General features: G+C 60.5%; 183 protein-coding genes, 1 tRNA gene, 3 pseudogenes and 2 riboswitches. Of the genes and pseudogenes, 94 read left to right on the top strand and 93 right to left on the bottom strand.

Annotated features, from left to right (window positions below):
- Positions 1–51: 51 nt before the first annotated feature.
- Positions 52–954 carry an EamA family transporter gene (locus AC13QE_RS17280; RefSeq protein ID WP_488484566.1) on the bottom strand — a complete coding sequence of 301 codons (903 nt, stop codon included), beginning with the start codon at positions 952–954 and terminating at the stop codon, positions 52–54.
- An 82-nt stretch (positions 955–1,036) separates the two neighbouring features.
- Here AC13QE_RS17280 and AC13QE_RS17275 point away from each other — a divergent pair, with 82 nt between their 5' ends.
- Positions 1,037–1,525 (top strand): MarR family winged helix-turn-helix transcriptional regulator, encoded by a 489-nt coding sequence (locus AC13QE_RS17275; protein ID WP_488484565.1) that lies wholly within the window; start codon positions 1,037–1,039, stop codon positions 1,523–1,525.
- Here the strand turns inward: AC13QE_RS17275 and AC13QE_RS17270 are convergent.
- Positions 1,502–2,428, bottom strand: a complete 927-nt coding sequence (locus AC13QE_RS17270) for a LysR family transcriptional regulator (protein WP_488484564.1) — start codon at positions 2,426–2,428, stop codon at positions 1,502–1,504. The two genes, AC13QE_RS17275 and AC13QE_RS17270, sit on opposite strands and share 24 nt — an antisense overlap.
- Positions 2,429–2,565: 137 nt before the next feature.
- Here AC13QE_RS17270 and AC13QE_RS17265 point away from each other — a divergent pair, with 137 nt between their 5' ends.
- A complete protein-coding gene (locus AC13QE_RS17265; protein WP_488484563.1) occupies positions 2,566–4,020 on the top strand; it encodes an MFS transporter in 1,455 nt (484 codons plus the stop codon).
- A gap of 42 nt (positions 4,021–4,062) precedes the next feature.
- Here AC13QE_RS17265 and AC13QE_RS17260 read toward each other — a convergent pair whose 3' ends face one another.
- On the bottom strand, positions 4,063–4,959 hold the full coding sequence (locus tag AC13QE_RS17260) for a LysR family transcriptional regulator (protein ID WP_488484562.1): 897 nt from the start codon (positions 4,957–4,959) through the stop codon (positions 4,063–4,065).
- 66 nt (positions 4,960–5,025) lie between these two features.
- On the opposite strand from AC13QE_RS17260, the gene AC13QE_RS17255 reads away from it, so the two are divergent.
- Complete coding sequence (locus AC13QE_RS17255) at positions 5,026–5,685, top strand: NADPH-dependent F420 reductase (RefSeq protein WP_488484561.1); 660 nt, start codon at positions 5,026–5,028, stop codon at positions 5,683–5,685.
- Positions 5,686–5,768: 83 nt separating this feature from the next.
- Here the strand turns inward: AC13QE_RS17255 and AC13QE_RS17250 are convergent, their stop codons facing one another.
- Both AC13QE_RS17250 and AC13QE_RS17245 read right to left on the bottom strand, forming a co-directional pair.
- Entirely contained in the window at positions 5,769–6,599 is an 831-nt protein-coding gene (locus tag AC13QE_RS17250) for an aldo/keto reductase (protein ID WP_488484560.1), read from the bottom strand.
- 145 nt (positions 6,600–6,744) lie between these two features.
- The gene (locus tag AC13QE_RS17245; protein ID WP_488484559.1) at positions 6,745–7,293 is read right to left on the bottom strand and encodes a L,D-transpeptidase family protein; all 549 of its coding nucleotides are present in this window, start codon (positions 7,291–7,293) and stop codon (positions 6,745–6,747) included.
- Positions 7,294–7,441: 148 nt separating this feature from the next.
- Here AC13QE_RS17245 and AC13QE_RS17240 point away from each other — a divergent pair, with 148 nt between their 5' ends.
- Both AC13QE_RS17240 and AC13QE_RS17235 read left to right on the top strand, forming a co-directional pair.
- Positions 7,442–8,125: a response regulator transcription factor gene (locus AC13QE_RS17240; RefSeq protein WP_488484558.1), complete on the top strand. Its 684-nt coding sequence runs from the start codon at positions 7,442–7,444 to the stop codon at positions 8,123–8,125.
- A gap of 7 nt (positions 8,126–8,132) precedes the next feature.
- Positions 8,133–8,588 carry a cyclic nucleotide-binding domain-containing protein gene (locus tag AC13QE_RS17235; protein WP_015341494.1) on the top strand — a complete coding sequence of 152 codons (456 nt, stop codon included), beginning with the start codon at positions 8,133–8,135 and terminating at the stop codon, positions 8,586–8,588.
- A 117-nt stretch (positions 8,589–8,705) separates the two neighbouring features.
- Here the strand turns inward: AC13QE_RS17235 and xth are convergent, their stop codons facing one another.
- The 6 genes from xth to tesB form a co-directional block, all read right to left on the bottom strand.
- The gene (gene xth / locus AC13QE_RS17230) at positions 8,706–9,509 is read right to left on the bottom strand and encodes an exodeoxyribonuclease III (RefSeq protein ID WP_132720011.1); all 804 of its coding nucleotides are present in this window, start codon (positions 9,507–9,509) and stop codon (positions 8,706–8,708) included.
- A gap of 201 nt (positions 9,510–9,710) precedes the next feature.
- Positions 9,711–10,379 (bottom strand): outer-membrane lipoprotein carrier protein LolA, encoded by a 669-nt coding sequence (locus AC13QE_RS17225; protein ID WP_488484557.1) that lies wholly within the window; start codon positions 10,377–10,379, stop codon positions 9,711–9,713.
- Positions 10,380–10,514: 135 nt separating this feature from the next.
- The gene (locus AC13QE_RS17220) at positions 10,515–13,187 is read right to left on the bottom strand and encodes an FtsK/SpoIIIE family DNA translocase (RefSeq protein WP_488484556.1); all 2,673 of its coding nucleotides are present in this window, start codon (positions 13,185–13,187) and stop codon (positions 10,515–10,517) included.
- Positions 13,188–13,460: 273 nt separating this feature from the next.
- Positions 13,461–14,828, bottom strand: a complete 1,368-nt coding sequence (locus tag AC13QE_RS17215; protein ID WP_132720008.1) for an ammonium transporter — start codon at positions 14,826–14,828, stop codon at positions 13,461–13,463.
- Between the two features lie 27 nt (positions 14,829–14,855).
- Complete coding sequence (locus AC13QE_RS17210; RefSeq protein WP_015341499.1) at positions 14,856–15,206, bottom strand: P-II family nitrogen regulator; 351 nt, start codon at positions 15,204–15,206, stop codon at positions 14,856–14,858.
- A gap of 213 nt (positions 15,207–15,419) precedes the next feature.
- Positions 15,420–16,304, bottom strand: coding sequence for an acyl-CoA thioesterase II (gene tesB / locus AC13QE_RS17205; RefSeq protein WP_488484555.1), 885 nt, complete (start codon positions 16,302–16,304; stop codon positions 15,420–15,422).
- Positions 16,305–16,387: 83 nt separating this feature from the next.
- Between tesB and AC13QE_RS17200 the strand changes: the two genes are divergently transcribed.
- A complete protein-coding gene (locus tag AC13QE_RS17200; protein ID WP_488484554.1) occupies positions 16,388–17,602 on the top strand; it encodes a ubiquinone biosynthesis hydroxylase in 1,215 nt (404 codons plus the stop codon).
- A 41-nt stretch (positions 17,603–17,643) separates the two neighbouring features.
- Here the strand turns inward: AC13QE_RS17200 and AC13QE_RS17195 are convergent, their stop codons facing one another.
- A complete protein-coding gene (locus tag AC13QE_RS17195) occupies positions 17,644–18,522 on the bottom strand; it encodes a LysR substrate-binding domain-containing protein (protein ID WP_488484553.1) in 879 nt (292 codons plus the stop codon).
- Positions 18,523–18,763: 241 nt separating this feature from the next.
- Between AC13QE_RS17195 and AC13QE_RS17190 the strand changes: the two genes are divergently transcribed.
- A complete protein-coding gene (locus tag AC13QE_RS17190) occupies positions 18,764–20,014 on the top strand; it encodes an MFS transporter (protein WP_488484552.1) in 1,251 nt (416 codons plus the stop codon).
- 7 nt (positions 20,015–20,021) lie between these two features.
- Here AC13QE_RS17190 and AC13QE_RS17185 read toward each other — a convergent pair whose 3' ends face one another.
- The 4 genes from AC13QE_RS17185 to AC13QE_RS17170 form a co-directional block, all read right to left on the bottom strand.
- Positions 20,022–20,210: a Trm112 family protein gene (locus AC13QE_RS17185; protein WP_488484551.1), complete on the bottom strand. Its 189-nt coding sequence runs from the start codon at positions 20,208–20,210 to the stop codon at positions 20,022–20,024.
- Positions 20,211–20,220: 10 nt separating this feature from the next.
- The gene (locus AC13QE_RS17180; protein ID WP_112336287.1) at positions 20,221–20,880 is read right to left on the bottom strand and encodes an LON peptidase substrate-binding domain-containing protein; all 660 of its coding nucleotides are present in this window, start codon (positions 20,878–20,880) and stop codon (positions 20,221–20,223) included.
- Between the two features lie 227 nt (positions 20,881–21,107).
- A complete protein-coding gene (gene trxA / locus AC13QE_RS17175) occupies positions 21,108–22,082 on the bottom strand; it encodes a thioredoxin (RefSeq protein WP_488484550.1) in 975 nt (324 codons plus the stop codon).
- 154 nt (positions 22,083–22,236) lie between these two features.
- Complete coding sequence (locus tag AC13QE_RS17170) at positions 22,237–22,746, bottom strand: prolyl-tRNA synthetase associated domain-containing protein (RefSeq protein WP_488484549.1); 510 nt, start codon at positions 22,744–22,746, stop codon at positions 22,237–22,239.
- Positions 22,747–22,990: 244 nt separating this feature from the next.
- Here AC13QE_RS17170 and AC13QE_RS17165 point away from each other — a divergent pair.
- A tRNA-Gly gene (locus AC13QE_RS17165) sits at positions 22,991–23,065 on the top strand.
- A 207-nt stretch (positions 23,066–23,272) separates the two neighbouring features.
- A complete protein-coding gene (locus AC13QE_RS17160) occupies positions 23,273–23,914 on the top strand; it encodes a DUF1007 family protein (protein WP_112412987.1) in 642 nt (213 codons plus the stop codon).
- Between the two features lie 21 nt (positions 23,915–23,935).
- Here AC13QE_RS17160 and AC13QE_RS17155 read toward each other — a convergent pair whose 3' ends face one another.
- The gene (locus AC13QE_RS17155; RefSeq protein WP_488484548.1) at positions 23,936–24,682 is read right to left on the bottom strand and encodes a phosphatase PAP2 family protein; all 747 of its coding nucleotides are present in this window, start codon (positions 24,680–24,682) and stop codon (positions 23,936–23,938) included.
- Between the two features lie 464 nt (positions 24,683–25,146).
- Between AC13QE_RS17155 and AC13QE_RS17150 the strand changes: the two genes are divergently transcribed.
- Positions 25,147–25,917 carry a MipA/OmpV family protein gene (locus AC13QE_RS17150; RefSeq protein ID WP_488484547.1) on the top strand — a complete coding sequence of 257 codons (771 nt, stop codon included), beginning with the start codon at positions 25,147–25,149 and terminating at the stop codon, positions 25,915–25,917.
- On the opposite strand, the gene AC13QE_RS17145 is transcribed toward AC13QE_RS17150, so the two are convergent.
- The 12 genes from AC13QE_RS17145 to AC13QE_RS17090 all read right to left on the bottom strand — a co-directional run bounded on the left by AC13QE_RS17145 (position 25,858) and on the right by AC13QE_RS17090 (position 37,009).
- Positions 25,858–27,198 (bottom strand): class I SAM-dependent methyltransferase, encoded by a 1,341-nt coding sequence (locus AC13QE_RS17145; RefSeq protein ID WP_488484546.1) that lies wholly within the window; start codon positions 27,196–27,198, stop codon positions 25,858–25,860. The two genes, AC13QE_RS17150 and AC13QE_RS17145, sit on opposite strands and share 60 nt — an antisense overlap.
- On the bottom strand, positions 27,198–27,623 hold the full coding sequence (locus tag AC13QE_RS17140) for an EamA family transporter (RefSeq protein ID WP_207899649.1): 426 nt from the start codon (positions 27,621–27,623) through the stop codon (positions 27,198–27,200). The genes AC13QE_RS17145 and AC13QE_RS17140 overlap by 1 nt, the downstream gene beginning before the upstream one ends.
- The gene (locus AC13QE_RS17135) at positions 27,623–28,771 is read right to left on the bottom strand and encodes a GNAT family N-acetyltransferase (RefSeq protein WP_488484545.1); all 1,149 of its coding nucleotides are present in this window, start codon (positions 28,769–28,771) and stop codon (positions 27,623–27,625) included. Before AC13QE_RS17135 ends, AC13QE_RS17140 begins: the two co-directional genes overlap by 1 nt.
- Complete coding sequence (locus AC13QE_RS17130; protein WP_488484544.1) at positions 28,752–29,567, bottom strand: alpha/beta hydrolase; 816 nt, start codon at positions 29,565–29,567, stop codon at positions 28,752–28,754. The genes AC13QE_RS17135 and AC13QE_RS17130 overlap by 20 nt, the downstream gene beginning before the upstream one ends.
- Positions 29,557–30,429, bottom strand: coding sequence for a fatty acid desaturase family protein (locus AC13QE_RS17125; RefSeq protein WP_488484543.1), 873 nt, complete (start codon positions 30,427–30,429; stop codon positions 29,557–29,559). The genes AC13QE_RS17130 and AC13QE_RS17125 overlap by 11 nt, the downstream gene beginning before the upstream one ends.
- Positions 30,426–30,779 carry a DMT family transporter gene (locus tag AC13QE_RS17120; RefSeq protein WP_132719996.1) on the bottom strand — a complete coding sequence of 118 codons (354 nt, stop codon included), beginning with the start codon at positions 30,777–30,779 and terminating at the stop codon, positions 30,426–30,428. Before AC13QE_RS17120 ends, AC13QE_RS17125 begins: the two co-directional genes overlap by 4 nt.
- On the bottom strand, positions 30,776–31,729 hold the full coding sequence (locus AC13QE_RS17115; protein WP_488484542.1) for an arginase family protein: 954 nt from the start codon (positions 31,727–31,729) through the stop codon (positions 30,776–30,778). Before AC13QE_RS17115 ends, AC13QE_RS17120 begins: the two co-directional genes overlap by 4 nt.
- A 4-nt stretch (positions 31,730–31,733) precedes the next feature.
- Complete coding sequence (locus tag AC13QE_RS17110; protein WP_015341518.1) at positions 31,734–33,152, bottom strand: aspartate aminotransferase family protein; 1,419 nt, start codon at positions 33,150–33,152, stop codon at positions 31,734–31,736.
- A 20-nt stretch (positions 33,153–33,172) separates the two neighbouring features.
- On the bottom strand, positions 33,173–33,856 hold the full coding sequence (locus tag AC13QE_RS17105; RefSeq protein WP_488484541.1) for an MtnX-like HAD-IB family phosphatase: 684 nt from the start codon (positions 33,854–33,856) through the stop codon (positions 33,173–33,175).
- Between the two features lie 103 nt (positions 33,857–33,959).
- Positions 33,960–35,336 carry a sensor histidine kinase gene (locus tag AC13QE_RS17100; protein WP_488484540.1) on the bottom strand — a complete coding sequence of 459 codons (1,377 nt, stop codon included), beginning with the start codon at positions 35,334–35,336 and terminating at the stop codon, positions 33,960–33,962.
- Positions 35,333–35,989 (bottom strand): response regulator transcription factor, encoded by a 657-nt coding sequence (locus AC13QE_RS17095; protein ID WP_041678005.1) that lies wholly within the window; start codon positions 35,987–35,989, stop codon positions 35,333–35,335. Before AC13QE_RS17095 ends, AC13QE_RS17100 begins: the two co-directional genes overlap by 4 nt.
- A 162-nt stretch (positions 35,990–36,151) precedes the next feature.
- Positions 36,152–37,009, bottom strand: coding sequence for a LysR family transcriptional regulator (locus AC13QE_RS17090; RefSeq protein WP_112606596.1), 858 nt, complete (start codon positions 37,007–37,009; stop codon positions 36,152–36,154).
- Positions 37,010–37,112: 103 nt separating this feature from the next.
- Between AC13QE_RS17090 and AC13QE_RS17085 the strand changes: the two genes are divergently transcribed.
- Entirely contained in the window at positions 37,113–37,541 is a 429-nt protein-coding gene (locus AC13QE_RS17085) for a VOC family protein (RefSeq protein ID WP_488484539.1), read from the top strand.
- Positions 37,542–37,618: 77 nt separating this feature from the next.
- Here AC13QE_RS17085 and AC13QE_RS17080 read toward each other — a convergent pair whose 3' ends face one another.
- Positions 37,619–39,070 (bottom strand): aminotransferase-like domain-containing protein, encoded by a 1,452-nt coding sequence (locus tag AC13QE_RS17080; RefSeq protein ID WP_488484538.1) that lies wholly within the window; start codon positions 39,068–39,070, stop codon positions 37,619–37,621.
- 109 nt (positions 39,071–39,179) lie between these two features.
- Between AC13QE_RS17080 and AC13QE_RS17075 the strand changes: the two genes are divergently transcribed.
- The 4 genes from AC13QE_RS17075 to AC13QE_RS17060 all read left to right on the top strand — a co-directional run bounded on the left by AC13QE_RS17075 (position 39,180) and on the right by AC13QE_RS17060 (position 42,756).
- The gene (locus AC13QE_RS17075; RefSeq protein WP_488484537.1) at positions 39,180–40,043 is read left to right on the top strand and encodes a DMT family transporter; all 864 of its coding nucleotides are present in this window, start codon (positions 39,180–39,182) and stop codon (positions 40,041–40,043) included.
- Positions 40,044–40,121: 78 nt separating this feature from the next.
- Positions 40,122–40,586 (top strand): nuclear transport factor 2 family protein, encoded by a 465-nt coding sequence (locus AC13QE_RS17070; protein ID WP_488484536.1) that lies wholly within the window; start codon positions 40,122–40,124, stop codon positions 40,584–40,586.
- 1 nt (position 40,587) lies between these two features.
- The gene (locus AC13QE_RS17065) at positions 40,588–41,151 is read left to right on the top strand and encodes a TetR/AcrR family transcriptional regulator (protein WP_488484535.1); all 564 of its coding nucleotides are present in this window, start codon (positions 40,588–40,590) and stop codon (positions 41,149–41,151) included.
- A 279-nt stretch (positions 41,152–41,430) separates the two neighbouring features.
- Positions 41,431–42,756, top strand: a complete 1,326-nt coding sequence (locus AC13QE_RS17060) for a glucoamylase family protein (RefSeq protein ID WP_132719985.1) — start codon at positions 41,431–41,433, stop codon at positions 42,754–42,756.
- 248 nt (positions 42,757–43,004) lie between these two features.
- On the opposite strand, the gene AC13QE_RS17055 is transcribed toward AC13QE_RS17060, so the two are convergent.
- The 3 genes from AC13QE_RS17055 to AC13QE_RS17045 all read right to left on the bottom strand — a co-directional run bounded on the left by AC13QE_RS17055 (position 43,005) and on the right by AC13QE_RS17045 (position 46,933).
- Complete coding sequence (locus tag AC13QE_RS17055; RefSeq protein WP_488484534.1) at positions 43,005–43,994, bottom strand: Ldh family oxidoreductase; 990 nt, start codon at positions 43,992–43,994, stop codon at positions 43,005–43,007.
- A gap of 83 nt (positions 43,995–44,077) precedes the next feature.
- A complete protein-coding gene (amaB, locus tag AC13QE_RS17050) occupies positions 44,078–45,613 on the bottom strand; it encodes an L-piperidine-6-carboxylate dehydrogenase (RefSeq protein ID WP_488484533.1) in 1,536 nt (511 codons plus the stop codon).
- A 36-nt stretch (positions 45,614–45,649) separates the two neighbouring features.
- A complete protein-coding gene (locus tag AC13QE_RS17045) occupies positions 45,650–46,933 on the bottom strand; it encodes an NAD(P)/FAD-dependent oxidoreductase (RefSeq protein ID WP_488484532.1) in 1,284 nt (427 codons plus the stop codon).
- Between the two features lie 208 nt (positions 46,934–47,141).
- Here AC13QE_RS17045 and AC13QE_RS17040 point away from each other — a divergent pair, with 208 nt between their 5' ends.
- Together AC13QE_RS17040 and AC13QE_RS17035 are read left to right on the top strand one after the other, a co-directional pair.
- A complete protein-coding gene (locus AC13QE_RS17040; RefSeq protein WP_132719981.1) occupies positions 47,142–47,378 on the top strand; it encodes an Lrp/AsnC ligand binding domain-containing protein in 237 nt (78 codons plus the stop codon).
- Between the two features lie 434 nt (positions 47,379–47,812).
- On the top strand, positions 47,813–49,015 hold the full coding sequence (locus tag AC13QE_RS17035; protein ID WP_488484531.1) for a glycosyltransferase family 4 protein: 1,203 nt from the start codon (positions 47,813–47,815) through the stop codon (positions 49,013–49,015).
- Here AC13QE_RS17035 and AC13QE_RS17030 read toward each other — a convergent pair.
- Positions 48,982–49,836: a glycosyltransferase family 2 protein gene (locus tag AC13QE_RS17030; RefSeq protein ID WP_488484530.1), complete on the bottom strand. Its 855-nt coding sequence runs from the start codon at positions 49,834–49,836 to the stop codon at positions 48,982–48,984. The genes AC13QE_RS17035 and AC13QE_RS17030 overlap by 34 nt on opposite strands.
- A 183-nt stretch (positions 49,837–50,019) precedes the next feature.
- On the opposite strand from AC13QE_RS17030, the gene AC13QE_RS17025 reads away from it, so the two are divergent.
- The 4 genes from AC13QE_RS17025 (at position 50,020) to AC13QE_RS17010 (ending at position 55,475) form a co-directional block, all read left to right on the top strand.
- On the top strand, positions 50,020–51,534 hold the full coding sequence (locus tag AC13QE_RS17025) for a lipopolysaccharide biosynthesis protein (RefSeq protein WP_488484529.1): 1,515 nt from the start codon (positions 50,020–50,022) through the stop codon (positions 51,532–51,534).
- Between the two features lie 10 nt (positions 51,535–51,544).
- Entirely contained in the window at positions 51,545–53,335 is a 1,791-nt protein-coding gene (locus AC13QE_RS17020) for an alpha/beta fold hydrolase (RefSeq protein ID WP_488484528.1), read from the top strand.
- A gap of 63 nt (positions 53,336–53,398) precedes the next feature.
- Positions 53,399–54,067 carry a response regulator gene (locus AC13QE_RS17015; RefSeq protein ID WP_015341537.1) on the top strand — a complete coding sequence of 223 codons (669 nt, stop codon included), beginning with the start codon at positions 53,399–53,401 and terminating at the stop codon, positions 54,065–54,067.
- Complete coding sequence (locus AC13QE_RS17010) at positions 54,057–55,475, top strand: sensor histidine kinase (protein ID WP_488484527.1); 1,419 nt, start codon at positions 54,057–54,059, stop codon at positions 55,473–55,475. The genes AC13QE_RS17015 and AC13QE_RS17010 overlap by 11 nt, the downstream gene beginning before the upstream one ends.
- 135 nt (positions 55,476–55,610) lie before the next feature.
- On the opposite strand, the gene AC13QE_RS17005 is transcribed toward AC13QE_RS17010, so the two are convergent.
- The 4 genes from AC13QE_RS17005 to AC13QE_RS16990 form a co-directional block, all read right to left on the bottom strand.
- Positions 55,611–56,492 (bottom strand): ABC transporter permease, encoded by an 882-nt coding sequence (locus AC13QE_RS17005; protein ID WP_112336262.1) that lies wholly within the window; start codon positions 56,490–56,492, stop codon positions 55,611–55,613.
- Positions 56,493–56,505: 13 nt separating this feature from the next.
- Positions 56,506–57,324 (bottom strand): ABC transporter ATP-binding protein, encoded by an 819-nt coding sequence (locus AC13QE_RS17000; RefSeq protein WP_015341540.1) that lies wholly within the window; start codon positions 57,322–57,324, stop codon positions 56,506–56,508.
- A gap of 121 nt (positions 57,325–57,445) precedes the next feature.
- Entirely contained in the window at positions 57,446–58,459 is a 1,014-nt protein-coding gene (locus tag AC13QE_RS16995; protein WP_015341541.1) for an ABC transporter substrate-binding protein, read from the bottom strand.
- 196 nt (positions 58,460–58,655) lie between these two features.
- A complete protein-coding gene (locus AC13QE_RS16990; RefSeq protein ID WP_488484526.1) occupies positions 58,656–59,669 on the bottom strand; it encodes an ABC transporter substrate-binding protein in 1,014 nt (337 codons plus the stop codon).
- A 268-nt stretch (positions 59,670–59,937) separates the two neighbouring features.
- Here AC13QE_RS16990 and AC13QE_RS16985 point away from each other — a divergent pair, with 268 nt between their 5' ends.
- The 3 genes from AC13QE_RS16985 to AC13QE_RS16975 all read left to right on the top strand — a co-directional run bounded on the left by AC13QE_RS16985 (position 59,938) and on the right by AC13QE_RS16975 (position 61,449).
- Positions 59,938–60,246, top strand: a complete 309-nt coding sequence (locus tag AC13QE_RS16985; RefSeq protein ID WP_488484525.1) for a hypothetical protein — start codon at positions 59,938–59,940, stop codon at positions 60,244–60,246.
- A gap of 183 nt (positions 60,247–60,429) precedes the next feature.
- Complete coding sequence (locus tag AC13QE_RS16980; RefSeq protein WP_132719971.1) at positions 60,430–60,888, top strand: helix-turn-helix domain-containing protein; 459 nt, start codon at positions 60,430–60,432, stop codon at positions 60,886–60,888.
- A gap of 321 nt (positions 60,889–61,209) precedes the next feature.
- Positions 61,210–61,449 (top strand): hypothetical protein, encoded by a 240-nt coding sequence (locus AC13QE_RS16975; protein ID WP_015341545.1) that lies wholly within the window; start codon positions 61,210–61,212, stop codon positions 61,447–61,449.
- A 239-nt stretch (positions 61,450–61,688) separates the two neighbouring features.
- Here AC13QE_RS16975 and AC13QE_RS16970 read toward each other — a convergent pair whose 3' ends face one another.
- Positions 61,689–62,366, bottom strand: coding sequence for a TetR/AcrR family transcriptional regulator (locus tag AC13QE_RS16970; RefSeq protein WP_132719970.1), 678 nt, complete (start codon positions 62,364–62,366; stop codon positions 61,689–61,691).
- 101 nt (positions 62,367–62,467) lie between these two features.
- On the opposite strand from AC13QE_RS16970, the gene AC13QE_RS16965 reads away from it, so the two are divergent.
- From AC13QE_RS16965 to AC13QE_RS16950, 4 genes are all read left to right on the top strand, one after another.
- Positions 62,468–63,772 (top strand): efflux RND transporter periplasmic adaptor subunit, encoded by a 1,305-nt coding sequence (locus tag AC13QE_RS16965; protein WP_132719969.1) that lies wholly within the window; start codon positions 62,468–62,470, stop codon positions 63,770–63,772.
- Between the two features lie 9 nt (positions 63,773–63,781).
- Complete coding sequence (locus tag AC13QE_RS16960) at positions 63,782–66,925, top strand: efflux RND transporter permease subunit (RefSeq protein ID WP_488484524.1); 3,144 nt, start codon at positions 63,782–63,784, stop codon at positions 66,923–66,925.
- Between the two features lie 129 nt (positions 66,926–67,054).
- A complete protein-coding gene (locus AC13QE_RS16955) occupies positions 67,055–67,300 on the top strand; it encodes a FitA-like ribbon-helix-helix domain-containing protein (RefSeq protein WP_015341549.1) in 246 nt (81 codons plus the stop codon).
- Entirely contained in the window at positions 67,297–67,722 is a 426-nt protein-coding gene (locus AC13QE_RS16950) for a PIN domain-containing protein (protein WP_488484523.1), read from the top strand. The genes AC13QE_RS16955 and AC13QE_RS16950 overlap by 4 nt, the downstream gene beginning before the upstream one ends.
- A 28-nt stretch (positions 67,723–67,750) precedes the next feature.
- Here the strand turns inward: AC13QE_RS16950 and AC13QE_RS16945 are convergent, their stop codons facing one another.
- The 4 genes from AC13QE_RS16945 to AC13QE_RS16930 all read right to left on the bottom strand — a co-directional run bounded on the left by AC13QE_RS16945 (position 67,751) and on the right by AC13QE_RS16930 (position 76,771).
- On the bottom strand, positions 67,751–70,861 hold the full coding sequence (locus AC13QE_RS16945; protein ID WP_132719966.1) for an efflux RND transporter permease subunit: 3,111 nt from the start codon (positions 70,859–70,861) through the stop codon (positions 67,751–67,753).
- Positions 70,858–73,977 (bottom strand): multidrug efflux RND transporter permease subunit, encoded by a 3,120-nt coding sequence (locus tag AC13QE_RS16940; protein ID WP_488484522.1) that lies wholly within the window; start codon positions 73,975–73,977, stop codon positions 70,858–70,860. The genes AC13QE_RS16945 and AC13QE_RS16940 overlap by 4 nt, the downstream gene beginning before the upstream one ends.
- A complete protein-coding gene (locus AC13QE_RS16935) occupies positions 73,974–75,449 on the bottom strand; it encodes an efflux RND transporter periplasmic adaptor subunit (RefSeq protein WP_488484521.1) in 1,476 nt (491 codons plus the stop codon). Before AC13QE_RS16935 ends, AC13QE_RS16940 begins: the two co-directional genes overlap by 4 nt.
- A gap of 212 nt (positions 75,450–75,661) precedes the next feature.
- Complete coding sequence (locus tag AC13QE_RS16930; RefSeq protein ID WP_488484520.1) at positions 75,662–76,771, bottom strand: RHE_PE00001 family protein; 1,110 nt, start codon at positions 76,769–76,771, stop codon at positions 75,662–75,664.
- Between the two features lie 171 nt (positions 76,772–76,942).
- On the opposite strand from AC13QE_RS16930, the gene AC13QE_RS16925 reads away from it, so the two are divergent.
- The gene (locus AC13QE_RS16925; RefSeq protein WP_488484519.1) at positions 76,943–79,441 is read left to right on the top strand and encodes a heavy metal translocating P-type ATPase; all 2,499 of its coding nucleotides are present in this window, start codon (positions 76,943–76,945) and stop codon (positions 79,439–79,441) included.
- Positions 79,442–79,543: 102 nt separating this feature from the next.
- On the opposite strand, the pseudogene AC13QE_RS16920 reads toward AC13QE_RS16925, so the two are convergent.
- A pseudogene (locus tag AC13QE_RS16920) lies at positions 79,544–80,735 on the bottom strand (acetyl-CoA C-acyltransferase).
- A gap of 166 nt (positions 80,736–80,901) precedes the next feature.
- Here AC13QE_RS16920 and AC13QE_RS16915 point away from each other — a divergent pair.
- Positions 80,902–81,129, top strand: coding sequence for a type II toxin-antitoxin system VapB family antitoxin (locus tag AC13QE_RS16915; RefSeq protein WP_132719960.1), 228 nt, complete (start codon positions 80,902–80,904; stop codon positions 81,127–81,129).
- Entirely contained in the window at positions 81,129–81,524 is a 396-nt protein-coding gene (locus AC13QE_RS16910) for a type II toxin-antitoxin system VapC family toxin (protein WP_488484518.1), read from the top strand. The genes AC13QE_RS16915 and AC13QE_RS16910 overlap by 1 nt, the downstream gene beginning before the upstream one ends.
- A 23-nt stretch (positions 81,525–81,547) precedes the next feature.
- Here AC13QE_RS16910 and AC13QE_RS16905 read toward each other — a convergent pair whose 3' ends face one another.
- The 4 genes from AC13QE_RS16905 to AC13QE_RS16890 form a co-directional block, all read right to left on the bottom strand.
- Entirely contained in the window at positions 81,548–81,853 is a 306-nt protein-coding gene (locus tag AC13QE_RS16905) for a hypothetical protein (RefSeq protein WP_488484517.1), read from the bottom strand.
- A 103-nt stretch (positions 81,854–81,956) separates the two neighbouring features.
- Positions 81,957–83,396, bottom strand: a complete 1,440-nt coding sequence (locus AC13QE_RS16900; RefSeq protein ID WP_488484516.1) for an MFS transporter — start codon at positions 83,394–83,396, stop codon at positions 81,957–81,959.
- A 195-nt stretch (positions 83,397–83,591) separates the two neighbouring features.
- The gene (locus tag AC13QE_RS16895) at positions 83,592–84,254 is read right to left on the bottom strand and encodes a sulfite oxidase-like oxidoreductase (protein ID WP_488484515.1); all 663 of its coding nucleotides are present in this window, start codon (positions 84,252–84,254) and stop codon (positions 83,592–83,594) included.
- A gap of 80 nt (positions 84,255–84,334) precedes the next feature.
- Entirely contained in the window at positions 84,335–84,913 is a 579-nt protein-coding gene (locus AC13QE_RS16890; protein WP_488484514.1) for a HutD/Ves family protein, read from the bottom strand.
- Between the two features lie 75 nt (positions 84,914–84,988).
- On the opposite strand from AC13QE_RS16890, the gene AC13QE_RS16885 reads away from it, so the two are divergent.
- Positions 84,989–85,261 carry a type II toxin-antitoxin system Phd/YefM family antitoxin gene (locus AC13QE_RS16885; RefSeq protein WP_488484513.1) on the top strand — a complete coding sequence of 91 codons (273 nt, stop codon included), beginning with the start codon at positions 84,989–84,991 and terminating at the stop codon, positions 85,259–85,261.
- Positions 85,258–85,644, top strand: coding sequence for a type II toxin-antitoxin system VapC family toxin (locus AC13QE_RS16880; protein ID WP_488484512.1), 387 nt, complete (start codon positions 85,258–85,260; stop codon positions 85,642–85,644). Before AC13QE_RS16885 ends, AC13QE_RS16880 begins: the two co-directional genes overlap by 4 nt.
- A 2-nt stretch (positions 85,645–85,646) precedes the next feature.
- Here the strand turns inward: AC13QE_RS16880 and hutU are convergent, their stop codons facing one another.
- Genes hutU through hutI form a run of 3 tightly spaced genes read right to left on the bottom strand, consistent with a single transcriptional unit; the run spans position 85,647 to position 90,122 of the window.
- Positions 85,647–87,332: a urocanate hydratase gene (gene hutU, locus AC13QE_RS16875; protein WP_481412063.1), complete on the bottom strand. Its 1,686-nt coding sequence runs from the start codon at positions 87,330–87,332 to the stop codon at positions 85,647–85,649.
- Position 87,333: 1 nt separating this feature from the next.
- Complete coding sequence (gene hutH / locus AC13QE_RS16870) at positions 87,334–88,869, bottom strand: histidine ammonia-lyase (protein WP_488484511.1); 1,536 nt, start codon at positions 88,867–88,869, stop codon at positions 87,334–87,336.
- On the bottom strand, positions 88,866–90,122 hold the full coding sequence (hutI, locus tag AC13QE_RS16865) for an imidazolonepropionase (protein ID WP_488484510.1): 1,257 nt from the start codon (positions 90,120–90,122) through the stop codon (positions 88,866–88,868). The genes hutH and hutI overlap by 4 nt, the downstream gene beginning before the upstream one ends.
- A 101-nt stretch (positions 90,123–90,223) precedes the next feature.
- On the opposite strand from hutI, the gene AC13QE_RS16860 reads away from it, so the two are divergent.
- Together AC13QE_RS16860 and hutC are read left to right on the top strand one after the other, a co-directional pair.
- A complete protein-coding gene (locus AC13QE_RS16860) occupies positions 90,224–91,567 on the top strand; it encodes a formimidoylglutamate deiminase (RefSeq protein ID WP_488484509.1) in 1,344 nt (447 codons plus the stop codon).
- Between the two features lie 79 nt (positions 91,568–91,646).
- A complete protein-coding gene (gene hutC / locus AC13QE_RS16855; RefSeq protein ID WP_041678008.1) occupies positions 91,647–92,366 on the top strand; it encodes a histidine utilization transcriptional repressor HutC in 720 nt (239 codons plus the stop codon).
- Positions 92,367–92,382: 16 nt separating this feature from the next.
- On the opposite strand, the gene AC13QE_RS16850 is transcribed toward hutC, so the two are convergent.
- Positions 92,383–92,535 (bottom strand): hypothetical protein, encoded by a 153-nt coding sequence (locus AC13QE_RS16850; protein ID WP_165915281.1) that lies wholly within the window; start codon positions 92,533–92,535, stop codon positions 92,383–92,385.
- Positions 92,536–92,847: 312 nt separating this feature from the next.
- Here AC13QE_RS16850 and AC13QE_RS16845 point away from each other — a divergent pair, with 312 nt between their 5' ends.
- The 6 genes from AC13QE_RS16845 (at position 92,848) to AC13QE_RS16820 (ending at position 98,707) form a co-directional block, all read left to right on the top strand.
- Entirely contained in the window at positions 92,848–93,462 is a 615-nt protein-coding gene (locus AC13QE_RS16845; protein ID WP_488484508.1) for a single stranded DNA-binding domain-containing protein, read from the top strand.
- Positions 93,463–93,723: a hypothetical protein gene (locus tag AC13QE_RS16840; protein WP_488484507.1), complete on the top strand. Its 261-nt coding sequence runs from the start codon at positions 93,463–93,465 to the stop codon at positions 93,721–93,723.
- Between the two features lie 167 nt (positions 93,724–93,890).
- On the top strand, positions 93,891–95,249 hold the full coding sequence (locus AC13QE_RS16835) for an Nramp family divalent metal transporter (protein ID WP_488484506.1): 1,359 nt from the start codon (positions 93,891–93,893) through the stop codon (positions 95,247–95,249).
- A gap of 133 nt (positions 95,250–95,382) precedes the next feature.
- Entirely contained in the window at positions 95,383–97,239 is a 1,857-nt protein-coding gene (locus tag AC13QE_RS16830) for a peptidoglycan DD-metalloendopeptidase family protein (protein ID WP_488484505.1), read from the top strand.
- Positions 97,240–97,414: 175 nt separating this feature from the next.
- On the top strand, positions 97,415–98,047 hold the full coding sequence (locus AC13QE_RS16825) for a TetR/AcrR family transcriptional regulator (protein ID WP_488484583.1): 633 nt from the start codon (positions 97,415–97,417) through the stop codon (positions 98,045–98,047).
- A gap of 282 nt (positions 98,048–98,329) precedes the next feature.
- Positions 98,330–98,707, top strand: coding sequence for a DUF427 domain-containing protein (locus tag AC13QE_RS16820; protein WP_488484504.1), 378 nt, complete (start codon positions 98,330–98,332; stop codon positions 98,705–98,707).
- Here AC13QE_RS16820 and AC13QE_RS16815 read toward each other — a convergent pair.
- The 4 genes from AC13QE_RS16815 to AC13QE_RS16800 form a co-directional block, all read right to left on the bottom strand.
- Positions 98,704–99,774, bottom strand: a complete 1,071-nt coding sequence (locus AC13QE_RS16815) for an ABC transporter ATP-binding protein (protein ID WP_488484503.1) — start codon at positions 99,772–99,774, stop codon at positions 98,704–98,706. The two genes, AC13QE_RS16820 and AC13QE_RS16815, sit on opposite strands and share 4 nt — an antisense overlap.
- A gap of 22 nt (positions 99,775–99,796) precedes the next feature.
- Positions 99,797–100,645, bottom strand: coding sequence for a carbohydrate ABC transporter permease (locus AC13QE_RS16810; protein WP_015341575.1), 849 nt, complete (start codon positions 100,643–100,645; stop codon positions 99,797–99,799).
- A complete protein-coding gene (locus tag AC13QE_RS16805) occupies positions 100,638–101,576 on the bottom strand; it encodes a carbohydrate ABC transporter permease (protein ID WP_132719944.1) in 939 nt (312 codons plus the stop codon). Before AC13QE_RS16805 ends, AC13QE_RS16810 begins: the two co-directional genes overlap by 8 nt.
- Before the next feature lie 72 nt (positions 101,577–101,648).
- Positions 101,649–102,950: an ABC transporter substrate-binding protein gene (locus AC13QE_RS16800; protein WP_488484502.1), complete on the bottom strand. Its 1,302-nt coding sequence runs from the start codon at positions 102,948–102,950 to the stop codon at positions 101,649–101,651.
- A 221-nt stretch (positions 102,951–103,171) separates the two neighbouring features.
- Between AC13QE_RS16800 and AC13QE_RS16795 the strand changes: the two genes are divergently transcribed.
- From AC13QE_RS16795 to AC13QE_RS16735, 13 genes are all read left to right on the top strand, one after another.
- A complete protein-coding gene (locus AC13QE_RS16795; protein ID WP_488484501.1) occupies positions 103,172–104,377 on the top strand; it encodes an ROK family protein in 1,206 nt (401 codons plus the stop codon).
- A gap of 40 nt (positions 104,378–104,417) precedes the next feature.
- Positions 104,418–105,518 carry a Gfo/Idh/MocA family protein gene (locus tag AC13QE_RS16790; protein ID WP_488484500.1) on the top strand — a complete coding sequence of 367 codons (1,101 nt, stop codon included), beginning with the start codon at positions 104,418–104,420 and terminating at the stop codon, positions 105,516–105,518.
- Positions 105,519–105,542: 24 nt separating this feature from the next.
- Entirely contained in the window at positions 105,543–106,184 is a 642-nt protein-coding gene (locus AC13QE_RS16785; protein ID WP_488484499.1) for a ThuA domain-containing protein, read from the top strand.
- A gap of 262 nt (positions 106,185–106,446) precedes the next feature.
- Positions 106,447–106,845, top strand: coding sequence for a VOC family protein (locus AC13QE_RS16780; RefSeq protein WP_488484498.1), 399 nt, complete (start codon positions 106,447–106,449; stop codon positions 106,843–106,845).
- Between the two features lie 121 nt (positions 106,846–106,966).
- A complete protein-coding gene (locus tag AC13QE_RS16775; RefSeq protein ID WP_488484497.1) occupies positions 106,967–107,998 on the top strand; it encodes a zinc transporter ZntB in 1,032 nt (343 codons plus the stop codon).
- Between the two features lie 570 nt (positions 107,999–108,568).
- Positions 108,569–108,718 carry a hypothetical protein gene (locus AC13QE_RS16770; RefSeq protein WP_488484496.1) on the top strand — a complete coding sequence of 50 codons (150 nt, stop codon included), beginning with the start codon at positions 108,569–108,571 and terminating at the stop codon, positions 108,716–108,718.
- Entirely contained in the window at positions 108,711–109,793 is a 1,083-nt protein-coding gene (locus AC13QE_RS16765; RefSeq protein WP_488484495.1) for an ABC transporter ATP-binding protein, read from the top strand. Before AC13QE_RS16770 ends, AC13QE_RS16765 begins: the two co-directional genes overlap by 8 nt.
- Positions 109,794–109,802: 9 nt before the next feature.
- Positions 109,803–110,873 carry an ABC transporter ATP-binding protein gene (locus AC13QE_RS16760; RefSeq protein ID WP_132719937.1) on the top strand — a complete coding sequence of 357 codons (1,071 nt, stop codon included), beginning with the start codon at positions 109,803–109,805 and terminating at the stop codon, positions 110,871–110,873.
- Positions 110,874–110,875: 2 nt separating this feature from the next.
- Positions 110,876–111,748, top strand: a complete 873-nt coding sequence (locus AC13QE_RS16755) for a carbohydrate ABC transporter permease (RefSeq protein WP_132719936.1) — start codon at positions 110,876–110,878, stop codon at positions 111,746–111,748.
- 47 nt (positions 111,749–111,795) lie between these two features.
- Complete coding sequence (locus AC13QE_RS16750; protein WP_488484582.1) at positions 111,796–112,668, top strand: carbohydrate ABC transporter permease; 873 nt, start codon at positions 111,796–111,798, stop codon at positions 112,666–112,668.
- A gap of 12 nt (positions 112,669–112,680) precedes the next feature.
- The gene (locus AC13QE_RS16745) at positions 112,681–112,968 is read left to right on the top strand and encodes a DUF2160 domain-containing protein (RefSeq protein ID WP_112336221.1); all 288 of its coding nucleotides are present in this window, start codon (positions 112,681–112,683) and stop codon (positions 112,966–112,968) included.
- Positions 112,969–113,094: 126 nt separating this feature from the next.
- Positions 113,095–114,825 (top strand): ABC transporter substrate-binding protein, encoded by a 1,731-nt coding sequence (locus AC13QE_RS16740; RefSeq protein WP_132719934.1) that lies wholly within the window; start codon positions 113,095–113,097, stop codon positions 114,823–114,825.
- Between the two features lie 204 nt (positions 114,826–115,029).
- Positions 115,030–115,890: a 5'-nucleotidase, lipoprotein e(P4) family gene (locus AC13QE_RS16735; protein WP_488484494.1), complete on the top strand. Its 861-nt coding sequence runs from the start codon at positions 115,030–115,032 to the stop codon at positions 115,888–115,890.
- Positions 115,891–116,149: 259 nt separating this feature from the next.
- Here AC13QE_RS16735 and AC13QE_RS16730 read toward each other — a convergent pair whose 3' ends face one another.
- Positions 116,150–117,445 (bottom strand): ABC transporter substrate-binding protein, encoded by a 1,296-nt coding sequence (locus tag AC13QE_RS16730; RefSeq protein WP_488484493.1) that lies wholly within the window; start codon positions 117,443–117,445, stop codon positions 116,150–116,152.
- A 151-nt stretch (positions 117,446–117,596) separates the two neighbouring features.
- Between AC13QE_RS16730 and AC13QE_RS16725 the strand changes: the two genes are divergently transcribed.
- From AC13QE_RS16725 to AC13QE_RS16710, 4 genes are all read left to right on the top strand, one after another.
- On the top strand, positions 117,597–118,619 hold the full coding sequence (locus AC13QE_RS16725) for a LacI family DNA-binding transcriptional regulator (protein WP_488484492.1): 1,023 nt from the start codon (positions 117,597–117,599) through the stop codon (positions 118,617–118,619).
- Between the two features lie 40 nt (positions 118,620–118,659).
- Entirely contained in the window at positions 118,660–120,516 is a 1,857-nt protein-coding gene (locus AC13QE_RS16720; RefSeq protein ID WP_488484491.1) for a DUF2264 domain-containing protein, read from the top strand.
- Positions 120,513–121,538 (top strand): hydroxyacid dehydrogenase, encoded by a 1,026-nt coding sequence (locus tag AC13QE_RS16715; RefSeq protein ID WP_488484490.1) that lies wholly within the window; start codon positions 120,513–120,515, stop codon positions 121,536–121,538. The genes AC13QE_RS16720 and AC13QE_RS16715 overlap by 4 nt, the downstream gene beginning before the upstream one ends.
- Before the next feature lie 217 nt (positions 121,539–121,755).
- A complete protein-coding gene (locus tag AC13QE_RS16710) occupies positions 121,756–122,343 on the top strand; it encodes a transglycosylase SLT domain-containing protein (RefSeq protein WP_132720073.1) in 588 nt (195 codons plus the stop codon).
- 30 nt (positions 122,344–122,373) lie between these two features.
- Here AC13QE_RS16710 and AC13QE_RS16705 read toward each other — a convergent pair whose 3' ends face one another.
- From AC13QE_RS16705 to AC13QE_RS16695, 3 genes are all read right to left on the bottom strand, one after another.
- A complete protein-coding gene (locus AC13QE_RS16705) occupies positions 122,374–123,639 on the bottom strand; it encodes a Gfo/Idh/MocA family protein (protein WP_488484489.1) in 1,266 nt (421 codons plus the stop codon).
- Between the two features lie 241 nt (positions 123,640–123,880).
- Positions 123,881–125,302 carry a mandelate racemase gene (locus tag AC13QE_RS16700; protein ID WP_488484488.1) on the bottom strand — a complete coding sequence of 474 codons (1,422 nt, stop codon included), beginning with the start codon at positions 125,300–125,302 and terminating at the stop codon, positions 123,881–123,883.
- A gap of 443 nt (positions 125,303–125,745) precedes the next feature.
- A complete protein-coding gene (locus AC13QE_RS16695) occupies positions 125,746–126,441 on the bottom strand; it encodes a TetR family transcriptional regulator (RefSeq protein WP_132719926.1) in 696 nt (231 codons plus the stop codon).
- Positions 126,442–126,621: 180 nt separating this feature from the next.
- Here AC13QE_RS16695 and AC13QE_RS16690 point away from each other — a divergent pair, with 180 nt between their 5' ends.
- From AC13QE_RS16690 to AC13QE_RS16665, 6 genes are all read left to right on the top strand, one after another.
- Positions 126,622–127,905 carry an extracellular solute-binding protein gene (locus tag AC13QE_RS16690; RefSeq protein WP_132719925.1) on the top strand — a complete coding sequence of 428 codons (1,284 nt, stop codon included), beginning with the start codon at positions 126,622–126,624 and terminating at the stop codon, positions 127,903–127,905.
- Positions 127,906–127,966: 61 nt separating this feature from the next.
- Positions 127,967–128,878: a carbohydrate ABC transporter permease gene (locus tag AC13QE_RS16685; RefSeq protein WP_488484581.1), complete on the top strand. Its 912-nt coding sequence runs from the start codon at positions 127,967–127,969 to the stop codon at positions 128,876–128,878.
- Entirely contained in the window at positions 128,871–129,755 is an 885-nt protein-coding gene (locus AC13QE_RS16680; protein ID WP_488484487.1) for a carbohydrate ABC transporter permease, read from the top strand. Before AC13QE_RS16685 ends, AC13QE_RS16680 begins: the two co-directional genes overlap by 8 nt.
- Positions 129,756–129,828: 73 nt before the next feature.
- On the top strand, positions 129,829–130,854 hold the full coding sequence (locus AC13QE_RS16675) for a Gfo/Idh/MocA family protein (RefSeq protein ID WP_488484486.1): 1,026 nt from the start codon (positions 129,829–129,831) through the stop codon (positions 130,852–130,854).
- A 7-nt stretch (positions 130,855–130,861) separates the two neighbouring features.
- Positions 130,862–131,932, top strand: a complete 1,071-nt coding sequence (locus AC13QE_RS16670) for a Gfo/Idh/MocA family protein (protein ID WP_488484485.1) — start codon at positions 130,862–130,864, stop codon at positions 131,930–131,932.
- A 44-nt stretch (positions 131,933–131,976) separates the two neighbouring features.
- Positions 131,977–133,056, top strand: coding sequence for an ABC transporter ATP-binding protein (locus AC13QE_RS16665; protein WP_488484580.1), 1,080 nt, complete (start codon positions 131,977–131,979; stop codon positions 133,054–133,056).
- Between the two features lie 304 nt (positions 133,057–133,360).
- Here AC13QE_RS16665 and AC13QE_RS16660 read toward each other — a convergent pair whose 3' ends face one another.
- The 7 genes from AC13QE_RS16660 to epmA form a co-directional block, all read right to left on the bottom strand.
- Positions 133,361–135,829, bottom strand: coding sequence for a glycoside hydrolase family 2 protein (locus AC13QE_RS16660; protein WP_488484484.1), 2,469 nt, complete (start codon positions 135,827–135,829; stop codon positions 133,361–133,363).
- A 77-nt stretch (positions 135,830–135,906) separates the two neighbouring features.
- Entirely contained in the window at positions 135,907–136,866 is a 960-nt protein-coding gene (locus AC13QE_RS16655; RefSeq protein WP_488484579.1) for a DUF1839 family protein, read from the bottom strand.
- Positions 136,867–136,874: 8 nt separating this feature from the next.
- On the bottom strand, positions 136,875–137,783 hold the full coding sequence (locus AC13QE_RS16650) for an amino acid--[acyl-carrier-protein] ligase (RefSeq protein WP_488484483.1): 909 nt from the start codon (positions 137,781–137,783) through the stop codon (positions 136,875–136,877).
- A 5-nt stretch (positions 137,784–137,788) separates the two neighbouring features.
- The gene (locus tag AC13QE_RS16645; protein ID WP_488484482.1) at positions 137,789–138,982 is read right to left on the bottom strand and encodes an acyl-CoA dehydrogenase family protein; all 1,194 of its coding nucleotides are present in this window, start codon (positions 138,980–138,982) and stop codon (positions 137,789–137,791) included.
- Positions 138,982–139,233: an acyl carrier protein gene (locus AC13QE_RS16640; protein WP_132719908.1), complete on the bottom strand. Its 252-nt coding sequence runs from the start codon at positions 139,231–139,233 to the stop codon at positions 138,982–138,984. Before AC13QE_RS16640 ends, AC13QE_RS16645 begins: the two co-directional genes overlap by 1 nt.
- A gap of 358 nt (positions 139,234–139,591) precedes the next feature.
- The gene (locus AC13QE_RS16635) at positions 139,592–140,644 is read right to left on the bottom strand and encodes a lysine-2,3-aminomutase-like protein (protein ID WP_488484481.1); all 1,053 of its coding nucleotides are present in this window, start codon (positions 140,642–140,644) and stop codon (positions 139,592–139,594) included.
- Entirely contained in the window at positions 140,641–141,705 is a 1,065-nt protein-coding gene (gene epmA, locus AC13QE_RS16630; protein WP_488484480.1) for an EF-P lysine aminoacylase EpmA, read from the bottom strand. Before epmA ends, AC13QE_RS16635 begins: the two co-directional genes overlap by 4 nt.
- A 152-nt stretch (positions 141,706–141,857) precedes the next feature.
- Between epmA and efp the strand changes: the two genes are divergently transcribed.
- Positions 141,858–142,427 (top strand): elongation factor P, encoded by a 570-nt coding sequence (gene efp / locus AC13QE_RS16625; protein WP_015341611.1) that lies wholly within the window; start codon positions 141,858–141,860, stop codon positions 142,425–142,427.
- 107 nt (positions 142,428–142,534) lie between these two features.
- Here efp and AC13QE_RS16620 read toward each other — a convergent pair whose 3' ends face one another.
- Positions 142,535–144,385: an ABC transporter ATP-binding protein/permease gene (locus AC13QE_RS16620; RefSeq protein ID WP_488484479.1), complete on the bottom strand. Its 1,851-nt coding sequence runs from the start codon at positions 144,383–144,385 to the stop codon at positions 142,535–142,537.
- Between the two features lie 163 nt (positions 144,386–144,548).
- On the opposite strand from AC13QE_RS16620, the gene AC13QE_RS16615 reads away from it, so the two are divergent.
- From AC13QE_RS16615 to AC13QE_RS16575, 9 genes and pseudogenes are all read left to right on the top strand, one after another.
- On the top strand, positions 144,549–145,391 hold the full coding sequence (locus AC13QE_RS16615) for an AAA family ATPase (RefSeq protein ID WP_488484478.1): 843 nt from the start codon (positions 144,549–144,551) through the stop codon (positions 145,389–145,391).
- Positions 145,391–145,813, top strand: coding sequence for an NUDIX domain-containing protein (locus tag AC13QE_RS16610; RefSeq protein ID WP_488484477.1), 423 nt, complete (start codon positions 145,391–145,393; stop codon positions 145,811–145,813). The genes AC13QE_RS16615 and AC13QE_RS16610 overlap by 1 nt, the downstream gene beginning before the upstream one ends.
- A gap of 82 nt (positions 145,814–145,895) precedes the next feature.
- Positions 145,896–145,973, top strand: a riboswitch (SAM riboswitch).
- 45 nt (positions 145,974–146,018) lie between these two features.
- Positions 146,019–146,945, top strand: coding sequence for a homoserine O-acetyltransferase MetA (gene metA, locus AC13QE_RS16605; RefSeq protein ID WP_488484476.1), 927 nt, complete (start codon positions 146,019–146,021; stop codon positions 146,943–146,945).
- Positions 146,946–146,948: 3 nt separating this feature from the next.
- Positions 146,949–148,142: pseudogene (locus AC13QE_RS16600) on the top strand (vWA domain-containing protein).
- Between the two features lie 822 nt (positions 148,143–148,964).
- Entirely contained in the window at positions 148,965–149,990 is a 1,026-nt protein-coding gene (locus AC13QE_RS16595; RefSeq protein ID WP_488484475.1) for an aldose epimerase family protein, read from the top strand.
- Positions 149,991–150,112: 122 nt separating this feature from the next.
- On the top strand, positions 150,113–150,886 hold the full coding sequence (locus tag AC13QE_RS16590) for a GntR family transcriptional regulator (protein ID WP_132719890.1): 774 nt from the start codon (positions 150,113–150,115) through the stop codon (positions 150,884–150,886).
- Positions 150,883–151,914: an SIS domain-containing protein gene (locus AC13QE_RS16585; protein ID WP_488484474.1), complete on the top strand. Its 1,032-nt coding sequence runs from the start codon at positions 150,883–150,885 to the stop codon at positions 151,912–151,914. Before AC13QE_RS16590 ends, AC13QE_RS16585 begins: the two co-directional genes overlap by 4 nt.
- Positions 151,914–153,071, top strand: a complete 1,158-nt coding sequence (gene nagA / locus AC13QE_RS16580; RefSeq protein ID WP_488484473.1) for an N-acetylglucosamine-6-phosphate deacetylase — start codon at positions 151,914–151,916, stop codon at positions 153,069–153,071. Before AC13QE_RS16585 ends, nagA begins: the two co-directional genes overlap by 1 nt.
- A 23-nt stretch (positions 153,072–153,094) precedes the next feature.
- The gene (locus AC13QE_RS16575; protein ID WP_488484472.1) at positions 153,095–153,823 is read left to right on the top strand and encodes an SIS domain-containing protein; all 729 of its coding nucleotides are present in this window, start codon (positions 153,095–153,097) and stop codon (positions 153,821–153,823) included.
- Positions 153,824–153,934: 111 nt separating this feature from the next.
- Here the strand turns inward: AC13QE_RS16575 and AC13QE_RS16570 are convergent, their stop codons facing one another.
- From AC13QE_RS16570 to AC13QE_RS16550, 5 genes are all read right to left on the bottom strand, one after another.
- On the bottom strand, positions 153,935–157,111 hold the full coding sequence (locus tag AC13QE_RS16570; protein WP_488484471.1) for an efflux RND transporter permease subunit: 3,177 nt from the start codon (positions 157,109–157,111) through the stop codon (positions 153,935–153,937).
- Positions 157,108–158,283: an efflux RND transporter periplasmic adaptor subunit gene (locus AC13QE_RS16565; RefSeq protein ID WP_488484578.1), complete on the bottom strand. Its 1,176-nt coding sequence runs from the start codon at positions 158,281–158,283 to the stop codon at positions 157,108–157,110. Before AC13QE_RS16565 ends, AC13QE_RS16570 begins: the two co-directional genes overlap by 4 nt.
- Before the next feature lie 318 nt (positions 158,284–158,601).
- The gene (locus AC13QE_RS16560; protein WP_488484470.1) at positions 158,602–160,431 is read right to left on the bottom strand and encodes an ABC-F family ATP-binding cassette domain-containing protein; all 1,830 of its coding nucleotides are present in this window, start codon (positions 160,429–160,431) and stop codon (positions 158,602–158,604) included.
- Between the two features lie 2 nt (positions 160,432–160,433).
- Positions 160,434–161,087 carry a thiamine diphosphokinase gene (locus AC13QE_RS16555; RefSeq protein ID WP_488484469.1) on the bottom strand — a complete coding sequence of 218 codons (654 nt, stop codon included), beginning with the start codon at positions 161,085–161,087 and terminating at the stop codon, positions 160,434–160,436.
- 72 nt (positions 161,088–161,159) lie between these two features.
- Entirely contained in the window at positions 161,160–161,687 is a 528-nt protein-coding gene (locus AC13QE_RS16550; protein WP_112410964.1) for a MarR family winged helix-turn-helix transcriptional regulator, read from the bottom strand.
- 164 nt (positions 161,688–161,851) lie between these two features.
- On the opposite strand from AC13QE_RS16550, the gene AC13QE_RS16545 reads away from it, so the two are divergent.
- The 5 genes from AC13QE_RS16545 to AC13QE_RS16525 all read left to right on the top strand — a co-directional run bounded on the left by AC13QE_RS16545 (position 161,852) and on the right by AC13QE_RS16525 (position 168,935).
- Positions 161,852–163,387 carry an MDR family MFS transporter gene (locus tag AC13QE_RS16545; RefSeq protein ID WP_488484468.1) on the top strand — a complete coding sequence of 512 codons (1,536 nt, stop codon included), beginning with the start codon at positions 161,852–161,854 and terminating at the stop codon, positions 163,385–163,387.
- A gap of 70 nt (positions 163,388–163,457) precedes the next feature.
- Positions 163,458–163,574: riboswitch (TPP riboswitch) on the top strand.
- 160 nt (positions 163,575–163,734) lie between these two features.
- Positions 163,735–164,763 carry a thiamine ABC transporter substrate binding subunit gene (gene thiB, locus AC13QE_RS16540; RefSeq protein WP_488484467.1) on the top strand — a complete coding sequence of 343 codons (1,029 nt, stop codon included), beginning with the start codon at positions 163,735–163,737 and terminating at the stop codon, positions 164,761–164,763.
- A 7-nt stretch (positions 164,764–164,770) separates the two neighbouring features.
- Positions 164,771–166,411, top strand: a complete 1,641-nt coding sequence (gene thiP / locus AC13QE_RS16535; protein WP_488484577.1) for a thiamine/thiamine pyrophosphate ABC transporter permease ThiP — start codon at positions 164,771–164,773, stop codon at positions 166,409–166,411.
- Positions 166,404–167,132 (top strand): thiamine ABC transporter ATP-binding protein, encoded by a 729-nt coding sequence (locus AC13QE_RS16530; protein ID WP_488484466.1) that lies wholly within the window; start codon positions 166,404–166,406, stop codon positions 167,130–167,132. The genes thiP and AC13QE_RS16530 overlap by 8 nt, the downstream gene beginning before the upstream one ends.
- 378 nt (positions 167,133–167,510) lie before the next feature.
- On the top strand, positions 167,511–168,935 hold the full coding sequence (locus AC13QE_RS16525; protein WP_132720070.1) for a M48 family metalloprotease: 1,425 nt from the start codon (positions 167,511–167,513) through the stop codon (positions 168,933–168,935).
- Between the two features lie 38 nt (positions 168,936–168,973).
- Here AC13QE_RS16525 and AC13QE_RS16520 read toward each other — a convergent pair whose 3' ends face one another.
- The 5 genes from AC13QE_RS16520 to AC13QE_RS16500 form a co-directional block, all read right to left on the bottom strand.
- Positions 168,974–169,837 (bottom strand): RNA polymerase factor sigma-32, encoded by an 864-nt coding sequence (locus AC13QE_RS16520; RefSeq protein ID WP_132719866.1) that lies wholly within the window; start codon positions 169,835–169,837, stop codon positions 168,974–168,976.
- A gap of 408 nt (positions 169,838–170,245) precedes the next feature.
- Positions 170,246–170,818: a CarD family transcriptional regulator gene (locus AC13QE_RS16515; protein ID WP_015341634.1), complete on the bottom strand. Its 573-nt coding sequence runs from the start codon at positions 170,816–170,818 to the stop codon at positions 170,246–170,248.
- A 399-nt stretch (positions 170,819–171,217) separates the two neighbouring features.
- Positions 171,218–171,556: a ferredoxin FdxA gene (gene fdxA / locus AC13QE_RS16510; protein WP_015341635.1), complete on the bottom strand. Its 339-nt coding sequence runs from the start codon at positions 171,554–171,556 to the stop codon at positions 171,218–171,220.
- A gap of 207 nt (positions 171,557–171,763) precedes the next feature.
- Positions 171,764–172,168, bottom strand: coding sequence for an RNA-binding S4 domain-containing protein (locus tag AC13QE_RS16505; RefSeq protein WP_488484465.1), 405 nt, complete (start codon positions 172,166–172,168; stop codon positions 171,764–171,766).
- A gap of 3 nt (positions 172,169–172,171) precedes the next feature.
- Complete coding sequence (locus AC13QE_RS16500) at positions 172,172–175,315, bottom strand: helicase-related protein (RefSeq protein WP_488484464.1); 3,144 nt, start codon at positions 175,313–175,315, stop codon at positions 172,172–172,174.
- A 1,261-nt stretch (positions 175,316–176,576) separates the two neighbouring features.
- Here AC13QE_RS16500 and AC13QE_RS16495 point away from each other — a divergent pair.
- Complete coding sequence (locus tag AC13QE_RS16495) at positions 176,577–176,732, top strand: DUF3309 family protein (protein ID WP_015341639.1); 156 nt, start codon at positions 176,577–176,579, stop codon at positions 176,730–176,732.
- A gap of 45 nt (positions 176,733–176,777) precedes the next feature.
- Positions 176,778–177,032 (top strand): YMGG-like glycine zipper-containing protein, encoded by a 255-nt coding sequence (locus AC13QE_RS16490; protein WP_112336180.1) that lies wholly within the window; start codon positions 176,778–176,780, stop codon positions 177,030–177,032.
- A 449-nt stretch (positions 177,033–177,481) separates the two neighbouring features.
- Here the strand turns inward: AC13QE_RS16490 and phbB are convergent, their stop codons facing one another.
- On the bottom strand, positions 177,482–178,207 hold the full coding sequence (phbB, locus tag AC13QE_RS16485; protein ID WP_112336179.1) for an acetoacetyl-CoA reductase: 726 nt from the start codon (positions 178,205–178,207) through the stop codon (positions 177,482–177,484).
- Between the two features lie 164 nt (positions 178,208–178,371).
- Positions 178,372–179,553: an acetyl-CoA C-acetyltransferase gene (locus AC13QE_RS16480; RefSeq protein ID WP_488484463.1), complete on the bottom strand. Its 1,182-nt coding sequence runs from the start codon at positions 179,551–179,553 to the stop codon at positions 178,372–178,374.
- 242 nt (positions 179,554–179,795) lie between these two features.
- Here AC13QE_RS16480 and phaR point away from each other — a divergent pair, with 242 nt between their 5' ends.
- Entirely contained in the window at positions 179,796–180,368 is a 573-nt protein-coding gene (gene phaR / locus AC13QE_RS16475) for a polyhydroxyalkanoate synthesis repressor PhaR (protein WP_015341644.1), read from the top strand.
- Between the two features lie 348 nt (positions 180,369–180,716).
- On the opposite strand, the gene rpmF is transcribed toward phaR, so the two are convergent.
- From rpmF to mtgA, 3 genes are all read right to left on the bottom strand, one after another.
- Positions 180,717–180,902, bottom strand: a complete 186-nt coding sequence (rpmF, locus tag AC13QE_RS16470) for a 50S ribosomal protein L32 (RefSeq protein ID WP_006724402.1) — start codon at positions 180,900–180,902, stop codon at positions 180,717–180,719.
- A 172-nt stretch (positions 180,903–181,074) separates the two neighbouring features.
- A complete protein-coding gene (locus tag AC13QE_RS16465; protein ID WP_488484462.1) occupies positions 181,075–181,722 on the bottom strand; it encodes a glutathione S-transferase family protein in 648 nt (215 codons plus the stop codon).
- 128 nt (positions 181,723–181,850) lie between these two features.
- Positions 181,851–182,681 carry a monofunctional biosynthetic peptidoglycan transglycosylase gene (gene mtgA, locus AC13QE_RS16460; RefSeq protein ID WP_488484461.1) on the bottom strand — a complete coding sequence of 277 codons (831 nt, stop codon included), beginning with the start codon at positions 182,679–182,681 and terminating at the stop codon, positions 181,851–181,853.
- A gap of 99 nt (positions 182,682–182,780) precedes the next feature.
- Between mtgA and AC13QE_RS16455 the strand changes: the two genes are divergently transcribed.
- Entirely contained in the window at positions 182,781–183,695 is a 915-nt protein-coding gene (locus AC13QE_RS16455) for a polyprenyl synthetase family protein (RefSeq protein ID WP_488484460.1), read from the top strand.
- Between the two features lie 244 nt (positions 183,696–183,939).
- The gene (locus AC13QE_RS16450) at positions 183,940–184,581 is read left to right on the top strand and encodes a LysE family translocator (protein WP_488484459.1); all 642 of its coding nucleotides are present in this window, start codon (positions 183,940–183,942) and stop codon (positions 184,579–184,581) included.
- Positions 184,582–184,605: 24 nt separating this feature from the next.
- On the opposite strand, the gene ispG is transcribed toward AC13QE_RS16450, so the two are convergent.
- The gene (gene ispG / locus AC13QE_RS16445; protein WP_488484458.1) at positions 184,606–185,859 is read right to left on the bottom strand and encodes a flavodoxin-dependent (E)-4-hydroxy-3-methylbut-2-enyl-diphosphate synthase; all 1,254 of its coding nucleotides are present in this window, start codon (positions 185,857–185,859) and stop codon (positions 184,606–184,608) included.
- Between the two features lie 127 nt (positions 185,860–185,986).
- On the bottom strand, positions 185,987–187,186 hold the full coding sequence (locus AC13QE_RS16440) for an MFS transporter (RefSeq protein ID WP_488484457.1): 1,200 nt from the start codon (positions 187,184–187,186) through the stop codon (positions 185,987–185,989).
- 256 nt (positions 187,187–187,442) lie between these two features.
- On the opposite strand from AC13QE_RS16440, the gene AC13QE_RS16435 reads away from it, so the two are divergent.
- On the top strand, positions 187,443–188,315 hold the full coding sequence (locus AC13QE_RS16435; protein WP_015341651.1) for a DMT family transporter: 873 nt from the start codon (positions 187,443–187,445) through the stop codon (positions 188,313–188,315).
- 183 nt (positions 188,316–188,498) lie between these two features.
- Positions 188,499–188,996: a GNAT family N-acetyltransferase gene (locus AC13QE_RS16430; RefSeq protein WP_488484456.1), complete on the top strand. Its 498-nt coding sequence runs from the start codon at positions 188,499–188,501 to the stop codon at positions 188,994–188,996.
- A 92-nt stretch (positions 188,997–189,088) separates the two neighbouring features.
- Here the strand turns inward: AC13QE_RS16430 and AC13QE_RS16425 are convergent, their stop codons facing one another.
- Both AC13QE_RS16425 and AC13QE_RS16420 read right to left on the bottom strand, forming a co-directional pair.
- Entirely contained in the window at positions 189,089–190,123 is a 1,035-nt protein-coding gene (locus AC13QE_RS16425) for an acyltransferase family protein (protein WP_488484455.1), read from the bottom strand.
- Positions 190,124–190,154: 31 nt separating this feature from the next.
- Positions 190,155–191,135, bottom strand: a complete 981-nt coding sequence (locus AC13QE_RS16420) for an SGNH/GDSL hydrolase family protein (RefSeq protein WP_488484454.1) — start codon at positions 191,133–191,135, stop codon at positions 190,155–190,157.
- A gap of 502 nt (positions 191,136–191,637) precedes the next feature.
- On the opposite strand from AC13QE_RS16420, the gene AC13QE_RS16415 reads away from it, so the two are divergent.
- The 4 genes from AC13QE_RS16415 to AC13QE_RS16400 all read left to right on the top strand — a co-directional run bounded on the left by AC13QE_RS16415 (position 191,638) and on the right by AC13QE_RS16400 (position 195,454).
- Positions 191,638–192,411 (top strand): amino acid ABC transporter substrate-binding protein, encoded by a 774-nt coding sequence (locus AC13QE_RS16415; RefSeq protein ID WP_488484453.1) that lies wholly within the window; start codon positions 191,638–191,640, stop codon positions 192,409–192,411.
- Positions 192,412–192,496: 85 nt separating this feature from the next.
- Entirely contained in the window at positions 192,497–193,177 is a 681-nt protein-coding gene (locus AC13QE_RS16410) for an amino acid ABC transporter permease (RefSeq protein ID WP_015341657.1), read from the top strand.
- Positions 193,174–193,935 (top strand): amino acid ABC transporter ATP-binding protein, encoded by a 762-nt coding sequence (locus AC13QE_RS16405; RefSeq protein ID WP_488484452.1) that lies wholly within the window; start codon positions 193,174–193,176, stop codon positions 193,933–193,935. The genes AC13QE_RS16410 and AC13QE_RS16405 overlap by 4 nt, the downstream gene beginning before the upstream one ends.
- 262 nt (positions 193,936–194,197) lie before the next feature.
- The gene (locus AC13QE_RS16400; protein WP_488484451.1) at positions 194,198–195,454 is read left to right on the top strand and encodes a multidrug effflux MFS transporter; all 1,257 of its coding nucleotides are present in this window, start codon (positions 194,198–194,200) and stop codon (positions 195,452–195,454) included.
- A 100-nt stretch (positions 195,455–195,554) separates the two neighbouring features.
- Here AC13QE_RS16400 and pyc read toward each other — a convergent pair whose 3' ends face one another.
- Both pyc and AC13QE_RS16390 read right to left on the bottom strand, forming a co-directional pair.
- Positions 195,555–199,016 carry a pyruvate carboxylase gene (gene pyc / locus AC13QE_RS16395; protein WP_488484450.1) on the bottom strand — a complete coding sequence of 1,154 codons (3,462 nt, stop codon included), beginning with the start codon at positions 199,014–199,016 and terminating at the stop codon, positions 195,555–195,557.
- Between the two features lie 116 nt (positions 199,017–199,132).
- Positions 199,133–199,873 carry a LuxR family transcriptional regulator gene (locus tag AC13QE_RS16390; RefSeq protein WP_488484449.1) on the bottom strand — a complete coding sequence of 247 codons (741 nt, stop codon included), beginning with the start codon at positions 199,871–199,873 and terminating at the stop codon, positions 199,133–199,135.
- Positions 199,874–200,252: 379 nt separating this feature from the next.
- Between AC13QE_RS16390 and AC13QE_RS16385 the strand changes: the two genes are divergently transcribed.
- Positions 200,253–202,022: a glucan ABC transporter ATP-binding protein/ permease gene (locus AC13QE_RS16385; protein WP_488484448.1), complete on the top strand. Its 1,770-nt coding sequence runs from the start codon at positions 200,253–200,255 to the stop codon at positions 202,020–202,022.
- A 60-nt stretch (positions 202,023–202,082) separates the two neighbouring features.
- Here the strand turns inward: AC13QE_RS16385 and AC13QE_RS16380 are convergent.
- Positions 202,083–202,475: pseudogene (locus AC13QE_RS16380) on the bottom strand (transposase); the annotation flags it as partial.
- 344 nt (positions 202,476–202,819) lie between these two features.
- Here AC13QE_RS16380 and AC13QE_RS16375 point away from each other — a divergent pair.
- Together AC13QE_RS16375 and AC13QE_RS16370 are read left to right on the top strand one after the other, a co-directional pair.
- Positions 202,820–204,142, top strand: coding sequence for a type II toxin-antitoxin system HipA family toxin (locus tag AC13QE_RS16375; RefSeq protein ID WP_488484447.1), 1,323 nt, complete (start codon positions 202,820–202,822; stop codon positions 204,140–204,142).
- Positions 204,143–204,158: 16 nt separating this feature from the next.
- A complete protein-coding gene (locus AC13QE_RS16370; RefSeq protein ID WP_488484446.1) occupies positions 204,159–204,437 on the top strand; it encodes a helix-turn-helix transcriptional regulator in 279 nt (92 codons plus the stop codon).
- A 366-nt stretch (positions 204,438–204,803) separates the two neighbouring features.
- Here the strand turns inward: AC13QE_RS16370 and AC13QE_RS16365 are convergent, their stop codons facing one another.
- Together AC13QE_RS16365 and AC13QE_RS16360 are read right to left on the bottom strand one after the other, a co-directional pair.
- A complete protein-coding gene (locus AC13QE_RS16365; protein WP_488484445.1) occupies positions 204,804–206,018 on the bottom strand; it encodes an OpgC family protein in 1,215 nt (404 codons plus the stop codon).
- A gap of 89 nt (positions 206,019–206,107) precedes the next feature.
- Positions 206,108–214,618 carry a glycoside hydrolase family 94 protein gene (locus tag AC13QE_RS16360; RefSeq protein WP_488484444.1) on the bottom strand — a complete coding sequence of 2,837 codons (8,511 nt, stop codon included), beginning with the start codon at positions 214,616–214,618 and terminating at the stop codon, positions 206,108–206,110.
- A 718-nt stretch (positions 214,619–215,336) separates the two neighbouring features.
- Between AC13QE_RS16360 and AC13QE_RS16355 the strand changes: the two genes are divergently transcribed.
- Positions 215,337–215,651, top strand: a complete 315-nt coding sequence (locus AC13QE_RS16355; protein WP_488484443.1) for a hypothetical protein — start codon at positions 215,337–215,339, stop codon at positions 215,649–215,651.
- An 81-nt stretch (positions 215,652–215,732) separates the two neighbouring features.
- Here AC13QE_RS16355 and AC13QE_RS16350 read toward each other — a convergent pair whose 3' ends face one another.
- Positions 215,733–215,921 carry a hypothetical protein gene (locus AC13QE_RS16350; protein WP_488484442.1) on the bottom strand — a complete coding sequence of 63 codons (189 nt, stop codon included), beginning with the start codon at positions 215,919–215,921 and terminating at the stop codon, positions 215,733–215,735.
- Between the last annotated feature and the right edge of the window lie 107 nt (positions 215,922–216,028).

Below are 216,028 nucleotides of genomic sequence, written 5' to 3'. Positions count from 1 at the left end.
GCGGCCTGATGGCCGCCCTTTTTGTTTGTCGAGGGAAATTCGGCGGCTGCTCTATTGCTTCGATGTGGCGGCTTGTCTCCCGCCAAGCACTGGATTTCCTGCCGTCGGAGCCTGCTGCACGCGCTGGCTCAGCCAGACGCTGCAGAGCACGACGACAATGCCGAACATCTGCATCGGGCTCAGCTGCTGGCCGAGCACCGCCCATCCCAGGATCACGGCCATGGTTGGGCTGAGGAAGCCGAGCGGCGAGACCATCGAAGGTTCGAGCCGCGACAGGCCCCGGAACCAGAGAATGTAAGTCAGCGCCGCGCCGATCAGACCGAGATAGGCGAAGCCGAGAATGTTGGCGCCGGTCAGATGCGGTAGCGGCGGCTCGAGCAGCAGCGTCACCGGCAGCAAAAGCACGCCGCCCGCCGTCAGCTGCCATGCCGTAAAGGTCAGCGGCGAAACATCCGGCCGCCAACGGCGGCTGAGCACGGTTCCGGCCGCCATGGAGAAGGCGCCGCCAATGCCTGCAATAATGCCGATCGGATCGAGCGTCGCATTCGGCGTCAGGATCAGCAGCGCGACACCACCGATGCCGGCAATCGCCGCAACAATCGAAAGGCTGCGGATCGGCGATCCCAGCAGCAAGCGCGCCAGCACGATGACGATCAGCGGCTGGACGGCACCGACAGTCGCCGCCACGCCACCGGGGAGCCGATAGGCCGAAATAAATAGCAGCCACCAGAAGATGGAGAAATTCAGCGCCCCAAGCACCAGCGACTTCAGCCACCAGTCCCCATGCGGCAGCCGCCGCACGATCAGGAGCAGCAGCATACCGGCCGGCAGGGCGCGCAGCATCGCGACCGTAAGGGGATAGCCAGCCGGCAAAAGCTGCGTCGTTACCAGGTAGGTGCTTCCCCAGATCGCCGGCGCGATGGCGGTGAGCAACAGGTCGAAATTCCGATTCATGGCCTTGGCCTCAAATTTATCTTGACTTCAAGATAATATGAAATACCTTGACGTCAAGATAAATTCATGGCGAGATCTCGTTATGGATCGCATCGACAAAATTCTCTCCCAGTGGCGCCGTGAACGGCCGGACCTCGACACCACGGCGATGGGCCTCTTCGGGCGCCTGCGCAATCTCGCGCTCCATCTCTCGCGCGAGATGGAGAAAACCTTCGGCCGCTTCGGCCTAAATTCCGCGAACTTCGATATGCTGGCGACCCTGCGCCGCTCGGGCGAGCCCTATACGCTCTCCCCCAGCGACCTGATGGAAACGATGATGGTCTCGTCGGGCACGATGACCAATCGTATCGACCAGCTGGAAAGGGCCGGCCTCGTCGCTCGCAGCCAGAACCCGGATGATGGCCGCAGCTTCCTGATATCCCTGACGCCGAAAGGCTTCGAGCTTATCGATGCGGCGGTGACGGCACATGTCGAAACGCAGAAACGGCTGATCTCCACCCTTTCTGAAGGCGAACGAAAAGCTCTTGACCGGCTGCTGCGCAATTATTTAGCCGACTTCGAATCTGGTTGATTGCCCCGAACGCAATCCGGCGCAGACATCGCGAATGCAGCCCCTCAGCCAGCGATGCGCCGGATCCGCATCCATGCGCGGATGCCAGAGCAACGAGATCATGACGCCCGATGTCGGCACCGGCAACGCAAAACTATGCATGCCGACACGCAGATTGCCCGTATAGCGCTCCGGTACGCTGACGATCAGGTCGGAGGCGCGCGCCAAGGCCAGCGCAGCCGAAAAGCTACCGACAATCGTTGCGATCTGCCGCTTCAGGCCCAACTCTTCCAGCGCCTCGTCGATCTGCCCTTTCTGAAGGCCGCGCCGTGATACCAGAAGATGTTGCCCGGCAGCGTAACGTTCCGGGGTCACCTCTCCTTCACTCAGCGGATGTCCGCTTCGGACCACGCCAATGAAGCGATCGCGGAACAGCGCCTGCGTTCGCAATTCCGGACCGGTATCGTCACCGACAACACCGGTTTCGAAGTCGATCGCCCCATCGCGCAAAGGCGTGCTGTCCTTGTCCAGCTTCTGCATGAAGTAGAGCCGAACGCCAGGCGCCTGCTCGGCAATGCGCGCGATCAGTTCAGCGCCGAAATTCTCCACGAAACCTTCGCGGGTGCGCAGCGTGAAAATTCGAGCAAGCTGCTTCAGATCCAAGCTTTCGGCGGGCCGCAAGGCCGCTTCCGCCTCCCGCACAAGCTGACCGACACGGTCGCGCAGCTCCAGCGCCCGCGGCGTCGGCACGAGCCCCCGGCCCGCCCGAACCAGCAACGGATCCCCTGTCGTCTCACGCAGCCGCGCAAGCTGCCGGCTCATGGCGGATGGGCTGAGCCGCAATCGCCGGGCAGCGCGCGCGACACTGCCTTCGGCAAGCAGAACATTGAGAGTGATGAGCAGATTGAGATCGGGCGTGGACATGCCGCGAGCATAGCACGGTTTGTGTAATATATAGCGTCAAACGCACGAATGAAGTGCAAATGCTGCGCGTTCCGCCATATCGCGTCGAGAGCTACCTTTCTGCCGGAAGTTTTATTAGGTCGCTAAAAATGGAGCTCATGTTGCAACCAATGATCGAAGATCCGGGCAAAGCCGGCCACACAAAATCAGCATCCTCGACCCGCTGGGCGCTCGCCAGCCTCTCGCTCTCCATGCTGATGCCCTCGCTCGGTACCAGCATTGCCAATATCGCGCTGCCGACGCTTGCCCAGGCATTCGGTGCCTCCTTCCAGCAGGTGCAATGGATCGTGCTTGCCTATCTGCTTGCTATCACCACGCTGATCGTCAGCGTCGGGCGCCTGGGCGACATTTTTGGCCGGCGGCGCTTGCTGCTGATCGGCATAAGCCTCTTCACCCTCGCCTCGCTCTTCTGCGGTGTCGCACCGACCCTCTGGCTATTGCTCGCCGCCAGAGGTCTGCAGGGCCTCGGTGCCGCCATGATGATGGCGCTGGCCGTGGCGATGGTCGGCGAAACCGTGCCGAAAGACCGGACGGGCAGCGCCATGGGCTTGCTCGGCACCATGTCCGCGATCGGCACCACGCTCGGCCCATCGCTCGGTGGCGTCGTGATCGCCAGCTTCGGCTGGAAGACCATTTTCCTCATCAATGTGCCGCTCGGGATCGCAAATTTTCTGCTCGCCGCCCGCTTCCTGCCGGCGGATCGTCGGGACCGGAAGGCGAGCAAGGGCCGACTGGATACGATCGGCACCCTGCTGTTGTCCCTGACACTCGCTGCCTATGCGCTGGCCATGACCCTTGGGCACGGCAGCTTCGGTGCGCCGAATATCGGCCTGCTGTTAGCGGCAGCTTTCGGCATCGTTCTCTTTGCGGTCACTGAAACGAAAGTGGAGTCGCCGTTGTTGCGCCCTTCGATGTTCCGTGATGCATCGCTAAGCGCAGGTCTTGCCATGAGCACCCTCGTTTCCACCGTCATTATGGCGACGCTGGTGGTCGGCCCCTTCTATCTCTCCCGCAGCCTTGGCTTCGATGCAGCCCATGTCGGCGCCATCATGTCCTGCGGCCCGCTGGTGTCGGCCCTGACGGGCGTACCGGCCGGCCGCATCGCCGACCGCTTCGGCGCCCAGCGCGTGACCATGACGGGTCTTGTTGGCATGATTGTCGGCCTCTTCCTGATAGTGATGTTGCAAGGCAGGTTCGGAGCCGCCGGCTACATCGGTCCGCTGGTTATCGTGACCGCAAACTATGCGCTCTTTCAGGCGTCCAACAACACTACTATCATGAAGGACATAAAGGCGGGGCAACGTGGCGTGATTTCCGGTATGTTGAGCCTGTCGCGAAATCTCGGCCTGATCACAGGCACAGCCGTCATGGGTGCGATCTTCACGCTAGGATCGGGAACGAGCGATATTATCACGGCACGCCCGGAAGCCATTGCAACAGGCATGCAGATCACCTTTGCAGTCGGCGCCCTGCTCATCGTCGCGACGCTGGCCATCGCCATCACCGGCATGGCGCGTTCAAGGCGTGATGCCCTTGCGCAGGAGGTCTCGTGAGAATGAGCCGAGAGGATAGCGGAGGATAATCCCGCCATCCGGTCACGCCGGTCCGTGGCCGCCGAATTCCGCCGAAACGAAGTCGAGAAAGCTACGGAGCTTCGGCGTGATGCGGCGATCCGGCGCGTAGAGAACATGCAGCGGGCGCGTCGGCACGCTATATCCGGGCAAAAGCGATACCAGCGCTCCCGTTTCCAGGCTCGATTGGATGAGTTCAGACGACTGTAGGATAATGCCGAGCCCTGCCAGCGCGGCTTTCAGCAGCGCCTCACCATTGTCGATCATCAGCCGGCCGGAGATCGGAACGCTCACATTCCCCTCCGTTCCTTCAAAATCCCAATGAGTCCTGAGCATTGTATGCGAGAAGATCAGGCACTCATGATTTCGAAGATCATCTGGCGTAGAGGGGGTGCCCCGGGCGCGCAGATAGCTCGGCGCAGCACAGATCACCAGACGATAGGGACCGAGACGACGGGCGATCAACCCGCTGTCAGCAAGCTCACCGACGCGAAAGACTGCGTCATGGCCCTCATCGATCAGATCCACCATGCGGTTCGTTAGCGACAGATCAATCGAAACCTCCGGATGCGCTCCCAGATATTTAGGAAGCGTTGGCGCGAGCGCATGGATACCGAAGGTGACGGGGGCGTTGACCCTCAGCTTCCCGCGCGGCACGGCCCGGGTTTCCGCCGCCAGCGCCTCCGCAGCCTCGACTTCTGCCAGTATATTGCGCGAGCGCTCGTAAAACTGGCTGCCGACTTCCGTCAGGTGCTGACGACGCGTGGTGCGGTTCAGAAGCCGAACACCAAGATGCTGTTCGAGAAATTGCACATGTTTGCCGACGAGCTGTGGCGACATGTTCAATGCCTCTGCCGCAGCACTGAAGGAGCCGAGCTCGACTGCCTTGACGAAAACGTTCATGCCGGAGAAGCGATCCATTAGAAACAATCCGTTTCAAGTATTGAGTTATCTAGACCATTTATCCGGATATGGCGATAATTTTATATGTTTCTCAGTCACAACAAGGAGCTGATAAATATGAAAATCGCTGTCATTGGTGTCGGAAATATGGGTGCGGGACTGGCGCGTCTGCTGACCGGTGCAGGGTCTGACGTCATCATCGGCCATCGCGATCCCGCAAAGGCAGCAGCCTTTGCCGCCGAACTGGGCGCTGGCATCGAAGCGGGCGGGGTTGCCGCCGCCATCAAGCTCGCAGATATCGTCATACTGGCGCTGCCCTATGGCGCTATCGCGGAAACGTTGAAGGAAGCCGGAAATCTCAGGGGAAAGGTGCTGGTCGATGTCAGCAACCCCGCAACCGCGGACTTCCGTGGTCTCGTCATCGGACACTCGAGCTCGGCGGCCGAAGAAATCCAGGCGCTTGTGCCCGAGGCGACGGTGGTAAAGGCTTTCAATACGATTTTCGCACCGTTGCTGCCCTCAGAAGGACGTAACGGCAAGGTGCTACAGGTCTTCATTGCCGGAGACGACGAGAAGGCAAAACATGCCGTATCCGACCTCGTCAAATCTATCGGCTTCGAGCCGGTCAACGCCGGTCCGCTTAGCAATGCCCGTTTCATCGAGCCTATCGGCGAGATGAACATCCACTTCGGCTTCTTTCTCGGCAAAGGACCGACTGTGGCACCGGCCTGGGTTCAGGTCTGACGGCACTCAGGACGCCAGGATGACAAAAGAGGCTCGGAGTCTTCACTCCGGGCCTCTTTGCATAAACTGATGGCAACCTGCGATCAAAAGCTCGCCGTCAGCGGATCCGGACCGATGCGACCTCCGGCGGAATCGAGCTTGGCTATGTCAGCCAGGTCGTCACTGTCGAGCTTGAAATCGAAAACGTTGAAGTTTTCCTCGATGCGGCTCGGCGTCACCGATTTCGGGATGACGATCAGGCCGTTGTCGATGTGCCAGCGGATGATGATCTGTGCCGGCGTGCGGCCATGCTTGGCGGCGACCTTGCCGATGACAGCATTGCTGAGAAGCTTGCCCTGGCCGAGCGGGCTCCAGGATTCGGTCTTAATGCCGAGTTTGTCGTGAACGGCACGCAGTTCCTTCTGCTGGAAGGTGGGATGCAGCTCGATCTGGTTCAGCACAGGCGTCACGCCGGTCTCGCCGATAATACGTTCGAGATGCGCGGCGGCAAAATTGGAGACGCCGATCGAATGGGCGCGGCCTTCTTCCTTGAGACGGACGAAAGCCTTCCAGGTGTCGAGATAGCGGTTGCGATGCGGCGACGGCCAGTGGATGAGGTAGAGGTCGATATAGTCGGTGCCGAGCCGTTTCAGGCTTTCGTCGAAGGCCTTCAGCGTGGAATCGAAACCCTGTGCCTCATTCCAGAGCTTGGTTGTGAGATAGATGTCCTTGCGGGCAACGCCGGACTGGCGCACGCCTTCGCCAACGCCATCTTCGTTGGCATAGATGGCTGCGGTATCGATATGGCGATAGCCGGCTTTCAAAGCCGTGCTGACGGCCATCGGCGCAACGTTTTCCGGCGTCTGCCAGACACCGAGGCCGACCTGCGGAATGGAATTGCCGTCATTGAACGTGATTGTCGGTTGCGTGGTCACGATAAGTCTCCAAAGGATGAGAAGCGGGTGGAGTGAAGGCGTGATTTAAATTCTAAAAGAAAAGGGGTCGGTCTGGTCCGCAAAGGCGCACCGGTCGAAATCCCATATAGTGGAGAATAGCGGGATGTTAACCCCGGGCGACCTTTCAGACAACCCGGACGGTCGTACCCCTTCGCAGTAACGGCAGGATGCGCCTCATGTCGCGCAGGCTCACCGCAACACACCCGGCCGTCGGCTCATATCCCGGCCTGATCAGGTGGAAGAAGATCGCCGAGCCGCGATTGCGCCGGCGCGAGCGCACGTTCCAATCCAGCACCAGGCAGATATCGTAAAGGCCATCCTCCCGCTGCAATTCCTCGTGGCTCGGCTTGAAGGGCGCCTTCACCGGCCTGTTGTAATTGGCATCGTCGGGTTGATCGCACCAGAGCATATCCTTCCGGATATGCCGCATCGGCAGTGCCGTCCGCAGGAAGCGGACCCGATCGCCGCGCGTGAAGCCATAGAGTAGCTTCATGCCCGCAATAGGCGTCGCACCGTCGCCCTCCCGCTTCAAGATGCTGCGCCCGGACCGGCCGATTGCCGCCGGTACCGTGATGGCCCCCACTTGCACCAATGCCCGCGTTTTCTTACCCGGCGCAGGCCGCACGACGATCGTCGATGCGGTCCGTCCCGCCTCCGCCCTTATCTTTTGCATTTCCCTCACATGTTTTTGCTTTGCGTGTGATTTCGTTTGAAATCATAGCAGTTTCAACCAAACGACCAAGCCTGAGCCGCCTCGCGACTTGCCAAAAGTGCAATTTGGCGTAGGACTTAGGAGGAATGAGAACAAGGACCCGAACGGCATGACGGCACGCACCATTCTCCTGGTGGATGATGACAACGACCTGCGTGAGATGTTGGTCGAGCAATTATCGCTTTACGAGGAATTCAACGTCCTGCAGGAAGTGACTGCTGGAAAGGGCGTGCAGATGGCGCGCACCGTGCCCGTCGATCTCCTGATCATGGATGTCGGCCTGCCCGATATGGATGGCCGCGAGGCCGTGAAGCTGCTGCGAAAGAACGGCTTCAAGCCGCCGATCATCATGCTGACGGGCCACGACACGGATTCCGACACCATCCTAGGCCTTGAAGCCGGCGCCAACGATTATGTGACGAAGCCTTTCCGCTTCGCTGTCCTCCTCGCCCGCATCCGCGCGCAATTGCGCCAGCACGAGCAGAGCGAGGATGCGACCTTTACTGTCGGACGCTATCTCTTCAAGCCGAGCCAGAAACTGCTGACCACGGAAGATGGACAGAAGATCCGCCTCACGGAAAAGGAAGCCGCCATCATCCGCTATCTCTATCGCGCCGACCAGAAGGTCGTGACCCGCGATATCCTTCTCGAAGAGGTTTGGGGTTACAATTCCGGCGTGACCACCCATACGCTCGAAACGCATGTCTACCGCCTTCGCCAGAAGATCGAACGCGATCCCTCCAACGCCGAAATCCTGGTCACGGAAAACGGCGGCTACAAGATCATTCCATAGGCGATCGATGGCGCTGAACGACGATATTCGACTGCTGTCGCAACTGCCGCTGTTTCATGGCATGGGCGACGAGCCACTGCGACTGATCGCCTTCGGTGCCGATCGCCGCCACGTGAACGAAGGCCAGACACTGTTCCGGGAAAAATCGCCCGCCGAATGCGCCTATGTCATCACGCGCGGCAGTTTCGAGCTCAGCACCATCGATGCTAACGGCCAGATACAGGTGGAAGCGATAGTCCAGGCAGGCACCATGCTTTCGGAACTGGCGATGGTGACCTTGGTGGAACGGAAATATACGGCTGTCGCCGCCGAAGAGTCCGACGTGATTCGCATCACGCGCGCCCTCTTTCACCGCTTGATCGAGGAATATCCTGACGCCGGTCTGCTGATCCAGAACCGTATCCGCGAAAACTTCGCCGCCCTGGCCAGACAAGCGGCAGCAATGCTCGGGCGCTTTTCCTGAAGCAATTCCAGGAAAAGTGCGAAGCGGTTTTCCGTCCGGAATCGCGTAAATACAGAAGGATAGAGCGTTTTCGCGATTCAAAGAAAAGCGCAAACGCTCTAATAACCTCAATCCCTTTTAGAGATTGAAATGCGCCACGACCGGCACGTGGTCGGATGGACGATCCCAGCCGCGCGCCGCTTTCAGGATTTCGATCCTCTGCAGATGCGGGCCGAGATCGGAGGATGACCAGATATGGTCCAGACGGCGGCCACGGTCGGCGGCCTCCCAATCCTTGGCGCGATAGCTCCACCACGTATAGAGCTTTTCGTTTTCCGGCACCTGCTGGCGCATCAGGTCGAGCCAGGCGCCGCGTTTCATCACCTCAAGAAGCCCTTCGGTCTCCACAGGCGTATGGCTGACGATCTTCAGGAGCTGCTTGTGCGACCAGACGTCGTGCTCGAGCGGAGCGATATTGAGATCGCCGACGAGGATGGCGGAGGTGTTCTGCTCGGCATTGGCATGCAGCTTCTTCATCTCCTCGATGAAATCGAGCTTGTGGCCGAATTTCGGATTGACGGTGCGATCCGGTTCGTCGCCGCCGGCCGGCACATAGAAGTTATGCAGGCGAATGCGGCGGCCACCGCGCTCGAAGATGGCCGAGATATGCCTGCTGTCGCCGACATTGCAATAATCCTGGCGGTGGTCCTCGGTCAGCGGGAAACGCGAGGCAATGGCGACGCCATGATAACCCTTCTGGCCATGGATGATGATGTGCTCATAGCCAAGCGCGCGGAGGGGCGCATGCGGAAAAAGCTCATTCGGAACCTTGGTTTCCTGCAGGCAGAGAATATCGGGCCTGGCCTGCATGACGAACTGCTCGACAATTGGCATGCGCAGCCGCACCGAATTGATATTCCAGGTCGCAATCGAAAATCCCATGCCCCAACCTTTTCCCTAAAGCAATTCGAGGAAAAGTGCGCAGCGGTTTTCCGTCCGGAATTGCGTCAAAACAGACAGCCGGAGCGACTCGGCGATTCGATGAATCGCTGGTCCCTCCGGTCAGCCTAAGGCTTTAGACCGGCTGTGGCGGAAAGAAAAGCGCCATTCGCCGCTTACTATGACTCGGGATGGAGACGACGCTCAGCGCGTGTAATCGATGCGGAAAACGCTGTCGTCGAAGGCGACATTCGTCTTCACATTGTTGATGATCACATCGGTCGTCTTGCCCTGCGGGTCGATGACTGTCCATTGGCGCAGATCATAGGACTTCGAATCGAAGATCATCGTGATGGTGGAATCGCCGAAGACAGTTCGGTTGCCGAGCGTGATCTTGGTCAGATCCGGCTGCGAATCGACGTTGCGCACCATGTCGGCGGAAAGATCGATCTTGTTGGCCAGCAGCAGGCTCAGCGGCGTCTTCGACAGCTGATACATGTTCCTCGTCTGCGTCTGGTCGTTGATGACCTGCACGTTGTTCCCGTCGCAGATCACGCGCATGCGCGACGGCGGATCGTAGTTGAAGCGCATCTTGCCGGGCCGCTGGATGAAGAAGGCGCCGCTCATCTGATCGCCGCGCGGGCCGATCTGCAGGAAACCACCCTTCATCGACTTGATGGACGAGAAGTGGTCGGCAATGGCCTGGGCGATGCCGGGGTTGAGGGTAGCTGCGGCTGCCTGCGTCGGTGCTTGATCCTGCGCGAAAGCCGAAACTGGCAGAGCGCCTGCCGCACCGACCGCAACCACGGCGCCGAGGAAATGCCGGCGGGTCAGGGAAAGTCGGCTGGACGGCTGCGCATCAAACTTTGTCATCAAATTCTCCTTCATGCTTCGTCCATGGCGCGCAAAATCGGCGTCTTCATGGCGCAACGGCCCAGGGCCGGTAAGGGCTGCGATCAAATTTCTCTGAACATAGGCTGGATACGCAATACCGGAAGACGGATCGCCTCAGCGATCCAGAATGTCGGCTTTGGTCGGAACGAGAATTTCACGCTTGCCGGCATGGTTGGCCGGGCCGATCAGTCCCTCCTGCTCCATGCGCTCGATCAGCGACGCGGCACGATTGTAGCCGATGCCGAGACGGCGCTGGATATAGGAGGTCGAGGCCTTCCCGTCACGCAGCACGATCGCAACTGCCTGATCATAGGGATCCTCCGAATCGGAGAGATTGGACGTGCCTGCCGGGCCATGGCCGTCATCGTCCTCGTCGTCATCGGCAGTGATGGCATCGAGATATTGCGGCGCGCCCTGTGTCTTCAGATAAGCGACGATATCCTCCACCTCGCCATCGGAGACGAAGGGTCCGTGGACGCGCTGGATGCGCCCGCCGCCGGCCATATAGAGCATGTCGCCCATGCCGAGCAGCTGTTCGGCACCCTGCTCGCCGAGGATGGTGCGGCTATCGATCTTCGACGTTACCTGGAAGGAGATGCGGGTGGGGAAGTTCGCCTTGATCGTGCCGGTGATGACATCGACCGAGGGGCGTTGCGTTGCCATGATGACATGGATGCCAGCCGCACGCGCCATCTGCGCCAAGCGCTGCACCGCGCCTTCGATATCCTTGCCAGCGACCATCATCAGATCGGCCATTTCGTCGATGATGACGACGATATAGGGCATGGGCTTCAGGTCGAATTCTTCGGTCTCGTAGATCGCCTCGCCGGTCTGCCGATCGAAGCCGGTCTGCACGGTCCGGCTGATCGCCTCACCCTTGGCGACGGCCTGTTCGACGCGGCTGTTGAAGCCGTCGATGTTGCGCACGCCGATCTTCGACATCTTCTTGTAGCGCTCTTCCATCTCGCGGACGGTCCATTTGAGCGCAACCACGGCCTTCTTCGGGTCAGTGACGACAGGCGACAGGAGGTGCGGAATGCCGTCATAGACGGAGAGTTCCAGCATCTTCGGATCGATCATGATCAAACGGCATTGCTCGGGCGTCATGCGGTAGAGCAGCGACAGGATCATGGTATTGATGGCGACGGATTTACCCGAGCCGGTGGTACCGGCGACGAGCAGATGCGGCATCTTGGCGAGATCGGCAATCACGGGCTCGCCGCCGATCGTCTTGCCGAGCGACATGGCAAGCTTCGCCTTGGAGGTCTCGAAATCCCGGCTGGCTATCAGCTCGCGCAGATAGACCGTCTCGCGCGTCGAGTTCGGCAGCTCGATGCCGATCGCATTGCGGCCGGGAACGACGGCGACGCGGGCAGCGATCGCGCTCATCGAACGGGCGATATCATCGGCAAGGCCGATGACGCGGGACGACTTGATGCCTGGCGCCGGCTCCAGCTCATAGAGCGTGACGACCGGACCGGGGCGGACATGGATGATTTCGCCCTTGACGCCGAAATCCTCCAGCACGCCTTCGAGCATGCGCGCATTCTGCTCCAGCGCGTCAGCCGAGAGCGTTGCATCGCGGGCGACGGCCTTCGGCTCGGCAAGTAGATGGACGGCGGGAAGCTGGAAGCCGTAGGGACGAATGAAGGACGTCTGCGCCTCGCGCTCAGCCCGCGCGCCCGGCTTCGGGCGTGGCGCGGCCGGGGTGACGCGATGGCCGGCGGCGGCCCCCTTCGATGCAGCCGGGGCCAGCGGCCAATCTTCATCCTCATCGTCAGGCAGGATATCGGCAGGACGCCGCGGATCGCGATCATAAAGGGAATCGTCGTCCTCATCCTCGTCATCGCCGAGGCTGATCGAGGGCGCGGAAACGACGCGCCGGGCGGCGGGGCCATCCATGGACGGATCGAGACGGTCACCACGCACCATCGGCGCTTTGGCGCGCACGGGCTCGTTCAGCGTGCCGAATTCGTCATCATTGAAATCGTAAGGCGCGTCGAAGGCATGGTCGCGGCGCTTGCGCGGACCCATGCCGAACAGCCGGCGCAGGCGGGCCTGGGTGTTGTACCAGGCATGCATGACGGCGCCGAAGGCCATGAAATTGCCAAGGAAGCTGCCGCGGTCGTCATCCTCGTCCACGTCGCCCACCCGACGGGCGCGGCTACGGGTTTCCTCGTAATCGTCCTCATCCTCCTCGTCTTCCACGAGATTTTCGCCGATGATACCGGAGGCAAAGAGCATGAGCCAAATGGCCGGGACGGCGAGAACCGAACCGATGATGATGGCGACGACACCGCTCGGATAGGTGCCGATGAAAAGGGCCGGGAGGCGTAGCAGAAGATCACCGACGACACCGCCGATGCCGTTGGGGATCGGCCAGGTCGGCGGGGCGGGAAAGCAGGCGATCGAGCCGGCTGCGACGATGCAACCGCCGAACCAGGCGCCGAGGCGCGAGGGTACCCGATGAAGCTTGCGGTTGGTGATCAAAGCAAAGGCCCAGGCGACGACGGGCAGCATCGCCAGAAGCGAGGTGAGGCCGAGCGACTGCATCATGATATCGGCAAAGGCGGCGCCGGGAAAGCCGAGCAGGTTGGTCGGCGCATTGGCAGTTGCGTAGGAATAGCTGGGATCCATGACGTTCCAGGTCGCCAGCGCCGCAACGGCGAGCGCCAGCAGGAACAATATGGCAAAGCCCGACAGCCCCTTGATCTGACGCCAAACCACGCTCGAAAGCGATAAACGGTCGGGGCGACCGCTTAACGCCGCCGAATTGCTTCTGCCCATGATATCAAGCCCCGTTCCAGTCCAAAGCGCAAGCGAATCGGTCTATGCCCACTCGCCGGCAGGTTAGCCATACCTAATCAGAGGAGGGTTAATGGCATGTTAACCATGCGCGCCGGGCCGGGGGATTGTCGGCCTTTCCGGCTGAATGTGATTGCACCAAAGAAAAGGGCCCGAACCGAGGTCCGGGCCAAGAGCGACCTATTTGCGATGAAACAGGACGCGACGGGATGTTCAGCGAGACCGGAAACTTTGCTCCGGTCTCGCAAGCTCCGATCAGGAATTGTGGTAGGCGGCTTCGCCGTGCGAGGCGAGGTCGAGACCTTCGCGCTCGGCTTCCGGAGCGACGCGCAGGCCGATGATGACATCGACGACCTTGTAGAGGATCGCCGAGCCGATGCCGCACCACAGGATGGTCGTGACGACGGCGGTCAGCTGGACGATGACCTGGCTGCTCATGGTGACGCCTTCGGCATAGCCGACGCCGCCGAGCGAGGCGCTGGCGAAGATGCCGGTTGCGATGGCGCCGAAGATGCCGCCGATGCAGTGCACGCCGAAGACGTCAGCCGTATCGTCATAGCCGAACTTGTTCTTCACGACCGAGACGAAGAAGTAGCAGAGCGGCGAGACGATCAGGCCCATGACGATCGCGCCCATCGGACCGGCAATGCCGGCTGCAGGCGTGATGGCGACGAGGCCGGCAACCATGCCCGAAGCGCCGCCGAGCATGGAGGCCTTGCCGCGGGTGAAGGTTTCGACCAGCGACCAGGAGATGATGGCGGCTGCGGTTGCGATGAAGGTGTTGACGGTTGCGAGCATTGCGCCGCCGGATGCTTCAAGGTTCGAGCCGGCATTGAAGCCGAACCAGCCGACCCAGAGCATGGATGCGCCGACCATGGTCAGCGTCATGGAATGCGGAGCCATCATGTCCTTGCCGAAGCCGACGCGCTTGCCGACGAGAATGGCGCCGACGATGCCTGCGATACCGGCGTTGATGTGAACGACGGTGCCACCTGCGAAGTCGAGCGCGCCCATCTTGAAGAGCATGCCGTTGGAATCCCAGACCATGTGGGCGATCGGGAAGTAGACGAAGGTCGCCCACAGCGCGCAGAAGAGCACGGCGGCGCCGAACTTGATGCGCTCGGCGAAGGCACCGATGATCAGGGCCGGCGTGATGGCGGCAAAGGTCATCTGGAACAGCATGAAGATGAACTCAGGAATGACGACGCCCTTGGAGAAGGTTGCAGCCGTCGTCGAGGTCGAAACGCCCGACAGGAACATCTTGGCCGTGCCGCCCCAATAGGGGCTGGTGCCGCCGCCGAAGGCGAAGGAATAGCCGTAGAGAACCCAGATGATCATCACGACCGCGCCGATCATCGTGCACTGCATCAGGACCGAGAGCATGTTTTTGGCGCGGACAAGACCGCCATAGAACAGCGCAAGGCCCGGAACGAGCATGAAGAGCACGAGAATGGTGGAGATGAACATGAAGGCGGTGTCGCCCTTGTCCGGAACCGGCGCGGCGGCGGTCGCAGCGGCTGCAGCCGGGGCGGTCTCCTGCGCAAAGGCGATCGCCGGCGCAAGCAAGGCCGCAGAAAGCGCGCCCACCCGTGTCAGGGCAGAGGAAAGCTTGGAAAATGACATGCAAATAACTCCCTGGTCCGCCGTGTCTTACAGCGCTTCTGAATCGGTTTCGCCCGTACGGATGCGCACGGCATGGTCAATGGAATAGACAAAGATCTTGCCGTCGCCGATCTGGCCGGTCTTGGCGGCCGACGCGATGGCCTCGACGGCCTTATCGACGGTTTCGGATGCGACGGCGACTTCGATCTTCAGCTTCGGCAGGAAGCTGACGGCATATTCGGTGCCGCGATAGATCTCGGTATGCCCCTTCTGGCGCCCGTAGCCCTTCACTTCGGTCACAGTCAGGCCCTGGATGCCGACAGCCGTGAGGGCCTCACGGACCTCATCGAGCTTGAACGGCTTGATAATGGCCATCACAATTTTCATCTGGTTTCCCATCCTTTGTTAGCCTCGGCGCGGAGCCGACTCTCCTTGCCGCCGACGAGTGTTTCTGCAGCGACTGGCCATACACATTCAAAGGGCGTGCCAGATTCGTGACACATTTATAACGTATTGAAATAAAACAGATTTATTGCGTAGATCCAATAAAGCGGCATTTCTCGCCAAAAGAGCAGCACAAATAAAGTGCAATTTTATAAAATTGCACTTTATTTAATCATTTGCCTTTTTACGAATCAGGCCTTCCTGCGCTACCGACGCAATCAGGATACCGGATCGCGTAAACAGGCTGCCACGCGTAAATCCGCGCGCGCCGGAGGCGCTGGGGCTCTCCTGGCTGTAGAGCAGCCAGTCGTCCAGCTTGAACGGTCGATGGAACCACATGGCGTGGTCGAGGCTCGCCACTTGGACAGTCGGGTCCAGAACCGATGTGCCATGCGCATTCAGGGAAACATCGAGCAGCGTCATGTCGGAGAGATAGGCGAGCACCGCATTCTGGTAGAGCCGGTCATCCGGCACCGGTCCCGTTACCCGAACCCAGATATTCTGCCGCTGGCTCGGCTGTGCGCGGGAGAAATAGCTCTCGATCGACGCGGGCCTGATTTCGATCGCCCGCTTGCGCTCCCAGTAGCGGCGGACGTTCTCCGGCGCGTGGGCGAGGTAGCGTTGTTTGACCTGCTCCTCGTCCATCAGTTCCTCCGGCATCGGCACATCAGGCATATCGCCCTGATGATCGAAGCCGGGTTCGTCGACCTGAAAAGATGCGGTCAGCGCAAAGATCGCCTTGCCATGCTGGATAGCCAGCACACGCCGCGTATTGAAGCTGGAGCCGTCACGCAGGCGGTCGACCTGATAGAGGATCGGCACCGAAGGATCGCCCGGCAGCATGAAATAGGCATGCAGCGAATGTGCGAAGCGATCGCCATTCACCGTTCTCTGCGCCGCCATCAGCGCCTGGCCGATGACCTGTCCGCCGAAGACGCGCTGCCAGCCCACCTGCGGACTATTGCCGCGAAACAGGTTCATCTCGATCGTTTCGAGATCGAGCGTCGCCAGTACGGTTTCCATCGGGGTGAGCTTCTCGGTCTCTCGCGACATTTTGCTTGAACTCCCATGGTAGGAACCGTCAACAGGATGCTCTATATAGAGCAGGACGTGACAGTAAGACACAGGGAAGCGCTATGTTGGACATGCTGGTAGTGGGTGGCGGATATGTGGGTCTTGCCGCAGCAGTCGCAGTCAAGCAGGCCGCACCTCACCTCGACGTCATGATCGTGGAAGCCGCTCCCGAAACCGCCTGGAAGAAGGACATGCGGGCATCGGCGATCATCGCCGCCGCCTCGAAGATGCTCGATGTTCTCGGCGTCTGGAACGAGATCGCGCCGGAGGCCGAGCCGATCACCCGCATGATCGTCACCGATTCGCGCACCGGCGACCCCGTCCGCCCGGTCTTCCTCACCTTCGACGGCGAAGTCGCCGAGGGTCAGCCCTTCGCCCACATGGTCTCGAATCTGACCATGGTCGGGGCGCTTCGCGGTGCCTGTGAGCGCTTGGATATCCCGATAAAGCATGGCCTCAGCGCCACGGATTTCGTCACCGACGACAACAAGACCACGCTCACCCTCTCGAATGGCAGCACTCTGGAAACGCGGCTTCTGGTCGCCTGCGACGGCGTGCGCTCCAAGCTGCGCGACATGGCCGCTATCAAGACCGTCAATTGGGATTACGGCCAGTCCGGCATTGTCGTCACCGTCGAGCATGAGCGCCCGCATGGCGGCTGCGCCGAGGAGCATTTCCTGCCCTCCGGCCCCTTCGCCATCCTGCCGTTGAAGAACAACCGCTCCTCGCTCGTCTGGACGGAACGCACCGCCGACGCCGAACGGCTGGTCGCCTCGGACGATCTCGTCTTCGAGGAGGAACTGGAACGCCGCTTCGGCCACAAGCTCGGCGCACTCACCACTGTCGGAGAACGCCGCGCCTTCCCGCTCGGCCTGACGCTTGCCCGTGCTTTCGTCGCACCGCGCTTTGCACTGGCCGGCGATGCCGCCCACGGCATCCACCCGATCTCCGGCCAGGGCCTCAATCTCGGCTTCAAGGATGTGGCGGCCCTTGCCGAAACCATCGTCGAGGCCGACCGCCTCGGCCTCGACATCGGCTCGATCAACACCCTCGAACGCTACCAGACCTGGCGCCGCTTCGACACCTTCCGCATGGGAGTGACGACCGACGTGCTGAACCGGCTCTTCTCCAACGACAACACACCGCTCCGTATCGCCCGCGACTTCGGACTGGGGATCGTCGACCGCCTGCCCAGCCTCAAATCCTTCTTCATCGGCCAGGCGGCCGGCACGACCGCGAAGGACAATCCGCGGCTGCTGGCTGGTGAGGCGATTTGAAGGATCGGGATCGAATCGCCAATCTCTAAAGCGGAAACCCTCTATTCGAGGTTTTGCATCTCGGCATCCATCCAGTTGCAGAATTGCCGGACGGCTCTCGATTCCAAACGGCGCTGATAGCGATACGTGCCGGTTTCGACCGGTTCATAGCCCGGCAGGTTTACCAGCGCACCCGATTTCATTTCCCGGCCCGTGAGGATGGTCGGTGCGAGTAGCACTCCAAGACCGGCGACGCAGGCATGAAGCGCGGCATCGTCCGTGTCGAAGGCATGGCCGAAGGAAAGGTCTGCCGGCGAAAGATGGAACGCCTCGCACCAGAGCCGCCAATCCCAGTTGCCTACACAGCATTGCAAAGCCGGCAGGCGCGGAACGGCAATCTCCTGACGATTGGCGTCTTTTGCCTGCAAGCCCGGAGAAACGACCGGACGGCGCAGATCACGCGCAAGGAATTCCCATCCTTCGGCCGGCTCCCCTATCCTGAAATGACGGATACTGACATCTGAATGCGGCACGATTGAAAAACTCCGCGCAGAACTCGTTTCTACCCGAACGCGCACCTGCGGGCAGAGGGCGCGGAAGCGATCCAGCGACGGGATGAGCCAGCGCAGCGCAAGCGATGTCGTTGCGTGGACGCTGATTTCGTTTTCGTCGCGATAAAGAGCCTCGGCCGAACGCTCGATGAGCCCGATCGCCGGCCCCACCTCCTGATAAAACCGCCGCCCCACTTCGGTGAGGGAGACGGTGTTGTTTCCCCGACGGAAGAAGCACACCCCAAGCTCGTCTTCAAGCTTTTTGAGCTGGTGGCTTATCGCACCGGAAGTTACGCCAAGCTCATTGCCGGCGGCCGTCAGACTTCCCGTGCGTGCCACGATGGCAAACACCCTGATGGCGTTGAGCGAGATGCGGTGCCGATCCTGCATGAATTTTCCTCAAGCTCCCCTCAAATTCCTCGTTTGAGGATAATGCGAAAATCGAGCACAAATGGAGATGAAATCACACCAGAAATTCACGCTTTAAGCCCCACCCAATATCACAACGGACTCGGAACCACAGCAAGTGCAGCCACTCAGCCAGCATTAATTTCTTTTCGCCATCGCGGACGGAAATGCCGATGTTCCTCATTCCATAAGAAGTAAAGCTAGTCGCGTCCAAAGGTCCTTGATGCCCCCTCTTTTCCATCGTTGCCGCGGCTTCATGGCGCTTTCCGCGCCGATTACTGGCATGCGGTTTCGCTCGCCTACAGTTCGTGCCGTTGTCGCCCTGTCGCTGACGCAGCTCATCGGCTGGGGCGCGACCTTCTATCTGCCGGCAGTGACCGGTCCTGCCATGGCTGGTGAACTGGGCATGGCTCTGCCCATGGTCATGGCGGGACCAACGATCATGCTTGTCGTGATGGCCGCGATATCCTGGCCGCTGGGCAGCACGATCGAGCGCCACGGCACGCGTCCTATCATGACCTTGGGGTCCGTTCTGGGCGCAGCCGGATTGCTGACCGTGGGGCTTGCCCACGGTCCGGTCTTCTATATCCTTTCATGGGCGGCCCTCGGCCTTGCCGGCACCTGCATGTTGACCACACCGGCACAGATTGCAGTCAGCGAAATGGCCGGAGAGAGCGCACGTCGTGCGCTCGGTGTTTTGATCCTGGCCGGCGGGCTGACATCGACGATCGTCTGGCCGCTGACCGCCCTTCTGCAGGATCAATGGGGCTGGCGCGCAACAACGCTTCTCTTTGCCGCGCTGATGCTGTTTGTCTGCGCGCCGCTGCACTGGACCACGCTTGCCCGTCAACCCAGGGAGAAATCGGTTGCCAAGACCGCGCCGGAGCCTGCCCGCATCCATGGGCCGAGTTTCACCTTGCTGGCCGCAAGCTTTGCCGCCAACGGCTTCGTTACCTGGGGATTTGCCCTGACGATCATCATCCTCTTCGAAGCTGCCGGTCTCGATCATGCCAGTGCACTGGCGGCGGCTGCCTTCATCGGCATTGCGCGATGGGCAGGCCGCTTGATCGATTTTCTCGGCGGTGGGCGCTGGTCGGGCTTTGCCATCGGCCTCGCGGGCTCGGCTCTGTTTCCCTTGAGCTTCGCGGTTCTTCTGCTGAGCAACAGCTTCACGGGCGCCATGCTTTTCGCCACACTTTATGGCATTGCCAGCGGCATCACCGCCGTTACCCGCGCCACGTTGCCGCTGCAGATTTTTCCCACCGATACTTACGCCCGTGCGTCGGCACGACTGGCGGTGCCCCTCAATCTCTCCTATGCAGCGGCGCCGCCATTATTCACCACCGTGGTAACCTATGCCGGCCCGCAGGCTGCTCTGTGGTTGGCCCTAGTGATCTCGAGCTTTGCATATTGCACGCTTCTCGGCCTTTTGCTTGTGCACCGCCGAGTGAAGGACGCATCTCAACCGAGCTGAGCCGGCCTCAATCCTCGATACGTCTCGCTTCCGAAATCAGCATGATCGGAATGCCGTCGCGGATCGGATAGGCAAGGCGCCCCTTTTCCGAGATCAGCTCGTTCTTTTCCCGATCGTAGCTCAGCGGCCCCTTGGTCAGCGGGCAGACGAGGAGATCGAGCAGTTTCGGATCGACTTTGCTGACCGTAACATCCATCGGCAAGCTCCTACTGCATCAGCGAATCGGTATCGCCGGAGCCGGCCAGCACGATCTTGACGATGGCGATGAAGGTTTCGGCACGGCTCTTGAGATCCGGGGCTTCGAGAAGAGCCTGCTTTTCAGCCGGATCGAAGGGCGCCATCATCGAGAGCGAATTGACCAGCATCATATTGTCGGCGCGCTCGACGCTTTCCCAATCCGCCTCCAGCTTGTTGGCTTCCAGATAGGCTCGGAATGCCGAAAGCAGCGCGGCGCGGTCGACCGTATCCTCTTCATGGTGCGACTTGAGGTCGGAGATAAAAGGCGTGATGCGGAAGGTACGATAGGGCTGGTGCGTGGTGATTTCATCCATCAGCCGGAAACGGCATATGCCGGTCAGTGCGGCGATATAGCGTCCGTCGCCGGTTTCGGCGATGGACGTGATCCGCCCCAGGCAGCCGACATGCGAGAGGTTCGGCGATTCGGCCGGCTCGGAAAGGGCGGGCTGCACGATGCCGATCAGCCTGTTGCCGGCGATCGCCGCATCGAACATGGCAAGATAGCGCGGCTCGAAGACATTGAGCGGCAATTGCGCCCCGGGCAACAGCAACGCACCGGACAAAGGAAAGACAGCAACCGATTCGGGCAGATCGCTTGGCTTCAAATATCTGGCATTGCCGACTTGCATCTCTTCCATCCCGCTAGAACACCGCGCTGCCGGCCACGGTGGGCCGCACAGGAACGACACACATCGCGGTCGCTTCCCATCCCGCGCCACGTCGTCAGACAATGTGAGCCCGTCTGCCGAAAACACAAGAGTATTTTAGCCGAGGTGCCGATACGCCGCATTCAGCTAAACAAACGATCGCGCGAAATGTTTCGCACGATCGCCATCCACATCAGGAAAACAGGATCTTACGAGAACAGAATGGAGGAAAGCTTACGCCGTGCCGCAATCGTGGCCGGGTCCTTGGCGCCCCATACCTCGAAGAACTCCAGGAGCTGGCGGCGTGCGCCGTCGTCGTCGTAGCTGCGATCCTTGCGCATGACGGTCAGAAGATGCTCGGCCGCCTCTTCGCGCTTGCCTTCGACATTGCGGATCTTGGCGAGCTTGACGCGCTGCTCGTGATTGTCGGGATTGGCCGCCAGTTCCTGCTCGATCGCCACTGGATCGCCGAGCTTGCGGGCCTCGTCGATCTGGTCGAGCTTCTTCACCACCGCCTGGATGCCGGCATCGTTGGCGAGCGTTTCCGGCAGGTCGGCAAGCGCCTCGCGGGCGCGCTGGCTCTGGCCGGCGGCGATCATGCATTCCGCCATGCCGGCGAGCGCCTTGGCATTTTCGGGATCCGCCTGCAGCACCGCGCCGAAGAGCTCGGCGGCACCATTGACATCACCGGCGGCAAGCAGGCCGCTCGCCTCTTCCAGAACGGCGGCTATTTCCGCCGCCTGATCGTCCGCACCGCCCGCTGGGCCGCCGAGACGATCGATGAACTGGCGAACCTGGCTCTCGGGAACAGCACCCATGAAACCATCGGCCGGACGGCCGTCGACGAAAGCGATGACGGCCGGGATCGACTGGATGCCGAGCTGACCGGCGATCGAGGGATGATCGTCGATGTTCATCTTGACCAGCTTGACGCGCCCCTGGGCTTCAGTGACGACCTTTTCGAGAACCGGCGTCAGTTGCTTGCAGGGGCCACACCAGGGCGCCCAGAAATCGACCAGCACCGGTTGCCGGCGCGATTCTTCGATAACATCCTTGGCGAAGTTGGCAGTCGTCGTGTCCTTGATCGGCGAAGCGCCGCCTGCGGCCGGCGCGCCGCCGTAAGATGCCGAGGCCGACATCTGCCCGCCGAAGGAAGCGTTGTAGGGATTGTTCGAACCGCTCATGAGTGTCTCCCGCCTGCCGGCATCCTTGATCTTGTGAGGAGCATGATTCCCAAACGAACTGAGTTCGCCGGACAGCACGCCGAATGGAATGGTCAAAGCACGCGGACAGCCCGAAGAGAAGCCGCCTGCCATATCTTAGCGCTAAAATCGTACGTTAGCTCGTCACTTTCAAGACTAGCGGCGCATGACCCGTCGCCTCCATGAAGCGCAGGAGGTCGCCGCTGGCAATCGATGTCGTGGCATCGTTCGACAGAGGATGGCAATTGACGATGTCATGCGCCATCAGATCGGCATCGAGGACGAAGGTGACATTGTTGCCCGCGTCATTGATCGCACCGAAAGCCGTGACGGATCCCGGAATGACGCCGAGATATTCCATCAGCTTTTCCGGCTTGCCGAAGGACACCTTGCTGGCCGCGCCAATCAGCGTGTGGACGGTCTTCAGATCGACGGTCGCGTTTTCCTCGACGGTCAGCAGGAAGAAATTGTCCTTTTTGTCCTTCACGAACAGGTTCTTCGTGTGCCCGCCCGGAATCTCGTCGCGCAACGACACCGATTCGGCGACGGTGAAGACCGGGGCATGATCCTTGGTGGTATGGGCAATGCCGAGCCCATCCAGGAATCGGAAAAGATCGTCGCGGGTTTTCGGGCTGGTCTCGGTCATGACGTCTCGCAATGAAGAATGGTTCGCCCCTGATACGTCGCTCACAATTTCATTGCAATCTTCGAGACGACAAAGCCCGGCGTTTCCGGGCTTTCCGAGAGCTTATGGAAAGAAGATGCATTTTTTCTTCGCGAACTCGTCATTTCCCTGTTGCATTTGAAAAATGGTTAGGCCATATAGCGCCCGTCGCCGCAAGACGACGCCCAGCGGTCCAACACACTACCCCGGATCGCGACGGGAATGAGCGGGTGTAGCTCAGGGGTAGAGCACAACCTTGCCAAGGTTGGGGTCGAGGGTTCGAATCCCTTCGCCCGCTCCAGTTTTCCAGATTTCCTCCGAAAAGAAAAAGTCACGGCTCAGGCCGAGGCTGGTATTTTGCCGAAAAGGCAAGTTTCCTTATTCCCGTTTCCTTTCCTTGCATCTATGCCTTGCCCACGCGCAAAGGGTCTCAAATCAGTCTCATTTGCCGTCCAGGTCTGCGCATCGGATAGACGGACGAAACGCGGTAGCTACTCGCATGAAAAGCATGAAAACAAAGATTTCCCTGCTGATTGCGATGCTGTCGCTTCTACCCATTCCCGCATTTGCCCATCCGCATATCTTCATCGATGCCAAGTTCGAGGTCGTCTCGGCGCCCGATGGCTCGATCAGCGAGCTGCGCAACGTCTGGAGCTTCGACGAGGTGTTTACCTCTTCCGTGCTCATGGATTACGGCAAGAGCGGCGACCAAGTGTTGAGCGCGAGCGAGCTAAAGGCGGTGGGAAAGACGGTCCGGGATTCGCTGGCGCAATATGGTTACTATACGAACGTCACCAGCAACGGCAAAGCGGTGCCGATGGCCAAACCGGACGCGGTTGAGGCCAATTACAAGGATGGTTCGCTGACGCTGACCTTTTCGCTGAAGCCGGAGCAGAAGACCTTTCTCAAGGGAACCACCATCTTCGGCATCTACGACAAGACGCTCTATACGGCGGTCGATTTCGCCACCGACAACGATTTGACCACGTCGGGGCCGGCTTTAGGCCGCTGCAAGCGCAAGGTGATCAGGCCCAACCCGAAGGAAGTCATGGCGGAAAACCAGGCCGCGCTGACCAGCATGTTCTTCAGCGACCCCAAGGGCACGGACTACTCGCTGCTGGTCGCGACGCGGCTCGAAGTCCAGTGCTGATCCTGCAAGGGGTAGCTTCCCTCATTTAAAAGGCGGACCATCGTTTTCGGCAGACCCCTTGTCCCTTGGCCCAGGCGATATGTAGCGGCGGGCGATGAGCCAGCAGGCGAGCGCCCAGGTCGCACCGGCGCACCAGCCGCCGAGAACGTCGGTTGGATAATGCACGCCGAGATAGACCCGGCTCGCGCCGATCATCAATGTCAGCAGGATGCCGGCCGCGACGATGAAAACCCGCGTCGAACGATAGGTCCGCGTCCCTGAGATCAGCGCGGCAAGGGTCAGATAGGTCACGGCCGATACCATCGCATGGCCGCTCGGAAAGCTCAGATCGTGAACCTCGACCAGATGCGGCACGATTTCCGGCCGCGCCCGCGCGACGCCGACCTTCAAGGCCGTGCTCAATGCCCATCCGCCGAGAACCGAGGCAAGAATGAAGATGGCGATGGAGCGCTGCCGGTCGAGCAACAGATAGGTCGTGACGAGCGCCGTCATCAGCGCCAGCACCGTCGTCCCGCCGAGGCTTGTGATATCCTTGACGGCATGGGTGAGCCATCCCGGCCCGATCGGCATGGCAAGGTTCCCGGGCTGACGAAGCGCCAGCAATATCGCCTCGTCGAACCCCTTCGTGCTGCCTTCGAGGACCTCGCCGGTCAAATAGATGAACAGAAGAATGCCGCCCGAAAGCGCAGCGAACATCACGAGCAGCAATGGCTCGTAGCGGTTCAACCATCCCGGAATGCCCGATGTGCCCAATGGCCGATCCTTCATGCGCGAAAACCCGCCTTGCCTGCTCTCATATCGTTTCGCCCAGAATCGAAGCCCGATAGCGGACAAAGCCTATCTAGGAACAAAACGCGCAGCTTCCAACCAATCAAAGCCGCGATGATATATTCGGCGGCGCATGCGCTTCAGGTTCGTGAAATAAAACCTCTCTATCTTGACGGGAATTGTCGCAGGCACCGCGGCAGCCACGACAGGATGTGGCCTGCTTCGCTTTCTGCCGAAGGATGGTTCATGGGGGCGTTAGCAATACAGACGCGTTCAGGCTGGTGGTCAGGCGCCATGTCTGTTGTCAAACTTTCTACTGTTTTCCAAGCCGCGAGCTGTGCTACTAGAGCTGCAGGGGCGATCAGGCATCAGGTGTTTTCAGAGTGTTAAATGTTGGGACATCTTTTTCCGCCCGGCTGTCTGTGCTGGCCGGAACGGGGCTGCTGGCAGCGTGTATAGCCGGTATGTTTCCCACCCCATCCAAAGCAGCGGATGACACCCCTAAATCCTCATCCGATACCTGGGTTGTCACGCTTGGCGCGACCGTGGAATACGGCCCGAGTTATGAGGGATCGAAGCATTATACCTTCGGCGCCCTGCCCTCATTCGACATCCATCGTTTGGGTGAGGCGCAGGAATACAGCGCACCGGACGATAATTTCGATTATCAGCTCTTCGATCTCGGCGGCGTCGAAATCGGCCCGGTTGTGGGACTGCGGGACGACCGCTTCGACATCAACAACCTGCACCTGCAAAGCCAGCGCAGAGTGCGCTGGAACTTCGATGCGGGCGGCTTCGCCCAATATTGGCTGATGGACAATCGGCTCCGCTTCCGCACGGAAATACGCCAGTCGCTTTGGGGCGGCGATGGACTGGTCGGCGATTTCGCTCTCGACTGGTTCCAGCCGCTCGGAGACAAATGGCTCCTGTCCGCCGGTCCTCGCCTGTCGATGGCAAATTCAGTCTATATGCGCACCAACTTCGGCATCTCGGAGAGTGAAGCTGCCAGACATGGGCATATCAATGCCTTCGACGCCGGTGCTGGCGTGAAATCGGTCGGCTTTACCGTGGCAGCGACCTATACGATCTCGCCGGAATGGAGCGTGCAGGTCTACGGAAAATATAACCGTCTGGTGGGCGATGCGGCCGACAGCCCGATCACCTCGCGCTTCGGCTCACCCGACCAGAACATCATCGGCTTTACGCTGAACAGAACCTTCAACGTCAAGTTTTGAAGCACTCTTCGCTTCATTCTCGGCGATATAGTTGCGCGTCAGCGGAATGATATCATTTCGCTTGGCGATCTGGATCTGGAAGACGACGAGATCCTCGTAGCGGAAGGCGGCCTCCGCCGTCGAAAGATAATATTCCCACATCCGACAGAAGCGCTCGTCATAGAGCTTGGCGGCGTCGTCCCAACGCGCCATGAAACGCTCCCGCCACGCCTCCAGCGTCTTGGCATAATGCAGCCGCAGCACCTCGACATCGGTGATGGCAAGTCCCGCCGCCTCGATCTCCGGTACGATCTCGGACAGCGCCGGAATATAACCGCCGGGAAAGATATATTTGTCGAGCCACGGCGTCGTGAAGCCGGGCGTCGCCGAACAGCCGATGGTGTGCAGCACCATGATGCCGTCATCCTCGAGCAGTTCAGCGCATTTGCGGAAGAAGGTGCGGTAGGACGCTAGCCCGACATGCTCGAACATGCCGACGGAAACGATCCTGTCGAAGCGGCCGGTGAGGCTGCGGTAATCCCTCAGCGCGAACTGAACCTCCGCCGGCGTTCCGCCGACCCTGTCGGCGACCCGCTTCGACGCATATTCATGCTGCTCTTCCGATAGGGTCACGCCGAGCACGTAACCGCCCGGTGCATGTTCGGCCATATGCAGCGCGAGGCCGCCCCAGCCGCAGCCGATATCGAGGATACTGTTGTTCGGTTCGATCAAAAGCTTGGCGGCGAGATGCCGCTTCTTGGCAATCTGCGCGTCGTCAAGCGATTGATCTGCATGCTCGAAATAGGCGCAGGAATATTGCCGGTCCGGATCGAGGAAGAGTTCGTAGAGCCTGCCGTCGAGATCGTAGTGGTGCGCGACATTCGCCTTCGATCGTCCCGGAAGGTTGCGGTGGCGGAAAATTCGCAGCTTCGTCCTGATATGATCGATGATGCGGGCAATGAGGGGGTGAGTACTGTTCTGCCCTTCGCGCAGCATCATCGCCACGAAATCGTAGAGCGTACCCTGCTCCACGATGAAGCGGCCATCCATAAAGAGCTCGCCAAGCCGCTTATCGGCATCGATGAGGAGCGCCCATTCTGCGCGGTCGTCGGTGAAACGGACATGGACCGGCTTGCCGGTGCCGTCGCCGAAGGAGAGCACACGGCCACTGGCCGTGGTCACGGTCAATGCGCCGCGCGTCACGATCGAAGACAGCGCGCGCTTCACACACCAGTCTACAACGCCGGAGAAAAGGACATTGCTCTTGCCTGTGGGGCGGCTTTCAGCTGGAGAACCGGTCATCATCTATCCTTACCGGCGCTGCTGCGCAGCCCGTCATGCTTGACATGCCAATCGTCACGCTCTTCCGGCGCTGCATTGGCTCCTGCGATCAACCAGACCCCCAGGAGGATCAAACCGCTGCCGACCACCTGCAGGGCGACGACACGCTCGCCGAAGATGAACCAGCCTGTCGCGATAATCAGCACGTAGCTAATGCCGGAAAGCGGGAAGGCGCGGCTGAGATCGAGCTCGGCAAGCACGTTCATCCAAATGAAGAAGGTCACGATCTCGACGGCGATAGCTGCCAATATCCAGTAGGAAGAGAGCGCTTGCCACAGCCAGCTTTCCGCGCCCCCGCCGTTCATCTGCTCGGCTCCGAGCTTGATGAAGAATTGGAACAGGGTATTCAGCACCGGCACGGCAAGCCAGGAAAGACGCATCGGCATTACACATCCGCCTCATCTGTCGAGAACAGCGGCGATACCAGTCGCAACAGTCCCTGAAGGAAAGGATTGCGGTGGCGGAAATACATCGCATTGGCCGTCAGCTTGCTGCCGAGCCGCACCTTGTTTTCATAATAGGCCTGACCGCTCTGGTACCGGCTCAAGCCATTATCGAGGCAATAGCGCAGATTGGTGAACCAGCTCAGGAAATAGAGATTGTAGGGCCGGCCCTTTTCGCCATCCATGCAGAAGAACTTGTCGATCGCCAAGCGCTCGTCATGGACGATCAGATTGGCGGCCATAAGCTTGTCTTCGACAAAATAGAAGGCGCAGAACGAGCGGCCGCTCATCCGCTCGAGAATGCCCTGGAAATAGGCAGGCGTCAGTTCTTCGAACTGCCATTCGCTGCGATTGCGCGTGTCATGATAGAGCGCCATGACCTCAGGCAGGAATTCACCGAAATCGGTCCGGATCTCGACCCTGACCTGTTCGAAAGATTTCATCTTGCGGCGCATGTCCTTGCGCGTACCGGACGAAAGCCTGGCGAGATATTCGTCGACCGTCTTGAAATCGATGTCGAGCCAGGCCGTCGGAAGGCCGCCGATCGAGGCATAGCCGCGCGCAGCAAATAGAGCGCCGAATTCGGCCGATGTCGGCTCGGGAATATCCTTGAGGCCGATCAGCCCGCAATGCTCGGCCGCGGCGACCTGCTCGAAAAAGGACAGCATCTCGGCCAGCAAGACGCCGCGGCGCTCGCCATCGACGTCGGGATGAAAGCCGATCGCCCCCGTTTCCGTGCAGGGTGAACCCAGGCAGGCAAGGCGCAGCTTCAGGAACTTCGGAAAATAGCGCTGGACCTTGCGCATGGACCGACGCAGGAAGCCTTCCTCCAGCGTGGTATCAAGGGCATAAAGGCAGAGAAAGGCTGGCATGGCTGCGCTGACCCGTCCGCCTTCCGTGACGGTGATGTAGCGCCATTCGAACCCCTCAAGACCAGCCTCTTCGATCGCCAGCAAGCAATCATAGTCCTCGACCTGACCCGGGAAACACGCATTCCAGGCATCGCGGCCAATGGCGCGGATGCTGACATGAACTTCGGCCACCGGATCGCCCATCGGCTGCGGCGGGACTTTAAGCAGCGGCTGCGACATGACGCGCCTCGAAGAAATCGGCCGTAAAATCGGCCACCTGGCGGTGTTGCCGGTCGACATGGATCATGTGGTAGCTGTCCGTGATCCATTTCAGTTCGTGCGGAGCACCGATATGCTCGGAAATGTAACGGGCATGCTTCGGGCTGGCGAGATCGTCATCCTCGGCATGCAGGATCAGCGTCGGCGTCTGCATTTGCGGCAACTGGCTGCGAAGAGCCTTGCCCAGCCGGTGCATCTCGACCAGACCCTTGCCCGGGAATTTTTCCAAAACGCCTTCGCTCGCCATGCCTTCGATCAGCCGGCGCATGCGCTCGTCCTTTATCCCAAGCGAGGTCGTCTCGCTGAAGTTCAGCCGATCGAGGAACGGAACGCGCGACAGCCAGCCGATCTGGGAGGCCAGCAGCGGATAGTAGAAGGGAACGTCCCAGCCGTCATAGCTGAAGCAGGGAGAATAGATCGCCACCGCGCTGATGGTTTTCTTCTGCTGTTCGGCGGCCAGCATCGCCAGCTTGCCACCGACGCAGATGCCGGCCGCAAAGACTTCCTGCGTTCTGGATGCAAGAAATTCCGATGCGCTGACGACAGAGGCTAGCCAGTCTTCCCAGCTCGTTCCGCGCAGGGTCTTCGCATCGACGCCATGGCCTGCGAGCAACGGCGCATAGATGCTGTAGCCCCTGCGGTTGAGGTGACGAGCCACCAGCTTCATTTCGGCAGGCGCTCCCGTCAGACCGTGAATCAGAAGAACGCCTTTGCCGTTTGAGCCCTCCATGAAGAAGCTCAATTCGTCAGCTTTCATGAGAGAGCTCCGACGGCCGGTTTTCCTTGGCCATAAAGCCAAGAGCATGGCAGGTGCTGATCACATGCGTGCCATTCTTTTCCTGCTCGTCCTTGATCTGCTCATGCAGCGCCTGGAGTTTCGTCCAGTGGGTCCGCGGGCGATAATGATGCTCCGCATGATAGCCGTTGCCGAACCAGAGCCAGTTGTAGAAGGATTTGTGGCTCGAAACGCCCCAGGCGATCGGCTCGTCCGGATCGCCGTTCAGATGCTCGTAATAGCCGTTCAGCGACGACAGGCAATTGCCGATATAATAGAACGGCACGAAGAACAGCACCGCTTTCCAGTCGTAGACAAGCGCGAGCGCGGCGAGGCCTAGGAAGAAATAGAGTTCGAACCGTCCCCAGGCCGCATCGAAGGGGCGGTTGCGGGCGATCGCCTTGTGGATGTCGCCGAGGCTATCGCGGAAGAAGCTCAGAAACGTGTAGGACCAGACGTTTTCCGGCTGGCCGTCGCGGCCATGGCGATAGATCGACAGCAGATCGATAGTGTCGCCTTTCTCATCCGGCCGGTCACTGTTGCCGGAATGGTGGCGCATATGCACCCAATGATAATAGGTCTGCGAGAAACCGATCGCGACCGACTCCAGCAGGCTGAAGCCGTAGTTCATCCAGCGCGGCTTGAAATAGGGCGTATGGATGAAGTTATGCGATATGCTGTTGATGTTCCACGAGATCGAAACGGCATAAAGGCAGCCTAGAATGGCCGAGAGCCAAAGCGGCCGGCTTTCGAAGCCGACGATCAGATAGACGTCGAAGGCGAGATGGGCGACAGCGGCCAGAACCGGTGCCAAATCCCATCGGGTGTGCGCAAAGATTTTCATAATCCTGTAACTCCCACGCAAGCCACGCCGGCGGTGACGAGGAACACGCCCGTCGCGTGGCGCAGGTTGATGTTTTCCTTGAAGATGACGGCGCCGGCGAGCACGATGACCACATAGCTCAGCGCCATCAGGGGGAAGGCGATAGTCAGGGGGACGCGCTCCAGAACGGCCGTCCAGGCGAAAAGCTCCACGGCCCAGAACAGAATGCCGAGCCAGGTGATCGGCTTGGCCAGCGCCGAAAGCAGGGTGCCTTCGCCGGCCGTTTGCTTGAAGCAAACTTCGCGGGCCGTCTCCGCGAGTATGCAGAATAGGATCAGTCCCAGCATGGGAAGTGTCAGGCTGCCAGTCATTCCATGTACTCCGCCAGCACCTCCAGCAGCGCATGATTGGCTGCGCTGTTGATGTTTCTCATCGCCTCGGCGCCCTGGCGCATACGCGGCTGATCGATGAAGATCTCCGCGCGCTTCATGAACTGCGTCCGAAGACTGCCAGCATAACTCGGGGTCGAATAATCCCCGATGACATCGGCGCCGATGATGCGGTGACGGCTGCCGATTTCGCTGATGAGGGAGAGGAGATAGGGCAGCCGCATGCGGCCCTGATCCCAATTGGTAACGGCATCGTCGGCGGCCAGCACGTCCTTGTCGATCGTCACATAGACCGCTTCGGTGCGAATGCGGCTGAGCATGTGATCGATGAAATTTTCCTCGCCGATTTCGGCGATCGATTTCCAGTGCAGCGCCCCCCGTTCCTGGCGGTAGCTGGCGCCATTGCCGTAATCGGCCAGAACGCGGCTCGGCGGATGTTCGTAAGGGTAGAGTTCCAGCTTGCCGTCGCCGAGCCAGTGCAGATTGGCTCCCTTTCGCTCCGGGCTGCGAAGATCATGGCTGCAGACGCCGATCGTAATGACCTTCTGGATGCTGGGATTGGCAAGTGCGCTGTTGACCCAGGAGCCGCAGTGCAGGCCGCCGTCGAACTTGACCCAATCCGGATGATTGTCGAAATGGATCAGCGTGGCCGCGCTGGACTGCCGCTCGAGCGCGTCGTCGAGCAGTAGGGCGGTGATATGATGGAAATCACCGGAGCCCATGAAGCACAATTGCGGGGTCTTACCTGTCGCAGGCCTGTTCTTGACGATCTCGCGGCTGAGATCGTCAAGAGGACCCTGTTTGCTCCAAAGCCGAACCTGCTGGCCGGCATTCTTGCCGAAATACTGGTACGCGCCTGCGAATTTGCACGCGCGTACGAAGTCGGGCTGCAACTCCAAAGCATCATCGAGATGAAGAAGCAGCAGTTGCACCGTCTTATCTCCGGGCCGCGCGCGTCAGAAGCTGATCGAGAAGCGCAAGCGCCAGATCGATCTCTTCGCGGGTGATGAGCAGGTTCGGAGCAAACGTGATGACGTTCTTGTGGTAGCCGCCGACGTCAAGCACGAGGCCATAGGTCCTGCCGCCGACTTGAAGGTCGCCCTTCATGCCTTCGTCGCACATCCAGTCCAACGTCGCCTTGTCCGGCGTGTAGCTGTCGTCCTTGCAGATTTCCATGCGCAGGGCGAGACCGAGACCATCGACCTCGCCGACGGTGGCGTGGCGCTTCTGCAGCTGCTTCAGCCCGTCGAGGAAATGTGCGCCCTTTTCCATGATCGCAGCGCCGAAATCCTGCTCTTCCAGCATCTTCATCGTTTCGAGCGCAACGGCAGTCCCCATCGGGTTGCTGGCGAAGGTCGAATGCGTGGAGCCGGGCGGGAAGATCTCCGGATTGATCATCTCTTCGCGAGCCCAGACACCGGAAAGCGGGTTGAGACCGTTGGTGATCGCCTTGCCGAAGATCAGCGCATCCGGCGAAACGCCGAAATGCTCGATCGACCAGAGCTTGCCGGTGCGGTAGACGCCCATCTGGATTTCGTCAACGACAAGCAGGATGCCGTGATCATCGAGCACCTTCTTCAGTTCGACGAAGAAGTTCATCGGCGGAATGACATAGCCGCCCGTGCCCTGGATCGGCTCGATATAGAAGGCCGCATATTCGGACTTGCCGGCCTTCGGGTCCCAGACGCCGTTATATTCGCTCTCGAACAGGCGGGCGAACTTCTGGACGCAATAATGTCCGTATTCTTCCTTCGACATGCCCTTCGGGCCGCGGAAGTAATAGGGGAATTCAACGAATTGGGCGCGATCGCCGAAATGGCCGTAGCGGCGGCGATAACGGTAGCTCGAGGTGATCGCCGAAGCGCCGAGCGTACGGCCGTGATAGCCGCCTTCGAAGGCGAACATCAGGCTCTTGCCGCCGGTGTAATTGCGCACGAGCTTCAGTGAATCCTCGACGGCCTGCGAGCCGCCGACGTTGAAATGGACGCGGCCCTTGTGACCGAACTTGCGTTCCGCATCCTGGGCGATCATCGCCGCAAGCTCCACCTTTTCGCGGTGCAGATATTGCGAGGCGACCTGCGGGAGACGGTCGAGCTGGCGGTGCGCGGCCTCGTTCAGGCGCTCGTTGCGATAGCCGAAATTGACGGCAGAGTACCACATCTGCAGATCGAGGAACGGCGTCCCGGTCCGATCGTAGACATAGGAGCCTTCGCATTCTTCGAAGAATTTCGGCTTGTCCATATAGTGAACCGTGTCGCCATGGGAGCAATAGATCTCCTCAAGCGCGCGCAATTCCTCTTCGGAGCGGACGGACTCGGTCTCACCGCTGAAGGCTTCGGCTACATTCGTTTTCATTCAATGCCTCTCGGTCTGTTTTACGCTGTCTTGAAATGCGGCAGCGTACGGGAGCGTCGCTCGACGCTCGGGAGAACGGCTTCCATCTTTGGAAGCAGGTCGGAAAAATCTGCAAAACCGACATAGGGAATGCCGTTTTCCTCGCAGTAATCGACAAGCTTGGCCTTGGCGAAAACGAGGTCGACCTTGTCGGAAACGCAGAAGTCGCTTCGCCCGTCGCCGATGTAGACCTGAAGGTCGTTGCTATCGACGACGCGGCATTTGCAGACACCGGCGCCGGATACGCAGCCGGTCGCCGTAAACGGCGGAAACAGCGAATAGGATTCGCGGCCCTGCGAAACGCTGCAGGTCAGCACATTGGCGACGATCGGCAGGCCCTCGATGCCATGACGCGCCAGGATGCGCCGGATAAAATAATCCACACCATCGCTGACGATCGTGACAGGCAATTCGCCGCGACGGCAGAAGGACAGGAAAGCGTCGAAGCCGGGATCGATCGCCAGCGTATCGAGAAACCGATCGAGCTCGCCTCTGCTTGCCTCGATGAGAGCGATCTGCCGGCGCATGCATTCGCCGGAGCCGATCTGCCCCTGCTTCCACAATTGCTCGATATCTTCCCACTCGGAACCGGCGAAACGGGTTAGCACCATATCCGTCGCGTCTTCGATGGATATGGTTCCATCAAAATCGCAAAACACCTGCATGAAATACCCCTTCGCCTTATCTTAAGTTGCGTCTAACAACCTCAGATGAGCCGGGCATGAGCGGAAAATGATGCGAAAATGAAAAACGACGAGGCCGTCAGTTTTAGCTGAGCGGCAATCTCAAATCGACTTGGAGACCGCTACCCAGACGGGAAGAAGAGAGATCGACGGTTGCCGAAAGGCGGTCCGCAGTATCCGCGACGATGGCAAGCCCAAGTCCTGCCCCTTCGGTATGCAGCGTATGGAGGCGGTAGAAGCGCTGGAACACCGCTTCCCTTTCATGTGGCGGAATGCCGGGGCCGCTATCGCTGATGGAAATGCAGGCAAAGCCATCCTCCGAGGCGATGGAAACTTTGATTTCCCCTCCCGCAGGCGTGTATTTGATCGCATTGTCGAGCAGATTGGTGACGAGCATGCGCAGCAGCGCCTCATCGGTTCTGACCTGGATTGCCTCATCGCCTTCCAGCACCACGTCGAGCTTTCGGCTGGTGATGATATTGCCGAGCTCGGCAATGAGCGACGCCATCCAGTGATAAAGCTCGATCGACGTGAGATTAAGGGGGTGGTGACTGACCCTGGCGAGCCGCAGCAGCTGTTCGATCAGATGAATGGTGCGGTTGTTGCTGGCCACGAGATCGGAAACGATCGTCTGCCGTTCCTGATCACTGTCGCTGTTTTCGAGCATCCGCAAAAGCAGCTTCACGCTCGCCTGGGGCGTACGCAGCTGATGCGCAGCAAGATCGGAGAAGCGTCGCTCCAGCGTCAGCGACTGGCCGAGCTTTTCCAGCAGCTGGTTGATCGACCGGCCAAGCGGCAGCAGATCGCGCGGCAGCTCTTCAACGGGGATAGCCGAGAGATCATCGGGCGATCTTGTACGGATCTGCCGTACCAGTCCATGAATCGTGCGCAGGCCGCTATTGATGCCGAGCCAGATGAGAAAGCCGATGACCGGCACCAGCATCAGCAGCGGAAAAAACAGATTGAGGAGAATGTTGGAAACGAGCGTTTCGCGAAGCGCAATCTTTTCGCCGAGTTCGATCACGATGGTCGTGTTCGGGATCGGCAGCGAATAGACGCGCCATTCGTCGCCGCCATAGGTCAGCGTGGTAAAACCCACCTTCTGCTGCGGGACGTCAGAGAGGAAGGCGGTGCTGCTGTAGAAGCGGATATTGCCGTCGACCCAGGCGCGGAACATATGCGCATCGGCATAGTCATCAGCGTCTTCGTTGAAAGCCAGCTGATTATCCATGTTGAAGTCAATATCGTCGATCTGCTTGGCGCCATGGTCCGGATTCTTCTCCAGCGGCCGGCGCAGCAGGCTCCAGATCACGTTGGCATCGTCGATGAGCTGGGCATCGTAGATATTGTTGATCTCCCGCGTCGCGCTGTTGAAGGCGAAGGCGGCGATCACGACGATCGTCACCACGACGACGGGCGCGATGCGCAGAAATAGCTTGCGGGTAAGCGTGGAATTGTTCATCGCTCGATCATATAGCCGACGCCGCGGATCGACTTGATGAAATCGGTGCCGAGCTTCTTGCGCAGATTGTAGATCGTCACTTCGATCGTATTGCTCTCGACGGTGTTTTCCGCGTCATAGAGCGCATATTCGATATCGTTCTTTGTCACGTACCGGCCGCTGCGCTCCATGAGCAGCTTCAGGAGATGAAATTCTTTCGCCGTGGTATGGACCTGCACATTGTCCTTGCGAGCCACCATGGCCGAGGGGTCGACCTCCACGTCGCCGCAGCGGATGACGCTTTCGGTCCGCCCGTCACGTCGGCGGATGAGCGCGCGCAGCCGCGCCAGCAGCTCGTCGAGATCGAACGGCTTGACCAGATAGTCGTCGGCGCCCTCATCCAGACCCTCGACCTTCTGGCGCACGGAATCCATCGCCGTCAGCAGCAGCACGGGAACGGAATTTCCCCGCTGCCGGATGCGCCGCAACACCTCCATGCCGCTTAGCTGCGGCAGATTGATATCGAGCACGATCGCCGCAAAATGCGAATGCGCCGCCGCTTCGAGGCCGGATTCGCCGTCGCGCATCCAGTCGACGCCGTAGGCATGCTTTTCCAGCGCCTTCTTCAGCGATGAGCCGAGGATATTGTCGTCTTCAACAAGCAGAACGCGCACGACCGACCTCACGTAGCGGTGTATTCCATAGTGGATGTGAGCCGCAATTGGAGCGGCCATGTGGCAAAGCTATGACGGATATTTTCCACCTGGCAAGAGCGTCAGGAAGAGACGGCATTTCCACCGCCGTCTCCGAGGCACGGTTTTGCGCCGAATATGGCCTCATTGCTGCGTCGCCATCAGGCATTCCGCAAGACAGATTGCAGCTGGCGTGCTCTCCTGCGGCTGCAATATCCCTATCTCGCGATAAAACCCCGGTTCGGATAAGGGCACCATGCGGATCGGCGCCACCGGAGGAGGGCTGCCGTCGACAACAGGCAGAAGCGCCACCCCGAGCCCATGCCCGACCAATGCGGCAATCCCGGCGATGTCGTCGACCTCCACCGATTCACGCGGAACGATCGAATGCGACCGCAGGAAGCGGTCGACCTGCCGCCCTCCGAAAGAGCTGCGATCATAGCGGATGAAGGGCTGCTCGCGCAGCAGCGTCCGCCAATCATCGCCCTGCAGCTTTTCGGGAACCGCAAGCACATAGGGCTCGCGCACCAGGGGCCGCCAGATGAGATTCTTGGGCAAGCCGAAGGGTGGTTCGATGAGCACGGCAAGATCGAGTTCGCCGGCATCGAGCAGGTCGAGCAAATGCAGAGAGACCCCTGGGACAACGCGGAGATGATGATTTGCGAATCGCAGACGGAAAGGGCCGAGAGCGCGGGCAAGTAGCGCCGATTGAACGGAAGCGATTGCGCCGACGCGCAGCTCGCCGCCCGAAGCCTCGTCGACGGGATCGGCAATGTGCTCGAACATCGCGATAATGCTCTTGGCGCGCTCGAGCGTTCTAAGCCCGGCGGCATTCAGTGTCGCGGAGCGGCCGGTCCGCTCGAACAATTTAACGCCAAGCCTTTCCTCGAGCCGCTTCATTTGCCCGCTGACTGCGGCCTGCGTCAGGCCGATCCGGTCTCCCGCCGCAGCAAACGTTCCAAAGCGGGCGATAGCCACGAGGGTTTGTAGTTCCGCAATCATGATTCATAATTTTTCCTGTACCTCAACATCACGATATACCATTTTTCATAGAGAAAAATGTATCTTATTCATCTCTGCATCACTTCGCTTCTTGGAGACGATCATGAGCGCAGCACCGCTTCATCCCTTCCACCTCGCATTTCCGGTCAACGATCTCGCTGCGGCGAGAGCCTTCTATGGCAGCCTTCTCGGTTGCCCCGAAGGCCGCAGTTCGCCTGACTGGATCGATTTCAACTTTTACGGCCATCAGATCGTCGCCCATCTGGCGCCGGGTGAAACGACCGACGTGGCGGCAAATGCCGTCGATGGCCATGGCGTTCCGGTACGCCATTTCGGCGTCGTTCTGTCGATGGAGGAATGGGAGGCCGCCGCCGAGAAGCTGACGAAAGCCAACATCGAATTCGTCATCAAGCCCTATATCCGCTTCCGGGGCGAGCCGGGAGAACAGGCGACCATGTTCTTCAAGGACCCGAGCGGCAATGCCATCGAGATGAAGGCTTTCGCCGACATCAACAGCCTCTTCGCCAAATAGGGATCAAGCCGGCGACATGAGCGGCCGCCACGGTGGAAACCCGCCGGTCGGGAAATGTTCGTGTCGCCGGGGAACCTCTAGGCTGCCGTAACGCCGCTCGCAGCGGCATCCTTGTGTATCGCCCGCAGCTTTCGCATGGACGCTTCCAGCACGTCGAAGATCCGCGTATCGGCCGATTGTGCAACGTTGAACCGCATGAAACGGCCCGCCGTCTCCGACAGGCTGAAAACATTGCCAGGCGCGAGGATGACCCCTTCCGCGAGGCAAGCACGGGCAAGATCGGCGGCATCAAGCCCTTCCGGAAGCCTGCACCAGAGAAGCATGCCCGCATGCGGCTTGAGCCATGGGCTGATACCGATCGCTTCCAGCCGGGCCGAAACCTCATCCATCGCCTTTGCAAGCCGGACGCGCAGCGCCTCGACATGCTTGCGATAACTTCCATCCTTCAGCGCGAGATAGACGAGTTCGGCCGACGCTTGCCCGCAGCTGAAGCTGCTGGCCACCTTGAGATCGACGAGATCGTCGATCCACTCGGGCTTCGCGGCGATGAAGCCGCAGCGGATGGAGGCCGAAAGCGTTTTCGAGAAACTGCCGATATGGATCACCCGGTCCAGCCCGTCATAGGCGGCCAGACGCGGCGCCGGCACCTGCTCGAAATCGGCGAAAATATCATCCTCGATGATGATGAGCCCGGAAGCATCGGCCAGCTTCAGCAGCCGATGCGCCGTGACGGGGGAAAGCGCCGCACCGGTCGGATTGTGAATGGCGGAATTGGTGATGTAGAGCCGCGGCTTGTACCGTTCGAGCACCTGACCAAACAGCTCGACATCCGGCCCCGTCGGCGTGAAAGGCACGGAAACGACTTTGGCGCGATGCGCGCGCAACAGTGCATGGAAATTGAAGTAGCAGGGATCGTCGACCACGACGGTATCGCCGGGTTCCAGCAGGAATCGGCAGAGAAGATCGATCGCCTGCGTGCCCGATTCCGTCAGCATGATCTGATCCGGAGGCACGTTGATTCCATGTTCGCCCAGGCGCCGGGCAAGCAGCTGCCGCAATGGCGGCAGGCCGAGCGGTGTCCCGTAATTCGCAAGCACTCCGATATCGCCGCGCGCCAGTGTGCGCATCGCCTTGCGCAGGGCCGCCTGCGGCAGCCATGAAGGCGGCAGCCAGCCGCAGCCCGGTTTCAGCGCGTCGTCGCCGACTTCGAGCGATTGCCGCGAGATCCACAGCGGATCGACATTGCGGCCCGATCTCGCCCCGGTTTCGGAGAGTGATAGGGGCGGCAGCGGCCCGCAGACATAGAAGCCGGATCCCGGCCGCGAGCGGATCACCCCCTCGGCCGCAAGCCGTTCATAGGCCTCCACAACGGTCGAAACCGACACCTGCATCGTCTTGGCAAAGCTGCGCACGGAGGGAAGCCGCACGCCGGGCACAAGGCTGCGCGCAGCGATGCGCTCTGATATCGCCGCCATCACGCCTTCGATCCGGGTCGTGCCGGCAGCGCCGGTCATCGAGAGATTATCCATCCGTACTGCACCTTCGACCATAACAGTTCGCACAGATTGTACTGTACCGTCTCTGGTTCAGCCAGACAAATGCGCCGATACCCGCGAATATCACGAAGGAGCATGCGCCATGGACAAGACGACGACGGGATGGATTTATGGTTTGACGGGAGTGGTGATCTTCAGCGGCTCGCTGCCGGCAACGCGCCTGGCCGTCATGGATTTCGACCCTCTCTTCCTGACCGTTGCCCGAGCCGTAATCGCCGGCCTTCTGGGTCTTGGCCTGTTGCTCGCCTTTCGCGAAAAGCGCCCGGCTCGCGGCGACATCGTCTCGCTGACGATCGTCGCCCTCGGCTGCGTCGTCGGCTTTCCGCTCTTGACGGCATTGGCGCTGAAGCATGTCACCTCGGCGCATTCGATCGTCTTCATCGGCCTGCTGCCGCTGGCGACCGCAATCTTCGGCGTGCTGCGGGGCGGCGAGCGGCCACGCCCAGCCTTCTGGATATTCTCCCTCCTCGGCAGCGCGCTGGTCTGCAGTTATGCGCTGGCGCAAGGCGTGTCGGCCTCGCTCACCGGCGATCTCCTGATGCTTGCAGCCGTGATCGTCTGCGGCCTTGGCTATGCCGAGGGTGCCGTGCTCTCGCGCCGGCTGGGCGGCTGGCAGGTCATCTGCTGGGCTCTCGTGCTGTCGCTACCCGTCACCATCGCGCTCTGCCTCATGACCATGCCGCACAGCATCGACGGCATCGGCGGTCCTGCCTGGCTCGGCCTCCTCTATGTCTCGCTTTTCAGCATGCTGATCGGCTTCATCTTCTGGTATCGCGGGCTCGCCCAGGGCGGCATCGCAGCCGTCGGCCAGCTGCAATTCCTGCAGCCCTTCTTCGGCTTCGCACTTGCCGCGGCCCTTCTCAAGGAAAGCGTCAGCTGGTCGATGCTCGTCGTAACCCTCGCCGTCGTCGCCTGCGTCGCCGGAGCCAGAAAATTCGCCCATTGAGGCCGCGGCAAATTAAGGTACTTGATCTTCTAAACTGATCGGTCTATTAACAACCAATCAGTTTAGAAGGAGCACACCATGCCGACCCCTCTCGTCCCGCCTTTCACCCGCGAAACCGCAATCGCCAAGGTCCGCATAGCCGAGGATGGCTGGAACAGCCGCGATCCGGAGCGTGTTTCCAAGGTCTATACGGAAGACAGCCAGTGGCGGAACCGTGCCGAATTCCCGCGCGGTCGCAAGGAGATCGTCGAATTCCTGACGCGCAAATGGGCAAAAGAGCTGAACTATCGACTGATCAAGGAACTCTGGGCTTTCGAGGGCAACCGCATCGCCGTTCGCTTTGCCTATGAATGGCATGACGACAGCGGCCATTGGTTCCGCTCCTACGGCAACGAGAACTGGGAATTCGATGCAGATGGCCTGATGCAGCGCCGTTTCGCCTCCATCAACGACATGCCCATTAGGGAAGAGGACCGGAAATTCCACTGGCCACTCGGCCGCCGGCCGGACGATCATCCCGGCCTCTCCGACCTCGGCCTTTGAGATGGTGCGCAGCGTCTTCGAAAAATCCGATGCCGTTGCCCTCGTTGCCGAAGTCTTTCGCGAGCTCGGCTACGAGGGCGCGTCGATGAGCGAAATCACCGCCCGTACCAAACTGTCCAAGGGCAGCCTCTATCACTTCTTTCCAGGTGGCAAGGAAGAGATGGCGGCCGAGATCATGGCCAATATCGACGCATGGTTCGTGACGGAGATGTTCAGGCCGCTCGAAGAGGAAGAGCCGCGCGCCGCCATTGCCCGCATGTGGGAGACAACGGATAGCTATTTCCGCTCCGGCCGTCGCGTCTGCCTGATCGGCGCCTTTGCGCTGGACGAAACGCGCGACCGTTTCTCCGCTGCCATCCGAGGCTACTTTCATCATTGGATCGAGGCGCTTTGTGGCGCGTTGCTTAGGGCCGGCGTGCCGGGTGCCGAGGCGAAAATGCTCGCCGAAGAGGCCGTCATCGGTATTCAGGGCGCGTTGACGCTTGCCAGAGCCCTTGGAGATGAGATGGTGTTTGGCAGAACCTTGGCGCGGCTGAGGCACAGGCTGGAAACTGCCCTCGGCTAAAGCCATTTCATCGACGCGAATCACCGAACTATCGATGCTTCGCCCTTGCCAAATGCGCTCGTGCCATTAGCTATTCCTCCACTTTTGCCAGCGATCTCCGCGAAAATCGCCTGGAAAGGGCATCCACAGCCTCTCGATGTTGGGGATGACGACTTCAACAACCCACTGATATTAAAGAATCCTCCACAAAAGTATGTCATTGTTAATCATCTTTGATTTGCAACTATCCAAGCTCCCATGTTCAGCAGGGAATGGGAGCATCGAGGAGATGGATAGAAGATGCTGCAGCAGGTAAACGAAACCGACGACGCGCTGATCGACCAATTGCAACGCTCGGCGTTCGACTATTTCATGCTCTATACCAATCCGGAAAACGGGCTGGTGGCGGATACCTCGATCAAGACGAGCCATTGCAGCATTGCCGCCGTCGGCTTCGCGCTATCGAGTTATCCGGTCGCCGTCGAGCGCGGCTGGATCAGCCGCGCCGATGCAGCAAAACGGGTACTGGCCGCTCTGGATTTCTTCGCCAACAGCGATCAGGGCACCGAGCGTGGCGCCACCGGCCATCGCGGCTTCTACTATCACTTCCTCTATATGGAGACCGGCAACCGCGCCTGGAACAGCGAACTTTCGACCATCGATACCGGTCTGCTGCTGCTCGGCGTGCTGACAGCGGCAGCCTATTTCACCGGAAACAGCCAGGTCGAGCGCGATCTCCGCAAACAGGCGAAATTCCTCTACGAGCGTTGCGACTGGCATTGGGCGCTGAACAGGGGCCAGACCATCAGCATGGGCTGGAAGCCGGCAAGCGGCTTCCTGCGCTGGCGCTACCAGGGCTATGACGAGGCGATTTTCCTCTATGTGCTGGCGCTGGCCTCGCCCACGCATGCGATTCCGTCCTCCAGCTACGACGCCTTTGCCTCGACCTATACCTGGATGATGTTTAAGGACGCGCCCTTTCTCTATGCCGGGCCGCTGTTCATCCATCTGTTCTCGCATGCCTGGATCGATTTCCGTGACATCCGCGACAAGCACGTCGCCGACAAGGACACCGATTACTTCCGCAATACCCAGGCGGCAATTGCGGTGCAACGCGATTACACCGAGCGCAATCCCGGCCATTTCGTCGGCTATACGAAGGATATCTGGGGCCTTTCCGCCTGTGACGGGCCGAACCCGACTGGCACCAAACATAGCCTGCGCTATGCCCCGAAAGTCTTCGGTTATGCCGCCCGCGGCGCGCCACTGGGTCCCGACGACGGCACCATCGCCCCATGGGGACCGCTATCTTGCCTGCCGTTCGACCGCGAAGCCGCACTTGATGGCACGCGGGCGCTGCTTTCGACCTATCCTAACCTGTTGCTCGACGGCCGCTTTCCCGGCGGCTTCAATCCGAGCGTAAAGGGACCCGGCCCGGAAGGATGGGTGGACGACCGCTCGGTGGCGATCGACCAGGGGCTGCTGGTCATGATGATCGAAAACGCCCGCACCGGCATGATCTGGGACCTGATGCGGCAATCTCCGATCCTCCGCACCGGCCTCGAACGCGCCGGCTTCACCGGCGGCTGGCTGGACGAGAAGAACGCAAAGCCTGCCATCGCTTGATCTGCGGATACGGTGGCCGTCAGGTGCCTCTGTCGACACAGCGGCTATCTGCCAAGCCCCTTACCCTAGCCCTCTCCCCGCAAGCGGGGCGAGGGGACGATCGAGCCAACCAACTATCCTCTGATCAATGCAGCACCCTGTTTTGCGCCATAGCTCCTTCGCCCCGCTTGCGGGGAGAGGGCTGGGGTGAGGGGCCGTGTATGAAAGCGCGGCAAACACACACTCATCCGACTAGCACCTTTGACATCTTAAAGCTTCTCGATCGCCGCAATCACCTCATCCTCGACGGTAACCCCCTCCGTCAACGCAAGACGCCGTGAGCTCTGCCCGCGCCGGCCGGGCAGGCGGACGTTCGGATCGCGGGTGATTTCGCCTGCCAGCAAGGCCAGCCGTTGTGCCGTATCCGCGGTACTCGTCGCAGCCGGATTGATTGCGATGATCGTTTGGCCGAGCGCCGGCGGAGCGCCTTTGTCGTCGAAGAGCGAGGAAGCCTCGAAGGCGTAGTTGGCGCCGGTCAGGCCGGCCGCCAGAATTTCGACCATGAGAGCAAGTGCCGCACCCTTGACATCGCCGGCCGGGACCATCGTCCCGGCCAGAGCCTCTTCGGCATCCGTGGTCGGCCTGCCCTCGCGATCGAAAGCCCAGTCCGCGGGGATCGAAGCGCCCTGCTGCCGCGCCGCCATCACCTTGCCGCGCGCCACCTTGGACAGCGCGAGGTCGATAACAACAGGCTCGTCGCCAGGAAGCGGTGCGGCGAAAGCGATCGGGTTGGTGCCGAAAACAGGCGTCTTGCCGCCCCAGGGCGCCATGGAGGCCGGCGCATTGGCGACCATCAGCGCCACGAGCCCCTGATCGGCAAAACGCTCGACCATCAGGCCCATGACGCCGGCATGATGCGAACGGCTGATGGCGGCAAGCGCGATACCCTGCTCGCGGGCGACAGCCGGAAGCTCGGCAACGGCAAGGTCGAGCGCGGGATAGGCATAGCCATTGCCGGCATCGATGCGCAGCACGGCGGGAGAAGGCCGGCTGAGCTGCGGCTGAGCGAAGCCATCGACCTTACCAACCTTGGCCTGTCCGGCATAGGCAGGCACGCGCCGCAGGCCGTGACCACTCTGCCCGGCGGCCTCCGCCGCTACGAGCGCGACCGCCACCGAGCGGGCATTCGCATCACTCACCTTGTTTCGCCGCAGAGCCGCCACAACAAGCGTTTCGGCTTCGGCGAGCGACAAGTGCATGAGACAAGTTCCTGAACAAGATGAGGGGGGGGTAAGGACCTTCTACGCCCTCATCCGCCTCATCGCAACGCAGCAAAGTGCCATTACGCCACGTCGAACTTGACGCCCTGCGCCAGCGGCAGCGTGCGGCCATAATTGATCGTGTTGGTCGCCCGGCGCATATAGGCCTTCCAGGCGTCGGAGCCGGACTCGCGGCCGCCGCCGGTTTCCTTCTCGCCGCCGAATGCGCCGCCGATCTCGGCGCCAGAAGGGCCGAGATTGACGTCGGCAATGCCGCAATCCGATCCGCGCGCCGACACGAAAGTCTCTGCTTCCCGCATGTCATTGGTAAAGATCGAGGACGACAGGCCTTGCGGCACGGCATTATGCAGCGCCAGCGCCTTGTCGAAATCGCTGTACTTCATGACATAGAGGATCGGCGCGAAGGTTTCCTGCTCGACGGGACCGGTCTGCTCCGGCATTTCGACGAGAGCCGGGCGAACATAGAAGGCATCGGCTGAACCGTTTTCGATGCGTTCGCCGCCGGTCACCCTGCCGCCGGCCGCCTTTGCGGCGGCAAGGGCCGCCTGCATGCGGTCGAAGGCCTGCTTATCGATCAGCGGACCAACGAGAGTACCGGGCTCAAGGGGATTGCCTATCGTCACAGTACCATAGGCCTTCTGCAGACGCGGCACGAGCTGGTCATAGACGCTGTCATGAACGAAGAGGCGTCGCAGCGTCGTGCAGCGCTGGCCGGCCGTACCCATTGCCGAAAAGGCAACGCCACGCAGGGTGAGATCGAGATCGGCCGTCGGGCAGACGATGGCGGCATTGTTGCCGCCAAGCTCGAGGATGGCGCGGGCGAAACGGCCGGCAAGACGCGGGCCAACCGCCCGGCCCATCGCCGTCGAACCGGTCGCTGAGACCAGCGGCACCTGCGGATGATCGACCAAAAGCTCGCCGAGATCACGGCCGCCGATCAACAGCGTCGAAAGATTGGCCGGCGCCTCGCCGCCCTCGGCGACATAGCGCTTCAGTGCCTTTTCAAACAGAGCCTGTACGGCAAGCGCCGTCAGCGGCGTCTTTTCCGACGGTTTCCAGATGGTGGAATTGCCGCAGACAATGGCAAGCGCCGCATTCCATGACCAGACGGCGACGGGGAAATTGAAGGCAGAGATGATGCCGATCGCACCAAGCGGATGCCAGCTTTCCATCATGCGGTGCTCGGAGCGCTCGGTGGCAATGGTGAGGCCATAAAGCTGGCGCGAGAGTCCCACAGCGAAATCGCAGATATCGATCATCTCCTGCACTTCGCCGAGACCTTCGGAGGTGATCTTGCCGACCTCGATCGAGACGAGACGACCGAGGGCCGCCTTGCCGGCGCGCAGCTCTTCGCCGAGTAGACGGATCAGCTCGCCGCGCTTCGGCGCCGGCACATTTCGCCAGGACAGAAACGCCTCGTGCGCCGCAGCGATCGCAGCCCTCGCCTCGTCAGTAGAATGCTCCTTCAGCCGGCCGATCTCGGCGCCGGTCACAGGAGAGGTGACGGCCAGCGTTCCGCCGATGTAGCGGTCGGCCGATACACCAAGCTCCGTCAATATTGCCTTGGTTTCGGCAGCAAGATCTGATGTCGCGGTCATCTTGTTTCCTCTTCCCGTAATGCCGGTTCGATTATTTCACACCCGGGCGCCGACGAAATGCGCGGCCTGGGCGCCCGCCTCGTACCACATTTCCTTTGCCGCCCTGAAGCTCGGCTCGACGATATCGGTCACCGGCAGCGGCAGATCGGCCTCGGAAATCTGCCCGAGAATATGGCTGGCAAGCACCTTGCCGAACACCGTGCCCGGCGCAATGCCGCGGCCATTATAGCCGGAGAAACCGATGACATTCCGATCCAGCTTGTGGAAGCGAGGCAGCGCATTGTCGGTCATGCCGATCTTGCCATACCATTCGCATTCGAAGGGAATGTCGCCGAGCTGCGGAAAGAGCTTTTTGATCGATCGCCGAGCCCAGTTCTTGTGGATGGCAAGGCCGGTGTTGCGCAGCGCACCGACGCTGCCGAAAACGAGCCGGCCGGCCTGATCCATGCGGAAGGACGAGAGCACTTCTTTCGTATCCCAAGCCCCCTCGCGCCCGGGCAGCACGGATTTGCGCAAGTTGTCGCCGAGGGGGACGGTGGCGAAATTGAAATAGGGCAGATGCACCTGTTCGTTCCGCACCATTTCCCAGGGACCGGTGCTATAGGCATCCGTGGCCACCACGATCCAGTCGGCACTGATCTTGCCGCCATCGGTCGAAACCAGCCATTTCGCACCACTTCTTTCCGTCGATGTCACGCGGCTGCCGGTGTGAATGGTAGCGCCGGCTTTGACCACGGCATGGGCAAGGCCGCGCGCATAGGCAAGCGGCTGCAGCGTGCCGGCGCGCATGTCGAGCAGTGCCCCCGCATAGGCCGAACTGCCGACGCGACGCTCCGTCTCCCGCGCATCCAGCACCGTGACCGGCGCACCGCGCTTTCCCCATTGCCGGGCGCGCTCCTCGATTTCCTTCAGCCCCTCCGGCCCGACGGCGCAATGCAGCGTGCCGTTGCGCTCGAGCTCACAGGCGATGCCGTGCTTGTCGATCAATTCCATCACCAGCTTCGGCCCATTGCCGAGCAGATCGAGCAGCCGCTCGCCGTGAACGACACCGAGCTCGCCCGGCAGATCGTCGGGCATCACCCACATGCCGGCATTGATGAGACCGACGTTGCGCCCTGCTCCGCCAAAGCCGATTTCATTGGCTTCCAGCAGCACGACGCTGGTGCCGGCTTCCGCCAGATGCAGCGCCGTCGAAAGACCGGTATAGCCGCCCCCGACCACCACGACATCGGCGGAGACATCGCCGGAAAGTGGCTTCGTTGCTGGCGGCGAGGGGGCGGTCTTTTCCCAGAGACCATGGGAGCGTGGGTCGTTCAGCATGAAATCGGTCCAATCGACAAAGATAATCGCGCCAATCTAGCGCTACGCGCGAAGTTGCGGAAGCGGCAAGAGCGACATCCGATGGACATGGCATGATGCCAAAAAATCATCGGCTCTGGAGAAAAACTTGCATGGCGGCGGCGCTTTCGACCATGATAGAGGAAAAGCCGATCGCCATCGCGGTCGCAGGCAAAAGCAGGACAACCTCATGAAGCCCATTTTCGTTCAGCTCCAATGCTCCCCCGGCAAGACCTATGAGGTTGCCGATGCCATCTATCAAACGGAGTTGGTTTCGGAACTGTATTCCACCAGCGGCGACTACGACCTCCTGATGAAGGTCTACATTGCCGAAGAGCAGGATATCGGCAAATTCATCAACGACCACATCGCCAATATTCCGGGCATCGTCCGCTCGCTGACGACGCTGACCTTCCGCGCGTTTTGAGAGGCACGGACTTCGGTTCAGCGCGTTACAGCTAAAGTCACATTCACAGGATTGCCCCTCACCCCGGCCCTCTCCCCGTTGAGACGGGGAGAGGGAGCTCACCGAGATTTGTGGTTGGAGCCAAAAGCGTGCGGCAAACGCCGGACCGGTCCCCTCTCCCCGCAAGCGGGGAGAGGGTTAGGGTGAGGGGCAGTCGCAAGAGCAGCAGCCAATCACAACATCGCGTCGTCGCCACTTCCACCACGCAAGTTCCCCGTACCCCCGCCCAACGCCCCGCTATTAACCCTCTTGCCCGAAACCGCTCGGCTTTCTGCCCGCGATTAAACCCTTTTTAACCGACCCGATGATCTGCTTTGCCGACTGATCAACGGGCGGCGCTCTGCAGCGCCGGATTGCCCGCCGGGCGGCGCGGCATAGAGGTCGAGGGTGGATCGATGACATCTGCTGTTGCGGATATTCAGGCAAACAAGCACACCGGGCCGCTGATCGTGCATGTCGTGCGCCAATTCCTGCCGAATAAGGGCGGCCTGGAAGACGTCGTTGCCAACCTCTGCCGCCAGCTGGTTTCCCGCGGCTATCGCGTGCGCGTCGTCACCTGCAACAGCCTGTTTTCCGATCCCGACCGCCAACTGCCGGAACGCGAAACGATCGACGGCATCGAGATCGTCCGCATTCCCTGGTCCGGCTCCAGCCGTTATCCGCTGGCACCCAAGGTCTTCCGCCATCTGGCCGATGCCGACCTCATTCATGTCCATGCCGTCGACTTCTTCTTCGATGCACTGGCATGGGGCAAGCTCATGCATGGGCGCCCCATGGTCGCGACCACGCATGGCGGCTTCTTCCACACGCAGAAATATGCAGCCATCAAAAAGGTCTGGTTCAATACAGCAACGCGGCTGTCCGCGCTCGGCTATGCCTCTCTCATCTGTTGCAGCCAGTCCGACGCGCGGCTCTTTTCACAGATCGCCAACAGCCGCGTCCACCTGATCGAAAACGGCGCCGATGTCGGCAAGTTTTCCAATTGCGCTGCCCTGGAAGCGCGCCGCCGCGTCGTCACCATCGGCCGTTTCTCGATCAACAAGCGGCTCGATCATCTTCTCGACGTCATGAAGGTGCTCGCAGCCCGCCATGACGACTGGCACCTCGATATTGTCGGCACCGAGTCTGATCTCGATCGCGCGATGCTGGAAAACGAAATTGCCGCCCGCAATCTGACACGCAATGTCGCTCTGCATGTGTCGATCGACGAGGGCTCGATCCGCAACATCATCGCCCGCGCCTCGCTCTTCGCTTCGGCTTCAGAATATGAAGGCTTCGGGCTGGTGGCGATCGAGGCGATGAGTGCCGGATTGCTGCCGGTGCTGAACGTCAATGAGGCCTATAAGGCGATGGCCGAAACCCATCCAGCCCTCATGCTCGCAGATTTCTCAGATCCGGAAGCGGCCGCCGATACCCTGACCGCAGCTTTCGAGCGCCTAGAGGCCGACGATCTGAGCTTGCGGCAGGAATTGCTGCGGGACGCTCGCGCCTATGCATGGAATGAAGTCGCCCAACGCTACATGGATGTCTATGCCGAGACGCTGACGCCGAGAGGCAAATCGCCTCAGCTTCTGCGCCAGCGCGGCCAGGCGGCGTAACCTTCCAGAATGCCCATCAGCCAGGCGCGCTTGTAGCGTGCCGCATCGACGTTGAAACGCGCCAGCGCCGCCAGCCAGCCGGCGACCGGACGAAACAGCCGGTAGCCGACATAATACAGCGGAAACGCCTGCTTGCGCATCAGAGCGCCGAAGCCGCGTCCATATTTGCGGGCTCGCTCTACCTGCCGCGGCCCATACTCGCTGGTGACTTGATCGTGATGGACGATCAATTCCGGGAAGAACATCGCCTGCCTGCCGGCGCCGAGCGCGCGCAGGAGGAAATCTGCCTCTTCGCCGCTCTGGAACGGTGATTCCGAGCCGACCCCAAGATCCTCGTCGAAACCGCCGATATCGGAAAGCGCCGCGCGGCGCACGAAAATGCCGTTGGAATTGCCGCACTTCAGATAGTTCCAGCGCGTCAGCGCCAGCCGCGTCTCGCCCGTCGGGCTGACGGAAGCGAGACCCTCGGCATCGAGCGTGCGGCCGGTGACGATCGCGAGCTCTGGATGGGCCGAAAACAGTGCCGCTGCTGTCGAAAGCGTATCGGGCTCATACCAGCAATCATCATCGGGAAAGCAGAGGTAATCGCCTGCCGCGACGGCCATGCCATTGTTGCGCGCCCGCGAAAGTCCTTTCGGCGAACGGACGTGACGGATCGTGAAGGAAGGGGAAAAGCTGTCGATCAGCACCCGCAGCCGGTCGTCGGCATTCTGATCGACGACGATCACCTCGAAATCTTCATGACTCTGTTGGGTCAGCGAACGGAACAGCCGATCCAGCTGATCGAACCGATCGATCGTGCAGACGATGAGGCTGAACAATGAAACCCTCCGCTCAAGCCCTGCGGCCAACATCAGAGAGAAAGAATATTAGCCAAAGTAAAAAACGAACTTATGGCAGCATTAAACCCTAAATATTAAGGCATATGAAATAGAACTGGCGCTATCCCCACGAAAAGCCGGATAGGAGCGAAGTCCCGGCAATTTGAGGAACGGTCAGTCTTCATGACGAAGAGCATAATGGCAAATTCGGTTTTGAACGCCGCGGCGGGATTGACCCTGCTTGCGACCGGCTTTGCCTGTTCGATCATCGCGGCGCGTCTGCTTGGCCCGGAGGCCAACGGCATCATCGCCTTCTCTCTCTGGCTGACGACAACAGGCGCGCTCGTCGCCGAGCTCGGGGCCGGCGTTACCCTGCTGCGCGTCCTGCCGCAGTTGAAGGGAAACGGCTATTCAACGGAAGAGCGGCTGGGCTTTGCCGCTTACCTTCTGCAGCCGACGATTCTCGCAACCGTCATCCTGCTCGCCGGCTATGTCGCCTATTATTGGGATACGGAGCGTTTGCACTGGGCGGGCGATGCTTCTGAAGTTATTGCCATAACAGGCGTATTCTTCGTTCTTCAGTCTCTTGGCGCCTATAGCAAGAACTATCTGATCGGCGAGCAGCAAGTCGGCGCATTCCTGCGCATCACCTTGATAAGCTCGGCGCTGCAGCTGGTTACCGTCCTTGCGGGAGCGATCTCCTTTGGCGTCAGCGGCGCACTTGCCGGCTATGCGCTCGGTCAGCTGCCAATGTTCATCGCGACGCTCCGGATTGCGATTGCCCGCAAGAACAGCTGCGGTGTCGGCCTTTCCGCTCTCGCCAGTTCGTCGCTCATTCTCTCGATCGAACTCATCAACAGCTCGATCTTCCTCAACCGCATCGAGCTTTTGTTCCTGCAGCGGTACTGGGGCATCGAAGCGGTCGGCTTTTACGCCGTCGGCCTGTCGCTCGCCAACCTGGCGCTGCAGCTACCGGTGCAGTTGAGCGGTAGCCTCTTGCCCTATTATTCCGAGCAGATGCACGCGAGGGAATCGGACAAGCTGCCGGTCGAGGTCTTCGCCGGAGTGGCGCGCAGCATTGCCTATATCACCCTGCCGATGAGTTTCGGTCTGGCGGCCATCTCGCCGGAACTTGTCGTGACGATCTTCGGCCCGGCCTTTGCGCCGAGCGGCGGCATGGTGGCGCTGCTGTCCCTGACTGCCGTGCCCTACGTCTTCATGCAGATCTGCACGCAATATCTCTATTCGCTGGATCGCGTGCGCGAACGCACCGTCATCGGGGTCGTCGCCAGCTTCGTCATGGTCGTCGGCTGCGCCGTCGCCGTGCCCTTCTACGGAGGCGAGGGTGCCGCGCTGGTCCGTCTGCTCGCCTTTGTCGCCCTGTGCCTGATGACGGTACGCCGCATGGAATTCGAAGGATCGACGCGCGGTATGCTCATCAACCTTGCAAAAGTCACGGTTGCTGCCATTCTATGCGCGGTTGCAGCCTATGGTTTCGTTCAGGCGCTGACCGGTGTCGCAGGCCTCGTAGGCGCCATCATCGCCGGCGCGCTGGCCTATGGCATTGCGCTCAGACTGCTGAAAGCCGTTCCAGCCGAAGATATCGACGTCATGCAGAAGATCGCGATGCGATTGCCTGCACGCATAAATCCGATTGCCACTCAGGCTCTGGCTCTCTTAGCGCCGCGCCGAATGTGAGGAGACGAGCATGGCTGGTTGGGGAGCCGCCGAAAAACAGGACAAGGAAGGGCAGACAAGATCCGCGGCCATCCCGGTAACCTTCGCCGGCACGGTCGGCCTGTTCACATCAGCCGTCAAACCCTCGCGCGGCAGCGCCGTCCTGTTCCTCAGCCCCTGGGGTTTCGAGGAGATGTGCGTCCGCAAGTTCTGGCGAATTCTGGCGGAGGATCTCGCCGATATCGGCATATCGAGCCTGCGCTTCGATTACGCCGGCACGGGCGATGCGCTTGATCTGACCGATGAAGGCAAAGGTCTGGAGCCGTGGCATGAAACCGCTCTCGCGGCAGCAGCAAAGCTGAAGGCGCTTTCCGGTTGCGAGCGCCTGATCCTCGTCAGCCAAGGGCTTGGCGGAACCATCGCTGCCGCTCTCGCCGAACGGCTTGCAGGCATCGACGGCATCGCCTTTCTCGCACCCGTCGTCTCAGGTCGCGCCTATCTGCGCGAACTGACCGCCTGGTCGAAGATGATCGATGAGAGCATGGGGCTTGCCGAAGCACAGCGCCAGACGGAGGGCGTCACCGTCGCAAGCCTCCGGATGGCCGATAGCGCCGCCGATGCAGTGAAGAAGCTGAACCTCATGACACTGGATCGGCTCGCAACGCCGAATTGCCTGGTGCTGGCGCGCCCCGGCCGCCCCGGAGATTCCGACTTTGCGCACCATCTCGAAACGCTCGGCCCCGAGGTCACGCAGACTTTCTACGAAGGTTACGACGATCTCGTCTCGAACCCGACCATCGCCACTATGCCGACCGAAACCGGCCGAAAAATAGTCGAATGGGTGCGGTCGGTCGCCGCCAAAACCGGTGAGGCCGCATCGACCGAACTTACGCCGCCCGTCGCGGAACCTCTCATCGGCGAAGGCTTTCGCGAGACGCCGCTGCGTTTCGGCGCAGACAACCGCCTGTTCGGCATTCTCTGCGAGCCCGAAGGTGCGCGCACCGGCGCGACCGCGCTGCTCCTGACGACAGCCTATGACAGGCACGCCGGCTGGGGCCGGACGTCGGTCACCATGGCGCGCGCGCTTGCCCGCGACGGCATTGCCTCGCTGCGTTTCGATACGGCCAATGTCGGCGACAGCCCGCCGCTTTCCGGCGCCCCCGAGCAGGTGCTCTATTCCCGCGAACAGCATCTCGATGTTGCCGAGGCACTGGACCTGCTGGAGAGACGGGCTCTACTGCCGACCTATGTGGTCGGGCGTTGCAGCGGCGGCTATCTCGCCTTTCAGGCAGCATTGCGCGATGCGCGCTGCCGCGGCCTCATCACGGTCAATCCCTACAGCTTCCATTGGGACGAGAGCCGATCGGTCGATGAAGCTCTGCGCTTTGCTCCCCGTTCGCTGGAAACCTATGGGCGCAAACTCCTGCAGATGGAAACGCTGAAGCGGCTCTTCGGCGGCCAAGTCGATGCAAGGAGCGCCATATGCAACATGGCGACCGGGCTCGGTCGGCGGGCGATACGAACGGCTCGCCAAGTGCTCGGCGCGTTCCCGATCTTCGCTGCGGCTCAAGGACCTGTGCTGGGTGGTTTCCGCACACTTGCCAAGCGTGGCGTTGATATGTCCCTGATCTACAGCGCCCACGATATCGGGCTCGATCATCTCCATGACGAGTTCGGCGAGAACGGTGTCGGATTAAAGCATTTTCCGGACATACGCCTCACCATCATTCCCGAAGCCGACCACAATCTGACCCCGCCCTATGCGCGCAAGGTGTATCTGCGAGAGGTCCGGGAGATGGGTTTGCGGCTCGCCAACCGATGACGCACAGGCTGGAAAACCGCCGGAAATGTTCGCCATATCCGACACTTGCTGTATAGTCGCGCCATGAGGCTCCTGATCGTCGAAGACAACCGCGAACTGGCGTCCTGGCTCGGCAAGGCGCTGCGTCAGGCGCAGTATGTCGTCGACATCGCCTATGATGGCGAAGATGCCGAGCACATGCTGAAAGTCGCAGCTTACGCCATCGTCATCCTCGATCTGTCGCTGCCGAAGATGGATGGGCTGACGCTGCTGAAGCGACTGCGTCAGAGCGGCAACAAGGTGCCGGTCATCATCCTGACCGCCAATGCCAGCCTCGACGGCCGCGTTGCCGGCCTCGACAGCGGCGCCGACGATTATCTGGCAAAACCCTTCGAAATTGCCGAACTCGAAGCCCGCATACGCGCAGCCGTCCGCCGCGGTCACGACCGCGCCGCTCCGGAGATTGCCGTCGGCGACCTGGTGTTCGATGGCGGGACGCGGCAATTCTCTTTGGCCGGAGAATCCCTGGCGCTGACGCCGCGCGAGCACGCGGTGCTCGAACATCTGATCATGAAGGCAGGCACGACCGTCACCAAGGCGACCCTCTCCGAAAGCGTCTTCGGCTTCGACGATCTCGCCGATACCAGCGCCATCGAGATCTATGTGCATCGCGTCCGCAAGAAGCTCGAAGGCAGCTCCGTGCAGATCGCGACGCTGCGCGGCCTGGGTTATCTCCTTCGCCATGCGCAATGATGAGGCTGCACCACCCAAGGGCCTTGTAAGCCGCGCGCTCGGCGGGGTAGCGAGCAGTCTTCGCGCGCAGCTGTTTGCCTGGGTCGTATTGACCCTGATCGGCGCGATCTGCATCAACCTTTATCTAAGCTTCCGTTCCGCCGATGCGACGGCCGATCTTGTCACCGACCGTACGCTGCTCGCCTCCGCCCGCGTCATCGCGGAAGCAACGCATGTCGACGGAAGCGGCACCGTGCAGATCGATATTCCCCCGGCTGCGCTGGAAATGTTCGATACCGGCTATGGTGACCGCGTTTTTTATCAGGTGGTCACGGCATGGGGGAGCCTCATCGCCGGTTTTCCCGATCTGCCACGGCCGAAGCGGGATCTGATCGGCGAGGACATGACGTTTCGGACCGACGGCGTGCGTGTACTCATGCTGAGCCACCCGGTTGTTGGCCTTGATCAGGACAGCACGATTTCCGTCGCCGTTGCCGTTACTCATAACAGCCAATATGCCATGCGCCGCAGGCTGTGGCTGTCCGATTTCACCAAGCAGCTCGCGCTTGTCCTGCTTGCCGGGCTCGTCACCATCATCGGCCTGCAGCGCGGGCTTGCTCCCGTGCTGCGCCTGCGCGACGCCGTGCGCGAGCGTGGCCGCCAGCGTCTCGATCCACTGGACCCTCATATGGTGCAGAACGAGCTTCGGCCGCTCGTCCACGCCCTCAATGATCACATGGAGCGGGTGCAGAACCAGATGGCGGCGCAGCGCCGCTTCGTCTCGAACGCCGCCCATCAGCTGCGCACACCGCTCGCGCTGATTTCGACGCAGGCAAGCGTAGCAGCGCGCGAGCTCGACAACGGCAGGCGCGACGAGGCGCTGACGGCATTGCGTTCGAGCACACGGCAGGTGACGCGCCTTGCCAGCCAGCTCCTGACGCTTTCGCGCGCCGAACCCGGCAGCCGCCGGCCGCGAAACGACACCATCGATCTGGCGGAAACCGCCCGGCGTGTGCTGGAAACCCTCGCCGAGGAAGCCCTGCGCCGGAATATCGATCTTGGGCTCGAAGCAGATGATGAGATGGCGGTTCATATCGAGGGCGACGGCACCATGCTGCGCGAAATGCTGGTCAACCTCGTCGACAATGCACTGCGCTACACGCAAGCGGGCGGCCGCGTGACGGTCGGCGTCGGCCGCGACGGCGATACGGCCCTGCTATGGGTCGAGGACAACGGTCCTGGCATCCCCGAAGCGGAACGCGCCCAGGTCTTCGAGCGCTTCTATCGCATCATGGGCACGGAACCGGAGGGAAGTGGCCTCGGTCTCGCCATCGTCCGCGAAGTCGTCGACGGCGCCGGCGGCTCTGTCACGCTTGGCGAGGCGACGGGTGGCGGCCTGCTGGTCCGCGTGCGGCTGCCGGCTGTTTGAAGGTGGGACGGCGTTGATGGCGGGATAGTCCCCTCTCCCCGCATGCGGGGAGAGGGAGTCTACTGTGCCCGCAAAACGAAAAGGCCGGGCGAAACGCCCGGCCCCTGGCCTTGGGAGGTATCAGAAAACCAACGCTTAATGCGTGTCGAGGCTTTGCTGCGGACGCCAGCGGGTGATGCGGTTTTCGATGAGCGTCATCACATATTCGGCGCCGAGCGTGACGACCATCACCAGGATGATTGCGGCATAGAGGCCGGCTGCGTCATAGGTGCCCTTGGCGATCGAGATCAGGTAGCCAATACCGGCCAGCGATCCCACGAACTCGCCGACGATCGCGCCGATGATGGCGAAGGAGAAGGAGATGTGCAGGCTTGCAAAAATCCAGCTCATCGCCGAGGGCAGGATAACGTTGCGGGTCACCCGCCAGTTGGATGCGCCGAGGATGCGGGCATTGGCGATCATGTTGCGGTCGGCTTCGCGAACGCCCTGGAAAGCATTGGCGAACACGACGAAGAACACCATGATGAAGGCCAGCGCCACCTTCGACGCCAGGCCGAGACCCATGATCATCACGAAGATCGGCGCGAGAACGACGCGCGGGATCGAGTTGATCGCCTTGATGTAGATCGAGAGGATGTCGGAGGCGAGCTTGTTGCGACCAAGGGCGACACCGACAAGGACGCCGGTCACCGAGCCGATGATGAAGCCGATCAGCGCTTCTTCCATGGTGACGCCGAGGTGATACCAGAGCGAGCCGCTCTCGGTGCCCTCGGTGATCCACTCCCAGAGGCGCAGTGCGATCCCGTATGGGCTCGAATAGAAGAACGGATCGATCCAGTGCAAGTCGGAGGCGAGCTGCCAGAGACCGAGAATAGCGAGCAGAATGCCGATCTGCCATGCCTTGACGACATACTTGCGACGAGCGAGTGCCTTCAGCGCTGCGGCTTCGATTTCCGCGTCCGAGGTGCCGGCGCGGAAGATCGGAGCATTGCCTGCTTCGAGAGCTGTATTTGCCATGATCAATCCTCCCTTATGCCGCTTCCGCGGCACGGCGATAGCTGGTTTCGACCTCTTCGCGCAGGTCGTCCCAGATCGTCTTGCAATAATCGATGAAGTTTTGCTCGTAGCGGATCTCCGAGACGACGCGCGGGCGCGGCAGGTCGATCGTGTAGACAGATTTGACCGTCGCCGGGCCGGCCGTCAGCACATAGACCTTGTCGGCGAGTGCAACGGCTTCTTCGAGATCGTGCGTCACGAAGACGACGGAGGCCTGGCGTTCGGCCCAGAGCTTCAGAAGCTCCTCATGCATGACCGTGCGGGTCTGCACGTCGAGCGCCGAGAAGGGCTCGTCCATCAGCAGGATTTCCGGCTCGTTGATGAAGGTCTGCGCCAGCGAGACGCGCTTGCGCATGCCGCCCGAGAGCTGATGCGGATAGTGATGCAGAAACTTGGAAAGGCCGACACGGGCAAGCCAGTCCTTGGCCATCTTCTCGGCCTCGGCCTTCGACTTGCCGCGGAACAGCGGGCCGGCCATGACGTTTTCGATGACATTCTGCCAAGGGAAGAGCGCATCCGTCTGGAAGGCGAAGCCGACGCGCCGGTCGATGCCGTTGACCGGGCCACCCATCAGGCGGACTTCGCCGGCGCTCGGCTTGGCAAGGCCGGTGACGAGATTGAGCGTCGTCGACTTGCCGCAACCCGTCGGCCCGACAACGGCGACGAATTCGCCGCGCTCGACGGTCATGTTGAAATCGCGCAGTGCGGTCAGCGACTTGCCGGTCGGCGATACGAAACGGCGGCTGACATTGATGAGCTCTATCGCCGGGGTACGGCGTTCATCCTGTTGCATGGTGCTGATCCTGACGCGTGCCTTCAGGGCGTGCACGCAAAGCCCAGTGAACTGCAAAGTCTCTTGAACTGCCGCTTCCGGAACCTGTCTGAAAACTGGCCGGAAGCGGCGTTCTGACTGTTTACTTGACGTTCTTCACGAATTCCGTCGTGTAGGTCTTCGACAGGTCGATCGTCTTGCCCTTGACGTTCTTGGAGAACTGCGAGAGCACGGCGAGAACGGTCTTCGGACCATCTTCCGGCATCACGCCGTCGGCGGTGAACATTTCCTTGCCGGCGTCGAGAGCCTTGATGTAGCCGTCCTTGTCACCGACGTAGAAGTCCTTAGGCATCTTCTCGGCAATTTCAGCGGCGGAATGCGTATGGATGAAGCGCAGCGTCTTGACGAAAGCGTTCGCGAGCTTCTGCACTTCTTCCTTATGGGCATCGACCCATGCGGCATCCATATAGAGCGAGGCCGCCGGATAGGTACCGCCGAGCGCCTCTTCGGTGCCCTTCAGCGTGCGCAGATCGACGAGGATCTTCGCTTCGCCGGTCTTGAGCAGGCGCGAAATCGTCGGCTCGGTGGTCATGCCCACCTGGATGGCGTCCTGCTGCATGGCGGCGATGAAAGTCTGACCGGCGCCGACCGGAACAGGCGTGATGTCAGCCGGCGAGAGGCCTGCCTTCGACGCCATGTAAAGCGTCAGGAAGTTCGTCGACGAGCCGAGGCCGGTGACGCCGGCGCGCTTGCCCTTCAGGTCGGCGAAGGACTTGATATCGGGATACTTGGCCGAAACCAGCTCGACTTCGCCTGGCGCCTGGCTGAACTGCACGACGGACTTGATGAACTTACCCTTGGCCTGCAGGTCGACGCAATGGTCGTAGAAGCCGACGACACCCTGAACGGCGCCTGCCAGCAGCTGGTTTTCGGCATCGACGCCGGCGGATTCGTTGAGAAGCTCGACCTCGAGGCCTTCATCCTTGAAGTAACCAAGCCCTTCGGCAAGCTTGGCCGGCAGATAGATCTGCTTTTCGTAGCCGCCCACCATGATGGAAATCTTGTCGGCAGCATTGGCGGCCGTGGCTGCAAGCGAAGCAGCTGTCATGACGAGGGAAAGGGCTACGGTATGAAAAAACGTGCGCGATGGACGCATCAATGTCTCCTCCTGTTTTATTCTTGCGCCACACGACGCTCTGGAAAGGCGCTTCCTCCACGAAGCTCAACGAGACTAGCGCGGGCAACCTTTCAGTCAGCTTTCAGTGCGCAACCCTGCGAGGGAACATTGCGATTTTATTAACGCGGACGCCGGCGGCTCGATATGCCGCCGGCGCCAGAAACGCTACCGCGCACTATTTGGCGTTTTTGACGAATTCCGTCGTGTAGGTCTTCGACAGATCGATCGCCTTGCCCTGCACGTTCTTGGAGAACTCGGAAAGCACGGCAAGAACGGTTTTCGGGCCATCTTCCGGCATCACGCCATCGGGCGTGAACATGGCCTTGCCGTTTTCAAGCGCCTTCACATAGCCTTCCTTGTCGCCGACATAGAAGTCTTTCGGCATCTTGTCGGCGATCTCGGCGGCCGAATGCGTGTTGATGAAATGCAGCGTCTTGACGAAAGCATTCGCAAGCTTCTGCACCTCATCCTTGTGATCCTTGACCCAAGACTCCTGCATATAAAGAGACGCCGCAGGATAGGTCCCACCCAAAGCGGCCCTTGTTCCGTCCATCGTGCGCATGTCGATCAGAACCTTGGCCTCACCGGTCTTCAGGAGACGCGAGACCGTCGGCTCGGTCGTCATGCCGGCCTGGATGGCATCCTGCTGCAGGGCGGCGATAAAGGTCTGGCCGGCACCAACCGGAACGGAGGTGAATTCCCCCAGCTTCAGGCCGGCCTTGATGGCCAGATACTGCGTCAGGAAGTTGGTCGAGGAGCCGAGACCCGTGACGCCGAGGCTCTTGCCCTTGAAATCGGCGGGGGATTTGATTTCCGGATGCTTGGCCGACACCAGCTCGACTTCGCCCGGCGCCTGGCTGAACTGCACGACGGATTCGACGAACTTGCCCTTGCCCTGAAGGTCGATGCAATGGTCGTAGAAGCCGACGACGCCCTGGACGGCGCCTGCGAGCATTTCGTTTTCCGCATCAACGCCTGCAGGCTCGTTGAGAAGCTCGACGTTCAGCCCCTGCTCCTTGAAATAGCCAAGCCCTTCGGCAAGCTTGGCCGGCAGATAGATCTGCTTTTCGTAACCGCCCACCATGATGGAAATCTTGTCAGCGGCGTTGGCGGCAGTGGCAGCAAATCCGGCTGCGGCTATCGCAATGGAAAAAGCCGTCGAATATCTGAGAATGCTGGATGCACGCATGAAGTCCTCCTCTCCAATTGTGTACCGGCGCCGATTGACAACGGCGCGGCACGCGCTTCCTCCTGAAGCAGGAGAGACATGCACGCCCAACCTTTCATTGAACTGAAAGCAAGTTCTTGACTACCGCCTGCTGGCTTCGAATGTCTGCGGTTTTCCGCAGCGGCGACGGAAAGCCCGATTTCCGTACAACGGGAAGCATTCCTCCATCTTGGCATTTCCCGCGTCGCGACTATCTAAGATGGAACACTTTCGTTGGGAGGGATCACCGATGAGGACCATTGCCGCAGCCCTTGTCCTGATGATGATCACGGTAGCCGGGCCGGCATGGGCGATTTCCCGCTACGAGTCGCTCGGCAAGACGTGCGCATCGGTGCAGCAACTTATCGCGGAGGAACGGGCGGTGATACTACGCTATCCGTCCTCCCGTGGTGGCCCCGTTCTTTACGACCGCTATGTGGCCGGCCGCGGGCAATGCAGCATCTCCGACTATGCCAGCCGCGCTTATGTTCCCACCAGGGATAACCCGCTCTGCCCTGTCTACAGTTGCAAGCCATCCTCCATTTTCAATCCGCATTGACGCGAATCAGCTTTTCTGAGGTTTATGCGAGGGTGGATTATAAACTTTGCAGCAAAAGACTTTTAGTTGAGTTACACTCATATTTAACGCACATTTTGCGGGCAGATGAAGGACGCGTCCCTTCCTAAGAAGGGTACGAGCATGGTGTTTCCACCAGCCCCTAAGTGATAAGGAGATTGCGCCGTGAGTGCAAAAGTACCGAATCCGATCGATGCCTATGTAGGCTCTCGCGTGCGCACGCGCCGTCTCATGCTTGGCATGAGCCAGGAGCGGCTTGCCGAACAGATCGGCGTGACGTTTCAGCAGGTGCAGAAATATGAAAAGGGCACCAATCGCATCGGCGCTAGCCGGCTGCAGGCCATTGCAGGCGTGCTGGCGGTACCGGTTGCCTTCTTCTTCCAGCAGGACAATTCGCAGCCGCTGAACACCGATGGCCTCGGCGCGATCAATGGTCTGGAGGATCTGTCGGACTTCCTGACATCGAAAGAAGGTCTCAGCCTCAACAAGGCGTTCATGAAGATCAACGATCCCAGCGTTCGCCAGTCCGTGCTGACGTTGATCAAGTCCTTGGCAAACGCTTCCGACATTCTGCCGAATCATATTCCGCATGCAGCGGACGCGTCGGTCGGCCTGCGCAACTGAGGCTGCCGCTCCCGCGACAATGACGATGCGGTCGACCCGAGGCAGGCCGAAAGTTGCTGCTTTGGGCCGGCGCAGGATTATTGCCCACAACTGCGGTGCGGGCCGGTCCGGCCAGTCAAGCGATCGACGCCGAGATTGCGCCTCGTTGCAATTTTTTCCGTGCCTGACCTTTGGAGGCGATAAGAGCGGAATTTGCCGCAACCAAGCGTCGTGTCACGCTGCATGTCACGCGCCAAGCTGCAAAACTTTCGTTACGGTTTGCTCATGTTCCCGACCAGACACGATTCGTCTGCCGGGAACGGGGGCAATAGAGGGTACGAAATGACAGCAGCACTTCCGATCGACGCAGCATACCAGGATCCTGACTCGCTCAAGGAACTGGCATCAATCGCTCGGCTCATCACCTACGCACGGCAAAGCGCCAAAAACCTGAACGCTGAATTCCCGGTCTGGTGCCTGGACTTGGCACTCGGGGCCGTGTTGCAGGAAATGTATGAAAATGGCTTGCCCAATCCCTTGTTCGAAAAGGGAACGGACACAGCAAAAGTGGTGGCACACTGAATTTAAATAATTCCGGCCTTTGTCGGATACGAAATGATGCCGGTATGGCTCCCCAGGCCATATCGGCATTTTTCCTGTGAGGCGACCGTCAGGACGACGAGGTTGTCGCATACCGGGTGGAAGCTAAAGCACTTCCAGGAAAAGTGCGCAGCGGTTTTCCGTCAGGAATGCGTTGGGAAATAAGAGCATAGAGCGTTTTCGCGATTCAAAGAAAAGTGGAAACGCTCTAACGGCGCGGTTTAGCAGCCGTCCTTGCGCGGCCGGACGCCGGCGGTAAAGATTGCGATGCAATGACGCAGATGGCGCAGCCGCATTTCGCGGTCCGTCCAATCCTTCGGACGGCCCGGCCTCGAGATCATCGCATCGAAGATCATGCTCATCAGCATACGCGCCCCGCTTGCCGCATCGGCAATCTCGATCACGCCGCGCCGCTGCTGCTCGAGAAGCCAATCCGCCAACATCAGCTGCGATTGCTTGCCGCCGTAAGTATGCAGCAACATCGCGATCTCCGGAGATTGTTGCGATTCACTGATGACGAGATGAATAAAAGCGTCCCGTTCACGCTCCTGATCTTCATCGATATCGATCATGAATATCTGCTCGAGCGCCTTGTCAAACGGCAGGTTCTCATCCTCTGGCCGAGGCAGGGCCAGCATGGATGCGCGATGCTCGGCAATGATGGCCACAAACAGATCGGTCTTGCTCGGAAACAGCCTATAAAGGGTCTGCTTCGAAATCCGGCATCGGTTAGCAACCAAATCCATGGTTGTACCGGCATATCCGAGTTCGTAGAAGATCGCTCGCGCCTCTCTGACGATCTCAGCACGGCGCGCGTCGTCGCTCACGGTTTTCGGACGGCCGCGCGGGCGGCGTGTGGCAACCTGATTGGCCTTGGCTGTTCGTTCCTTTGTCAGCACACCGAATTGACCCCAACAACCGAATACGATTGACATTTGACGCTGTATAAATATTTTCGGTACGACTTGGTACTATAAATAAGGCAACAGGAAATAGCAACGTGCGAAAGCTCGCTCCTCCCACTTCTGCACTCGTATATCCGCCGACATCCAATCGCGTTTCAGCCGGCCGCTCGTCGCTGACCGCCGCAGGATTGGTCGCTGCGATGTTACTGGCTGGCTGCAACCAGCAGAATTCCGCGCAGAACAATGCGCCGGTCGTAAAGGCAGAAGTCAGCGCGATGTCGCTGCATCCGCAATCCGTCGCCATCACCGCCGAACTGCCTGGCCGCACCAGCGCCTATCTTGTCGCCGAAGTGCGGCCGCAGGTCGGCGGCATCATCCGCAGCCGCAATTTCAAGGAAGGCAGCGAAGTCAAGGAAGGCGACGTACTTTACGAGATCGATCCGTCCTCTTACCAGGCATCCTATGACAGCGCCGCCGCCGCCTTGCAAAAGGCCCAAGGCGCCTTGCCGAGTGCCCAGTCGAAGGTCGATCGCTACAAGAGCCTCACCCAGCAGGACGCGGTCAGCAAGCAGAACCTCGACGACGCGATTTCAACATTGGCCCAGGCCAATGCCGACGTAGCATCCGCAAAGGCTGCGCTGGAAACGGCGCGCATCAATCTCGACTACACCAAGATGCGCGCGCCGATCGGCGGCCGCGTCGATGCCTCTACGGTCACGGTCGGCGCTCTCGTCACCGCCGATCAGACGACGGCGCTGACAACCATCCGTCAGCTCGATCCGATCAATGTCGATGTCACGCAGTCGAGCACCAACCTGCTCGAATTTCGCCGCGCCGTCGCGGAAGGCCGGCTGAAGACCAGCGGCAACAATGTTTCGGTTCACCTGACGCTCGAAGACGGCAGCCAATACAAGGAAACCGGCACGCTGCAGTTTGCCGAATCCTCCGTTGCGGAAACGGTCGGCACGATCACCGTCCGCGCTGTCTTCCCAAATCCGGATCGCATCCTGCTGCCGGGCATGTATGTTCGCGCCACCATACAGGAAGGCATTGCCGAAAACAGCTTTGTGGTGCCTCAGCGCGCCGTGACCCGCAACACGAAGGGCGAACCGATCGCAATGTTCGTGACTGCGGAGGGCAAGGTACAGCAGCGGGTGTTGAAGGTGGAACGCAGCATCGGCAATAGCTGGCTTGTCAACCAGGGCGTTGCCGACGGCGATCGCGTGATCGTCGAAGGCGTCCAGCGCGTCCGCGACGGTCAGGAAGTCACCGTATCGCCGGTAACGATCGACGATGCGACCGGCGAAGTGAAGCAGGCCGCTGCCGATGGCAAGCCGTCTGCCGAGCAGGCCGGGCTGGAAAAGACCGATATGAAAGCCGCCTCCGGCGTCCAGAAGTGAGGTTAGACGATGTCTCGTTTTTTCATCGACAGGCCGATCTTTGCCTGGGTGATCGCCATCGTCATCATGCTGGCGGGCGCACTTTCGATCTTCCAGCTATCGATTTCGCAATATCCGCAAATCGCGCCGACGACGGTCAGCATCAGCGCCACCTATTCCGGGGCTGACGCGGCGACCGTCGAAAACTCGGTGACCAAGGTCATCGAGCAGGGCATGACGGGTATCGACAACCTCGACTACATGACCTCGACCTCGACCTCGACGGGTCAGGCCTCGATTTCGTTGACCTTCACCAACAAGGCCGATCCCGACGTCGCGCAGATGCAGGTGCAGAACAAGCTGCAGCTCGTCACCGCACAGCTGCCGCAGACCGTGCAATCCACGGGTATCGTGGTTTCCAAGTCGACGTCGAACTTTCTGATGGTCGTGGGCTTCGTATCGACCGACGGCAAGCTTAACTCGAACGACCTTGCCGACTACGTCGACAGTACCCTCAACGACACGCTGAAGCGCATCGAAGGCGTGGGCAACACGCAGATCTTCGGTTCCGGCTACGCCATGCGCATCTGGGTCGATCCGGACAAGCTCGCCAAATACCAGCTGATGACGTCGGATGTCGTCTCTGCCATCCAGGCCCAGAACTCGCAGGTCTCGGCCGGCCAGCTCGGTGCATTGCCGCAGCGCAAAGGCCAGGAGCTCAATGCGACGGTCACGGCCAAGAGCCGTTTGCAGACGCCCGAGCAGTTCAACAACATCATCCTCAAGAGCCAGCCGAACGGTTCGCTGGTTCGCCTGAATGACGTCGCCTCGGTCGAACTCGGCGCCAAGAGCTACACGACGTCGAGTACCTATAACGGTCATCCCTCCGCCGGCCTGGCGGTGATGCTGGCCTCGGGCGCCAACGCCATCAATACGGCGGAAGCGGTCCGCACGACCATCAACAATCTCAGCCAGACGCTGCCGCCGAACGTAGAGATCGTTTATCCCTACGATACGACGCCCTTCGTGAAGCTGTCGATCGAGGATGTGGTCAAGACGCTGTTCGAAGCCATCGTGCTCGTCTTCATCGTCATGTTCGTCTTCCTGCAGAACATCCGCGCCACGCTCATCCCGACGCTCGCCGTCCCGGTCGTGCTTCTCGGCACCTTCGGCGTGCTGGCGCTGTTCGGATATTCGATCAATACATTGACCATGTTCGGCATGGTGCTCGCCATCGGCCTGCTTGTGGACGATGCCATCGTTGTCGTCGAGAATGTCGAGCGCGTGATGGAGGAAGAGGGATTGTCGCCGCGCGAAGCGACGATCAAGTCGATGCAGGAAATCACCGGCGCGCTGATCGGCATCGCCACCGTGCTTTCGGCCGTGTTCATCCCGATGGCCTTCTTCTCGGGTTCGGTCGGTGTTATCTACCGGCAGTTCTCGGTAACGATCGTCTCCGCGATGGTGCTGTCCGTCATCGTTGCTCTCATCCTGACGCCCGCCCTTTGCGCCACCCTTTTGAGAAAGCCCAAGCATGGCGCCAAAGAGCGCGGTCTGTTTGGCTGGTTCAATCGCAACTTCGAGCGGGCAACGCATCGCTACCAGCGCGGCGTTCACGGCATGATCCGCCTCAGCATCGTCTTCCTGCTGGTATTCGTCCTCATCGGCGGTGCCGTTGCTGCTCTGTTCAACCGCCTGCCGAGCTCCTTCCTGCCGGATGAAGACCAGGGCATCCTGCTGACCGCCATTCAGCTGCCGCCGGGCGCCACGGATTCACGCACCAAGGCCGTGCTCGACCAGGTGAGGAACTATTACCTCAACACCGAAAAGGACTATGTCGAAGGCGCATTCGCTGTCGCCGGCTTCGGCTTCAGCGGTCAGGGCCAGAATGTCGGCCTCGTTTTCGTGAGGCTGAAGGACTTCGACCTGCGCAAGACGCCGCAATCCAAGGCGCAAGCGATCGCGCGCCGCGCAATGGGCGCTTTCTCGAAAATCAAGGATGGCAACGTCTTTGCGCTGGCGCCGCCGGCCATCCCCGGCTTCGGCAGCTCGAGCGGCTTCGACTTCTTCATCAAGGACATCAACGGTGCCGGTCACGCGGCACTGATCGCTGCCCGCAATCAGTTGCTCGGGGCTGCCGGCAAGAATCCGAAGCTCGCGGGCACCCGTCCGAACGGCCAGGAAGATACGCCGCAATTCTCCTTGAACATCGACGAGGAAAAGGCGAGCGCTCTGAATATCAGCCTGGCCGATATCGACTCGACCCTGTCGACCGCCTGGGGCGGCACCTATGTCAACGACTTCATCGATCGCGGTCGTGTGAAGCCCGTCTATGTTCAGGCCAACAAGGATTTCCGCATGCAGCCCGAGGATTTCGGTCGCTGGTACGTGCGCAATTCCAGCGGCGACATGGTGCCCTTCTCGGCCTTCTCGAACGGCGAATGGAATTACGGTTCGCCACGCCTGGAGCGCTATAACGGCTCCTCCGCCGTCGAAATCCAGGGCGCGGCCGCGCCGGGCGTCTCCTCGGGCGACGCCATGAACGAGATCGACAAGATCATGGCGACCCTGCCGCAGGGCTTCAGCCACGAATGGACGAGCCTCTCGGCCCAGGAAAAGCTCTCGGGCAACCAGGCGACCCAGCTCTACGCCATCTCCATCCTGGTGGTGTTCCTGGCACTCGCCGCCCTCTATGAGAGCTGGTCGATCCCCCTCGCCGTCATGCTGTCGGTGCCGATCGGCATCTTCGGTGCGCTCTTGGCTGCAACCCTGTTTGGCCAGTCGAACGACGTCTACTTCAAGGTCGGCCTTTTGACGACCATAGGTCTGGCGGCGAAGAACGCCATCCTGATCGTCGAATTCGCCATCGAGCAGCAGAACCAGGGCAAGAACCTGATCGACGCTACGCTGGAAGCATCGCGCCAGCGCCTGCGGCCGATCCTCATGACCTCGCTTGCCTTTATCCTTGGCGTCATGCCTCTGGCGATCGCCAACGGGGCCGGTTCCGGTAGCCAGAACTCGATAGGCATCGGCGTCATGGGCGGCATGATCTCGGCAACCGTGCTCGGCATCTTCTTCATCCCGCTGCTCTTTGTCGCCGTCCGCCGTGTCTTCAAGGGCAATGTTCGGTCGACGGCAGCGCCGGAGGCCGCCAACCCTGACGTGGCGCATTAAGGCCTTTCCACTCGCTCTCTCGAAAGAAAGAGCGAGTGGAAATCTCGATCGGGCATCGGATGCTTCGTCTTGATTTGCCAAGTTTGTCATCAATGATTAATATGCAATCATTGATGACAGGGTATTTTTATGGCCAGTATGACGATCCGCAACATCGACGATCATTTAAAGACCCGGCTGCGCATTCGCGCCGCTGCACACGGGCGATCGATGGAAGATGAGGCGCGAGATATTCTACGGGCCGCGTTGTCGACGGAAGAAAAGCGTCAGCCCAATTTAGCCGAGACAATCCGTCGTCGCATGGCTGCAAGCGGTGGGGTCGTGCTGGATATTGCCCCACGCGAACCAATCCGCCCGGTCGATCTCGATCCATGATCATTCTCGACACGAATGTCATTTCGGAACTATTGGGACCATCACCATCGCCAGTAGTTGAAGCTTGGCTCGCTGCCCAGCCCCCTCTCGCCATCTTTACGACGGCAACGACACAGGCGGAAATCCTTTACGGTCTCCGGCTATTGCCTGCGGGCCGACGCCGAAGCGAATTGGAAGCTGCTATTCTCCCGATATTCGAAGAGGATTTCGCCGGAAGAGTCCTCCCCTTCGATAGCGAAGCCGCGGGAGTTTATTCCTTCATTGCAACATCGCGGCGTCGGGCCGGCAAGCCGATCAGCCAGTTCGATGCCCAGATCGCCGCAATTGCAGCGTCGCGAGGAGCAACCCTTGCAAGCCGCAACGTGTCGGATTTCCTGGACACCGGAATAGCTGTCGTCAATCCGTGGGACTATCGGGGCTGATCCGCTCCGTCCACACACTGCTAAACATTCAAGTTGAGAGCGGAGATACTGGCGGCACCGTAGCTTGCGCCTTCGGCGACCATTTTGCATGCAGCTTGGCAAGCATCAGATAGATGATCGGCGTGGTATAGAGTGTCAGTACCTGCGACACAACGAGGCCGCCGACGATGGTGATCCCGAGCGGGCGGCGCAGCTCCGCGCCGGGGCCTGTTGCGATGATCAGCGGGATGGCGCCCATAAGTGCGGCGAGCGTCGTCATCAGGATGGGGCGGAAACGCTTGAGGCATGCCTGATAAATGGCTTCTTCCGAAGACAAGCCGAGCGTGCGCTCGCCCTGCAGGGCGAAATCCACCATCATGATGCCGTTCTTCTTGACGATGCCGATCAAGAGAATGATGCCGATGAAGGCGATGATCGTCAGCTCCGTGCCGCTGATGGCGAGCGCCAGTAGCGCGCCGAGGCCAGCCGAGGGCAGTGTCGAGATGATCGTCAGCGGATGCGCCAGGCTTTCATAGAGAATGCCGAGAACGATATAGACCGTCAGCAATGCCGCCAGCAGCAAGAGCGGCTGGCTGCCGGACGACTGGGTGACGCTCGCCGCATCGCCGGCGAAATCCGCATGCAGCGTATCGGGCAGATGCATGTCGAGCACCGCCTTCTGAATGGCGTCGTTCGCCACCTGCAGCGGCGTGTTGAGCGCCAGATTGTAGGAAATCGTCACGGCGGGATATTGACCCTGGTGATTGACGACAAGCGGCGCGAGCGTCCGGTCGATCGACGCCACCGCGCTCAACGGTACCTGCGTGCCGCCGGAGGCAGGCACGTAGAGCTTGGAAATATCGTGGGGATCGAGCGCATAGTCGGGATTCGCCTCCAATACGACACGATATTGGTTGCGCTGCGTATAGATCGTCGAGATCTGCCGTTGCGCGAAAGCATTGTTGAGTGCGGAATCGATGGATTGGATGTTGACGCCGAGCTGGGAAGCGAGGGTACGATCGATATTGACGGTCGCCTGCAAGCCGTTGGGCTGCCTGTCGGTGGCAACATCGGTCAATCCTGGAAGAGCCTGCAGACGCTCCAGCACCTTGGGCGCCCATTCCACCAGCTCATCGTAATTCGCACCCCAGATCGTGAATTGATACTGCGATTGCGACTGGCGCGCGCCGGCGCGGATATCGCCCGGCGAAAACAGGAATGTGCTGAGGCCCGGAACCGCCATCAACTGCTTGCGGAGCCGGTCTATGACATCGGCGGTCGGCGCACGCTCCGATTCCGGCTTCAGCGAGATGAAAAGCTGGCCCCGATTGACGGAACTTGAAAAGCCTCCCCCACCGACGGAAGAGCCGACACCCGACACCGCCGGGTCCTTGGCGACGATATCCGCCGCCAGCTCCTGGAGCTTTACCATGGCCGGATAGGAGATATCGGTCGCAGCCTGCGTCCCGCCCTGGATAAAGCCGGTGTCGTCCTGCGGAATGAAGCCCTTTGGAACCTTGACGTAGAGATAGCCCGTCATGACCACACAGGCGATGATGACGACGACCGAAAGGAGGCGGTGATGCAGCACCGCCCGCAGCGTGCGGCCGTAAAAGCCCGTAACGGCGCTAAGCGTGCCCTCGACGATACGGCCAAACGGGCCGGGCCGGGCATCGATATCGTGCTGACGCAGTCGATGGCCGCAAATCATCGGCGTCAGCGTGAGGGATACCAGTGTCGAAACGACGATAGTGAAGCCGAGCGTCAACGAGAAGGTCTGGAAGAACCGGCCGACGATACCGCCCATGAAGAACAGCGGGATGAAGGCGGCAAGCAGCGACAGGCTGATGGAAACGACGGTAAAGCCGATCTGCTTTGCCCCTTCGAGCGCTGCCCGCATCGGCTTCATGCCAGTCTCCAGATTGGCATAAATGTTCTCGATCATGACGATGGCGTCATCGACGACGAAGCCGACGGAAACGGCAAGCGCCATGAGGGAGAGATTGTCGATCGACAGCCCGAAGAGCCACATCGCGGCAAAAGTGCCGGCAAGCGACAGAGGCACCGTCACACCCGCGGCAAAGGTCGGCGTTGCGCGTCGCAGGAAGACGAAGACAACGGCCATGACCAGGCAGATAGTGGCAAGCAGCGTCCATTGCATATCGGTGACGCTGGCATGAATCGTAGTGGTGCGGTCGGAAAGAATAGAAACATTCACGCCGGCAGGAATGAGCCGCTGCAGCTCCGGGATCAGCTGCTTAACGCCATCGACGGTGGCGATCACGTTCGCATCCGCCTGCTTGGTGATGTTAAGCAGCACGGCCGGCTTGCCGTCGTACCAGGCATCCGAGCGGCTGTTGCGCACACCCGGCTCGACAGTGGCGATATCCGAAAGACGAACCGCCGTGCCGTCGCCGCTGCGCACCACGATCCGCCCGAAGGCTTCCGGCGTCTTCAACTGGCTGTTGAGGGCAACGGAGAAAGCGCCGCCCGCACCGTCGATCGAGCCGAAGGGGCCGAGAACATTGGCATTGACGACCGCCGTACGGACCGCATCGAGCGAGAGGCCCATGGCCGAAAGCCGGTCCGGATCCAGCCGGACGCGGATGGCGGGCTGGTCGGCACCGCTCACGGTCACGCCGCCGACGCCGTCCACCTGTGAAATGCGCTGCACCACCACGGTATCGGCTGCATCATAGATGGCGCTCGGAGAGACATTGTCCGAGGTCAGCGCCAGGATGAGAACGGGGGCGGCAGCCGGGTTGATCTTGCGGAAGGACGGGAGGGTGGGCAGATCGCCGGGCAGGTCTGTCGCAGCCGCGTTCAATGCCGCCTGCACATCCTGCGCGGCACCATCGACGCTGCGCGACAGGTCGAACTGGATGATGATCGTGCTCGATCCGAGCGAGCTGACGGACGTCATTTGAGTGACGCCGGCAATGGTCCCGAGATGACGCTCCAACGGAGCGGCCACGCTCGCCGCCATACTGGCCGGATCGGCTCCGGGGCGGCTTGAAGAAACGACAATGGTCGGCAAATCCACCGTCGGCAGGCTTGCAACCGGCAGAAAGCGATAGGCAACGATGCCGAGGATCACCAGCCCGATCGCCAGAAGCGTCGTACCGACAGGGCGTTTGATAAACGGCTCGGAGATGTTCATCTCTCGCCACCCGCCAATTCATTCATCTCGGCGCTCGGCGTGCCGCTGGTGCGGCCGACGACCTTGGCGCGCAGGCGCTCGAAGGCGAGATAGATCACCGGCGTCGTATAGAGCGTCAAAAGCTGCGAAAGCACGAGACCGCCGATAATGGTGATACCGAGCGGAATGCGCAACTCTGCGCCCGTGCCCTGCGCCAGCGCCAGCGGCAAGGCGCCGAAGAGTGCCGCGAGCGTCGTCATCATGATCGGCCGGAAACGCAGGATGGAGGCTTTCAGAATAGCCTCGCGCGGCTCCAGGCCTTCCTTGCGCTCCGCCTCCAGCGCAAAGTCGATCATCATGATCGCATTCTTCTTGACGATGCCCATCAGGAGCACGATGCCGATGAGGGCGATGATCGACAGATCCTGCCCGAACAGCATCAGGGCGAGCAGCGCGCCGACGCCAGCCGAAGGCAGCGTCGAAAGGATCGTCACCGGATGAACGGCGCTTTCATAGAGCAGGCCGAGCACGATGTAGATCGTCACGATAGCCGCGAGGATCAGCCAAGGCTCACCCGCCAGCGACGAAGCAAATTCCTCGGCATCGCCGGAATATTTGCGCTGGATATTATCGGGCATTTCGATATCCCGTTCCGCCGCCTTGATCTCGGCGACGGCATCGCTGAGCGACGCGCCCTTGGCGAGATCGAAGCTGAGCGTCACGGCCGGAAACTGCTCGTCATGGCTGATGACCAGCGGCGCGGTCGTGAAACTCGCCGTCGTGAAGGCATTGAGCGGCACCTGGGTATCGCTGGCACCAGCGACATAAAGCTTATCGAGCGATTTCGGGTCGGACTGATATTGCGGCGCCGCCTCCAGAATGACGCGATACTGGTTGGCCTGCCCATAGATCGTTGCGATCTGCCGCTGGCCGAAAGCATCATTCAAAGTATCGCTGACGGCCTGCATGGACACGCCGAGCCGAGAGGCGGTTTCGCGATTGACATCGACGAAGATGCGCCCGCCGCCCATCTCGACTTCGGAGGCGACATCCGTCAGCTTCGGGCTTTCCTGCAGCCGCTGGGCAAGCTTCTGCGCCCAGTCGACCACCGTATTCGTATCGGTGCCCGTGAGGGTATACTGATAGGGTGCACGGCTGGCCCTGGTGCTGATCGAGATGTCGCGCACGCTCTGGAAGGTGACATGGATGCCGGGCAAGCCCGTCACCTCGCCGCGCATCCTGTCGATGATCTGATCGGCGGACGCATTACGCTCACTCCGCGGCTTCAGCACGAGACTGAGATTGCCGGTATTCAGCGTCAGATTGCTGGCACTCGCACCGATGACGGCAACGACGCTGGTGACATCCGGATCCTTGCGCAGTCGGTCGACCACATCGGCCTGGATCTGCTTCATGGTCTCGAAGGAGGTCGTCGGCTCGGCCTCGATGACGGCGGTGATGAGACCCGTATCCTGCGCCGGCAGGAAGCCCTTGGGAATGACGACATAAAGCGCGATCGTCGCAGCCAGCGTCACCACCGTCACCAGCAGCATGAGGCGGCTGCGATCCACGGCCCAAACAAGGCTCCGCCGATAGCCTTCAACCATCCAGTCGGTGAAACGGTCGGCACCGGCCAGAAAACCGCCTTGATGCTCTTTTGGCTTGCGCAGGATGCGCGCGCACATCATCGGCGTCAGCGTCAGCGAGACGACGGCCGACACGACGACGGCAATGGTGAGCGTCAGTGCGAATTCGCGGAACATGCGGCCGACAATGCCGGTCATGAACAGCAGCGGAATGAAGACGGCAACCAGCGAGACGGTGAGCGAAATGATCGTGAAGCCGATCTCGCCGGCACCCTTCAGGGCCGCCTGCATCGGGTTTTCGCCCTCTTCGATATGACGGGCGATATTCTCGATCATCACGATGGCGTCGTCGACGACGAAGCCCGTGCCGATTGTCAGCGCCATGAGCGAGAGATTGTCGAGACTGAAGCCGGCGAACCACATGACGCCGAAGGTCGCGATCAGCGACAGCGGCAGCGCGACACCGGCAATGAAGGTCGCCGTCATCGTCCTCAGGAACAGCAGGACGACGAGGATGACGAGACCGATGCTGATAACCAGCGTCCATTGCACGTCATGGATCGAGGCGCGGATCGTCTCGGTGCGGTCATTGACGATATCAAGCGAAATACCGGCCGGCATCGCCTGCTTCAGCTTCGGGACCTGCTTCAGGACATTCTCGACCGTCTGGATGACGTTGGCGCCCGGCTGGCGCATGATATCGAGAATGACGGCGGGCTGGCCCTGATACCAGGCGCCGACCCGATTGTTCTCCAGCCCCTCGACGACCGTTGCGACGTCCTTCAACTGCACCGGCGCGCTGTTGCGGTAAGCGACGATGACGGACCTGTAGACATTTGGATCGACGATCTGATCGTTGGCCGCGAGCGTAAAACTCTGCTGCGTGCCGTCGAGCGAGCCCTTCGCGCCGGCAACGCTGGCATTGGTGATGGCGGTGCGGATGTCCTCCAGGGCGAGACCATAGGAAGCGAGACGCGGCAGGTCCACCTGGATGCGGATGGCCGGCTTGACGCCGCCCTGGATGTTGACGTCGCCGACGCCCGAGACTTCGCTCAGGCGCTGCGCCATCATGGTATCGGCAAAATCGCTGAGTTCGCGGATCGAATAGCTGTTGGAGCGCAGCGCCAGCGTCACGATCGGCGTATCGGCCGGGTTCACCTTCGAATAGGTCGGCGGATAAGGAAGCGTGCGCGGCAAAGTCGATCCGGCGGCGTTGATCGCCGCCTGCACATCCTGCGCTGCGCCATCGATATCGCGCCCTAGATCGAATTGTAGCGTGATCTGGCTGATGCCGAAGGCGCTCGATGAGGTCATGGAGGCAAGCGAGGGAATCTGGCCGAGCGGCCGCTCCAGAGGTGCCGTCACCAGCGCCGCCATCGTATCGGGATCGGCACCCGGAAGCTGCGTCGTCACCTGGATCGTCGGAAAATCCACCTGTGGCAGCGGCGCGACCGGCAGGAAGAGAAAGCCGAGAATGCCGCCCAAGAGAACCGCCACCCCGAGAAGCGAGGTGGCGATCGGCCTGCTGATGAAGAGCGACGAGACGTTCATTGTTGCTGCGTCGGCGTGCCGGAGGAATTGTTGGAGGCCGAGCCGCCGCCCGTATCCGCACCCTGCGCGCCGCCTGCGCCAGGCTGACCGTCCTGGCCGCGATGGCCACCGTTTCCACCCTGACCGTTGTGCCGGCGATGCGGGCGCTCGCTCGCATTCGCTGTCCCGGCACCGCCGTTCTGCGAATCGTTCTCTGCGACCGGCTGCCCGCTATTGTCGGGCGACGGAGTATCCGGGGACGCCTGAGCCGGATTGGCCGAAATCTGCACTTTCGATCCATTCTGCAGCCGCGCGAAACCGGTCGTCACCACCTTGTCGCCGGGCGCCACGCCATCGGCGATGACGGCGAGCGTATCGTCCTGCTGGCGCACCTTCACCGGCTTCATCGCGACGGTCTGATCCTGGCCGATGACATAGACGAAGGTGCCGTTCGGCCCGCGCTGCACGGCGCCGCTCGGAATGACGGTGACGCCTTTCAGCGTCTCCACGAGCAGTCGGGCATTGACGAAGGCGCCGGGCCACAGCGCAAGCTTGTCGTTCGGGAAATTCGCCTTCAGCTTAACGGTGCCGGTGGTGGGATCGACCTGATTGTCGACCACACCAAGCGAACCATTGTCGACCACCGTCTCGCCGTCGTTGCCCAAAGCCTGGACGGAAAGCGTTCCGGCTGCGCTGGCCGCGTTGATGCGGGCAAGCTGCTGCTGCGGAATGGAAAACAAGACGGAAATCGGCTTGATCTGCGAGAGCGTCACGATGCCTGTCGTGTCGCCCGAGCTGACGAGATTGCCGATATCGACGTTACGGATGCCGGTGCGCCCATCGAAGGCCGCCCTGATCGTCGTATAGTCGAGCGTCGCCTGCGCGCTTTCGATCGCCGCCACATCCACCTGGACCTGCGCGGTATATTGCGCCACCAACGAGGTCTGCGTATCGACCTGCTGCTGCGTGCCGGACGCGCTCTTCACCATCATCTGATAGCGGGCGAGATCGCGCTGGGCGCCTGCAAGCAGAGCTTCGTCCTGCGCCTTCTTGGCGATCGCCTGGTCGAGCTGCGCCTTATAGACGGAATCGTCGATGCGGGCGATGATATCGCCCTTCTTGATGTCCTGGCCCTCGACGAAATTGATTTCGACGATTCGTCCGCTGACCTGCGCGCGCACCGTCACGGTATTCAGGGCCTTCACCGAGCCCACACCGTTGATGTAGACAGGGACATCGGCCGTCGTTGCATCCGCGGCGAGCACCGGAACCGGTCCATTGAACTGCGACACGCTGCGCCGTCCGCCACCGCTGCCACCCTGCCTTTGGCCACCACGGCGTCCGTCCTGGGCCTGCTCTCCCGGTGCTGCGGCATTCTGGTAGCCAAGCAGCTTCTCCGCCGGCCCAAGCCAACGATCGCGGGTCGCATAGGCGCCATACCCGACTGCACCGATCACTGCCAACCAAACGACGACCCGAAACGTCCGAGCCATTCACCCACCTCTTCAAATCCCGGGGTGATCGACGATCTCCCGCTATTCATGGCGCGACCTTAGCTTGCATCGTGCCGCTTAGGAATTTGGTATGGGCATTAAATTTTGTCCATTTTAGCGCCACTTAGCGTAACAAACTGTAACATTGGACGAAAACCAGGGTTGTGGTTGCAAGGGACGGCGGCGCTACCCACACCACCCGTTGCAGCACATCAAAGCACGCCCCAGCCTCGATAGCGACCGCGCCCGGTCATTTCGCGCAGGCCGAGTTCGGTCACCAGATTGAGCGCGCCCCTTGAGGTAATGCCGACATGGCGCGCAATCATTTTCGCCGAGACGATCGGCCGCGATAGCACGATGTCGATGACCTCAGGCAGGCTGCTGTTGGACCGCCTGTCCTTCAGCCGCACTTCCATCTGCAGCTTGGCAAGCGAAAGCCGATCAAGCTCCTTGAGGCCCGAATCGGCCGAAAGCGCCATGGCCTCCAGAAAGGCAGCCAGCCGCGTGGTGCGGTCCGGCGCTCGCCGGCGGTCGTGACGAACGGCCTTCAGGCCGACATTCAGGCAGAAGAGGTGCGATGTCACCTTGCCCCGGCTGCGCAGATAGGCGCTGGCCAGCAAGCCGCCGAGCCAATGCTGCCGCCGCAGCGGCTCGATCCTTTCCCAGGCATCGAAAAGTACCGCGGCACCCAAGGTAGCCGGCAGCAGATCCGCCTCGCGCATGACGGCGCGCCAGCTGTCCAGCCGCTCATCCTCATCCCAATCCTCGTCTCGGATGAGTGCCAGGGGATCCTGGGCATCGATAATCGGCTGTCTGGGTTCCGGAACGCCGCCATTCAGGATCTTGTCGGATCGGGCGAGGATCGCGTCAATCTCGGCGAAATCGACGCCGAAATCATCCTCCCCGTCCTCCGGCTCGTCAGGCTCGATGGCCCGGGCAGAGGTCGAACGCGGCGTGCTACCCTCGTCGGTCTCGCCGACCTCCCCGCGCAGCACGGCAAGGCCAGCCGGCTCCAGACCCCAGGACGGATCGGCTGCCCATAGGCGACGACGGCTGCGCAGCACCGAATGGGCGATGGTCAATTCATGCGTCGGGGTGCGCGTATCCATGCGCGCATCGTGGAGGACGAGATCCTCCACATGCACGAGTTCGCCTCCCACCCAGAGCGCACCGGCAGCGTCGAAAAAGTGCCCACGTTCGCGAAAGCCATTTGCCACCGCATGCCTCAGCACGCGCTCATCCAGCCGGGCCAGCATATCTTCCGCCTTGACGACGGCAGGCAGAAGCGCGGCAAGCGGCAGCGTAGTCAGATCATATCCCATTGGAATCACTTCATTGCATCGATCTTACGGAACTTATCATCGCCATCCGCAGCGAGATAGGAAGGCGGCCCTGTGAACTGTGGATGGCAATCACTATTTTCCGGCTTGACCTTCCAGCGATGGGAAGGTCCATAGACCTGTCCGAAGCCCCTTCGGGCAAAGGAGTATGACATGGCACCGCATGACGAGCACGATCACAGCCATCATGGACACAATCACCATAACACCCACACGCAGGATAAAGTGATCCGCGATCCCGTCTGCGGCATGACCGTCGACCCCGATGCCGGCAAGCCGTCGCTGCAATATCACGGCCGCACTTTCCACTTCTGCAGCAATGGCTGCCGTACAAAATTCGAGGCCGCACCGGAAAACTACCTCACGGCCAAGGATCCCGTCTGCGGCATGATGGTGGATCGCGCCACTGCCCGCCATTTCACGAAGCACGAGGGCGAGAAATTCTATTTCTGCTCGGCCGGCTGCAAGGCGAAGTTCGAAGCGGAGCCATCGGCCTATCTCGACGGCAACAGACCGGCGCCAAAGCCGATGCCGAAGGGCACGCTCTATACCTGCCCGATGCATCCCGAGGTGATCAGCGACCATCCTGGCGACTGCCCGAAATGCGGCATGGCGCTGGAGCCGATGGGTGTCCCGGCCGCCGATGAAGGCCCGAACCCCGAGCTTGTTGATTTCACGCGCCGGCTCTGGATCAGCGCCGCCCTGTCGCTGCCGCTGCTTGCCATCAGCATGGGGCCGATGATCGGCCTTCCCATTCGCGACTGGATCGGCGAGCCGATCGCCACCTGGGTCGAGCTTGTTCTTGCAACGCCGGTCGTGCTTTGGGCGGCTCTTCCGTTCTTCCGCCGCGCCTGGAATTCGCTCGTCAACCGTAGCCCCAATATGTGGACGCTGATCGGTCTCGGCGTCGGCACCGCCTATCTTTACAGCGTGATTGCGGCGCTTGCCCCAGGCCTGTTTCCGATGAGCTTCCGAGGGCATGGCGAGAGCGTGCCCGTCTATTTCGAAGCGGCGTCCGTGATCGTCGCGCTCGTCTTCGTCGGCCAGGTACTGGAATTGAAAGCCCGCGAGCGCACCGGCTCGGCCATTCGCGCCCTTCTCGATCTCGCGCCGAAAACGGCACGGAGGATCGACGCCAACGGCAGCGAAACCGATGTGCCCGTCGACGAGATCCAGGCCGGCGATCGGCTGCGGGTGCGCCCCGGCGAGCGCGTCCCTGTGGATGGCTCCGTTATCGAGGGACAATCGACCATCGATGAATCGATGATTACGGGCGAACCACTGCCGGTCGAAAAGGCCAAGGGCGATGCCTTGACCGGCGGCACGATCAACAGGAACGGCGCGCTCATCATGCAGGCCGAGAAGGTTGGCGCCGAGACCACGCTCTCGCGCATCGTCGAACTCGTTGCCAAAGCGCAGCGCTCGCGCGCGCCGATCCAGACGATGGTCGACCGCGTCTCTGCCGTCTTTGTGCCCGCCGTCGTCGCGGCTGCTATCATCGCCTTTGCCGTCTGGGCCTTCGTCGGGCCGGAGCCGAGGCTGGCGCATGCACTGCTTGCCGCCGTCGCGGTGCTCATCATCGCCTGCCCCTGCGCGCTGGGCCTGGCAACGCCCATGTCCATCATGATCGCCACCGGCCGCGGCGCACAGGAGGGCGTGCTGGTGCGCGATGCCGAGGCGCTCGAACGCTTCGCCAAGGTGGACACATTGATCGTCGACAAGACCGGCACGCTGACGGAAGGCAAACCGAACCTGACCGATATCGTCACCGCGCCAGGCACGGATGAAGCCCGCCTGCTCTCACTCGCCGCCAGCCTGGAGCGCGGCTCCGAACACCCGCTTGCCGAAGCCATCGTCGCCGGCGCCGAGGAACGCGGTATGCGCTTCGTCGAGATCTCCGGCTTCTCGGCGGTGACCGGCAAGGGCGTGGAGGGCCGCGCCGGCGAAACCGCGATCGCGCTCGGCAATGCCGCGATGATGTCCGATCTCAGCGTTTCGACCGATGCCCTGAAAGCCGAGACGGAGCGCCTGCGCAGCGAGGGCAAGACCGTAATGTTCGTCGCCATCGACCAGAAGCTGGCCGGCCTTGTCGCTGTCGCCGACCGGATCAAGCCGACCACGGCCGCCGCCATCAAGGCGCTGCATGAAAGTGGCCTGACGATCGTCATGGCGACCGGCGACAACGGCAAGACCGCCGCTGCCGTTGCGAAGCAGCTTGGGATCGACGAAGTGCGCGCCGATATGCTGCCGGAAGGCAAGAAGGCGCTGATCGACGAGTTGCGGGCCAAAGGCCGCATCGTTGCCATGGCGGGCGACGGCGTCAATGATGCTCCGGCACTTGCATCCGCCGATGTCGGCATCGCCATGGGCACGGGCGCCGATGTTGCCATGGAAAGCGCCGGGATCACGCTGGTCAAGGGCGATCTCAACGGCATCGTCCGCGCCCGCCATCTCTCGGAAGCGACGATCCGCAACATCAAGCAGAACCTTGCCTTCGCCTTCGGCTACAACGCGCTCGGCGTGCCGCTGGCGGCCGGCGTGCTCTACCCGGTCTTCGGCCTGCTGCTGTCACCGATGATTGCGGCCGCCGCAATGAGCCTGTCGTCAGTCTCGGTGATCGGCAATGCACTGAGGCTACGGCTGGCGAAATAGAGGGATTGCCCTTCTCCCCGCATAAGCGGGGAGAAGGCTAGGATGAGGGGCCATGCCCATACGTGCGGCATCGGCAGACGCACCTGACTTGCCCGAATTCGCTTACCCAACCCGCTCCACAGCAATCGCCGTTGCCTCGCCACCGCCGATGCAGAGCGCGGCAACACCACGCCTTGCTCCCTGGCGCTCCAGCGCATGCAGCAGCGTCACGATCAGCCGCGCGCCAGTAGCGCCGATGGGGTGGCCGAGTGCGCAGGCGCCGCCGTTGACATTGAGACGGTCACGGGCAATGCCGAGTTCCTTTGCGGCAGCCATGGCGACGACGGCGAAGGCCTCGTTGATTTCGAAAAGATCGACATCGCCGATCTTCCAGCCGCTCTTGTCGAGCACCTTGCGGATCGCCGGGATCGGCGCGGTCGTATACCAGGCAGGCTCCTGAGAATGCGTGGCGTGCGCCTTGATTTCGGCAAGAATGGGCAATCCCTCGCGCTCGGCAAGCGAACGGCGCGTCAGGATGAGCGCGGCCGCACCGTCGGCATTGGGCCGAGGCGCTGGCAGCCGTAATCGTGCCATCCTTGCGGAAGGCCGGCTTGAGCGTCGGGATCTTTTCAGGCGAAACCTTTTGCGGATGCTCATCCTTGGCGATTGTGACCGGGCCACCCTTGCCACTCACCGAGATCGGCGTGATTTCCGCTTCGAAAGCGCCGGTATCGAGCGCGTTGCGAGCGCGCGACAACGTTTCGACCGCGTAAGCATCCTGATCGTCGCGGCTGAACTGATAGGCCTCGACCGCCAGCTCGCCGAAATCGCCCATGGAGCGACCCTTCTCATAGGCATCTTCCAGCCCGTCCAGCATCATGTGATCGAAGATGCGATCATGGCCCATGCGATAGCCGCCGCGCGCCTTGGCGAGCAGATAAGGCGCATTCGACATGGATTCCATGCCGCCGGCGACCGCAATGGAGGCCGAGCCGGCGAGAAGGAGGTCATGTGCCAGCATGGTCGCCTTCATGCCCGAACCGCAGACCTTGTTGATGGTGGTGGCGCCGACGGCATCCGGAAGGCCAGCCCCGCGCGCAGCTTGCCGGGCCGGCGCCTGCCCTTGCCCGGCAGGCAGGACGCAGCCGAACAGAACCTCATCCACTCTCTCGGCAGAAAGTCCCGCGCGCTCCAGCGCAGCACGGATGACATGCGCACCGAGTTCGGGCGCCTGCAGGGGCGAAAGATCTCCCTGGAAACGACCGAGCGGCGTGCGTGTGGCGGAAACGATGACAACGGGATCGATAGCGGGCATGACATCTCCTCACGGTCAAGCAAACAGCTTGATGTCATTGCTAGCATGTTAGATGATGTTCGTCATCTAAATATCGATGCACACGGAACACAAGCAGGCAATAGATCCGATTGCCCTCAAACCAGACAGGCTCTAAGGATATCCGCAAAAATTCAAAGGATATCTCATGCCACTTTACATCAAGGACGACGCCATCGACCGATTGGCGCGCCGCTATCAGGCGTTGACCAAGGCCACTACCAAGACGGAAGCCGTTCGGCTTGCCCTGCAGAAGGCGCTGGATGAGGAGCTGACCAAGCCAGCCCTTGCCGATGTCGCCGTCGCCTTTTGCCGCAATCTCAAGCAGAAAGCCACCGCCAAAGGCGCCGGCACTGGCGCGACCGGAGAAGCCTGATGTTCATCGACACGTCGGTGCTGTCTGCAATGATGACAGACGAGGAAGAGGCACGCGCCTTTGCCATCCGCATGCAGCCGGCAACGGCACGCATGACCTCGCCGCTTGTCGCAGCGAATGCCGCGATCCTGATCTCTGATGCTTTGGGATTATCGCCGACCGAGGCAGGCGAAGCTGTCCGCACGTTTCTGCAGCTCATGAATATTCAGCTGCTCGCTGTGCCGCCTCGTGCCGCAGTTCTCGCGATCGAGGCTTACGAGCGCCATGGCCAAGGCGGCCAGACGGCTCGCCTCAGCCTTGACGATTGCATGACCTATGCCTGCGCTCGCTATTATCGCCAACCGCTATTGTCGAAAAGCGACCGCTTCAAGCAGACGGATATCGAGCTGGCTTAAGGCCAGCTCGAAGCATTATGCCATTACGGGCAAAGCGAAGCGGAGCCTGCACTATAGGTGCTCGAACGAGCACCGACGGAGTTAGGGGCAGCGGCGCATTGCAGGCGGGAAATGGAGTCGCCGGCGCGGATCGGGCCGGTCACCGACGGATCGGTGTTGATCGTGCCGTCCGGAAGGATCGCGTCCTTCGAATGGTCGACGCTGCCGACATCGGCCTGGAACGCCTCGACATTGACGCGCTTGGGGTGATGCTTATGCACCTGCTCGGCCATGGCGACACTGGATACGCCGACGACGAGAGCGGAGATAGCGAGGGTTCTGAGCAGCATGGGACTGCCTCCTGTGGGAGTTGACGCGAGTTTCATATGGGAACCGGCAGGCCATTTTACAGCGGCTTGCCTGTCAATATCATTAAGAATTTGAAGGTTTTGATCAGGTCTTCACTTTGTGGCGGGATACCTCTGCGCCGGCATCGTGCGGCAGGCTGATAAAACGCAATGCGGAGATGCCACCGATAAGGCCAATGATGAGGAAAGCCCAGCGAAAATCGATGAGCGAGAGCGTTTCCCCACCATGAATCGTGCGCGAGAGATTGAGAACGGCGGCAGCCACGGCGACGCCCAGCAGCAGCGAAACCTGCTGCAGCATGCTCGACAATGTGGAAGCGGAGCTGCGCTGCGTGGCATGGATATCGGCAAACCCCAGCGTATTCAGCGCCGTGAAGTTCATCGACCGCGACAGGCCGGCGATGAATAGCAGGCAATATATCAACGGATCTGGTGTCGAGGGAGACAGAAGCGCGCATCCGGCAATGCTGGCCGACGAGATCAGCCCGTTGACGACGAGCACGTTGCGGAAGCCGAAGATCCTTAACATCTGCGTAGTGATCGCCTTCATGCCGAGATTGCCTGCGAAATAGAACAGCAGATAGGTGCCCGCGTCGATCGCCGTACGGCCGAAGCCGACCTGGAAGAGCAGCGGGATCAGGAAAGGCGTCGCGTTGATCGCCACACGACTCGCCGTACCGGCGGAAAGCGTCGACATGGCGAAGGTCTGGATCTTGAAGGCGGAGAGATCGAGCAAGGGCGCATCGGCCGTCATGAAATGCCGGGTGGCGATGACGGAGAAGACCACGCCTGCAGTGATCAACCCAATGCTGACCGCCAGCCCCGTCGTTCCCTGCACCACGAATTCGAGGCCGGCAAGCAGGAAGGTCAGCCCCGCCGCCGATTGCAGGAAGCCGATGAAATCGAGCCGCGCGACCTTTTCCTCCCGCTGATCCGGCACGAAACGCAGGACGAGGCCAAGGCCGATGATGCCGATCGGGATATTGATCAGGAAGTTCCAATGCCAGCTGAGATAGGTGGTGATGAAGCTGCCGAGCACCGGGCCGATGACCGGAGCGGTCAGCGCCGGCCAGGTGATCATCGACATCGCATGCACCAGATCGGATTTGCGAGCATTCTTCAGCACGATGATGCGTCCCACCGGCGTCATCAGCGCGCTGCCAATGCCCTGAACGGCACGGGCAATGATGAACTCGGTCAAATTGCCCGAGAGGCCGCAAAACAGCGACGCCACGGTGAAGATGGCAATGGATGCCAAGAACACCCGCCGGGCGCCATAGCGATCGCCAGCCCAGCCGGCGAGCGGCACGAAAGCCGCCATGGTGAGCAGATAGACCGTGATGCCGATGCTCATCGAGACCGGCTCGACGCCGAAACTTACCGCCATCTGCGGCAACGAGGTGGTGATGATCGTCCCGTCCAGAAACTGCATGAAAAACGAAACGGCGACGACAAAGGCGATGATGCGGGACTGCCGACCGAAACTTGCTTTGGAGGGCTCTTCTATAGTCCGGGCAACGGTCATGAGACGAATTTCACTGAATGGCGTTCAAGGGAGCCGGTGCTTCGGCGGCAATCATATGATCATTGAATACGCCCATGATGGTGGCTTGCAAAGCCACAAACCCGGCTGGCGCCACGAAAAATTGACACGGTGACATAAGAACTGCGGTTCGAGATAGCCAATCCAAGGCTCCTCACCCGCAGCGCTCCGGAAGCGTCAATCGTCCGAGTAGCGCTGCTCCCGCCAGGGATCGCCATACATGTGATAGCCGTTCTTCTCCCAGAAGCCGGCCCTGTCGGCGCCGATGAACTCGATACGGTTCAGCCACTTGGCGCTCTTCCAGAAATAGAGATGCGGCACGACGAGGCGCATCGGGCCGCCATGTTCGACGGTCAGAGGCTGACCTTCCCAGGCGGTCGCCAGGATCGCGTCCTCGGCCGCGAAATCCGCAAGCGGCAGGTTGGTGGTATAGCCGTCATAGCTCGTCAGCAACACGTGCTGCGCCTCTTTCGTCGGCATCGCGAGATCGAGGAGATCGCGCGTCGAAACGCCTTCCCAGCGATTGTCGTAGCGCGACCAGGTCGTCACGCAATGGATATCGCTGATGCGGGTGCTTTCCTCGATCGTCTGGAAAGCCGCCCAATCCAAGCTGAGCCGCTTTTCCACGAAGCCGATCACATCGAGCCGCCAGCTGGATAGCGAAATCTGCGGCTGCACGCCGAGATCCAACACCGGCCAGTTCTTGACGAGATGCTGCCCCGGCGGCAGCCGCTCTGCCTCGGGTCGGCTGACACGCCCCGTCAGAAACTTGCCCTCCGCCGCCCAGCGGCGCTTGGAAGTCGTGAGCTTGCTATCGGCGGGGATCTGGTCGTCGCTCATACGGCTATCCTCTCTTTGCTGAGTAGAAATAGGATAATCGGTACGGGTTCATGTCAAGCCGAAGAACATCTCATAGCCGGCTATATAGCCTTAATGGTAATCCAGAACAGCTGCGCCTTGCCCGAAATGGACCGCTCTGCGACGTCACCCTCCGAGACGAGCAGGCAATCGCCTGCGTTAAGCACCGTCCCATCGATTTCAGCATTGCCGCGATGGCAAAGGACAAGGGTCGTCCCAGCCTCGAAGGCGACTTTGCTATTTCCGTCGACCGAAATGCGCCTCACCGAATGCGTGAAATGCCCCCGCCGCGTCATCACATTGAGATCCGTAATCGTGCCATCGATCAGGGTCGCCGAAGTCGGCGCGTCGGCAGCAAAGGGCAGCGGCTCGCTCGCCTGCGTCAAGCGCTCGGACGCACGCCCCTCGATGAAGAGGGTCATGCCCTCGCCATCAAGGATAGATAGCGTACGATCGATACCCGGAAAAACCGAAAACGGCCCGTCCGTGGCAACGGTTGCCATGCTGACGCGCCAGTCAAAGTCAGCAAGCCCGGCGCCGTCGGGCGAAACGGCGATCTCCACCGTTTCCCCGCCGCCGTTTTTCCAGGGCATGCGACGGTGACCATCGCTGCGGAGAAGCGTGATTTTAGGCATTGCCATCTGTTCTTGTCCCATCATTGCAATTCGATTGAGGGTAAACTAAGTTTAGTGGACTAAGTCCATTCGGAGCCTGCTATGGAAACCGTCAATATTCACGAGGCGAAAACGCATTTGTCGCGGCTGATCGAAAAAGCCGCCAAGGGCGAAGCTTTCATCATCGCCAAGGCGGGCAAGCCGATGGTGAAGGTCGTGCCTCTTGAAGAAAAGGAGGCACCGAAGAAACGCCGCATCGGTTTCATGGATGGCGAGATCATGGTTCCCGAAGATTTCGACACCATGATGGCCGATGAAATCGAAGAGATGTTTCATGGTAATCTCAATGATTTCAAAAGCATCAAAGGTCGATGAGATTTCTCCTGGACACGCATATTCTGCTCTGGGCGACGGCTGCTTCTCAGCGACTGCCGGAAAAAGCCCGCGACTTGATTGAAGACCTAGACAATAGAATTGCATTTTCGACCGCCAGTATATGGGAGGTGGCGATCAAGGCAGGGTTGGCGCGCCCCGACTTTGCGATTGATGCCCGCAGGCTCTACGAAAATCTGCTCGAAAACGGATATGAAGAATTACCCGTTTTCGGACAGCACGCGGCCGCGATCGCGGATCTGCCCGATATTCACAAAGACCCCTTTGATCGAATTCTTGTCGCCCAAGCCTTCGTTGAAGGTATTTCCCTGATCACCGCCGACAAGACCGTCGCAAGCTACGGCGGCCTTGTACGGCTGGTGTAGGCCTAGTTCCCCAGGATGGCCGGCAGGCGCAGGCCCTGCTGCTTAGCCCAGTCGAGCGCGATGTCGTAGCCGGCATCAGCGTGGCGCATGACGCCGGTTGCCGGGTCGTTCCAGAGAACGCGCTCCAGGCGCTTGGCTGCATCATCCGTGCCGTCGGCGCAGATGACCATGCCGGAGTGCTGGCTGAAGCCCATGCCGACGCCGCCGCCGTGGTGCAATGATACCCAGGTGGCACCCGATGCGGTGTTGAGCAGAGCGTTGAGCAGCGGCCAGTCGGAAACGGCATCCGAGCCGTCCTTCATGGCTTCCGTCTCGCGGTTCGGCGAGGCGACCGAGCCGGAGTCGAGATGGTCGCGGCCGATGACGACGGGCGCTTTCAGCTCGCCGTTCCTGACCATTTCGTTGAAGGCGAGACCGAGGCGGTGGCGATCGCCGAGGCCAACCCAGCAAATGCGCGCCGGCAGACCCTGGAAGGCGATGCGCTCACGGGCCATGTCGAGCCAGTTGTGCAGATGCTTGTTGTCGGGCAGCAGCTCCTTCACCTTGGCGTCGGTCTTGTAGATATCCTCCGGATCGCCCGAGAGAGCGGCCCAGCGGAACGGACCGATGCCGCGGCAGAAGAGTGGACGGATATAGGCCGGCACGAAGCCCGGGAAAGCGAAGGCGTTTTCAAAACCCTCTTCCTTGGCGACCTGGCGGATGTTGTTGCCGTAGTCGAGCGTCGGCACGCCGGCATCCCAGAAGGCGACCATGGCTTCGACATGCACCTTCATCGAGGCGCGCGCTGCAGCTTCGACGGCTTTCGGATCGCTCTCGCGCTTCGCCCGGTGTTCGGCCACCGTCCAGCCGATCGGCAGATAGCCGTTCAGCGGATCGTGAGCGGAGGTCTGGTCGGTGACGATATCCGGGCGCGGACCGCCGGCCTTCATACGCTTCACGAGTTCCGGGAAGATCTCGGCGGCATTGCCGAGCAGGCCGACGGACTTGGCTTCGCCAGCCTTCGTCCACTTGTCGATCAGGGCAAGCGCTTCATCGAGCGTCTTTGCCTTCTCGTCGACATAGCGGGTGCGCAGGCGGAAATCGATGCGGGTTTCGTCGGATTCGACGGCGAGGCAGCAAGCGCCGGCCATGACAGCCGCCAGCGGCTGTGCGCCGCCCATGCCACCGAGGCCGCCGGTCAGGATCCACTTGCCCTTCAGGTTGCCGTTATAGTGCTGGCGGCCGGCTTCGACGAAGGTTTCGTAGGTGCCCTGCACGATGCCCTGTGTGCCGATGTAGATCCACGAGCCGGCCGTCATCTGGCCGTACATGGCAAGGCCCTTCTTATCCAGCTCGTTGAAGTGATCCCAGGTCGCCCAATGCGGCACGAGGTTGGAGTTGGCGATGAGCACGCGCGGCGCATCCTTGTGGGTGCGGAACACGGCGACCGGCTTGCCGGACTGCACAAGCAGCGTCTCATCCTCGTTGAGCGTCTTCAGCGTCGCAGCGATACGGTCGAAATCGTCCCAGGTGCGGGCGGCACGGCCGATGCCGCCATAGACAACCAGCTCGTTCGGGTTCTCCGCAACGTCCGGGTCGAGGTTGTTCATCAGCATGCGCAGCGGCGCTTCGGTCAGCCAGCTCTTGGCGTTGAGCTCCGGACCACGAGGCGCGCGGATTTCGCGGATATTATGGCGTGGGTTGGTCATGTCACATCTCCAAGGAGGGCAGGATGTCGGTTGAAATCGAGGCATTAAGGGCGCCGGAACCGACGAGGTCCGCGGCGGCCTTCAAGTCGTTCGCCATGTAGCGGTCCTCTTCGAGCGACGGCACAGCGGCGCGGATCGAAGCAATGGCAAGGGTCAGTTCCGGGCTGGTCGTCAGCGGCGCGCGCAGCTCGACGCCCTGGGCAGCGGTCAGCGCTTCGATGCCGATAATGGCAAAGAGGTTTTCGGTCATCTGCAGCAGGCGACGGGCACCATGGCAGGCCATGGAGACGTGGTCTTCCTGGTTCGCCGAGGTCGGTGTGGAATCGACCGAGGCCGGATGCGACATCTGCTTGTTTTCAGACATCAGCGCGGCGGACGTCACTTCGGCGATCATCAGGCCGGAGTTCAAGCCCGGCTTCTTGGCAAGGAACGCCGGCAGGCCGTAGCTGAGCGCGGGATCGACGAGCAGCGCGATGCGGCGCTGTGCGATCGCGCCGATTTCGCAGACGGCGATGGCGATCTGGTCAGCTGCGAAGGCGACGGGCTCGGCATGGAAATTGCCGCCGGAAACGACGGAATTGTCCGAAAGCACGAGCGGATTGTCTGTCACGGCATTGGCTTCGATTTCGAGCGTGCGGCCGACGGAACGCAGAAGGTCGAGGCAAGCGCCATCGACCTGCGGCTGGCAGCGGATGCAATAGGGGTCCTGCACACGCTCGTCGCCTTCGATATGGCTTTCGCGGATCACCGAGCCGGCCAGCAGGCCGCGAAGGGCGGCGGCGGTATCGATCTGGCCCTTATGACCGCGCAGCGTATGGATATCCGGATGGAACGGGGCGGAAGAGCCCATGGCCGCATCCGTCGACATCGCTCCGGTGATGAGAGCGGCCTGTGCGGCACGATGGGCGCGGAAGAGACCGGCAAGCGCAAGCGCGGTCGACACCTGCGTGCCGTTGATCAGCGCCAGCCCTTCTTTGGCAGCAAGCACGACCGGCTTCAGACCTGCCTTTTCGAGCGCTGCCGCGCCAGAGAGCTGCTCACCGGCATGGAAGGCCTCGCCATGACCCATCATGACAGCGGTCATATGCGCGAGCGGCGCCAGATCACCGGAAGCGCCAACCGAGCCCTTTTCGGGGATGACGGGCACGACGCCCTTTTCAAGCATGCCTTCGATCAGCCGTACCAGCTCCAGCCGCACGCCGGATGCGCCGCGGCCGAGCGAAATAAGCTTCAGCGACATGATGAGGCGAACGACGTTCTCAGGGAGCGGTTGGCCGACGCCGCAGCAATGCGAGAGGATGAGATTACGCTGCAGCGTCGCGACATCGGCACTGTCGATCTTGATCGACGCCAGTTTGCCGAAGCCGGTATTGATACCGTAGACCGGCGCGTTGCCGGCAGCGATCTCCGCGATGCGGGCCGCGGCCTTGGCAATGCCGGCATCAAAGGACGCATCGAGCTTCGCCGGCTCACCGCTCCAATAGATCGTCGCCAGCTGTTGCAGCGAGACGGAACCCGGATGGAGAACGACGGTCATCGGTTGAACCTCTTTCCCTTGAAAACATGTGCATGGAGCGGATTGAAGCCGATGCGGTAGACAAGCTCCGCCAGGCTCTCGACATCCCAGATGGCAAAATCGGCCGACTTGCCGGCCTCGAGCGTGCCGGTTTCTGACAGCAGACCAAGGGCGCGGGCGCCTTCGCGCGTCGCGCCGGCAATGCATTCCTCGACCGTCAGGCGGAAAAGGGTGGCAGCCATGTTCATGGTCAAGAGCAGCGAGGTCAGCGGCGAAGTACCGGGATTGGAGTCCGTGGCAATCGCGATCGAGACGCCCGCATTACGCAGGGCCTGAACCGGCGGCTTCTGCTTCTCGTTGATGGCATAGAAGGCACCTGGCAGCAGCACGGCAACCGTGCCAGCCGCTGCCATTGCCTTGACGCCATCCTCATCGAGATATTCGACGTGATCGGCTGACAAAGCACCATAGGAGGCGGCAAGCTTGGCACCGCCGAGATTGGAAAGCTGCTCCGCATGTAGCTTCACCGGAATACCGAGCGACTTGGCAAGATCGAAGACGCGAGCGATTTCCGCCGTCGAAAAGGCAATCCCCTCGCAGAAGCCATCAACAGCATCGACAAGACCTTCGGCATGCGCCTGTTTCAAGCCGGGCAGCACGACATCAGTAATATAGTCGCCGTTGCGGCCCTTGTACTCCACCGGGGTCGCATGCGCACCGAGATAGGAGGTGACGACGCGAACCGGTCGGACTTCTTCGAGCCGACGCGCGGCCCGCAGCATCTTCAATTCGGATTCAATGTTGAGGCCGTAACCCGACTTCACTTCGATCGTCGTTACGCCTTCGGACAGCAGCGTGTCGAGGCGCGGCAAGGCAGCAACAACAAGCTCGTCCACCGATAGCGCCCGCGTCGCGTTGACGGAGGAAACGATGCCGCCGCCGGCACGGGCGATTTCTTCGTAGCTCGCGCCTTCTAGCCGCATCTCGAATTCGCGGGCGCGATTGCCGCCATAGACGATATGCGTGTGGCAATCGACGAGGCCGGGGGTCACCCAGCGCCCTTCGAGATCGATGATTTCAGCGCCTGATGTATCAGGCAGATCGGCTTCAGCGCCGACAAAGACGATACGGCCGCCCTTGGTCAGGATCGCGCCCTTCTCGATCGTGCCGAGCCGGGCTTCGCCCTCTTTCAAGGTCGCAAGGCGAGCATTGCGCCAGACGCGGGTTGCGCCGTCGCTTGCCTTACCATCTTCGGAAAATTTGTTCCCACCCATTAGCTTTACGCCTTTCCTCGTTGGCTCATAATGTATATACATAATCGAAAGGCTGACAAGAGGGATTTTGGACTCCGCGTCCGAAAGGAAAGGGTGAGACCATGACGAGACTTCATGCACGCACGGCTTTGCTTGCCGACGGATGGCACGAGAATGTGCGATTGACCCTCGAAGACGGCCGCATCGCCGAGATCGCGACCGATGTCGCTCCCGAAGCCGGTGATGACAGGCAGGATGTTCTGGTTCCGGCGATGCCGAACCTGCACAGCCACGCCTTCCAGCGCGCCATGGCCGGCCTTGCCGAAGTCCGCGGCCCGGCCAACGACAGCTTCTGGAGTTGGCGCACCGTCATGTACAAGTTCGCCCTGTCGATGACCCCGGATCATGTCGAGGCCGTCGCCGCGCAGCTCTATATGGAAATGCTGGAAGCCGGCTTCTCCCGCGTCGGCGAATTCCACTATCTGCACCATGACAAGGACGGCAGGCATTATGCCAATATCGCCGAACTGGCCGAGCGCATCGGCGCCGCCAGCACTGAGACCGGCATCGCGCTGACTCTTCTACCCGTCTTCTATGCCCATTCCGGCTTCGGCGGCGCCGCTCCCATCGAGGGCCAGCGCCGCTTCATTAATTCGATCGAGAGCTTCGAGGCGCTGATGGCCGGCTGCCGTACGGTCACCAGCCGCCTCCCCGGCGCCGAACTCGGCATCGCGCCGCACAGCCTGCGCGCCGTGACACCGGAAGAGCTGGCCAAACTCGTGCCGATCGCCGGCGACGGACCGATCCATATCCACGTCGCCGAGCAGGTGAAAGAAGTGGAGGACTGCATCGCCTGGTCGGGTGCCCGCCCGGTGCAATGGCTGCTCGACAACGCTCCTGTGAACGAGCGCTGGTGCCTGATCCACGCCACGCACATGACTGAGGATGAAACCCGGCGCATGGCTAGGAGCGGCGCAGTCGCCGGCCTTTGCCCGATCACCGAGGCCAATCTCGGCGATGGCGTCTTTGCAGCACCGCTCTTCCTCGAAGAAGGCGGCCGCTACGGCGTCGGCTCGGATTCCAATATTCTGATCTCCGTGCCTGAGGAGTTGCGGCAGCTCGAATATTCGCAGCGCCTGGCGCTGCGTGCCCGCAACGTCATCGCCACGACCGGCGGTTCGACCGCCCGCATGCTGTTCGACGGCGCGCTGGCGGGCGGCGGCGCGGCTCTGAAGGCGCCGGCCGGTCTTGCCGTTGGCAACCATGCCGACATCGTTTCACTCGATGTGAGTGCCGTGCCCTATCTCTCCGGCGACCGTATTCTCGATCACTGGACCTTCGCCGGCGGCGTCAAGGTCGATGGCGTCTGGGCGCTGGGCCGCAAGCAGGTCGAAGGCGGCCGCCATCGCAAGAGAGAGGAAATTTCGGCGCGATTCCGCCAGGTTATGGCCGAGCTGATCGCTTAAAAGCCGCTTTTCCTCCCCTAAATTGGCCCCTAAATAACCTGCGGGAGATCCAATGTCTCACACGGAACAGACGGACGGTATGACCACAGGCAAAGAGGCGACCCTCCATCAGCGCATTCTCAGCGATATCGAGGGCCGGATCGTCTCCGGCGCCTGGCCTCCGGGGCATCGCATTCCATTCGAGATGGACCTGGCGGAGCAGTATGACTGCTCGCGCATGACGGTAAACAAGGTGCTGACCCAGCTTGCCCGCGCCGGCCTGATAGAGCGGCGAAAGCGCTCGGGCAGCTTCGTCACGCATCCGCAGGCGCAATCCGCCGTGCTTGAGATTCACGACATCAAGTCCGAGGTCCTGTCGCTCAACCTGCCCTATTCGCACCGGCTGATAAAACTTGCCGAACGACGCGGACGGCCGGAGGACGCGCGCAGGCTGCAGTTCGTCGGCTCCATACCGGTGATGGAGATCACCTGCATCCACTATGCCGGTCCGCGCCCCTTCTGCCTGGAAAATCGCGTCATCAATCTCGACGCGGTGCCGGAAGCGGCGAAGGCAGACTTCGAGACATTGCCGCCAGGCCCCTGGCTGCTCAACCAGGTGCCGTGGAGTACCGCCGAACATCAGATCCGCGCCATATCGGCCGAAAGCGACGCCGCCGCCAACCTCGATATCCAAAAAGGGACGGCATGCCTCGTCGTCGAACGGCGCACCTGGAGCGCCGCCGGCCCGATCACCCACGTTCGCCTGACCTATCCCGGTGATCGCCATAGCCTCGTGGCGCGCTTTACACCGGCAAGCTGACAGTTGCCCGCCCCGATTAAGGACGCTGCGGCGACTCTGTCGGCGGCGGAATGAGGCTGTCGGATTGACGGACAGGCGGAGCGGGATCGACCAGCAGGATACTGAGCGCAATCAGAACCAGTGCCAGAATCAGCAGGATTCCGATCAGAAGCGGGCGAATCGCGGTCATTTCGTTCTCCAATCTCCCCAGCCCAGCGCCAAGCGCGATAGGGAATTCGAGATAACCAGCGCAGTCTAACGGTAAACGTTAAGCAATGCTTGATGTTCTGCGAAAAAATGGGCCTTTTCCCGGAATTTCTGCCCGCGCCGGACGAGACGGCAATCTCACGCTTGTTTGAATGGTGAGTGATGGAAGCGGCGCATAGGATCGCGATATCGATGGCTTCGAAGCCGTTCCGTGGCTTCCGTCGATCAATTCCAACCTTCTCATCAAGCACGACCGGCGCATCGCTCGGCCGATATCTCAAGGGAGACTCCACCCATGGATCGCAAACGTCTGATCGCGGCTGCGCTGACGCTCTCCGTCGCCACGCTTGCCTCGTTTCAAAGCGCCGAGGCCGCCGAGCGGGTAAGGGTGCGCGGCACCGTGGAAAGCCTCGATGGCGACACGCTCAAGGTCAAGTCCCGCGACGGCAAGGACATTACTGTTGCACTGAAATCCGGCTGGAACGTCGGTGGCGTCATCAAGGCCGCAGTCAGCGACATCAAGCCCGGCGATTTCGTCGGCATCGCCTCGCAGCCGACCGATAGCGGCATCAATGGCGCGATCGAAGTTGTCATCTTCCCGGCCTCGATGAAGGGAACGGGCGAAGGCGACCGCCCTTGGGATTCAGCGCCGAACAGCTCGATGACCAACGCCACGGTCGCCAATGCCGTTACCTCGGTCAACGGCCCGACATTGACGCTCACCTACAAGGGCGGCGAACGCAAGATCAATATCCCGGATGGCACGCCCGTCGTGACGCTGACGTCAGCAACGAAAACCGATCTGAAGCCCGGCGCCGGCGTCTTCATCACAGGCGAGCAAACCGGCGAGACCGCAGTCTCCGCCGACCGCGTTGCCGTCGGCCTCAACGGCACCGTACCGCCGATGTGATTGATTGGCGGCGGGCTAGATAACGACCCTCAGCCGATCGAGCAAGGCACAATCCGAATTCCGCATATCCCGGCTGAGGACGAGCATCAACAGCGTGTTCGCCATCACGATCCTTTTTTAGTTTTTCGATCGCAAAGATCGAAACACAATCGCACCATCAACGACGCCGCCGCCTACCCCATTCGATATTCGATGGAGGGCCTGCTGCTGGATGACGGCGATCAGACAATTCTTGGCTCGTCGATGTCGGTGAACGCCTGAATAGGCTGCCTTTTTGGGCTCTATTGCGCTGCGAAAATGACCGCCGATAGGCCATCCCCCAAAAGGCAAAAAAATGCAAACCCGATTGAAATATAGCCTATTGCATAATTCTTATATCGGTCGTATTTGTTTAGTAGCATCATAGCCCGATCCTCCCGGAGCCCCGCATGACGCAAGTTCAAGAAGCTGCAGCACAGCGGCAAGCATGGCGATTTGCCGGCCGCGATGAAGACGATCGTCCGAGCCTTCCCGAAGTCAATGCCACCGTCAGGGTTCCTCATGGCGGCAGCTGGATTCGGCGCCTGATCGCTTTCGTCGGTCCAGGCTATATGATTTCCGTCGGCTATATGGACCCCGGCAACTGGGCGACCGATCTCGCCGGCGGCGCTCAGTTCGGCTATACGCTTCTAACCGTCATCATGCTGTCGAACCTGATGGCGATCCTTTTACAGGCGCTTTCGGCGAGATTAGGCATAGCCACCGGCCGCGATCTCGCACAGGCCTGTCGCGATCACTATCCGCGGCCGGTCAATCTGGCACTGTGGTTTGCCTGCGAACTCGCCATCATCGCCTGCGATCTCGCCGAGGTCATCGGCACGGCGATCGCATTGCAGCTGCTTTTCGGAATTCCGTTGATCGGCGGCGCACTGATCACCGCGCTGGACGCCTTTCTATTGCTGCTGCTGATGAGCAAGGGTTTCCGTTATCTCGAAGCGTTCGTCATCGCGCTGCTGATCGTCATTGCCACCTGTTTCGCCATCCAGATCGTGGCGGCCGCACCGCCGGTGGCAGCGATCCTCCAAGGTTTCATTCCCTCACCGGAAATCGTCACCAATCACGAGATGCTCTACATCGCCATGGGCATCATCGGCGCGACGGTCATGCCGCATAATCTCTATCTGCACTCCTCCATCGTGCAGACCCGCGCCTACAAGCGCACGGAAGAGGGTCGCCGCGATGCGATCAAATGGGCAACGATCGACAGCACGGTTGCCCTCATGCTGGCGCTCTTCGTCAATGCCGCGATCCTGATCGTCGCAGCCGCCGCCTTCCATACCAGCGGCCATTCCGACGTGGCCGAGATCGGCCAGGCCTACGAGCTGCTGTCGCCGCTGCTCGGCCTCGGCATCGCTTCCACGTTATTTGCCGTCGCGCTGCTCGCCTCCGGTCTCAACTCCACCGTTACGGCGACGCTTGCCGGCCAGATCGTGATGGAAGGCTTTCTCAGGCTCAGGATTCCGCATTGGGCAAGACGGCTTTTGACGCGCGGCCTCGCAATTATTCCGGTTGTGTTCGTCACCGCTATTTATGGTGAAAAAGGCACTGCAAACCTGCTTGTTCTGAGCCAGGTCGTTCTCTCCATGCAACTGCCCTTTGCCGTCATTCCTCTGGTTCAATTCGTCACGAATCGCGAGAAAATGGGCAGTTTCGTCATATCGAGAAGCGTCGCCGTTCTCTCGTGGGTAGTCGCCGCGATCATCCTGGCGCTGAACTTCAAACTGCTCTACGACACCATCTTCGGTTGACGAATCACCCGGAACGCGCAAATCTCGCCCCTGTGGACGATCACGGCAATTAACTGACTCGTAATATTTGCCTAGATTTCGCCATGATTTGCCCTAGTTTGGGCCCACCGCAATCTGCAGGGTTCCTCACTTCATGGCCGAAAGTCCATTGCGCGTTCAATTTCCTGCAGAAGCCGCCATCCAGGCGCGGCCGCATCATGATTTTCACATTCCATTCCTGCCGCGCTCCGCGCATCTTCGCCATCTGATCGTCATCGGCCTCGCCGGCACCGCATCCTTCGGCCTGCTCGCCACCGTGCTCTATCCCTTGCTGGCCCGTAACACGATCGAGCGCGCAACGCCGGTACGCACCGCTCAGCTCGCGCGCTCTCAGCCAGCCATGCGCAAAGCCGGCCGGCTGGCCGCGAAACAGCGTTTCGATGGCGCCCGTTTTGCGCAGGTGGCGGAAAAACTATCCAGCGGCGAAACCCGCATCTTCACCTATCATCGCACGACGCTGGTCTTCAAATCCGACGAAGCTGCCCTGGCGCGCGCAAGCGCCATCAATGCCTCCTATGGCGCAGAGCGCGCCGACAGCGAGCTATTTTCGCCCCCGTCGCTTTCGGATATCCGCCATGGCATCTATCCGCAGACAACACATTATGATGCCGTGCGCCGCTCTCGTTTTCCGGTTCGCGGCGTGCCGCTGAACGTCAGCGTAGCGCGCGCGACGACCGGTGAAACCGGCCGGGAGTTCCACAGGCTCGTCTCCATGCCGAAGGATAAGCAGGATCTTCAGGATATCCTGGCGTCTGCGGGCCTCGGCAGCGACGCCGGCGACGAGCTGCAGCGCGCGCTGGAAACCGATACGGTCTCCCCTGGCGACAGCCTGGAACTGCTGCTTGAGAAAAAAGGACCTAATGCCCGCCCGAAGCTGATCATGGCGCGTCTTAGCGGCGACAAGACGCCGGAGCGCGTCGTTGCCCGCGACGATGCCAACGGCTTCGTTCCGATGGCCAATGACAGGCTGTTTTCCACCCTCTACAGCGAAAGCCAGGCCGACGCTCCGTCTTCGACGGAGGTTGCCGCTGTTGATCTGAAAGGTGTCGACGAAAGCGATGAGCGGGCAGTCAGCGACAAGCTCGAAAGAGCCGGTCTGACCAAGGAATATGCCTCGCAGCTCGTCAAGCTTGCCAAGGCCAAGGGCATTTCTCTCACCAGCATCGACGACGCTCCCGACAGCATCGATCTGCTCTTCCGCAAGGCGGACGACGGCCGCAGTGAGCTGATGTTCATCGAATTCCACGCCGATGGCGACACGCATCGCTTCTATCTGCACAAAAACGACGGCGAAGGCCCTTCGGAATTCTACGACGAGCGCGGCCGTTCGATTGCCAAAGTGCTCGTGCATCGGCCCGTGCCGAACGGTACGCTCGGCGATGGTTTTGCCTGGCGAATCCACCCGATCCTGGGTGTGAAGAAATTCCACAATGGAGTCGATTTCCGCGCACCGATGGGCAGCCCCATCCAGGCCGGCGGCGACGGTGTCGTCGAGAAGATTTCCTGGGAAACCGGCTACGGCAAATATGTCCGCATCCGCCACGATGGCGGTTACGAAACCACTTATGCCCATATTTCGGCAACGCCGCCGGATCTGCGCGTCGGCCAGCGCGTCACCCAGGGCCAGACCATCGCCTATGTCGGCTCGACGGGCTACTCCACCGGCCCGCATCTCTATTACGAGCTGCGCGTCAACGGCCGTTACGAAAACCCGCTGACTGCGCAATTGCCTGCTGGCACCAATCTGACGGGCAAGTCGCTCGACAGCCTGCGTTCTCAGGTCAATCATGTCGAGAACATCATGAGCTATCTCGACGTTCCGCCCGCCGCCCACGGCAATGCGCCCACCGCCTTCGCCAACTTCGAGCAAGGCCCGAGCTTCGGGCCGAATTCAGGGTCAAACCTGGGGCCAAGCTTCGGGCCGAACCATTTCGGCGCACCCTCTCCTTAAACAGGCTAAAAAGCCGGCGCGGCCTCCTCCTTCCGATTCCGTCGGTCGGCAATAGCGCCTTGATGCCGAATACGGTAACAATCGTCCGGTACTTCGCCATGGAGAAGACGCTGCCGCGCACTATTTTTACCGCAGGGCCGGATATCGTCACGTGGCAATCCGTAAGGAGCAGACATTGGCGCGCAAGCCGTTGCCGGAACCGAGGAATATCGCGCCAAGCGAAAGCAGGCGTCTGCGCGCCGATGCGCGGCGCAACTATGACAAGCTGATCGAAGTAGCAGCACAAGCCTTCGCCAGCCACGGCACCGCCGCCTCCCTCGAAGATATAGCTCGCCGCGCGGATGTCGGGATCGGTACGCTCTATCGCCATTTTCCGAGCCGGGAACATCTGGTCGAAGCGGTTTATCGTCACGAGGTGGAAGCGCTGTGCGATGCCGCGGAAGAGCTCTCGCGCGAGCGCGCACCGGATGAAGCTCTGGAAGAGTGGATGAACCGCTTCGTCGGCTATATCGCCACAAAAAGGGGGATGGCCGATAGCCTGCGCATCCTTCTCAGCAGCAATTCCAAGCTTTTTGCCGACAGCTACGGCCAGGTGCCGGTCGTGCTCTCGGGCCTGATTGATCGCGCCGTCGCCGCCGGTACGATCCGTACTGATGTCGACAGTACCGACGTGCTGCAGGCATTGTCCGGCACCTATTCCATGCCCAATTCACCGGAATGGTACGACCGGTCCCGCCGCCTCGTGCGTCTGCTGATGGATGGATTGCGTTGGGGTGCCCCGAAAATACGAGTGTCGCAAAAGACCTGATAATCGGCAGGACGCTTCCTATATGCATTTGAACTGAGAACGTCAGAGTCTGGTTCTGCCGCAGCTTATGTGGCTGGCCCCTCACCCTAGCCCTCTCCCCGCTAGCGGGGAGAGGGGACGACAGCGCAAAACACACGCTGCTCCATTGGGGCGGAAGCGCCTTAATCACCGTAAAGCCCCCTCTCCCCGCGACGCGGGGAGAGGGTTGGGGTGAGGGGCCATGCAAGAAGCCGCGGCAGAATTAAACTCTGCTGACTGTCATCAAAGCTGAGGAGAGCAGGAATGTCCGAAAGACCAGTCAAGATCCCCGGTCCGGATCATCCGATTACGATCGAGGACAAGCAGGTGCATGTCACCGTCTCCGTCGCCGGCAAGGTGATCGCCGATACGCATGAGGCGTTGTCGCTCAAGGAAGCGTCCTATCCGGCCGTCATCTATATCCCGCGCAAGGATGTCGATATGTCGTTGCTGGAAAGGACCAGCCACGAAACCTATTGTCCCTACAAGGGTGAATGCTCCTATTACAGCATCCCGGCCGGCGGCGAGCGCTCGGTGAATGCCATCTGGACTTACGAAAACCCCTATGCATCCGTCAGCCGGATCAAGGACTACATGGCCTTCTATCCGGATCGCGTCGATTTGATCGACGTGAAGGCTTAAAGAGCAAGACCACTCGCGGCATCGAAGACGTAGACCTGCTCCGGGCTCACGGAGACATTCAGCGGTTGGCCATAACGCACCGGCGCTTCGCCATCGACGACGGCCGTCACTTGCTCTCCGGCGAGGTCGAAGAGCACATGCGTCTGCGCGCCAGTAGGCTCGACGAGCAGCGTCTGCCCGGTGAGCGGCGAACCGCCGCTGGCAAGGCTCAGATGCTCGGGCCTTAAACCAACCTTCACGCTTTGGCCCGACTTCACCTTGCGTTCCCCGGCAATGCGGATCGGCGTGCTGTCCTTCAGCCGCACGGCTGGCGCGCCATCGACGCCCTCGATCACGCCGTCGAGGAAATTCATGGCCGGCGAGCCGATGAAGCCGGCGACGAAGAGGTTGGCCGGCTTGCGGTAGAGCTCGATCGGCGTGCCCTGCTGCTCGATCTTACCCTGGTTCAACACCACGATGCGGTCGGCCAGCGTCATCGCTTCGATCTGATCGTGTGTGACATAGATCGAGGTGGTCTGCACCTTCTGATGCAGCGCCTTGATTTCTGAACGCATTTGCACGCGCAGCTTCGCATCGAGGTTGGAAAGCGGCTCGTCGAACAGGAAGACGGCCGGGTTGCGCACGATGGCCCGGCCCATGGCGACGCGCTGGCGCTGGCCACCGGAAAGCTGCGCCGGCTTGCGGTCGAGCAGCTTTGTGAGATCGAGCATCCGCGCCGCTTCATTGACCCGCTGTTCGATGACCGGCTTGGTCTCGCCCGAGAGCTTCAGATTGAAGCCCATATTCTCGGCAACCGTCATATGCGGGTAGAGCGCATAGGACTGGAAGACCATGGCGATGTTGCGCTCACGCGGCGTCATGGCGTTGACCACCTGCCCGCCGATCGACACGTCGCCGTCGGTGATTTCCTCCAATCCGGCGATCATCCGCAGCAGCGTGGACTTGCCGCAGCCGGAGGGACCGACGAGCGCGATGAACTCGCCATCCTCGATCGACAGCGAGATATCGTGGATGACGGTCAGCGCCCCATAGGCCTTGTGGATGTTGTGCAGTTCGACGGATGCCATGTTGTTTGCGCTCCAGTAAGGCTCAGGATTTCACGGCGCCGGCGGTAAGGCCGGCAATGATGTGCTTCTGCGCCAGGAAGAAGACGATGACGGTGGGCAGGATGGTCAGCGTGATGAAGGCGAGCACCAGCTCCCATTCCGTGCCGAATTCGCCGCTATAGACCATCATGCCGAGCGGCCAGGGATAGATCGAATCCGAGTTCAGCATGATCAGCGGCAGGATGTAGCTGTTCCAGCTGCCGACGAAGGAGATGATGCTGACCGTCGCGATGATCGGCCGCGAAAGCGGCAGCGAGATATGCCAGAAGAAGCGGATATAGCCGCAGCCATCGACAAAAGCCGCCTGGAACAATTCTTCCGGAAGGTTTCGAAAATAGTTCCGGAAGAGCAGAATGCTCATGCCGAGGCCGAACGCCACCTGCGGCAGCACCACGCCCCAATAGGTGTTGAGCAAGCCGAGATCGCGGATGCGGATGAAGAGCGGCAGGATGGCAGTGGCAGCCGGGAACATCAGGCCGATGAGGAAATAATTGAGCAGAAAGTTCGAGCCGAAGAATTTTACATGGGCGAAGGCGAAGGCCGCCATGGCCGAGACCGACAACGTCAGGAACACGGTGAGAACGGCGATGATCAGGGAATTCATCATCTGCCGCCAGTAGCGATCTCCGAACAGGATGCCGGTATAGTTCTCGAAATGCCACTCCGCCGGCAGACCGAACGGATTGGTACGGAGATCGCCGAGGGTCTTGAAGCCGCCGAGCGCGGTCGTCAGCAGCGGGATCAGCACGATCGCGGCAATGATGGTCAGCGACACATAGAGATAGATCTTCGTGCCGGTGGTCAGTCGAACGGATGAGGCCAGATCAGTCATTGCGCATAAATATCCGTTTGTAGCCAAAGGCGAGGGTGACGCAGATCACGAACAGCACGACGCCGACGGCGCTGCCGAGGCCGACCTGCATGCGGGTGACGCCGAAATTGTAGAGGAAGGTCACCATCGTCTGGGTCGAGTTGAACGGGCCGCCGCCGGTGAGCGGCATGATCATGTCGAAGAGCTGCAGCGACCCCACGACCGCGAAGAAAACGGAAAGACGCAGTGTCGAGCCGAGTAGCGGCAGCGTCACGTAGCGGAATTTCTGCCAGCCGGTGGCACCATCGATTTCGGCTGCCTCCAAGACGCTCTTGTCTAGGGATTGCATGCCAGCGATGAACAGCATCATGTGAAAGCCGAAATATTTCCAGACGATCACACCGAGCACGGCATACATCGCGAGATCCTTGTCGGCGAGCACATAGGGCGTCGGCGTGCCGAGGAAATGCGCGATCGCGGCAAACAGGCCGTAATCGCCGTCATAGACGAAGCGCCAGATCAGGCCGGCGGCCACTTCGGCCAGCACATAGGGCAGGAAGAAGATCAGCCGGAAGAGCACAACGCCGCGAATGCGATGCGCCAGCATCGTCGCGAGCCAAATGGCAAGCGGCACCTGGACCGCAATCGACACGACGATGATCAAAGCATTGTTCTTGAGCGACGTCAGGAAAGCGCCGTTCTTGAAAAGAACCTGGAAATTACGCAGCCCCACAAACTCTGTCGGCGGACCATAGCCGTTCCAGCGATAGAGGCTGTACCAGGCCGCTTCCCCCATCGGCAGGATGACGAAGATGGTGAAGAGCAGCAGCGCCGGCGGCAGAAACAGCAGAATGACGGGGAGGCGGCCACGCGCAGCCGGCGATTTTCGCTTCGTTGCGGGTCTCGCTCTTGCGACGGAGGGCATGGCGGTCGTGGCGCTGACATCGGTCATGGGCAGTCTCGACAGTTGCAGTTCAAAGAAGAACCGGCGCCGGCACAAGGGAGAGGCCGGCGCCGGATGGCGCTAGAGCTGGTCCTGCTCGAAAGCGTCCTGGACCTGCTGCGCGCCATCCTTCGGCGAAATCTGGCCGGAGACGATGCCGACAGCCACATCGTTGACGACGCGGCCGACCGAGGGGCCTAGATCCTGATCGAAGAAGTTCTGATGCCAGGTCGAATGCGCCAGCTGGTCGGCAGCCTCGTGCATCAGCGGACCCTTGACGCCATCCTCGGCACCGACGGCGACCGGGATGATCATGCCGGCCTGCGCCATGGCGCGCTCGTTTTCGGCATTTGTGAGATAGGCGAGGAAATCAAGCGCCTCGGGGGGAGCCTTCTTGGTGACGGCCCAGCCGTTCAGGCCACCGAGCGTATCCGTGGCAAGACCTGCCCCGCCAGCCACGGCCGGGAAGGCGAAGCGGCCGATATTGTCGGCCGCCAGTCCCTTGCCGTCGCCGGAATTGGTGCGCTGGTTGGCGACCGTATTTTCGAAGCCGAGGATCATCGCGGCCTTTCCATCGCCGAAGACGCCGAGCGCCTGCGGCCAGGTGGTGCCGAGATAGCCGGGCTGGAAGGGTTCGAGCTTGCCAAGCTCTGCAAGCTGTTCGCCGGCCTTGATGATCGCCGGATCGTTGAAACCATTACCCTTGCCATTCTTGGCGTCGTTGAAGACCTGCTGACCGCCGTCGCGCATCACCAGATAGCTCCAGTAGAAATGGATCGGCCACTTTTCGCCGCCACCGCCGGCGATCGGCGCAATGCCAGCAGCCTTGATCTTCTTGACCGCGGCCAGATAATCGTCCCAGGTCTTGATGGCGCCGGCATCGACGCCTGCCTTGGCGAACAAGGCCTTGTTATAGAAGAAGGAAACCGTGCCGAGCTTATAGGGCACGGCGCTGATCTTGTTGTCGAAGGTCAGGCCCTTGACGGCTGCCTGATTGTAGCTCTTCAGCCAGGCGCCATCCTTGGCGTTCATCGCCGCGGTCAGGTCGAGCAGCGTGCCGGTCTGCTGCTGCTGCTTCAAGACGCCGCCGCCCCAGCTGAAGAAGAAATCGGGAGCGTCCTTCGATTGCAGCAATGTCGGCAGCTTCGCCTTAAACGCCTCGTTGGCCAGGAACTGCATCTCGATCTTCGTGCCGGGATGCTTGGCTTCGTACTGATCGGCGATCTTGCGCCAGACCGCGACATAGTTCGGATCGGTTTCCAGATGCAGCCATTTGACAACGGCGTCGGCGGCAGCGCCCGTTGCGCCGGCGAGAAGCGCCAGTCCGGTCGTCGCGGCAACAGCAGCAATGCGAAGGGCTTTGGCCCCACGTAGATGGATCATGATTTTCTCCTCCCAAGGGAACCAAGAGCCTCACTATTTTTTCCCTTATGCGGAATAATTCAACGGAGCTTTGCTAAAATGTCAACCGCCTTCGTCAAATTTTCGGCAGATTGCCCGCAAAATGGCTTGACATTGGGCAATGGCCATAGGTTATTTAATTCGCATTCCGTTAAAAATACCAGGCCGCCAGCCGAGCGGGTCCGTCATTCGGCGTCAATCTCATGAAAACAGCAGACCCCGAGCTTATGCGGGCGATAAACCGCTTCAATGTGCTGGATACGATCCGGCGGGCGGGCTCCATCGCGCGGATCGAAATCAGCGACCGCACCCAGCTTTCGACTACGACAGTCTCGGCAATCACAGCCTCGCTGTTGGATGACGGGCTGATTCTGGCCCGCACGGAAGGCGACTTGCGCGAGGCGGCCAGCCGCGGCCGACCCCGCGTCATGCTGGAGCTCAATCCCGATGCCGCGCGCGTCGTCGGCGCGAAAATTGCCGCCAATCGCATGGTCTTCGTCGTGACGGACTTTTGCGGCGAGGTTCTTTCGACATTGACGCTGGCGCTGCGCGTCGACCGACAGCCGATCGGTGTCATCGCCGATCTCATCGAGGATGGCGTGCGCCGCTGCGTCGTCGATGCCAATCTGGCGCTCGACGAGATCGATTCCGTCTGCCTCGGCCTGCCCGGCGTCGTCGAGCACCGCACCGGCCATATCCGCACCAGTCCGATCTTCCGCGAGACGGGCGTCGATTTCGCCAAGGAAATGTCGGAGCGGCTGGGCGTGACCACCATCGTCGAAAGCGATGCGCATGCCATCACGCTCGCGCATCACTGGTTCGGCAAGGCGAGAGACCTCGACGACATGGTGCTGGTATCGCTGGAGCAGACGCTGGGTCTCGGTGTGCTGCATGGAGGCCAGCTGTTTCGCGGCGCCGGCGGCCTAAGCCACAATCTCGGCGACCTCGTGCTTGGCATAGGCTCGCAAGGCACCGTCAGATTGGCGAGCCTTGCCGGCGAAAGCGCCATTCTCGGCGATCAGCCAGGCGGCGGTCGCTTTGCCGAAGCCATCCGCCTCGGCCGTGGAATGGCGCACGCCAAGACGCTGATCGATGCTGAAGACACGTCGCTGATCAGCGCGGCAATCCGTGCCGGCGAAGCCTGCGGCATGGCGCTCGCCAACATCGTCACGCTGTTTGCCCCGCCGCGCGTCATTCTTGTGGGATCAAGCCTGGCGCTCGGCCAACCCTTCCTCGACAGCCTGCGGGAGGCCTATTCGCTGGCCATTCCGCCATCGATCAAGGGCGTGACCGAACTCGTTTTCGACCAGTCGACCGACGAGACCTGGGCGCAGGGCGCCGCCGTCGTCGCACTGCGCGAACTCTACGAATCGCCCTGGGGAACAACGGGACCGGCACCGGCTCTCTGATTTCGCGGGACAGCAAAGACAATTCATCTGGAGGAATCTTATGAACAAGGTCGGCATCGGCATCATCGGCTGCGGGAACATTTCCGGCGCCTATCTCACTGCCATGAAATCCTTTCCCATTCTCGACATCAAAGGTGTGGCCGACCTCAATCGCGAACTCGCCGAGGCAAAGGCTACTGAATTCGGCCTGAAAGCGGTCGATATCGCCACCCTTCTGGCGGACCCCTCGATCGAGATCATCGTCAACCTGACCATTCCGAAGGCGCATGTCGCCGTCGGCCTGCAGGCGCTCGAAGCCGGCAAACACACCTATTCGGAAAAGCCGCTGGGCATCAATTTCGCCGAGGGCAAGACGCTTGCGGATGCTGCTGCGGCCAAGGGTCTGCGTATCGGCGCTGCCCCCGATACCTTCCTCGGCGGCGGCCACCAGACGGCGCGCGCCATCATCGACGAGGGTGCGATCGGCATCCCGGTCGGCGGCACCGCCACATTCATGTGTCCCGGCCATGAACGCTGGCATCCGAATCCGGCTTTCTATTACGAAGTCGGCGGCGGCCCGATGCTCGATATGGGTCCCTATTACATCACCGATCTCGTCAACCTGCTCGGCCCTGTCTCCCAGGTCGCCGGCTTTGCCGTCACGCCGCGCAAGGAACGCATCATCACCAGCGAACCGCGCAATGGCGAGCACATCCCCGTGCATGTGCCGACACATGTTGCCGGCGTCATGGCCTTTGTGAGTGGCGCGGTCGTCCAGATCGGCATGAGCTTCGATGTCGCCGGCCACAAGCACGTGCCGCTCGAAGTCTACGGCACCGAAGGGACGCTGATCGTGCCTGATCCGAACCGTTTCGGCGGCCCGGTGGAGTTTCTGAAGAAGGGCGGCGAATTTGCCGGGCGCGAGATCACCGCGCCCTATGCCGACGGTAATTACCGCTCGCTCGGTGTCGCCGACATGGCGCACGCCATCCGCTCAAACCGTCCGCACCGCGCCAATGGCAGCTTGGCGCTGCATGTGCTCGAAGTCATGGAAGCCTTCCAGACGGCCTCCGACACCGGGCGCACGGTCGCCATCACGACGCAAACGGAGCGTCCGGCCCCTCTGTCCGAATCGCTGGTGGATGGGCAGATCGGCCGCTAACCAAGTAATTTCAGGAGGATTATCATGCGTGAAGCACTTATCGTCTGGGGCGGCTGGAGCGGCCACGAACCGCAGGAATGCGCCCATATCATCCGCGACATGCTGGAAGAGGACGGCTTCAAGGTCTATCTCGAAAACAGCACCGAAGCCTTCGCCGATCCCTCGATCCACGATCTCAGCCTGATCGTACCGATCGTCACCATGTCGAAGATCGAGAAGGAAGAGGTGAAGAACCTCGCCGATGCGATCGAAAGCGGCGTCGGCATAGCCGGCTATCACGGCGGCGCCGGCGATAGTTTCCGCGAAAGCGTCGAGTATCAGTTCATCATCGGCGGCCAATGGGTCGCCCATCCCGGCAACATCATCGACTATACGGTCAATATCACCCGCCCGGACGACCCGATCATGGAGGGGATTACCGATTTTCCCTACACGTCAGAGCAATATTACATGCATGTCGACCCGTCGAACGAGGTGCTAGCGACCACGACCTTTACCGGCGATCATGCCTACTGGATCGACGGCGTCGTCATGCCGGTCGTCTGGAAGCGCAAATACGGCAAGGGCCGCGTCTTCTATTCCTCGCTCGGCCACCAGGCCAAGGAATTCGATGTGCCGCAGATGAAGACCATCTTCCGCCGCGGCGCCAATTGGGCGGCACGCTGACGACAGGCTTCCCGCCCGGAAGAACCGCCTACTTGGATGCCTTTCCGTTTTTCTTCGAATCGCGAAAACGCTCTATCTCTTTGTTTCATGACGCATCCGGTCGGAAAACCGCTGCGCACTTTTCCTGGAAATGCTCTGGATCAGGATCAGATACCGTCCGCAGCACCTTGCCGCGGACGGTTTCCATATTTGGAAACCACCTCTATGGTCGCGTCTTGCGCATGCGTACGAGAATTGGCCAGAAACCGGAGTTTCCGAACATATGCTTCATCATATTTCCCTCGGCGTCTCCAACATCCAGCGGTCGGCGCGATTCTACGACGCGGTCGTTGCTCCGCTCGGATACCGCCGCGTTTGGGAGGATCTCAGACCGGGAGAACCTGGTCAGGCCGTTGGCTATGGCATTGCCGATGGCGAAGACAAGCTGGCGCTGAAGTTTTGCCCGCGAGATCAGCGGCCGCCTGGTCCGGGGTTTCATCTGGCTTTGGCAGGCCCAAGCAGACAAGCCGTTTCTGATTTTCACAAGGCGGCTGTCGAACACGGTGGAACGGACAACGGTGCCCCCGGCCTTCGGCTCCACTATGGACCGCATTATTTTGCGGCTTTCGTGATCGATCCCGACGGCCACCACATCGAAGCCGTCTTCAATTCTCCCGTTTGATCGCAAGAAGCAGGCACCTTGCCACCCTGGTCCGAACTGGTAGAATACTGCCTGCACGCCACAAACTCTTGTGCTGCTTGCGCTTTTTTGCTGCCATGGAGGATGGATGGATCAAGGCGCCATGGAAGCAACAAATACCTCGACCGTCAGCTACGGCATCGAACCGGGGTTGCGTTTCGCCTCCCTGCTCGACGGCCATGGCGGCTGCAGGCGGCAGCTCAATATGGACCAGGTCTGCGCCTGGAATCCCGCCGAGGGCGTCATCTGGCTGCATCTCGAACGCGACCATCCCGCCGCCGCCGACTGGATCACCCATAAAAGCGGTCTCGATCCTTTTGTCATCGAAGCTCTGCTGGAGGAAGAATCCCGCCCGCGCGTCGAGCCGGTAGGCGACGGGCTGCTGATCATCCTGCGCGGCGTCTGCGCGACCTCGCCTGATGGCGCGACGCAGAAGCCCGCGGATATAGACTTAGTGCCCCTGCATCTATGGATCGACGCGAACCGCATCATATCGCTGCGCGACAGCGGCCACTACATCACGGCACTGCGCGATATCCGCCTGTCATTGGAGAAGAAGAAGGGGCCGCAGCGCTCTGGCGATCTGCTCGCCCTTATCGGCGACAAGCTGGTGCGCGATCTCGAACCGGTGCTTGACGCCATGGACGAAGAGGTGGACGAGCTCGACGAGCTGATCTTTCACGGCGAAGCCGGCCAGGTGCGCGAACGGCTGAAGCTGCTGCGCCGGCGCGCCGTGCAGCTTCGCCGCTATCTCGCCCCGCAGCGCGACGCGCTGAACCGTATCGAGCATGACGACGCACCCTGGCTTGCCGAACGCGACAAGCTGCGCATGCGCGAGGTCATCGACAAGCTGATGCGCTACATCGAATATCTCGACGCCATCCGCGACCGTACCAGCATCCTGCATGACGACCTCTCGACCGTCATCAGCGAGCGCATCGCCCGCAACTCCAACCGCCTAGCCGCCCTTGCCGCCCTGCTCCTGCCGCCGAGCGTGGTGGCCGGGCTCTTCGGCATGAATGTCGGCGGCATTCCCGGCGTCAACGACACCTGGGCTTTCATCATCATCGTCGCCTTCGTCACGATCACCTCGATCGCGACGCTCTGGGTGCTCAAACGTATCAACTGGCTTTAGGTCCGGCAATTTCGGCCACGCGCGGCGAAATGGCGACCCTTTCGAATGGCGGAAACGCCGCTCCCGCCGGCAATTCGCCCGACCGCCACGCGGACAAGGCGACGAAAGAAGCTCGAAACCATCGGTTTGTTTTTCGCGATCGACGCAAGGATTTCAGGCATTTCCAATCCCGATCAATCGCTTACCGATTTTGCCCCGCCCGCGGAAATATCGTCCTTCGACCTGGCTTTCGGCGGGCAATCGGGACTCGCCTAATTTTCGTTTGACATTCCTTTAGCTTCATTTATCGTCATTATAGTTTCGGTTTTAGCTTGAGGAGTAGAAACCGAAACAGGGGGAGAGATCATTGTCCAAAGCTCGAAACGACAAGACAGACGGCATCGATTGCGCCGCAGGCCGCAATCCTTTCGAGCAGGCTTGCCGTATCCTTGCACGACGAATGGAGCTTTCCGCTTTGCATGGTGCGAAGCCTATCGACGATGATCGCCTGCGGCGCGAATCGCCCGCACGCGGCTCGCCGCAATTCGCGTCTGTGCGACTATTTAATTCTTATCAATTTGTTGAAAACGCATGGCATTCTGCCCCTATGCCGATCTTGGCCGAAGGCATCGCTCCGTGACGCTGCCGATCGCCATTCAATGGGCAAAAAACAGGCCTTGCGGCCAGCAGACCGTCGCGGCTCCCGGCATGCGGCGTGTAGAAGGAGCCTATCGTGCTTGAACTCAGAAACGTGTCGAAGTCGGTGGGCGGCGAGACGCATATCGCAGAAACGAACCTGACGCTGCAGCGCGGCACGCTGAATGTGCTGCTCGGGCCGACGCTCTCGGGCAAGACCTCGCTGATGCGGCTGATGGCCGGGCTCGACAAGCCGACCACGGGCACGATCCATGTCGATGGGAAGGATGTCACCGGCCTGCCGGTGCAGCGCCGCAACGTCGCCATGGTCTACCAGCAATTCATCAACTATCCCGCGATGACCGTCTATGACAATATCGCCTCGCCGATGCGGCTGAGCGGCAAAAGCGCGGCGTCCATCGACAAGGAAGTAAAAAAGGCAGCCGATCTTTTGCGGCTTGGTCCCTTCCTTGATCGCCTCCCCTTGAGCCTTTCCGGCGGCCAGCAACAGCGTACGGCCCTTGCCCGCGCCATCGTCAAGAATGCTGGCCTCGTGCTGCTCGACGAGCCGCTCGCCAATCTCGACTACAAGCTGCGCGAGGAACTGCGCGCCGAATTGCCGAAGATCTTCGCTGAATCCGGCGCGATTTTCGTCTACGCCACCACCGAACCTTCCGAGGCGCTGCTTCTGGGAGGTAACACCGCGACCCTGGCAGAAGGCCGCATCACGCAATTCGGATCGACGATCGATGTCTTCCGCAATCCTCGCGACCTGATTACCGCGACCACTTTTGCCGATCCGCCGCTGAACACGATGACGCTCGATAAGCGCGGCCGGGAATTCGTGCTCGACAGCAACATCCGCCTGCCCGTACCGAGGGGTTTGGAGGACCGGACGGACGGCCGTTATACGATCGCCTTCCAGCCGCATCATCTGGCGCTTGCGCCGCAGACGCCGGAGGCGGTCGCTGCCCCGGCACGGGTGATGGTGAGCGAGATCACGGGCTCGGAGAGCTTCATCCATATCGATTTTGCCGGCCAGCGCTGGGTAATGCTGACCCAGGGCGTGCAGGATATCGATGTCGACGATGCGATCGACGTCTATATAGACCCGCGCCACATCATGGTCTTCGACGCCGATGGTGCCGCCGTCACTCCCGCCCTGCAACAAGCCGCCTGAGGAGGGACTATGGCCCGCATCGATCTCGACCACATCCGGCACGCCTACAACGACCACCCGAAATCCGACGCCGACTATGCGCTAAAGGAAGTCAATCACAGCTGGGAAGACGGCAGCGCCTACGCTCTGCTCGGCCCCTCGGGCTGCGGCAAGACCACGCTTCTCAACATCGTTTCCGGTCTGGTACAGGCTTCCGAAGGCCGCATCCTCTTCGACGGCAAGGACGTGACCCGGCTGTCGACCCAGGAACGCAACATCGCCCAGGTCTTCCAGTTCCCGGTCGTCTACGACACCATGACCGTCTACGACAATCTCGCCTTCCCGCTGCGCAACCGGCATGTTCCGGAGGCCGAAGTGAAGCGCAAGGTCGATGAAATCATCGAGATGATCGGCCTTTCCGACAGCGCCCACCGCAAGGCGCGCGGTCTGACCGCCGACGCCAAACAGAAGATCTCGCTCGGCCGCGGCCTCGTGCGCTCCGACGTCAACGCCATCCTCTTCGACGAGCCGCTGACCGTCATCGACCCGCATATGAAATGGGTGCTGCGCTCGCAGCTGAAGCAGCTGCACCGCCGCTTCGGCTTCACCATGGTCTATGTGACCCATGATCAGACGGAAGCGTTGACCTTCGCCGACAAGGTCGTGGTCATGTACAATGGCGAAGTGGTGCAGATCGGCACGCCGAACGACCTTTTCGAGCGTCCGCGCCACACCTTCGTCGGCTATTTCATCGGCTCGCCCGGCATGAATGTCATGCCCGTCGAAATCGAAGGCAGCAGCGCGCGCATCGGCAACCGCACGATCACACTGCCCGGCGCGCCTAAAGAGAAGCGGTTCGGCCGTTCCGAGCTCGGCATCCGCCCCGAATTCGTCCGCATCGGCCGCGAAGGCATGCCCGCCACCGTCACCAAGGTCGAGGATCTCGGCCGCCGCAAGGTGGTCCGCGCCAAGCTCGACGGCCAGGATATCGTCGCCGTGATCGGCGAGGACCAGACGGTGCCGGCCGAGCCGCACATCGCCTTCGATCCGGCCGGCATCAATATCTACGCCGACTCCTGGCGCATCGAGATGGGAGCCTGATGATGGACAAGACCTGGAACAACAAAGCCTGGTTCATGCTCATTCCGGTTCTGCTGCTGGTCGGCTTCTCAGCCGTTATTCCGCTGATGACGGTCGTGAACTATTCGGTGCAGGACACGTTTGGCAACAACGTCTTCTTCTGGGCGGGCACACAATGGTTTGAAGAGATCCTCCATTCCGGGCGTTTCTGGGATTCGATGATCCGCAACCTGATCTTCTCCTTCGTCATCCTGGCGATCGAGGTGCCGCTTGGCATCTTCATCGCGCTCAACATGCCGAAGAAGGGCATCGGCGTTCCCGTCTGCCTCGTGCTGATGGCCTTGCCTCTGCTGATCCCCTGGAACGTCGTCGGCACGATCTGGCAGGTCTTCGGTCGCAGTGACATCGGGCTGATGGGCTACGTCCTCGTCAATCTCGGCATCGACTACAACTATGTCTCCGATCCGGCAGACGCCTGGGCCACGATCATCATCATGGACGTCTGGCATTGGACAAGCCTCGTCGTGCTGCTGTGCTATGCCGGCCTCGCCTCCATTCCCGACGCCTTCTACCAGGCCGCCAAGATCGACGGCGCCTCGCGCTGGTCCGTCTTCCGCTACATCCAACTGCCGAAGATGAACCGCGTCCTGCTGATCGCCGTGCTACTGCGCTTCATGGATAGCTTCATGATCTATACCGAACCCTTCGTCGTGACAGGCGGCGGCCCCGGCAACTCCACCACCTTCCTGTCGATCGACCTCGTGAAGATAGCGCTCGGCCAGTTCGACCTCGGCCCGGCCGCAGCCATGTCGCTGGTCTACTTCCTGATCGTGCTGCTGCTGTCCTGGGTCTTCTATACCGTCATGACCAATTACGATGCGGGAGCAAGCCGATGAGCGGCAAACCCCTTACCACCACGGCCGATGGCGCCGCGATGCACAAGATGGCCGCCTCGGATGCCGCCGCAAATGCGATTGTTGCGACGGGCACGCAGGTTGCCCGCCGTCACGGCGAAAAAGGCCGATGGTCCTGGCTTGTGCCGACGCTCTACATCGTCTTCCTGCTGCTGCCGATCTATTGGCTCGTCAATATGAGCTTCAAGACCAATGAGGAAATCATTGGCGGCCTGACCCTCTATCCGCACCAGCCGACGCTGCGCAATTATGCGATCATCTTCACGGATCCGTCCTGGTACAAGGGCTATATCAACTCCATCACCTATGTCGTCATGAACATGGTGATCTCGGTCGCCTGCGCGCTTCCCGCAGCCTACGCCTTCTCGCGCTACCGCTTCCTCGGCGACAAGCATGTCTTCTTCTGGCTGCTGACGAACCGAATGGCACCGCCGGCGGTCTTTGCGCTCCCCTTCTTCCAGCTCTATTCGGCCTTCGGCCTGATCGATACTCATATCGCCGTGGCGCTGGCGCACTGCTTGTTCAACGTGCCGCTGGCGGTCTGGATCCTCGAAGGCTTCATGTCCGGCGTGCCGAAGGAGATCGACGAAACCGCTTATATCGACGGCTATTCATTCCCGCGCTTCTTCATCAAGATCTTCATTCCCCTGATCGCAAGCGGCATCGGCGTCGCAGCCTTCTTCTGCTTCATGTTCTCCTGGGTGGAATTGCTGATCGCCCGCACCTTGACGACGACCGACGCCAAGCCGATCGCCGCCATCATGACGCGCACGGTCTCGGCCGCCGGCATGGATTGGGGCCTGCTTGCCGCCGCCGGCGTGCTGACCTTGGTTCCCGGCGCCCTCGTCATCTATTTCGTCCGCAACTACATCGCCAAGGGCTTCGCGCTCGGCCGCGTCTGAAGGAAAACCGCCATGAATACAGACTTTTCCTGGATGGCCTGGACACTGCCGACGGCGCTGTTTTTCGCGACGATCCTGCTGCTTTTGATCGGCATGGCGGTCTGGGAATATTTTTCGCCCGGCGGCAATCCGCGCCTCGGCATTCTGCGCTTCGAAACGACGCGCGGCGACCGGCTGTTCATTTCGCTGCTCGGCGCCGCCTTCATCCATCTCGCTTGGCTGGGCCTGGGAGGCCCCAGCCTGTGGTGGGCTCTTGCTCTTTCCGTGGTCTACGCCGTCGGTGTCTTCCGTCTGGTCTGACGCGGAAATTCAACCCGTTACCGCCCCGTTGCCCATCCGGTCATACGGAGCAGTAAGGCAAATCGATACAGATGGCCGGAAATCCGGCTGGCTGACAATGCACTCGCAACCTGTAGGGAGGAATATATGCGACGGCATCTCTTGACGACAACGGCAGTTGCCTTGCTGGCCCTGGCCGGCACAGCCAACGCTGGCATGAACGAAGCCAAGACATTCCTGGACAAGGAGATCGGCGATCTCTCGACGCTCTCGCGCGCCGACCAGGAAAAAGAAATGCAATGGTTTATCGATGCGGCCAAGCCTTTCCAGGGCATGGAAATCAAGGTCGTGTCGGAAACGCTGACGACGCATCAGTATGAATCGCAGGTTCTCGCGCCGGCCTTCACTGCCATAACAGGCATCAAGGTCACCCACGACGTCATCCAGGAAGGCGACGTTGTCGAGAAGATCCAGACGCAGATGCAGACCGGCCAGAACCTCTATGACGGCTGGGTCAACGATTCCGACCTGATCGGCACGCATTGGCGCTACAAGCAGGTGCGCAACCTGACCGACTGGATGGCTGGCGAGGGCAAGGACGTCACCAATCCGGGCATCGATATCGCCGATTTCATCGGCACCAGCTTTACGACTGCTCCGGACAAGAAGCTTTATCAGCTCCCCGACCAGCAATTCGCCAACCTCTACTGGTTCCGTTACGACTGGTTCAACGACCCGAAGAACAAGGCCGATTTCAAGGCCAAATATGGCTACGAGCTCGGCGTGCCGGTCAACTGGTCGGCGTATGAAGATATCGCCCAGTTCTTCACCGGTCGCGATGTCAACGGCAAGAAGGTCTTCGGCCATATGGACTATGGCAAGAAGGACCCGTCGCTCGGCTGGCGCTTCACCGATGCCTGGCTTTCCATGGCCGGCAACGGCGACAAGGGCCTCCCGAACGGCCTGCCGGTCGACGAATGGGGCATCAAGGTCGATGCCAATTCGCGTCCTGTCGGCTCCTGCGTCGCCCGCGGCGGCGATACCAACGGACCGGCCGCCGTCTATTCGATCCAGAAATATCTCGATTGGTTGAAGGCTTATGCTCCGGCGGAAGCGCAGGGCATGACCTTCTCGGAATCCGGCCCGGTTCCGTCGCAGGGCAATATCGCCCAGCAGATCTTCTGGTACACGGCCTTCACCGCCGACATGGTCAAGCCCGGCCTGCCGGTCATGAATTCGGATGGCACGCCGAAGTGGCGCATGGCACCGTCTCCGCATGGCGTCTATTGGAAGGACGGCATGAAGCTCGGCTACCAGGATGTCGGCTCCTGGACGCTGATGAAATCGACTCCTGTCGATCGCGCCAAGGCCGCATGGCTCTATGCGCAGTTCGTCACCTCGAAGACGGTGGACGTGAAGAAGAGCCATGTCGGCCTCACCTTCATCCGCGAATCCACCATCCGCGACAAGAGCTTCACCAAGCGTGCACCGGAACTCGGCGGCCTCATCGAGTTCTATCGCTCACCGGCGCGTGTCCAATGGTCGCCGACCGGCACCAACGTTCCTGACTATCCGAAGCTCGCACAGCTCTGGTGGCAGGCGATCGGCGATGCCGCATCGGGTGCCAAGGATGCTCAAGGAGCCATGGATGCTCTCTGTGCCGATCAGGAAAAGGTGATGCAGCGCATCGAACGCGCGGGCGTTCAGGGCGACATCGGCCCGAAGCTCGCCGAAGAACACGATCTCGCGTATTGGAACGCCGATGCCGTGAAGAACGGTCATCTCGCTCCGCAGCTGAAGGTCGCCAGCGAAAAGGAAAAGCCGGTCACCGTCAACTACGACGAGCTGGTCAAGAGCTGGGCCGACGCGAAGAAATAAGCCGGGCACATAACGCGAAATGGGTGCCGGGGCTCGAAAGAGCTCCGGTATTTTTCGTGGGGTCCCGCAAAAATAACGCTGCGATGGCTGTCACAGGCTTGACACATTTCCCACGAGCACGAACTATCCTTATCCGGATCATGATGTGGACGCACATCAGAACCCATTGATATATTTCATAGATTTCTGCATAAGGAGAACAGCGTGAGAAACGGATATTTTGGGCGCAGGACGCTCATCACCGCCATTGGCCTTGCCGCCGCCCTGCCGGCTCTCAGTGCCGATCTGCCGGCACCATCGCCAGACGACAATCTCAATGCCGTTCTTTGGGACCAGACATCGGTCGAGGCGCAGGCCAACGCGCTCGGCGCCTATACGCTCGGCCGTATCAGGCTCGATGAAGCCCTGGCCGACAAGAATTGGACCGCAGCTCCGGTCGAGCAAACAGGTAATTTCCAGGACTTTCCGCCCGCCATCATCCTCGATGTCGACGACACCATTCTTAACACCTCGCCCTATCAGGCGCGTAACATCACGGCAGGCACCAGCTTCAAGCCGGACACCTGGACGCAATATGTGAATGCCCAGCAGGACAAGCCTATTCCCGGCGCGGTGGAATTTACCCAATATGCCGCTTCGAAAGGCGTGAAGGTCTTCTACGTCACCAACCGCACCGCCGATGAGGAAGGACCGACCGTCGAGGAAATGAAGCGCTTCGGTTTTCCGATGGGCGACAATGTCGATACCTTCCTGAGCGCCAAGGAGCAGCCGGACTGGGGTTCGGCCAAGGGCACGCGCCGCGCCTTCATCGCCAAGAACTATCGCATTCTCCTGATGTTCGGCGACAATTTCGGCGACTTTACCGACGACTACAAGGGAAGTGTCGAGGAGCGGCAGAAGGTCTTCGAAGCCAACAAGGCGCATTTCGGCCACGACTGGATCGCCATCGCCAACCCGACCTATGGCTCGTTCGAGAGCGCACCGTACAAGGGCGATTACAAGCTGCCGCCGGAAGAACAGCGCAGGATGAAGCAGGATGCGCTGAAGGCCTGGGATGGGAAGTGATGTCAACGCGGAATTCGAGGAGGGTGCGATACCCCCCTCTGTCACTTCGTGACATCTCCCCCACATGGGGGGAGATCGTTGGGAGCTTGCCGCGCGTCACTCGTAAAACAATAAACGCAATTTCAGCGGATTCGATGTTTCTTTGAGATAAAGCGTGCCCACGAGTTACCGATCTCCCCAATGTGGGGGAGATGTCCCGAAAGGGACAGAGGGGGGTAGCAGCGGGGGCGGCATATAACAAAGCCCCTGTAAACTCCAATCAGCTCTTCCGCTTCAACTTTGTCGCACCTTCTTCCACCAGCCGCTTCGCCGCCTCAGCCACCGTGATCTTGCCGAAGGCGAGTTGGTCGGCGACGGGGCGGGCGACGTTCACGTCGAATTCCTGGGAGCCGAGCGGCGCCGGCACGGGATAGGTGCCGACCTGATCCTTCAACAGCTCGATATAGTGCACTGTCTGCTGTTCCACCGGATTGAGCGTTGGCAGGATGGCGGCCCGAACGGCAGGCGACATCGGCACGCCGCGCTCGACACCGAGGATCTTGCCGGCATCGATATCATTGACGAAGAAATTGATGAATTTCGCCGCCGCTTCGCCGTTCTTGCTGGTGGCGCCGACACTCCAGATCAGCGCCGGGCGATAATAGTGACCGGAGGGGCCATCCTTCTTTTCGCGCGGCAGCATGGTGACGGCGAGCTTGCTCTTGACGACAAGCTGGTAGCCGACGAGCTGGTTGGAATAGGCCATGCCGATCGCCGATTTTCCAAGCGCCAGACAGTTGCTTTCGATGACGTTCTGGTCGAGCGTCTGCACATCGGCGGAGACCGTGCCGCCGCGTTTGCGCAGCTCTTCCCAGTAGTTGTACCATTCCTTGGCGTCGTCGACACTGAAGCCGAGACCGCCCTCTTCCGTAAAGAGGCTCTTGCCGCGCTGACGCAGCCAGACGTCGAGGACATAATTGTAGCGCGCGCCATAAGGACCGCCCCAATAGCCACGCTTACCGGCAGCCTTGGTCATTTCCACCGCGAGATCGGCATATTCGGCCCATGTCGTCGTCGGACCGGGCGGCGTCAGGCCGGTCTTCTTGAACATGTCCTCGTCATAGAACATCGCGAAAGAATTCAGCCCGAGGCCGACGCCATAAAGCTTGTTGTCGACCGTGGTCAACTTCAACACGTCCTTGCCGAAGCTGTCGATATTCAGCGTCGAGGGCACAAACTGGTCGAGCGGCATGCATGCGCCGCGTTTCGAATAATCCGAGATCGTGCTCGGCTCGAGCTGGAAAACGTCCGCGATGTTCTGGCTGGCCATTCCCGTGGCGAGCTTGGCCCAGTAGCCGTCGCCGCTGATGCTCTCGCCGATGACGGACAAATCAGGATTCTTGCTGTGAAACAGTTCGGCAACCGCGACGGTGCGCTTGCCGCGATCGGGCGAGCCCCACCACATCGCCCGGAGCTGCGTGGCATCGGCAAAGGCGGGCATTGCGCCTCCCCCGAAGGCAATGCCGGCCGCGGTCCCAGTAGCTCCGATCATGAAAGAACGACGATTCATGCGCATGAGATTCCTCCTTCTCTTGCGTTGCCATCCGCGGCGATCTCCCCGACGCCTTCAGCGGACAAGTCAGCGTGACGATATGCAACTTCATTGCACTGTGCAATAAAAAATCTTTCTATTGCAAATTTGCATAATTTTGCATAGCGTTTGCGATATGAACGATATTCGCTCCAAACGCATCAGGCAGGCCGATATCGCCGCTGCCGCCGGCGTCTCCGTCTCGACGGTGTCGCGGGTCCTCACCAATGAACCCGGCATCAGCGACACGATCCGCCAGCACATTTTCAAAGTAGCGAGCGATCTCGGCTATCCACTGAAGACCGCAGCCGAGACGACGGCCGGCGGCTTGGCATTGATCGCCAGCGACAGCGTCACAGGCGGGTTGAGCGTCTTCTATGAAGGCATTTTGGAGGGTCTTCGTGCAGGCGCTGCCGAGCGCGGCATGCGCTTCGATATCCGCCTCATCCGCGAGGCAAGGACCGAGCCGGAACTGGTGAAGGAATATCTGCAGGCGGCGGACGCCGAGGGCCTCTTTCTCGTCGGCATCGACCCATCGGAAGAGCTCTGCCGGTGGCTTGAAGCCAGCGGCACGCCGACCGTGCTCGTCAACGGCACCGATCCGAAGCTGCGCTTTGACGGCGTTTCACCCTCGAACTTCTTCGGTGCTTATAACGCAACCCGACGTCTGCTCGATGCCGGCCACCGCCGCATCCTGCACCTGACCGGCTCGCATCGCCAGACGATCCGCGAGCGCATCCGCGGCTTCGAGGCAGCGATCGCTTCGGTGGAAGGCGCTGAAGGTCGGATCATGCCGATGAATTTCAGGGGCAGCTCCAGCCACGAAGCCCACGACAAGACCGCCGAAATCCTTGCGGCAGACAAGGGCTATACCGCCGCCTTCTGCATGAACGATTTCATCGCCGTCGGCGTGCTCGACGCCGTCATTGAAGCCGGCCTGCGGGTGCCGGAGGATTTCGCCATCGTCGGCTTCGATGATCTTCCCTGCGCCCTGATGACCAATCCTCGGCTGGCAACCATGCGCGTCGACCGCGCAGCGCTCGGACGCGAGGCCATCGGCCTGATGATCGCGCGCTTCCGCGACCGCGATGCGCCGGCCCGCCACCTCTGTCACGGCGTCCAGCCGATCGCCGGCGGCACGCTGCCACCCGAAAGCTGAAATTCAATCCACCGCGGAAACGATCGAGAAAGCCGAACCGATGATCTATGACCCCGCCAGCTCCAATCCGCTTGCCGGCAACCCGTTGAAAACCCTCCCGGACATGCGCCGCGCGCTGACCGATCTGTTCGATCCGCTGCTGCCTTATTTTTCCGAGGGTAACGCGCGCGTCCGCATCGATGCCGCCGGCGCTCATTTCGACCGCGCAGCCGCCGATCTCGAAGGTTTCGCCCGCCCGCTCTGGGGCTTGGCGCCGCTCGGCGCTGGTGATGGTGATTTCCGCCATTGGGACCGCTATGCCGAAGGCCTCGCCAATGGCGTCGACCCGCAACATCCGGAATATTGGGGCACGATCAATGGCCGCGACCAGCGCATGGTCGAGCTGGCTGCCCTCGGCTTCGCGCTGGCCCTCGTGCCGGAAAAGATCTGGGAGCCGCTCGATCAACGCGCCCGCGACAATCTGATTACCTATCTCAAGCATGCGCGCACCTTCGACTATGCTGACAACAACTGGAAATTCTTCCGCATCTTCGTCGATATCGCGCTCGATCGGCTCGGCGCGACCTTCGACCGCAGCCTGACGGAAACCTACCTCAACGAGCTGGACGGCTTCTATATCGCTGACGGCTGGTATCGCGACGGCAATGTCCGCCGCATCGATCACTACATTCCCTTCGCCATGCACTTTTACGGGCTGATCTATTCCAAGCTGGTGGATGATGATCGCGCCGAGCGCTACCGCGAGCGCGCCGTGCTATTTGCCAAGGATTTCCGCCATTGGTTCGCGCCCGATGGCGCCACGATCCCCTTCGGCCGCAGCCTGACCTATCGCTTCGCCTGCGCCGGCTTCTGGTCGGCGCTCGCCTTTGCCGATGTCGAGGCGCTGCCCTGGGGCGAGATCAAGGGCCTGTGCCTCCGGCATCTGCGCTGGTGGGCCGACAAGCCGATCGCCCATCGCGATGGCACCCTGCCGATCGGCTTTGCCTATCCCAACCTGCTGATGTCGGAGAACTATAATTCCGCCGGCTCACCCTATTGGGCTTTCAAGGCCTTCCTGCCCTTGGCGCTGCCTGAAACGCATCCATTCTGGATCGCCGAAGAAAAGGCCCCGGAAAATGAGCCGGCTATCATCCCGCAAAAGCATCCCGGCATGGTTTTGCTACGCAGCAGGGATGATGTCGTGGCACTCTCCTCCGGCCAGGAAAACCAGCAGATGCGCTTCGGCGCCGAGAAATATTCGAAATTCGCCTATTCCGCACGCTACGGCTTCAGCGTCGAAAGCGACGAGCGCGTCTTTACCGGCGGCGCCTTCGACAGCATGCTCGCCTTCAGCGACGACGGCCTGCACTACCGCGTCCGTGAAACCAATGAAGAGGCGAAACTTGCCGGCGATACGCTCTATGCCAAATGGTCTCCCTATCCGGATGTGACGGTGGAGACCTGGCTGGTGCCGGCCGCGCCCTGGCACGTCCGCCTGCACAAGATCATCACGCCACGGCCACTGCAGACGGCCGAAGGCGGCTTTGCCATCGCACGGCGGGATTTCGAGGCCGACACGCTCTCCTCTATGACCGGTGCCGCCTATGCCATCGGCGAAGAGGATTTTAGCGGCATTCTCGACCTCGGCTCGACGATCGCACGCGAAGGCATCGCGCAGAAGGCGCCGCCGAATACCAATCTTATCGTCTCGAAGACCTTGGTGCCGCAGTTGCGCGGCCCGATTCCGATGGGCGAGACCGTTCTCGTCTCCGCCGTGCTTGCGGCGAAAGATCCATCAGCCATTGATCACGCCTGGAGCAAGCCGCCGGCCAAACCCGATATCGATGCGCTCCGCGCACTCATCAAGAACAAGGGCATCACGGTCAGCGCCATCGAGGCACCGGGTCGCCTACCATGACGCCATCCCTCTCCAACCGCCCGGCCATCGCCTTTGCCATGCTGCCGTCGCGCACGCAGCATGTCCTTCCGAACGCACTTATTCAGCGCCTTAGAACAATCGGCCGCGTGCTAGATGCCGCACCGATGCAAAGTTTCGACGACGAGCGTGCGGCCAAACTCCTAGCTGAAACCGAAATCCTCATCACCGGCTGGGGTTCGCCGGCGATCGATGCCGCCGCACTGACGCAGGCGCCGCATCTGAAGCTGGTGGTCCACGCTGCCGGCACAGTGAAAGGCCTGCTCGGCGACAGTCTCTTCGATCGCGGCATTCTCGTCAGCCATGCCGCCCAGGCCAATGCGCTACCGGTCGCCGAATTCACGCTGGCTGCCATCATCTTTGCAGGCAAGAAAGTCTTTCAGTTTCGTGATCTCTATGTTGCCGATCGCAACCGCAATCGGACGATACCGATGCACGCCGAGGCCATCGGCAATTATGGACGCACCATCGGCATCATCGGCGCCTCGCGGATCGGCCGGCGGGTGATCGAGCTGCTTGCTCCCTTCGACTACCGTATCTTGCTCTATGACCCGATGGTCGATGCGCCCGAAGCGGCACGTCTCGGCGTCGAAAAGGCCGAGCTGGACGCGCTTATGGCATCGGCCGACATCGTCTCGCTGCATGCGCCTTCGCTACCCGCCACACGCCATATGATTAACGCCGCCCGCCTGTCGTTGATGAAGGATGGAGCGACGTTCATCAATACGGCACGCGGCGCACTGGTCGACGAAGCCGCCCTGATCGCTGTGCTGAAGACCGGGCGGATCGACGCAATCATCGATGTTACCGATCCGGAAATTCCGGAGGACGCATCGGCCTTCTACGACCTTCCGAACGTCTTCCTGACGCCGCATATTGCCGGTGCCGTCGGGCTGGAGCGGACACGCCTTGGCGAGATGGCGGTGGATGAAGCCATCCGCTTTATCGAGGGCAAGCCGCTGCTCTATGAAATCCGCCGCGAGGATATGGCGCTGATGGCATGACGCGGCGCAGCAAAACCATGAAAACACCCTGAAATCGCCCCATTTCAGCACAGGCAAACAACCCGTTTTTAATCATTCCGCGCTAGCAATCTCATAAGCGTGGGTCCGCCAAAAGCTCGGTTTCGAACTTTTGGAAAGGATCATGCGCCGGCAGGTTGTTGCTGCGTATTTCGTGCCATTGAAAGACGCACGGCGCGGCAATGAAGAGGTTCTAGTAATGCGTACCCGCGTCCTTTCCATTCTGGCCGTAATGCTGCTTGGCGTGCTGGCAGGCTGTGCCACCGCACCGTCGCGCACCCGCAACATCTGCGCGATCTTCGACCAGCGCGATGGCTGGTTCAACAACTGGCAGCGAGCTGCCGAACGCACGGAACGCAAATATGGCGTGCCGGTGCCGATCCTAATGGCGACGATCTACACCGAATCCGGCTTCCGGCCCCGCGCCCGTCCGCCGCGGCGCTATTTGCTCGGCTTCATTCCCTGGAAGCGCCCGACGACGGCTTACGGCTATTCACAGGCGCTTGACGGCACGTGGGACAAGTACAAGCGCGAGACAGGCAACTGGACGGCAAGCCGCACCAATTTCGCCGACGCCATCGACTTCGTTGGCTGGTATCATTACCAGACCCATCTGCAGACGGGCGTTGCCCTGAATAATTCCTACGATCTCTATCTCGCTTATTACTCAGGCCCGAAGGGCTACCTACAGGGATCGTGGCGCGGCAATTCGACCGCTCTCGCCGGCGCCAAGCGCTTCAACGGCATGACACGGATCTACGCTCAGCAGCTACCGAGCTGCAGCTGATCTCAAAACGAGAAGCTCAACACCGCGGCCTTAAGGCCGCGGCTCCAGCAAATTCAACCCACCATCCTCGCCCCAGATATCGGCCACCGATACCTGCTGGCCTGTACGGCTGCTCTGCAGCGCGGCAATGCCACAGAGGACCGACATCGCTCCTGCCCGCGAGCCGGCGCGCTGCTTGAGCTCGTCGTTCGGACCCGAGCGTAGGAGCATGTTACGCAGCCGGTCGTCGCCGCCATAGTGCCCGCCTGAGGAGTGCGGCACCCATATCCGCTCGACATCGCCGAAATTCTTCATGACGACGATCTCGTCAGCTGGCGGTGTCGTCCAGTTCTGCTTCTCATACTGCCGGAGCTCGATGCGCCCCTTGTGACCGTTGAAGGCGATATGATGGCCTTCGATCGGCATATAGGTATTGAGGGAATAGGAGACATTGACGCCGTTGCGATAGCGGATGGAAGCAACCATCGTATCCGGAATATCGATATCCTCGCGAAAGACGCAGGCATCACGGACATAGCCATCGACGGTCGACGGATCCTCATAGAGGCTTTCGAGCAGCGGCGTCTCGCTGATGTCGAGATAATAGTCGCACTCGTCCTTGTACCGACAGGTGCGGCAGCGCTCGCCGCGGAACGGACCCTTGCGGCCGTAATGCTTGAGATCGGCAAAGGCGGCGACCGTTTCCGGATCGGAATCCAGATACCAGTTCAGAAGGTCGAAATGATGCGTCGCCTTATGAACGAAGAGGCTGCCGGAATTTTCGACGTAAGCATGCCAGCGGCGGAAGTAATCGGCACCATGGCTGGTGTCGAGATACCAGTGGAAGTCGACAGAGGTGACATCGCCGATGACGCCCGAATTGATCAGCTCCTTGATCTTCGCCGCCGTGGGCGCGAAACGGTAGTTGAAGGAGATATCCAGCCGTTTGCCGGTGCGCGCCTCGGCATTGAGGATGCGCTTGATCTTATCGACCGTCGTCGTCATCGGCTTCTCGCTGATAACATCGGCGCCGGCCTCCATCGCCTTGACGATCAGATCGTCATGGGTGGAATCGCGGGTGCAGACGATGACGAGATCCGGCTTTTCCGTCCGCAGCAATTCGTCGAAGTCGGTATAGATAGGCACCGATGCGCCGATATACTCCAGCGCCCGCTTTGCCCGCATGGCGTTGAGATCACACACCGCAACGAGCTCGACCTCGTTGTTCCAGCGCTCCACCAGATCCTTGCCCCACATGGTCGTGCCACGATGGCCCGTGCCGACCAGAGCGTAGCGTTTCCTCGATAACGACTGCATGTCTCTTCCTCCAGAGTCTGCAAATGGCAATGTGAGGCCGCAATGGCCTGCATTTATTTCGGCAAAACCCCCTCTCCCCGCTCGCGGGGAGAGGGGGTTTACCCACCAAATCCGCGGCTTGCCCAGGCGGAAAATTTAAATGCTTTGCTATGTCGTCCCCTCTCCCCGCGAGCGGGAGAGGGCTAGGGTGAGGGGCCATGCTCGAAAGGACGGCAAGACCCTCATTATATTGACCAAAATCCTATGCCGGCGACCTCTCCATCGCCGTCCAGTCCGGCGCGACCGACGAACCGAGACCGATCGCACGGATAACCGAGCCGATCGCAAGCTGCCCCGCTTCGATCCGCAATCGTGTGCGGCCATTGCTGACGCGGTAGAGATCGGAATGCGCCCTGGCGAAATCAGCCTGCTCCGCCTCCGGCGCACCGGCCATGCCGTCGACGTAGTGATGACCGTTGCGCTCGATATGCGTCATGCCGATGAGGGAAGCGAGCGCCAGATCCTGCTGCACGGCAAGCCCGCCCTGCGTCGTCAGGTCCTCCGCCGACAGGAAATAGGGAATGCCATCCTCGGCACTCCATTTGGCGACGCGGGCACGGTTCAATAGCGAGCGATAGAAACCCTTGCAGGATTTCGATGATATGCCGGTATAGCCGAGCCCTCTTGCCGTGACGAAGGCATCGATATCGGCATCGGATTCGTCGATCTCCACCGGCTTGAAGGCGGCCAGCGCCTTCACCGGCTTTTCGAAAGCATGGGCGCGAGCGATCGGCTGCTCGACGAACAGGATCGAAGAGGCGAAACGCACAAGCCTCGGCTGGTCCTTCACGCGGGCCAGCAGATCGGCAACCGCTTCGGCAGATGAAAATTGTTCGTTGCCATCGAGAGTCACTGAATAGCTGGGCACCTTGGCATCGATAATGGCAGCGATGCGGCAGAGACGATCGATATCGGCCTCGGGCGCTCCCGAAACCTTGACCTTGAAGAAGGTCAGGCCATAGGCGTCGATCGCCTCTTCGAAAGTCTCCGGCAGACCGTCATTCAGACGCTCGCTTGCCGGAATATCGCCTGATACGATGGCATCGACCAGACCGACCGTATGGCGGGCGGCGAGGCTCGCCGCCGGTTCCAGGGTCGAAAGGAAACCTGAGAGATCGAAGCCCGATAGATCGCGCGCGGTGGAGGCATCGATACCGGGCCGGTTCGCCTTGATTGCTCTCGCGACCGTCAGCCCATCCAGCCGGCAGAGCGCGTCGAGAACAGCCCGGTTTGCAAGCGCCAGGCCGAAGGATGCGACAAGCCCGTTCAGCTTCTCAGCCGCTGCCCGGGCGTGATGCGAGGCCTCGACGGCAGCATGCAGGCCAAAGGCTGTCCCCGATCCCGCACCCCTCAACGCATCGAGCGCCAAAGCGAGGGAGCGACGCAGCTGATTTTCATTGTCGGCGTTAGAAAGCTCGGGCGATTTGTCGAACCATTTCGGCACCATCAGCTCGGCCGCCATGCCCTCGGCTGACCGTCCCTGTGCATCCTCGATGCGCACGCGCAGAAAAATCTGCCGCGCCTCCCGCAGGGTCGCTGCCCCGAAACGGAAGGGAAGCCGCAGCTTGACCGGGCGCTCGAATGTCTCGGCCTCGACAAGCCTGATTTTCAATGGATCGGTCATGATGCTGGTCGGCTCCTGTTATGGTCAGGCAAGTTTATTCGTGTACGCATTGCATGCATGGCCCCTCACCCCAGCCCTCTCCCCGCAAGCGGGGAGAGGGAGTCTTCCAGTCTATATCCAGCCCGAAATTGAGATAGCGAGTTGGTTTGCTCTGTCGCCCCCTCTCGCCGTTTCAACGGGAAGAGGGCTGGGGTGAGGGGCTATTCAAGTTCATTGCAGAAGCAGTTTACCGCAAGCCAATCGCATCGCCCTGTGGCAGGGATAGATCGTGTCGGTACGACAGACTTCATGATTTTCCTCCATGCCCGATTCCCTCCAGAATCGGGAAAAGCAAACACTTGGTCGGTCAAGCAATGTAACCATATGGTTACAAGATCGCGCGTTACCTCCGACCTTGTCAATTACCTTTTGAAAATTTCTCGAAACCACTGCACTGCACGGCGTTACACCCGGATCGAAGCAAGCGTGACGGCAACGATATGCTCGCCCCAGGCATTGAGCGCATCCGGCGCCGTCAGCTTGCGTGCGAAAATGGTCGACAGCGTATGGCGGTTCGACAGATAGAAGAAACCGAGCGCCGCGATCGTGAGATAAACGGATATCGGATCGACTGCCGGCCGGAAAATGCCGAGCGCCTCCCCGCGACGCAGCACATCGGAAAGCTCGTCGATCAGATGCGAATGCATGGCCGAGATTCTATCGGAGCGCTGCAGATAATGCGCGTGATGCAGGTTTTCGGTGGCAAGCAGGCTCAAAAACTCAGGATGCGCTAGGAAATGCCGCCAGGTGAACAAGGCCAGCTCCCGCATCCCCTCCTCTGGATGACGATGCGCCAGATCCAGCTGCTTTTCGGCATTGCGGATTGTCGCATAGCTCGCCTCCAGTACCGCGAGATAGAGCCCCTCCTTGTCGCCGAAATAGTGATAGAGCATCCGCTTATTGGTCTGTGCCCGCGCTGCGATCGCATCCACCCGGGCGCCGCCGAAACCATGCGCGGCAAATTCTTCCGTCGCCGCGTCCAGGATCGTGGCATGGGTGCGCTGCGGATTGCGCGATGCTTTTCTCGACCGCTTGTCCATGGTCTTGCCGGCATCCGCTTGTGCTTTATTTTCAGTCTCTTGTCTCGCCCTGCCCGCCATGGACGATCTCCTTCCGAATGGTAGCATTAGCGACGGACGCTGCCTGTTCCGGCATGCATCGTTTTGATTGCCACGCGATTGGCGCTTGACAGCGGTCGCGTTTCTATCCAACTTGTAACCAAATAGTTATATCATGCAAAGCAGTTCGTAAATCATCGGTTCGCTGGGGAGGAGACCAGGATGACGTTGACGATCGACCGCCGGCAGTTGCTTGCCGGCATGGCAGCCACACTTGCTTTCAGCAGTATCGGACTTTCCCGCGCCAATGCGGCAACCGCGATGCGCCTTCTTTGGTGGGGGTCGAAGGAGCGCAGCGACCGGACATTTGCAGCGGTAAAGGCCTATCAGGCCAAGAACCCGGATATCACCATCGCCGGCGAATCCTTCGGCTGGGACAGCTATTGGACGCGCCTCGCCACCCAGACCGGGGGCGGCAATGCGCCCGACCTCATCCAGATGGATTATCGCTACATCTTCGAATATGCCCGCCGCGGCGCGCTGCTCGACATGACGCCCTATTTCGGCAAGAGCTTGAAGATCGAGGATTTCGGCCCGGCGAACATCGATTCCGGCAAGGTGGACAACAAGATTTACGGCGTCAGCCTCGGCGTGAACTCCTCGATGGTCGTCGTCAATACGGCCGCGTGGGACCAAGCCGGCGTCGAGCCGCCGCGTGACGGTATGACATGGGAGCAGCTCGGCGATGCCTGCGCCAAGGTCACAGCTGCCAAGAAGCGCCGCGGCTTTTACGGCACGGCGGACGCAAGTGGCGGCGAACCGGCTTTCGAATGCTGGCTGCGCCAGCGCGGCAAGGCGCTCTATACGGCCGACGGCAAGCTGGCTTTCGAGGCCAAGGACGCAACCGAATGGTTCGACTTCTGGGGCCATATGCGAGAGATCGGCGCTTGCACGCCAGCCGACGTTCAGGCGCTGGACCAGCAGACCCTCGAAACCGACATGCTCGTGACCAAGAAGGCAGCGGTCAGCTACGCCCATTCCAACCAGTTCGTCGCCATTCAGGGCCTGGTCAAGGAGAAGCTCGACCTAGTCGCCTATCCGAGCAACCCGGGCAGCAAGCCCGGTCAGTATCTGAAGCCGTCGATGCTGATGTCGGTTTCGGCAACATCCCAGAACAAGGATGCCGCCGTCGCCTTCGTCAACTACCTGGTCGAAGACCCGGAAGGCACCAAGGCACTCGGAGTCGAGCGCGGCGTTCCGCCTTCAAAAAAGATTCGCGATCTGCTGACGCCGGATCTGGATCCCGTTAGTAAACAGGTGGTCGATTATATCGGCCGGTTGACGCCGCATGTCGGCCCACTGCCGCCATCCCCGCCGAACGGCGCTGGCGAGAATGCATTCCTGCTGAAGAAGATCGCCGAGGAGGTGGCCTTCGGCAAAACCAGCGCACAGGACGCTGGCACCAAGTTCACCGAACAGGCAGCAGCAAACATCACGCGAGGCTGACACCGTGGGTACAAACAGCAAGAGCGTTGCCGGCGGCTTGACCGTCGGCGCGCGCGCGCCGTTGCGCGTGGAAACCGCCTATAAGGCGCCGAGCGCATTCGCGCGGAACGCACCCGGCTATCTCTTCCTTCTGCCGTGGTTCATCGGCTTCTTCGGACTGACCCTCGGCCCGGCGATCGCCTCGCTCTATCTCTCCTTCACCGACTATAATCTGCTGCAGTCGCCAAACCTCGTCGGTATGGAGAACTACGTGCGGATCGCGACGGCCGACGACAAATTTCTGTCGTCGATGAAGGTGACGCTGTTCTACGTCGTCTGTTCGGTGCCGCTGAAGCTCGCCTTCGCGCTGCTGGTGGCGCTGCTGCTCAACCGCGGCATCAAGGGCCTGCCGGTCTATCGCGCCATCTTCTACCTGCCGTCGCTGCTCGGCTCCAGCGTCGCGATCGCCGTGCTGTGGCGGCAGATCTTCGATGCCGACGGCATCGTCAACACCCTGCTTTGGTACGCCTTCGGCATCAACGGGCCGAGCTGGATCTCCAATCCCGATTATTCGCTCTATACGCTCATCATTCTGGCCATCTGGCAGTTCGGCTCGCCGATGATCATCTTCCTCGCCGGCCTGCGCCAGATCCCAACCGATCTCTACGAGGCCGCCAGCCTCGACGGCGCCTCCAAGGCGCGAATCTTCTTCAAGATCACCCTGCCGCTTCTGACGCCCGTGATCTTCTTCAACGCCGTGGTCCAGACGATCGACGCCTTCAAGGCCTTCACGCCGGCCTATGTGATTTCCTCCGGCACCGGCGGGCCGATCGATTCGACGCTGTTCTATACGCTCTACCTCTACCAGGAAGCCTTCGGCTATTTCCGCATGGGATATGCCTCGGCGCTGGCCTGGATCCTTGTGATCATCATCGCAATCTTCACCGCCTTCTCCTTCCTCTCCGCTCGTTATTGGGTCCACTACGATGACTGACGCGAAGCTCACCCATTTTGCCGAGGACATGAAGCCGCCGCGCGAGCGCCCGTGGTTCTTCTCCATCCTCATCCACGCCGCTCTCATCGCCGCGTCGATCGTGATGCTCTATCCGCTGCTGTGGATGCTCTCAGGCTCGATCAAGGACCAGAACGAGATCTTCGGCACGGCCTCGCTGATCCCCTCGCAATTCGACTTCAGCTCCTATGCCCGCGGCTGGTTCGGCGGCCAGGTTACCTTCGGCAAATTCGTCTGGAATTCAGCCCTCATCGCCGTGCTGTCGGTCATCGGCAACGTGATTTCCTGCTCGCTGGCGGCCTACGCCTTCGCGCGGTTGAACTTCTGGGGCAAGAATTTCTGGTTCGCGCTGATGCTGGGCACGCTGATGCTGCCCTATCACGTCACGCTGATCCCGCAATATATTCTCTTCCTGAAGCTCGGCTGGGTGAAGACCATGCTGCCGCTCGTCGTGCCGAAATTTCTCGCCGTCGACGCCTTCTTCATCTTCCTGATGGTGCAGTTCTTCCGCGGCATTCCCCGCGAGCTGGACGAGGCGGCCATGATGGATGGCTGCAGCCCATGGCGCATCTACTGGCGCATCATGTTGCCTCTGTCGCTTCCGGTTCTGGCAACTGCCGCCATCTTCTCCTTCATCTGGACCTGGGACGATTTCTTCGGGCCGCTAATCTATCTCTCCGACATCAATACCTACACAGTGCAGCTCGGCTTGCGCTCCTTCGTGGATTCCACCGGAAGTTCCGACTGGAGCAGCCTGTTTGCCATGTCGAGCCTGTCGCTGATCCCGGTCTTCTTGATCTTCCTCTTCTTCCAGAGGCTGCTGATCGACGGCATCGCGACCGCCGGCCTCAAACGCTGATTATGAACCCCGCAGTCCCGAATACCCAAGATTTGGGGCTGCGAACCAACAAACCCACGAAAGGAAATGTCGCATGAGCGCGCTGCGCTTCGCCGCCATCGGCCTCAATCACGATCATATCTACGGGCAGGTCAACGTTATGCTGCGGGCCGGCGCCGAACTCGTCGCCTTCCACGCAGTGGAAGACGATCTTGCCGCTGTCTTCGCCGAGCGTTTCCCGCAGGCACGACGCGTTGTCGACAAAAGGGAAATCCTCGAGGACAGCTCCATCGCGCTGATCGTCAGCGCCGCGATTTCCAGCGAGCGCGCCGGCCTTGCCATCGAGGCCATGCGCCACGGCAAGGACGTGATGCTCGACAAGCCCGGCATGGTGACGCTGGATCAACTGGCAGACGTCAAAAAGGTGCAGGCCGAAACCAAGCGCATCGTCTCCATCCTCTACTCCGAGCACTTCGAAACGGCATCGACAGTCAAGGCCGGCGAATTGGTCAAGGCCGGCGCCATCGGCAAGGTCATTCACACGACGGGCCTCGGACCGCACCGTCTGCGCAAGCCGACCCGGCCGGACTGGTTCTTCGACCGCAAACGCTATGGCGGCATCATCGCCGACATCGCCTCGCATCAATGCGAGCAGTTCTTGTTTTTCGCTAACTCGCTCGAAGCAGAGGTCTTGTCGGCCACAGTGTCCAATCGCGCCAATCCGGAAACACCGGGCCTGCAGGACTATGGCGATTTCCATGTGAGGACGCCTGATGTGACGGGCTATGTCCGTGTCGACTGGTTCACGCCGGACGGGCTTTCCACCTGGGGCGACGGCCGCTTGTTCATCGTCGGCACGGAAGGGACGATCGAGCTGCGCAAATATATCGACGTCGCCGGCCGTCCCGGCACCGATCACCTCTTCCTCACCGACCGCAAGGGCATGCAGCATATCGATTGCAGCGGAGTGGAATTGCCCTATGGCCGCCAGCTTGTAGCCGACATAAGAGACCGCACCGAAACGGCCATGGGCCAGGAACATTGTTTCAAGGCCATGGAGCTGGCGCTGAAGGCGCAGGCGCTTGCCGAGGCAACATCGCTCAAGAACGCTCAGAGGTAATTGCGACATGTCCGACATCAAGAAAGTCGCGATCATCGGCCTCGGCATCGGCCGCTCCCACATTGTCGAAGGCTATCTGCCGCATCCGGACCGTTTCGAGGTCGCCGTCCTTTGCGATCTCAACGAGGAACGCCTGAACACGGTCGGCGATGAATTCGGCATCGCGAGACGCCTCAAGGATTTCTCCGAAGTCCTCAACATGCCCGATATCGACATCATCGATATCTGCACGCCGCCCGGCTCGCATTTCCAGCTGATCATGCAGGCACTTGCCGCCGGCAAGCATGTGGTCTGCGAAAAGCCGCTCGTGGGATCGCTGGCCGATGTCGATGCCGTCATCGCGGCCGAAAAGACCGCTAAGGGCCGGCTGATGCCGATCTTCCAGTATCGCTATGGCGACGGTATCCAGAAGGCCAAGCGCATCATCGCTTCAGGCATCGCCGGCAAGGCCTATGTCGCCACGTCGGAGACGCATTGGGTGCGCGGCGCCGATTACTACGCGGTCCCCTGGCGCGGCAAGTGGGACACAGAGCTCGGCGGCGTGCTGATGACGCACTCCATCCATCTGCACGATATGCTCACCTATCTGATGGGGCCGATCGCAGGCCTCTTCGGTCGCGTCGCCACCAGCGTCAACGATATCGAGGTCGAGGATTGCGCCAGCGCCAGCCTGCTGATGGAAAACGGTGCACTCGCCACCATCAGCGCTACGCTCGGCTCGCAGGAGCAGATCAGCCGCCTGCGCCTCGCCTTCGAAAACGTCCTGATCGAAAGCAACCACGAGCCCTACAGCCCCGGCCAGGACCCCTGGAAGATCATTCCCGCCAATGACGAGATCGGCGCGAAGATCGATGCGCTGCTCGCCGACTGGTCGCCGATCCCCAACCGTTTCAATACGCAGATGAGGCTGTTCCACGACGCGCTGGTGTCGGGCGGCCCGCTGCCGGTGACCACAGTCGATGCCCGCCAGGCGCTGGAACTGGTCACGGCATTCTATGAATCGTCGGAAACCCGCACCGAAGTCCGCTTTCCGGTCGGGCCGGAAGCCAAGAAATACAAGAGCTGGAGGCCGTCATGAACGTTGCCCCGCGAGCCATCAGGACCAACAAGGAGGGAGCGCCCATGGCGACAAGCGTATCGCTGCAGAAGGTTATCAAGCGCTATGGTGAGCTTCAGGTGGTTCACGGGATTGACCTCGAAATCGAGCCGGGGGAATTCACCGTCTTCGTCGGTCCCTCCGGCTGCGGCAAGTCCACGCTGCTGCGCATGATCGCCGGCCTCGAGCCGATTTCCGGCGGCGGGCTTTATCTCGACGGCAGCCGCATGAACGATGTCCCCGCTTCCAAGCGCGGCATCGCCATGGTCTTCCAGTCCTATGCGCTCTATCCGCATATGACGGTCTACAAGAACCTCGCCTTCGGCCTCGAAACCGCGGGCATGAAGAAGCAGGACATCCAGCCGCGCGTCGAAAAGGCGGCGGAGATCCTGCAGATCAAGCAGCTGCTGCAGCGCAAGCCGAAGCAGCTTTCCGGCGGCCAGCGCCAGCGCGTCGCCATCGGCCGCGCCATCGTGCGCGAGCCCAACATCTTCCTCTTCGACGAGCCGCTCTCGAACCTCGATGCAGAACTGCGCGTGCAGATGCGCGTCGAGATCGCCCGCCTGCACCAGCGTCTCGGCAATACCATGATCTACGTCACCCACGACCAGACCGAAGCCATGACCATGGCCGACAAGATCGTCGTGCTCAATGGCGGCAAGATCGAGCAGGTCGGCGCTCCCCTCGACCTCTACAACAGGCCGAAGAACAAGTTCGTCGCCGGCTTCATCGGCTCGCCGAAGATGAACTTTCTCGATGCCAAGATCGTCGCCTCCGACGACGGCTCCGCCGTCATCGATCTCGCCGGCCAGACCGTACGCCTGCCGCGCCGGCTCGGTGGTCTCCAGCCCGGACAGCCCGTGACACTTGGCGCGCGCCCGGAACATTTGAACGTCGGCGATCGCGGCTTAGGGCTCGGCAATGCCCGCGTCGATCTCGTCGAGCACCTCGGCGGGCAGACAATCCTCTACGTCACACTGCATGGCGGCCAGGCGCTGACGGTTGCGCTCGAAGATCAGCAGGCCATCCGCGCGGGCGAAACGGTCAGCATTCACATCGATCCCGAGCGTTGCCATCTGTTCGGGCCGGATGGGATGACTTTGTAGGAGCGTGTTGAAGCAGGTGGGGCCTATCTCGCCCCTGGCGGGCGAGAAAGTAAAAACTTAGGATTAGGCGAGGGCTCGTCCCTCGTCTAATCCTTAGTTTTTACAAGAGTGGGGGTAGGCATGGACGCAATCAGCGTCAAGTTTATTGGTGCAAGAAACTGCCCCCTCTCTTGCAATTTCAATGGCTTAGAAATTGCGCTGAGCTTTTGAGCACGCTAAAGCCTCCAATGTCGCAATTCCTAAACCAGTGAAATTGCTTTCTCGCCCGCCTGGGGCGAGATGACCCTTCGTATCCCGCCGCCAACTAAACCTCGACGACCCGCCGGCTGCCGATAGCGCGAATCTGGCCGGATGGAATGACATCGGCCGGAACGCCTTCCCGCCTATACAGGCGAAGCCGCCGGCTGCCCGGCGCAAGATGGAACCAGTCATCCTCCGCCCGATAGGCTTCCAGATCGATCTGCACCGATTGCGCCAGCCGGTCGGTGCTCAGATCAAGGAACCAGTCCTCGCCCTCCTGCACCGCCGACGCCGTGATTTCGGCATCGTGGAACGCCTTGGTGCGCCCAAGCGGGAAGTAAAAAGCCTGGGCGATAACAGCGCCGGTCGCCGAGGCTGTCAGCCGTGCGACAGTGACATCATGCGATGGCGGTCCGAAACGGAAAGCGTATGTCGTGTCGAAGAAGGCGCCGAAAAGTTCAGTGCACGCTATCTTTTGCTTACCGCGCGCTTCGAGCACCAGGTCGCGGCCACCGCCGACGACGATCTGGCGGCCATCGCGCAAGCAGGAGACCTCGACGGTCAGATCGAGCGCCGCATCGCTCTCGTTGATGACATGCACATCGAGGCCGTTCGTGCCTTCATCCATGAGCAGCACCTGCACCGGCCGGAAGGCGCGGCGCAGCGCATACCAGACCGGCTTCGGCTCTCCCGTCGAATCGATCACACCCCAACCGGCGCCGGGAAGCAGGTCCTGCAGCGTCCAGACGAGCGCGCCGTTGCAGCCGGAACCTTGACGGCGCCACTCGGCATAGGTCTCCTCGGCCACTTCGCCGGTCACCGCGCGCGAAAGGTTGAGATAGAGATCGGGGTCTTCGCGTCGAAGCTTGTTGGGCTCGAAACCGTAGAGTTCCTGAAGATAATGATCGCGCACATCCTCGAAATCCCAGGATGCGCCGCGATCACGCGGCACGCGCTCTTTCCATAGTGGGCTATGGACTGCCGGAACCGGCAGGTGCTGGCCGAGCGTGCGGGCTTGCGGCACGTGCGCGAAGGCCAGGCTCTCGGCGGCGAAGCGAACATCGGCGCGGCGGCCATCGGCGAGCGGCCGCATATAGGCGCCGACGCCATAATAATGCGTGACGCCGGCATTCGGTGAAAACGGCATCGGGCCGCCCGAGGGCGAATTGACGACATAGGGCACATCCGGCCGTAGCGCTTGCACCAGCGGCGGGATGATTTCCTCGACGATAGGACTTTTCCAGAACTGCTCGGGCAGGCCCATCATGGCTGCCTGCTGGTGGATCTCGCTGCCACCGCAAAGGATAGCCAGTGAGGGCGACAGCCGGGTACCGCTGAGAAGCTGCGAAACCTCCGTCTCGACATGGGCATTGAACGCCTTGTCGTTCTTCGGATAGTCGAAATTGGCAAACATGAAATCCTGCCAGACCATCAGGCCAAGTTCGTCGCACAGACGGTAGAACTCCGACGTCTCATAGGCCATGGTGCCGCCGATGCGGATCATGTTCATGCCGGCCTCGGCCGCCAGCCGCAGCCAACTCTCGTAATCCTCGCGATCGCCGGGCAGGCGCACGATATCCACCGTAGTCCAGACCGCGCCGCGGCAAAAGATCCGCTCGCCATTGACGATGACAGCGAAATCCTGCCCATCGGCGCCACGATCGACCGACAGCCGGCGGAAACCGGTCTGCCCCAGCGCGTGCTCGACGCCATTGACGACGAGGGTGACGTCATGGAGTTGCGGAACGCCATGCGTATGCGGCCACCAGGGCGCCACATCAGGCATTTTCAGGATAGCGGTATAGCGGCCGGCACCAGTCTTCTCGAAAGCCTGTTCAGCATCGCCGCACCGTAGTGTCAGCTCTTCGACATCGCCTTCGATCGAAAGCGAGGCATAGAGCCTGCCCTCGCCATTCTCGAGCAGGTCCGGCCGCAAGGAGAGATCGCGGATCACGGGGGCGCCGGGACGCAGCAGCGAAATCGGCCGCCACGGGCCGACGGCCTGAACCTCAGGGCACCAGCCGGGCATATGGCCGAGCAGCGTCGTGCGCACCATCCGCAAGCCCTGTGGCGTGATCATCTGCGGCCGCCAACGGGCGCGTGGGCCGGGTTCCAAAAGCTTCGGCTCCAGCGCACGGAAGCAGAGCGCCAGCTCGTCACCGCCAAGCAAGGTGACATCGACGTCGTGAGCCTCGAACATGCTTTCGGAAACAAGGATTTGCTGGCCGTTGAGGAAGACTTCGCAAAGCGTCGCGAGCCCCTCGAGCCGCAAGACCGCCTCACCGGCGTCAGCATCCACCAGACGGCAGATGTACCAGGCATCGCGGTCATGAAGAGGCTGCGGCTTCGTCCGGTCGAAGCGTCCGGCCTTTTCCAGGGCTTCCGCCACCGTGCCGGGCACAGGCGCCGGGATAAAGCCGGACGTCAGCGGCACATCGGAGGGCAAGAGGCAGGTGCCCGCCTCCGTCAATACCAGATTCCAACCCTCGCTCAGCCGCATTCCACCGCCGAGATCCGCCAAGCGCCCGCCCATGACATTTTTCGAGGGATTGCCCCCGCCCCAATATGTTCAGAAATAACACAGCCGTATGGCGGTCCAACGGAAGCCGATCAGAGCTTCCGTTCGAGCTCGCTCATCATGGAATCCCACGCATCGGCGGCGGGATCAAGCGCCGTCCGCAATGGCTCGAATTTCTTGCGCGTGATGGCCCGGGCCAGCTGGAACTGCACCGACTTCGCCGTCTCGGAAATTTTCCGTGCCTCGGCTGCCGCATCGGACAAATCGGCTGAAAGCCAGTCGAAATGGCTGCCGGCAAGCTCGAAATTGGCGCCGAGCTGACGCAGTGTGTTGAAGGCGTATTTATGGAAGAAACCGAATGGCCGTTCGGCGACCGCTTCCACCTGCGCCGGGAAGACCTCCGCGAAGGCGCGGATCGGATTGGCCAGCGGACGACGGCGGAAATGGAAAGACAGAAGCTGCTGCGCCGTCTGACGGATCGCAGCCTCACCCGGTGCCTTCTCCGGAAATTTCGCAAATTCCGTATAGGGCAGGAAGGGCAGATCTTCATCCGTCAGATGCAGCTGGAAGAGCCCGTCGAAGTCCTCGCCCGACAGCTGGAAGAATCCGCCATTGTGGAAGTAGTCGAGCGTGCGGCCCTGCATGTCGAGCCGGTTGATCGCGACCGTCGTCTTGCCGTGTTCGCGGCGGTAGCCGACCCCTTGAGTATCCGGCATGAAGAAGGAATCCATCTCCACCAGGCAGAGCCGGCCACGGCCGATCTGCTCGGCGACATGGTTCTGAACCTTGTCGTAGATCGCAAGCTCGGTGCAGCGCAAGCTGTAGAGCGCTTCCAGATCCTCGAGCGGCACCTTGAAGAAGGTGAACTGATCGCCCTCGAAATCCTGTGTCAGCGTAAAGCCGAGCATGGCTTCCGGCGGCAGCTTCAGGCTCGAAAGAACCTCGATCCAGAGGTCGATGTAGCAGTTGGTCTCGGGCCACATGCGCTCGCTGTCGTGTAGCGCATGTGGCTTGTAGGCGGCGGGATCCAGTCCCTGAAACACGGCATCCATGGGTGCGATCAGCCCCACAGCGTCTTGCGCACGCTCTCGGGCCATTCCCTAGTGTCGAGACCGTGGGTGTGGAACAGCGCCAGCGCGATGCGCTCCAGGCCGAAGCCGACGCAGGCCGTATGCACGACCCTGCCATCGGCGAAGTTCAGACCCCATTTCGTGCCGAAGGCATCCTGATGATAGTTGAAGCTCATGCAGGCTGTGGGATTGGCCACGGAGGTGATCGGGATCAGCAGCTCGAACTTTAGGTTCTGGTCGCGCTGGTTGTTGGCGAGCATCTTGCCGGCGCGACCGAAGAACGGATCGTTGGCGACATCGATGGTCACGTCGAGACCGACGGCCTTCATCATCTCGACACCGCGATCCATCCAGCTCTGGCGGAAATCCGTCACATGCTTTTCGCTGCCCATGCAGACATATTCGCGCATGCGGAACAGCTGCTGGCGGGCCGGGTCCTTAGAGGGCTCGTGGCGGAAGCAATAGGACTGCAGATCGTAAAGCGCGCCGTTTTCCGGAATGGCACCGCGCTTGGCAACCGTCGGATAGAGCGGATAGCAAGCCGCCGGCGTCAGCACGATATCGGTCGCCTGCTGGTCTTTCGTCCAGTCGTCGCCGACTTCCATGCACTTCAGCAGGCTCATATGGTCGAGCTCGTTGCCACAGAAGCTGTGCACCGTGCCGGCCAGTTGCGGGAAGCTCTTCATGTAACCGCTCGTCTCAAAGAAGGCGCGGTTCATGCCGGGCGGAAAACGGATGGCTTCGGCGCCATCGGCGCCGCCGAATCTATCGATCAAGCGCTCGAAAGCGGAAATCACGTCTTCGAACTGGCCGCTGCGGCCGTAGAGACCATCAACGCCGGTGTCGATCAGCAGGCCGGAATCGAAAAGGCGGTCGAGAAACGATGTTTGCATATCCATGACGGTTACCCCAACAGGCTGGTATCTTGTTTGTGGACGAGCAGCATGGTCGACGTATTGCCGAGAATGCGGTCATTCGAGATCATCAATTGCGCCGAGTGCGCATCGCGCAGGTGGCGGCCGAGGCTGTAGGGCGTACCGTTCTTGTACCCCATGATGCCGCAGATGAGCATTGCGTGGTTGATGATCGGTAGGATCATCTCCGACGACGCGATCTTGACGTTGTTCATCGCCACGGCGAAGGCCATCGACGACAGGCGGTCCGCATCGAGCTTCGCCTCTTCATAGGCCTTCAGCCCGGCAACCACATTGGATTTCACCATTTGCAGCATGCTGGAGGCTTCGGCGAGGCGCAACGCGCCGGGCGGCTGTACGCCAGGAGACTTGCGGGCGGCGGCTCGCACGAACGCCTGCGCGCGGGAAACCGCGTCGGCGGCAATGCCGTACCATACGCCGCTCCAGAGCAGGTGCGAGCTTGCGAGCATCGACTGTGCAGCGATCTCGGCAAACGGCTTTGGCAGGATCTGCTTGGCCGGAGCTTTACCTTTGAACAGGAAACCGTCGGAACAGGTGCCACGCATGCCGAGCGTGTTCCACTCGACGGTGCGCTTGATGTCGTATTGATCTTTCAGGAAGCAGGTCAGCACCTGATCGGAGGACGCCGCCTCGGCATGGCTGCGCGAGGTGATCAGAATGGCGTCGGCATGGGCGCCATAGGAAATAACTGTCGCATCCTTTTCGAGGGTGCAGGTATCGCCTTCGACATTGATGGCGCAGATGCTGTTGCGTAGATTGCCGCCGATCCCGCCCTCGGTCGTCGCCGACGCAAGCAGCAGCTGTTCCCTGGCGATGCGGCGCATGAAGTCGCGGTGCCAATCGCTATCGACGCCGTGCTCGACCAGGCTCGAAAGCTTGATCTGATGCATGGCGAAGACCATGGCGCTGGCCGCGCAAGCCTGACCGAGGATCGAGCAAAGCTCGGCGATTTCGGTCATCGACGTGCCTTCGCCGCCGAGTTCGGTGGGGATCTGGATGGAGAGCAGCTTTTCGGCGCGCATGGCGTCGACGGCTTCGCGCGGGAAACGGCCCTCGGCATCGACGGCATCGGCGTGTTGGCTGGCGATCGCTGCGACGCGGGCGGCGCGCACCGCCGCTCCCTCGCCCGTCCCAACCTCGAGTAGAGCGACCGCCGCAGTCATCAGGCGACCTTTCTGCTGTCCAGGATCATGCCGACGGTTCTTTCGATCGCGGCGATGCTGGCGAAGGACTTGCGGTTCAGCAGGTTGTCGGGAAATTCGATGTCGAAGGCTTCCTCGATGCCCAGCATCAGCTGTACGGAAGCGAAGGAAGACAGCCCCGTCGCGTAAAGATCAGCATCGTCTTCAATCTGATCGATAGCAACGGGAAGCGTACCGAACTTGGCCAGCAAATCGCGAATCGTCTTGTTCATAGTCTAGTCCCTTCTGGCAATGGCAAGCATAACCGCAGTTACGCAGTCTTATTCTTCGCCGAGAGGTAACAGGCAAAATAGAAAATTCCGCTAAGCGACGTGGTAAATGAAAACAACTTATACTTGGTGGGAAATTGCTATATCCTAGACTTTTCCGATTGAAATTTACCAAACGTTAGTCATCTAAATCGCGGCCCGCGCATTAATATTATATATTCCTGATATAAGGGCGTGGTGCTTTTTTGGAAAGCCGCAGGTCTCACGTCGGTTAACGTGCCAAAATTCGTCACAACGTTTGCGCTAGAAATGCAATCCCAATCGGAGCGCTGGCAAAAGTATAGACCCTTTGTAACGAGTACTAACCTTCCGGCGGATAGACGTGGTCACCGCCCCTGTAATCCGAAATCGAATAGCAGCCCTCGCCCAGTTCGCGAACCGCGCTTCGACCGATGTCGGCCTTGCCGTAGCCACCGGGAATATCGAGAATGTAGGTCGGCTGGCAAAGGCCGGAAATCCGGCCGCGCAGGCTTGCTACTATCGCTTGTCCTTCGGCGATCGTGAGGCGGAAGTGGCTGGTGCCGGGCGCAAGGTCCGGATGATGCAGATAATATGGCTTCACCCGCGTTTCGACAAAAGCCCTCATCAGCGCCGCCAGCACCTCCGGATCGTCATTGACGCCCTTCAACAGAACCGACTGGCTGATAAGCACGATTCCCGCATCGACCAACCGGCCGCAGGCAGCGCGCGCCTCCTGCGTCATCTCCCGCGGATGATTGGCATGCAGCGCTACATAGATGGTCTTGCCGCTCGCCTTCAGTGCCGCAATCAGCGCCGCATCGACCCGCAAAGGATCTACGACGGGGATGCGGGTATGGAAGCGGACGATCTTCACATGCTCGATATCGGCAAGCTGCCCGAGAATCTCTTCCAGGCGCCGCGGTGAAAGCACCAGCGGATCGCCGCCGGTCAGAATGACCTCCCAGATCTCCTTGTGCTCGCGGATATAGGCAAAGGCGCCGTCAAGCGCGGCGCCATCCAGCGTGCCGAGCCCCTGCGGTCCGACCATCTCGCGGCGGAAGCAAAAACGGCAATAGACCGGGCAGACATGCACGGCCTTCAGAAGCACACGGTCGGGATAGCGGTGCACAATGCCCTCGACCGGGCTATGTGCGTGATCGCCGATCGGATCGGCGCGCTCCTCGGGCGTGACGACGAGTTCCGCCGGATCAGGCACGAACTGCCGGGCTATGGGATCGGCGGGGTTTTCGGCGTCGATCAGTCGCGTCACGGTCGGCGTCAGGGCGACGGCATAGCGCTCCGCCACGGCTTCGAGCGCCACTGCCTGATCGGCGTCGATCAGCCCGGCGCGCTCAAGTTCACCGATAGTCCGGATTGGGCGCATCACATTCATGCGTCATACTCCGCGACTGGCGCCCACAGAACCTGCTCGATCCGCGAAGCGCCGGTTGCCAACATCACAAGCCGGTCGAAGCCCAGCGCGATGCCGCTTGCGTCAGGCATGACGGCAAGCGCCTGCAGAAACTCCTCGTCCAGCGGATAGGTCTCGCCATAGACGCGCTGCTTTTCCGCCATCTCGATCTCGAAGCGGCGGCGCTGCTCCTCGGCATTGGTAAGCTCGCCAAAGGCATTGGCAAGCTCAACGCCGCAGGCATAGAGCTCGAAACGCTCGGCAACGCGGTGGTCGGCTGCCGACGGCCGGGCAAGGGCTGCCTCGGAAACGGGATATTCGTCGAGGATCGTGACGCGGCCAAAGCCGAGATTGGGTTCGATCTTCTCAACCAGCACCCGGCTGAAAAGATCCTGCCAGAGATCGTCGTCGGCAACGCGGATGCCAGCCTGCCGCATATCCGCCGCCAAGCGCTCGCGATCCGTCGATCCGTCGAGACCAATGGACGCAAAGAGATCGATGCCGGCGTAACGTTCGAAAGCGGCTGAGACGCTGATGCGCTCGGGCTGGAGGAACGGATCGGTTTCTGCGCCGCGGTAGCTGAATTTCTTTGCCCCGACCGTCTCGGCCGCAAGCCCCAGGATTGCGGCGCAATCGGCCATCAGGGCCTCGTAGCTCTCTCCTGCCCGGTACCATTCCAGCATGGTGAATTCCGGATGATGCAGCGGCCCGCGCTCGCGATTGCGGTAGACATGCGCAAAGCAGGCGATGCGCTCCTCGCCCGCCGCAAGCAGCTTCTTGCAGGCAAATTCCGGCGAGGTGTGCAGATAGAGGGGCAGCGTTTTGCCATCCGTCGTCGCCGCCTCGGTCTCGAAAGCATGCAGATGCGCCTCGTTGCCGGGTGACACCTGCAGCGTCGCCGTATCGACCTCGATGAAGTCGTTGCGCGCAAAGAAAACCCGCAACGCAGCCTGAATGGCATTGCGGCCGATGAGGAACGGCCGCCGGTCCGCATGGACATTGCGGGTCCACCAGGGGGACGCTTTGCTCGTCTTCGGCTTCATTCCTAGCTTTCTTCGGGGCACGACCCACGCAAGGGGGTGGCAATTTCCATTGATTTAGGGTAGTTGCGCCCCCAAGCAAACAAAAGCTGCGTCTCGGAGAGCATTCAGACAGTCCCTCTACGACGCAAAACGCAGCGTTACAAGGAAGTCTTATGGTCAAGGTCATCGCCTCTTCGGTCCGCAAGGGCAACGTTCTCGACGTCGACGGCAAGCTCTACGTCGTTCTCACCGCTCAGAACTTTCATCCGGGCAAGGGCACTCCGGTCACCCAGGTCGACATGCGCCGCATCGTCGACGGCGTGAAGGTCTCCGAGCGTTGGCGCACGACCGAACAGGTCGAGCGCGCCTTCGTCGAAGACGTGAACTTCCAGTACCTCTATGAAGACGGCGAAGGCTTCCACTTCATGAACCCGGCCACCTACGATCAGGTCGTGGTCGATGTCGAAACCATGGGCGACCAGAAGGCCTATCTCCAGGAAGGCATGACCTGCATCCTGTCGATCCACGAAGGCATCCCGCTCGCGATCGAACTGCCGCGCCATGTCACGCTCGAAATCAGCGAGACAGAGCCGGTCGTGAAGGGCCAGACGGCATCCTCTTCCTACAAGCCTGCCATACTGTCGAACGGCATCCGCACCCTGGTGCCGCCGCACATTACCGCCGGCACCCGCGTCGTCATCGCCACGGAAGACAATTCCTACGTCGAGCGCGCCAAGGACTGAGCTTCAAGCTCATAGCTTGCATGAAGAACGCCTCGTCCTCGCGACGGGGCGTTTTGCGTTTTGGGCGGTTGAAGCCAGAGGATCGCATGAAGATGGATCCCACCGTCTTAGGGAGCACTGGCTTTTTTCTCGCCCGCCCGCATTGCACTGGCAGCTTCGGGAGGCGTTTGCATATCGGTGCTGTGCTCATGCGGAGCGAGGGACTGCAGATGCAGGATGCGCGGCGACATGGAGTTCATAAAGGCATCGGAGCGGCCGATGTAGATCAGGGTCGCACCCTCCAGTTCAGTGAGCATAGCGAACGCCTTCGCCTGAACTTCAGCCTCGAGCCCTTCCATGGCATCGTCGAAGACGATCCATTTCGGCTTCGCGAGCAGCAGATGCGCAAAGCCGACAGCCTTCTGCTCTTCGGTATCGAGCAATCGATCCCAGCGGGCCTGCGTATCGAGACGGCTCTTCAGCCGGCCGAGCCCCACCTTGTCGATGACGGCCTCGACAGCGGCATCGTCGTAGGCGTCCGGATCATCCGGAAAACAGATTGCCTCCCTGAGCGTGCCGGTCGGCACATAGGGCGTATGGGGCACGAAGAGCATGTCGTCCATCGGCGGCAGGCTGACCGTGCCCGAGCCGCTGTACCACTGGTGCGCCAGCACCTCGAACAGCAGCCTGCGGTTTACGCCGTGATCGCCATTGATCATCACATGCTCGCCGGCATTGATCGTGACCGTACCCTCCGCGATCCGGAAGCCGTTTTCAGTCGCATCGTCGCTGGTCTTCGTCGAAATCTCAAGATCGGTCCAAACCATCGTCCCGGGTGCCGCTTTCTCAAAGACGAGGGTGTGCGGCATCGGCGTCTTGTCGTCCATCTCCGTCAGCGCCTTGCGGAAATCGGTCACGCGCATCAGCGTCGCGCGCCATTCGGCGATCGGGCCGAAATTCGCGACATACCAGCGCAGCGCCGAATTGACCTGATTGAAGGCGCCGACCGCCACCATCAGCTGACCGAAGGTCAAGCCTCCGGAGAAATAGGCGGGCGCAGCAACGAGGATCGGAATGATGAGCACCAGCCAGCCATAGCCGGCGGACACCCAGGTGAGATTGGTATTGGCGATGGCAAGCTGCCGGATGACGGCAAGCACGGCCGATATATCGAGATTGATCCGCCGGCGCTCGTTCTCTTCGCCGCCGGCAATCGTGATCGCCGGCATATGCTCGTTGGCATGCATGAGCGCAAAGCGCAGCTCGGCCTCTTTCGAATAGCGATCCGCATTCAGCCGCACGAGGCGGCGGCCGACGAATTGGCTGAGGAACGATGCCGATCCGGCATAGAGGATTGCCGCCCAGACCATGTAGCCGGGGATGGCGAAACTCATGCCGTTGACTTTGAATACCATGCCGCTGGAAAGCTCCCAGAGCACGCCGATAAAGCTCAGCAGCAGGATCGTCGCCTGCACCAGACCGATGGCAAGCCCGGTCGTGCTTTCCGCGAGGTTGCGGGCATCTTCATGCAGACGCTGGTCTGGATTGACGCCGATCAGGCCGGAAGAGGCGAGACGAAGCGCGCGCTTCGCCTGAAGCCACTGATTGACGAGATCACGCGCCAGACCCTCGCGCATGTACAGCGCGGTCATCTGGTTGAGCCAGGCCTGGATGACGTTGAGGACCAGAAGCGAACCGGCGATGATGCCGAAGACGCCGAGCTGATGGAAGAAAGCGGTGATATCGCGCCTTGCCAGCGAATCGTAGAAGGGCGCGTTCCAATTGTTGAGCAGCACCTGAACATAGGCCGTGACGAGGATGATTGCGAAAAGCGCGACGACAAGAATAATGAGCTTGATGCGGACCGGCGAATTCCAGAACGCGGAAAACATCATCCTCAACCGAAAGAAGAGGCTCAAATCGTATCCGACCTGCTCGTTCCCCTGCCCATTCGGCTTGGCTTGCGTATCAACTGCCATCAGCACTTCCCTGCCACGCGTCCCGTCAGTTAATCATGAGCCGCCCTCATGTCCACCCTTGCAATAGATCGGTGGGATCACATTCCTATATACACGGTTTCGCGTCTTGAACCGAATAAGGCCAGCAATTAGCTTGCGCTTGAAAGATTGAGAAAGCCTTCCGATGCAATTTCAGGGAACTGCCGACTATATTGCCGACAAGGATCTGATGGTCGCCGTCAATGCTGCCATAAGGCTGGAGCGTCCGCTTCTCGTAAAGGGCGAACCCGGTACGGGCAAGACCGAACTCGCACGCCAGGTGGCCACCGCGCTCGACCTTGACCTGATCGAGTGGAATGTCAAATCGACGACGAAGGCCCAGCAGGGTCTCTACGAATATGATGCGGTTTCGCGCCTGCGCGACAGCCAGCTCGGCGACATCAGAGTTCATGATGTCAGCAACTATATCCGTCAGGGCAAGCTTTGGCAGGCCTTCACCTCGCCGACGAAGTGCGTGCTGCTGATCGACGAGATCGACAAGGCCGATATCGAATTCCCGAACGATCTCCTGCAGGAACTCGACCGCATGGAATTCCACGTCTACGAGACCGGTGAGACGATCCGGGCCGCGATCCGCCCGATCGTCATCATCACCTCGAATAACGAGAAGGAGCTGCCGGACGCCTTCCTGCGCCGCTGCTTCTTCCATTATATCCGCTTCCCCGACATGGGGACGCTGACGCGCATCGTCGAGGTGCACTATCCCGGCATCAAGCAGACGCTCGTCCATGCGGCACTGACGCAATTCTTTGAAATCCGCGACGTGCCGGGCCTGAAGAAGAAGCCCTCGACCTCGGAAGCGCTCGACTGGATCCGCCTGCTGGTCGCAGACGATATCGAGCCGGAAACATTGCGCGCCGATGCGAAGAACGTATTGCCGAAACTCCATGGCGCGCTTCTGAAGAACGAGCAGGATGTGCACCTCTTCGAGCGGCTGGCCTTCATGGCACGTGGGCAGGGACGATAATGCAACCCGATGCCGTAAAGGTTTTGATCTATGCTGTGCGGGATCGGCATCTGCTGGTATTCGATGAGCCAGACTTCCCCGCCGTCCAGCTCCAGGTTCCCGGTGGCACTGTCGAATCCCGTGAGGACATTGTAGCGGCCGCAGCGCGCGAATTCGAGGAGGAGACCGGTTTTGCGCCGCGCGAACTCCATCCGCTTGGCGTCCACGACTACCGTTTCGAAAAGAACGGCCGCGATTACTATCACCAACGGCACTATTTCCGCTGCGGTATCTCCGAGCGAGCGCCTGCCACTTGGCTCCACCACGAAATGACGCCTTTCGACGGTGGCGACCCGATCGGCTTCCGCTTCTTCTGGCTACCGATCGAGACCGCCAGCCAGCGCCTCGGTTATGGCATGGAAGCTCTCATTAAACATCTGTAGGCCGTATCGCGCCTCTGGACTGGACCCACCGACTTCCATCGACGCTTGTCCCCATTGACCCGCGGAGGCAGCAGGTCTATTGAATTTCCCTCGTGGTGATTTGGCCGGCCGGCTTGCAGCCACGTTAAATAAGTCGCTAAAGGGCCGCGTGCGGACCGGTAGCGATTCATCGCGGCCGGTTTTTTTGTATTTGGCGAGTGAAAAGATGCCCATCAAGATTCCCGATACGCTCCCCGCGTTTGAAACCCTTCAGAACGAAGGTGTGCGGGTGATGACCGAAACGGTGGCGTTCCGTCAGGATATCCGCCCTCTTCAGATCGGGCTTCTCAACCTCATGCCGAACAAGATCAAGACCGAGGTCCAGATGGCGCGCCTGGTCGGCGCATCGCCGCTGCAGGTGGAGTTTTCCCTGGTGCGTGTTGGCGCGCACAAGGCCAAGAACACCTCCGAAGAGCATCTCCTCGCCTTTTACCAAACGTGGGAAGAGGTGAAGCACCGCAAGTTCGACGGCTTCATCATCACGGGTGCGCCGATCGAGCTGCTGGAATATGAGGACGTCACCTACTGGAACGAGATGCAGGAGATCTTGGACTGGACGACGACCAACGTCCATTCGACGATGAACGTCTGCTGGGGCGCGATGGCGGCGATCTATCATTTCCACAAGGTGCCGAAATACACGCTGAAGGAAAAGGCTTTCGGCGTCTATCGTCACCAGAACCTGAAGCCCTCCTCGGTCTATCTCAACGGCTTCTCCGACGATTTCGCCATTCCGGTGTCGCGCTGGACCGAAGTGCGCCGCGCCGATATCGAAAAGGTGCCCGGCTTGCAGATCCTGATGGATTCGAGCGAGATGGGCGTCTGCCTCGTGCACGAGCAGGCTTGTAACCGGCTCTACATGTTCAATCACGTGGAGTATGATTCCACCTCGCTGGCGGATGAGTATTTCCGCGATGTGAATGCGGGCGTGCCGATCAAGATGCCGCACAACTATTTCCCGCATAACGATCCGGAAATTCCTCCGCAGAACCGGTGGCGCAGCCACGCGCATCTGTTCTTCGGCAACTGGATCAACGAGATCTACCAGACCACGCCGTATGATCTGGAGGAGATCGGCCAGGAAAGGATTTGAGGCTTGTTCATTCCCTTCTTCCTGAAGCTCAAGGAAGCGAAGGTTCCGGTGACGCTCCGGGAATTCCTGTCGCTGCTTGAAGGAATGGAAGAAGGGATTGCTGATTACGACGTCGAGGCCTTCTACTATTTGGCGCGCGCGACGCTGATCAAGGACGAGCGCTTCATCGACCGTTTCGACCAGGTCTTCGCCGATTACTTTCGTGGCGTCGAGGCGATCGCCAGCAATGCCGATGGAGAAGCGGTGGAGCCGACCGTCCTTCCCGAGGAATGGCTGCGCAAGCTCGCCGAGCGACATCTGACGGAAGAGGAAAGACGGTAGATCGAGGCACTCGGCGGCTTCGACAAGCTGATGGAGACGCTGCGCGAGCGGCTGGCCGAGCAGAAGGGCCGGCACCAGGGCGGCTCGAAATGGATCGGCACGGCGGGCACCTCGCCCTTCGGCGCCTACGGCTACAATCCGGAAGGCGTGCGCATCGGCCAGGAAACCTCGCGCCACCGCCGCGCGGTAAAAGTCTGGGACCGGCGCGACTTCAGGAACCTCGACGACGGCGTCGAACTCGGCACCCGCAATATCAAGGTGGCGCTGAAGCGCCTGCGCCGCTGGGTTCGCGAGGGGGCAGCCGAAGAACTGGATCTTTCCGGCACCATCCGCTCTACCGCCGAACATGGCTATCTCGATGTCCAGACACGGCCGGAGCGCCGCAACGCCGTCAAGCTGCTGATGTTCTTCGATGTCGGCGGCTCGATGGACGACCATATCCGCGTCGTGGAGGAACTCTTCTCCGCCGCCCGCGCGGAGTTCCGCCACATGGAGTATTTCTACTTTCACAACTGCCTCTACGAGGGCGTGTGGAAGGACAATCGCCGCCGGCGCGTCGACATCACGGCGACGACCGATCTCATCCGCACCTTCGGCCCCGACTACCGTGTCGTCTTCGTCGGCGACGCATCCATGAGCCCCTACGAGATCTCTCAGCCGGGCGGCTCGGTGGAGCATTGGAACAAGGAGGCTGGGGAGGCCTGGCTCACTCGCATGACAGGCCATTTCCGCAAATGCATCTGGATCAACCCCGTGCCGGAAAGCTATTGGGGCCATACGACCTCGATCTCGATGATCCGTCGGCTGATGAGCGATCGCATGTACCCTCTGACACTCGGCGGGCTGGAAAAGGCGACAAAGGAACTGTCGCGCTGAGCTTAGTTCTCTTGGAGCGGCCACAGTCGTATTTGCGAACCCAAACGCTACCAAATCACCACAACCACTTGTAGAAAAAGAGACGTAGGAAAAACTGGCTCAGATCACTGGGGAAGCTGTTGGAGATGTGCGTGCGCTATGCTGTTCGATTGGTTTCTTCATCTCAACTATTTTGTTGGTCTCCCAGCCGGCGAGATCAGAGGAAGGAGGTTTTTCCGGCCAGTGGGACCAGACCCATTCTGACGCCGGCCGCTGCGAAAAATGCCGTGTGGGAATAGTAAGGCATGGCAGATTTATGACGATCAGCGCGAACAACGGCTGGAGCGCCACGGCGGAGACCAGCCGATATGGAAATGTGAACTACGCGGTAGGCACAGGACGATGGAGCCCTCAAACCGGCGTATACAGCTCAAAGCCGTTCGATATCTTTCTTGCCATTCATGGCGATAGGCTGATGATAATCATGGCTATCGGAGAGGCGGATGGGTCAAAGCGACCGATCAAAGCGCTTTTCAGCAGGAAGCCGGTTAAATTTCTCAACGACAAGACCTAGCAGGCGGATGCATTTTCCATGGATGCGGCAGAAAGAACGCTATGCCAACGATCAAGCGCCCCTCCCAAAAAACCAAAGCAAACTGTCCGCTTGTCTTACGCGTCGTACATTCATAGCGTAGCCTGCCTGTCCGAAGCTATTGGGGAAAGCTCTGGTGAACCTTGATCCCCTTCCGCTTGCCCTTAAATTTCGCCTCTGACCGGTTGCGGAACCGTGCGAATGGAGGCAGGGTCTGGTCTCGCATACTCAAAAGCAATGGATGAGCTGATATGACGGAAAGCACTTTGCAGCGGGAACATTTTGGGACGACGGCGGATGGAGATACCGTTTATCGCGTCAAGATCGTCGGTGGCGGCCTGACCGCCCATATCATGTCCTGGGGGGCGGTCATCCAGGATCTGCGCCTTGACGGCCACGAGCCCTCGCTTCTGCTCGGCTTCGACAATTTCGCCGACTATCCGGCCCATTCCTCCTATTTCGGCGCCACGCCCGGCCGCTGCGCCAACCGCATCGGCGCTGGCCGCTTCACGCTCGACGGCAAGCAGTATCAGCTGGAGCTCAATGAAAAAGGCGTCACCCATCTGCATGGCGGCAAGGACAATATCGCCAAGCGCAACTGGACCATCGTCGAGCACGATACCGACCGTGTCGTCCTGAAGATTGTCGATCCCGACGGCCGCGCCGGCTATCCCGGCAATTGCACGATCCAGGCAACCTATTGGGTCCATGGCAATGGCGAATTGTCGGTCACCTACGAATCGACCACCGACCAGCCCACTCTCGCCAATGTGTGCCAGCACGCCTATTTCAACCTCGACGGCCGCGACGATGCGCTCGGTCACGATATCATGATCGCCGCCGATCACTACACACCGACGGACGACAAACAGATACCGACAGGGGAAATCCGCTCCGTCGAAGGCACTGCCTTCGATTTCCGCGAGATGTCGCCGATGAAGCGCTTCGAAGGAAGTGAGCAGGCGCTCTACGATCATAATTTCTGCCTCTCCAGCGAGCGCACCGCCAAACGCTCCGTCGTGCTTGCCCGCAGCGTCAATTCCGGCGTCTCGCTCGAAGTGCGCACCACCGAGCCCGGCGTGCAGTTCTATGCGGGTTTCAAGCTCGATGTGCCGGTTCCCGGTCATGACGGCCGCAAGATCGGCCCGTTTGCCGGTTTCTGCCTGGAAACGCAGGTCTGGCCCGATGCCATCAACCATGAAGGCTTCCCCAATGCTGTGCTCCGCCCGGGCGAGGTATTGCGGCAGGAAACGGATTACATCTTCACGAAGAACTAAGCCGGGCATGCCCTGCTCTCACCCTAATCGGCCGGGCGTCCAAAGCGCCCGGCCGATTCTTTTTTGCACTGCGGACAGATTCATCTTGTGAATTGGTTCTAAGTAGGTTCTATATAACGACCATGGATAGAACCAGTTTGATCGCCGAATTGAACAATCGCGGCCTCAGCGACGGGACCGGGAGCGGGCCGCTGTACAAGCGCCTGGCACAAGCGCTGACGGGTCTGATCCAAGAGGGCCTGCTGAAACCGGGCACGGCACTTCCGGGCGAGCGCGACCTCGCCAGCGCACTGGAAATTGGCCGCATCACGGTCAGAACCGCCTATCGCGACCTGCTCACTTCAGGCGTCATCGAATCCCGCCACGGCAGCGGCACCTTCGTCTCGCAGCATGTGGAGCGCATCGAGCAGCCGCTCTGGCGCCTCTCCTCCTTTTCCGCAGATATGCGCTCTCGCGGCCGCGAACCGGCAGCGCGCATCCTGTCACGCACCGTCAGCGCGCCTGCGCCGGAGGAATCCTTCCTGCTCGGCCTCGGCCTTGATGAACCCGTGTTGCGGCTCGATCGACTGCGCCTGGCGGATGGCCAGCCGCTCGCCATCGAGCGCGCCGTCGTTCCCATCAAATTCCTGGGTGAGGAGGCCATTTCCGAGGGGTCGCTTTACGACGCCTTGGCCGCCAAAGGCTTCAAGCCCGTCCGCGCCCAGCAGAGGCTGACCGCCGTGACGCTCGACCCGACCTCCGCCTCGATCCTCACCGTGAAGGCCGGAGCGCCCGCGCTTCTGATCGAGCGCGTCTCCCGCCTCGCGGACCAGCGCGTCGTTGAATATACCCGCTCGCATTACCGCGGCGATGCCTATGATTTTGTTGCTGAATTGAGAATTGGAGATGACCTATGAGCGAGACCCAATCCCTGATGCTGACGGAAGCCGGCCAATCGCCTGAGGTGGTTGCAACGCTGCTTGAAAAGGAAAGGCCTGCTTTTGCCGAGATCGCGAAGCTCTTCTCGACCGGCCGTCCATCCCTGATCACGACGGCCGCGCGCGGCTCGTCCGACCACGCCGCCACCTTCTTCAAATATCTCTTCGAAATCTCCTGCGGCATCCCCGTCGCTTCCGTCGGCCCGTCGATCGCCTCCGTTTATGGCGCTCCGCTACACCTGAAGGGCGGCATTCACTTCACGGTCTCCCAATCCGGCGGCAGCCCCGATATCATCGCCATGCAGGCCGCCGCCAAGAAGGGCGGCGCCACCACGATCGCCGTCGTCAACGTCACCGACAGCCCGCTCGCCAAGGAGGCCGACATCGTGCTCGGCCTGAACGCCGGCAAGGAACAGAGCGTCGCCGCGACCAAATCCTTCATCGCCTCGGTTGCCGCCCTTGCCGGTGTCACGGCTGCAGTGTCGCAGGACAAGGCGCTGATCGATGGTCTTGCCAATTTGCCGGAAGCACTTGCTGCGACCTCGGGCATCGACGGCAAGGCGGCCGAAGATGTGCTCTTCGACGCCTCCTCGCTCTATACCGGCGGCCGCGGCCCGGCTTTCGCCATTGCGCTCGAAGCGGCTTTGAAGGCGAAGGAAACCGCCGGCCTTCATGCCGAAGCCTTTTCGCTGGCGGAGCTCATGCATGGCCCGATGCGCCTCGTGCAGCCGGGCTTCCCCATCGTCGCCTTCTCGCCCGATGATGCAGCCTTCGCCAACAATGCCCAAGCCTTGGAACGGCTTCAGAAGCTCGGCGCCACCGCCGTCTCCTTCTCGACCGCGCCGCTCGCTGGCATCAATCTGCGCATGCCAACGACAGGCAACGGCCTGCTCGACCCGCTCGTGTCGCTGCTGTGCTACTATCGCCTCATCGAGTCGGTCACCCGCCGCAAGGGCTTCGACCCGGATAAGCCGGCTAATCTTCTCAAGGTAACGGAGACCATGTGATGGACTACAAGGTCTTTACCGGCGCCCGCATCTTCGATGGCGACCGGTTTCACGAAGATAGCGCGTTAGTGATCGGCAACGGCCGTATCCATGCCATCACCGGCATCAACGATGTGCCCGATAATGCCGAAACCATTCAGCTTAAAGGCGGTGTTCTCTCTCCGGGCTTCATCGACGCGCAGGTCAACGGCGGCGGCGGCCGCATGCTGAATGACGAGCCCTCGCCCGCGTCCATGTACATGATCGCCGAGGGGCATCGCCCCTACGGCACGACGTCGGTGCTGCCGACGCTCATCACCGATGTCGCAGCCGCAACGACGGCCGCGATCGAAGCGGCCATCGAAGCCGTGAAAGCCAATCGCGGCGTCGCCGGCCTGCATCTGGAAGGCCCGCATCTGGCGCCTGCCCGCAAGGGTGCGCATCTGGCCGAATTGATGCGTCCGGTCGACGACAGCGACGTCAAGACTTTCATCCGCGCCCGCGAGGCGATCGGCACGCTGCTGGTCACCATGGCGGCCGAGCAGGTGACGGAGCGGCAGGTGCAGGCGCTTGCCGAAGGCGGCGTCATCGTCAGCATCGGTCATAGCGATTGCACGGCTGAAGCCGCCGATGCGCGCTTCGATGCCGGCGCCCGCGGCGTTACCCACCTTTTCAATGCCATGAGCCAGATGGGCCATCGTGCGCCCGGCCTCGTCGGTGCAGCGATCGACCATCCCGCCCCCTGGTGCGGCATCATCGCAGATGGTCATCACGTCGAGCCGACGGCGCTCAGGGTTGCACTGCGCGCGAAACGCGGTGAGGGTCGTCTGTTCTTCGTCACCGATGCCATGTCGCTGGTCGGCACCGACCTGCCGAGTTTCACGCTGAATGGCCGCACGGTCTATCGCACCAAGGGCGGCTATTGCTCCAAGCTGACGCTCGATGATGGTACGCTGGCGGGTTCCGATGTCGATATGGCCTCTACGATCCGCTATGGCGTCAATATTCTCGAGCTGCCGCTGGCGGAAGCTCTGCGCATGGCGACCTCCTACCCCGCCCGCTTCCTGCGGCTTGCCGATCGCGGCCATTTGGCGCCGGGAATGCGTGCCGATCTCGTTCACATAAACGACGGCATCGAAGTCACGGAAACATGGATCTCAGGTCAAGCTTCGGCCTGACACAGCATATGAGGAAGCTCGGCATGAGCGCAGTCACGGACAGCTATTTCTCCGCTCTCATTGGTCGGTTGGAGACCCTGCGCGAAACGCTGGCGGAGCCCATGTCCACAGCTTCGGCTGCTATCTGTGCCGCCGCACGCGCCGACCGCCGCGTCTATGTCTTCGGCACCGGCCACTCGCATATGCTGGCCGAAGAGGTGCATTATCGCGCCGGCGGCCTCGCCTTCACCATTCCCGTGCTCGTGGGCTCCGCCATGCTGCATGAAGGCGCCGTTATCAGTTCGGTCTATGAACGCACCGAAGGCCTTATCCGCCCGGTCTTCGAGCGCTACGGCATGCAGCCGGGTGACGTACTGATCATAGCCTCCAATTCCGGCGTCAACGCAGCACCGATCGAGGCGGCGGATTATGGCCGCGAGATCGGCGCAACGGTCATCGCCATCACGTCGCTCGCCTATTCGGCCGCCATCGCCAATGGACGCAGAAAGCTCGCCGATATCGCCGATATCGTGCTGGACAACGGCCTGCCACCCGGTGACGCGATGATAGAGCTGTCGGGAACGGAGCTGAAGGTCGGGCCGGCCTCAACAGCCGTCGGCGCGACGGTGCTGAATGCCATCTTCGCCGATGTCGCCGCCGAACTCTGTAAGGATGGCAATCCACCCGTCTACCTCAGCGCCAACATGCCAGGCGCCAAGGAAACCAATCAGAGGCTGGTCAAGAAATATAGGCCGCGCAATCCGCATCTCTAAAGCAATCAGCGAAAAAGCATCGAACCGCTTTGCGTCTGCATTGCCTGAAAGCAGCCAGATAAAGAGGCCGAGCGGTTCCCGTGAAACGCTCGGCCTCTCCTCTATCAGATATCATTGTGCTGCGGCATCTGTGGCCGAGGGCTCCTGCGCGGCTTCCGCCTGCTTGCGCCGCCTGCGCAGGACGACATAGAAGACCGGCGTCAGGAACAGGCCGAACAGCGTCACGCCGAGCATGCCGGAGAAGACGGCCGTACCGAGCGACTGACGCATTTCGGCGCCGGGACCGGTGGCGATCATCAGTGGCACGACGCCGAAGATGAAGGCGAAGGCCGTCATCAGGATCGGGCGCAGACGCAGATGACTGGCCTCGATAGCCGCCTCCACCGCACTCTTTCCCTCGGCCTGTGCCTGCCGGGCAAACTCGACGATCAGGATTGCGTTCTTGGCCGCAAGGCCGATCAGCACGATCAGCCCGATCTGCGTCAGGATATTGTTGTCCATCCCTCGCAGATACACGCCGATCAATGCCGCCAGAACCGCCAGCGGCACGATGAGGATGATCGCAAGCGGCAGGATCCAGCTTTCATACTGCGCCGACAGTGCCAGGAAGACGAAGATGACCGACAGGGCGAAGATGTAGATCGCCGTATTGCCGGTATGCTTTTCCTGATAGGCGAGTTCGGTCCATTCGAAGGTCGTGCCCGAGGGCAAGAGGTTCTTGGCCAGCCCCTCCATGGTGTCGAGTGCCGTACCCGTGGAAACCCCCGGCCCCGGATTTCCCTGCAGGGGGACCGAGACATACATGTTGTAGCGCTGGACGAGCGCCGGCCCAGTCGTATCGCGGATATCGACCAGCGTGCCGAGCGGCACGAGCGCGCCCGTTGCCGAGCGTACCTTCAGCGCCAGAATATCCTCGCGATCCATGCGATATTGCTGGTCTGCCTGCGCCCGCACCTGGTAGACGCGGCCGAAGGCGTTGAAGTCGTTGACATAGGACGTGCCGAGGTTGATCGACAGCGTCTCGAAGATATTCGGGATCGGCACATTGAGTGCGCGCGCCTTGTCACGGTCGATCGCCAGGAAATATTGCGGGCTGTTGGCGGAGAAGGTGGTGAAGACGCCGCTGACGCCCTTGTTCTGTGCGGCAACGCCCATCATCTGATAGGCGAGCGGCAGGATGCGGCGCATGTCCGGATTTTCCCGGTCCATGATCTGCATCTTGAAGCCGCCGGAATTGCCGACGCCGCGGATCGAAGGCGGCGGAATGGCGATGATGAAGGCTTCCTGGATACCTTGCAGGCTGCCGAAGAGCTGGCCGATGATCTTGGTCGCCGAATCTCCGGTTTTCAACCGTTCCTCGAATGGCTTGAACGGCGTGAAGATGACACCCGAATTCGAGGCATTGGTGAAAGTCGCACCGTTGAAGCCGGCGAAGGCGACGGCATTGGCGATACCAGGCGTCTTGCTGATGATATCGGTCGCCTTCTGGATGACGGCATTGGTGCGCGCGAGCGACGCGCCGTCAGGCAGCTGCACGACGACAATGGCATAGCCCTGGTCCATGGTTGGAACGAAGCCTTGCGGGACGATCCTGCCCATATACCAGGTTCCCGCCAGCAGCCCCGCGAAGACGAGAAGTGCACAGGCCAGCGCCGCCCAGGTTGTCACAAGGTGCCGGATGATCCACGAATAGCCGCCGCTCATCCGCTCGAAGCCGCGGTTGAACCCGTCACCCAAGGCGCGGCCGAACCGCGCGAAGACATTGTTGGATTTCTCATGACTGTGGGGGCGCAGCACGATCGCGGCGATCGCCGGCGAGAGCGTCAGCGAGTTCAGGCACGAAATCGCCGTCGCGACCGAAATCGTCACCGCAAACTGTCGGTAGAATTGGCCCGAGATGCCGGGAATGAAGGCTGTCGGCACGAAGACGGCGATCAGCACCAGCGAGATTGCCAGAACCGCCGTACCCACCTCGTTCATCGTCACATGCGACGCCTCTTTTGGCGTCATGCCGAGCGCGAGGTTTCGCTCGACATTCTCAACGACGACGATCGCGTCATCGACGACAATGCCGATGGCGAGCACCAGGCCGAACAGCGTCAGCATGTTCAGCGAGAAGCCGAAGGCGAGTAGGAAGGCGAAGGTGCCGATCAGCGATACAGGTATGGCGACGATTGGAATGATCGCCGTCCGCCAGGACTGCAGGAAGACCAGCACGACGATGGCAACGAGGATAGCTGCCTCGAAGATCGTCTTGTAGACCTCGTGGATGGATTCGGCGATGAACTCCGTTGGGTTATAGATGATGCGATATTCGAGCCCCTGCGGGAAATCCTGCGCCAGGCTTTCCATTGTCTTTTGAATATCGGCGGCGGCATCGAGCGCGTTCGTGCCGGGGCGTGCGAAGACGCCGAGCGCCACCGCCGGGCTGCCATTCAGATAGCTGTTTGTGACATAGTCCTGCGCGCCGAGTTCGATGCGAGCGACATCCTGCAGCTGCACGAGACGACCGTTGCCCGTCGCCTTCACGATGACGTAGCGGAATTGCCGTGCATCGGAAAAACGGCCCTGCGTGGTGACGGTATATTGGAAGGCGTTGGTGCCGGATACCGGTGGCCCGCCAATCGTACCGCCGGAAACCTGCACGTTCTGATCGCGAAGCGCCTGAACGATGTCGCCGGCGGTCATGCCGTAGGCGGCGAGCTTTTCCGGATCCAGCCAGATGCGCAGCGAATATTGCCGCTCGCCGAAGAGCTGGACGTCGCCGACGCCATCGAGACGAACGAGAAGATCGCGGATGCGCGTACGGGCATAGTTGGAAATATAGAGCTGGTCGTAGCGATTGTTCGGCGAGAGGAGATGCACGACCATCATAAGGTCGGGCGAGCTCTTGACCGTCGTGATGCCGATGCGGCGGACATCATCGGGCAGTCGCGGTTCGGCAATGGCGACGCGGTTCTGCACCAGCACCTGTGCCTTGTCGAGATCGGTGCCGAGCTTGAAAGTGATCGTCAGCGCCATGGAGCCGTCGGCGCTGGAATAGGAGGACATATAGAGCATGTCCTCGACGCCGTTGATTTCCTGCTCGATCGGCGTCGCCACCGTATCGGCAATGGTCTGTGCGTCGGCACCCGGATAGGAGGTACGCACGACGATGGTCGGCGGCGCGACTTCGGGATATTGCGCCACCGGCAGCTGGAAATAGGCGATGCCGCCGACGATCAGCAGCACGATGGATAGGACCGATGCAAAGATCGGCCGATCGACGAAGAAGTGGGAAAACCTCATTGGCTGGTCCCCTGTGCATCGGCCTGGGCCGGCGGCTCGTCATTCGTCGCCTGCTGCGGCAGTTCGATCAGCTGCGGCGTTACCTTGACGCCTGGGCGGATGCGTATCAGCCCGTTGACGACAATCGTCTCGTCACCGGTCATGCCGTCGCGGATGACGCGATAGCCATAGAGCTTCGGCCCGAGACGCACGGATTTCGGCGTGATGTTGCCTGCGGTATCGACGGTATAGACGACGCGCTGGTTCTGATCCGAACCGATGGCTTCATCCGGCACGAGGATCGCTTTGTAACTGTTGGACCCCTGCACCTGAACGCGTCCGAAGAGGCCAGGCTGCAGAATGAGATTAGGATTGGGAAAGCGCGCGCGAACGCGGATGGTTCCGGTCTCGTTATCGACGCGGTTTTCGGCGAAGTCGAGCTTGCCCTTGAACGGCTTCTGCTTGGAATCGGCAATCGTAACAGTCACATCGAGACCGCCGCCGCCCTGCTGCAGAGCACTGCCATTCTTACGGGCCTCGTCGGCATAGGAAAGCAGCCGGCGCTCATCGACATCGAAATAGAAGTCGATGGGATCGAGCGACACGATGGTCGTCAGCACTGTCTGATCGGCCTGCACGAGGTTGCCGACCGAGATCAGGCGCCGGTCGATACGGCCGCTGAGCGGCGCGGTAATCTTGGTGAAATCCATATCCAGATTGGCGCGATCGACCGTCGCCTGAGCACCGCGCACATTCGCCTGCGCCGAAATGAGATCGCGGCGTCGATCATCGAGCGTCGAAGCCGACTGGCTGCCCGTCGTCGATAGGGATTCCGCCCGCTTATATTGCGCATCGGCAAGCGTCAGCGACGATTTTGCCACTTCCAGCGAGGCAGTCGCCTCGTTCAGCGTGGTGATGAAGGGCCGCTGGTCGATGACAAAAAGCAGGTCTCCCTGCTTGACGATCGCGCCGTCCTGGAAATGCACCTCCTGCAGGTAACCACCGACCCGCGAGCGTACGGACACCTCATCGACCGCCTGGAAGCGCCCGATGAACTCGTCGCTGTCGACGACATCGCGAACCACAGGCTTGGCGACTGTAACAGGGGGCGCCGGCGGCGCACCTTGCGCAAGTGCCTGGGCACTGGAGAAAACGACAATAGCACAGCTCAACAAGACGGCACGCGGCAGCATCGGCATGAAGCCCCCCTTGAAAAACCGCATGCGGCAGTAGGCGCCGTCATCACGGTACGCTCACGAAATTTATCTGCAACTTTCCACGAAGAACCCGCCGCCATAGGCACAGTGAAATCAGGTCGCTTCGGACTTCCCCAACTTGCGCCACGGGCCACACGGGCCCGGGGGTATCAACCGGAGCGTGGTCCGGCAACATGCGTTTATGTATAAACGGTTTATCGGATTCGACAACAGGGAATGAACGGTCGCGACCGAGCGCAACCGATTGTTTTTACTGCATAGTAAAGACGCGCATAGGATGAGCCAATTTGAGCGTCAGCCCTCCAGCTCCTCGCGCAGCATTTCGAGCTCCAGCCATTCCTCTTCCATCTTTATCAGGCTTTCGCGCAGCTTTTCCATTTCCGCAGCAAGGCGATTGAAGGTTGCGGGATCCTTGGAAAAGAGGTTCGGATCGGCCATTTTCTTTTCGCGGACGGCAATTTCGGCTTCCGCCTTCGCCATTTCCTTCGGCAGGTTTTCGAGCGCAAATTTCTGTTTGTAAGAAAGCTTGCCCTTTCCCTTCGAGCTCTCGCCGGCCGGCACCGAAGCTTCGGTCGATTTCGGCTTTTCGGCTGCTTTTTCTGCCCGCCTGCGCTCCTCAATCGCCCCCTTGCGCTGAGCGAGCATGTCGGAATAGCCGCCGGCATATTCGATCCAGCGCCCGTCAGGCTCTTCCGGATCGGCGGGCGCAATCGTCGAGGTCACGGTACGGTCGAGGAAATCGCGGTCGTGGCTGACGAGGATGACCGTGCCGGCGAAACCGGAGACGATTTCCTGCAGCAGGTCGAGCGTCTCGATGTCGAGATCGTTCGTCGGTTCGTCGAGGATCAAAAGATTGGTCGGTCGCGATAGGATACGGGCCAACATCAACCGGGCGCGCTCGCCGCCGGAAAGATTCTTGATCGGAGTGCGCGCCTGCTCCGGCTGGAACAGGAATTCCTTCATATAGCCGGTCACATGCCGCTGCTCGCCATTGACGAGCAGGTTCTCGCCGCGACCGTCGGTCAGATAGTTGGCGAGCGTATCTTCCGGGTTCAGCTCCTCGCGCTTCTGGTCGAGCGTGGCGATTTCCAGATTGGTGCCGAGCTTTACAGTGCCGCTATCCGGCTCCAGCTGCCCGGTCAGCATCTTCAGAAGCGTCGTCTTGCCGGCGCCGTTCGGGCCGACAAGGCCGATGCAATCGCCGCGATGCACGCGGATCGAGAACGGCGCGACGATGAGCCGCTCATTATAGGACTTGGTGATCTTGTCCGCCTCGATCACCAGCTTGCCGCTTTCCTGCGCATCGGAAGCTGCCGCCTGTACCGTGCCCAAAGCGCCTTTGTGACCGCGATAGCGCGAGCGCATATCCTGCAATTCGCCAAGCCGGCGCATGTTGCGCTTGCGCCGCGCCGTCACGCCGTAGCGCAGCCAGTGCTCTTCGCGCTCGATCTGCTTGCCGAGCTTGTGCTGCTCCAGCTCTTCGGCCTCCAGCACCTGGTCGCGCCAGGCTTCGAAATGGCCAAAGCCCCTGTCCAGACGACGCGAAGTGCCGCGATCGAGCCAGACGGTCGCGGTCGAAACCTTCTCGAGGAAACGACGGTCGTGCGAGATCAGCACCAGCGCGCTGCGGCTCTTCTGCAGCTCGCCTTCCAGCCATTCGATGGTCGGCAAGTCCAAATGGTTCGTCGGCTCATCGAGCAGCAGGATATCCGGTTCGGGCGCCAGAACGCGCGCCAGTGCCGCGCGGCGCGCTTCCCCGCCGGAAAGGTTCTTCGGATCTTCCTCCCCGGTCAGACCGAGATGGGAGAGCAGATAGGTGACGCGATAGGGATCATCGCCAGGCCCGAGACCGGCCTCGGCATAGGCAGCCACCGTCTTGTAATCGGCAAAATCGGGTGCCTGCTCGAGATAGCGCACGGTTGACGACGGATGACGGAAGACCTCGCCCGACTGCGCCTCGACAAGGCCGGCGGCGATCTTCAGGAGCGTCGACTTGCCGGAACCGTTGCGTCCGACAAGGCAGATCTTGTCGCCCGGCTCCACCTGCAGGCCGGCACCGGCGAGCAAGGGCGCACCGCCGAAGCTCAGAAAGATGTCGTCGAGTTTCAGAATGGGAGGGGCCAAGATCAGACTCCGGAAAGGTCATAAGGGCGGGCAAGAACAATGGCCCTGCCGGTGCCGAGCGAAAAGCGCACATCGCCTTCCGCCACGTTGGAAATGGTGCGCGATGCGCCGAAGGGCAAATGAAAATCGCGCAAGGGGTAACGGGCATTGTCGATGAAAAGGCCCGTCAGATCGCTGAAACCAAGAACGGAGAACAACGAGCCCGATGGTAGCGCCAGCGTGAGTTCGCCTGGCGGAAGCGGCACCGCCTCCTCGTCACCCGACGTCAGCAGCACGTCGAAGCCTTTTTCGGCGAGCTGGATACCATAAAGCAGGTGCTGGATCGCATGGTCGGAGCGTTCGCCGCCCATGGCACCCGCCAGGATCAGCCTCGTGGCGCCGCGATCGATCGCTTCCGAGACGGCGATCTCACCGTCGGTTGCAGCCTTCGCCGCCGGATAGGGCTGCCTGGGCACATTCGGAAAGGCCCCCTGCAGATCGGCAGGCGTGGAATCAAAATCGCCGACCCACAGCTCCGGTTCCACCCCAATCGCGAGGGCATGGCGCATGCCGCCGTCGGCCGCCATGAAGCGGCTGCCGGAAACCGCAGCGCGCAATCGCTCCGTCAGGCGAAGCTCGCCGCCGAGCAGGATGGTGAAGGTAGTGGACTGGCTCATGAGGCAAGCCCATAGCGCAAAGTCATATCTCTAGGGAAGAGCGCCGTTACCGGAACGGTGCCGCCGAGCCGATCATTCGGTCGTTTCCTTCATGGCGGCCTGGACGACACGTTCATAGCCGCTGACATAACGATCGAACAGAAACGAAAAGCTCTCGATGTCTTCGGGCGACCAATCGGCAAAGATGCTTCCGATAACGGCGTATTTCTGCACCTGGATTTCCGATAGCAAGCGCTGCCCGAGTGCGGTCAGCACCACGACGATACGCCGCGCATCCGCCTGCGATGCCTTACGGCGCAACACACCGCGCGCCACCATGTCGGCAGTGATGCGGCTCGCGCGCGATGGATCGATGCGCAAGAGCTCGGCAATCGTGCCAACGGTCACTTCTCCCGTATCTTCCGCCCGCCGCACGACATCGAGCACATCGAGATGCGAAAGCTCAAGCCCCGGGGCCACGTGTTGAATGGCGAGCCTGCCGATCATGCGGCGGCCGGTCAGCAAGCGCATGCGCATCATCGCCTGACCGATGCGCAGAAACTTCTCGTCTTCGGCCAGCGTCGGAACTTCGATATCTTTTGTATTCGGCGCAGATGTCATCCCTAAAGCATAGCAGAGGTCGGGACGAAACAAAACATGCAAATGGCATTCACCTGCCATTGACAATTATATGCTAATAGCACATATATTCACTCATGAAGACCGGGCGTCCCGCGCATTCGTTCGATAGCGCAGCGTTCCGGCCCAGTTCGGGTTCTTGCTCCATGGACATGCAGACAAGCTTCACACCGCTCGTGGCGGATCACAAACGGCGGCTTATTCTTTTCCTCTTTCTGATGACTGCCATGTTCATGGCAACGCTCGACAACCAGATCGTCTCAACGGCACTGCCGACGATCGTCGGCGAGTTCGGGCATCTCGATCGCTTCGGCTGGATCGGCTCAGCCTATCTTCTCTCGCTGTCCGCCGTCATGCCCGTCTACGGCAAGCTCGGCGATCTCTTCGGCCGCAAATATGTGATGATGACGGCGATCGCGATCTTCACGGTCGGCTCTGCCGTCTGTGGCTTGGCCGTCTCGATGGATACGCTGATCGCCGCCCGCGTCCTTCAAGGCTTCGGCGGTGGCGGCATCATGGTCTCGATCTTTGCTGTCAACGCCGATCTCTTCGAGCCGCGCGAGCGTGCGCGCTACCAGAGCTATTCGAGCCTCGTGCTGATGGCGTCGGGTGCCATCGGCCCCGTTCTCGGCGGCACGATGAGCGATCTTTTCGGCTGGCGTTCGATCTTCCTCGTCAACGTGCCGATCGGCTTCATCGTGCTTGCCGGCCTCGCCTTCATGCTGCCCTACCGCAAGCCTGCCCGCCGTCCGAAGATCGATTATGCCGGCGCCATCGTCCTTGCCCTGACGACGACAAGCATTGTGCTTGCTGCCGACGGAAGCGAACTCTTCGGGTCGCTGCTATCGCCGCAATGCCTCGGTATTATTGCCTTCGGGGTAATCTGCGCCATTGCCTGGGTCTTCATCGAGCGCCGCGCACCCGAGCCGATTGTGCCGATGACGCTGTTCCGCAATCCGACATTCGGCCTTCTGCTGATCCTCTCGATCACCAGCGGCGCCGTCGCCATCGGCATGGTCAATTACTTCGCGCTCTTCCTGCAGACGACGACAGGCCTTTCTCCCTCCATGGCCGGGCTGCTGTTCATTCTCCTGACCGGCGGCATCGTCTGCGGCTCGCTCTCCGCCGGCCGGCTGATCGCGGCCAAAGGCCGTTACAAGCCCTTTGCCGTCGCCAGCGCCACCTGCAGCACCATCGCATTCGCTTCGCTCGCCTTCGTCCATGCCGGCACGCCCATCGTCCTCATTGGCGGCCTGATGCTGCTGCACGGCATCGGCATCGGCCTTGCCCAGCAGGTGCCCGTTATCGGCGTACAGAATGCAGCGGCTGCCCGCGACGTCGGCGCTGCGACCGGCGCCGTCACGCTGTCGCGCATGGGCGGTGCCTCCATTGCCATCTCCATCTACGGCGCCATCATCGCCGCCAAACTCGGCAATGTCGGCGTCTCCATATCCGGCGTACCAAACATCGAGGAGCTGACGCCGAAGATGATGGCCGCCTTGCCCGAGATAACCCGCGAGGCCGTCGCCAACGCCTATGCGAGCGCCTTCAGTCCGTTGTTCATGACGGCAGCCGGCATCTGCATGCTTGGTCTCCTGACCTCGCTGACGCTGAAGAATGTGCAGCTCCCGGGTGCCGCGAAGAAATTCGAAAGCCCGGCGGTCGCGGAGGCTGCCGAGTAAATCCTTCATGCTGCAATCGACAAGGGAATCATTTCCCTTGTCATCCCTCCGTCACAAGGCTAAATCTGCCGACGCTCTAACGGGGTGCCTTATGTCCTTCAGGACATTTGGCTGAGAGGCTTTCACCGGCCAACCCGCGGAACCTGATCCGGCTAACACCGGCGGAGGGATTAGACGCGTGACGAAATCATAGCGCCCTTTCCCCTTCAGACGAAACCCAGAGCATGATGCCGAAAAACGGAAACGGTTTTCGGACGACATCATGCCCTAATTATTTGATTTTAGAGCGGATTCAGATTTTAGGTCGGTAGACCTGGAATCATCCGGCTCTAGGAGGAGGCGCGACCATGCACAACCGTTCGCTATTGTCATTCTTCGCCGGCCTGGCCCTTGCCGCCGGAACGACCCTTTTTGCCGCGCAGCCTGCCGCTGCAGCCGACAAGACCCTGACCATCTACACCTATGAGAGCTTCACCGCCGACTGGGGTCCTGGCGCCAAGGTCAAGGCCGCCTTCGAAAAGACCTGCGGCTGCACGGTCAATTACGTCGCCGTCACCGATGGCGTTGCACTTCTCTCCCGGCTTAAGCTGGAAGGAACGGGCACCAAGGCCGATGTCGTTCTCGGCCTCGACACCAATCTTATCGACGAAGCCAAGGATACCGGCCTCTTCGACGCAAGCGGCGTCGACACCTCGGCCCTCAAGGTTCCCGGCGGTTTCAAGGACGACGTCTTCGTGCCCTACGACTACGGCCATTTCGCCGTGATCTATGACAGCCAGACGGTCAAGAACCCGCCCAAGAGCATGAAGGATCTCGTCGAGGGCGATCCCGCGCAGAAGATCGTCATCGAGGATCCGCGCACCTCGACGCCGGGTCTCGGCCTGCTGCTCTGGGTAAAGTCGATCTATGGCGACAAATCCGCCGATGCCTGGGCGAAGCTCAAAGGCCGCATCCTGACGGTCACCCCCGGCTGGTCGGAAGCCTATGATCTCTTCACCAAGGGCGAAGCGCCGATGGTGCTCTCCTACACGACGTCGCCGGCCTATCACATGATCGAAGACAAGACCGATCGCTATCGGGCCGCCGCCTTCTCGGAAGGGCATTACATTCAGATCGAGGTCGCCGGCCTCCTAAAGTCCTCGCCGAACAAGGAACTTGCCCGCGATTTCCTGAAATTCATGATCTCCACCGGCTTCCAGGACATCATTCCGACAAGCAACTGGATGATGCCGGCCGCCGCCACTTCCGAGCCGCTGCCGGATGCCTTCAGCAAGCTCGTCGTGCCGTCGAAGACCTTCCTGATGAGCCCTGCCGACGTCGACAAGAACCGTAAAGCCTGGATCGACGAATGGCTGACCGCCACCAGCGGCAACTGATGCCTTGATCATACTCACGGCACCCGAGCGAAGGCGCGCTATTTCCGGCGGGGCGTTCAGCCTCGGCAGCATTGCGCTCTTCGTCGGGATCGCCGTTCTTGTTCTCCTCTCCGCCGGCATCGAATCCGGCGGCGACACCTCGCTCACAGACCCATATCTGCTGCGCATCCTGCGCTTCACACTGCTGCAGGCGGTGCTTTCGACACTGCTCTCCATTGTGCTCGCCATTCCGGTCGCCCGCGCATTGGCGCGCCAGCCGCGCTTTCCCGGCCGGCTGTGGCTGATCCGGCTGATGGCCGTGCCGATGGGCCTGCCGGTGCTGATCGGTGCACTCGGCCTGCTCGGCATATGGGGCCGGCAGGGCCTCATCAATCAGGCGCTATCAGCACTCGGCCTGTCGCAGCCCGTCAGCATCTATGGCCTGGCCGGTATCCTGCTTGCGCATGTCTTCTTCAACATGCCGCTCGCCTGCCGGCTTATGCTGGCCGGACTGGAGCGTGTGCCAGCGGAATATTGGCTCGTGGCCGGCGGACTCGGCATGCGGCCCATCTCGGTCTTCCGCTTCATCGAATGGCCTATCCTGCGCGGCCTCATTCCCGGCATCGCCGGCCTGATCTTCATGCTCTGCGCCACCAGCTTCACGCTTGTCCTGATCCTCGGCGGCGGTCCGGCCGCAACGACGCTGGAAGTGGCGATCTACCAGGCGCTCCGCTTCGATTTCGATCCTGGCCGCGCCGTAATGCTGTCGCTGCTGCAGATCGTCGTCACCCTCCTTGTGCTTGGCGCCATGACGCTGTTTCGCGCTCCCGACGATCATGGCCTCACCGGCGGGCGAGCGCTGCGCCGCATCGATGGACAGGGCATGGCTGCGCGATGCATCGATGCTGCGCTACTGGCGGCCGCGACGCTCTTTCTGGGCATGCCGCTCGCCTCGGTCGTCGTGACCGGCCTCGCGGCCAATCTTTTCAAGCTCGTCTCCCAGCCGATCTTCCTGCAGGCGGCAGTCACAAGTCTTGCAATCGCGCTTGCTGCGGGCCTTCTGGCCGTGCTGGCATCCTTCGCGATCATTCGCGCCCGCTCGGTGATATCGGCCGATCGCCGAAAGTCCCTCGGTCCACGCAGCCTCGCGCTCGCATTAGGCGCAAGCTCCTCCCTCATCCTACTGGTGCCACCGATCGTGCTGGCAACCGGCTGGTTCCTGGCACTCAGGCCATTTGGCGATCCCAGCCGCTTTGCCGCCGTCCTCATCATTGTCATCAATGCGCTGATGGCGCTGCCCTTCGTCATGCGCGTCATCGAGCCGGCCTATACGGTCCATGTCAGCCGCACCGGGCGGCTGGCGGCAAGCCTCGGCCTTCACGGCATTGCGCGCCTGCGCATGGTCGATTGGCCGGGTCTGCGCAAACCGCTCTTCACGGCGCTCTCCTTCGCCATGGCCCTGTCGCTCGGCGATCTCGGCGCAGTCGCGCTCTTCGGCTCCGACAGTCTGATGACCCTGCCCTGGCTGGTCTACAGCAAGCTCGGCAGCTACCGCACCAACGACGCCGACGGATATGCCTTGATCCTCGGCATGGTATGCCTTCTCCTGACCATAGCCGGAACCGCGGGCCAGGGCGCGCCGGATGACGAAAGCAGGCGAAATGACTGACGGCAGCACCATGACGGCAGAAGGCATCAGCATGGAAGGGGTCGAACTGCGCCTCGGCACGCATGACTTCCGCTTCGATTGCGCATTGCCGCAGGGCAAGATCATCGCCATTGCCGGACCCTCGGGATCGGGCAAATCGACCTTCCTCAATTTGCTGGCAGGCTTCGAACAACCTGACCGCGGCCGCATCCTGCTCGCAGGACAGGACGTGAGCGGCCAGCATCCCGCCGAACGGCCGGTGTCTCTCGTTTTCCAGGACAACAACCTCTTCGCTCATCTCGATCTCTTCACCAATGTCGGCCTTGGCATCAGCCCGTCATTGAGGCTTTCGAAGGAGGATCGGCAAAAGGTCTCGGAGGCCTTGGCGCGGGTCGGACTAGCCGGTTTTGAAAAGCGCAAGCCGGGAACGCTTTCCGGCGGCGAGCGCCAGCGCGCCGCTTTCGCTCGGGCTCTGGTGCGCGACAAGCCAATCCTGTTGCTGGACGAGCCTTTCGCCGCGCTCGATCCCGGCCTGCGCTCCGGCATGGTCGAACTTCTGAAAACTCTGCATCGCGAAACCGGCAATACGGTGCTGATCGTCTCGCATGACCCGGCCGAAGTGCGGCGCCTTGCCGACCACGCCGTCTTCATCGACGGCGGCACGATCAAGCTGACCGCGCCCATCGAAACCTTCCTGCAAGCGGACGGGATTCCGGCATTGACCACATTTCTGCAACATTGATTGTGTCATGGCAGCTTGCCGCCGGCTTTGCCTTAATTTCGTCTAGCGAAGCGGCTGAAAGTCCTCGGAAATGCTTGCTAAAATACAACGCTGCCACATTTAAACGGAGTCTCGCTATGCAACCGGTGCCAAAATCGGCTACAGCAAGAGGTGGAAGCCGTCCGGGTAACGGCAGATCGATGGGGGCGAAAACAACCTCTATTGGCGCACGACCATGATCGGCCCGGTAAGGATCAACCGGATTTGGCGCCGAGCCGGCATGACAGCGAAATGAGTAGGATGCAGGTCCTGAAGCAGAGCAAGCGAGCAGAACGAAGGATCGATGCGACCGTCGCAGCCCGTTTGCGCCGTTTTGTGCCTTTCCTTGCAGCCGCAGCAATGTTGAACAGCTGCCAGACGGTGATGGATCAATCCTATCAGCCGAGCGTTTCGCCCTCCGCCAATCCGCAGATCGTTTCCGAAGTGCAGAAGAACGACCCGCGCGCGCAGATGGGCGCCCGCGAGCATCCGCGCATCCTCGCAAGCTATGGCGGAGAATACAAGGATGCCAAGACCGAGAGGCTCGTTGCCCGCATCGCCGGCGCCTTGACCAGCGTGTCGGAGAATCCGCAGCAGTCCTACCGCATCACCATTCTCAATTCGCCCTCGATCAACGCCTTTGCCCTGCCCGGTGGCTATCTCTATGTGACGCGCGGCCTTCTGGCGCTTGCCAATGATGCGTCCGAAGTCGCCGCGGTGCTGTCGCATGAGATGGCGCACGTAACAGCCAATCACGGCATCGAGCGGCAGAAGCGTGAAGAAGCCGAAGTCATCGCCAGCCGCGTCGTTTCGGAAGTCCTGTCGAGCGATCTGGCCGGCAAGCAGGCGCTTGCCCGCGGCAAGCTGCGTCTTGCCGCCTTCTCGCGCCAGCAAGAACTCCAGGCCGACGAGATCGGCATTCGCACACTGGGCCAGGCCGGCTACGATCCTTACGCCGCCGCGCGCTTCCTGAACGCGATGGAGGACTATAGCCGCTTCATGTCGGCCAATTCCGACGTCGACCAGAGCCTGGACTTCCTTTCGAGCCACCCGAGCACGCCGCAGCGTATCGACCTTGCCAAGGCGCACGCGCGCGAATTCGGCGAGGAAGGTAAGGTCGGCGACATCGGCCGCGACTATTATCTCAACGGCATCGACGGCCTGCTCTATGGCGACAGCCCCGAAGAAGGCTATGTGCGTGGCCAGACCTTCCTGCATGGCGGCCTCGGCATCCGCTTCGACGTTCCGCCCGATTTCCGTATCGACAACAAGGTCGAAGCCGTCATGGCGACCGGCCCCGGCGACATTGCCATCCGCTTCGACGGCGTAGCCGACACCCAGAACCAGAATCTGACGAACTATATCTCCAGCGGCTGGGTCACCGGCCTCGATCCCTCCTCGATCAGGTCGATCACCGTCAACGGCATGCCGGCCGCCACTGCGCGCGCCTCAGCCGACCGCTGGGATTTCGATGTGACCGTGATCCGCGACCGCACGCAGATCTTCCGCTTCCTGACGGCGGTGCCGAAGGGGAATATCGCTCAGCTCGATCAGACCGCCAATGTGCTGCGTGCCAGCTTCCGGCATATGAACCCGGAAGAGGCGGCCTCGCTGAAGCCGCTGCGTGTTCGCGTCGTTACCGTCAAGCCCGGCGACACCATCACCACGCTCGCCGCCCGCATGATGGGCACGGACCGCAAGCTCGACCTGTTCAAACTGATAAATGCCCTGCCAACCGGGGCAAACATTGCACCGGGCGACAAGGTCAAAATCATTTCGGAATAATAGCGGGACGACTTCTCCCGGACGGGAGAAGCGCACACTCAGGCGTAGCTGGCCATCCGGGGATCCGCATCCACCAGGGCGTTGCGGAGCTTGTCCATCGCGCGGCTTTCGATCTGGCGCACGCGCTCCTTGGAAATGCCAAGATCGGCACCGAGCTCTTCGAGCGTCGCGCCGTCTTCGACCAGGCGGCGCGCTTGGATGATCTTCATTTCACGTTCGTTGAGATGTTTCAGCGCCGACGCCAGCCAAACGCGACGGCGCTCGCCGTCGATCATGTCGGACACCTGCTCGTCGGGAAGCGGCTCGTCGCTGATCAGGAAATCGATGCGCTCGGCACTTTCGGAATCGCCAGCAATGGAGGGGGCCTGCAGGGAGGTATCGCTACTGGAGAGGCGCGCATCCATCGTCTGCACATCCGTAAGGCTGACGCCGAGCGTCACGGCGATTTCCTCATGGATGGACTGGACGGTGACGTTGGAATTGCTGCGGGCAAGCTTGGCGCGCAAACGGCGCAGATTGAAGAACAGCGCCTTCTGGGCGGAACTCGTGCCGCCGCGCACGATCGACCAATTGCGTAGGATATAGTCCTGGATCGAAGCGCGGATCCACCAGCTTGCATAGGTGGAGAAACGAACTTCCCGCTCCGGTTCGAAGCGGGCGGCCGCTTCCAGCAGGCCGACATAGCCTTCCTGCACCAGATCGCTCATCGGCAGTCCGAAGTTACGAAACTTCCCCGCCATGGAAATGACGAGGCGCATATGGGCAGTTGCGATCTGATTGCGGGCGCCGCGATCGTCGTGGTCTTTCCAGCGTATGGCGAGATCGTGTTCTTCGTCGCGATCGAGATAGGGAGCAGCCATCGCAACTTTGATCATGCGTCGATCTGCAGACATATTCGTCATATGCATCTCCTGGGTTTCGGCCTCAAATCGTCTCTATGCCGCGGTCGACGAAAAGGGCAGCAAGCATCGTTTCCGAACATCGCTGTTCGGATGGAAATCAATGAATGAAATTGCAAATTGGAAACCGATTATCCGGGCCACCGGATGATCGATGACTAGTCTAGTTCGATCTCATCGAACGGGTCTGACGATTGAATCATCTTCAGATCGCCGGGGAGCTTCGAGTGAAAACGCATAGGCCGGTCCTCGTGAATATCTATAAAACGGCCTGTCTGCATACCCCTCTCCACAGGAGTGTACCCACACGGACCGCCAACACAGGGGCTTAAACGCATCAGAACGGAAAAGGTTCCAAAGAAAAAACCCGGCACGAAGGCCGGGTTTTTTGAAGCATATTGGCGTGTGGCCTTATGCGGCTTCGTCCTGCGAATCGTCTTCTTCGACGACCTTGCCGCGCTTCGGTCCCTTGTTCAGGTTGGTTTCGACAAGGCGAACGGCTTCGGTTTCCGACATCTTGTTGACAGCAGCGATTTCGCGCGCCATGCGGTCAAGTGCTGCTTCATAAAGCTGACGTTCGGAATAGGACTGTTCCGGCTGATTCTCGGCGCGATAGAGATCGCGAACAACCTCTGCGATCGAGATCAGATCGCCGGAATTGATCTTGGCATCGTATTCCTGCGCGCGGCGCGACCACATGGTGCGCTTGACGCGGGCCTTGCCCTGCACGACCTTCAATGCACGCTCGACGAAATCGGTCTCGGAAAGTTTGCGCATGCCGATGCTCATGGCCTTGGCCACCGGAACCTTCAGGCGCATCTTGTCTTTCTCGAAGTCGATCACGAACAGCTCGAGCTTCATGCCTGCGACTTCCTGTTCTTCGATCGCAGTGATCGTGCCGACACCGTGGGCCGGATAAACGATCGCTTCACCAGTCTTGAAGCCATGGCGTGCTGCTGAAGGTTTTTTCTGCTGGGTCGTCATTCTTTTCAAAAACTCCCTGTTATGCGCCCCGTTAGGGCCGGGGTGCCGGGTCAGTCAGGCCCGGATGAGACGGACGTACCGTCGGGTCACTTCATCCTGGTCCAGCCAGACTTATGCAAACAGAAACCCACCCATCGCGATCAGGGACCCGACAACACAATACGTTGATATGTCAAGGAAACCGCGTACGGATTGGTGATTTGCTTTCGTGATGGTTTTGGGCATGCGAAATGCCGCTGTGGATCAGTGTGACGACCCTATCACAAAAATCTGAGGAAATCAATAATTTGCTGCACACGCGCCAAATTGGCCACGTTGACCAGCCTGCGGCCCAATGGCAGTGATTCGCATTCTGCAATATCGGCTACACCTTTATCGAGGGCCTGTCACGGCCTTCGATCAGTCGCCCGTGCCGGGATTGGCCGAGAAATACTTCTCGAATTTTCCCTGTTCGCCATCCATTTCCTTGGCTTCCGGCATCGGGTCACGCTTGACCGTGATGTTCGGCCAGATGGCAGCATATTCCGCATTGACCTTCAGCCACTTGTCGAGACCCGGTTCCGTATCGGGCTTGATCGCCTCGGCGGGACATTCCGGTTCGCAGACGCCGCAATCGATGCATTCGTCGGGATGGATGACGAGGAAGTTTTCACCTTCGTAGAAGCAGTCTACAGGGCAGACTTCCACACAATCGGTATATTTGCAGCGGATGCAATTGTCGGTCACGACATATGTCATGAAGCACTCCAGGAATGTATCTAGCTTCCGCGGATGCGCAACCTGGAACGTCGCGCCCTTTCCACGGAGCCGAACGGGCAGACGAATGCACCATACGCAAACGCGCCGTCCGGCTGGTTACCGGCAGGTTGATCGTGAGGTATCGACTTTGTCAGCCAATTTCAAGGACAAACAATCGCAAAACCCGTCCGCAACAGGCAGAGTTTTCTAATCATCGTCGGAGGTGAGGCGATCGATCGCACGCCGATCCCTTTTTGTGGGCCTGCCGCTGCCGGGTGCCCGCAACGCCTGCTCGAATGGGGTGAGGCGTTTTGTCTCATCCGGCGGAGGCGTCAGATCTTCGTAAAGCAGCCTGGCTTCTTCGAAGGGACCTCTGCGCTCGCCGGCCGACCGCACGATCAACACTATGTCCCGCCGCTCCAGCGAGAGCTCGATGCGGTCACCAGCCTTGACGCCGAAACTCGGCTGCACGACCCGCTCGCCATTCACCCGGACGCTGCCGCTCTGCACATAGACCTGCGCCAATGAGCGGGATTTCACCATGCGGGCAAAGAACAGCCATTTGTCGATGCGCTGGCGCGAACCGGAAAATGGCTGTTTCTCGTCCGTCATGACCTATTTCTTCATCTGCTCCTTGAGGGCAGCGAGCTTGGCGAAAGGAGAATCCGGATCGATCGGCTTTTCCTTGCGCGGCGGCTTGGCTTCGAAGCGCAACGGCTGCGAGGCACCGCGATTGTTGCGATCATTCCGGTCGCCACGTTCCTGACGATCACCGCGTTCGCCGCGGTTGCCCTGATGCTGCGGACGGCCGCCCTCGCGATTGCCGCGCGGACCCTTGTCACTGCCACGAGCCTCACGATTGTCGCGTCCATCGCGGCGATCACGACCGCCTTCGCGATTGCCTTCGCGATTGCCTTCACCGGCTGCCTGCTCGCCACCACGACGATTGCCCTGCTGACCGCGCCCCTCGCCTTGCTGACCGCGACGATCGCCATGGCCGCGGCCACCTTGCCGCTGCTGATGGTCGTTGCGGCCACCCAGACGCCAGAGCAGAACAGGCTTCGGTTCCGTCGGCTCTGCGGCGACTTCTGCAACGGCAACAGGCTCGGCAGCTACGGCAACTTCCGTCTCAGCAGGTGCCTCGGCTGGAGCGGTTGTTTCCGGCGAAACGGCTTCTACTTCCTTAGCCGGCTCGTCAGTCGCGGTGTCGGCATCATCATGGTCGGCCTTTTCAACTGTGGCGTCCCCTGCCGGTGCAGCGGGCGCTGCAGCCGCATCCTGCTGAGCGAGGAAGGCCGTAGCCTCCTCCGCCTTCACCGCATCGGCGCGATAGCCGAGACCCTTGAGGATTTCCTCCATGTCCTCGAGCGTCGCGCCGAGAATGGAGAGCATCGCAGTCGTCGTCGTGAAACGACGGCCGTCATAAGCGCCGTCGGGGCGCGAAGCCTGGCCGGGCTTCCACTGCAGCAGCGGACGGATGAGGTCCGCCAGGCGCTCGAGGATGTCGATGCGCACCGCACGCTTGCCGAGGAACCGGAAGCCGGCAAGCTTGTAGAATGTGCGCTCATAGCCCGGATCGGTAACGACCGAGGTACGGCCAGCGGCCAGAACCGGGATCAGATCGCCATAGCCCGGCTTGTCCAGGCCATCGTTCTTCAGCGCCCAGAGGAGCGTGATGAGCTCGGCCGGAGCCGGCTTCAGCAGCGCGGGCACGAAAATATGGTACGCGCCGAAGCGAACGCCGTAGCGGCGCATCGAGGCACGCCCGTCCTGATCCAGCGATTTCACTTCTTCCGTGACGTCGCGGCGGAACAGAACGCCGAGATTCTCCACCAGCTGGAAAGCCAGCCCCTTGGCAAGGCCCTGCAGATCTTCGGCACGCTGGAGATCGTCCAGCGGCTTCAGGATCGTGCTGATATGATGGTTCACGAAACGCTCGATACGGGCGGCGACATGATCGCGCGCATTGCTGGTCAGCTGTTCGTCGGCCAGCAGGATGACGCGCGGACGCATGACATGATCGCTGCCTGATAGGCGCGCGACAGGGTCGCCGAGCCAGCGCACGAGGCCATCGGCACTGATCGCGAGATCGCCGTTGCCGGCCGCATGCAGGCGTGCGGCACGTGCCTCGAACTCCAGCCCGAGCGCCTTCTGCGAGGCGGTCTGGACAGCCTTGGCGTCCGGGCCCTCGGTCCCTGCGATAGGCGTGAACCGGAATCCGGTCAACTGTCCCACATGATGCCCCTCTACGAAGACATCTCCATTCACACTGATTTCAGCTTCCAGCATCGCATTCTCTCTCAGGCGCTTCATGAGCACAGATGTCCTGCGATCAACAAAGCGTTTCGTCAACCTCTCATGTAACGCGTCGGACAATCGATCTTCGATTTCCCGCGTCTTTTCTTGCCAGTGTGTCGGATCGGCAAGCCAGCCGGGCCGGTTCGACACATAGGTCCAAGTCCTTATCTGCGCGATTCGCGCCGAAAGCGTGTCGATCTCGCCATCCGTCCGATCGGCGCGATGCACCTGTTCGGCCAGGAAGTCCTCTTTCACCGTGCCATAGCGCACGAGATCAGAAAAGAGGGTGGCGATGAGATCAGCATGCTGGGCAGGCGTGATGCGCCGATAGTCGGGAAGCGCACAGGCCTCCCACAATTTCTCAACCCGAGCCGGGTTGCTGGCAAGATCGACTATCTCCAGATCGCGTGACAGATATTCCAATGCCTGCTGGTCTACCGCAGGCAGCGCGCGCGTCAAGCCCTGCACGCGAGGCGCGTCTTCCAAACTGCTACGCAACGCCGCGATCGAAGCGAAATCCAGTTCTTTGGTGCGCCATTGCAGCACCTTGACCATGTCGAATTCGTGTCCCTCGATCCGGCGCACGAGTTCGTCGTCGAAAGGATCGACCTGTCCCGTCACCCCGAAGGTACCGTCCTTGAGATGGCGGCCGGCGCGACCTGCGATCTGACCGAGCTCGGCCGGATTGAGATTGCGGAATTGATAGCCGTCGAACTTGCGGTCCTGCGCAAAGGCGACGTGATCGACATCGAGGTTGAGCCCCATGCCGATCGCATCGGTCGCAACCAGATATTCGACATCGCCGGCCTGATAGAGAGCCACCTGCGCATTGCGGGTACGCGGGCTGAGCGCCCCGAGAACAACCGCCGCGCCACCGCGCTGGCGGCGGATAAGCTCTGCGATCGCATAAACCTCGTCGGCGGAAAAGGCGACGATGGCCGTGCGCTGCGGCAGGCGCGTGATCTTCTTCTGCCCGGCGTAGAAAAGATGCGATAGCCTCGGCCGTTCGAGGACGGTAATCCCAGGCAGAAGCTGTTCAAGGATCGGCCGCATCGTGCCGGCGCCGAGCAGCAGGGTTTCATCGCGGCCGCGCAGATGCAGAAGGCGGTCGGTAAAAATATGTCCGCGCTCCAGATCGCCGGCAAGCTGCACTTCGTCGATCGCAACGAAGGAGGCGCGCGTCTCGCGCGGCATGGCCTCCACCGTGCAGACCGAATAGCGCGCATTTGGCGGCGATATCTTTTCCTCGCCGGTCACCAGCGCGACATTGTGCGCGCCGACCTTCTCGACGACGCGCGTATACACTTCACGGGCAAGCAGCCGCAGCGGCAGGCCGATCACGCCGCTGCCGTGTGCCACCATGCGCTCGATGGCATAATGGGTCTTGCCGGTATTGGTCGGTCCGAGCACTGCGGTCACGCCGCGTCCGCTCAGGATCATGGGCTGCGAAGTCTGAGTCATAGGTCCGTGCATAGGCGAGAAACAGCCGTCTTCCGATCAGCCAGTTCCTCCTGGAGGAAACGAACAGATGACGACCATATGTGACAAAGGCAAGACCCGAATGAAAAAACAGATGCGGCAACATTCGATTTCATATTTGAGCGCCTCAACCATAAGCTACATTTACGTTGCATCCCATGCGAGTCCGGGCGATTCCGGAACAGCCTGAGAACGAATCGGAGACGAATCGCTGACTCCGTCATGTTCCTTATTTGTTCACGACTACATATGGATTTCAATGAAAAGATTCCCACCAAATGCTGAATCTCGTTTACACGGCTTTCCGCAGGAAAAAGGAGTCAAGCGGAGAATCCTCAGCCAGAGAAATTTCGCGCCGCGCCATCGTTAACAATCTGTAAATAATAAAGTTTCGCATGAATCAGCGGACGACATCAACATCCAGGCCAAAGCCGGAACGAATCGGCGACGAATCGCAGATTCCAAGCAATTCTGTTTTTGTTCTCCACAATATCTAGCGTTTTCCCGGCAGGGACATACCGGACTCTGAATGGTTGAGATGCGAATCCGAGCCGAATCTGCGATTGCGGTTCGTCTTTTGACGAGCGCAGCTATAATGAATCGACAAATGCACGCAAAAGGTGCAATCGTTAACACAACGATCAAAGCCGGAACGAATCGGTGACGAATCGCGGATATCAGCGGGTATCGCATTTGTTCACGGCTACATGTTGTATTTCGCCGGAGCAGCATCGCGACATAGAGGTCAGCTTGAAGGGCAATGCTGTTGCGGAGTTCGCTGCAAATTAACGAATCCGCCCACGAACACACCACCTGGACGATATTTGCCGGCGGCAGCATCCTTGTATTCGGCATGGCGGCAAACGCCGAGCCGTTAACCAAAGTTCAAATGCAGAACGAATCGCCGACGAATCACGGACATCCGCTCTTTCTCGTTTCGTTCACCACAACCCTTTGTATTTTAAAGGTATTTTAACCATATAAATGAATTTGCCGCCGCGCCAGCAACCGTCACCCGATGCAATCCTTTTTAAGGGTTTGCTAAGCATCCCAACTGCTGCGCGCGTGCATTTTTATTTCTTAGCCGGAACAATTGTCGCGCATGCAAGTTTCTATGAGCAGAATTGAGGAATTCGTCCATTCACTGGAACAGTTTCGAGTGGGAAAGCTGGAAGGTTAACGCCATATCGAACAGCGATAATGGCGGGATATTCGAGCCGGACGGACATGGAGGAGACATATCATGCTTGGTACGGTATTGCTTGTCATACTGATTCTGCTGCTGGTTGGCGCACTTCCCAGCTGGGGTTACAGCCGGTCTTGGGGGTATGGCCCATCGGGTGGTCTCGGGCTTGTTCTCGTCATTGTCCTCATTCTATTGTTAATGGGGCGCATCTGATCCGCCGACATTGTTCAAACCTCGCAACATCAGGGAGCTAACACCATGAAGAAGATTATCGTCGCGATCGCCCTCGTCGGCGCATTGGCGTCGTGCACGGCAACGGAAAAAGGTACGGCGATCGGCGCCGGTACCGGCGCGCTGATCGGTGGCGTCGCCACCCACAGCTGGGGCGGCGCTGCCGTCGGCGCGGTCGCTGGCGGCGTAGTCGGCAACCTCATCGGACGTTCGGAAGATCGTCGCGGCTACTGCATCTATCGCGACCGCTATGGTCACCGTTACGAGGCTCGCTGCCGCTAAGGCCTTGCCTGACCGGTCGCCACCGGCGGCCGGTCAGGATTCGCTCTCGGAACAACTTTAGGGAGCGGTAGTTTCCTCAACAAAATCTTCTTCCCGCGCCGTCGGTTACGGCGAGGCGGCAGTGTTTTGAGAAAGGAACGGCATCATGGCCGCAATCATCGCAAGCAGTGCAGCACTCGTGCTTACCGGCACCACTTTTTACGCGCTCGTAAGCGCGGCGAGAGCTCGAGACAGGGAGAAGCGGCAGGTCGCCCTTGAGGCCGTCATCCTGGAATTCAAGCCACGACATCGGCAGCAGGCCTCAACAAGAGGATGATTGCTGGCTGAGCTCAGTAATTCCGTTCGTAACCTGCTATACAGGCTGAAGCGGCTCCGTCGCCCCGAACCGCTTCTTTTGTAACCTCGCGCAACTCCCAGCGGAAAACTGGCCGGCGCTTTTCCTGAATTGCCTAGACGAAGAGCTGGCCGCCATTGGCAGATATGGTCGATCCGGTAATGAAACCGGCATCGTCGCTGGCCAGGAAGACGGCGATGCGAGCGATTTCCTCGGGTTCGCCGAGGCGTCCGACGGGAATCTGCGGAATGATGCGCTCGTTCAGCACTTTCTCTGGAACCGCCAGCACCATCTCCGTGCCGATATAGCCGGGGCAAATCGCGTTGACCGTGATGTTCTTGGCAGCACCTTCCTGCGCAAGAGCCTTGGTGAAGCCGAGATCGCCCGCCTTGGCCGCGGAGTAGTTCGCCTGTCCCATCTGCCCCTTCTGACCATTGATGGACGAGATATTGATGACGCGGCCGAAGCTGCGGTCGCGCATGCCCTGCCAGACGTGGTGCGTCATGTTGAAGAGGCCGGTAAGATTGGTATTGATGACCTCGTGCCACTGCTGCGGCGTCATCTTGTGGAACATGGCGTCGCGAGTGATGCCGGCGTTGTTGACCAGAATGTCGACATGGCCGAGATCATGCTCGATCTTGGCGATGCCCTTGCCGCAGGCCTCGTAGTCGGTGACATCCCACTTGTGAACGGAAATGCCGGTCACGTCATGGAAGGCCCGGGCCTTCTCATCATTGCCGGCATAGGTTGCGGCCACCTTATAGCCCGCATTGTGCAGTGCCATCGAAATGGCAGCCCCGATGCCGCGCGTACCCCCGGTTACCAATGCCACTCTGCTCATGTGCCACTCCCCTTTTTTTGTTGCAGAGGCGGGACGCCCGAAGGTCGGGTCGCCCGCTCGCTTTCACCACTTCTTCTGGAAAATTCCCTTCAAGATGCCTTAGAGCATGATGCCGAAAAGTGTCATACGGTTTTCGGGCGACATCATGCTCTATTTCTTTGATTCTAGAGCGCCTCGAAGCACATGGCGACACCCATGCCGCCGCCGATGCAAAGCGTGGCAAGTCCCTTGCGGGCACCGCGGCGCCTCATCTCGAACAGCAGCGTATTGAGGACGCGAGCACCCGAAGCACCGATCGGATGGCCGATGGCAATCGCGCCGCCATTGACATTGACGATCGACGTATCCCAACCGAGATCCTTGTTGACGGCGCAGGCCTGGGCAGCAAACGCCTCATTGGCCTCGACGAGATCGAGGTCGTTGACGGACCAGCCGGCCTTTTCCAGCGCCTTGCGGGAGGCCGGTATCGGCCCCGTACCCATGATCTGCGGATCGACGCCGGCGGTTGCCCAGGAGACGATGCGCGCCAGCGGCTGAATTCCGCGGCGCGAGGCTTCCGTCTCGGTCATCAGCACGGCAGCGGCAGCACCGTCGTTGAGCCCGGAAGCGTTGCCGGCGGTGACGGAGCCCTCCTTGTCGAAGGCCGGACGCAGCTTCGCCATGGCCTCCATCGTCGCACCAAGGCGGATATATTCATCGGCATCGACCGTAACGTCGCCCTTGCGCGTCTGGATGGTGAAGGGAATGATCTCGTCCTTGAAGCGACCGGCCTTCTGTGCGGCTTCCGCCTTGTTCTGCGAGGCAACGGCGAACTGATCCTGCTCTTCGCGCGACAGCTGCCACTGGCGGGCGATATTTTCGGCGGTGATGCCCATGTGGTAGCCGTAGAAGGCATCCGTCAGGCCGTCCTTGATCATGGTGTCGATCATCTTCATGTCGCCCATCTTGGTGCCGGAGCGAAGATTAGCGGCATGTGGTGCCATCGACATGGATTCCTGGCCACCGGCAACGATGATCTTGGCGTCACCGGTTGCGATCTGCTGCAGGCCGAGCGCCACGGCACGCAGGCCCGAGCCGCACAGCTGGTTCACGCCCCATGCGGTCGCTTCCTGCGGAATGCCGGCCTTCATCGCGGCCTGGCGGGCCGGGTTCTGCCCTTCGCCGGCCTGAAGCACCTGTCCGAGGATCACTTCATCGACTTCCTTGGCCTCGACACCGGCGCGCTCCAGCGCACCCTTGATCGCGGCAGCGCCGAGTTCATGCGCCGGAACGGTCGCGAACGCGCCGTTAAACGAACCGACCGCAGTGCGGGCAGCGCTGGCGACAACGATGGATGAACTGCTCATGGAAGCCTCCTCACAGAATGAACACGTATATGAGGCGAAACTGTCAAAGCTTTGCTCCTGAGTCAAACAGCAAGAATTTTCATCGTACAGATTTCACGAAGCTGTCACCGCCTTCAAAAAATCCAATCAAAGGAAAGGCCTTGCCGCATCGCACAAACCGATTGTCACCAAGCTTCTTTTGCGTCTACACTCCGGAGTGGAGGAATATTCCATGCAATCAGACGGGGCCAGGAGACTGATAAATGGCAAAGAATGAGGGCCAGATCGTAATCAAGAAATACGCCAATCGCCGCCTATACAATACCGGCACCAGCACCTATGTGACGCTGGACGACCTGGCGGAGATGGTGAAGAAGGGCGAGGAATTCATCGTCCAGGACGCCAAGAGCGGTGATGATATTACGCATTCGGTCCTGACACAGATCATTTTCGAACAGGAATCGAAGACCGGCAACACGCTGCTGCCGATTTCCTTCCTCCGGCAGCTGATCGGCTATTATGGCGACCAGATGCAGATGGTCGTGCCGAGCTTCCTCGAGCACTCCATGCGTGCCTTCACTGAGCAGCAGACGCAGATGCGCGAACAGATCAATCGCGCATTCGGCGAGACGCCGCTCGGCAAGAACCTGCAACTGCCCATGCAGATGGTCGAGGAGCAGGTCCGCCGCAATACCGAAATGTTCCAGCAGGCCATGCAGATGTTCTCGCCCTTCATGAAGCCGCCGGCCAAGGAAAGCCGCAAGGCCGAAGCCAAGGACATCGACGAATTGAAGGAACAGCTCCGCGCCATGCAGAGCAAGCTGGATAGTTTGTGAGATAAGACGGCACTGGAAAAGGCCTGTGCGTTCATGGAGAGTTTTCACCCCCCTCTGTCACTTCGTGACATCTCCCCCACAAGGGGGAGATTGGTAATTCGCAGCACCTTCTCGCCACAAATCACAGGCGCATCTGCTGAAGCTGACCTATAAAGTTTATTCCAGGAAGAAGCGACATACTCCCAACGATTTCCCCCCTTGTGGGGGAGATGTCCCAAAAGGGACAGAGGGGGGTATCAGCCGCACGGCACGCAAGCAGCCGCCTCCCCCGCACAAACCCTAACCACAAACAGAAAAAGGCCGGCGAAACGCCAGCCTTATCATTCATGCCAACAAGGCAGCGCTAGATTATGCGCTTTCCTTCGGCGTCAGAACCTGACGGCCGCGATACATGCCGGTCTTCAGGTCGATGTGGTGCGGACGACGCAGTTCGCCGGAGTTCTTGTCTTCGACGTAGGTCGAAGCCTTCAGGGCGTCAGCAGAGCGGCGCATACCGCGCTTGGACGGGCTCGTTTTTCTCTTCGGTACAGCCATTCTCGTTACTCCATGTACGGACGAAACATATCTACGGCCAGCAAGGCGGCCGAAACAGACATGCATCAATTTCGGAAATTGGGCGGGCTTATACATGGCTTACCGGGCTTTGACCAGTCCCTAATAGCATTTTTTGGCCGCCGCACCAGATTCGCAGATATTCGAGACCGTATCAGTCCTCGTCCTCTGGCACGGTCCATGTTTCCTGCAATGCCGCTTCCTCCCATTTTTGCCAGGCAGGCAACGCCTTCATGGCCGCCATATAGTCCCGCGTATCCGCCGCAACCGCGATGTCATACCGCTCCAGACGGCTGACGACGGGGGCAAACATGGCGTCCGCGCCGGAAAAATTCCCGAACAGGAAAGGGCCGCCAGAAAAGGCTCTCGCCTCGCGCCAGATGGCCTCGATACGCGCCACGTCCTCCATCACCCCATCGGGTAGATCGCGCCGGGCGACCGGACGGCGCATGTTCATTGGGCAGAAGTTGCGCAGGGCGTTGAAACCGGAAACCATTTCCATGCTGTAGGACCGCGCCAGCGCACGCGCCTGGCGATCTCTCGGCAAAAGCCCGGCGTCCGGGAAAAGCTCGGCCGCATATTCGATGATGGCGAAGGATTCCCATACCTTGAAGCCGCCGTGAACCAGCATCGGCACCTTGCCCGTCGGCGACACCTCACGAATGCGCGGATTTCCACCTGGAAAATCGAAGGGTATCAGCACCTCTTCGAAGGGAATGCCGCACCCTTCAAGAGCAATCCACGGCCGAAACGACCAGGACGAATAGTTCTTGTTGCCGATATAGAGGGTCAGCTTGTCCACGATCGCATGTTCCTTTTTCAGTGCCGGACTCTGAAGGGAAAGAATTCTTTGAAATGATTCATATCGCCCTTACGTCACGGTCAAGAATGCCAGATGACGACAAGCCGATCGAACGACAAGTTCTGATATCAGTCATAAAGGCATTTGATGTATGCGTCGGCATTGCGCGCGCGGCGCTGGATCAGCGAAGCGAGCTGGCTGAGCCCGCGTCCGGGCCTGCTCGCCACCCGGTCGATCGGGTTCGGGAGCGAAACGGCAAGGAGAGCCGCCTGACGTGCCGTGAGCTTAGAGGCCGGCACCTTGAAATGGTAGCGCGCCGCCGCCTCGATGCCGTAAATGCCCGGTCCCCATTCGGCAATATTGAGATAGATCTCCATCATCCGGCGTTTCGACCAGACGGCTGAGGCGGAAACCGCGAGCGGCAACTCCAGCGTCTTGCGTACGAAAGAGCGGCCATTCCATAAAAACAGGTTCTTCACCGTCTGCATCGGGATCGTGCTGCCGCCGCGCGTGGACCTGCCGCGCAGCGTTTCCTGGACCAGCGCCCGCATCTCGCCCCAATCGACACCACCGTGAAAACAGAACTGCCCGTCTTCCGAGACCATGACGGATTTCACCAGCACCGGCGCGATTTTATCCAGCGGAACCCAGCGGCGGTCATATCCCTGAAGGGTAACGGCGTCGCCTACCATCAGGGTGGAAACGGGGTGGACGAACGGCAGCAGATAAAAGACGATGAAAAGATAGGGCAGCAGGAGGACGCCAATCAATACGAGGACGACGCGCTGCCAAACTGGCCTTGCTTTGAAGCGCACCAACGGGGAGGAGCGTTGCGGCACCTCAGCTTCCTCCTCCTCATTATCAGTCGATATGTCCAAGTGCCTGACGTCCACGATCGCTCCATCCCGGTACAACCCCTTAATGCATCCGGGAAACGCTCTGATGCTGCACCCCGTCATACCGTCTACATAAAGCGATGACCAGAGTGCGGCGCAATTCCCACCCCGCCGTCGACGATTGTCATTGCCAGCAACGGCCTCTCATGCCAAACAGCGCCCATGGACAGCACCTATTCCTCATTCGAGAACCGCCTGAAGGACAACGCCGGCAAGACCGAAGCTCTGCTGAACCGGCTTCTCGCCGACGGCAGCCTGAATGACGAGATCGTCCGCCCCGACAGGCTGCTGAGGGCCATGCGCCACGGCGTCCTGAACGGCGGCAAGCGGCTGCGTCCCTTCCTGGTCATGGAATCGGCGGCGCTTCTCGGCGGCAATGCCGAGGCGGCACTGAGGGTCGGCGCCGCAGTCGAATGCGTGCACTGCTATTCCCTCGTCCACGACGATCTTCCCGCCATGGACGACGACGACCTGCGCCGCGGCCAGCCGACCGTACACATCGCCTTCGATTACGCCACGGCGATCCTGGCGGGCGACAGCCTGCTGACCTACGCCTTCGACATCATCGCCGCCCCCGAGACGGAGCTGCCGGCGGATCGAAAAATGGCGCTCGTGCTGGCACTGTCGCGCGCAGCCGGCATCGGCGGCATGGCCGGCGGCCAGGCGCTTGATCTCGCTGCCGAGAAGGAAACGCCCGACGAAAAGGGCATTACCACGCTGCAGGCGATGAAGACGGGGGCGCTGATCCGCTTTGCCTGCGAAGCCGGCGCCATCATCGCTGGCGCCCCGGCCGAGGACCGCAAGCGCCTCAGGACCTTCGGCGAAAAGATCGGCCTTGCCTTCCAGCTCGCAGACGATCTTCTCGACCTGACCGCCGATGCCGCCACCATGGGCAAGGCAACCGGCAAGGATGCCAGCCGCGGCAAGGGTACGCTGGTCGCCCTGCACGGCCAGGAGTGGGCCGAAACGACGCTCGCGAAGCTGGTGAACGACGCTGCCGACCTGCTGTCCGGCTATGGCGACAAGGCGGATGTCCTGACGGAAACCGCCCGCTTCATCGCAAACCGTAAAAACTGATCCCGAAGCACCTTCATGGCGTTGCCCGAGGATGAGCCCATCCACGCGGCAACGGCTACCGGCCCATGCCCGTTCAGCTATGCCCGTTCAGCCATGGCCATCCATTCAGCCATGAAATGTCACCATCACAAGAATCCATGATTGTGCCGGGTGATTTCGGCCGTGTTTTATGACAAGTTGCCGATCCGAGTTGGCCGACAACGCAGAATTCCTCGCGCCGGCCGGCACCCCCGGGAAATCTTCCATGCATGAGACCCTTGCCTATCTGCCGCAGATCCTGCCGGCCTATATCGCCTACCTCATCGCCGTCATTAGTCCCGGCCCCGCCATCATGGCCATCATCGGCACATCGATGACCCATGGCCGCAAGGCCGGCATGACGATCTCGCTCGGGATTTTCGGGGGATCGATGACCTGGGCGATTGCCGCCGCGGCAGGTCTCGCAACGCTGCTGCAGACCTATGCGATGGCGCTGGAGCTTCTGAAGATCTTCGGCGGCATCTACCTACTCTATCTCGCCTACAAGGCATTCCGTGCCGTGCGTGCCGGCGGCGAGCTGCCGACCGCTGTCGAAGGCCCGAAAACGCCCAGCTTCAAATCGCTGGTCCTGCGCGGCTATGGCATTCACGTCACCAATCCGAAGGCGATCTTCGCCTGGCTTGCCATCATCGCGCTCGGCATGCCGCAGGGCGCGCCCGCTTCCGTAGCGGTGCTGATCATCGCTGTCTGCGGCACGACCGGTCTTCTGACATTCATGGGCTATGCGATCCTGTTTTCGACATCGCATGCGCTGAAAGTATATCGCAATGCCCGGCGCTGGATCGAAGGCGCTATGGCCGGCTTCTATTGCTTTGCCGGCATCAAGCTGCTGACGAGCAATATCTGATCCGACCTCGCTTTAGGCGGCGGATCACTCCGCCGCGACGGTCTTCTGGCCGAACCGCTTCTCGATATAATCGGTCACCAGCGCTTCGAAATCGGAAGCGATGTTCGGGCCGCGCAGCGTCATAGCCTTCTGGCCGTCGATGAAGACGGGAGCCGCCGGCGTCTCGCCGGTGCCGGGCAGCGAAATGCCGATATCGGCATGCTTACTTTCGCCCGGACCGTTGACGATGCAGCCCATGACGGCAACATTCAGCGCCTCGACGCCCGGATATTTCTCGCGCCAGACCGGCATGTTCTTGCGAATGTCGTTCTGGATGTTCTGCGCCAGTTCCTGGAAGACCGTCGACGTCGTGCGACCGCAGCCGGGACAAGCGGCGACGACCGGGATGAACTGCCGGAAGCCCATCACCTGCAGCAGTTCCTGCGCCACCTGCACTTCGCGGGTACGGTCGCCATTCGGCTCCGGCGTCAGCGAAACGCGGATGGTGTCGCCGATGCCATGCTGCAGCACATAGCCCATGGCGGCGGACGAGGCGACGATGCCCTTCGAGCCCATGCCGGCCTCGGTGAGGCCCAAATGCAGCGCATGGTTGGAACGCTCCGACAGCATGGAATAGACGGCGATCAGATCCTGCACCTGGCTGACCTTGGCCGACAGGATGATGCGGTTGCGCGGCAGGCCAATTTCCTCGGCAAGATCGGCCGAGATCAGCGCCGACTGCACGATCGTTTCGCGCGTCACCTGCCGGGCCGAGAGCGGCGAGCCTTCGGCAGCGTTCTTGTCCATCAGCGCGGTCAAAAGATCCTGATCGAGCGAGCCCCAGTTGACGCCGATGCGCACCGGCTTGTCGTAGCGGATCGCCATCTCGATGATTTCGGCGAACTGCTTGTCCTTCTTGTCCTTGAAGCCGACATTGCCGGGATTGATGCGGTATTTCGCCAGCGCCTCGGCGCAGGCCGGGTGATCGGCGAGCAGCTTGTGGCCGATATAATGGAAATCGCCGATGAGCGGCACGTCCATGCCGAGACGCAATAGCCGCTCGCGGATCTTCGGCACGGCGGCAGCGCTTTCATCGCGATCGACCGTAATGCGCACCAGCTCGGAGCCGGCTTTGTAGAGGGCGGCGACCTGGGCGACGGTCGAATCAATATCGGCCGTGTCGGTATTGGTCATGGACTGCACGACGACGGGGGCACCGCCGCCGACGATCACGCCGCCGACATCGACGGCAACGGAGGAACGGCGCGGTTTCGGATCGAAATCGGTGGCGGACGACATGTAAAGCTCTCGCAGGCCTCGAAAATGGGTGCCTTTCAGGTGGATCACGAAGCGGTCGTTGTCAACCGCTCCGGCGATCTCTTTTGATCGGACGGAGCTTAGCCGTTACCGGGCAAAAGCGACGAAATTAATGCTTGGCATCCCCGATGCCGTCAGCGTAGCGCGCGAGCGACGAGAAGGCCAGCACGACGAGCAGCAGCACCGGCAGCGTCTTCAGGACCGGCGAGAAGCCGACATGCTCGGCGGCAAAACCGATGGCCGACGGCGCGACCAACATGCCGGAATAGCCAAGCGTCGTGACGACGGAAATGCTGATCCCTGGCTGCAGGCCCGGAATATTGCCGGCCGCGGAAAAGGCGATCGGCACCATGTTGGAAATACCAATGCCGCAGAGCGCAAAACCGAGAATGGCGATCTCCGCATTCGGCGCCAGGGCCGCGGTCAGCATGCCGACGATGGCAAAGACCGTGCAGATGCGCAGCGTTCTGATGGCGCCCAGCCAATCGCGCACGAAATCGCCGGCAAAGCGCATGGTCGCCATGGTGGCGGAGAAAGCGGCATAGCCGAAACCCGATAGCGCCACCGATGCCCCTTTTTCCTGGCTGAGATAGAGAGCGCTCCAATCCAGGACCGCGCCTTCGGGCACCATGCAGAACAGCGCAACGACGCCGAGCAGCCACGGCAGCGGAATCATCGGCAGCTTTGCCTTTGGCTTGGCCTCATCGTGATGCGGCTGATCGCCAAGCACCATCGGCCAGGCAATGGCGACGAAAAGCACGGCAATCGCGGTCGAGGCCTCGGCATGACCGAGAATGCCCCAGCGCGAAATCAAGAGCCCGCCGATCGCCGCGCCCAAAAGGCCGCCAAGGCTCCAGAAGGCATGGCAGGAGGACATGATCGCCCGGCGCATGGATTTTTCGACCGAGACGGCATTGGCGTTCATGGCCACATCCATGGCGCCGATGAAACCGCCAAAGAGGAAGAGAGCGACGGCCGCGGTCCAGACATTCGGGGCGAGCGTCAGCGCCAGGATCATCGGCAGCAGCAACACCGCAAAGGCGCGCACGACGACGCGCGAGCCGCGCACCGCGATCTGCGCGCCGGCAAGCGGCATCATCACGAGCGAGCCGACGCCGAAGACGAGGATCATCAACCCAAGCTCGAATTTCGTCAGTTGCAGCCGCTCGGCGAATTCGGGAATTTTCGGTGCCCAGCAACCGACCATGAAGCCATTCATCAAGAACATCAGCGAGACGGCTGCGCGCGGTTTGGTGAAAAATGGGCTCCTGCGCTCCTTCAAACCCTCCATTCTCGTTCTGTTGTCCATAAAAACTCCTCCCGAATCTGTGCCGCAGTCTATTTAAATCGATTGAAATCTCAACAATCGAAAAAGCCGCGTCAGTCACATTTCGTCTCCGTCTGTTAAAGTGGGGACGATGGCGCTACAACCCCGAATAAATAACACTGCCGGGCGTCACGCTGATAAAAAGTCCTATTGACGGCGTAAAATTAGGCTCCTATCGGTTGAGACCTGTAAGATTCTTTGGCCGGCCTCGAGTCGGGTCATCCTCTGGTGCATCCCCGTGAAAAACTCCATCAGCTATGGCATCCTGCTTACGGTGTTTGCCTACATGCTGTTCACCGCCCACGATTCGGCGGTGAAGCTGCTCGTCGCCTCGATCCCCGTCTGGCAGGTGCTGTTCATCAGAAGCTGCACCATTCTTGCCGGCTGCTTCGTCTTCGAAGGCCCCTCGCTCGTTCAGAAAGTGGCGCGCTCGCCGATCATCAAGCCGATGATCCTGCGCAGCGTCATTATCCTGATCGCGTGGATCTCCTATTATTCGGCCGCGTCCTACCTGCAGCTCGCCGAGGTAACGACGCTCTATTACGCAGCACCGATCGTCGGTACTATCCTCGCAACCATCGTGCTACGTGAAAAAGTCACCGTCGCCCGCTGGATGGCAGTCGGCGTCGGATTCTGCGGCGTGGTGATCGCCTCCAATCCCGTGGGGCTATCGATTTCCTGGCCGGTCTACCTGGCGCTGCAGGCCGCCGTCCTCTGGGCAAGCGGCATGGTGCTCCTGCGGAAAACAGCGCTGCACGAAAAGAGCCACATCCAGATGGCAGTCTCCAACATTCTGTTCATCATCCTGACCGCCGGCATGGCAATCGCCCACTGGCACACGCCGACGCCCTTCCAGATAGTGCTGCTGGCGCTGACAGGCATCATCGCCGGCGCCGGCCAGCTCGCCCTCTTCGAAGGCATGCGCCAGGCGCCAGTTTCGGTGCTGGCGCCGTTCGAATATACCTCGCTCGTCTGGGCCTTCCTGCTCGGCTACCTGATCTGGGGCGACATCCCCGGCCCCAACACCTTCATCGGCGCTGTACTGATCCTGAGTGCCGGGTTCATCATCATTATCAGCGAACGGATGAAGCGGCGGGCAGCGGCGGCTTGAGGTGGAGAGCTGGACAATGACTGTCCGTCAGGTTGCCTGCTGTCGTATCGGTTAGCCGTGCTCGCGGTTCGCTAGCAATTACGGTCCTGGCGGAACGGCAGCTTCTGCGCCAGAAGCGATTATTGAAAAGTCGTCCAACTTCAGTAGGGTTTGACTGGTAGTTTTCGAGGAGTTGATCGCTAAATGATAGTTCGCGACGAACGTCCCTCGGATGACGAGGCAATTAACGACCTAACTATCCGGGCTTTCGCCCCCATGCCGTTTAGCGATGGCACAGAGGCCCCGATCATTCGATCCCTTCGCCAATCAGGTGAACTGACGATCTCGCTGGTGGCCGAGGATGATATTGGAATCGTCGGTCACGTGGCGTTTTCTCCGGTGACAATAAACGGATCGCATGGGGGCTGGTTTGGCCTAGGTCCAATTTCAGTCGAACCGTCCAGACAGCGGACTGGGATAGGTAAAACCCTTGTCTTCGCTGGGTTCGACGCACTTCGGCAGCGTGGGGCGGTCGGAGTGGCGCTCATCGGCGACCCAAAGATATATAGCCGCTTCGGATTTGAGAGCGACGGACATCTTAGCTACAAGGATTTGGAAACTCGCCTTGTGCAGCGTATTGTTTTTTCGGGCGAAGCTCCGAAAGGAGAGCTTCGTTTCGCATCCGCGTTCGAGGCTCTCTAGCAAAGAACTAGTCCGCTTAGAGCTTAAAGCGGCAGTGCCGTTGGCTTCGGAGCACGTCGCAAGAAAACGCTTCCACCGCCGGCGGATAGCCGTCACTCCGCCGGAGCGACGGTCTGTTCGATGGGTTTCGGCTGCCGCATTAGAAGAGCCTGCATTGGCCGCTCGAAGAACTTGAGGAGCACCACCGAAATCCCAATCGTGCAAAGCGTGACCACCAACAGTATTCCGGTCACAAACGGAAGGGAGAGATGCTTGCCCAACAGCTTGAGCGGAAGCTGCAGCGTGTAGGGGTGGATGAGATAGAGCGAATAGGAGGCGTCTCCCAGCAGAACCAGAATGGCCCAGATTCTCCCGGCTGGCATCCGCATAAGCAGGAAGCCCGAGACGAGCAGGACGGCAAGCAGGCTTGAGGCGAAAAGACTGGGGCCGGCGAATGTCACAATGAGGAAATGAGCCCCGCAGGCCAGAAGAATGAGCAGAGCGGCGGCTATATTCGATCCGCTCCTGAAGGCGCTGTATGCCGAATATGCCTTATGAAGCATCATGCCGAGAACGAATTCGATCAATATCGGATTTGTATAGAAACGCCATTCGACCGATCCCTCCGGCCAAATCTCATGCAGCGCGATCAGGAAGAGGACGGCCGCGGAGGCGAACCAGGTTGCCCTGGCGCCAAAGATCAGACAGGCGCCATAAATTATGTAGAAGAACACCTCATAACAAAGCGTCCAGCCCAGGAAAAGGATCGGCTGCACGGCGCCGCCCGTTTTCTGATAGGGGACGAAAAGAAGAGATTTGACGATCGTCTCCACCGTCACGATCGTCGAATTGAGCAGACTGGGTTTCACAAGCGCAATCAAGACGACGACGAATGTCAACAGCCAGTAGAGCGGAACGATTCTGGCAATGCGCTTGCGTGCGAAATAGACAAGTCCGCGCGCCGGATTGGAGGAGTAGCTGATGATGAAGCCGCTGAGAACGAAGAAAACGTCGACGCCGGTCGCACCCATGAAGAAATAATTTCGATCGAGATGGTATTCGATCGCAAGGCCGCTTCCGAAATGGAAGAGAACGACGGAAAAGGCGGCCACGAACCGGAGAAACTGGAGAGAATCCAATTGCTTCAAGTTTGACCGCCGAATGGAAAGCGTCTGTTCGTTAATCATGAGGGCCCCAATCCGCTCTGATAGCTTGCTCCAACAAGGTTGCCATTGCCGCATTGGTGCTGCGGCTTGGATGCCAATCGCATCCGAAATCCTTCGGTTTGACGCGTAAATTCAGATATCGCAGGCGAGTTTCGCCTTTCGCGGCGCTAGCCTGGACGACGGCCTCGATTGCTTTCTCGGCCACATCGAAATCCTTCTGGGACATCATCGGACCGAGTGCGGCGTACAGATAGGCCTTTGGAAATTGATATCTGAGCCTGAAGATGAGCTTGACGTATTCGTCGATGAAATCGCTGGGATTCCTGTTATCCGAAAAGTCGTTCGTCCCCAGATTGACGACCACTGCGGAAACGCGTTCGTCAGGAAGAGCGGGCACGCCCTTTCTCAACGGCGTCACGCTGTCGATGACATCAAGCATGGTTTTCGCATTCTTGCCTGTACGCGAAAGGCCGATTCCGGAAACAGCGAGCGTCGTAAGTTCCATCCCGAGGCTGCGCGCTGCGACGGCGGCATATGTCAGGTATTGATTTTCCGTTCCGGGGCTGAATTTACATCCGGGACCAACACCCTCGAGGCCATAGCCTGCGGTAATGGAGTCTCCGATTGCCACCAGCTTTGTGGCCGATGCTTCCGCGGGAAGGAACGACCCATCGGTTTCGGCGGAAACGAATATGGTATCGCCAATCCATCCCTCGGTGCGACGCGTCGCGCGAATCTCATGGGCGCCTTGCGGCAAGCCATCGGCAAGCTGGTATCGGTGCTGCCCCGCTTGCAGATCAAGGCGCTGGGGAACGCCGTCCAGTTCGACCTCAAGGCTATTTTTCCCGGTATCAACGAGGGTAACCGAGAGCGACGTGCCTTCGAAACGCAACGCAAAACCACTGCCCGGCCAACCGAAAGCCGCATCGCTGGCGGCAACGCGGCCGATCCATTTCGAAGGCCGCTCGATCGTTTCTGCCGCAAAGCACGGCATGAATGTACATAAACTCAGAAAAAGAAACGCAATCGCGACATCAAACCTCATGACCGGCCATGGCCGGCAGCGCGCAATGATGGGCAATTCATCACCTCTTCGGGCTGCGTCAGATCAATTTTGCACTTTAAATTTTCTAGTAGAATCGCAGTTTGATTGCTGCCGGTGTCTCGCGGTAAACTGCCGGGACACGTTAATGGAGGCGCATGCGCATGCCTTGAATGCAAGGTGCCGCGCCAAGACATCGATGAGATGACGAAATAGGGCAGCTTTAAGAATAATAGGGCAGCATTGAGAATTGTCACTATGCCGCACCGCACCATTGATCAGCAATTATTGGCGGTGACGGAAGCAGCGGCTTCCTCGACACTCCGATCGCAAGTTCTTGAGAAAAATATTCGCATTTGCTCTTTTATCTTGCAGTTTTCTACGCTTTCGCGGTGCAAATTTTCTGCGATGTATGCGACATTGAATGAAACCGCTCCAGAAACGGAAGAAAACGATGAACTGGTTGAAGACTGTTGCCGCCGCCGCCCTCGTGCAGGCTGCGTTCCTGCTCCCCGCCCATGCCGGCGAAAACCTCAAGGCGATCCAGTCGGCCGGCGTATTCAAGGTCGGCACGGAAGGCACCTATGCGCCTTTCACCTTTCATGACGAGAGCGGCAAGCTGACCGGCTTCGATGTCGAGATCGCGGAAGCCATCGCCGGCAAGCTCGGCGTCAAGGCGCAGTTCCTGGAAGGCAAGTGGGATGGCCTGATCGCCGGTCTCGACGCCAACCGCTACGATGCCGTCATCAACGAAGTCGGCGTCACCGAAGCCCGCAAGAAGAAGTACGACTTCTCCGAGCCCTACATCGCCTCCAAGGCCGTGCTGATCGTCAAGGACGGCAACACCGGCATCAAGGATTTTGCCGATCTCAAGGGCAAGAAGGCGGCACAGTCGCTGACCAGCAACTTCGGCAAGCTCGCAACCGAATCCGGCGCCGAACTCGTCGGCACCGATGGCTTCGACCAGTCGATCCAGCTCGTGCTGACCGGCCGCGCCGACGCGACCATCAATGACAGCCTTTCCTTCCTCGATTTCAAGAAGCACAAGCCCGATGCGCCGGTGAAGATCGTCGCCCAGCAGGCCAATGCCGATTTCTCCGCCGTCATCATCCGCAAGGGCGAGCCGGAACTGCTTGCTGCGATCAATAAGGCGCTGGCCGATATCAAGGCCGACGGCACCTATGACAAGATCTCCAAGAAATATTTCGGCCAGGACGTTTCGAAGTAAGAAGGCATAGGCAGGGACATAAAACTGTGAAAAAGATGCGTCCGGGGTCACCTCCGGACGCATTCTGTTATCGAAAGGCTTCTCCTTGGAGCATTGGCTACAACTGATGTGGGAGTCACTGGGCACGCTGCTTTGGGCGGGGCTCGTCTTCACCATCCCGCTCACCTTGATCACCTTCGTGCTCGGCCTTCTGCTCGGCCTGCTCACCGCAGTCGTCAGGCTGTTTGCCCCGGCGCCGTTCGTTGCCATCGCCCGCTTCTATGTCTGGGTGATCCGCGGCACGCCGCTTCTGGTGCAGCTCTTCGTCATCTTCTACGGCCTGCCGAGCCTCGGCATCCTGCTTGACGCCTTTCCCGCCGCCATCATCGGCTTTACGCTGAGTGTGGGTGCCTATACGTCCGAAATCATCCGCGCCGTCATTTCCTCCGTGCCGAAGGGCCAGTGGGAAGCCGCCTATTCGATCGGCATGAACTGGCGCCAGGCCATGAGCCGCACCATCCTGCCGCAGGCAGCGCGCGTCGCCGTGCCGCCGCTGTCCAACACCTTCATTTCGCTGGTCAAGGATACGTCGCTCGCCGCCGCCATCACCGTGCCGGAGCTGTTCCAGGCCGCGCAGCGCATCGTGGCGACGACCTATGAGCCGCTGATCCTCTATATCGAGGCCGCCATCATCTATCTCGTGCTCAGCACCTTTCTTTCAACGCTGCAGGGTTACCTCGAACGCCGCTTCGCCCGCTCGGGTGGCACACTGGAGGCACAGGCATGATCGAGCTTTCGCATATCGAAAAGCGCTTCGGCGACATTGTCATCCTCAAGGATATCAGCCTGATGATCCCAGAGGGAACGGTGACGGCGCTTGTGGGGCCTTCGGGCGGCGGCAAGAGCACGCTGCTTCGCTGCATCAACCTTTTGGAAATCCCGACCGCCGGAACGATCCGCATCGGCGGGGAGACGGCCACCTTCCAGCCGGGCAAGAAGCCGTCCTGGCAGGATATTCAGAAGATCCGCCGTCAGACGGGCATGGTCTTCCAGAATTTCCAGCTCTTTCCGCATCAGACCGCGATCGGCAACGTCATGGAAGGGCTGACCACCGTGCTGCGCTGGCCGGCAGACAAGGCACGCGCCCGTGCCGTCGAGCTTTTGACCAAGGTCGGCATGGCCCACAAGATCGACGCCTGGCCCTCGACGCTTTCGGGCGGCCAGCAGCAGCGTGTCGCCATCGCCCGCGCGCTCGCGCCCTCGCCGCGCGTGCTGCTCTGCGACGAACCCACCTCGGCGCTCGATCCGGAACTGGCGGCCGAAGTCGTCGATGTGCTGGGCAAGCTCGCCAACGAAGGCACAACGATGGTCATGGCAACGCATGACCTGCGCCTGGCATCGAAGATTGCCAACAATGTCGTGTTCCTGGAAGCGGGCAACATCGTCGAGACCGGTTCTTCCCGCAGCATCTTCGGTGCTCCGGCGCAGGAGCGGACCAAGCAGTTCATCTCGACGCTGAATGCCGGCCACAGCTACGATATTTAAGCCGCCGACCTCGGTCGAAAGCTCCGATGTTGGGATAAGCCGCGCATTGACGCTGCGCAGCTTTGCGGTTAGCTCTAATGCCATGAACACGGCACTCGTTATCGTAGTGGTAGGAAGGCGCATGGGCAGGATGGCGTAGCCATCCGGCGAAAGCACCCATGCGCGGTAAGCAGGCTCCTGACGGGGCCTTTTTTATTGCCCGGATTCCGGGCGGCGCCTCGTCAGATCCTCTCGACTTCCCATCCACACGACGGACAAGGCCATGACGCGCACCGAAAGCCACATCGATCATTCATCCAAGCAAGCAACCGACGACCGGCCCCTCGCATCAACCGTCGCACAGCCGCGGCTGATAACCCTCATCCTGCTCTCGGCGCTTGCCGTGCTGCCCGTGAATATGATCCTGCCGTCTCTGCCGAAGATATCGGCGGCATTCCATGCCGATTTCGCTCTCGTGAACCTCTCCGTCGCCGGCTTTTCCATCGTGACTGCGTTCCTGGAAGCAATTGGGGGAGCGATATCGGACCGGTTCGGACGCCGGCCGGTTATCCTCACTGCGCTCGCGATCTTCGTCATCGCCTCGATCGGCTGTGTTCTCGCTCCGACTATCCGCATCTTTCTGCTGTGCCGCATGATGCAGGCGTGCATCGGCCCGTGCTATTCCGTCGCCCTCGTCATCATCAAGGAAACATCCGACGAGCGCCAGGCTGCCAGCAAGTTCGGCTATCTCGCCATGGGTTGGGCGCTGGCGCCGATGGTCGGACCGCTGTTCGGCGGCTCGCTGGACGAGATTTTCGGCTGGCAGGCAAGCTTCATCGTCCTTGCGCTCCTTGGCATCGCCGCCTTCCTCCTGTCCCCGCGCGAGCTGAAAGGATCGAAAGCACCCGCTTCAGCTGCCCGCAGAAACTATCTTGCCTCCTACACCCTGCTTTTGCAGTCGACGCGATTCTGGGCCTATACGCTCTGCATGGCCTGCTCGATGGGCGTGCTCTATATCTTCCTCGGCGGAGCGCCGCTTACGATAGGCGATGCCCTCGGCGGCTCGAGCGCCAAGCTCGGCTTCTACATGGGCATGGTTCCCGCCGGCTTCATTCTCGGCAGCTATCTCGCCGGCCGCTATGGCGCAAAAATCCCCATCGGCACAATCCTCATAATCGCGCGGCTGCTGACCTGCATCGGCTTGACTGTTGGCCTCGCCTTGTCGCTATCGGGCATGGCGGAGGTTCTGGCGCTCTTCGGCCCCTGCATCTTCATCGGCATCGGCAATGGCCTCACCATGCCAGCCGCCAACAGCGGCGCCATGTCGGTCAGATCGGATATTGTGGGAACGGCGGCAGGGCTGGCCGCTGCCATGCGAATTGCTGGCGGCGCACTCATCGGTTCGATCGGCGGGCTGTTCATCGCGCGATCGCCAACGATCCATACGCTCTTCGCCTTGATGCTGGCATCGGCGGTACTCGCGCTGCTGGCAGCAATCTGGGCCGCCATCGTCGAGCGGCATACCCGCAAGCCGCGCTAAAGGCACTGCTGCCGCAAAACCGACTGCAACAGTCAGGCTTTGCGGCAGAAGATAGTCAGCATCTCAGTCGACGGACCGCTTCATAAGCCCAACTTGCCGCTCAGGCGCCATAGACGACCAGCAGATCCTTGGCGTCGATCTGGTCGCCGGCGCGCACCAGCACCTCGGAGATCGTACCATCCTTTTCCGCGTGCAGCGCGGTCTCCATCTTCATGGCCTCGATGGAAACAAGCACGTCGCCGGCCTTGATCGCCTGGCCGGGCGAGACAAAGACGGTTGAGATGACGCCCGGCATCGGCGCGCCGACATGAGCGGCGTTGCCGGTTTCGGCCTTGCGGCGCACCGCGCTGCCGGAGGCGCCATGGGCGCGATCCGGCACCTTGATGCGGCGCGGCTGGCCGTTGAGTTCGAAGAACACCGTCACCATGCCCTTCTCGTCGGTCGCCGTCATCGCCTGGTTGACGATGACGAGCGTCTTGCCCTTCTCGATCTCGGCAAAGAGCTCATCGCCTTCCTTGAGACCGTAGAAATAGGCCGGCGTCGGCAATACCGAGACAGGTCCGTATGTGTCGGCAGCCAGTGCATAGTCGGTGAAGACTTTTGGATACATCAGGTAGGAGGCGAATTCGAAATCGTCGACCTTGCGCTCCAGCTTTGCCTCGATGACTTTGCGCTCGGCATCGAGATCGGCCTCGGCAAGCAGCGAGCCGGGGCGAACGACATAGGGCTTGTCGCCCTTCAGCGCCTTCTTCTGCAGCGCTTGCGGCCATCCGGATGGCGGCTGGCCGAGATCGCCCTTGAGCATGGAAACGACCGAATCCGGGAAAGCGATATCCTTGGCCGGGTTCTCGACATCGGCGACCGTCAGGTCCTGGCTCACCATCATCAGCGCCATGTCGCCGACGACCTTGGAGGACGGCGTCACCTTGACGATATCGCCGAACATCTGGTTTGCATCGGCATAGGCCTGCGCCACCTGGTGCCAGCGGGTCTCGAGGCCGAGCGAACGCGCCTGTTCCTTGAGGTTGGTGAACTGCCCGCCGGGCATTTCGTGCAGATAGACTTCCGATGCCGGTCCCTTGAGATCGCTTTCGAAGGCGGCATACTGATGACGCACAGCTTCCCAGTAGAAGGAGATGCGGCGGATCCATTTGGGGTCGAGACCCGGATCGCGGTCGGAACCTTTCAGCGCCTCAACGATCGAGCCGAGGCAGGGCTGCGAGGTATTGCCGGACAGCGCATCCATCGCCGCATCGACAGCGTCGACGCCGGCATCGACAGCAGCGAGCACCGTCGCAGCCGCAATACCCGACGTATCATGCGTGTGGAAGTGGATCGGCAGACCGGTCGCCTCGCGCAGCGCCTTGAACAGCACCTTGGCGGCCGCTGGCTTCAGCAAGCCCGCCATATCCTTCAGCGCGATGATATGGGCGCCTGCCTTTTCGAGCTCGACGGCAAGATCGGTGTAATATTTCAGATCGTATTTCGGTCGTGCCGAATTGAGGATATCGCCGGTGTAGCAGATCGCCGCCTCGCAGAGCTTGTTCTCCTCGGCAACCGCATCCATCGACACGCGCATGTTCTCGACCCAGTTCAGGCAGTCGAAGACGCGGAAGAGATCGACACCGCCCTTGGCCGCCTGGCGGACGAAATACTTCACCACATTGTCGGGATAGTTCGTATAGCCGACACCATTGGCGCCGCGCAAAAGCATCTGCAGCAGTAGGTTCGGCGCACCCTCACGGATCAGCGCCAGGCGCTCCCACGGATCTTCCGTCAGGAAGCGCATGGAAACGTCGAAGGTGGCGCCGCCCCAGCATTCGAGCGACAGGAGCTGCGGCAAAGCGCGCGCATAGGTGCCGGCGACGCTGGCGATGTCATAGGTGCGCATGCGGGTCGCAAGCAGCGACTGGTGGCCGTCGCGCATCGTCGTGTCGGTCATCAGCACGCGCTTTTCATTGCGCATCCATTCGGCGAACTTCTGCGGACCGAGCTTGTCCAGCAACTGCTTGGTGCCGTCAGGGATATTGCCGTCGATATAGGGCAGCACAGGCTGCGCCACCTTGGGCGAAGGTACCGGACGACCGCGTGTTTCCGGATGGCCGTTGACAGTGACGTCAGCGAGATAGGTCAGAAGCTTGGTAGCGCGATCCTGGCGCTTGACCTGCTGGAACAGTTCCGGCGTCGTGTCGATGAAGCGCGTCGTATAGCTGTTGTCGCGGAATTTCTCGTGCGTGATGATCGCTTCGAGGAAGGTGAGGTTCGTTGCCACGCCGCGGATGCGGAATTCGCGCAGCGCGCGATACATACGGGCGATCGCCTCCTGCGGATTCGGCGCCCAGGCGGTCACCTTTACCAACAACGGGTCGTAATAACGGGTAATGATCGCGCCGGTATAGGAGGTGCCGCCGTCAAGACGGATACCAAAGCCGGATGCCGAGCGATAGGCAGTGATGCGGCCGTAATCCGGAATGAAGTTATGTTCCGGATCTTCCGTCGTCACGCGGCACTGCAGGGCATGGCCGTTGAGGCGAATGTCTTCCTGCTTCGGAACGCCCGATTCCGGCGTGCCGATGGCGAAACCGTCGAGAATATGGATCTGCGCCTTGACGATATCGATGCCGGTGACGACTTCGGTGACGGTGTGCTCGACCTGGATGCGCGGATTGACTTCGATGAAGTAGAATTTGCCGGTATCGGCATCCATCAGGTACTCTACGGTGCCGGCGCCGACATAGTTGGTCGCCTCAGCGATCTTCAGCGAATAGGCGGCCAGTTCCTGGCGCTGCGCTTCCGTGAGATAAGGGGCCGGCGCGCGCTCGACGACCTTCTGGTTACGGCGCTGGACTGAACAGTCACGCTCGAACAGGTGCACGACGTTGCCGTGCGTGTCGCCGAGAATCTGGCTTTCGACGTGGCGGGCACGCTCGACAAGCTTTTCGAGATAGACTTCATCCTTGCCGAAGGCGGCCTTCGCCTCGCGCTTGGCTTCCGTCACTTCCTTGGCGAGATCTGCCTCGGAGCGGATGACGCGCATACCGCGTCCGCCGCCGCCCCATGAGGCCTTGAGCATCACCGGATAGCCGATCTCGGCCGCCATCTTGGCGACTTCGGCCATGTCGTCAGGCAGGGGATCGGTGGCCGGCACGACCGGCACTCCGACCGAAATTGCGAGATTGCGCGCCGCCACCTTGTTGCCAAGCTGGCGCATCGTATCGGCGCGCGGGCCGATGAAGATGATGCCGGCGGCATCGCAGGCATCGACGAATTCGGGGCTTTCCGACAGCAGGCCATAGCCGGGATGGATTGCATCGGCGCCGGAGAGCTTGGCGACGCGGATGATCTCGTCGATCGACAGATAGCTCTCGATCGGCCCGAGGTCACGGGCAAGATGTGGGCCGCGCCCCACCTGATAGCTCTCGTCCGCCTTGAAGCGATGCAGTGCGAGTTTGTCTTCCTCGGCCCAGATGGCCACCGTTTTTATGCCAAGTTCGTTGGCGGCGCGGAATACGCGGATGGCGATTTCGGAACGGTTGGCAACCAGGATCTTGGAAATGGGCAATGCTGTCTCCTCACGGCATCGAAACGGGCAATGCTGCACCCGCGAAGAGAATTCTTAACTTCTTGTCACGGGAAGTTCAATTTCTCCTGCGACATCCGGCATCAAAATAGTTGCCTTTACGGAATAAGTCCGCTTCTGAAGGCGATTGCCACGATGTGCTGCCGATTTCTGGCCTTCAGTTTGTCCTGGATGCTATTCATGTACCAGTCGACGGTATGATTGGAAATCTTCAGCAACCGGCTGATCTCGATGGACGTCATGCCGTCGGCCAGATGGCTGAGCACTTCCATCTCACGCTTGGTCAGCTTCAGCTCGGCCGCTCCCGCTCTCTCAAGGTATTGGGCCTCGTCTCGAAACTCCAGAAGTTGCCAGAAGACCTTTTTGGCGACAGCATCGAAAACGGAAATCTCGGTTGGAGAGAGATCCACCGCCTCGCCGCCGATCGTCATGCTTCCCAGCAGGCCGTTACGACCATGGATCGGGAAAAGATAACCGTCGGCAAGCCCATTGGCGCGGGCATCCGCCATCATCTCCTCCATGCGCCGCCTTAGCGGGTCCTTCTTCAACGCCGCTACGGCATCACTCCAGCGGAAAGGACGCTGCGCCTGGATCGCATAGCGTCCGACTGGATCGACGAGCATGTATCTCTTGCGGACATAAGTTAGCGGCCAGTGATCTGGCCAACGGCCCGCCAGCATGAAATGCGCAACATCGACATTCGGCCGCGCCCGTTTCAAGACGCCATAGAAATCGAACTTGTAGGAGCGAAGCGCTAGCTCGAGTTCGGCTACGACATCCTCAGCGGACTTACATTCCTCAATCACGACAAGCAATTGTATTAGCGAATGGATATTCACAGTTACCCCTTGGCCTCGCAGCCTCAATGATCGGCGGACGAGCTTTGCCATCCTGCTCGCCGGCCCCATAGCCGAGCTTAATCGGCGGCAACATACTCAGGCCGACGCAAAATTGAACGCCTTTGGCGATTTTTTTGCCGCTCAACCCTGAATAGCTGGCCTTTGCGTGACTTAAAGGTGACGGTTAACGCGGCGGTGGATTCATTCCCAGACTGTCATATTTCTGCGGCGAACGATAGCACCCCTTTGTGCGGCAGCGCGTCTTGCGCGAGAAATTCCCCTTAAAAAACAGCTTCAGATTCCGTTAATCGCCGGTTCAGGTACCGATCTGTAGTGTCGCAGCATTCCGAGTTTTGCTGATGCACAGAGGGTGCCTGACGTGTCGCTGTTCAAAGTCTATGCAAGAGCCCTGAAGTATCTTGGCGCGTATCGATACCGCGTATGGATGGTCGTGATCGCAAACATCGCGCTTGCGATGACCACCATCTACGAACCGGTTCTGTTCGGCCGCATCTTCGACGCCATTGCCAAGAAGGAAGCCGTCACGCCAACCATGATGTTGTGGGCGGGCTTCGCCGTCTTCAGTGCTGTCGCCTTCATCGTGGTGTCCCGCGAGGCCGATCGCCTTGCGCATGGCCGCCGCGCCTCCCTGCTCACCGAAGCATTCGGCCGCATCATCTCGATGCCGCTTTCCTGGCATAGCCAGCGCGGCACAGCGAGCGCGCTGAACACCCTGCTGCGCGCCTGCGAAGCGCTGTTCGGCCTGTGGCTCGAATTCATGCGCAACCACCTCACGACCGCCGTCGCGCTCGTCATCATGATCCCGACTGCCATGGCCATGGACCTGCGCCTGTCCGCAGTCCTCGTCCTGCTCGGCGTCTTCTACTGGATCATCGGCCGTCTGGTCATGAACCGCACGAAGGATGGCCAGACCTCGGTCGAAAGCCACTACAATACCGTCTTCTCTCATGTGAGTGACTCGATCAGCAACGTGTCGGTGCTGCACAGCTACAACCGCATCGAAGCTGAAACCAAGGCGCTGAAGTCCTTCACCGAACGCCTGCTGGAGGCCCAGTATCCGGTGCTCGATTGGTGGGCACTTGCCGGCGCATTGAACCGCACGGCTTCGACCGTCGCCATGATGGCGATCCTGATGATCGGCACCGTTCTCGTCCAGGATGGCAGCCTGAGCCTCGGCGCGCTCATCACCTTCATCGCCTTTGCCAACGTGCTGATCGGCCGCCTGGAGCAGCTGCGCAACTTCGCCAACCAGATTTTCGAGGCCCGTGCCAAGCTCGAAGACTTCTACACGCTGGAAGATTCGGTTCGCGACCGCGAAGAACCGGCCGGCCTTGCCGAAATCAAGGACGTCAAGGGCGAAGTGGAATTCCGCGATGTCTCCTTCGGCTTCGCCAACTCGTCTCAGGGCCTGCACGACATCTCCTTCAAGGTGAAGGCCGGCCAGACCGTTGCCATCGTCGGCCCGACCGGCGCCGGCAAGACGACGCTCGTCAACCTGCTACAGCGTGTCTTCGATCCGCAGAATGGCCAGATCCTGGTCGATGGTCACGACATCACCAAGGTGACCCGCAAGTCGCTGCGCCGCTTCATCGCCACCGTCTTCCAGGATGCAGGCCTGCTGAATCGCTCGATCAGCGACAACATTCGCCTCGGCCGCGAAGGTGCGACGCAGGAGGAAATGATCCGTGCAGCCCAGGCCGCCGCCGCCAACGACTTCATCGAAACCCGCGAAAGCGGCTACGATACCCGCGTCGGCGAGCGTGGCAACAAGCTCTCGGGTGGTGAACGCCAGCGTATCGCGATCGCCCGCGCTATCCTGAAGGATGCGCCGATCCTCGTGCTTGATGAAGCGACAAGCGCGCTCGACGTCGAAACGGAAAACCGGGTCAAGACGGCGATCGACAACCTGCGCCAGAACCGCACGACCTTCATCATTGCGCACCGCCTGTCGACGGTCCGCGAGGCCGACATGGTCCTCTTCCTGGACAACGGCCGCATCATCGAGAACGGCAGCTTCAACGAGCTTAGCCAGAGCAACGGCCGCTTCGCCGCCCTGCTGCGCGCCAGCGGCATCCTGACGGACGAGGAGGTCCGCAAGGCACACACAACGGAAACCGAAGCCGCCTGACCTTCGCAAGGGGCCCAAGATCGAAGCCGGGAGAGCGATGCTCTTCCGGCTTTTTGCTGCTTAGAGCGCGTCCATTTTACGCGAGGTCAATACGCCCGCCGTGAAGTAGTCGGAGCATTCTTGGGGTTTGAAAAACGCAACGATCTCGCCGACTGTGTCCCACAGTGCTTCGCCGGTGCGCTTTACTCTGGCTTGGAGGAGCGCTTTGAGCTTGGAGAAGGCATTTTCGATGGGGTTGAAGTCCAGGCTATAGGGCGGGTGGTAGAGCGGCTGGCAACCGGCCACTTCAATAGCCTGCCGCACGCCTTCGACTTTGTGCGCAGGCAGGTTGTCCATCACGATAATGTCGCCAGGGATCAGTGTTGGCACGAGAACCTTTTCGACATAGGCACGGAACGCTGTGCCATTCATTACGCCGTCGAGCAGCACCATAGCCGACGATCCGGTCGAACGGTATTCGCCATCGTCCTCTTCATCCAGCATCTTCCCTTCGACAATTACGCGCCATGCGGCCTTGATCTCTTCCACATCCAACGTCGCAAGGACCCGATCTCGATACCCTTCGGCATCGGGCCACGAGGAATCCAGTCATCAAACGTTCTTGTTGAAACGCAAGCTGGCCGCAGCTTCCGCCCGGCTCACGGCAACCTTGGATGTTGTGGATAGGAACACTGGTGCGCGATAAACGTTGGCCGCGTTTTGGCAGTTGGCAATTTTGACAAAAATTATTCAACCCACTTTGATGGGTTGAATAAATAAAAAAGATGCGTTAATTGATCCACTGAAAGGGTCATTAAATGCGCCTAACGCTCCAAACCCATTTAAATCGTGAGTGGCATTACGCTGCGACCCTAGAGCTAAAGGACGACGACACCGGCTTTCAGGGCGCGTCCATCGTCGATTACGATCTCGACTACTTCGTTAGAATGGCATCGGCGGAATTTGCGGCCGGAAAGACAGTTCATGACCATCGCGCCTTGTCGGTCCGTTATCCCGTAGATCTCGAAAATCGATTTAGCCGTAGCTGGCCGCCCTTCCTCTTGGACCTTATGCCACAGGGCCATGCAAGGCGAAAGCTTGCCGAACACCTCGGGCTCGCGGAAGGGTCGCGCGCCTCCGATCTCCCGCTGCTTCTGCGATCAGCTACAGGTGGCATTGGCAACATCCGCATCAAGGAAGCGGCTGAAGCCGAAACGGAAAGATTGCGAGGTGTTGAGCGTCAAGGCGTTACAGAAGCGGAGATTCTTGAGCGCTCAGATCGTTTCATGGAAGTCGCTGATCGCTTTAGAATGCTCGCCTCTGGCTCAAGCGGCCTGCAAGGCGAATGGCCGAAGGTCTCAATGACCCAGGCGAAAGACGGGCTCTACTATCCTGACAGTTTCGTCACCGATGATGAGGCCGTGCGCCATGTCATCGTCAAGCTGGTACGCAGCAACGAGCCCGTAGACCGCCTAATTCTTGAAGGCGAAGCCCTCTATTCGCGGATCGCCCAAGGGATCGGTCTGAACGTCAGCGAACCCTCGACTTACGCCGAAGGCATCTTGATCATTCCCCGTTTCGATCGGAGGAAGATGGAACGTGGGGGAACAGTCCGACTGGGCCAGGAAAGCCTCGTGTCAGCGGTTGGAGTGGCCGACTTCGGCCATGTCGGCACGCATGAGGCCTATATCGAAGTTCTGCGTCAATTTTCAGCCGATCCCTTCGCGGACATAGTCGAATATCTAAAGCGCGACATCGCTAACCTGGCGCTCGGCAATCCCGACAATCACGGCCGAAATTCAGCGCTCAGCAAGCATCAGGACGGCACGATCCGCCTGTCTCCGCTCTTTGACTTCGCTCCTATGCGGCTCGCCAAGGAGGGAATTGTCCGTTCCACCCGATGGGCCATGATGCGCGACGGTGGTCGCGACCATCTTCCGGATTGGAAACGCATTTGCACTGAACTGATGCCCGTTCCTGCCGAGCAGGAACTTCTAACGGCTTCGATCTGTGCATTTGCACAACATCTACGGCACGCACCAGAGCTGGCGAAGCGCATGGGGGCATCTCCAGAGGTGTTAGAGCGTGCCATGGGGCGCTGTAAGGAAATCGCGGATAGCGTTGTGGCGGCATGCCAGTGATGCCTGAGGAATGTTAATGGCCCGATGGAAGAAGCCCACGAAGGAAGAAATTCTTGAAAACAGACGAAAGCTGGCGGACCGTGCTCGACAAGGGGACCTTAGGCTGCCGGATGCTGTGATGGAGATACGAAAAGGGTTCGGAATGACCCAAGAGGAATTCGCCAAGACCCTGTCACTTACAAGGCGCCAAGTTGCCGAGATTGAATCAGGTATGGCAAACCCCACACTTGAAACCTTAGAAAAGATTGGTCGATTGTTTGGGTTCGGAATTGGATTTGTTCCAAGAAGCAGTTGAATCGCTGCCTATTCCAGGAGTTTCCGGCGCTCGTCCCACGTATGCGATAGCTCTGCCGCAGACGGAGTGAGGGTGAAGGGCCTCTACCTGCACGAACTTACGCCGGTCAAACACAGGCCAGCCAAAACGAAGAAAGACCCGGCGGGAAACCGGGCCTTTCCGTTTTCTGATCGGAGGTCAATACGAACGAATGCCGACTGGAGTTAGGGCCGGCCCCGTTCGGTATCGGATCAGAACTTGCACTCGAAGCCTAAGCAGGCCCATCCAGTTGTCAGTGCCGATCCAGTTAATCGAGCCGCCGCTCCCTCGGCGACTGCGGAAAGATCGATAGGCCGACCCGCGCAGGCACGCGGCGCGGCTGAGCCCTCAGTGACGCTTTGCGAAATGAGCAGGCATTGCGACCGGCCTCGCAGGTGCTTTCGCCGTGCGCTGGCCAGCAAGCTGAAGCCTCTTATGCTCGAGATGGTAGGCATAGAGGAATTGTGCGGTAATGCCGAAGACGACATAGATGGCACCGACGACGGGGCTCTTGTTGGTCACGTAGAGAAGGACTTGGCCGGCCATGGCGAGGATGGTGCCGGCGACGAAGATGTTCAACGAATGCCGCCCTAGGATCGTCAATGGGTGATTGGCCGAGCGGCGCAGGAACGCCGAAATTGCGGGGATGCTGACGATCAGATAGGCGAGCGCCAGAACATGCAGCAGCCGCGGCAGCGACAGGAAGGTCTTGTCGAAGCCGGTGACGACGGTCGGCAGGCCAAGCATGGCGAGGTAGTCGCCGAGTATCCATAGCTTGTCGGTCACCCAGATGAAGGACACAAGCACGTAGGCGCAGGCTAGTGCGATCAGAACCGGATGGGCGGGGATTTTCCCGCCGCGCTTGACATGCATGCTGGCAATGAAGCCGATGACGAAAAGCAGCTGCCAGGATAGAGGATTGAGGAACCAGAAGCCGTCAAGCAGCGTCGTGTGCGGCGCGATATAATAGATGCCGGATACCAGCCAGACGCCGACTGAAGTTGCGAGCAGAAGCAGCGGGCTCCTCGCCTCCAGCAGCATAATCAGCGGCAGCATGAGGAACAGGGCGCCGTACATCGGAAGAATATTGTTGTAGCCGATCTGATGTCCGAGCGTCAGCAGCGCGGGAATGCCGCGCGCCGGATCCATCAGCAGAGCCAGGATATTCACTTCGCAAAGCAAACCCTTCTGGTGGAAAATCCATGCGCCGGAGATGAAGAGCACCAGGGTCACGAAGGTCGTGATCATATGCGCGGTATAGAGCGTGAAGGCCCGCTTGATCGCCTTCCATACCATCTTCAGCCGATTGCCCGGAAGAAATCTCGTTCCATAGGCAAGGCCGACCGACATGCCGGAAATCAGCACAAAGGCTTCGGCACCATCGGAGAAGCCGAAATTCTTCGAAGTGAAATCCTCGAAAATCTGCCCGGGCACATGGTTTATGAAGATCATGATCAGAGCCAGAGCTCTGAGAACATCCAGTCGGGTGTCCCTCTGGGAGGCCGGCTTCGGCAAACTCACGCGTTGTGCCGCCACCGGGCTCATATCCGCCCTCGAATTCATAAAACTCTCCTGTTCCGACACTCAAATGCAATCGGGGCCAAAGAGTTCCCCCTTGGCCCCGATCGTCGAAGCGAAACAGTGCAGAAACGCTACTGTCCGATCGGATAGCCCTCTTCGGGATGGGCGACCGCCCTGTCATTAATGGTGACCGAGTATCCCGCCGCATCGGGCGCTTTTGAGACGGAAATACGGTAATTTCCGCTCGGCAGTTCTATATCCGCCGCAAAGCCATCCCAGTTCGAAGGCAATGCCGGCTTGACGAAAAGTCGTCCGTTTTTCACCCGGATACCGAGAATGCCTTCGACAGCGACGCGATAGAGCCAGCCGGCAGAGCCTGTGTACCAGGTCCAGCCGCCACGGCCGGTCAATTGTCCTTCGCCGTAGATATCAGCAGCAACCACATAGGGCTCTACACGATAGGTATCGGCCTGATCACGATCGCGTGCATGGTTGATCGGGTTCAGCATGTCGAAGCAATGCCAGGCATCGTCGCCACGATCCATCTCCGCCAGCGCCATGACCACCCACGTGGCCGCGTGAGTGTACTGGCCGCCATTTTCGCGCACGCCCGGTGGGTAGGACTTGATGTAGCCCGGATCGCGCGCCGACTTGGCAAAGGGCGGCGTGAACAGCCGGATGATCCGGTTTTCGTCATCCACCAGCTTCTCGAGAACGGCATTCATCGCCTTCTCGCCCCGCGCCCTGTCACCTTCGCCGGAGAGAATGTTCCAGGACTGCGCGATCGAATCGATCTGGCACTCGAAATTCTCGCTGGAGCCGAGCGGGCTACCATCGTCGAAATAGCCGCGGCGATAGTGACCGCCGTCCCAGCCGGCCGATTCCAGCGCCTTGCGCAGTTCCGGCAGGTGATCGGACCAGCGCTTGACGCGCTCCTTGTCGCCGCGTGCCTCGGCATAGGGCAGGAAGGCGGTGAGCATGCCGGCCAGGAACCAGCCGAGCCACACGCTCTCGCCGCGGCCCTGGATACCGACGCGGTTCATGCCGTCGTTCCAGTCGCCGCCGAGGATCAGCGGCAGGCCGTTGCCGCCCTTGCGCTTGATCGCGAGATCGAGAGCCAGAGCCGCATGCTCGTAGACGCTGACTTTGTCCTGCGACACGGCCGGCTGGTAGAAGGCGTCATGCGTGCCGGGCATCAGCGCCGCACCCTCGACGAAGGCAAGTTCCTCATCGAGGAGCGACTTGTCGCCCGTCACCGTGCAGTACTGGTCGATGGCATAGGCAAGCCAGACGACGTCGTCCGAGATATGCGTACGCACGCCGGCGCCGCTGCCCGGCAGCCACCAATGCTGCACGTCGCCTTCGCGGAACTGACGCTGGGCCGCATTGAGGATCTGGTTGCGGGCAAGCTCCGGCTTATGCACCAGGAATGCCAGCGTATCCTGCAGCTGGTCGCGGAAGCCGAAGGCACCCGACGACTGGTAGAAGGCGGTACGCGACATGATACGGCAGCCCAGGCTCTGATAGGGTAGCCAGGCGTTGATCATGTTGTTCATCGCCTTGTCCGGCGTCGAGATCTTCACATGGCCGGTGAAGCCGTCCCAGAACTCACGGCCTGCCGAAAGCACGGCCTCGAAATCCACCTTGCGGATTTCCGAAACCAGCGCGCGGGCCTCTTCGACGGTCGCCGTATCGCCCATATAGAAGCAGATTTCCTTCTGCTCGCCGGCGGCAATCGTCACGTCGAAGGCCAGAGCACCGCAGGGATCGCCATCGAGATCGGTCGAGCTCGAAAGCGCGGCCGCCGTAACGACGGCTTCCGGCATCTGGATCGTGCCATGGCGGCCGATGAACTCGCGGCGGCTTGCCGAGAAGCTCGAATGCGTCTCGCTCGCCGCCATGAAGGCGGTCCGCTTGAAGTAGTCGATGCTGTAGGGATTGTTGGCAAACAGCGCGCCCGTCTCCTCATCCAGCGTCGACAGAATGAAGGGTCTGGTCTTGTTCTGATTGGTGCCGAGCACCCATTCGGCGTAGTTGTAAATTCGCAGGCGCCTGCTGCCGGCACCCTTGTTGCTGAGCCGGAGGCGGAAGAGCTTGACCGGACGATCGCGATCGACGATCTGCGTCAGCTCCAGCGCCACGCCATCGTCTTCGCTCGAGAAGACGGAATAGCCCAGACCGTGACGGGCCTCGAAACGGACCTTCGCATTGCGCGACAGGCCGGCATAGGGCGTCATGACCTTGCTGCTGTCGAGATCGGCGACGTAAAGCGCCTCACCCGGACGGTTGATGACCATGTCGTTGGTCCAGGGGGTCAGCTGATAGTCGCGCGAATTGTGGCTCCAGGTGAAGCCGCCGCCTTCGGCGGGAACATGGAAGCCGAAGCGCTCATTCGAGATGACGTTGATCCACGGATGCGGTGTTGACTGACCGCCCGGCAGACGCACGACATATTCGCGGCCGTCCTTGGAGAAGCCGCCGTAGCCGTTCCAGAAATCGAGATCGTCCTGCGCCTCGATAGGCTCGGCCGCAAAAACGGAATCCTGCAGCGTGACCGGTACGGAGAGACGATTGACCGGCGTCGTTTCATCGGACTGCGTCGAGGCAAAGAGCGTCGCCGCGCGCGCGATCTGATCGACGAGCTTGCCGTTGCGGGCATGGAAGATCACCCGCGATGAGGCAAGGATCTCCTGGTAGGTCTCGTTTTCGATCTGGTCCTTGCGCACCGAGAAGATGTTCTGCCTGAGACCGTCGCCCTGGTTGTGACGCACATGCTCGACGAGCTTGTCCAGCTCGCGCTGCATGTCCTGGGCCTGCTCGACAGCGCGTTCGTTGACGATCACCAGATCGGCGCTGATGCCGCGCGACCGCAGATATTCCGCCGCCATCAGCGCTTCCCGGGCGATTTCGAGGTCGATATCGTCGTTGATGCGCAGGGTGAAGATCGGGAAATCGCCCGAGATCGTCACCGGCCAGAGCGCGGACTGCGAATGCAGGCCGGCCTGCACGGTGGCGCCGTCTGCGCGCAGGTGCATATCCGGATAGACGAGATAGCGGGCGAGCTTCTGGAAGGCGGCCGCCTGCTGCGAGGTAACGCCGACATGGCGCATCTGCATCTGCGTGCGGGTCCACGCCTGCGTCAGCTCGATGCCGAAGGTGTCGGGATTGCGGTAGCGCTCGACGGCCTTGTCGACTTCCTCGCGGTTCGGTGCGGCAATCGTCCAGAATATTACACTGACCTTCTTGCCGGCGGGAACGCGCACGACGCGACGCAGCGACAGGCAAGCATCCATGGTGAAGCCATCGGTGCCGGAGAGCGTCGCACCCGGATCGAAGGCTGCAGCTTCCGCAAGCGTGCGGCCGCGGCCGAGGAACTTGCGGCGGTCGGTTTCAAATTCGGTCGGACGTTCCGATCCGGCATTATCGACGACCAGATGGGCGACCGACATGTCAGGCTCGTTATAGTCGCGCTTGTTGCGCTCGGCGCGGATCACGTCACCACTGTTGCCGATCTCGGTGCGCACGAACATGCGCGTGAAGACCGGATGACCGGAATCGACGTCGTCACTCGCCAGCGCCGGCTCGAGATAGGAGGTCACTTCGATGAAGCGGTCCTCCGCACCCATGTTGAGCAGCGTCACACGGCGGCCTTCCGCATCGTGCTCGGTGGCGACGATGCACTCCACATCACTGGTGAGATCGCCGACCGTCTTGCTGTATTCGACCTTTTCATCGCTGAAGGCGACCTTGGCCTTCTCTCCTTCGATGCTGCGCGGTTCCGCGGTCGCCGACCACCATTGGCCGGAGGCGGTATCGCGCAGGAAGATGAAGGTGCCCCAGCGGTCTTCCGTCGGGTCGGCGCGCCAACGCGAGACCGTTAAGCCGTTCCAGCGCGAATAGCCGGCGCCGGTTGCGGTAAGCATGACCGAATAATGGCCGTTGGAAAGGAAGGCGAGCTCGCGATCTTGCGTCGCCGGATCGGCGATCTTGCGGATTTCCGGACGCAGCATGTCTTCCTGGATATTGGCCGGCTGGTCGCTCTCATGCTTGGCAGCCATGACCGGAATATCGCGCGGCGCCTTTTCCTGCAGCAGCAGTTCGGCCGCTTCGATCACCGGATCGGCATGGAAGAGTTCGCGCAAGCGGCCGTTGAAGGCGACGTTGGCGATCGCGGCGATCGACATGCCGTGGTGGTGCGCATAGTAGTTGTAGACCACTGCGCACTTCTTGCCTTCGGGAACGCGGGTCGGCGTGAAATCGACGGCGTCGTGGAAGCCGTAGATGCCGAGCGCGCCGACCTTGCGCAGTCTCTGCAGATTTTCGAGCGCGGCAGCCGGGCGATACTGGCTGGCGAGGATCGAGGCATAAGGTGCAATAACGGCGTTCTGGCCGAGGCCGCGCTTGAGGCCAAGGGAAGGCACGCCGAAATTGGTGTACTGGTAGTGCATATAGTGGTCGCGGGCGTTGAAGGCCGCTTCCGAAATACCCCAGGGGATATCGGAGCCAAGGCGCTTGGCGTAGTTCATCTGCTCCTGCACAACCAGATTATTCGTCTGGTTGAGGATACCGCCCTGGCGCTCCTGCATGACGAGCGGCGGCATCAGATATTCGAACATCGATCCGGACCAGGAGACTAGCGCGCCGCGCGAGCCGACAGGCACGACCTGACGGCCGAGGCGATACCAGTGCTCCGTCGGCAGATCGCCCTTGGCGATGGCGAAAAGGCTGGTGAGGCGTGCTTCGGAGGCCAGAAGGTCGTAGCAGGCGGCATCGAGCTCATTGGTTTCGACGCGGAAGCCGATGGAAAGCAGGCGCCGTTCCGGACGATAGAGGAAGGCGTATTCCATGCCGAAGGCGAGTTCGCGCATCTGGTCGCGCAGCTTCGCCAGACGCTGGCGCAACGAATCCACATTGGCAAGATCGAAGATGCTGTCGGCGATATGCCCTTCGCAGACCTTGACCAGCGATTGCGACCAGGTGAGCACCTCGCCGCTCTGCGTCGACTTCACCTCATGGTCGAGGTTTGCCGCAAGCTTCTGGATATCCTGCGCCAGAACCGACAGGTTGATGACGCGGATGGAAGCGAATTCGTGCTCGCGCTTGACGGCAGCAAGCGCGTTCTGGAAGCCGACGATGCGCTCTTCCAGGCGGCGACGCAGCGGGCGAACCGTCTTGCGGTCATCCGGAAGCTCGGCAAGGGTTTCGGCGAGAATGCCGGCGACATCGCCGATACCATCGAGATTGCCCTGCATATGTGCAGACGGTGCTTCCGCCCAGATGCGGCAAGCGGACGAGACAGCGATCAGATGGCCGGCGAAGTTGCCGCTATCGACCGCCGAGATGTAGCGAGCGCCCATCGGCTTGAGCGTATCGGTGTGATACCAGTTGCACAGGTGCCCGCGGAACTTTTCGAGCTTTGCCACGGTCGCCATGGTCTTTTCCATGCGATCGATGGTTTCCTCGAAGGAGGTCCAGCCGAAATGGCGCGCCGAAATGACCGACAGCAGGTAGACACCGATATTGGTCGGCGACGTGCGTGATGCCACGACCGCATTCGGGGTCTGCTGCACATTGTCCGGCGGCAGATGGTTCTGCTGTTCGACGACGAAGGTTTCGAAATAACGCCAGGTGCGCCGCGCGATCTTGCGCAGTTCGAACGAAACGCTTTCCGGCACTTCGAGCCGGTCTTCAGTCTCGGCCGACTGGCTGACATACCAGGCGATCGCCGGCGACAGAACCCAGAGCAGTGCAAAGGGAATGCCAACGAAGAAGGCGTTGTCGCCGGAGAGGGAAGCAAAGGCAAGTGCCAGCAGCGCAAGCACTGGCGCATGCCACATGACACGATAATGGCCCAGGATGGTGGTTTGCGCGGCAGCCTGGGCGCTGGCGGCGGTCCGCCATTGCAGCATCAGCTTGCGGCTGACAAAGGCGCGGTAGAGCGAACGGCCTATGGCATCGGCCATGACGCAGGCGGCGTCGGCGATGAAGACGATGCGCAGCGCGACCTGCGCATTGGCGGCACGGATATCCGACCAGACCGTGTAGAGATGCGCGCGCGCTACGATATCGCTGCTGCGCGGAATGATGCCGTTGATGAGCGACAGCGTCGGCGCGACGAACAGGCAGAAGATCAGCAGGATCTGCCAGATGAGCGCCGCCAGCGGCTCCATGAAATACCAACCGAGCACGGAGGCGAAGAACCAGGCGATCGGCGTCAGCGAGCGACGCAGATTGTCCATCATTTTCCAGCGGCCGAGGCCGGTGACGCCGCGCTTGGGGTTGAAGAGATAGGGAAGCAGCTGCCAGTCACCACGCGCCCAGCGATGCTGGCGCGAGACCTCGACTTCGTAGCGGATCGGGAAGTCTTCGACGAGTTCGCAGTCCGTGACGAGGGCGCAGCGCGCCATCGAGCCTTCGAGCAGATCGTGGCTGAGGACAGCGTTTTCGTCGATCTTGCCTTTTAGCGACGCTTCGAAGGCATCGACATGATAGAGGCCCTTGCCGGTGAAAGTGCCTTCTTCGACCAGATCCTGATAGACGTCGGACACGGCGAAGACGTAAGGGTCGAGACCGCGGTTGACCGAGAAGACGCGTTGGAACACCGATGCATCCTTGCCCGTGGTCAAGGACGGGGTGACGCGCGGCTGCAGCACGCCGTAGCCGCGCACGACGCGCTTGCTCTCGGGATCGAAAACCGGTCGATTGATCGGGTGATGCAGCTTTCCGACGAGCTTCGTCACGGTATCGCGCACCAGGCGCGTATCCGAATCGAGCGTCATGACATACTGCACGTCCTTCGGCACGATATTTGCGCCGGGCAGGAAGGTGGTATCGCGGTCGCCGCGCAGCAGCATGTTCAGCTCATGCAACTTGCCACGCTTGCGCTCCCAGCCCATCCAGGCGCCTTCGGACGGATTGTAGAGGCGGCGGCGATGCAGCAGGTAGAAGCGCTGGACACCATCCTCATCATAGCGGGCGGCCAGACTAGCGACTTCGCGGCGGGCGTAATCGAGGATTTCCAGATCGCGCTCGCTCTCCTCCTCCTGGCTGTCGGGCCAGTCGCTGAGCAGCGCGTAATAGATCTCGCCGCCCGGATTGGCGAGGTAGTGGACTTCAAGATTGCGCACAAGCTCGTCGACACTGTCGCGGTTGCCGATCAGCGTCGGCACGACGACCAGCGTACGGGCCTCTTCGGGAATGCCTTCCTTGAATTCGTAACCGACCAGACGCGCCGGCGTCAGATACATGGTGACGAAGAAATTGAAGAGGCCGGTGGCGCCTTCCGATGCCGGCAGCGAGAACATCAGGAGCAGCAGGATGGTCTCGGCCCAGCCCATGCCGGCATGCAGCATGAAATAGCCGACAATACCGAGGGCCACGACGGTCAGGAACAACACCGGGGCTGCAATCGACAGCCAGTTGAGCTTGCGCCATTGACGCACGAAACTCACCGAAAGGGGCACACGGTAGCCGATCGCCTTTTCCAGCTTCTGGGTCTGCTGACCCATGATGAAATCGCCGATATTCGGCTCACGCGCCTGCCCTTCGCCCGATGCCTTGGCCGCTTCGGTCATCGCCATGGCGACCTGGGCGATTTCCATTTCGGTCTTGTCGGAACGGCGAGCGAGCTTTTCGATACGGCGTCGGTAGCTGTTGCGCGAACCCGGATCGAGCTTGGCGTAGTCGGTCTCGTCCCAGAGCAGCTTGTCGACGGCGCTGACCTCTTCGACCCAGACGGACCAATCGGTATCGTCGATGAGACGCAGGCTCTTGATGATGTTGCCCATCGTCACGTTGCCGGATGACAGGCGATTGTGCTCGGCCATCATGACGCTTTCGGCGTCGGTGCCCGCCTCGGCAAGCCGCTTCTCAAGCCAGGTGACGGCGAGGCCCGACGTATGCGAGCCGTCGCGCAGACGGTAGAGGAACTGCGTGGCGAAGGTATTGTCCGAGGTCAAGGGCTCGAGCGTCTTCAGGAACTCTTCGACCTTGGCGTCGTCGTTCAGACGGATCAGCTCATCGACGGCGGCATTCGCCTTCTTGCGGGTAATGCGGCTCTGCTCGACGCGGATCGAAATGCGGCGCAGGTTTTCGACCAAAATATACCGCACCAGCGAGGGAACGGCCCAAAGCTCGCCAATCTTCAGCATCTCCACCGACTGGAAACCTTCGACGAGCGCCAGCAGGCCCTGATTGGATACGGTGCTATGCGTGTGGGCGACATAGAGCCAGGCAAGCGCCATGGTGCGCGGCATGACCATGCCGTCGATGGTCAGCGTCTGCAGCTGGTCGTAGAATTTCTTCGGAAAGTCGCGGCGGACTTCCTGAATGGCTTCTTCGATGATGTAGTGGTTGTCGAGCAGCCATTCGGCGGCCGGCGTGATCGATTCCCCCGCATCGACATCGGCATTGGCCGAGCGATAGACGCGCAGGATCTCTTTCTCGTTTTCCTTGTGCCGGGCGAAGAAATCGAAGGGCGCAAAGCCTGGCAGCTTGGTTTTCGCGCCGTTGCGGGCGAAGGCCGCGCCGCATTCCTTTATCTGCTCATTGGAGAAATAGGTGGCGCGGATCGCATCGTTATGATCGATCTGCTTGGCTTCAGAATCGCGCGGCGTAACGGTGGAGAGATTTTGAGATGTCATGGATTCGGGTTCTGGGTCCAAACAGAGTGAGTGGCATTGTCGCCTTTATCGTCTTTGCCCTGCCCGACGCAAGAATTCACGCATTTGGACCCTTTTGCTTCGCTTCCCGGCGGGCGAAGGGGGTGAATTCGAAGTGACGGCTTAGAACAAACATATACAGGCGAAGATTTTCACGGGGGCGCTCTCAAAGAATGCGGCGACTATTCGTCATCATCCAAAAGGGTGTCCGTGAAACTGGATACGCAACCAAATGGTTCCGGCAGCGATCCGCAGAGGTCAACGACAATCGATCAAGGTCATGAGGCATTCTCCCTAGGCTGATTCATCCCGTTTCGGAAATTCAGCATGGTTCGGCATATTGAATCCTCCATATCCCGCAGAAGATGAACTTAAACTGAACCCCATAAAAAGATTCGCAAATTCGTGCCGAAGCGCGTCGCTTTTCGAAGTTGCGCAGAACGCAGCGCCATACCTGGCTGTGAGTGGCAACCCCGCAGGGCCAAGACACATCCTCCCTGTCATGCCATCGCAGCGATTCGCCTTCACTTCGGAAAGAGAGGCAATACGCAATAGCATAGCGTCCCGCCGAGCCGCCGAATGGCAACGCAGCAACCGCTTACGCGAGCGTATTTTGGGGGAAGTTTACTGTTTTCACACGGCACATTCTATCGGCCGAGCAAATTTCTTTGCGCAGCGAAATGATGCCAGGAAAACAAACGTGGAATTTATCGGGGTCGCCGAGAAGTCGGCCAAACAAGCGGCAGTATTGCCTGCCGCTTCAAAGGGCATCGCCTTAAACGACGATGCCGCAAACAATGGCCGCGACAAACAGGAACGCAGCCGAAAACAGGACGACATGAACAGCCGTTTGGATCTTTTGCCGCGTATTCGCAGCGCGCTTGGAACCATCGAACCGATTCACATGCGTATTCGAAATACCCAAATTCGCCATGTGTCGCCTCCGTTCGTTTCTTATATGTCTCTCAGGTCAAGCCCAGGACCGATATTCATACATTTCCTATCAATTAGGTAGAGATGAATTTCCGTCCAGAATGCGAGCCGAGAAAAATTAAACCATTTGAAGTCGAGGACCCGAAAGATCGGCAACGCCTAATCAGCAGAGAATGCGGCGGGCCCAAATCAAGCTGCGCTCGATGGCGCTGGTATCGGCCGTCTGCTCTTCGGCAGGTCCGACTTGGCGGCGACTGCTTTCCTCAGAAAGAGTAGCGGACCGTGCACCTTCCCGTTTCGCCGGAACCGGCGGATGAAGATAGCCCATGGTCATGCCACCCATGAAAAACATGCCTGCCTCCACTTAACGTCTGACCCCTTAGTCGGGATCACGAAAGTTAACTGCCATTAACGAGATCATGACAGAATTGCGGCAGGTGTCAATAGTCTATACGATTG

The sequence above is a fragment of the Martinezella sp. CNPSo 3957 genome (assembly GCF_057784395.1).
The sequence above is the reverse complement of the archived record's forward strand: the minus strand, read 5'-3'. Positions and strand labels throughout refer to the sequence as shown.

Excerpts from the sequence above, each read along its gene's own strand:
- AC13QE_RS17280 (WP_488484566.1), bottom strand. The coding sequence starts at position 954 with ATGAATCGGAATTTCGACCTGTTGCTCACCGCCATCGCGCCGGCGATC.
- AC13QE_RS17275 (WP_488484565.1), top strand. The coding sequence starts at position 1,037 with ATGGATCGCATCGACAAAATTCTCTCCCAGTGGCGCCGTGAACGGCCG.
- AC13QE_RS17270 (WP_488484564.1), bottom strand. The coding sequence starts at position 2,428 with ATGTCCACGCCCGATCTCAATCTGCTCATCACTCTCAATGTTCTGCTT.
- AC13QE_RS17265 (WP_488484563.1), top strand. The coding sequence starts at position 2,566 with ATGTTGCAACCAATGATCGAAGATCCGGGCAAAGCCGGCCACACAAAA.
- AC13QE_RS17260 (WP_488484562.1), bottom strand. The coding sequence starts at position 4,959 with ATGGATCGCTTCTCCGGCATGAACGTTTTCGTCAAGGCAGTCGAGCTC.
- AC13QE_RS17255 (WP_488484561.1), top strand. The coding sequence starts at position 5,026 with ATGTTTCTCAGTCACAACAAGGAGCTGATAAATATGAAAATCGCTGTC.
- AC13QE_RS17245 (WP_488484559.1), bottom strand. The coding sequence starts at position 7,293 with ATGCAAAAGATAAGGGCGGAGGCGGGACGGACCGCATCGACGATCGTC.
- AC13QE_RS17240 (WP_488484558.1), top strand. The coding sequence starts at position 7,442 with ATGACGGCACGCACCATTCTCCTGGTGGATGATGACAACGACCTGCGT.
- AC13QE_RS17235 (WP_015341494.1), top strand. The coding sequence starts at position 8,133 with ATGGCGCTGAACGACGATATTCGACTGCTGTCGCAACTGCCGCTGTTT.
- xth (WP_132720011.1), bottom strand. The coding sequence starts at position 9,509 with ATGGGATTTTCGATTGCGACCTGGAATATCAATTCGGTGCGGCTGCGC.
- AC13QE_RS17225 (WP_488484557.1), bottom strand. The coding sequence starts at position 10,379 with ATGACAAAGTTTGATGCGCAGCCGTCCAGCCGACTTTCCCTGACCCGC.
- AC13QE_RS17220 (WP_488484556.1), bottom strand. The coding sequence starts at position 13,187 with ATGGGCAGAAGCAATTCGGCGGCGTTAAGCGGTCGCCCCGACCGTTTA.
- AC13QE_RS17215 (WP_132720008.1), bottom strand. The coding sequence starts at position 14,828 with ATGTCATTTTCCAAGCTTTCCTCTGCCCTGACACGGGTGGGCGCGCTT.
- AC13QE_RS17210 (WP_015341499.1), bottom strand. The coding sequence starts at position 15,206 with ATGGGAAACCAGATGAAAATTGTGATGGCCATTATCAAGCCGTTCAAG.
- tesB (WP_488484555.1), bottom strand. The coding sequence starts at position 16,304 with ATGTCGCGAGAGACCGAGAAGCTCACCCCGATGGAAACCGTACTGGCG.
- AC13QE_RS17200 (WP_488484554.1), top strand. The coding sequence starts at position 16,388 with ATGTTGGACATGCTGGTAGTGGGTGGCGGATATGTGGGTCTTGCCGCA.
- AC13QE_RS17195 (WP_488484553.1), bottom strand. The coding sequence starts at position 18,522 with ATGCAGGATCGGCACCGCATCTCGCTCAACGCCATCAGGGTGTTTGCC.
- AC13QE_RS17190 (WP_488484552.1), top strand. The coding sequence starts at position 18,764 with ATGCCCCCTCTTTTCCATCGTTGCCGCGGCTTCATGGCGCTTTCCGCG.
- AC13QE_RS17185 (WP_488484551.1), bottom strand. The coding sequence starts at position 20,210 with ATGGATGTTACGGTCAGCAAAGTCGATCCGAAACTGCTCGATCTCCTC.
- AC13QE_RS17180 (WP_112336287.1), bottom strand. The coding sequence starts at position 20,880 with ATGCAAGTCGGCAATGCCAGATATTTGAAGCCAAGCGATCTGCCCGAA.
- trxA (WP_488484550.1), bottom strand. The coding sequence starts at position 22,082 with ATGAGCGGTTCGAACAATCCCTACAACGCTTCCTTCGGCGGGCAGATG.
- AC13QE_RS17170 (WP_488484549.1), bottom strand. The coding sequence starts at position 22,746 with ATGACCGAGACCAGCCCGAAAACCCGCGACGATCTTTTCCGATTCCTG.
- AC13QE_RS17160 (WP_112412987.1), top strand. The coding sequence starts at position 23,273 with ATGAAAACAAAGATTTCCCTGCTGATTGCGATGCTGTCGCTTCTACCC.
- AC13QE_RS17155 (WP_488484548.1), bottom strand. The coding sequence starts at position 24,682 with ATGAAGGATCGGCCATTGGGCACATCGGGCATTCCGGGATGGTTGAAC.
- AC13QE_RS17150 (WP_488484547.1), top strand. The coding sequence starts at position 25,147 with ATGTTTCCCACCCCATCCAAAGCAGCGGATGACACCCCTAAATCCTCA.
- AC13QE_RS17145 (WP_488484546.1), bottom strand. The coding sequence starts at position 27,198 with ATGACCGGTTCTCCAGCTGAAAGCCGCCCCACAGGCAAGAGCAATGTC.
- AC13QE_RS17140 (WP_207899649.1), bottom strand. The coding sequence starts at position 27,623 with ATGCCGATGCGTCTTTCCTGGCTTGCCGTGCCGGTGCTGAATACCCTG.
- AC13QE_RS17135 (WP_488484545.1), bottom strand. The coding sequence starts at position 28,771 with ATGTCGCAGCCGCTGCTTAAAGTCCCGCCGCAGCCGATGGGCGATCCG.
- AC13QE_RS17130 (WP_488484544.1), bottom strand. The coding sequence starts at position 29,567 with ATGAAAGCTGACGAATTGAGCTTCTTCATGGAGGGCTCAAACGGCAAA.
- AC13QE_RS17125 (WP_488484543.1), bottom strand. The coding sequence starts at position 30,429 with ATGAAAATCTTTGCGCACACCCGATGGGATTTGGCACCGGTTCTGGCC.
- AC13QE_RS17120 (WP_132719996.1), bottom strand. The coding sequence starts at position 30,779 with ATGACTGGCAGCCTGACACTTCCCATGCTGGGACTGATCCTATTCTGC.
- AC13QE_RS17110 (WP_015341518.1), bottom strand. The coding sequence starts at position 33,152 with ATGAAAACGAATGTAGCCGAAGCCTTCAGCGGTGAGACCGAGTCCGTC.
- AC13QE_RS17105 (WP_488484541.1), bottom strand. The coding sequence starts at position 33,856 with ATGCAGGTGTTTTGCGATTTTGATGGAACCATATCCATCGAAGACGCG.
- AC13QE_RS17100 (WP_488484540.1), bottom strand. The coding sequence starts at position 35,336 with ATGAACAATTCCACGCTTACCCGCAAGCTATTTCTGCGCATCGCGCCC.
- AC13QE_RS17090 (WP_112606596.1), bottom strand. The coding sequence starts at position 37,009 with ATGATTGCGGAACTACAAACCCTCGTGGCTATCGCCCGCTTTGGAACG.
- AC13QE_RS17085 (WP_488484539.1), top strand. The coding sequence starts at position 37,113 with ATGAGCGCAGCACCGCTTCATCCCTTCCACCTCGCATTTCCGGTCAAC.
- AC13QE_RS17080 (WP_488484538.1), bottom strand. The coding sequence starts at position 39,070 with ATGGATAATCTCTCGATGACCGGCGCTGCCGGCACGACCCGGATCGAA.
- AC13QE_RS17075 (WP_488484537.1), top strand. The coding sequence starts at position 39,180 with ATGGACAAGACGACGACGGGATGGATTTATGGTTTGACGGGAGTGGTG.
- AC13QE_RS17070 (WP_488484536.1), top strand. The coding sequence starts at position 40,122 with ATGCCGACCCCTCTCGTCCCGCCTTTCACCCGCGAAACCGCAATCGCC.
- AC13QE_RS17065 (WP_488484535.1), top strand. The coding sequence starts at position 40,588 with ATGGTGCGCAGCGTCTTCGAAAAATCCGATGCCGTTGCCCTCGTTGCC.
- AC13QE_RS17060 (WP_132719985.1), top strand. The coding sequence starts at position 41,431 with ATGCTGCAGCAGGTAAACGAAACCGACGACGCGCTGATCGACCAATTG.
- AC13QE_RS17055 (WP_488484534.1), bottom strand. The coding sequence starts at position 43,994 with ATGCACTTGTCGCTCGCCGAAGCCGAAACGCTTGTTGTGGCGGCTCTG.
- amaB (WP_488484533.1), bottom strand. The coding sequence starts at position 45,613 with ATGACCGCGACATCAGATCTTGCTGCCGAAACCAAGGCAATATTGACG.
- AC13QE_RS17045 (WP_488484532.1), bottom strand. The coding sequence starts at position 46,933 with ATGCTGAACGACCCACGCTCCCATGGTCTCTGGGAAAAGACCGCCCCC.
- AC13QE_RS17040 (WP_132719981.1), top strand. The coding sequence starts at position 47,142 with ATGAAGCCCATTTTCGTTCAGCTCCAATGCTCCCCCGGCAAGACCTAT.
- AC13QE_RS17035 (WP_488484531.1), top strand. The coding sequence starts at position 47,813 with ATGACATCTGCTGTTGCGGATATTCAGGCAAACAAGCACACCGGGCCG.
- AC13QE_RS17025 (WP_488484529.1), top strand. The coding sequence starts at position 50,020 with ATGACGAAGAGCATAATGGCAAATTCGGTTTTGAACGCCGCGGCGGGA.
- AC13QE_RS17020 (WP_488484528.1), top strand. The coding sequence starts at position 51,545 with ATGGCTGGTTGGGGAGCCGCCGAAAAACAGGACAAGGAAGGGCAGACA.
- AC13QE_RS17015 (WP_015341537.1), top strand. The coding sequence starts at position 53,399 with ATGAGGCTCCTGATCGTCGAAGACAACCGCGAACTGGCGTCCTGGCTC.
- AC13QE_RS17010 (WP_488484527.1), top strand. The coding sequence starts at position 54,057 with ATGCGCAATGATGAGGCTGCACCACCCAAGGGCCTTGTAAGCCGCGCG.
- AC13QE_RS17005 (WP_112336262.1), bottom strand. The coding sequence starts at position 56,492 with ATGGCAAATACAGCTCTCGAAGCAGGCAATGCTCCGATCTTCCGCGCC.
- AC13QE_RS17000 (WP_015341540.1), bottom strand. The coding sequence starts at position 57,324 with ATGCAACAGGATGAACGCCGTACCCCGGCGATAGAGCTCATCAATGTC.
- AC13QE_RS16995 (WP_015341541.1), bottom strand. The coding sequence starts at position 58,459 with ATGCGTCCATCGCGCACGTTTTTTCATACCGTAGCCCTTTCCCTCGTC.
- AC13QE_RS16990 (WP_488484526.1), bottom strand. The coding sequence starts at position 59,669 with ATGCGTGCATCCAGCATTCTCAGATATTCGACGGCTTTTTCCATTGCG.
- AC13QE_RS16985 (WP_488484525.1), top strand. The coding sequence starts at position 59,938 with ATGAGGACCATTGCCGCAGCCCTTGTCCTGATGATGATCACGGTAGCC.
- AC13QE_RS16975 (WP_015341545.1), top strand. The coding sequence starts at position 61,210 with ATGACAGCAGCACTTCCGATCGACGCAGCATACCAGGATCCTGACTCG.
- AC13QE_RS16960 (WP_488484524.1), top strand. The coding sequence starts at position 63,782 with ATGTCTCGTTTTTTCATCGACAGGCCGATCTTTGCCTGGGTGATCGCC.
- AC13QE_RS16955 (WP_015341549.1), top strand. The coding sequence starts at position 67,055 with ATGGCCAGTATGACGATCCGCAACATCGACGATCATTTAAAGACCCGG.
- AC13QE_RS16950 (WP_488484523.1), top strand. The coding sequence starts at position 67,297 with ATGATCATTCTCGACACGAATGTCATTTCGGAACTATTGGGACCATCA.
- AC13QE_RS16945 (WP_132719966.1), bottom strand. The coding sequence starts at position 70,861 with ATGAACATCTCCGAGCCGTTTATCAAACGCCCTGTCGGTACGACGCTT.
- AC13QE_RS16940 (WP_488484522.1), bottom strand. The coding sequence starts at position 73,977 with ATGAACGTCTCGTCGCTCTTCATCAGCAGGCCGATCGCCACCTCGCTT.
- AC13QE_RS16935 (WP_488484521.1), bottom strand. The coding sequence starts at position 75,449 with ATGGCTCGGACGTTTCGGGTCGTCGTTTGGTTGGCAGTGATCGGTGCA.
- AC13QE_RS16930 (WP_488484520.1), bottom strand. The coding sequence starts at position 76,771 with ATGGGATATGATCTGACTACGCTGCCGCTTGCCGCGCTTCTGCCTGCC.
- AC13QE_RS16925 (WP_488484519.1), top strand. The coding sequence starts at position 76,943 with ATGGCACCGCATGACGAGCACGATCACAGCCATCATGGACACAATCAC.
- AC13QE_RS16915 (WP_132719960.1), top strand. The coding sequence starts at position 80,902 with ATGCCACTTTACATCAAGGACGACGCCATCGACCGATTGGCGCGCCGC.
- AC13QE_RS16910 (WP_488484518.1), top strand. The coding sequence starts at position 81,129 with ATGTTCATCGACACGTCGGTGCTGTCTGCAATGATGACAGACGAGGAA.
- AC13QE_RS16905 (WP_488484517.1), bottom strand. The coding sequence starts at position 81,853 with ATGCTGCTCAGAACCCTCGCTATCTCCGCTCTCGTCGTCGGCGTATCC.
- AC13QE_RS16900 (WP_488484516.1), bottom strand. The coding sequence starts at position 83,396 with ATGACCGTTGCCCGGACTATAGAAGAGCCCTCCAAAGCAAGTTTCGGT.
- AC13QE_RS16895 (WP_488484515.1), bottom strand. The coding sequence starts at position 84,254 with ATGAGCGACGACCAGATCCCCGCCGATAGCAAGCTCACGACTTCCAAG.
- AC13QE_RS16890 (WP_488484514.1), bottom strand. The coding sequence starts at position 84,913 with ATGGCAATGCCTAAAATCACGCTTCTCCGCAGCGATGGTCACCGTCGC.
- AC13QE_RS16885 (WP_488484513.1), top strand. The coding sequence starts at position 84,989 with ATGGAAACCGTCAATATTCACGAGGCGAAAACGCATTTGTCGCGGCTG.
- AC13QE_RS16880 (WP_488484512.1), top strand. The coding sequence starts at position 85,258 with ATGAGATTTCTCCTGGACACGCATATTCTGCTCTGGGCGACGGCTGCT.
- hutU (WP_481412063.1), bottom strand. The coding sequence starts at position 87,332 with ATGACCAACCCACGCCATAATATCCGCGAAATCCGCGCGCCTCGTGGT.
- hutH (WP_488484511.1), bottom strand. The coding sequence starts at position 88,869 with ATGACCGTCGTTCTCCATCCGGGTTCCGTCTCGCTGCAACAGCTGGCG.
- hutI (WP_488484510.1), bottom strand. The coding sequence starts at position 90,122 with ATGGGTGGGAACAAATTTTCCGAAGATGGTAAGGCAAGCGACGGCGCA.
- AC13QE_RS16860 (WP_488484509.1), top strand. The coding sequence starts at position 90,224 with ATGACGAGACTTCATGCACGCACGGCTTTGCTTGCCGACGGATGGCAC.
- hutC (WP_041678008.1), top strand. The coding sequence starts at position 91,647 with ATGACCACAGGCAAAGAGGCGACCCTCCATCAGCGCATTCTCAGCGAT.
- AC13QE_RS16850 (WP_165915281.1), bottom strand. The coding sequence starts at position 92,535 with ATGACCGCGATTCGCCCGCTTCTGATCGGAATCCTGCTGATTCTGGCA.
- AC13QE_RS16845 (WP_488484508.1), top strand. The coding sequence starts at position 92,848 with ATGGATCGCAAACGTCTGATCGCGGCTGCGCTGACGCTCTCCGTCGCC.
- AC13QE_RS16835 (WP_488484506.1), top strand. The coding sequence starts at position 93,891 with ATGACGCAAGTTCAAGAAGCTGCAGCACAGCGGCAAGCATGGCGATTT.
- AC13QE_RS16830 (WP_488484505.1), top strand. The coding sequence starts at position 95,383 with ATGGCCGAAAGTCCATTGCGCGTTCAATTTCCTGCAGAAGCCGCCATC.
- AC13QE_RS16820 (WP_488484504.1), top strand. The coding sequence starts at position 98,330 with ATGTCCGAAAGACCAGTCAAGATCCCCGGTCCGGATCATCCGATTACG.
- AC13QE_RS16815 (WP_488484503.1), bottom strand. The coding sequence starts at position 99,774 with ATGGCATCCGTCGAACTGCACAACATCCACAAGGCCTATGGGGCGCTG.
- AC13QE_RS16810 (WP_015341575.1), bottom strand. The coding sequence starts at position 100,645 with ATGACTGATCTGGCCTCATCCGTTCGACTGACCACCGGCACGAAGATC.
- AC13QE_RS16805 (WP_132719944.1), bottom strand. The coding sequence starts at position 101,576 with ATGACCGATGTCAGCGCCACGACCGCCATGCCCTCCGTCGCAAGAGCG.
- AC13QE_RS16800 (WP_488484502.1), bottom strand. The coding sequence starts at position 102,950 with ATGATCCATCTACGTGGGGCCAAAGCCCTTCGCATTGCTGCTGTTGCC.
- AC13QE_RS16795 (WP_488484501.1), top strand. The coding sequence starts at position 103,172 with ATGAAAACAGCAGACCCCGAGCTTATGCGGGCGATAAACCGCTTCAAT.
- AC13QE_RS16790 (WP_488484500.1), top strand. The coding sequence starts at position 104,418 with ATGAACAAGGTCGGCATCGGCATCATCGGCTGCGGGAACATTTCCGGC.
- AC13QE_RS16785 (WP_488484499.1), top strand. The coding sequence starts at position 105,543 with ATGCGTGAAGCACTTATCGTCTGGGGCGGCTGGAGCGGCCACGAACCG.
- AC13QE_RS16780 (WP_488484498.1), top strand. The coding sequence starts at position 106,447 with ATGCTTCATCATATTTCCCTCGGCGTCTCCAACATCCAGCGGTCGGCG.
- AC13QE_RS16775 (WP_488484497.1), top strand. The coding sequence starts at position 106,967 with ATGGAAGCAACAAATACCTCGACCGTCAGCTACGGCATCGAACCGGGG.
- AC13QE_RS16770 (WP_488484496.1), top strand. The coding sequence starts at position 108,569 with ATGGCATTCTGCCCCTATGCCGATCTTGGCCGAAGGCATCGCTCCGTG.
- AC13QE_RS16760 (WP_132719937.1), top strand. The coding sequence starts at position 109,803 with ATGGCCCGCATCGATCTCGACCACATCCGGCACGCCTACAACGACCAC.
- AC13QE_RS16755 (WP_132719936.1), top strand. The coding sequence starts at position 110,876 with ATGGACAAGACCTGGAACAACAAAGCCTGGTTCATGCTCATTCCGGTT.
- AC13QE_RS16750 (WP_488484582.1), top strand. The coding sequence starts at position 111,796 with ATGGCCGCCTCGGATGCCGCCGCAAATGCGATTGTTGCGACGGGCACG.
- AC13QE_RS16745 (WP_112336221.1), top strand. The coding sequence starts at position 112,681 with ATGAATACAGACTTTTCCTGGATGGCCTGGACACTGCCGACGGCGCTG.
- AC13QE_RS16740 (WP_132719934.1), top strand. The coding sequence starts at position 113,095 with ATGCGACGGCATCTCTTGACGACAACGGCAGTTGCCTTGCTGGCCCTG.
- AC13QE_RS16730 (WP_488484493.1), bottom strand. The coding sequence starts at position 117,445 with ATGCGCATGAATCGTCGTTCTTTCATGATCGGAGCTACTGGGACCGCG.
- AC13QE_RS16725 (WP_488484492.1), top strand. The coding sequence starts at position 117,597 with ATGAACGATATTCGCTCCAAACGCATCAGGCAGGCCGATATCGCCGCT.
- AC13QE_RS16720 (WP_488484491.1), top strand. The coding sequence starts at position 118,660 with ATGATCTATGACCCCGCCAGCTCCAATCCGCTTGCCGGCAACCCGTTG.
- AC13QE_RS16715 (WP_488484490.1), top strand. The coding sequence starts at position 120,513 with ATGACGCCATCCCTCTCCAACCGCCCGGCCATCGCCTTTGCCATGCTG.
- AC13QE_RS16710 (WP_132720073.1), top strand. The coding sequence starts at position 121,756 with ATGCGTACCCGCGTCCTTTCCATTCTGGCCGTAATGCTGCTTGGCGTG.
- AC13QE_RS16705 (WP_488484489.1), bottom strand. The coding sequence starts at position 123,639 with ATGCAGTCGTTATCGAGGAAACGCTACGCTCTGGTCGGCACGGGCCAT.
- AC13QE_RS16700 (WP_488484488.1), bottom strand. The coding sequence starts at position 125,302 with ATGACCGATCCATTGAAAATCAGGCTTGTCGAGGCCGAGACATTCGAG.
- AC13QE_RS16695 (WP_132719926.1), bottom strand. The coding sequence starts at position 126,441 with ATGGCGGGCAGGGCGAGACAAGAGACTGAAAATAAAGCACAAGCGGAT.
- AC13QE_RS16690 (WP_132719925.1), top strand. The coding sequence starts at position 126,622 with ATGACGTTGACGATCGACCGCCGGCAGTTGCTTGCCGGCATGGCAGCC.
- AC13QE_RS16680 (WP_488484487.1), top strand. The coding sequence starts at position 128,871 with ATGACTGACGCGAAGCTCACCCATTTTGCCGAGGACATGAAGCCGCCG.
- AC13QE_RS16675 (WP_488484486.1), top strand. The coding sequence starts at position 129,829 with ATGAGCGCGCTGCGCTTCGCCGCCATCGGCCTCAATCACGATCATATC.
- AC13QE_RS16670 (WP_488484485.1), top strand. The coding sequence starts at position 130,862 with ATGTCCGACATCAAGAAAGTCGCGATCATCGGCCTCGGCATCGGCCGC.
- AC13QE_RS16665 (WP_488484580.1), top strand. The coding sequence starts at position 131,977 with ATGGCGACAAGCGTATCGCTGCAGAAGGTTATCAAGCGCTATGGTGAG.
- AC13QE_RS16660 (WP_488484484.1), bottom strand. The coding sequence starts at position 135,829 with ATGGGCGGGCGCTTGGCGGATCTCGGCGGTGGAATGCGGCTGAGCGAG.
- AC13QE_RS16655 (WP_488484579.1), bottom strand. The coding sequence starts at position 136,866 with ATGGATGCCGTGTTTCAGGGACTGGATCCCGCCGCCTACAAGCCACAT.
- AC13QE_RS16650 (WP_488484483.1), bottom strand. The coding sequence starts at position 137,783 with ATGGATATGCAAACATCGTTTCTCGACCGCCTTTTCGATTCCGGCCTG.
- AC13QE_RS16645 (WP_488484482.1), bottom strand. The coding sequence starts at position 138,982 with ATGACTGCGGCGGTCGCTCTACTCGAGGTTGGGACGGGCGAGGGAGCG.
- AC13QE_RS16640 (WP_132719908.1), bottom strand. The coding sequence starts at position 139,233 with ATGAACAAGACGATTCGCGATTTGCTGGCCAAGTTCGGTACGCTTCCC.
- AC13QE_RS16635 (WP_488484481.1), bottom strand. The coding sequence starts at position 140,644 with ATGAATGTGATGCGCCCAATCCGGACTATCGGTGAACTTGAGCGCGCC.
- epmA (WP_488484480.1), bottom strand. The coding sequence starts at position 141,705 with ATGAAGCCGAAGACGAGCAAAGCGTCCCCCTGGTGGACCCGCAATGTC.
- efp (WP_015341611.1), top strand. The coding sequence starts at position 141,858 with ATGGTCAAGGTCATCGCCTCTTCGGTCCGCAAGGGCAACGTTCTCGAC.
- AC13QE_RS16620 (WP_488484479.1), bottom strand. The coding sequence starts at position 144,385 with ATGGCAGTTGATACGCAAGCCAAGCCGAATGGGCAGGGGAACGAGCAG.
- AC13QE_RS16615 (WP_488484478.1), top strand. The coding sequence starts at position 144,549 with ATGCAATTTCAGGGAACTGCCGACTATATTGCCGACAAGGATCTGATG.
- AC13QE_RS16610 (WP_488484477.1), top strand. The coding sequence starts at position 145,391 with ATGCAACCCGATGCCGTAAAGGTTTTGATCTATGCTGTGCGGGATCGG.
- metA (WP_488484476.1), top strand. The coding sequence starts at position 146,019 with ATGCCCATCAAGATTCCCGATACGCTCCCCGCGTTTGAAACCCTTCAG.
- AC13QE_RS16595 (WP_488484475.1), top strand. The coding sequence starts at position 148,965 with ATGACGGAAAGCACTTTGCAGCGGGAACATTTTGGGACGACGGCGGAT.
- AC13QE_RS16590 (WP_132719890.1), top strand. The coding sequence starts at position 150,113 with ATGGATAGAACCAGTTTGATCGCCGAATTGAACAATCGCGGCCTCAGC.
- AC13QE_RS16585 (WP_488484474.1), top strand. The coding sequence starts at position 150,883 with ATGAGCGAGACCCAATCCCTGATGCTGACGGAAGCCGGCCAATCGCCT.
- nagA (WP_488484473.1), top strand. The coding sequence starts at position 151,914 with ATGGACTACAAGGTCTTTACCGGCGCCCGCATCTTCGATGGCGACCGG.
- AC13QE_RS16575 (WP_488484472.1), top strand. The coding sequence starts at position 153,095 with ATGAGCGCAGTCACGGACAGCTATTTCTCCGCTCTCATTGGTCGGTTG.
- AC13QE_RS16570 (WP_488484471.1), bottom strand. The coding sequence starts at position 157,111 with ATGAGGTTTTCCCACTTCTTCGTCGATCGGCCGATCTTTGCATCGGTC.
- AC13QE_RS16565 (WP_488484578.1), bottom strand. The coding sequence starts at position 158,283 with ATGCTGCCGCGTGCCGTCTTGTTGAGCTGTGCTATTGTCGTTTTCTCC.
- AC13QE_RS16555 (WP_488484469.1), bottom strand. The coding sequence starts at position 161,087 with ATGAGCCAGTCCACTACCTTCACCATCCTGCTCGGCGGCGAGCTTCGC.
- AC13QE_RS16550 (WP_112410964.1), bottom strand. The coding sequence starts at position 161,687 with ATGACATCTGCGCCGAATACAAAAGATATCGAAGTTCCGACGCTGGCC.
- AC13QE_RS16545 (WP_488484468.1), top strand. The coding sequence starts at position 161,852 with ATGGACATGCAGACAAGCTTCACACCGCTCGTGGCGGATCACAAACGG.
- thiB (WP_488484467.1), top strand. The coding sequence starts at position 163,735 with ATGCACAACCGTTCGCTATTGTCATTCTTCGCCGGCCTGGCCCTTGCC.
- AC13QE_RS16530 (WP_488484466.1), top strand. The coding sequence starts at position 166,404 with ATGACTGACGGCAGCACCATGACGGCAGAAGGCATCAGCATGGAAGGG.
- AC13QE_RS16525 (WP_132720070.1), top strand. The coding sequence starts at position 167,511 with ATGTTGAACAGCTGCCAGACGGTGATGGATCAATCCTATCAGCCGAGC.
- AC13QE_RS16520 (WP_132719866.1), bottom strand. The coding sequence starts at position 169,837 with ATGACGAATATGTCTGCAGATCGACGCATGATCAAAGTTGCGATGGCT.
- AC13QE_RS16515 (WP_015341634.1), bottom strand. The coding sequence starts at position 170,818 with ATGACGACCCAGCAGAAAAAACCTTCAGCAGCACGCCATGGCTTCAAG.
- fdxA (WP_015341635.1), bottom strand. The coding sequence starts at position 171,556 with ATGACATATGTCGTGACCGACAATTGCATCCGCTGCAAATATACCGAT.
- AC13QE_RS16505 (WP_488484465.1), bottom strand. The coding sequence starts at position 172,168 with ATGACGGACGAGAAACAGCCATTTTCCGGTTCGCGCCAGCGCATCGAC.
- AC13QE_RS16500 (WP_488484464.1), bottom strand. The coding sequence starts at position 175,315 with ATGACTCAGACTTCGCAGCCCATGATCCTGAGCGGACGCGGCGTGACC.
- AC13QE_RS16495 (WP_015341639.1), top strand. The coding sequence starts at position 176,577 with ATGCTTGGTACGGTATTGCTTGTCATACTGATTCTGCTGCTGGTTGGC.
- AC13QE_RS16490 (WP_112336180.1), top strand. The coding sequence starts at position 176,778 with ATGAAGAAGATTATCGTCGCGATCGCCCTCGTCGGCGCATTGGCGTCG.
- phbB (WP_112336179.1), bottom strand. The coding sequence starts at position 178,207 with ATGAGCAGAGTGGCATTGGTAACCGGGGGTACGCGCGGCATCGGGGCT.
- AC13QE_RS16480 (WP_488484463.1), bottom strand. The coding sequence starts at position 179,553 with ATGAGCAGTTCATCCATCGTTGTCGCCAGCGCTGCCCGCACTGCGGTC.
- phaR (WP_015341644.1), top strand. The coding sequence starts at position 179,796 with ATGGCAAAGAATGAGGGCCAGATCGTAATCAAGAAATACGCCAATCGC.
- rpmF (WP_006724402.1), bottom strand. The coding sequence starts at position 180,902 with ATGGCTGTACCGAAGAGAAAAACGAGCCCGTCCAAGCGCGGTATGCGC.
- mtgA (WP_488484461.1), bottom strand. The coding sequence starts at position 182,681 with ATGACGGGGTGCAGCATCAGAGCGTTTCCCGGATGCATTAAGGGGTTG.
- AC13QE_RS16455 (WP_488484460.1), top strand. The coding sequence starts at position 182,781 with ATGGACAGCACCTATTCCTCATTCGAGAACCGCCTGAAGGACAACGCC.
- AC13QE_RS16450 (WP_488484459.1), top strand. The coding sequence starts at position 183,940 with ATGCATGAGACCCTTGCCTATCTGCCGCAGATCCTGCCGGCCTATATC.
- ispG (WP_488484458.1), bottom strand. The coding sequence starts at position 185,859 with ATGTCGTCCGCCACCGATTTCGATCCGAAACCGCGCCGTTCCTCCGTT.
- AC13QE_RS16440 (WP_488484457.1), bottom strand. The coding sequence starts at position 187,186 with ATGGACAACAGAACGAGAATGGAGGGTTTGAAGGAGCGCAGGAGCCCA.
- AC13QE_RS16430 (WP_488484456.1), top strand. The coding sequence starts at position 188,499 with ATGATAGTTCGCGACGAACGTCCCTCGGATGACGAGGCAATTAACGAC.
- AC13QE_RS16420 (WP_488484454.1), bottom strand. The coding sequence starts at position 191,135 with ATGCCGTGCTTTGCGGCAGAAACGATCGAGCGGCCTTCGAAATGGATC.
- AC13QE_RS16415 (WP_488484453.1), top strand. The coding sequence starts at position 191,638 with ATGAACTGGTTGAAGACTGTTGCCGCCGCCGCCCTCGTGCAGGCTGCG.
- AC13QE_RS16405 (WP_488484452.1), top strand. The coding sequence starts at position 193,174 with ATGATCGAGCTTTCGCATATCGAAAAGCGCTTCGGCGACATTGTCATC.
- AC13QE_RS16400 (WP_488484451.1), top strand. The coding sequence starts at position 194,198 with ATGACGCGCACCGAAAGCCACATCGATCATTCATCCAAGCAAGCAACC.
- AC13QE_RS16375 (WP_488484447.1), top strand. The coding sequence starts at position 202,820 with ATGCGCCTAACGCTCCAAACCCATTTAAATCGTGAGTGGCATTACGCT.
- AC13QE_RS16370 (WP_488484446.1), top strand. The coding sequence starts at position 204,159 with ATGGCCCGATGGAAGAAGCCCACGAAGGAAGAAATTCTTGAAAACAGA.
- AC13QE_RS16365 (WP_488484445.1), bottom strand. The coding sequence starts at position 206,018 with ATGAATTCGAGGGCGGATATGAGCCCGGTGGCGGCACAACGCGTGAGT.
- AC13QE_RS16360 (WP_488484444.1), bottom strand. The coding sequence starts at position 214,618 with ATGACATCTCAAAATCTCTCCACCGTTACGCCGCGCGATTCTGAAGCC.
- AC13QE_RS16350 (WP_488484442.1), bottom strand. The coding sequence starts at position 215,921 with ATGTTTTTCATGGGTGGCATGACCATGGGCTATCTTCATCCGCCGGTT.